Origin of the sequence: Enterobacter sp. Bisph1 (genome assembly GCF_000814905.1) — a bacterium.
Classification (GTDB): Bacteria; Pseudomonadota; Gammaproteobacteria; order Enterobacterales; family Enterobacteriaceae; genus Kosakonia.
Genome location: NZ_JXAG01000052.1, coordinates 1 through 230,686, shown reverse-complemented (window position 1 = coordinate 230,686; position 230,686 = coordinate 1). Strand labels below are relative to the sequence as shown.

Annotated in this window: 219 protein-coding genes, 5 tRNA genes, 5 pseudogenes, 2 riboswitches and 1 other annotated feature (1 of these 232 cut by a window edge); of the genes and pseudogenes, 153 read left to right on the top strand and 76 right to left on the bottom strand. The window is 52.6% G+C overall.

The window, feature by feature from the left end; translation table 11 throughout:
* The 5 genes from bglX to RW65_RS20360 all read left to right on the top strand — a co-directional run.
* Positions 1-355 carry the 3' portion of a beta-glucosidase BglX gene (gene bglX, locus RW65_RS20380; protein WP_039058661.1) on the top strand. 1,943 nt of this gene lie to the left of the window's left edge, so only the last 355 of its 2,298 coding nucleotides appear in the window; the start codon falls outside the window, past its left edge; its stop codon occupies positions 353-355.
* Between the two features lie 338 nt (positions 356-693).
* Entirely contained in the window at positions 694-1,611 is a 918-nt protein-coding gene (gene osmF, locus RW65_RS20375) for a glycine betaine ABC transporter substrate-binding protein OsmF (protein WP_039058660.1), read from the top strand.
* Positions 1,612-1,619: 8 nt separating this feature from the next.
* Positions 1,620-2,771 carry an ABC transporter permease gene (locus RW65_RS20370; RefSeq protein WP_039058659.1) on the top strand — a complete coding sequence of 384 codons (1,152 nt, stop codon included), beginning with the start codon at positions 1,620-1,622 and terminating at the stop codon, positions 2,769-2,771.
* Positions 2,764-3,711, top strand: a complete 948-nt coding sequence (locus tag RW65_RS20365) for an ABC transporter ATP-binding protein (RefSeq protein WP_039058658.1) — start codon at positions 2,764-2,766, stop codon at positions 3,709-3,711. Before RW65_RS20370 ends, RW65_RS20365 begins: the two co-directional genes overlap by 8 nt.
* Positions 3,695-4,432 (top strand): ABC transporter permease, encoded by a 738-nt coding sequence (locus RW65_RS20360; protein ID WP_039058657.1) that lies wholly within the window; start codon positions 3,695-3,697, stop codon positions 4,430-4,432. Before RW65_RS20365 ends, RW65_RS20360 begins: the two co-directional genes overlap by 17 nt.
* Here the strand turns inward: RW65_RS20360 and RW65_RS22295 are convergent.
* Positions 4,407-4,520 (bottom strand): protein YohO, encoded by a 114-nt coding sequence (locus tag RW65_RS22295; protein WP_072037800.1) that lies wholly within the window; start codon positions 4,518-4,520, stop codon positions 4,407-4,409. The two genes, RW65_RS20360 and RW65_RS22295, sit on opposite strands and share 26 nt — an antisense overlap.
* 60 nt (positions 4,521-4,580) lie before the next feature.
* Positions 4,581-5,300 carry a MerR family transcriptional regulator gene (locus RW65_RS20355; RefSeq protein ID WP_039058656.1) on the bottom strand — a complete coding sequence of 240 codons (720 nt, stop codon included), beginning with the start codon at positions 5,298-5,300 and terminating at the stop codon, positions 4,581-4,583.
* Positions 5,301-5,517: 217 nt separating this feature from the next.
* Between RW65_RS20355 and RW65_RS20350 the strand changes: the two genes are divergently transcribed.
* From RW65_RS20350 to RW65_RS20340, 3 genes are read left to right on the top strand one after another with little or no spacing between them, the layout of a single operon-like run.
* Entirely contained in the window at positions 5,518-7,206 is a 1,689-nt protein-coding gene (locus RW65_RS20350; RefSeq protein ID WP_039058655.1) for a sensor histidine kinase, read from the top strand.
* Positions 7,200-7,919 carry a two-component system response regulator BtsR gene (gene btsR, locus RW65_RS20345; protein ID WP_039058654.1) on the top strand — a complete coding sequence of 240 codons (720 nt, stop codon included), beginning with the start codon at positions 7,200-7,202 and terminating at the stop codon, positions 7,917-7,919. The genes RW65_RS20350 and btsR overlap by 7 nt, the downstream gene beginning before the upstream one ends.
* Before the next feature lie 53 nt (positions 7,920-7,972).
* Positions 7,973-8,458, top strand: coding sequence for a YehS family protein (locus RW65_RS20340; protein WP_039058653.1), 486 nt, complete (start codon positions 7,973-7,975; stop codon positions 8,456-8,458).
* A 99-nt stretch (positions 8,459-8,557) separates the two neighbouring features.
* Here the strand turns inward: RW65_RS20340 and RW65_RS20335 are convergent, their stop codons facing one another.
* Entirely contained in the window at positions 8,558-9,013 is a 456-nt protein-coding gene (locus tag RW65_RS20335; RefSeq protein WP_039058652.1) for a YehR family lipoprotein, read from the bottom strand.
* A gap of 87 nt (positions 9,014-9,100) precedes the next feature.
* The gene (metG, locus tag RW65_RS20330) at positions 9,101-11,134 is read right to left on the bottom strand and encodes a methionine--tRNA ligase (RefSeq protein WP_039058676.1); all 2,034 of its coding nucleotides are present in this window, start codon (positions 11,132-11,134) and stop codon (positions 9,101-9,103) included.
* 167 nt (positions 11,135-11,301) lie between these two features.
* Between metG and apbC the strand changes: the two genes are divergently transcribed.
* The gene (apbC, locus tag RW65_RS20325) at positions 11,302-12,411 is read left to right on the top strand and encodes an iron-sulfur cluster carrier protein ApbC (RefSeq protein ID WP_039058651.1); all 1,110 of its coding nucleotides are present in this window, start codon (positions 11,302-11,304) and stop codon (positions 12,409-12,411) included.
* Positions 12,412-12,444: 33 nt separating this feature from the next.
* On the opposite strand, the gene RW65_RS20320 is transcribed toward apbC, so the two are convergent.
* The 3 genes from RW65_RS20320 to RW65_RS20310 form a co-directional block, all read right to left on the bottom strand.
* On the bottom strand, positions 12,445-12,870 hold the full coding sequence (locus RW65_RS20320; protein WP_039058650.1) for a GNAT family N-acetyltransferase: 426 nt from the start codon (positions 12,868-12,870) through the stop codon (positions 12,445-12,447).
* A gap of 11 nt (positions 12,871-12,881) precedes the next feature.
* Entirely contained in the window at positions 12,882-13,217 is a 336-nt protein-coding gene (locus tag RW65_RS20315; RefSeq protein WP_039058649.1) for an RcnB family protein, read from the bottom strand.
* 196 nt (positions 13,218-13,413) lie between these two features.
* Positions 13,414-14,427, bottom strand: a complete 1,014-nt coding sequence (locus tag RW65_RS20310; protein WP_039058648.1) for a zinc-binding alcohol dehydrogenase family protein — start codon at positions 14,425-14,427, stop codon at positions 13,414-13,416.
* Positions 14,428-14,676: 249 nt separating this feature from the next.
* Here RW65_RS20310 and RW65_RS20305 point away from each other — a divergent pair, with 249 nt between their 5' ends.
* Both RW65_RS20305 and RW65_RS20300 read left to right on the top strand, forming a co-directional pair.
* Complete coding sequence (locus RW65_RS20305; RefSeq protein WP_052250351.1) at positions 14,677-15,888, top strand: CDP-glycerol glycerophosphotransferase family protein; 1,212 nt, start codon at positions 14,677-14,679, stop codon at positions 15,886-15,888.
* A 404-nt stretch (positions 15,889-16,292) separates the two neighbouring features.
* Complete coding sequence (locus tag RW65_RS20300) at positions 16,293-17,216, top strand: T3SS effector OspC family protein (RefSeq protein WP_039058647.1); 924 nt, start codon at positions 16,293-16,295, stop codon at positions 17,214-17,216.
* A 502-nt stretch (positions 17,217-17,718) separates the two neighbouring features.
* Here RW65_RS20300 and RW65_RS20295 read toward each other — a convergent pair.
* The 3 genes from RW65_RS20295 to RW65_RS20285 form a co-directional block, all read right to left on the bottom strand.
* Positions 17,719-18,312, bottom strand: a complete 594-nt coding sequence (locus RW65_RS20295) for a hypothetical protein (protein ID WP_039058646.1) — start codon at positions 18,310-18,312, stop codon at positions 17,719-17,721.
* A 102-nt stretch (positions 18,313-18,414) separates the two neighbouring features.
* Positions 18,415-19,044: a hypothetical protein gene (locus RW65_RS20290; protein ID WP_039058644.1), complete on the bottom strand. Its 630-nt coding sequence runs from the start codon at positions 19,042-19,044 to the stop codon at positions 18,415-18,417.
* A 308-nt stretch (positions 19,045-19,352) separates the two neighbouring features.
* On the bottom strand, positions 19,353-19,952 hold the full coding sequence (locus RW65_RS20285; protein WP_039058643.1) for a hypothetical protein: 600 nt from the start codon (positions 19,950-19,952) through the stop codon (positions 19,353-19,355).
* 521 nt (positions 19,953-20,473) lie between these two features.
* A riboswitch (TPP riboswitch) is annotated at positions 20,474-20,570 on the top strand.
* A 34-nt stretch (positions 20,571-20,604) separates the two neighbouring features.
* Here RW65_RS20285 and thiM point away from each other — a divergent pair.
* From thiM to RW65_RS20240, 9 genes are all read left to right on the top strand, one after another.
* Complete coding sequence (thiM, locus tag RW65_RS20280; RefSeq protein ID WP_039058642.1) at positions 20,605-21,387, top strand: hydroxyethylthiazole kinase; 783 nt, start codon at positions 20,605-20,607, stop codon at positions 21,385-21,387.
* Positions 21,384-22,184 (top strand): bifunctional hydroxymethylpyrimidine kinase/phosphomethylpyrimidine kinase, encoded by an 801-nt coding sequence (thiD, locus tag RW65_RS20275; RefSeq protein ID WP_039058641.1) that lies wholly within the window; start codon positions 21,384-21,386, stop codon positions 22,182-22,184. The genes thiM and thiD overlap by 4 nt, the downstream gene beginning before the upstream one ends.
* 150 nt (positions 22,185-22,334) lie before the next feature.
* A complete protein-coding gene (fbaB, locus tag RW65_RS20270) occupies positions 22,335-23,387 on the top strand; it encodes a class I fructose-bisphosphate aldolase (RefSeq protein WP_039058640.1) in 1,053 nt (350 codons plus the stop codon).
* Between the two features lie 234 nt (positions 23,388-23,621).
* Positions 23,622-24,776 (top strand): mandelate racemase family protein, encoded by a 1,155-nt coding sequence (locus RW65_RS20265; protein ID WP_039058639.1) that lies wholly within the window; start codon positions 23,622-23,624, stop codon positions 24,774-24,776.
* Positions 24,777-24,878: 102 nt separating this feature from the next.
* Entirely contained in the window at positions 24,879-26,507 is a 1,629-nt protein-coding gene (locus tag RW65_RS20260) for an ABC transporter substrate-binding protein (protein WP_039058638.1), read from the top strand.
* Positions 26,504-27,541 carry an ABC transporter permease gene (locus RW65_RS20255; protein ID WP_039058637.1) on the top strand — a complete coding sequence of 346 codons (1,038 nt, stop codon included), beginning with the start codon at positions 26,504-26,506 and terminating at the stop codon, positions 27,539-27,541. Before RW65_RS20260 ends, RW65_RS20255 begins: the two co-directional genes overlap by 4 nt.
* Positions 27,538-28,443 (top strand): ABC transporter permease, encoded by a 906-nt coding sequence (locus RW65_RS20250; protein WP_039058636.1) that lies wholly within the window; start codon positions 27,538-27,540, stop codon positions 28,441-28,443. The genes RW65_RS20255 and RW65_RS20250 overlap by 4 nt, the downstream gene beginning before the upstream one ends.
* On the top strand, positions 28,415-29,275 hold the full coding sequence (locus RW65_RS20245) for an ABC transporter ATP-binding protein (RefSeq protein ID WP_039058635.1): 861 nt from the start codon (positions 28,415-28,417) through the stop codon (positions 29,273-29,275). Before RW65_RS20250 ends, RW65_RS20245 begins: the two co-directional genes overlap by 29 nt.
* Before the next feature lie 10 nt (positions 29,276-29,285).
* A complete protein-coding gene (locus RW65_RS20240; protein ID WP_039058634.1) occupies positions 29,286-30,059 on the top strand; it encodes an ABC transporter ATP-binding protein in 774 nt (257 codons plus the stop codon).
* A 272-nt stretch (positions 30,060-30,331) separates the two neighbouring features.
* Here the strand turns inward: RW65_RS20240 and yegS are convergent, their stop codons facing one another.
* Both yegS and RW65_RS22290 read right to left on the bottom strand, forming a co-directional pair.
* Positions 30,332-31,231 carry a lipid kinase YegS gene (gene yegS / locus RW65_RS20235; RefSeq protein ID WP_039058633.1) on the bottom strand — a complete coding sequence of 300 codons (900 nt, stop codon included), beginning with the start codon at positions 31,229-31,231 and terminating at the stop codon, positions 30,332-30,334.
* A gap of 186 nt (positions 31,232-31,417) precedes the next feature.
* A pseudogene (locus RW65_RS22290) lies at positions 31,418-31,829 on the bottom strand (tyrosine-type recombinase/integrase); the annotation flags it as partial.
* Here RW65_RS22290 and RW65_RS22800 point away from each other — a divergent pair.
* From RW65_RS22800 to RW65_RS20225, 3 genes are all read left to right on the top strand, one after another.
* The gene (locus RW65_RS22800; protein WP_156124040.1) at positions 31,809-32,051 is read left to right on the top strand and encodes a Cox family DNA-binding protein; all 243 of its coding nucleotides are present in this window, start codon (positions 31,809-31,811) and stop codon (positions 32,049-32,051) included. The pseudogene RW65_RS22290 and the gene RW65_RS22800 sit on opposite strands and share 21 nt — an antisense overlap.
* 273 nt (positions 32,052-32,324) lie before the next feature.
* Positions 32,325-32,951 (top strand): (Fe-S)-cluster assembly protein, encoded by a 627-nt coding sequence (locus tag RW65_RS20230; protein ID WP_039058632.1) that lies wholly within the window; start codon positions 32,325-32,327, stop codon positions 32,949-32,951.
* Positions 32,951-33,331: a type II toxin-antitoxin system YafO family toxin gene (locus RW65_RS20225; RefSeq protein WP_039058631.1), complete on the top strand. Its 381-nt coding sequence runs from the start codon at positions 32,951-32,953 to the stop codon at positions 33,329-33,331. Before RW65_RS20230 ends, RW65_RS20225 begins: the two co-directional genes overlap by 1 nt.
* A gap of 305 nt (positions 33,332-33,636) precedes the next feature.
* Here RW65_RS20225 and trhP read toward each other — a convergent pair whose 3' ends face one another.
* Positions 33,637-34,998 (bottom strand): prephenate-dependent tRNA uridine(34) hydroxylase TrhP, encoded by a 1,362-nt coding sequence (gene trhP, locus RW65_RS20220; RefSeq protein WP_039058630.1) that lies wholly within the window; start codon positions 34,996-34,998, stop codon positions 33,637-33,639.
* A 440-nt stretch (positions 34,999-35,438) separates the two neighbouring features.
* Between trhP and RW65_RS20215 the strand changes: the two genes are divergently transcribed.
* Positions 35,439-35,897, top strand: coding sequence for a helix-turn-helix domain-containing protein (locus RW65_RS20215; RefSeq protein ID WP_039058629.1), 459 nt, complete (start codon positions 35,439-35,441; stop codon positions 35,895-35,897).
* Positions 35,898-35,927: 30 nt separating this feature from the next.
* Here RW65_RS20215 and baeR read toward each other — a convergent pair whose 3' ends face one another.
* The 7 genes from baeR to yegD form a co-directional block, all read right to left on the bottom strand.
* Complete coding sequence (baeR, locus tag RW65_RS20210; RefSeq protein ID WP_039058628.1) at positions 35,928-36,650, bottom strand: envelope stress response regulator BaeR; 723 nt, start codon at positions 36,648-36,650, stop codon at positions 35,928-35,930.
* The gene (gene baeS, locus RW65_RS20205; RefSeq protein WP_039058627.1) at positions 36,647-38,161 is read right to left on the bottom strand and encodes an envelope stress sensor histidine kinase BaeS; all 1,515 of its coding nucleotides are present in this window, start codon (positions 38,159-38,161) and stop codon (positions 36,647-36,649) included. The genes baeR and baeS overlap by 4 nt, the downstream gene beginning before the upstream one ends.
* Positions 38,158-39,573 carry an MFS transporter gene (locus RW65_RS20200; RefSeq protein WP_039058626.1) on the bottom strand — a complete coding sequence of 472 codons (1,416 nt, stop codon included), beginning with the start codon at positions 39,571-39,573 and terminating at the stop codon, positions 38,158-38,160. Before RW65_RS20200 ends, baeS begins: the two co-directional genes overlap by 4 nt.
* Complete coding sequence (mdtC, locus tag RW65_RS20195; protein ID WP_039058625.1) at positions 39,570-42,647, bottom strand: multidrug efflux RND transporter permease subunit MdtC; 3,078 nt, start codon at positions 42,645-42,647, stop codon at positions 39,570-39,572. The genes RW65_RS20200 and mdtC overlap by 4 nt, the downstream gene beginning before the upstream one ends.
* Complete coding sequence (locus RW65_RS20190) at positions 42,648-45,770, bottom strand: MdtB/MuxB family multidrug efflux RND transporter permease subunit (protein WP_039058624.1); 3,123 nt, start codon at positions 45,768-45,770, stop codon at positions 42,648-42,650.
* A complete protein-coding gene (locus tag RW65_RS20185; RefSeq protein ID WP_039058623.1) occupies positions 45,770-47,005 on the bottom strand; it encodes an MdtA/MuxA family multidrug efflux RND transporter periplasmic adaptor subunit in 1,236 nt (411 codons plus the stop codon). The genes RW65_RS20190 and RW65_RS20185 overlap by 1 nt, the downstream gene beginning before the upstream one ends.
* A gap of 179 nt (positions 47,006-47,184) precedes the next feature.
* Positions 47,185-48,537: a molecular chaperone gene (gene yegD, locus RW65_RS20180; protein ID WP_039058622.1), complete on the bottom strand. Its 1,353-nt coding sequence runs from the start codon at positions 48,535-48,537 to the stop codon at positions 47,185-47,187.
* Between the two features lie 880 nt (positions 48,538-49,417).
* On the opposite strand from yegD, the gene RW65_RS22795 reads away from it, so the two are divergent.
* Positions 49,418-49,573 (top strand): hypothetical protein, encoded by a 156-nt coding sequence (locus RW65_RS22795; RefSeq protein WP_156124039.1) that lies wholly within the window; start codon positions 49,418-49,420, stop codon positions 49,571-49,573.
* A gap of 156 nt (positions 49,574-49,729) precedes the next feature.
* Positions 49,730-50,587, top strand: coding sequence for a DNA-3-methyladenine glycosylase 2 (gene alkA / locus RW65_RS20175; protein WP_039058621.1), 858 nt, complete (start codon positions 49,730-49,732; stop codon positions 50,585-50,587).
* On the opposite strand, the gene RW65_RS20170 is transcribed toward alkA, so the two are convergent.
* Positions 50,584-53,913: a diguanylate cyclase gene (locus RW65_RS20170; protein WP_039058620.1), complete on the bottom strand. Its 3,330-nt coding sequence runs from the start codon at positions 53,911-53,913 to the stop codon at positions 50,584-50,586. The genes alkA and RW65_RS20170 overlap by 4 nt on opposite strands.
* Before the next feature lie 356 nt (positions 53,914-54,269).
* Here RW65_RS20170 and udk point away from each other — a divergent pair, with 356 nt between their 5' ends.
* From udk to asmA, 3 genes are all read left to right on the top strand, one after another.
* Complete coding sequence (gene udk / locus RW65_RS20165; protein WP_039058619.1) at positions 54,270-54,911, top strand: uridine kinase; 642 nt, start codon at positions 54,270-54,272, stop codon at positions 54,909-54,911.
* Between the two features lie 86 nt (positions 54,912-54,997).
* Positions 54,998-55,579 (top strand): dCTP deaminase, encoded by a 582-nt coding sequence (dcd, locus tag RW65_RS20160; protein WP_039058618.1) that lies wholly within the window; start codon positions 54,998-55,000, stop codon positions 55,577-55,579.
* Between the two features lie 25 nt (positions 55,580-55,604).
* The gene (gene asmA / locus RW65_RS20155; RefSeq protein WP_039058617.1) at positions 55,605-57,455 is read left to right on the top strand and encodes an outer membrane assembly protein AsmA; all 1,851 of its coding nucleotides are present in this window, start codon (positions 55,605-55,607) and stop codon (positions 57,453-57,455) included.
* A gap of 42 nt (positions 57,456-57,497) precedes the next feature.
* On the opposite strand, the gene RW65_RS20150 is transcribed toward asmA, so the two are convergent.
* Positions 57,498-58,082 (bottom strand): NUDIX domain-containing protein, encoded by a 585-nt coding sequence (locus RW65_RS20150; protein ID WP_039058616.1) that lies wholly within the window; start codon positions 58,080-58,082, stop codon positions 57,498-57,500.
* Positions 58,083-58,167: 85 nt separating this feature from the next.
* Here RW65_RS20150 and RW65_RS20145 point away from each other — a divergent pair, with 85 nt between their 5' ends.
* Positions 58,168-58,923, top strand: coding sequence for a DeoR/GlpR family DNA-binding transcription regulator (locus tag RW65_RS20145; RefSeq protein ID WP_039058615.1), 756 nt, complete (start codon positions 58,168-58,170; stop codon positions 58,921-58,923).
* Between the two features lie 41 nt (positions 58,924-58,964).
* Here RW65_RS20145 and RW65_RS20140 read toward each other — a convergent pair whose 3' ends face one another.
* A complete protein-coding gene (locus tag RW65_RS20140; protein WP_039058614.1) occupies positions 58,965-60,548 on the bottom strand; it encodes a TerC family protein in 1,584 nt (527 codons plus the stop codon).
* A 695-nt stretch (positions 60,549-61,243) separates the two neighbouring features.
* Between RW65_RS20140 and RW65_RS20135 the strand changes: the two genes are divergently transcribed.
* The 39 genes from RW65_RS20135 to ugd all read left to right on the top strand — a co-directional run bounded on the left by RW65_RS20135 (position 61,244) and on the right by ugd (position 104,103).
* Positions 61,244-62,389 (top strand): polysaccharide export protein, encoded by a 1,146-nt coding sequence (locus tag RW65_RS20135; protein WP_039058613.1) that lies wholly within the window; start codon positions 61,244-61,246, stop codon positions 62,387-62,389.
* 2 nt (positions 62,390-62,391) lie between these two features.
* Positions 62,392-62,835, top strand: coding sequence for a low molecular weight protein-tyrosine-phosphatase Wzb (wzb, locus tag RW65_RS20130; RefSeq protein WP_039058612.1), 444 nt, complete (start codon positions 62,392-62,394; stop codon positions 62,833-62,835).
* A 2-nt stretch (positions 62,836-62,837) separates the two neighbouring features.
* Positions 62,838-65,006 carry a tyrosine-protein kinase Wzc gene (gene wzc / locus RW65_RS20125; RefSeq protein WP_039058611.1) on the top strand — a complete coding sequence of 723 codons (2,169 nt, stop codon included), beginning with the start codon at positions 62,838-62,840 and terminating at the stop codon, positions 65,004-65,006.
* Positions 65,007-65,105: 99 nt separating this feature from the next.
* Entirely contained in the window at positions 65,106-65,951 is an 846-nt protein-coding gene (wcaA, locus tag RW65_RS20120; RefSeq protein ID WP_039058610.1) for a colanic acid biosynthesis glycosyltransferase WcaA, read from the top strand.
* Positions 65,951-66,442 (top strand): colanic acid biosynthesis acetyltransferase WcaB, encoded by a 492-nt coding sequence (wcaB, locus tag RW65_RS20115; RefSeq protein ID WP_039058609.1) that lies wholly within the window; start codon positions 65,951-65,953, stop codon positions 66,440-66,442. The genes wcaA and wcaB overlap by 1 nt, the downstream gene beginning before the upstream one ends.
* Positions 66,439-67,656, top strand: a complete 1,218-nt coding sequence (wcaC, locus tag RW65_RS20110; RefSeq protein ID WP_039058608.1) for a colanic acid biosynthesis glycosyltransferase WcaC — start codon at positions 66,439-66,441, stop codon at positions 67,654-67,656. Before wcaB ends, wcaC begins: the two co-directional genes overlap by 4 nt.
* The gene (gene wcaD, locus RW65_RS20105; protein ID WP_039058607.1) at positions 67,631-68,851 is read left to right on the top strand and encodes a colanic acid polymerase WcaD; all 1,221 of its coding nucleotides are present in this window, start codon (positions 67,631-67,633) and stop codon (positions 68,849-68,851) included. The genes wcaC and wcaD overlap by 26 nt, the downstream gene beginning before the upstream one ends.
* A gap of 13 nt (positions 68,852-68,864) precedes the next feature.
* Positions 68,865-69,611 (top strand): colanic acid biosynthesis glycosyltransferase WcaE, encoded by a 747-nt coding sequence (gene wcaE / locus RW65_RS20100; protein WP_039058606.1) that lies wholly within the window; start codon positions 68,865-68,867, stop codon positions 69,609-69,611.
* Between the two features lie 22 nt (positions 69,612-69,633).
* Positions 69,634-70,188 (top strand): colanic acid biosynthesis acetyltransferase WcaF, encoded by a 555-nt coding sequence (gene wcaF, locus RW65_RS20095; RefSeq protein ID WP_039058605.1) that lies wholly within the window; start codon positions 69,634-69,636, stop codon positions 70,186-70,188.
* A gap of 25 nt (positions 70,189-70,213) precedes the next feature.
* Positions 70,214-71,335, top strand: a complete 1,122-nt coding sequence (gmd, locus tag RW65_RS20090) for a GDP-mannose 4,6-dehydratase (protein ID WP_039058604.1) — start codon at positions 70,214-70,216, stop codon at positions 71,333-71,335.
* A gap of 2 nt (positions 71,336-71,337) precedes the next feature.
* A complete protein-coding gene (gene fcl / locus RW65_RS20085; protein WP_039058603.1) occupies positions 71,338-72,303 on the top strand; it encodes a GDP-L-fucose synthase in 966 nt (321 codons plus the stop codon).
* Between the two features lie 2 nt (positions 72,304-72,305).
* Positions 72,306-72,779: a GDP-mannose mannosyl hydrolase gene (locus tag RW65_RS20080; RefSeq protein ID WP_039058602.1), complete on the top strand. Its 474-nt coding sequence runs from the start codon at positions 72,306-72,308 to the stop codon at positions 72,777-72,779.
* A complete protein-coding gene (gene wcaI / locus RW65_RS20075; protein WP_039058601.1) occupies positions 72,776-74,077 on the top strand; it encodes a colanic acid biosynthesis fucosyltransferase WcaI in 1,302 nt (433 codons plus the stop codon). The genes RW65_RS20080 and wcaI overlap by 4 nt, the downstream gene beginning before the upstream one ends.
* Positions 74,074-75,510, top strand: coding sequence for a mannose-1-phosphate guanyltransferase (cpsB, locus tag RW65_RS20070; protein ID WP_039058600.1), 1,437 nt, complete (start codon positions 74,074-74,076; stop codon positions 75,508-75,510). Before wcaI ends, cpsB begins: the two co-directional genes overlap by 4 nt.
* A gap of 106 nt (positions 75,511-75,616) precedes the next feature.
* Positions 75,617-76,987 carry a colanic acid biosynthesis phosphomannomutase CpsG gene (gene cpsG, locus RW65_RS20065; RefSeq protein WP_039058599.1) on the top strand — a complete coding sequence of 457 codons (1,371 nt, stop codon included), beginning with the start codon at positions 75,617-75,619 and terminating at the stop codon, positions 76,985-76,987.
* Between the two features lie 58 nt (positions 76,988-77,045).
* Positions 77,046-78,440 carry an undecaprenyl-phosphate glucose phosphotransferase gene (gene wcaJ, locus RW65_RS20060; protein WP_039058597.1) on the top strand — a complete coding sequence of 465 codons (1,395 nt, stop codon included), beginning with the start codon at positions 77,046-77,048 and terminating at the stop codon, positions 78,438-78,440.
* Positions 78,441-78,449: 9 nt separating this feature from the next.
* A complete protein-coding gene (locus tag RW65_RS20055; protein WP_039058596.1) occupies positions 78,450-79,928 on the top strand; it encodes an MOP flippase family protein in 1,479 nt (492 codons plus the stop codon).
* A 32-nt stretch (positions 79,929-79,960) separates the two neighbouring features.
* Positions 79,961-81,241, top strand: coding sequence for a colanic acid biosynthesis pyruvyl transferase WcaK (gene wcaK / locus RW65_RS20050; RefSeq protein ID WP_039058595.1), 1,281 nt, complete (start codon positions 79,961-79,963; stop codon positions 81,239-81,241).
* Positions 81,238-82,458 (top strand): colanic acid biosynthesis glycosyltransferase WcaL, encoded by a 1,221-nt coding sequence (gene wcaL / locus RW65_RS20045; RefSeq protein ID WP_039058594.1) that lies wholly within the window; start codon positions 81,238-81,240, stop codon positions 82,456-82,458. Before wcaK ends, wcaL begins: the two co-directional genes overlap by 4 nt.
* Positions 82,459-82,468: 10 nt before the next feature.
* Positions 82,469-83,881, top strand: coding sequence for a colanic acid biosynthesis protein WcaM (gene wcaM, locus RW65_RS20040; protein WP_039058593.1), 1,413 nt, complete (start codon positions 82,469-82,471; stop codon positions 83,879-83,881).
* A 180-nt stretch (positions 83,882-84,061) separates the two neighbouring features.
* The gene (gene galF / locus RW65_RS20035; RefSeq protein WP_039058592.1) at positions 84,062-84,955 is read left to right on the top strand and encodes a GalU regulator GalF; all 894 of its coding nucleotides are present in this window, start codon (positions 84,062-84,064) and stop codon (positions 84,953-84,955) included.
* A 404-nt stretch (positions 84,956-85,359) separates the two neighbouring features.
* A complete protein-coding gene (rfbB, locus tag RW65_RS20030; protein WP_039058591.1) occupies positions 85,360-86,442 on the top strand; it encodes a dTDP-glucose 4,6-dehydratase in 1,083 nt (360 codons plus the stop codon).
* A gap of 2 nt (positions 86,443-86,444) precedes the next feature.
* Positions 86,445-87,344, top strand: coding sequence for a dTDP-4-dehydrorhamnose reductase (rfbD, locus tag RW65_RS20025; protein WP_039058590.1), 900 nt, complete (start codon positions 86,445-86,447; stop codon positions 87,342-87,344).
* 43 nt (positions 87,345-87,387) lie between these two features.
* Positions 87,388-88,269: a glucose-1-phosphate thymidylyltransferase RfbA gene (rfbA, locus tag RW65_RS20020; RefSeq protein WP_039058589.1), complete on the top strand. Its 882-nt coding sequence runs from the start codon at positions 87,388-87,390 to the stop codon at positions 88,267-88,269.
* A 75-nt stretch (positions 88,270-88,344) separates the two neighbouring features.
* On the top strand, positions 88,345-89,289 hold the full coding sequence (locus RW65_RS20015; RefSeq protein ID WP_231564417.1) for an NAD-dependent epimerase/dehydratase family protein: 945 nt from the start codon (positions 88,345-88,347) through the stop codon (positions 89,287-89,289).
* Positions 89,289-90,323, top strand: a complete 1,035-nt coding sequence (locus tag RW65_RS20010) for an MraY family glycosyltransferase (RefSeq protein ID WP_039058588.1) — start codon at positions 89,289-89,291, stop codon at positions 90,321-90,323. The genes RW65_RS20015 and RW65_RS20010 overlap by 1 nt, the downstream gene beginning before the upstream one ends.
* Positions 90,324-90,429: 106 nt before the next feature.
* Positions 90,430-92,301, top strand: a complete 1,872-nt coding sequence (locus RW65_RS20005; RefSeq protein WP_039058587.1) for a polysaccharide biosynthesis protein — start codon at positions 90,430-90,432, stop codon at positions 92,299-92,301.
* A gap of 80 nt (positions 92,302-92,381) precedes the next feature.
* Positions 92,382-92,936, top strand: a complete 555-nt coding sequence (gene rfbC, locus RW65_RS20000; protein ID WP_039058586.1) for a dTDP-4-dehydrorhamnose 3,5-epimerase — start codon at positions 92,382-92,384, stop codon at positions 92,934-92,936.
* The gene (locus RW65_RS19995; RefSeq protein ID WP_039058585.1) at positions 92,926-93,330 is read left to right on the top strand and encodes a sugar 3,4-ketoisomerase; all 405 of its coding nucleotides are present in this window, start codon (positions 92,926-92,928) and stop codon (positions 93,328-93,330) included. The genes rfbC and RW65_RS19995 overlap by 11 nt, the downstream gene beginning before the upstream one ends.
* Positions 93,331-93,371: 41 nt before the next feature.
* Complete coding sequence (locus RW65_RS19990; protein WP_197058913.1) at positions 93,372-94,247, top strand: DegT/DnrJ/EryC1/StrS family aminotransferase; 876 nt, start codon at positions 93,372-93,374, stop codon at positions 94,245-94,247.
* The gene (locus RW65_RS19985; protein WP_039058583.1) at positions 94,247-94,741 is read left to right on the top strand and encodes an acyltransferase; all 495 of its coding nucleotides are present in this window, start codon (positions 94,247-94,249) and stop codon (positions 94,739-94,741) included. Before RW65_RS19990 ends, RW65_RS19985 begins: the two co-directional genes overlap by 1 nt.
* A 2-nt stretch (positions 94,742-94,743) precedes the next feature.
* Complete coding sequence (locus RW65_RS19980) at positions 94,744-95,715, top strand: hypothetical protein (RefSeq protein WP_039058582.1); 972 nt, start codon at positions 94,744-94,746, stop codon at positions 95,713-95,715.
* 1 nt (position 95,716) lies between these two features.
* Complete coding sequence (locus RW65_RS19975) at positions 95,717-96,823, top strand: DegT/DnrJ/EryC1/StrS family aminotransferase (RefSeq protein WP_039058581.1); 1,107 nt, start codon at positions 95,717-95,719, stop codon at positions 96,821-96,823.
* 11 nt (positions 96,824-96,834) lie between these two features.
* Positions 96,835-98,091 (top strand): O-antigen translocase, encoded by a 1,257-nt coding sequence (locus tag RW65_RS19970; RefSeq protein WP_039058580.1) that lies wholly within the window; start codon positions 96,835-96,837, stop codon positions 98,089-98,091.
* A gap of 13 nt (positions 98,092-98,104) precedes the next feature.
* Positions 98,105-98,977 (top strand): glycosyltransferase, encoded by an 873-nt coding sequence (locus RW65_RS19965; protein ID WP_039058579.1) that lies wholly within the window; start codon positions 98,105-98,107, stop codon positions 98,975-98,977.
* A 48-nt stretch (positions 98,978-99,025) separates the two neighbouring features.
* The gene (locus RW65_RS19960; protein WP_039058578.1) at positions 99,026-100,246 is read left to right on the top strand and encodes an O-antigen polymerase; all 1,221 of its coding nucleotides are present in this window, start codon (positions 99,026-99,028) and stop codon (positions 100,244-100,246) included.
* Complete coding sequence (locus tag RW65_RS19955; RefSeq protein WP_039058577.1) at positions 100,233-101,135, top strand: glycosyltransferase; 903 nt, start codon at positions 100,233-100,235, stop codon at positions 101,133-101,135. The genes RW65_RS19960 and RW65_RS19955 overlap by 14 nt, the downstream gene beginning before the upstream one ends.
* Positions 101,136-101,262: 127 nt before the next feature.
* Positions 101,263-102,669: an NADP-dependent phosphogluconate dehydrogenase gene (gene gnd, locus RW65_RS19950; protein WP_039058576.1), complete on the top strand. Its 1,407-nt coding sequence runs from the start codon at positions 101,263-101,265 to the stop codon at positions 102,667-102,669.
* A 267-nt stretch (positions 102,670-102,936) separates the two neighbouring features.
* On the top strand, positions 102,937-104,103 hold the full coding sequence (gene ugd / locus RW65_RS19945) for a UDP-glucose 6-dehydrogenase (RefSeq protein ID WP_039058575.1): 1,167 nt from the start codon (positions 102,937-102,939) through the stop codon (positions 104,101-104,103).
* A 49-nt stretch (positions 104,104-104,152) separates the two neighbouring features.
* On the opposite strand, the gene RW65_RS19940 is transcribed toward ugd, so the two are convergent.
* Positions 104,153-105,157 carry an NAD-dependent epimerase gene (locus RW65_RS19940; protein ID WP_039058574.1) on the bottom strand — a complete coding sequence of 335 codons (1,005 nt, stop codon included), beginning with the start codon at positions 105,155-105,157 and terminating at the stop codon, positions 104,153-104,155.
* Between the two features lie 201 nt (positions 105,158-105,358).
* Here RW65_RS19940 and wzzB point away from each other — a divergent pair, with 201 nt between their 5' ends.
* Positions 105,359-106,363 (top strand): LPS O-antigen chain length determinant protein WzzB, encoded by a 1,005-nt coding sequence (wzzB, locus tag RW65_RS19935; protein WP_039058573.1) that lies wholly within the window; start codon positions 105,359-105,361, stop codon positions 106,361-106,363.
* An 80-nt stretch (positions 106,364-106,443) separates the two neighbouring features.
* Here wzzB and hisIE read toward each other — a convergent pair whose 3' ends face one another.
* The 9 genes from hisIE to hisL form a co-directional block, all read right to left on the bottom strand.
* Positions 106,444-107,055, bottom strand: coding sequence for a bifunctional phosphoribosyl-AMP cyclohydrolase/phosphoribosyl-ATP diphosphatase HisIE (gene hisIE / locus RW65_RS19930; RefSeq protein ID WP_039058572.1), 612 nt, complete (start codon positions 107,053-107,055; stop codon positions 106,444-106,446).
* Positions 107,049-107,825 (bottom strand): imidazole glycerol phosphate synthase subunit HisF, encoded by a 777-nt coding sequence (hisF, locus tag RW65_RS19925; RefSeq protein WP_039058571.1) that lies wholly within the window; start codon positions 107,823-107,825, stop codon positions 107,049-107,051. The genes hisIE and hisF overlap by 7 nt, the downstream gene beginning before the upstream one ends.
* Entirely contained in the window at positions 107,807-108,544 is a 738-nt protein-coding gene (hisA, locus tag RW65_RS19920) for a 1-(5-phosphoribosyl)-5-[(5-phosphoribosylamino)methylideneamino]imidazole-4-carboxamide isomerase (protein ID WP_039058570.1), read from the bottom strand. The genes hisF and hisA overlap by 19 nt, the downstream gene beginning before the upstream one ends.
* On the bottom strand, positions 108,544-109,134 hold the full coding sequence (hisH, locus tag RW65_RS19915; protein ID WP_039058569.1) for an imidazole glycerol phosphate synthase subunit HisH: 591 nt from the start codon (positions 109,132-109,134) through the stop codon (positions 108,544-108,546). The genes hisA and hisH overlap by 1 nt, the downstream gene beginning before the upstream one ends.
* Positions 109,134-110,201 carry a bifunctional histidinol-phosphatase/imidazoleglycerol-phosphate dehydratase HisB gene (gene hisB, locus RW65_RS19910; protein ID WP_039058568.1) on the bottom strand — a complete coding sequence of 356 codons (1,068 nt, stop codon included), beginning with the start codon at positions 110,199-110,201 and terminating at the stop codon, positions 109,134-109,136. The genes hisH and hisB overlap by 1 nt, the downstream gene beginning before the upstream one ends.
* Positions 110,198-111,259 (bottom strand): histidinol-phosphate transaminase, encoded by a 1,062-nt coding sequence (gene hisC, locus RW65_RS19905; RefSeq protein WP_039058567.1) that lies wholly within the window; start codon positions 111,257-111,259, stop codon positions 110,198-110,200. Before hisC ends, hisB begins: the two co-directional genes overlap by 4 nt.
* Positions 111,256-112,560: a histidinol dehydrogenase gene (gene hisD, locus RW65_RS19900; RefSeq protein WP_039058566.1), complete on the bottom strand. Its 1,305-nt coding sequence runs from the start codon at positions 112,558-112,560 to the stop codon at positions 111,256-111,258. The genes hisC and hisD overlap by 4 nt, the downstream gene beginning before the upstream one ends.
* A gap of 4 nt (positions 112,561-112,564) precedes the next feature.
* Positions 112,565-113,464, bottom strand: a complete 900-nt coding sequence (gene hisG / locus RW65_RS19895; protein WP_039058565.1) for an ATP phosphoribosyltransferase — start codon at positions 113,462-113,464, stop codon at positions 112,565-112,567.
* Between the two features lie 35 nt (positions 113,465-113,499).
* Positions 113,500-113,622, bottom strand: a sequence feature (His leader region).
* Positions 113,598-113,648 carry a his operon leader peptide gene (gene hisL / locus RW65_RS22790; RefSeq protein WP_001364200.1) on the bottom strand — a complete coding sequence of 17 codons (51 nt, stop codon included), beginning with the start codon at positions 113,646-113,648 and terminating at the stop codon, positions 113,598-113,600. (Overlaps the previous feature by 25 nt.)
* 173 nt (positions 113,649-113,821) lie before the next feature.
* On the opposite strand from hisL, the gene RW65_RS19890 reads away from it, so the two are divergent.
* Both RW65_RS19890 and RW65_RS19885 read left to right on the top strand, forming a co-directional pair.
* Positions 113,822-114,649 (top strand): SDR family oxidoreductase, encoded by an 828-nt coding sequence (locus tag RW65_RS19890; RefSeq protein ID WP_039058564.1) that lies wholly within the window; start codon positions 113,822-113,824, stop codon positions 114,647-114,649.
* A 339-nt stretch (positions 114,650-114,988) separates the two neighbouring features.
* Positions 114,989-116,350, top strand: coding sequence for an APC family permease (locus RW65_RS19885; RefSeq protein ID WP_039058563.1), 1,362 nt, complete (start codon positions 114,989-114,991; stop codon positions 116,348-116,350).
* Positions 116,351-116,999: 649 nt separating this feature from the next.
* On the opposite strand, the gene sbcB is transcribed toward RW65_RS19885, so the two are convergent.
* Positions 117,000-118,424, bottom strand: a complete 1,425-nt coding sequence (gene sbcB, locus RW65_RS19880) for an exodeoxyribonuclease I (RefSeq protein WP_039058562.1) — start codon at positions 118,422-118,424, stop codon at positions 117,000-117,002.
* Between the two features lie 210 nt (positions 118,425-118,634).
* Here sbcB and dacD point away from each other — a divergent pair, with 210 nt between their 5' ends.
* From dacD to RW65_RS19860, 4 genes are all read left to right on the top strand, one after another.
* The gene (gene dacD / locus RW65_RS19875) at positions 118,635-119,795 is read left to right on the top strand and encodes a serine-type D-Ala-D-Ala carboxypeptidase DacD (protein WP_039058561.1); all 1,161 of its coding nucleotides are present in this window, start codon (positions 118,635-118,637) and stop codon (positions 119,793-119,795) included.
* 109 nt (positions 119,796-119,904) lie between these two features.
* A complete protein-coding gene (gene sbmC / locus RW65_RS19870) occupies positions 119,905-120,378 on the top strand; it encodes a DNA gyrase inhibitor SbmC (RefSeq protein WP_039058560.1) in 474 nt (157 codons plus the stop codon).
* Between the two features lie 124 nt (positions 120,379-120,502).
* Positions 120,503-121,561, top strand: a complete 1,059-nt coding sequence (locus RW65_RS19865; protein ID WP_039058559.1) for an FUSC family protein — start codon at positions 120,503-120,505, stop codon at positions 121,559-121,561.
* A 166-nt stretch (positions 121,562-121,727) separates the two neighbouring features.
* The gene (locus tag RW65_RS19860) at positions 121,728-122,063 is read left to right on the top strand and encodes a DUF496 family protein (protein WP_039058558.1); all 336 of its coding nucleotides are present in this window, start codon (positions 121,728-121,730) and stop codon (positions 122,061-122,063) included.
* Positions 122,064-122,095: 32 nt separating this feature from the next.
* On the opposite strand, the gene RW65_RS19855 is transcribed toward RW65_RS19860, so the two are convergent.
* Positions 122,096-122,956, bottom strand: a complete 861-nt coding sequence (locus RW65_RS19855; protein ID WP_052250349.1) for a GHMP family kinase ATP-binding protein — start codon at positions 122,954-122,956, stop codon at positions 122,096-122,098.
* Between the two features lie 235 nt (positions 122,957-123,191).
* Positions 123,192-123,370: riboswitch (cobalamin riboswitch) on the top strand.
* Positions 123,371-123,467: 97 nt separating this feature from the next.
* Here RW65_RS19855 and RW65_RS19850 point away from each other — a divergent pair.
* The 16 genes from RW65_RS19850 to cobT all read left to right on the top strand — a co-directional run bounded on the left by RW65_RS19850 (position 123,468) and on the right by cobT (position 137,536).
* Positions 123,468-124,847, top strand: coding sequence for a cobyrinic acid a,c-diamide synthase CobB (locus RW65_RS19850; protein ID WP_039058556.1), 1,380 nt, complete (start codon positions 123,468-123,470; stop codon positions 124,845-124,847).
* Complete coding sequence (cbiB, locus tag RW65_RS19845) at positions 124,844-125,800, top strand: adenosylcobinamide-phosphate synthase CbiB (RefSeq protein ID WP_039058555.1); 957 nt, start codon at positions 124,844-124,846, stop codon at positions 125,798-125,800. Before RW65_RS19850 ends, cbiB begins: the two co-directional genes overlap by 4 nt.
* A gap of 11 nt (positions 125,801-125,811) precedes the next feature.
* Entirely contained in the window at positions 125,812-126,444 is a 633-nt protein-coding gene (locus RW65_RS19840; protein ID WP_039058554.1) for a cobalt-precorrin-8 methylmutase, read from the top strand.
* Positions 126,441-127,580: a cobalt-precorrin-5B (C(1))-methyltransferase CbiD gene (cbiD, locus tag RW65_RS19835; RefSeq protein ID WP_039058553.1), complete on the top strand. Its 1,140-nt coding sequence runs from the start codon at positions 126,441-126,443 to the stop codon at positions 127,578-127,580. The genes RW65_RS19840 and cbiD overlap by 4 nt, the downstream gene beginning before the upstream one ends.
* On the top strand, positions 127,574-128,179 hold the full coding sequence (locus tag RW65_RS19830; RefSeq protein ID WP_039058552.1) for a cobalt-precorrin-7 (C(5))-methyltransferase: 606 nt from the start codon (positions 127,574-127,576) through the stop codon (positions 128,177-128,179). The genes cbiD and RW65_RS19830 overlap by 7 nt, the downstream gene beginning before the upstream one ends.
* Positions 128,169-128,738, top strand: coding sequence for a decarboxylating cobalt-precorrin-6B (C(15))-methyltransferase (locus RW65_RS19825; RefSeq protein ID WP_039058551.1), 570 nt, complete (start codon positions 128,169-128,171; stop codon positions 128,736-128,738). The genes RW65_RS19830 and RW65_RS19825 overlap by 11 nt, the downstream gene beginning before the upstream one ends.
* The gene (locus RW65_RS19820) at positions 128,731-129,504 is read left to right on the top strand and encodes a cobalt-precorrin-4 methyltransferase (protein WP_039058550.1); all 774 of its coding nucleotides are present in this window, start codon (positions 128,731-128,733) and stop codon (positions 129,502-129,504) included. Before RW65_RS19825 ends, RW65_RS19820 begins: the two co-directional genes overlap by 8 nt.
* Positions 129,485-130,546 (top strand): cobalt-precorrin 5A hydrolase, encoded by a 1,062-nt coding sequence (gene cbiG, locus RW65_RS19815; protein ID WP_039058673.1) that lies wholly within the window; start codon positions 129,485-129,487, stop codon positions 130,544-130,546. The genes RW65_RS19820 and cbiG overlap by 20 nt, the downstream gene beginning before the upstream one ends.
* Positions 130,540-131,265: a precorrin-3B C(17)-methyltransferase gene (locus RW65_RS19810; protein ID WP_039058549.1), complete on the top strand. Its 726-nt coding sequence runs from the start codon at positions 130,540-130,542 to the stop codon at positions 131,263-131,265. Before cbiG ends, RW65_RS19810 begins: the two co-directional genes overlap by 7 nt.
* On the top strand, positions 131,262-132,047 hold the full coding sequence (locus RW65_RS19805) for a cobalt-precorrin-6A reductase (protein ID WP_039058548.1): 786 nt from the start codon (positions 131,262-131,264) through the stop codon (positions 132,045-132,047). Before RW65_RS19810 ends, RW65_RS19805 begins: the two co-directional genes overlap by 4 nt.
* A gap of 10 nt (positions 132,048-132,057) precedes the next feature.
* Positions 132,058-132,852, top strand: a complete 795-nt coding sequence (cbiK, locus tag RW65_RS19800; RefSeq protein WP_039058547.1) for a sirohydrochlorin cobaltochelatase — start codon at positions 132,058-132,060, stop codon at positions 132,850-132,852.
* Positions 132,849-133,559: a cobalt-factor II C(20)-methyltransferase gene (locus RW65_RS19795; RefSeq protein ID WP_039058546.1), complete on the top strand. Its 711-nt coding sequence runs from the start codon at positions 132,849-132,851 to the stop codon at positions 133,557-133,559. Before cbiK ends, RW65_RS19795 begins: the two co-directional genes overlap by 4 nt.
* 91 nt (positions 133,560-133,650) lie before the next feature.
* Complete coding sequence (locus tag RW65_RS19790; RefSeq protein WP_039058545.1) at positions 133,651-135,174, top strand: cobyric acid synthase; 1,524 nt, start codon at positions 133,651-133,653, stop codon at positions 135,172-135,174.
* Entirely contained in the window at positions 135,168-135,713 is a 546-nt protein-coding gene (gene cobU, locus RW65_RS19785; protein WP_039058544.1) for a bifunctional adenosylcobinamide kinase/adenosylcobinamide-phosphate guanylyltransferase, read from the top strand. The genes RW65_RS19790 and cobU overlap by 7 nt, the downstream gene beginning before the upstream one ends.
* Positions 135,710-136,450, top strand: a complete 741-nt coding sequence (cobS, locus tag RW65_RS19780) for an adenosylcobinamide-GDP ribazoletransferase (protein WP_039058543.1) — start codon at positions 135,710-135,712, stop codon at positions 136,448-136,450. The genes cobU and cobS overlap by 4 nt, the downstream gene beginning before the upstream one ends.
* Before the next feature lie 27 nt (positions 136,451-136,477).
* The gene (gene cobT / locus RW65_RS19775) at positions 136,478-137,536 is read left to right on the top strand and encodes a nicotinate-nucleotide--dimethylbenzimidazole phosphoribosyltransferase (RefSeq protein ID WP_039058542.1); all 1,059 of its coding nucleotides are present in this window, start codon (positions 136,478-136,480) and stop codon (positions 137,534-137,536) included.
* Positions 137,537-137,543: 7 nt separating this feature from the next.
* Here cobT and RW65_RS19770 read toward each other — a convergent pair whose 3' ends face one another.
* Complete coding sequence (locus tag RW65_RS19770) at positions 137,544-137,855, bottom strand: ArsR/SmtB family transcription factor (RefSeq protein WP_039058541.1); 312 nt, start codon at positions 137,853-137,855, stop codon at positions 137,544-137,546.
* A 236-nt stretch (positions 137,856-138,091) separates the two neighbouring features.
* On the opposite strand from RW65_RS19770, the gene fusA reads away from it, so the two are divergent.
* Positions 138,092-140,194, top strand: coding sequence for an elongation factor G (gene fusA / locus RW65_RS19765; protein WP_039058540.1), 2,103 nt, complete (start codon positions 138,092-138,094; stop codon positions 140,192-140,194).
* Positions 140,195-140,354: 160 nt separating this feature from the next.
* Here the strand turns inward: fusA and RW65_RS23125 are convergent.
* A pseudogene (locus tag RW65_RS23125) lies at positions 140,355-140,492 on the bottom strand (4-aminobutyrate--2-oxoglutarate transaminase); the annotation flags it as partial.
* A gap of 198 nt (positions 140,493-140,690) precedes the next feature.
* Between RW65_RS23125 and ldtA the strand changes: the two are divergent.
* From ldtA to RW65_RS19740, 5 genes are all read left to right on the top strand, one after another.
* Positions 140,691-141,638: a L,D-transpeptidase gene (gene ldtA / locus RW65_RS19760; RefSeq protein WP_039058539.1), complete on the top strand. Its 948-nt coding sequence runs from the start codon at positions 140,691-140,693 to the stop codon at positions 141,636-141,638.
* Positions 141,639-141,779: 141 nt separating this feature from the next.
* Positions 141,780-142,805 carry an LLM class flavin-dependent oxidoreductase gene (locus RW65_RS19755; RefSeq protein ID WP_039058538.1) on the top strand — a complete coding sequence of 342 codons (1,026 nt, stop codon included), beginning with the start codon at positions 141,780-141,782 and terminating at the stop codon, positions 142,803-142,805.
* 244 nt (positions 142,806-143,049) lie between these two features.
* The gene (locus tag RW65_RS19750) at positions 143,050-143,532 is read left to right on the top strand and encodes a cold-shock protein (RefSeq protein ID WP_039058537.1); all 483 of its coding nucleotides are present in this window, start codon (positions 143,050-143,052) and stop codon (positions 143,530-143,532) included.
* 95 nt (positions 143,533-143,627) lie between these two features.
* Complete coding sequence (locus RW65_RS19745; protein ID WP_039058536.1) at positions 143,628-144,167, top strand: DUF2058 domain-containing protein; 540 nt, start codon at positions 143,628-143,630, stop codon at positions 144,165-144,167.
* A gap of 37 nt (positions 144,168-144,204) precedes the next feature.
* Positions 144,205-144,450, top strand: a complete 246-nt coding sequence (locus tag RW65_RS19740; RefSeq protein ID WP_039058535.1) for a YmjA family protein — start codon at positions 144,205-144,207, stop codon at positions 144,448-144,450.
* Positions 144,451-144,525: 75 nt separating this feature from the next.
* Here RW65_RS19740 and RW65_RS19735 read toward each other — a convergent pair.
* Positions 144,526-144,726, bottom strand: a pseudogene (locus RW65_RS19735) (gamma-glutamylcyclotransferase family protein); the annotation flags it as partial.
* 366 nt (positions 144,727-145,092) lie between these two features.
* Between RW65_RS19735 and RW65_RS19730 the strand changes: the two are divergent.
* A complete protein-coding gene (locus tag RW65_RS19730) occupies positions 145,093-145,350 on the top strand; it encodes an AbrB/MazE/SpoVT family DNA-binding domain-containing protein (RefSeq protein WP_039058534.1) in 258 nt (85 codons plus the stop codon).
* Entirely contained in the window at positions 145,351-145,683 is a 333-nt protein-coding gene (locus RW65_RS19725; protein WP_039058533.1) for a type II toxin-antitoxin system PemK/MazF family toxin, read from the top strand.
* A 53-nt stretch (positions 145,684-145,736) separates the two neighbouring features.
* On the opposite strand, the gene RW65_RS19720 is transcribed toward RW65_RS19725, so the two are convergent.
* Positions 145,737-145,812, bottom strand: a tRNA-Asn gene (locus tag RW65_RS19720).
* Positions 145,813-145,818: 6 nt separating this feature from the next.
* On the opposite strand from RW65_RS19720, the gene RW65_RS23280 reads away from it, so the two are divergent.
* The 3 genes from RW65_RS23280 to RW65_RS19710 all read left to right on the top strand — a co-directional run bounded on the left by RW65_RS23280 (position 145,819) and on the right by RW65_RS19710 (position 147,610).
* Positions 145,819-145,914: a DUF5951 family protein gene (locus RW65_RS23280; protein WP_353599204.1), complete on the top strand. Its 96-nt coding sequence runs from the start codon at positions 145,819-145,821 to the stop codon at positions 145,912-145,914.
* Between the two features lie 87 nt (positions 145,915-146,001).
* On the top strand, positions 146,002-147,453 hold the full coding sequence (locus RW65_RS19715) for an EmmdR/YeeO family multidrug/toxin efflux MATE transporter (protein WP_231564419.1): 1,452 nt from the start codon (positions 146,002-146,004) through the stop codon (positions 147,451-147,453).
* Positions 147,454-147,534: 81 nt separating this feature from the next.
* Positions 147,535-147,610, top strand: a tRNA-Asn gene (locus RW65_RS19710).
* Positions 147,611-147,695: 85 nt separating this feature from the next.
* Here RW65_RS19710 and RW65_RS19705 read toward each other — a convergent pair.
* From RW65_RS19705 to RW65_RS19680, 6 genes are all read right to left on the bottom strand, one after another.
* Positions 147,696-149,474 (bottom strand): aminopeptidase P family protein, encoded by a 1,779-nt coding sequence (locus RW65_RS19705; protein ID WP_039058531.1) that lies wholly within the window; start codon positions 149,472-149,474, stop codon positions 147,696-147,698.
* Positions 149,475-149,492: 18 nt separating this feature from the next.
* Positions 149,493-150,947, bottom strand: a complete 1,455-nt coding sequence (locus tag RW65_RS19700; protein WP_039058530.1) for an AMP nucleosidase — start codon at positions 150,945-150,947, stop codon at positions 149,493-149,495.
* A 135-nt stretch (positions 150,948-151,082) separates the two neighbouring features.
* Positions 151,083-152,060, bottom strand: a complete 978-nt coding sequence (gene acuI / locus RW65_RS19695) for an acrylyl-CoA reductase (NADPH) (protein WP_039058529.1) — start codon at positions 152,058-152,060, stop codon at positions 151,083-151,085.
* A 78-nt stretch (positions 152,061-152,138) separates the two neighbouring features.
* Positions 152,139-152,792 (bottom strand): acrylate utilization transcriptional regulator AcuR, encoded by a 654-nt coding sequence (acuR, locus tag RW65_RS19690; RefSeq protein ID WP_039058528.1) that lies wholly within the window; start codon positions 152,790-152,792, stop codon positions 152,139-152,141.
* 145 nt (positions 152,793-152,937) lie between these two features.
* Positions 152,938-153,126, bottom strand: a complete 189-nt coding sequence (locus RW65_RS19685; RefSeq protein ID WP_039058527.1) for a YjfB family protein — start codon at positions 153,124-153,126, stop codon at positions 152,938-152,940.
* Between the two features lie 201 nt (positions 153,127-153,327).
* Positions 153,328-153,852, bottom strand: coding sequence for a lipocalin family protein (locus RW65_RS19680; protein WP_039058526.1), 525 nt, complete (start codon positions 153,850-153,852; stop codon positions 153,328-153,330).
* Positions 153,853-153,967: 115 nt separating this feature from the next.
* Here RW65_RS19680 and RW65_RS19675 point away from each other — a divergent pair, with 115 nt between their 5' ends.
* A complete protein-coding gene (locus tag RW65_RS19675) occupies positions 153,968-154,696 on the top strand; it encodes a MerR family transcriptional regulator (RefSeq protein ID WP_039058525.1) in 729 nt (242 codons plus the stop codon).
* A gap of 214 nt (positions 154,697-154,910) precedes the next feature.
* Positions 154,911-155,870, top strand: a complete 960-nt coding sequence (locus RW65_RS19670) for a YbgA family protein (RefSeq protein ID WP_039058524.1) — start codon at positions 154,911-154,913, stop codon at positions 155,868-155,870.
* A gap of 74 nt (positions 155,871-155,944) precedes the next feature.
* On the opposite strand, the gene RW65_RS19665 is transcribed toward RW65_RS19670, so the two are convergent.
* Positions 155,945-156,238, bottom strand: a complete 294-nt coding sequence (locus RW65_RS19665; RefSeq protein ID WP_039058523.1) for a hypothetical protein — start codon at positions 156,236-156,238, stop codon at positions 155,945-155,947.
* A 44-nt stretch (positions 156,239-156,282) separates the two neighbouring features.
* Complete coding sequence (locus RW65_RS19660; RefSeq protein ID WP_039058522.1) at positions 156,283-156,585, bottom strand: putative periplasmic lipoprotein; 303 nt, start codon at positions 156,583-156,585, stop codon at positions 156,283-156,285.
* A gap of 437 nt (positions 156,586-157,022) precedes the next feature.
* Here RW65_RS19660 and RW65_RS19655 point away from each other — a divergent pair, with 437 nt between their 5' ends.
* The 8 genes and pseudogenes from RW65_RS19655 to RW65_RS19630 all read left to right on the top strand — a co-directional run bounded on the left by RW65_RS19655 (position 157,023) and on the right by RW65_RS19630 (position 161,207).
* Positions 157,023-157,511: a PAAR domain-containing protein gene (locus RW65_RS19655; RefSeq protein WP_039058521.1), complete on the top strand. Its 489-nt coding sequence runs from the start codon at positions 157,023-157,025 to the stop codon at positions 157,509-157,511.
* Positions 157,511-159,115 (top strand): colicin E3/pyocin S6 family cytotoxin, encoded by a 1,605-nt coding sequence (locus tag RW65_RS19650; RefSeq protein WP_039058520.1) that lies wholly within the window; start codon positions 157,511-157,513, stop codon positions 159,113-159,115. The genes RW65_RS19655 and RW65_RS19650 overlap by 1 nt, the downstream gene beginning before the upstream one ends.
* Positions 159,116-159,123: 8 nt before the next feature.
* Positions 159,124-159,372, top strand: a complete 249-nt coding sequence (locus RW65_RS19645) for a colicin E3-like toxin immunity protein (protein WP_039058519.1) — start codon at positions 159,124-159,126, stop codon at positions 159,370-159,372.
* A gap of 33 nt (positions 159,373-159,405) precedes the next feature.
* Complete coding sequence (locus RW65_RS23275) at positions 159,406-159,552, top strand: colicin E3/pyocin S6 family cytotoxin (RefSeq protein WP_082022471.1); 147 nt, start codon at positions 159,406-159,408, stop codon at positions 159,550-159,552.
* Positions 159,549-159,803: a pyocin S6 family toxin immunity protein gene (locus tag RW65_RS19640; RefSeq protein WP_039058518.1), complete on the top strand. Its 255-nt coding sequence runs from the start codon at positions 159,549-159,551 to the stop codon at positions 159,801-159,803. Before RW65_RS23275 ends, RW65_RS19640 begins: the two co-directional genes overlap by 4 nt.
* Positions 159,804-160,247: 444 nt before the next feature.
* Positions 160,248-160,340, top strand: a pseudogene (locus RW65_RS23425) (SEN1982 family lipoprotein); the annotation flags it as partial.
* A gap of 34 nt (positions 160,341-160,374) precedes the next feature.
* Positions 160,375-160,956 carry a colicin E3/pyocin S6 family cytotoxin gene (locus RW65_RS22265; protein ID WP_082022467.1) on the top strand — a complete coding sequence of 194 codons (582 nt, stop codon included), beginning with the start codon at positions 160,375-160,377 and terminating at the stop codon, positions 160,954-160,956.
* The gene (locus tag RW65_RS19630) at positions 160,953-161,207 is read left to right on the top strand and encodes a DUF7683 domain-containing protein (protein ID WP_039058517.1); all 255 of its coding nucleotides are present in this window, start codon (positions 160,953-160,955) and stop codon (positions 161,205-161,207) included. Before RW65_RS22265 ends, RW65_RS19630 begins: the two co-directional genes overlap by 4 nt.
* Before the next feature lie 196 nt (positions 161,208-161,403).
* Here the strand turns inward: RW65_RS19630 and RW65_RS23420 are convergent.
* A pseudogene (locus RW65_RS23420) lies at positions 161,404-161,564 on the bottom strand (IS3 family transposase); the annotation flags it as partial.
* A gap of 194 nt (positions 161,565-161,758) precedes the next feature.
* A tRNA-Asn gene (locus RW65_RS19625) sits at positions 161,759-161,834 on the bottom strand.
* Positions 161,835-162,155: 321 nt separating this feature from the next.
* Here RW65_RS19625 and nac point away from each other — a divergent pair.
* The gene (gene nac / locus RW65_RS19620) at positions 162,156-163,073 is read left to right on the top strand and encodes a nitrogen assimilation transcriptional regulator NAC (protein WP_039058516.1); all 918 of its coding nucleotides are present in this window, start codon (positions 162,156-162,158) and stop codon (positions 163,071-163,073) included.
* A 104-nt stretch (positions 163,074-163,177) separates the two neighbouring features.
* Entirely contained in the window at positions 163,178-164,128 is a 951-nt protein-coding gene (cbl, locus tag RW65_RS19615) for an HTH-type transcriptional regulator Cbl (RefSeq protein ID WP_039058515.1), read from the top strand.
* A 44-nt stretch (positions 164,129-164,172) separates the two neighbouring features.
* Here the strand turns inward: cbl and shiA are convergent, their stop codons facing one another.
* On the bottom strand, positions 164,173-165,492 hold the full coding sequence (shiA, locus tag RW65_RS19610) for a shikimate transporter (protein WP_039058514.1): 1,320 nt from the start codon (positions 165,490-165,492) through the stop codon (positions 164,173-164,175).
* A gap of 574 nt (positions 165,493-166,066) precedes the next feature.
* Between shiA and RW65_RS19605 the strand changes: the two genes are divergently transcribed.
* On the top strand, positions 166,067-166,579 hold the full coding sequence (locus RW65_RS19605) for a GNAT family N-acetyltransferase (protein WP_197058912.1): 513 nt from the start codon (positions 166,067-166,069) through the stop codon (positions 166,577-166,579).
* A 14-nt stretch (positions 166,580-166,593) separates the two neighbouring features.
* Here RW65_RS19605 and RW65_RS19600 read toward each other — a convergent pair whose 3' ends face one another.
* The gene (locus tag RW65_RS19600; RefSeq protein ID WP_039058513.1) at positions 166,594-167,382 is read right to left on the bottom strand and encodes an MBL fold metallo-hydrolase; all 789 of its coding nucleotides are present in this window, start codon (positions 167,380-167,382) and stop codon (positions 166,594-166,596) included.
* Between the two features lie 307 nt (positions 167,383-167,689).
* Between RW65_RS19600 and RW65_RS19595 the strand changes: the two genes are divergently transcribed.
* From RW65_RS19595 to RW65_RS19475, 25 genes are all read left to right on the top strand, one after another.
* Positions 167,690-169,228, top strand: a complete 1,539-nt coding sequence (locus tag RW65_RS19595) for a methyl-accepting chemotaxis protein (RefSeq protein WP_039058512.1) — start codon at positions 167,690-167,692, stop codon at positions 169,226-169,228.
* Between the two features lie 605 nt (positions 169,229-169,833).
* Complete coding sequence (gene tssB, locus RW65_RS19590; protein WP_039058511.1) at positions 169,834-170,331, top strand: type VI secretion system contractile sheath small subunit; 498 nt, start codon at positions 169,834-169,836, stop codon at positions 170,329-170,331.
* 30 nt (positions 170,332-170,361) lie between these two features.
* Positions 170,362-171,909: a type VI secretion system contractile sheath large subunit gene (gene tssC / locus RW65_RS19585; protein ID WP_039058510.1), complete on the top strand. Its 1,548-nt coding sequence runs from the start codon at positions 170,362-170,364 to the stop codon at positions 171,907-171,909.
* Positions 171,910-171,927: 18 nt separating this feature from the next.
* Complete coding sequence (gene tssK, locus RW65_RS19580; protein WP_039058509.1) at positions 171,928-173,265, top strand: type VI secretion system baseplate subunit TssK; 1,338 nt, start codon at positions 171,928-171,930, stop codon at positions 173,263-173,265.
* Positions 173,262-173,915 carry a type VI secretion system protein TssL, short form gene (tssL, locus tag RW65_RS19575; RefSeq protein WP_039058508.1) on the top strand — a complete coding sequence of 218 codons (654 nt, stop codon included), beginning with the start codon at positions 173,262-173,264 and terminating at the stop codon, positions 173,913-173,915. Before tssK ends, tssL begins: the two co-directional genes overlap by 4 nt.
* 2 nt (positions 173,916-173,917) lie before the next feature.
* Positions 173,918-175,651, top strand: a complete 1,734-nt coding sequence (locus tag RW65_RS19570; protein WP_039058507.1) for an OmpA family protein — start codon at positions 173,918-173,920, stop codon at positions 175,649-175,651.
* Between the two features lie 5 nt (positions 175,652-175,656).
* Entirely contained in the window at positions 175,657-176,148 is a 492-nt protein-coding gene (gene hcp / locus RW65_RS19565; protein ID WP_039058506.1) for a type VI secretion system effector Hcp, read from the top strand.
* A 176-nt stretch (positions 176,149-176,324) separates the two neighbouring features.
* Entirely contained in the window at positions 176,325-178,976 is a 2,652-nt protein-coding gene (gene tssH, locus RW65_RS19560; RefSeq protein ID WP_039058505.1) for a type VI secretion system ATPase TssH, read from the top strand.
* On the top strand, positions 178,973-181,843 hold the full coding sequence (locus RW65_RS19555; protein WP_156124037.1) for a type VI secretion system Vgr family protein: 2,871 nt from the start codon (positions 178,973-178,975) through the stop codon (positions 181,841-181,843). Before tssH ends, RW65_RS19555 begins: the two co-directional genes overlap by 4 nt.
* Positions 181,844-181,845: 2 nt before the next feature.
* Positions 181,846-182,298, top strand: a complete 453-nt coding sequence (locus RW65_RS19550) for a hypothetical protein (RefSeq protein ID WP_052250348.1) — start codon at positions 181,846-181,848, stop codon at positions 182,296-182,298.
* On the top strand, positions 182,288-184,312 hold the full coding sequence (locus tag RW65_RS19545) for a lipase family protein (protein WP_039058504.1): 2,025 nt from the start codon (positions 182,288-182,290) through the stop codon (positions 184,310-184,312). The genes RW65_RS19550 and RW65_RS19545 overlap by 11 nt, the downstream gene beginning before the upstream one ends.
* A complete protein-coding gene (locus RW65_RS19540; RefSeq protein ID WP_039058503.1) occupies positions 184,305-185,072 on the top strand; it encodes a hypothetical protein in 768 nt (255 codons plus the stop codon). Before RW65_RS19545 ends, RW65_RS19540 begins: the two co-directional genes overlap by 8 nt.
* Before the next feature lie 119 nt (positions 185,073-185,191).
* Positions 185,192-185,962, top strand: coding sequence for a hypothetical protein (locus RW65_RS19535; RefSeq protein WP_039058502.1), 771 nt, complete (start codon positions 185,192-185,194; stop codon positions 185,960-185,962).
* Between the two features lie 115 nt (positions 185,963-186,077).
* Positions 186,078-186,845 carry a hypothetical protein gene (locus tag RW65_RS19530; protein ID WP_039058501.1) on the top strand — a complete coding sequence of 256 codons (768 nt, stop codon included), beginning with the start codon at positions 186,078-186,080 and terminating at the stop codon, positions 186,843-186,845.
* A gap of 119 nt (positions 186,846-186,964) precedes the next feature.
* Positions 186,965-187,732, top strand: a complete 768-nt coding sequence (locus RW65_RS19525; RefSeq protein ID WP_039058500.1) for a hypothetical protein — start codon at positions 186,965-186,967, stop codon at positions 187,730-187,732.
* Between the two features lie 997 nt (positions 187,733-188,729).
* A complete protein-coding gene (locus tag RW65_RS19520; RefSeq protein WP_039058499.1) occupies positions 188,730-189,878 on the top strand; it encodes a KPHS_23130 family T6SS system protein in 1,149 nt (382 codons plus the stop codon).
* A complete protein-coding gene (locus RW65_RS19515; RefSeq protein ID WP_039058498.1) occupies positions 189,862-193,260 on the top strand; it encodes an ImcF-related family protein in 3,399 nt (1,132 codons plus the stop codon). Before RW65_RS19520 ends, RW65_RS19515 begins: the two co-directional genes overlap by 17 nt.
* On the top strand, positions 193,260-194,846 hold the full coding sequence (gene tssA / locus RW65_RS19510; protein WP_039058497.1) for a type VI secretion system protein TssA: 1,587 nt from the start codon (positions 193,260-193,262) through the stop codon (positions 194,844-194,846). The genes RW65_RS19515 and tssA overlap by 1 nt, the downstream gene beginning before the upstream one ends.
* Before the next feature lie 25 nt (positions 194,847-194,871).
* Positions 194,872-195,591 carry a YidX family protein gene (locus RW65_RS19505; RefSeq protein ID WP_039058496.1) on the top strand — a complete coding sequence of 240 codons (720 nt, stop codon included), beginning with the start codon at positions 194,872-194,874 and terminating at the stop codon, positions 195,589-195,591.
* 51 nt (positions 195,592-195,642) lie between these two features.
* The gene (gene tssF / locus RW65_RS19500; RefSeq protein ID WP_039058495.1) at positions 195,643-197,406 is read left to right on the top strand and encodes a type VI secretion system baseplate subunit TssF; all 1,764 of its coding nucleotides are present in this window, start codon (positions 195,643-195,645) and stop codon (positions 197,404-197,406) included.
* A complete protein-coding gene (tssG, locus tag RW65_RS19495) occupies positions 197,361-198,461 on the top strand; it encodes a type VI secretion system baseplate subunit TssG (protein ID WP_039058494.1) in 1,101 nt (366 codons plus the stop codon). The genes tssF and tssG overlap by 46 nt, the downstream gene beginning before the upstream one ends.
* The gene (tssJ, locus tag RW65_RS19490) at positions 198,442-198,978 is read left to right on the top strand and encodes a type VI secretion system lipoprotein TssJ (protein ID WP_197058914.1); all 537 of its coding nucleotides are present in this window, start codon (positions 198,442-198,444) and stop codon (positions 198,976-198,978) included. The genes tssG and tssJ overlap by 20 nt, the downstream gene beginning before the upstream one ends.
* 1 nt (position 198,979) lies before the next feature.
* Positions 198,980-199,423 (top strand): type VI secretion system baseplate subunit TssE, encoded by a 444-nt coding sequence (tssE, locus tag RW65_RS19485; RefSeq protein WP_039058492.1) that lies wholly within the window; start codon positions 198,980-198,982, stop codon positions 199,421-199,423.
* 34 nt (positions 199,424-199,457) lie between these two features.
* Complete coding sequence (locus RW65_RS19480) at positions 199,458-199,928, top strand: hypothetical protein (RefSeq protein WP_039058490.1); 471 nt, start codon at positions 199,458-199,460, stop codon at positions 199,926-199,928.
* 190 nt (positions 199,929-200,118) lie between these two features.
* Positions 200,119-201,483: a VasL domain-containing protein gene (locus RW65_RS19475; RefSeq protein ID WP_039058489.1), complete on the top strand. Its 1,365-nt coding sequence runs from the start codon at positions 200,119-200,121 to the stop codon at positions 201,481-201,483.
* A gap of 44 nt (positions 201,484-201,527) precedes the next feature.
* Here RW65_RS19475 and RW65_RS19470 read toward each other — a convergent pair.
* Both RW65_RS19470 and mtfA read right to left on the bottom strand, forming a co-directional pair.
* Positions 201,528-201,603, bottom strand: a tRNA-Asn gene (locus RW65_RS19470).
* 99 nt (positions 201,604-201,702) lie between these two features.
* Positions 201,703-202,497: a DgsA anti-repressor MtfA gene (gene mtfA / locus RW65_RS19465; RefSeq protein ID WP_039058488.1), complete on the bottom strand. Its 795-nt coding sequence runs from the start codon at positions 202,495-202,497 to the stop codon at positions 201,703-201,705.
* A 93-nt stretch (positions 202,498-202,590) separates the two neighbouring features.
* On the opposite strand from mtfA, the gene RW65_RS19460 reads away from it, so the two are divergent.
* The 4 genes from RW65_RS19460 (at position 202,591) to RW65_RS19445 (ending at position 204,558) form a co-directional block, all read left to right on the top strand.
* A tRNA-Ser gene (locus RW65_RS19460) sits at positions 202,591-202,680 on the top strand.
* A 378-nt stretch (positions 202,681-203,058) separates the two neighbouring features.
* Positions 203,059-203,325 (top strand): cell division protein DrpB, encoded by a 267-nt coding sequence (gene drpB, locus RW65_RS19455; protein ID WP_039058487.1) that lies wholly within the window; start codon positions 203,059-203,061, stop codon positions 203,323-203,325.
* A 27-nt stretch (positions 203,326-203,352) separates the two neighbouring features.
* Positions 203,353-204,051 carry a phosphohydrolase gene (locus tag RW65_RS19450; RefSeq protein WP_039058486.1) on the top strand — a complete coding sequence of 233 codons (699 nt, stop codon included), beginning with the start codon at positions 203,353-203,355 and terminating at the stop codon, positions 204,049-204,051.
* Between the two features lie 12 nt (positions 204,052-204,063).
* Complete coding sequence (locus RW65_RS19445) at positions 204,064-204,558, top strand: very short patch repair endonuclease (protein ID WP_039058485.1); 495 nt, start codon at positions 204,064-204,066, stop codon at positions 204,556-204,558.
* Here the strand turns inward: RW65_RS19445 and yedA are convergent.
* The gene (yedA, locus tag RW65_RS19440; RefSeq protein WP_039058484.1) at positions 204,533-205,444 is read right to left on the bottom strand and encodes a drug/metabolite exporter YedA; all 912 of its coding nucleotides are present in this window, start codon (positions 205,442-205,444) and stop codon (positions 204,533-204,535) included. The two genes, RW65_RS19445 and yedA, sit on opposite strands and share 26 nt — an antisense overlap.
* 176 nt (positions 205,445-205,620) lie before the next feature.
* Between yedA and RW65_RS19435 the strand changes: the two genes are divergently transcribed.
* The 3 genes from RW65_RS19435 to dgcQ all read left to right on the top strand — a co-directional run bounded on the left by RW65_RS19435 (position 205,621) and on the right by dgcQ (position 208,585).
* Entirely contained in the window at positions 205,621-206,532 is a 912-nt protein-coding gene (locus RW65_RS19435) for a DUF808 domain-containing protein (RefSeq protein WP_039058483.1), read from the top strand.
* A 79-nt stretch (positions 206,533-206,611) separates the two neighbouring features.
* Positions 206,612-206,794 (top strand): YodC family protein, encoded by a 183-nt coding sequence (locus RW65_RS19430; RefSeq protein ID WP_039058482.1) that lies wholly within the window; start codon positions 206,612-206,614, stop codon positions 206,792-206,794.
* Between the two features lie 93 nt (positions 206,795-206,887).
* On the top strand, positions 206,888-208,585 hold the full coding sequence (gene dgcQ / locus RW65_RS19425; protein ID WP_039058481.1) for a cellulose biosynthesis regulator diguanylate cyclase DgcQ: 1,698 nt from the start codon (positions 206,888-206,890) through the stop codon (positions 208,583-208,585).
* On the opposite strand, the gene RW65_RS19420 is transcribed toward dgcQ, so the two are convergent.
* Positions 208,549-209,379 carry a mannosyl-3-phosphoglycerate phosphatase-related protein gene (locus RW65_RS19420; protein WP_039058480.1) on the bottom strand — a complete coding sequence of 277 codons (831 nt, stop codon included), beginning with the start codon at positions 209,377-209,379 and terminating at the stop codon, positions 208,549-208,551. The genes dgcQ and RW65_RS19420 overlap by 37 nt on opposite strands.
* A gap of 221 nt (positions 209,380-209,600) precedes the next feature.
* Positions 209,601-209,831 (bottom strand): YodD family peroxide/acid resistance protein, encoded by a 231-nt coding sequence (gene yodD, locus RW65_RS19415; protein WP_039058479.1) that lies wholly within the window; start codon positions 209,829-209,831, stop codon positions 209,601-209,603.
* 127 nt (positions 209,832-209,958) lie between these two features.
* On the opposite strand from yodD, the gene dsrB reads away from it, so the two are divergent.
* A complete protein-coding gene (gene dsrB / locus RW65_RS19410; protein WP_039058477.1) occupies positions 209,959-210,147 on the top strand; it encodes a protein DsrB in 189 nt (62 codons plus the stop codon).
* A 41-nt stretch (positions 210,148-210,188) separates the two neighbouring features.
* On the opposite strand, the gene rcsA is transcribed toward dsrB, so the two are convergent.
* The 14 genes from rcsA to fliF form a co-directional block, all read right to left on the bottom strand.
* Positions 210,189-210,812 (bottom strand): transcriptional regulator RcsA, encoded by a 624-nt coding sequence (rcsA, locus tag RW65_RS19405; protein WP_039058475.1) that lies wholly within the window; start codon positions 210,810-210,812, stop codon positions 210,189-210,191.
* Between the two features lie 274 nt (positions 210,813-211,086).
* Entirely contained in the window at positions 211,087-211,884 is a 798-nt protein-coding gene (gene fliR / locus RW65_RS19400; RefSeq protein ID WP_039058474.1) for a flagellar biosynthetic protein FliR, read from the bottom strand.
* Between the two features lie 8 nt (positions 211,885-211,892).
* A complete protein-coding gene (gene fliQ, locus RW65_RS19395; protein WP_039058473.1) occupies positions 211,893-212,162 on the bottom strand; it encodes a flagellar biosynthesis protein FliQ in 270 nt (89 codons plus the stop codon).
* 9 nt (positions 212,163-212,171) lie between these two features.
* Entirely contained in the window at positions 212,172-212,909 is a 738-nt protein-coding gene (fliP, locus tag RW65_RS19390) for a flagellar type III secretion system pore protein FliP (protein WP_039058472.1), read from the bottom strand.
* Positions 212,909-213,283: a flagellar biosynthetic protein FliO gene (fliO, locus tag RW65_RS19385; RefSeq protein WP_039058471.1), complete on the bottom strand. Its 375-nt coding sequence runs from the start codon at positions 213,281-213,283 to the stop codon at positions 212,909-212,911. The genes fliP and fliO overlap by 1 nt, the downstream gene beginning before the upstream one ends.
* 7 nt (positions 213,284-213,290) lie before the next feature.
* Positions 213,291-213,710, bottom strand: a complete 420-nt coding sequence (gene fliN / locus RW65_RS19380; RefSeq protein ID WP_039058470.1) for a flagellar motor switch protein FliN — start codon at positions 213,708-213,710, stop codon at positions 213,291-213,293.
* Positions 213,707-214,711 carry a flagellar motor switch protein FliM gene (gene fliM / locus RW65_RS19375; RefSeq protein ID WP_039058469.1) on the bottom strand — a complete coding sequence of 335 codons (1,005 nt, stop codon included), beginning with the start codon at positions 214,709-214,711 and terminating at the stop codon, positions 213,707-213,709. Before fliM ends, fliN begins: the two co-directional genes overlap by 4 nt.
* A gap of 4 nt (positions 214,712-214,715) precedes the next feature.
* Positions 214,716-215,183: a flagellar basal body-associated protein FliL gene (gene fliL, locus RW65_RS19370; RefSeq protein WP_039058468.1), complete on the bottom strand. Its 468-nt coding sequence runs from the start codon at positions 215,181-215,183 to the stop codon at positions 214,716-214,718.
* 102 nt (positions 215,184-215,285) lie between these two features.
* Entirely contained in the window at positions 215,286-216,557 is a 1,272-nt protein-coding gene (fliK, locus tag RW65_RS19365; protein ID WP_039058467.1) for a flagellar hook length control protein FliK, read from the bottom strand.
* Complete coding sequence (gene fliJ / locus RW65_RS19360) at positions 216,554-216,997, bottom strand: flagellar export protein FliJ (RefSeq protein ID WP_039058466.1); 444 nt, start codon at positions 216,995-216,997, stop codon at positions 216,554-216,556. The genes fliK and fliJ overlap by 4 nt, the downstream gene beginning before the upstream one ends.
* A 19-nt stretch (positions 216,998-217,016) precedes the next feature.
* The gene (fliI, locus tag RW65_RS19355; RefSeq protein WP_039058465.1) at positions 217,017-218,387 is read right to left on the bottom strand and encodes a flagellar protein export ATPase FliI; all 1,371 of its coding nucleotides are present in this window, start codon (positions 218,385-218,387) and stop codon (positions 217,017-217,019) included.
* Positions 218,387-219,100, bottom strand: coding sequence for a flagellar assembly protein FliH (fliH, locus tag RW65_RS19350; RefSeq protein ID WP_039058464.1), 714 nt, complete (start codon positions 219,098-219,100; stop codon positions 218,387-218,389). The genes fliI and fliH overlap by 1 nt, the downstream gene beginning before the upstream one ends.
* A complete protein-coding gene (gene fliG / locus RW65_RS19345; protein WP_039058463.1) occupies positions 219,093-220,091 on the bottom strand; it encodes a flagellar motor switch protein FliG in 999 nt (332 codons plus the stop codon). The genes fliH and fliG overlap by 8 nt, the downstream gene beginning before the upstream one ends.
* Entirely contained in the window at positions 220,081-221,781 is a 1,701-nt protein-coding gene (fliF, locus tag RW65_RS19340; RefSeq protein WP_039058462.1) for a flagellar basal-body MS-ring/collar protein FliF, read from the bottom strand. The genes fliG and fliF overlap by 11 nt, the downstream gene beginning before the upstream one ends.
* A 225-nt stretch (positions 221,782-222,006) precedes the next feature.
* Here fliF and fliE point away from each other — a divergent pair, with 225 nt between their 5' ends.
* Both fliE and RW65_RS19330 read left to right on the top strand, forming a co-directional pair.
* Positions 222,007-222,318, top strand: a complete 312-nt coding sequence (fliE, locus tag RW65_RS19335) for a flagellar hook-basal body complex protein FliE (protein WP_039058461.1) — start codon at positions 222,007-222,009, stop codon at positions 222,316-222,318.
* 304 nt (positions 222,319-222,622) lie between these two features.
* Positions 222,623-223,534 carry a diguanylate cyclase gene (locus RW65_RS19330; protein ID WP_039058459.1) on the top strand — a complete coding sequence of 304 codons (912 nt, stop codon included), beginning with the start codon at positions 222,623-222,625 and terminating at the stop codon, positions 223,532-223,534.
* A gap of 53 nt (positions 223,535-223,587) precedes the next feature.
* Here the strand turns inward: RW65_RS19330 and yedF are convergent, their stop codons facing one another.
* Both yedF and yedE read right to left on the bottom strand, forming a co-directional pair.
* Positions 223,588-223,818, bottom strand: a complete 231-nt coding sequence (yedF, locus tag RW65_RS19325; protein WP_039058458.1) for a sulfurtransferase-like selenium metabolism protein YedF — start codon at positions 223,816-223,818, stop codon at positions 223,588-223,590.
* Complete coding sequence (gene yedE / locus RW65_RS19320; protein WP_039058457.1) at positions 223,815-225,023, bottom strand: selenium metabolism membrane protein YedE/FdhT; 1,209 nt, start codon at positions 225,021-225,023, stop codon at positions 223,815-223,817. Before yedE ends, yedF begins: the two co-directional genes overlap by 4 nt.
* A gap of 192 nt (positions 225,024-225,215) precedes the next feature.
* On the opposite strand from yedE, the gene yedD reads away from it, so the two are divergent.
* Positions 225,216-225,626 carry a lipoprotein YedD gene (gene yedD, locus RW65_RS19315; RefSeq protein ID WP_039058456.1) on the top strand — a complete coding sequence of 137 codons (411 nt, stop codon included), beginning with the start codon at positions 225,216-225,218 and terminating at the stop codon, positions 225,624-225,626.
* Between the two features lie 36 nt (positions 225,627-225,662).
* Here yedD and amyA read toward each other — a convergent pair whose 3' ends face one another.
* The 4 genes from amyA to fliD all read right to left on the bottom strand — a co-directional run bounded on the left by amyA (position 225,663) and on the right by fliD (position 229,538).
* Positions 225,663-227,150, bottom strand: coding sequence for an alpha-amylase (amyA, locus tag RW65_RS19310; RefSeq protein ID WP_039058455.1), 1,488 nt, complete (start codon positions 227,148-227,150; stop codon positions 225,663-225,665).
* 177 nt (positions 227,151-227,327) lie between these two features.
* On the bottom strand, positions 227,328-227,687 hold the full coding sequence (gene fliT, locus RW65_RS19305) for a flagella biosynthesis regulatory protein FliT (RefSeq protein WP_039058454.1): 360 nt from the start codon (positions 227,685-227,687) through the stop codon (positions 227,328-227,330).
* Complete coding sequence (gene fliS, locus RW65_RS19300) at positions 227,687-228,097, bottom strand: flagellar export chaperone FliS (RefSeq protein ID WP_039058453.1); 411 nt, start codon at positions 228,095-228,097, stop codon at positions 227,687-227,689. The genes fliT and fliS overlap by 1 nt, the downstream gene beginning before the upstream one ends.
* A 22-nt stretch (positions 228,098-228,119) precedes the next feature.
* On the bottom strand, positions 228,120-229,538 hold the full coding sequence (gene fliD, locus RW65_RS19295; RefSeq protein WP_039058452.1) for a flagellar filament capping protein FliD: 1,419 nt from the start codon (positions 229,536-229,538) through the stop codon (positions 228,120-228,122).
* Between the two features lie 243 nt (positions 229,539-229,781).
* On the opposite strand from fliD, the gene RW65_RS19290 reads away from it, so the two are divergent.
* A complete protein-coding gene (locus tag RW65_RS19290) occupies positions 229,782-230,684 on the top strand; it encodes a flagellin N-terminal helical domain-containing protein (protein ID WP_039058451.1) in 903 nt (300 codons plus the stop codon).
* Positions 230,685-230,686 lie beyond the last annotated feature (2 nt).

Here is a 230,686-nt window from a genome sequence, read left to right as displayed (position 1 = left end):
CACCACCTTTACCGTCTCTGAGGTGAAGATGTCGGCGCCAACGATGTCCCGCAATGACAAAATCACCGCCAGCGTGCAGGTCACTAACACCGGCAAACGCGAAGGCGAAACGGTGATTCAGATGTATTTGCAGGATGTCACCGCCTCGATGAGCCGTCCGGTGAAACAGCTGCGCGGCTTTGATAAGGTCAGCCTGAAACCTGGGGAAACGAAAACCGTCAGCTTCCCCATCGACGTCAGTGCGCTGAAATTCTGGAACCAGCGCATGAAATATGATGCGGAGCCGGGCAAATTCAATGTCTTTATCGGCGTTGATTCAGCGCGCGTTAAGCAGGGCGAGTTCGAACTGCGTTAACCTCATGAAGCACCGCGCGTTCTGCGCGGTGCTTCGCCTTCTTCTGAATTTCCCCTCTCAACGCTTTTTTTACTGCGCCTGGCTTTGCCTGAAGCAGGATTTTTATCACCTGGTAACACGCCGTGAAGCAAAAGGGACATATGATAAAACAAAATATCATATTGTTTAGGCGCATATTTTTGGCATGCTTTTCATTGTTGAGCAGGATCAAGGCTGACGCACAACGGGGCGCTTTGTGCTGAACAAGCGGCGCGGGTTAACCCAGGCAAAATTGTGTTTTTCGGCTACGCTTTTTTCTTAATCCGCTGAAAAAAAGCGGTAAAAATGAGGGAAGTATAATGAAAATAACGCATAAGATTGTTGGCTCGATGGTGCTGATGGCCGCCGTCAGTCTGCCTTTACAGGCGGCAGAACCGGTAAAAGTGGGTTCCAAAATTGACACGGAAGGGGCGCTGCTCGGCAATATCATTTTGCAGGTGCTGGAAAGCCACGGTGTTAAAACGGTAAATAAAGTACAGCTCGGTACCACACCGGTGGTGCGCGGCGCGATTACCTCCGGTGAACTGGACATCTACCCGGAATATACCGGCAACGGCGCGTTCTTCTTTAAAGATGAAAATGACGCCGCGTGGAAAAATGCCCAGCAAGGGTATGAGAAAGTTAAAAAGCTGGACGCGGAAAAAAATAAGCTGGTCTGGCTAACGCCCTCTCCGGCAAACAATACCTGGACTATCGCCGTACGCCAGGATTTAGCACAGAAAAACAAGCTCACCTCGCTGGACGATCTCAGCCGTTACCTTAAATCGGGCGGGGAGTTCAAGCTTGCGGCATCGGCCGAGTTTATTGAGCGCGCCGATGCGCTGCCCGCCTTTGAAAAAGCCTACGGCTTTAAGCTGAAACAAGATCAGATGTTATCCCTGGCCGGCGGTGACACGGCGGTAACCATTAAAGCCGCGGCGCAGCAAACCTCCGGCGTTAACGCGGCGATGGCCTACGGCACCGATGGCCCGGTTGCGGCGCTCGGGCTGCAAACCCTGAGCGATCCGAAAGGTGTTCAGCCGATTTATGCCCCGACGCCGGTGGTGCGTGAAGCGGTGCTGAAAGCCTATCCGGAACTGGATAGCTGGCTGAAACCGGTCTTTGCCAGCCTTGATGAAAAGACGCTGCAAAAACTGAACGCCAGTATTGCCGTTGAAGGGCGGGATGCGAAGAAAGTCGCTGCAGATTATCTGAAAGAAAAAGGTCTGGTGAAATAAATACTGCTATGGATGGTTCAATACGCTGCCATAACCGTGTGTTATTGCTATTGGTGGTACTGGGCGGTTTGGCAGCGTGGCTGCCTTTTGTTAACTACGCACCCAATCGGCTGGTATCGGGCGAAAGTCGCGCGTTATGGCAGATGTTCTCCGCGCTGTGGCTGTTGGCGCTCGGTCTGTTATTAACGTTAAGTTTTCTCCCCGGTCGCGGTGTACAGGTGGCAACCCTGGTGCTGACCGAAGCGCTGTTCTGGCTGTTGATATGGAGTGCGGGCAGGGCGGCAACGGATCTGGTGCAGGCAGGCTCGCCGCTGGCGCGAACCTCGCCCGGCAGCGGATTGTGGCTGTGGCTGGCATTGTCGCTGCTTGCCTGCAGCGATGCCATTCGTCGGGCGGTAGCAAATTCCGTATGGCGCTGGCTGCTGCATGCGCAAATCTGGATTTTCCCCCTCTGGTTATTACTCAGCGGCGAGCTGGATAATCTCTCTTTATTACGCGAATACGCCAATCGACAAGAGGTGTTTAACGATGCGCTGGCACAGCATTTAACCCTGCTGTTTGGCACACTGCTGCCCGCCTTGCTAATCGGTTTTGCCGTTGGGCTGTGGTGCTATCGCCATCCTGCCCGTCAGGGGCCGGTATTTGCGGTACTTAACGTTATTCAAACCATTCCGTCGGTGGCGCTGTTCGGGCTGCTGATCGCGCCCCTTGCCGGACTGGTGCAGCACTTTCCCGCCCTTAGCCAGTGGGGCATTGCCGGCACCGGCATGACGCCTGCGCTGATTGCCCTGATTCTTTATGCCTTACTGCCGTTAGTGCGCGGCGTCGTGGCCGGGCTCAATCAGGTGCCGGAAGAGGTGCTGGAGAGTGCAGTCGCCATGGGCATGAGCGCGCAGGGGCGTTTCTGGCAGGTGCGTGTTCCGCTGGCGTTACCCGGGCTTCTGCGCAGTATGCGGGTGGTGGCGGTGCAAACCGTCGGCATGGCGGTGATTGCGGCGCTGATCGGCGCGGGCGGCTTTGGCGCGCTGGTGTTTCAGGGGCTGCTGAGCAGCGCGCTGGATCTGGTATTGCTGGGAGTTATTCCGGTGATTGCGCTGGCGGTTCTTATCGATGCGTTATTTGGCTTAGGGATAGCCCTGTTGGAAAAAAGTCATGATTGAATTTAACAACGTCAGTAAATCTTTTGCCGGGCAGCCCGCGGTGAGTCATCTCGATCTGCACATTGCAACGGGTGCGTTTACGGTGCTTATCGGTACGTCCGGTTCCGGGAAATCCACCACCTTAAAGATGATTAACCGGCTGGTGGAGCATGACGAAGGCACTATTACTTTTGCCGGTGAGGAAATCCGCTCGCTGCCGGTGCTGGAACTGCGTCGGCGTATGGGCTACGCCATTCAGTCCATCGGCCTGTTCCCACACTGGACGGTGGCGCAGAATATCGCCACTGTCCTGCAGCTGCAAAAGTGGTCACGCGCGCGTATTGATGCGCGGGTGGATGAGTTAATGGCGCTGCTGGGGCTCGATCCCTCCCTGCGCGCGCGTTATCCGCACCAGCTTTCCGGCGGTCAACAGCAGCGCGTTGGCGTGGCTCGCGCCCTTGCCGCCGACCCGGAAGTGCTGTTAATGGATGAACCTTTCGGTGCGCTGGACCCAGTGACGCGCGGGGCGTTGCAGCAGGAGATGGTGCGCATTCATCGTCTGCTTGGGCGCACGATTGTGCTGGTGACCCACGATATTGACGAAGCGCTGCAGCTGGCGGATCACCTGGTATTGATGGACGGCGGAAAAGTGGTGCAGCAGGGGACGCCGTTATCGATGCTGACGTCGCCGGAGAATGATTTTGTCCGCGAGTTTTTTGGCCGCAGCGAACTGGGCGTACGGCTGCTGTCCCTGCGTCAGGTGAGCGCTTATCTGCGCAGTGAACCGGTTTATACCGGCGAGGCGCTGCGTGCCGACATGAGCCTGCGGGAAGCCTTGTCCGCGTTTGTCGCGCAACAGTGCGAAGTGTTACCGGTACATAATGCCGACGGGCAGCCCTGTGGCAGCCTGCATTTTCGCGATCTGCTGTGCGTGGAGGCTTCCTGTGAAGATCCTGCGTGACCCGCTGCTCTGGCTGATAGCGCTGTTTATTGCCCTGCTAGTGTGGCTGCCGCACAGTACGCCGCTCTTTAGTTCGCTGTTTCCGCAGCTGCCGCGCCCGGTTTATCTGCAGGAAAGTTTTATTACCCTGACGATTGCCCACTTTACGCTGGTGGCGATTTCCAGCGCCATCGCCATTGTAATAGGTGTCGGAATGGCGATAGTGGTGACGCGTTCGGCCGGGCGGGAGTTTCGCCCGCTGGCGGAAACCATTGCCGCCGTCGGGCAAACCTTTCCGCCGGTAGCGGTGCTGGCGATTGCCGTGCCGGTGATGGGATTTGGCAAGCAACCGGCGATTATCGCGCTGGTGTTATACGGGGTGTTGCCGGTGTTACAGGGCACGCTGGCGGGGATTGCGGCGGTACCCCAGAGCGTACAGAGCGTTGCGGAAGGCATGGGGATGAGCGCGTGGCAGCGTTTGATAAAAACAGAATTGCCCCTTGCCGCGCCGATGATTATCGCTGGCGTGCGCACCTCGGTGATTATTAATATTGGCACCGCTACCATTGCCTCAACGGTGGGCGCCAGCACGCTGGGCACGCCAATTATTATTGGCCTGAGCGGGTTTAATACGGCTTATGTGGTGCAGGGCGCGGTGCTGGTAGCACTGGCGGCGATCATTGTCGACCGGCTCTTTGAGCGGCTGGCGCTATGGCTCAGCCGACACCGCCACGCACAATAAACGAATATCCGGCGAGCATAACGCCGCCGATGCCGCCAATAGCCATCAGCAGAAAGATAGCGATGACAAGGATTTTACTCGACTTCATGTGATACTCCTGTTGGATCCGGCTGGCATTATAAAGGCAAGTTGAGTTGTTAATGAAACATTAAATGCCGAGCAGCCAGATGTTATGGCCCGCGTCGCGCCAGCGGAGGATTTGCTGCTGCTGGATTTCCAGGGGCGGCGCGCCGCACCACACCAGCAGCGTCTGGCCGGGGAACATCTCCGGTTGCAGCTCGCTCAGGGCATGGGCCAGCACATCAACCCGCCATCCCTGCTGGCTTGCCATCCACCCCTCCAGCCACAGCTGGGTGGTATCCGCCACGTTCCAGCCTACCAGTAACGCCTCTTTACCCGGTTTTTTGCGCGCCGAGGCCAGACAGCCAGCAATATAATTGATCAAGATTCCGTCGAGCAGGCTCAGCATCGCCAGCTGGCTTTGCAGCCGCAGGCGCAACGGAATAAACAGGTAGGTTGCCAGCGCCTGTGCCGGGTAGTCGCGACCGTGCTCTTTTACCCACTGATGCAGGCGGTTAATGTTGCCTTGTTGCAGGTAGCGCAGGGCGGTTTCCTGCTGCGCCAGCCAGCCATCGCGCATCTCTTGTGCCGGCGCGGCGAGCAATTTTTGCACTTTGCTGATTTGTACCCCGGTATCGACCCAGCGTTTGATTTCCCGAATGCGGTCAATTTCCTCTTCCGTAAACAGGCGATGACCGCCGTGGGTGCGCAGGGGTTGTAATAGTCCATAACGGCGTTGCCAGGCCCGCAGCGTCACGGGGTTTACCTCGCATAACAACGCCACTTCACCGATTGTGTAAAGCGCCATGGTGTTCCTCGTCAGCCGGTTCCCTGTATAACTGTAGCCGTTGCACACTACTGGCGATCGACTTGCGTAAAAAATGCGCACGATGCGTATTCGAGGCGCGTCGCGCGGGCTTACTTTGTGATCCAGAACACGATTTTTCGTTTTTTTGCAGCACCTCAAAGAAAGATTTCGCTGCAGACGGTATGTTACGCGCTTTAGCTTATGCGGTGCTGCGGGTATGTACGACTTCAATCTGGTGTTGCTGCTGCTTCAGCAGATGTGTGTGTTTCTGGTTATTGCCTGGCTGATGAGCAAAACACGGCTGTTTATCCCGCTGATGCAGGTGACCGTCCGCTTACCGCACAAGCTGTTGTGTTATGTCACCTTCTCCATTTTCTGCGTCCTCGGCACCTATTTCGGGCTGCATATCGACGACTCAATTGCCAACACGCGCGCCATCGGTGCGGTGATGGGCGGTCTGCTCGGCGGGCCGCTGGTCGGCGGGCTGGTCGGTCTGACCGGCGGCATTCATCGTTACTCCATGGGCGGGATGACCGCGCTGAGCTGTATGATCTCCACTATTGTTGAAGGGCTGCTCGGCGGGCTGGTACACCGGGCGTTGATCAGGCGCGGGCGTACGGATCTGGTGTTCAGCCCGTTAACCGCCGGTGTGGTGACCTGCGTCGCGGAGCTTACGCAGATGATGATTATTCTGCTGATTGCCCGTCCCTTTGATAGTGCCTTGAACCTGGTACAGAGCATTGCCGCCCCGATGATGGTCACCAACACCGTGGGGGCCGCGCTGTTTATGCGTATCCTGCTGGATAAACGCGCGATGTTTGAAAAGTACACCTCGGCGTTTTCCGCCACGGCGCTAAAAGTGGCGGCGTCAACGGAAGGGTTTTTACGCCAGGGATTTAATGAAGAGAACAGCATGAAAGTGGCGCTGGTGTTGTTTAAAGAGCTGGATATTGGCGCGGTGGCGATAACCGATCGCGAAAAATTGCTGGCCTTTACCGGCGCGGGCGACGATCACCATCTGCCTGGAAGGCCCATCTCTTCTGTCTGGACATTGCGCGCCATTGAAACCGGGGAAGTGGTGTACGCAGACGGCAACGAAGTGCCTTATCAATGCTCATTACATCCGCACTGCAAACTTGGTTCGACACTGGTTATCCCGCTGCGCGGTGAAAACCAGCGCGTGGTCGGCACCATTAAACTCTACGAAGCAAAAAATCGCCTGTTTAGCTCCATCAACCGCACGCTGGGGGAGGGGATTGCTCAGTTGCTGTCAGCGCAGATTCTTGCCGGGCAGTACGAGCGGCAAAAAGCGTTACTCACCCAGTCGGAAATCAAGCTTCTCCATGCGCAGGTGAATCCTCATTTCCTGTTTAATGCCCTTAACACCTTGAAAGCGGTGATTCGCCACGATAGCGATCAGGCCGGGCTGCTGGTGCAGTATTTGTCGACCTTCTTTCGCAAGAACTTAAAACGCCCGTCGGAAGTGGTGACGCTGGCGGACGAGATTGAGCATGTAAACGCCTACCTGCAAATTGAAAAAGCGCGTTTCCAGTCGCGCCTGCATGTGCAGTTAAATGTGCCCCAGGCGCTGTCGCACCTGCAGCTTCCGGCCTTTACCCTGCAACCGATTGTCGAAAACGCTATCAAGCATGGCACGTCGCAGCTGCTGGGAGTCGGGGAAATTACCATCACCGCCAGCCTGCAAGAGCAATATCTGATACTGGATATTGAAGATAATGCCGGTTTGTATCAGCCCAAAACCGACGCCAGCGGGTTAGGCATGAATCTGGTCGATAAGCGTCTGCGCGCACGTTTTGGCGACGAATGCGGCATTACCATTACCTGCGAGCAGGATATATTTACCCGTATTAGCTTACGGCTCCCGCTGGAGGTAGAAGCATGTTAAAGGTGCTGATTGTTGATGACGAACCGCTGGCGCGGGAAAACCTGCGCATCCTGCTGCAGGAAGAGAGCGATATTGAGGTCGTCGGCGAGTGCGGCAATGCCGTTGAAGCAATAGGCGCGGTGCATAAGCTGCATCCGGATGTGCTGTTTCTCGATATCCAGATGCCGCGCATCAGCGGGCTGGAGATGGTGGGTATGCTCGATCCGGGCAACCGGCCGTATGTGGTGTTTCTTACTGCCTTTGATGATTATGCGGTGCAGGCCTTTGAAGAACATGCTTTCGACTATCTGCTTAAACCTATCGAAACGCGTCGTCTGGCGAAAACCCTCACCCGGCTGCGCCAGGAGCGCGGCGTACAGGATATCTCCCTGCTGCCGGAAAACCAGGAAGCGCTGAAATTTATCCCCTGCACCGGCCACAGCCGCATCTGGTTATTGCAGATGGATGAAGTGGCCTTTGTCAGCAGCCGCCTGAGCGGCGTCTATGTCACCAGCCATGAAGGCAAAGAGGGCTTTACCGAACTGACGCTGCGTACGCTGGAGAGCCGCACGCCGCTGGTGCGCTGCCACCGCCAATATCTGGTCAATATGGCCCATTTAAAAGAGATCCGCCTCGAAGATAACGGACAGGCGGAACTGCTGCTGCGCGAGGGGCTGACGGTGCCCGTCAGCCGACGCTATTTGAAGAATTTAAAAGAGGCGTTGGGGTTGTAAATTCCTGTGCGATGCCTACACTGCGCGCTGGTTCACTATTTCCGGGAAACAACATGCTTAATAACGATATCCTGCGCAGCGTGCGTTACACACTGCAGGCTGATAACAACGCACTGGTTCGCATTCTGGCGCTGGCGGATACGGTGGTAACCGCAGAACAGCTGGCCCCGTGGCTGCGTAAAGAGGATGAGGAAGGGTATAAGCCCTGTCCGGATATCGTGCTGTCGGCTTTTCTTAACGGTCTGATCTACGAAAAACGCGGCAAAGATGAAACCGCGCCGCCATTAGCGGTCGAACGCAAACTGAATAACAATATCGTGTTGAAAAAACTGCGTATCGCCTTCTCGTTAAAAACCGACGATATTCTGGCGATCCTTACCGCCCAACAGTTTCGCATTTCGATGCCGGAAATTACCGCCATGATGCGCGCGCCGGAGCATAAGAATTTCCGTGAATGTGGCGATCAGGTGATGCGTTATTTCTTACGCGGTTTAGCGGTACGCGAGCAGAAACTGAAAAGCACTCCCGAGAGCGAATAACCGGCAGCGCGGTAACGCGGTGCTGAAGAGGGCCCCGGCCGCTTAACGAGTCACCGGCCGGGGCGAGCGCTGCCTTAACAACGGCAGCGTGCAAAGCGATTACTGGACTTCTTTAAAGCCGCGCGCTTTCAGCAGCTCTTCTGACTGTTTCATACTGATTTTGCCATTTACCGTGCCGGTAAATTCTGAGCCCTGCAAACTGTTCAACTGGGCGAAATCCACCTCGTTGTAGTCCACATCCAGCGTCTCTTGCGCGTAGGATTCTTGGTAATCCACGCTCTCTTTAATGCCTTTAACGCTCTGGTATTTTTTGCTGATCGGATCCAGCACTTTCATCGCCTCTTCCTTGTTTTTGGCACCAATGGAAGAGTACTCGATCTTGTTTTTCGCCGTCTGGCGCAGGACTTTGTCATCTTTGTAGTAATAGGTCAGCGTCACTTCTGTGCCCGCTTGTGACCAGGTAAAGGTTTTACTCTGCTCTTTTTCTCCACAGCCGGTCAGGCCAATGAGTAAAGCGACAGAAAAGAGTGCTGCGATGATTTTACTGAATTTCACGATAATCCCCTGTTGTCCATGTGAGGTTTTGTAGACTTACGTCAGATTCAGTATAGAAAAAGGCGCTGAATTCAGCGCCTTATTTTTTCACTTAACTTGCTGTCCTGCTTTTGCGCCGCTGTCCGGGCTGAGCAGGAAGATATCTTTGCCGCCGGGGCCGGCGGCCATCACCATTCCTTCGGAGATGCCAAAGCGCATTTTGCGTGGTGCAAGGTTGGCGACCATCACCGTCAGGCGGCCAATAAGCGCGGAGGGATCCGGGTAAGCGGAACGAATGCCGGAGAATACATTGCGTTTTTCGCCATCCAGATCCAGCGTCAGACGCAGCAGCTTGTCGGAACCTTCCACGAACTCAGCGTTTTCAATCAGCGCCACGCGCAGATCGACTTTGGCGAAGTCATCAAAGTTGATAGTTTCCTGAATCGGGTTATCCGCCAGCTCGCCCGTTACCGGCGCGGCGGCTGCCTTGACTTCCTCTTTCGAGGCGTCAACCAGCGCTTCAACCTGTTTCATCTCGATACGGTTATACAGCGCTTTAAAGGCGTTAACTTTATGGCCCAGCAGCGGCTGGTGAATACCGTCCCACTCAAGCGTGGTATTGAGGAAGGCTTCCGTGCGCTCCGCCAGCGATGGCATTACCGGCTTCAGCCAGGTCATCAGCACGCGGAACATGTTCAGGCCCTGGGTACAAATGGCCTGCAGATCGGCATCGCGCCCTTCCTGTTTTGCCACCACCCACGGCGCTTGTTCATCAACGTAGCGGTTTGCCACATCCGCCAGCGCCATAATTTCGCGTACCGCTTTACCAAACTCACGGCTTTCCCACGCTTCGCTAATGGTCGCCGCCGCGTCGGTAAAGGTCTGGTACAACGCCGGATCGGCAAGTTCTGCCGCCAGCATGCCGTCAAAGCGTTTATTAATAAACCCGGCGTTACGCGAGGCGAGGTTGACCACTTTGTTGACGATATCGGCATTAACGCGCTGGATAAAATCTTCCAGGTTAAGATCGATATCATCGATGCGCGAAGAGAGCTTCGCCGCGTAGTAGTAACGCAGGCTGTCGGCATCGAAATGGTTCAGCCAGGTGCTGGCTTTGATAAAGGTGCCGCGGGATTTGGACATCTTCGCGCCGTTCACCGTCACATAGCCATGAACAAACAGGTTGGTCGGCTTGCGGAAACCGCTGCCTTCCAGCATCGCCGGCCAGAACAGGCTGTGGAAGTAAACAATGTCTTTACCGATAAAGTGATACAGCTCGGCGTCGGACTCTTTCTGCCAGTAAGCGTCAAAGCTTTGGCTGTCGCCGCGTTTGTCACACAGGTTTTTGAATGATCCCATGTAGCCAATCGGCGCATCCAGCCAGACGTAGAAGTATTTGCCCGGCGCACCCGGAATTTCAAAACCGAAGTAGGGCGCATCGCGGGAGATATCCCACTGCTGCAGGCCGGATTCAAACCACTCCTGCATCTTGTTCGCCACCTGCTCCTGCAGCGCGCCGCTGCGCGTCCACGCCTGCAGCATTTCGCTAAACGAGGGCAGATCGAAGAAGAAGTGCTCGGAATCACGCATCACCGGCGTCGCGCCGGACACTACCGACTTCGGCTCAATCAGCTCCGTCGGGCTGTAGGTCGCGCCGCACACTTCGCAGTTGTCACCGTACTGATCCGGCGATTTGCATTTCGGGCAGGTGCCTTTGACAAAACGGTCCGGCAGGAACATGCCTTTTTCCGGATCGTAGAGCTGAGAGATGGTGCGGTTTTTAATAAAACCGTTCTCTTTCAGACGGGTGTAAATCAGCTCCGCCAGCTCGCGGTTCTCATCGCTGTGGGTGGAGTGGTAGTTGTCGTAGCTGATGTTAAAGCCGGCAAAATCTGTCTGATGTTCCTGACTCATGTCAGCAATCATCTGCTCCGGCGTAATGCCCAACTGCTGAGCTTTCAGCATGATCGGCGTGCCGTGGGCGTCGTCCGCACAGATAAAGTTGACCTCGTGGCCGCGCATTCGCTGGTAACGGACCCAGACATCAGCCTGGATGTGCTCCAGCATATGGCCGAGGTGGATGGAGCCGTTAGCGTACGGCAGCGCGCACGTTACCAGAATTTTCTTCGCGACTTGAGTCATAGTAGGCATTACATCTTCTTCAGAAAAAGGGGTTCCGATATTACCAAACAGGTAATAATTGCGCCACGCGATAAGGGCTTTTAAACCATATATGAATAAATCGTTACCTGTGGGGTAAACTTGATAGCTACAATGTCGTTTTTCAGAACAACTACAAAGGAGTCGGGATGAGTTCGCAATCCCAGGCCAAATCCCCGGAGGCCTTACGCGCTATCGTAACCGGGACGCTGGCCGATTTTCAGCACCCAACCCTGAAGCACAATCTTACCGCCCTCAAAGCGGTACACCACGTTGCGTGGCTTGACGATACCCTGCACGTTGAGCTGTTGATGCCGTTTGTCTGGAGCAGCGCGTTTGAAGAGTTAAAAGCGCAGTGCAGCGCTGAACTGCTGCGCCTCACCGGCGCGCGTGCCATCGACTGGAAGCTGTCGCACAATATTGCCACCTTAAAACGGGTAAAAAACCAGCCTGGCGTCAATGGTTTAAAAAACATTATTGCTATCAGCTCCGGCAAGGGTGGGGTGGGGAAATCCTCCACGGCGGTCAACCTGGCGCTGGCGCTGGCGGCAGAGGGGGCAAAAGTCGGTATTCTCGACGCCGATATTTATGGCCCGTCCATTCCGGTCATGCTCGGTGCGGAACATGAACGTCCTACTTCGCCGGACGGCACCCATATGGCACCGATAATCGCCCACGGCCTGGCGACCAACTCGATCGGCTACCTCGTTACCGATGATAACGCCATGGTCTGGCGCGGCCCGATGGCCAGTAAAGCGCTGCTGCAGATGCTGCAGGAGTCGATTTGGCCGGATCTCGATTATCTGGTGCTGGATATGCCGCCAGGCACCGGTGATATCCAGCTGACGCTGGCGCAGAATATTCCGGTTACCGGCGCGCTGGTGGTAACCACACCGCAGGATATTGCGCTGATCGACGCCAAAAAAGGCATCGTGATGTTCGAGAAAGTAGAAGTGCCGGTGCTCGGTATTGTAGAAAACATGAGCATGCATATTTGCAGCAACTGCGGTCATCATGAGCCGATTTTTGGCACCGGCGGCGCGCAAAAGCTGGCCGAGCAGTATCACACCGAGCTGCTGGGGCAGATGCCGCTGCATATTTCGCTGCGTGAGGATCTGGATAACGGTACGCCGACGGTAGTAAGCCGCCCGGATAGCGAATTTACCGCTATCTACCGCCAGCTTGCCGGACGCGTTGCCGCACAGCTTTACTGGCAGGGTGAAGTGATTCCTGGTGAGATTGCGTTTCGCGCGGTGTAAGCCAGTAAACCTCTCCCGGCCGGGAGAGGTTTTTCATTTTTGCAGGTAGTGCATCAGTAGGTAATCCCCTTCTGGCGATACGCCCTGCGCTTCGATATGCCAGCCGTGGCGTTGATAAAAGGCCATTGCGGCTTTGTTCTGCGCCAGACACTTTAGCGCGCCGGTGCTGGTAAAGGTCGACTGCACCTTCTTTAGCAGCGCGCTGCCAACGCCTTTGCCCTGACAGTCCGGGTCGACAAAGAGGTTGTGCAGGAAATTGTCGTTGTCATACACCGAAGCAAATCCCAGCCGATGACCATTCTCTTCTGCCACCCAGACGGTTTCATCAAGGGTGTCGGCGTCAAAATCTTCCAGCCGCCAGTCGCTGCTATCGAGCCAGTGCCAGCTCGCTTTGCGCGCGCTTAAATAGAGGGTGCGTAAAAACGGCCGGTCGCTCTCCTGAAAGCGTCGAATAATCATTACGCTCCTGATTAACGGTGGTAAAAAATGTCGCCGTTATAGGCTTTGAGAATTTTGCCTTCGGCATCGGTAATCAGCACATAGTTGCCGCCCATATAGGTCCAATGGCTTCCGGCGTCCGGGGCGGGGAGATTACGCTGCTGCCACTGCTTAATATTGTAATCTTCGCTGCGGTACATTTCCGGTACGGTGTCGCCAATGGTGAACTTGGTGAAGTCGGCGACAAACTCCTTTACTTCATAAGATTGCTGTCCAGAAGCCGAAGGTGTGGCAGTTTGTGGTGCGGCAAGGGCCGACGCGGCGGTGGCCAACAGCGCGCCCAGAAGCATCATTTTAGTTTTACGCATACTTTCTCCAGGTTGTTCTTATTCATTTCACGCAGTTGCATCAATAGCATGCCATCATTGCCGTTAACTGACAGCGGAGCAACTACGAAAAAATAACGCTTTGGTAAAAAGTGTAAGCAAACCCAGGCGAAGCAGGAAAAGCGGACGCCTGTTTCGCTATCCGCTTGTTACCTTTAAGAATAATCCTGGCAGGATCTTACCCGCCGAAGCCTTCCAGCACGATTTTGCCCACCGTCCTCTGGCTCTCCAGCAACGCATGGGCTTTACGCAAATTCGCCGCATTAATCGCGCCCAGGTGCTCACCGAGGGTAGTGCGTAAAACGCCGTCATCAATCAACTGCGCCACCCGCGACAGTAACTGATGCTGAGCAATGATATCGTCGGTGGTGAACATCGAGCGGGTAAACATAAATTCCCAGTGCAGGGAAATACTTTTCACTTTCAGCGGTAGCGCGTCCAGGCTTTGCGGGTCGTCAATCAGCGCCAGTTTGCCCTGCGGTTTAAGGGCGTTGATCAGTTGCTGATAATGCTGTTCCGTATTGGTAAGGCTGGCAACATGTGAAACCTGTTGGATGCCAATGCGCGCCAGCTCCTCGGTGAGCGGTTTGCTATGGTCAATGACATGGTGCGCGCCAAGTTCGGTTACCCACTGCTGGCTTGCAGGGCGCGACGCGGTGCCAATCACCGTTAAACGCGTAAGCCTGCGCGCCAGCTGGGTCAGAATAGATCCGACGCCGCCCGCCGCGCCGACAATCAGCAGCACATCGCCTTCGTTACCACCCTCTGTGATATTCAGGCGATCAAACAGCAGTTCCCAGGCGGTAATGGCGGTTAAGGGCAGGGCGGCAGCCGCGGCATTATCCAGGGTTTTAGGCTTGCGCGCGGCAATGCGTTCGTCAACCAGCTGAAATTCGCTGTTACTGCCAGGCCGGGTTAACGCCCCGGCATACCACACTTCATCCCCCGGCTGGAAAAGGGTCACGTTTTCGCCCACCGCGCTGACGACGCCAACCGCATCCCAGCCGAGCACGCGCGGCGCATCGGCGTTGAAACCGGCGCGCACTTTAGTATCAACAGGATTGACGGAGATGGCTTTTACTTCCACCAGTAAGTCATGGCCGGTGGCTTGCGGCTGCGGCAGTTCGATATCGCTGAGGAAATCCAAGTTGCTGCCGTTCTGTGCGGCACGGGTAATAGCGATAGCTTTCATAATGGCTCCGTTAACAGGTTAAGGGTGATGATGCTAATAAGGGTAGCTAAAGCCGATCTGCATAAAAACAGGTACAACGGAGCAGCACTTATCCTTGAGGAGTGAAAATCGCGTTTATAACTAATCAATTCAATAAGCTGAAAAAGGCAGGCCGTATGGCGGGTGAAAAGAAAGTCGGTACGGTTTAAGTTTTTTTACCGTTGTGTCGCTATTTACCTCAATAACTTACTCGCTTTAGCGGATAGCCACATGAATAACGAATTGACCCTACGTTTCGCAAACCTCTCATTGAAAAAAAGAAAAGAAAAAGTCGTCCTTTTTTTTGGCAGGGAGTGGTTTAGCGATAGCACAAAATATCTCTATCTAAGCGCGCTGCAGGAAAATAGAGATTTTACCTGCATCTGGTGCAGCTGTGATAAAACGCTAATCTCCACGCTGGAGGCCAACCAACTCCCATGTCATTTGATAAGCGAAGAGACGCTAGATAAAACCGTTAAGCTTTTTCTCTCTGCCGCAGTCGCGGTTTTTTCTATCAATCCTGCGCAATGCCTGAAGGGTAATGAAGCTCTTTTTGCTTGTCTGCAAGGTGCCAGACAGGTGCAGCTGTGGCATGGTGTTTCGGTAAAACATCTTTTATTGCAATTAATCAACCATTTATCCCTCGGCGATTATCATTTCCGCCAGCCTGTTGAGTTCGCCTCCCGCGCCGATTGTGTATTAAGTACTTCTGCTTTCCTGGATGACTTCTTTAATGATGCTTTCGGATGTAAACGCATTATTCGCGCAGGTTATCCTCGCAATGAAGTCATCTTGCGGCAGGCTACTACATATGAGCTTATTGGCAGTGAAATACCTGTAACCATGATGAGTGCTATAACCAATAAAGCCCGCAAGAAAATACTCTTCGCCCCAACCTGGCAGCGCGGAGACGATACCATTATCACTGGCAGTACAGAATTTTTGCTGAAACTGGCTGAGGAGTGTAAAAGAAATAATACCGATCTCTATGTTAAAGGGCATCCAACACTGCGTCAGGATAACGTTTCCGGCAAGCTTAGTGGCAATGTCTGGTATATTAATCCCTGTATTGATATCTATCCCTGGCTAAATAATTTTGATGCACTGGTGACCGATTACTCCTCGATAATGTTTGATTTCCTCCTTACCGGCAAACCCGTGTTGCGCCTTGATATCGAGGCGGGTTCGCATCGAGATTATGAACCTGATTTTAAACTTATCCCGGATATAGATTTTGCCTACACCTTTACCCCCTGTTCTCTTGCCAGTGTATTATATCAAGCATTGAACAACGATATTAAACAAGCAGCAAGAAAAGAGATGGCTGATGCGCTATTTGAAACAGACGCTCTTGATGCGTGTGCATCGCTTCTGCGTTTTCTTGAACATGAAGTGGCAAACTGTGTGGCCGCCAGTCGGCAATTTACTATTGAAAGTTATTGAAGAAATAATTTGGTATTACTCACATTTTTTGTTACTGATGCTGGCGCGTGCAATGCGCTAGCATCATGCCTATAAAAGGCGTAATGCAATTATAAGCATAAGTTTAAATGCTTTGTTAAAATGCGTTGCCATCTTAATTAACGTGAAATCAGCTTTTTACTCTCGCGAATATACGTTACCCGCATTAAAAAATTTATAAAGCCTAAAGTTAAATCTGCCAAAAAGTGATAAGCGAACCCGGAATTTATTTTAGTAAATTTCACCAATTATAAGATCTAATTTAATCGAGTGCATGCAATAATGGAACGCTTGAAACCTGATTGGCGTGAAGCCAATTCACAGGCATTTGGTGGTGTACACTCTACCGTCCTCATCTCTTTGATTCTTTTTAATATCAGGTGATTATGGATAATATTGATAAACTGTTCAAACTTGAGAAGTTTTTAAGAAAAGCATTGGTTTCACAAGTATACGGTGCTATGTTTGCTAATGGACAGTACTTTCGGCACCTTGGAATACATCTCCCTACAGCCAACGGGTATTCTTTTGGCGCATTCGAACATCTCCGAAAAATATCACATGTGAACTTTCAAAATATAAGAGAGAAAGTCGGTGAGCTCGATGATAATGAATATGATCTGTTATATAATATTTCTCGTGCTCATTTATCCTTTCAACATCGCTCACGTACAAAACTCTCCACATCAACAGGTAATGATAAGTTAAATGTTTATAAAGAACACCCAGGTATATTATCCATTTTATCCAATAAGGAATTAATACACAGGAACATCCTGAAAAAAACAAATACCTATAAAGAGGATGTGAAATATTTGCATAATCATGATTTTGTTTTTTTTAGCTGTCAGTTTGATTCTTCTGGATCTCCACCAAGTCGGTATCACAACGGTGTATATTTTGGTGATTTCTCTTATTGTATTCGAGAGGATCACAGGATGGTTAAGTATGGCTATATGACTTTAACCGATCATCATGAAAACGAAGTTTTGCCAACAATAGAAGTCTATACTCTGATGTTATTCACGTCTTTCCCGGAGTTGAAAAATGAGGTGCAGTGGAGAGTTGTTTGTCAAAATAACAATAAAAAGGATGCGCCCATGTTTGATTATTATCTTATGAAACCAGCGCTGGCGCTCTATTTAATAGATTTTTTAAGAAACACACGTTCACGCGATTTTAAAGCCTATGTATATAATGGCGATTTTAATTCGAAAAAGCTGCATCAAGTTATTAATACTGTTTTTTCGCCGGAATATCATATACCCAGAAGTATATATACGCGAGAGTATAAGTATAATTTTGGCTAGGAGCGGTGCAACGCATTAGTGAACCCTTAAACACAAATTAAATTCAAATGCAATAGAGTATGAGTGGACTATATGTTTTCATTATAAATGGAAATATAGCTTTGTTTAATATGCCATGTGTTTGAGATATGCGACTTTCAAAATGTACAATTACATATTTCTTTGTGCTTTATAAAACAAGAGAGGTTGCTTCGAAGGATTTGCAATGCGGAACTGTGGTTTCAACATCGCACAAATGTAGAACTTGTCACTCTGTTCGATGGTAAATAATATTATGTATATTAACAATCCGGCGCTCATCTATAAGGAGCTGCATGGTGTATTAAACACGGTTTATGCTCCTGAGTTTCATATACCCAGGAGTATATATACACGTAAGTTTATGTTTGAAGATACTGATGTTTGTGTTTGAATTTTAAGGTGTGTATTTAAGCTTAGCGCGGATGTAAATTTTCATCATAAAACCAGCGGCTATCGCTAAAATTTGAATATATAATATGGCCTATGGCTTGAGTACTATTAGTCGCTTGAGCACGTTGATGACAAATCTGTTGCAATTATAGTGAAGTCCATAAGTGAAAGGTCTATATTTATAATTGATGGTCTCAAGGCGTATAGCGTTTTCAAATACGGCGGCGTAAACATCATGAAGTACAAACAGTCTTCCTTTCCTGCAAAGATGCTGCAGGATACTATCGAAGCCTTGGGTTTTCATAAATGTATTATCGTCAGTGATGATTACAGGCCATTTGCCGATATAAGAAGGCTCTGGGTGATATTGGACGGGATATTTTGAGATAGCATCCGGAGTGTAACGTCCTGACTCGACTTGTGCCGCCGTGAGGAAGACCATATGCTTGCGAACGTTATCGGCGTAAAAACAGGAGTGGCCACGCCATGGATCGCCTGTAACACCGTTAACCTGAACAATGATTTTATTGTTTTGCAGGCAGTAAATGGTATCACCCATAGATGTGATTTTTCTACCTACCACGGACGCGAGGGCACGCGCATTATCGCAATCCGCTCTTCTTGCTGTGGTAAATGCAAACCAGCTATTTTGTATTTCACTGGCAGCTTTGTCTTTGCTAAGCATGGGTATTTCTCCTGCTGAGAGTTAAAGTGTTATCGGGTATATAATCCGCGATCACCGAGTGTGGTTATATTTATCATCAGTGCCTGATTCACGAGTCAGATATCAACCGGAAACATATTTAGCAAGCACGCTTTCTTTGCGCTTCAGTTCTATTATTCGCAGCAGTACATTTAAGACAAATGTATGGCAATTATAGTGAAAGCCATAAGAAAATGGCCGAACGCTAAAATATTTGCACTCCTGACGAAAGGCGCTATCGAAGACGTTAGTATAAATATCGTCAAGCACAAACAGATTGCCTTTTGAAGACAGATACTGCAGGGCCTGTTTGATGCCAGCGTCGCTCACTTGTAAATGCGCAGTGTCTTTGGCTTCTATTACCGCATAGGTACCTATATAACCCGGTTCTCTATGATATTTGACCGGATATTTTGCCCGGTAAGGCGGTTTATTCCTGGCCTTAATCACTTTCGGGGAGAGCAAGACCAGGTGCTTACGAATGTTATTGACATAAAAACTCGAATGACCGTCAAATGGTTTTTCTCTGCTGCCGTTAGCCACCACAATAACTTTATTTTCGTGTAAACACGTGAACGCATCATCCGCAGACTCGAATCGTCTACCCAGAACGGATGCCAGTTCGCGTACATTCTCGGGGTCGGCTTTTCTTTTTCTTATAAATGCACGCCATTTTTTTTGTATAAACAGTGCGGATTTTTCTTTGCTAAGCATGACGACTCGCTTTTTAATGTTGAGTTTGAATTAAATAAAACGGTAATCAATCTTTTCCTGGCACGATTGTGTTTTACAAAGCATTAAGTTAATAAATGGCAACTTATTATCCTGTGCGTAACTGCTGGCGCTTGTTAATTTTATATATCACCAAACAGGATAAACTTTACGGGCAGGGAATCTCTATTCATTAGTTGTATTTTGAGGTGAATAATGCGCTTAAGCACATTCAGAACAAAACTAAGACAATTACAATCAAGCCCAAAAGAGTAAGGGCAGGTTTACGTTATGCCTAAGAAATATTTAAACTAAATTTCCAGGTGAAATTGTAGAATTCGACACAGCACATTTGTTACAAATGTATTGCAGTTATAATGGAGGCCATAAGAATAACGACGCCCTTTAATATTTTCTATTTCCTGTCGATAAGCAGTCTCGAATAAAGTAGCTGAATTATCATTAAGCACAAATATCGAGCCTTTATCGCAAAGATAAGTGAAGGATCCAACGAAATCTTCCGTGCTAGTAAATCCCCCTTCATCTGTTAGGATTACGACATGAGCACCCAAATACTCTGGAATAGGGTAATGGCTTACGGGACGTTTTGAAATATAGTCGGGTTTGATGTCTAATTCTGGAATGTCTATCGGATGCATAAACATCATATGTATGCGCGAGCGATTAACGTAAAAACAAGAGTGGCCCTCTAGTGGATTCCCAAGTGCGCCATTAGCCTGGACAATGATTTTGTTCTCTAATAAAGATTTCTCAACTTCAGAAAATTTACTAAGTTGTTTACCGAGAAGCGCGGCTACCACGCGTGCTTTTAAAGGTTCTGTTTTACTATTATGTACAAATGTACGCCATTTATTTTGAATTTTTTCAGCAGCTCTTCTTTTTGATAACATTTTCCTTCCTTCTTAAATGGTTATTGTTTGTTGATTTAAATTGCTTAGTTTTGCATTTGAAAGCGGAATGTCTACGATTATAGCAATACATTTGCCGGTATTTTTTTATTACTAAAGGATATCAATCCAGGTGAATTGCTGTTATCGATCACAAAAGGCGCATTATTCATATCTTATGCACGTAACACTAAATGCAATATTTAACCATTTTTATCGCATCAACGAGGCTATTGTCATCTTAAAAAAAATGAAAAAAGAGCTTTACGCTTTAATAAAAATGTTGAATGGCCTACAAGATCTTATAACAGCTAATTTTAATTGGAGCAGAGACTGGAATGATGGGATTTAAAATTTTAAACCAATGACTCTGCAAGATTCATTTTATCCGTTGACCCGTTCTGTTTACATTCACCGCCTGCGCCTATCCCCGTCGAGTCTCGCTTTACCATTTACAACCCTTGCCGTGGGCATTACCATCCTGAGCTGTGCTTAATCAACCACGTTAACCACAAACCTTTGAACGATATGACTCGGGGTGCCCTTCTTTGTGAAGGCTGAGAAATACCCGTACCACCTGATCTGGATAATGCCAGCGTAGGGAAGTCAGATACCTGTCCGGTATCCCTTCTTCACGCCGGGCAGGAGCGAAACTATGCAACCTGACCTGCTTGATCCTGTGCAAATCGCACATGTTTTACAGCAATTCCGCCGCCGTTCTCCCCTTGTGCACTGTATGACCAATGACGTCGTGCAAACCTTTACCGCCAACGTGCTGCTGGCGCTTGGCGCCTCTCCGGCGATGGTGATTGATAGCGAAGAGGCGCCGCAGTTCAGCGCACTTGCCGATGCTGTATTGATCAATGTCGGCACCTTAACCCGCGAACGCGCTGCTGCTATGCGCTCGGCGGTGGAAAGCGCGAATGCCGCGCGTAAACCCTGGACTCTCGATCCCGTCGCCGTCGGGGCGCTGACGCTGCGCACGGAATTTTGCCAGCAGTTGCTGGCGCTGCGGCCTGCGGCTATTCGCGGCAATGCCTCAGAAATTCTCGCTCTTGCGGGGATGAGCGCGGGCGGACGCGGCGTAGATTCCACCGATAGCGCCAGCTGCGCGCTGCCTGCCGCCCAGGCGCTGGCGCGGCAAAGCGGCGCGATAGTGGCCATCAGCGGCGAAGTTGATTACATCACCGATGGTTCACGCATATTGCAGGTCATCGGGGGTGATGTGCTGATGACGCGCGTGGTTGGCACCGGCTGCGCCCTGTCGGCGGTTGCCGCCGCCTGCTGCGCGCTGCCGGGCGATACGCTGGAAAATGTTGCTGCCGCCTGTGCGTTTATGGCGCAGGCCGGGAGCCAGGCCTGTGCGAAAAGCGATGGCCCCGGCTCTTTTGTCCCGGCGTTTCTCGATGCGCTCTACGCGCTGGGGGGGAAGGCATGAAACGCATCAACGCCTTAACCATTGCCGGAACCGACCCCAGCGGCGGGGCAGGTATTCAGGCGGATCTGAAAACCTTTTCTGCCCTTGGCGCGTACGGCTGCTCGGTGATTACCGCGCTGGTCGCGCAAAATACCCGTGGCGTTCAGTCGGTATACCGTATCGAGCCCGATTTTGTTGCCGCCCAGCTTGATTCGGTGCTCAGCGATGTGCGCATCGACAGCACCAAAATCGGCATGCTTGCTGAAACAGATATCGTTGAAGCGGTGGCCGAGCGGCTGCGTCGCTACGCGGTGCGCAATGTGGTGCTCGACACGGTAATGCTGGCGAAAAGCGGCGATCCGCTTTTATCGCCTTCGGCAGTCTGCGCGCTGCGCCAGCAGTTACTGCCGCAGGTTTCTCTTATTACCCCCAATTTGCCGGAAGCCGCCGCGCTGCTTGATGCGCCACAGGCGCACACAGAACAGGAGATGCATGCGCAGGGGGAAGCGCTGCTGGCGCTGGGTTGCGAAGCGGTGCTGATGAAAGGCGGTCATCTGGACGACGTAGAAAGCCCCGACTGGCTGTTTACCCGCGACGGTGCACTGCGTTTTACCGCCCCACGCGTGGCAACCAAAAATACCCACGGAACGGGCTGTACCCTCTCCGCAGCGCTGGCGGCGCTGCGCCCGCGTCACCAGAGCTGGGCATCGACGTTGTCACAGGCAAAACAGTGGCTGACGGCCGCGTTAGTACAGGCGGACACGCTGGAAGTCGGCCACGGCATCGGGCCGGTGCACCACTTTCATGAATGGTGGTAAACCAGCCTCTGAAACGTGCCAGCAGAATAGGCTGAAAAACAGGGCGGCGCTGGAAAAACTCGCGAGCGGCAACCAGGCTTATTCTGCCTGTCGCAAGGCAGGTCAGGATAATCCAATTCGCTTTGTGCGAAGCTTACGGGAGTTATAGTGATGACTGATATTGTGCAGTTACTTGGCAACGACGCCGACAGCCTTCTGCAGCACCGTTGTATGACCATCCCCGCCGATCAACTCTATTTACCTGGCCACGATTATGTCGATCGCGTGATGGTGGATAATAACCGTCCGCCTGCGGTACTGCGAAATATGCAGACCCTCTATAACCACGGGCGGCTGGCGGGCACCGGCTATCTCTCCATTTTACCGGTGGATCAGGGGATCGAGCACTCCGCGGGCGCGTCGTTCGCCGCCAATCCGCTCTACTTTGATCCGAAGAACATTGTTGAACTGGCGATCGAAGCGGGCTGTAACTGTGTGGCATCCACCTACGGCGTGCTGGCCTCCGTTTCCCGGCGTTACGCTCACCGTATCCCGTTCCTGGTCAAACTGAACCATAACGAAACCCTGAGCTACCCAACGGAATATGATCAGACTTACTACGCAAGCGTTGAGCAGGCGTTCAATATGGGCGCGGTGGCGGTTGGCGCAACCATCTATTTTGGTTCTGAGCAGTCCCGCCGCCAAATTGAAGAGATCTCCATCGCCTTTGAACGCGCCCATGAACTGGGGATGGTCACCGTGCTGTGGGCCTATCTGCGTAACTCTGCGTTCAAGAAAGATGGCGTCGATTACCACGCTTCTGCGGATTTAACCGGCCAGGCCAACCATATTGCCGCCACCATCGGCGCGGATATTGTGAAGCAGAAAATGGCGGAAAATAACGGCGGCTATAAAGCGGTTAACTTCGGTTATACCGACGAGCGCGTCTACAGCAAGCTGACCAGCGACAACCCGATCGATCTGGTGCGTTACCAGTTGGCGAACTGCTATATGGGGCGCGCCGGGCTTATCAACTCCGGCGGCGCATCGGGCGGCGATACCGATCTGAGCGACGCGGTGCGTACGGCGGTAATCAATAAACGCGCAGGCGGCATGGGGCTGATCCTCGGCCGTAAAGCGTTTAAGAAGAGCATGGCTGACGGCGTGAAGCTGATTAACGCCGTACAGGATGTTTATTTGGATGAGAAAGTGACCATCGCCTGATAATCCGTTAACCCTCTCCCGCTCGGGGGAGGGTCAAAAAGCTGTTTCTACTGCCTGCGTTTTCCCCCGCCGATCCCCATCACATTTCCGTAACCTTTTGTGAAAAATGTCACGTTCATTCGTGCGCATGCCCAAAAAATGACCGCCGCTTAGCGGGAATTGTCCGAGGATGTGCTGGCTTTTTGTGCATATATTTTGTAATGAAACAGCTTTTCAAAATAACAAGGACCCGTAATGAATATCGAATCTGTCAATGTCACCGTCTTTCAGCACCCAACGCGGCGCGTCTCCGATAGCGCCGGGCATTCGCATCCGGGTGCCGAAACGCTGGCCAAAATGGCAATGCTGACTATTACCGCTGACGATGGCACTAAAGGTTACGCCTTCGCCCCGCCGGAAGTGGTGCGGCCCTATGTGCTGAACACCTTTTTTCGCAAAGTGCTGATTGGCCAGGATGCCTTTAACCGCGAGCGCATTTGGCAGGATCTGGTGCACTGGCAGCGCGGCAGCGCCCATCAGTTGACCGAGCGCGCGCTGTCGTTTGTTGAACAGGCACTGTGGGATTTGATTGGCCGCAAGCTCAATATGCCGGTGTATAAGCTGCTGGGCGGCTATCGCGATAAAGTCCCGGCTTATGGCAGCACCATGTGCGGCGATGAGCTGGAAGGTGGCCTCTCCACGCCGGATGAATACGCAGCGTTTGCCGAAAAGCTGGTCGCGCGCGGCTACAAAGCCATTAAATTGCACACCTGGATGCCGCCGGTGAAATTTGCGCCGAACCCGAAAATGGATGTCAAAGCCTGTGCAGCGGTGCGTGAGGCGGTCGGCCCGGATATCGATCTGATGATTGATGGCTACCACTGGTACAGCCGCACCGAGGCGCTCTACATCGGTAAAGAACTCGAAAAACTGAATTTCGCCTGGTTCGAAGAGCCGATGGAAGAGGAGAGCATGTCCTCTTACGCGTGGCTGGCGGAAAACCTCTCGATCCCCATTATCGGGCCGGAAAGCCTCGGCGGGAAACACCACAGCCGCGCCGACTGGGTGAAAGCGGGTGCCTGTGACATCTTGCGCGCCGGTGCCAACGGCGTTGGCGGTATTTCGCCCACTCTGAAAGTGGCGAACCTGGCCGAGTCGTTTGGGATGGATTGTGAGGTTCATGGTAATGGCGCAGCGAGCCTGGCGGTGATTGGTGCCATCCGCAACTGCCGCTGGTATGAGCGCGGGCTACTGCATCCGTTCCTCGATTATGACCAACCCGCCGCTTACTTAAATAGCCTGGTCGATCCGATGGACGAAGAGGGTTTCGTGCATCTGCCGCAGCGACCGGGGCTGGGGGAAGATATTAATTTTGCCTGGATCGACGCCAACACCCTAAGCCACGACTGACCCATAACAATAATAGCCCGGAGGCAATGACCTTCGGGCCACGTAACCGATACGGCATCCGCCGCCTTCCGGTTAAACGTACTCTACAAACGGTATGCACAGATGAAAAAACCTTCCCTCGCGACGGCGTGTTTGCTCACGCTGTCGCTGATGATGGGGAGCGGCGCGACGTTTGCCAAAACGCCGCCCGATCAGCTCATCATCGGCATGAATATGAACAACCTGCTGACCCTCGACCCGGCAGCAATGACCGGCAATGAAGTGGTCGGCATTGTGGTGAATCTCTATGACTCGTTGGTGGAACTCGATCCCAATACGTTAACCAACGTGAAGCCTGCGCTGGCAAAATCATGGGACATCAGCCCGGATGGCAAAATCCTCACTTTTCACCTGCACGATAACGTCACATTTCACTCCGGCAATCCGCTGACGGCGCAGGATGTGGTCTGGTCGATGCGCCGCCTGCTGCACCTCAATCTGGCGCAGGCGTCGGTGTGGAAATCCTACGGTTTTAGCAAGAGCAATATCGACAAGCAGGTGAGCGCGCCGGATGACTACACCGTACAAATCACCCTGCCAAAAGCCAACGATCCGCAACTGGTTATCTACTCGCTGGGGGCGCTGGGCAATCTCGGCGTGCTGGACAGCAAAACCGTCTTAAGCCACGAAGTGAACGGCGACTGGGGCAACCGCTGGCTCACCACTAACGAAGCGGGTTCCGGTCCGTTTATGCTGGAGACCTGGCAGGCGAAAGATGTGCTGCGCATGAAGCGCAACCCCGATTACTGGCGCGAGGAACCCAAACTGAACCGCGTTGTGCTACGCCATTTTCAGGAGTCGCAAACCCTGCGCCTGATGCTGGCGAAAGGCGATTTAGACATTGCGAACAATATGGCAGTCGCCGATATCAATGCCCTGCGTAAAGATCCCGAAGTTACCGTTGAAGCGGTGCAGAAGGGCACCGTCTATTACGTGGCGATGAGTATGAAAGAGCCGCACTTCGCCAATGCCAAAGTGCGCGAAGCGGTGCGCTACCTGATTGATTATCAGGGCATCAATAAAGCGCTGATGCCGGGCTATGGCGTGCTGCATCAGCGGCCAATCAAAGCCGGTATGCCCTCCACGCTGCCGGATCCCGGTTACCGGCTGGACATCGCGCGGGCGAAAAAGCTGCTGGCGGAAGCGGGCTATCCGCAGGGGTTTGACACCACCCTGCGCGTACTTGCCGATCAGCCCTTTCTCAATATCGCTATTGCCGTCCAGTCGACGCTGATGCAGGCGGGGATCAACGCCAAAATTGTCACCGGTACCGGCAACCAGATCTATGGCGCAATGCGCGAGCGCAAGTTCGACATGCTGGTGGGGCGTGGCGGCAGCGGCGTTGAGCCCCATCCGCACTCAAGCCTGCGCGCGCTGGTTTATAACCCGGATAACAGCGATGAAGCCCGGCTGACCAACTTTCAGGGCTGGCGCACCGGTTTCTACGACAAGCCGCTGAACGAGATGATCGATAAAGCGCTGCTGGAGCGCGATGGGGAAAAACAGAAAGCCGCCTATCAGCAAATCCAGCTGCGCTACGACCAGCTAATGCCAGCGCTGATTCCGCTGTCGCAAATGGTGGATTCAGTGGTGGTGCGCAACGAAGTGAAAAACTTCCAGTCCCATCCCTCTGCCACCACGTTTCTGCGCGAAGTCTATAAAGCGCCCGCCAGCACAGGAGGGAAGGGATGAGTACATTACCGCTGATGTCTGGCTCAGGAGCCAAAGGGGCTGCAAAACGGTTGGTTCAGGTGGCGATCACCCTGTTTGGTCTGCTGTTGCTGACGTTTTTTATCGGCCGCGTGATGCCTGTCGATCCGGTACTGGCGATTGTCGGCCCCGATGCCGATCACAGCACTTACCAGCAGGTTTACCAGCAACTGGGGTTTGATAAGTCGCTGATGACGCAGTTTGCTATCTATCTCAATAACCTGCTGCACGGCAATCTGGGTAACGCCTTACTGACGGGCAAGCCGGTGCTGGACGATATTTTTCGCGTCTTTCCGGCCACCCTTGAGCTGGCAACGATGGCGATCATTGTCGGCGCGGGCCTCGGGATTCCCCTCGGCGTGCTGGCCGCGGCGCGGCGCAACAGCGTGTCTGATTATGTGGTGCGCATTATCAGCCTTGCCGGTTACTCAACGCCCATTTTTTGGGTCGGCATGATGGGGCTGCTGCTGTTTTACGCCTGGCTCGGCTGGGTGGGTGGCGCAGGGCGGTTAGATTTGGGGCTTGATGGCATCGTACCGCGCCGTACCGGGCTCTTTACCGTCGATGCGCTGATCGCGGGCAATGGGCAGGTGTTCTGGAATGCGCTTAACCATCTGGTACTGCCCGCATCATTGCTTGGCTTCCACTCGCTGGCCTATATCAGCCGCATGACCCGCAGCTTTATGCTGGCGCAGCTATCGCAGGAGTTCATTATCACCGCGCGGGTAAAAGGGCTGACGGAACGCCAGGTTATCTGGAACCACGCCTTTCGCAACATTCTCGTCCAGCTGTTAACAGTAGTGGCGCTGGCCTACGGTTCGCTGCTCGAAGGGGCGGTATTGATAGAAACGGTCTTTTCCTGGCCGGGCTTTGGTTCGTATCTCACCGGCAGTTTGTTGCTGGGGGATATGAATGCGGTGATGGGCTGCGTGCTGCTGGTGGGCGTGATCTTTGTCTTGCTCAACCTGCTTTCCGACATGCTGTATCAACTCTTTGATCCGAGGACCAAATCATGACGGTCTCTTTCGCTACGCCGCTCTCATCTTCAAGCCGCGAACGTCGCCAGCGCGTGAAACGTGGGCTAGGTCGTGCGGTGGGATTTGTCGGTAAAATGGCGCGCAATCCCCTGACCGCCATTGGTGGGGGCATTATTTTACTACTGCTGGTGGTCGCCATTTTCGCACCGCTAATCGCCCCTTATAACCCGCTGGTGCAGGATCTGGAAAACGCCCTGACCGCGCCGAATGCCGCGCACTGGTTCGGCACCGACGAATTTGGCCGCGATATTTTCAGCCGGCTGGTTTATGGCTCACGTATCACCCTCTACATCGTATTGTTGGTCTCCGTCACCGTCGGCCCGCTCGGGCTGCTGCTGGGCGTCGCGGCGGGCTATTTTGGCGGCAAGATCGATATGGTGCTGATGCGCGTTACCGACATTTTTATCTCCTTCCCAAGCCTGGTGCTGGCGCTGGCCTTTGTCGCCGCCCTGGGGCCGGGGCTTGAACATGTGGTGATTGCCATTACCCTCACCGCCTGGCCGCCGATTGCGCGCCTCGCGCGGGCGGAAACCCTCTCTTTGCGCCAGGCCGATTTTGTCTCTGCTGTTCGTTTACAAGGTGCATCCTCGGTGCGCGTGCTATGGCGGCATATTGTGCCGCTGTGCCTGCCGTCGGTGATTATCCGCATCACCATGAACATGGCGGGCATTATCCTCACCGCCGCAGGCTTAGGTTTTCTCGGCCTCGGCGCGCAACCGCCTGAGCCGGAGTGGGGCGCGATGATCTCCAGCGGGCGCACCTACATGATGGAGTGCTGGTGGGTGGTGACTATTCCAGGGCTGGCGATTCTGATTAACAGCCTGGCGTTCAACTTCTTAGGAGACGGCTTACGTGACATCCTCGATCCCCGCAGCGAATAACGCGCTGCTCGATGTGCGCAATCTGCATGTCGATTTTAACAACGCAGGCGCGGTAACCCACGCGGTGCGCGGCGTCTCCTTTAGCCTCGGTCAGGAGAAACTGGCGATTGTCGGCGAGTCCGGCTCTGGCAAATCCACCGTTGGGCGCGCGTTGCTGCGCCTGCATCCGGCGAAAGCCCGCATTCAGGCGGATTGCATGCAGTTTGGCGAAACCGACCTGTTATCCATTAGCGAAGCGCAGATGCGCCAGGTGCGCGGTAAGCGTATCTCGATGATTATGCAGGATCCGAAATACTCCCTGAACCCGGTCGTCTGCGTGGGGGATCAGATTGCTGAAGCGTGGTTGACGCACCATCCGGGTAAAAAAGCCGAGGCGAAAAGCAAAGTGCTGGAGATGCTGGATGTGGTGCGCATCCGCCAGCCGGAGCGGGTTTATCATCTTTACCCTCATGAGATCTCTGGTGGGCAGGGGCAGCGCATTATGATTGCGATGATGCTGATTACCGATCCGGAACTGGTGATCGCCGATGAGCCGACCTCCGCGCTGGACGTTTCGGTGCGCCTGCAGGTGCTCGGTTTGCTTGATGACCTGGTGAAATCACGCGGGCTGGGGCTGATTTTTATCAGCCACGATATCAATCTGGTGCGCAGCTTCTGCGATCGGGTGCTGGTGATGTATGCCGGACGGATCGTCGAGTCAATTGCCGCCCGCGATCTTGATAACGCGCAACATCCCTACACCCAGGGGCTGATTCACTCGCTACCGGAAATCCACAACCGCCGGGCGGTGCTGCCGGTACTGCAGCGCCAGGCCAGTTGGCTGGGCGAATAAGGAGTGCTGCATGATTAACGTAAAAAACCTTAACCTCGCCTTTGGCGAAGGGGAGAAGCGCACCCAGGTGCTGGATGACGTTACGTTTAGCGTTCAGCCGGGCGAGATTTACGGGCTGGTGGGCGAATCGGGGTCCGGCAAAACCACGGTGCTGAAATGCCTGGCCGGGTTGTTTACCCACTGGCAAGGGGCGCTGGCGATCAACGATCAGCCGCTGGAGAAACGGCTCAGTAAACCGCGCTGTCGGCTGGTGCAGATGGTGTTCCAGGATCCCTACGGTTCACTGCATCCCCGCCATACCATTGGCGATATTCTCGAAGAGCCGCTGAATATTCACGGCATTGACGACCGTGACCGGCGCGTCAATACGCTACTGGATAAAGTGGGGCTAAACCGTGCGTTTCGCGATCGTTATCCGCACCAGCTTTCCGGCGGCCAGCGCCAGCGCGTCGCCATCGCCCGGGCGCTGATTTTGCAGCCGCGCGTGCTGCTGCTCGATGAACCAACCTCGGCGCTGGATGTCTCGGTGCAGGCGGAAATCCTTAATCTGCTGGCGGAACTCCAGCAGGAGTCGGACCTGACCTATCTGATGGTCACCCACGATCTCGGTGTGATAGCCCATTTGTGCCAGAAAGTCGCCGTTATGCAGCACGGCAAAATCCTTGAAACCCTCACCGTCGACGCATTGGTTAACGGCGCGGCGCAAACGGACTATACGCGGATGCTGGTCAATGCCAGCCAGCAGTATTCTCGTGAAATGGCACGAGAGGTGGCGGGGTATTAGCTTACCAGGGTGGAATTGTTCCGTTCAGGCCTACAAAACCTCCGCCATATAAACGGATAACTAACACATACAGCGATACATGAGCGAAATGAGGTAAAACAGTTGCAGCGCGGGGCCGCGGGGATTGAAAAGGGGGGAGCGGCCCCCCTTTTCCCGGTCACGTGTGATGAACCGCAAGTTGCTGCCCAACATACAGTGAACGGAACTATTCCACTTTTCCTAATAAAGTGAACGGAACCATTCCACAAAAGTCAGACCACTTTGAATAGCAATTACTTAAGCAGCGGACAATCCGGCGGCAACCGGCATTGCAGCGCCCCTGGCTGCACTTCTATACGAAACCGCTCCCCGCGCAGCGGCTCCCCATCGAGATTAAAGGTAATCTCATGGGGCGCGTTAATCTCAAACCACGCCGATTTACCGTCGATAACATGCGGGTTATCTTCCGGCTGCGTCAGCGTATTCACCAGCGCCGGAAGCAACTCATCGCCGGTAAAAATCCGTAGCTGTAGCAAACCGTCGTTGATCAGCGCCTGCGGGCAGAGCTGCTGCCCGCCGCCCGCCTGACGGCCGTTACCGATGCCGATAACCAGCGCGTCGCCCTGCCAGCGGAAATCCTCACCGGTAATTTCGCAGCTGTCCGCTTTCAGCATATCCATGCGCATCAGGCCATGAATCAAATAGGAGACGCCGCCCAGCGCGGCTTTCAGTTTTTCCGGCGTTTCGCTGGTAATGCGTGTGCCAAAGCCGCCCGTCGCCATATTAATAAAACAGGTTTTTTCATTTACCCGGGCAATATCAATCGCCACCGCTTTGCCGACAATCGCCAGCTGTAAGGCTTTATCCAGCGTCTCCGGGATGCCAACGCTGGTAGCAAAATCGTTGGCGGTGCCGAGGGGCAAAATACCCAGCGCCGGAATATTGTCGCCGTCGCACTCCACCAGCGCCGTCGCCACTTCATTAATCGTGCCGTCGCCGCCGCCCGCGATTACCGTATTCACGCCCAGCCGCTGCGCTTCCTGCACGTAACGCACCGCGTCACCTTTCTCCCAGGTCACGCGGACCTCAATATCCATACCTTCATTGCGCAGCAGCGTTACCGCTTCGCGCAGGGCGTCGTCACCGGCGCTTTTACCGTTGAGGATTAATAAACTTGTGGGAAATGCGCTCATTCTTCTCTTCCTGATTGAAATGGATGAGAAAAGTGTATCTCACCTACGAGAAGTGGGGAGAAAAAGCAGAGAAAGGAGCAAAAAAATCAGCCTGCGTAAGGGCCTTTGATACCCTCGTCAGTACTGGCTTTCAACGGTACAATGCGGGTTTGCGCGGCACACAAGACCATTGAGAGCCATATTTAGTTACCCATCTGTGGACACGATGTGGACATTCTTGACCGCAAGTCCACCCCCTTAAAGGATTGAGCGAGATCGCGTCCTGCAAATATTCCGGGGCAAAATGCGCATAGACCATTATTTGCTCATTTTGCGAGTGACCCAGGATTCGTTGCAGCGTGATAATGCTTCCACTGTTAATCATGAAATGGGTTGCGAAACTGTGCCGTAAAGCGTGCGTCGCTTGCCCCATTGGTAAATCTGGTTTTATTTCCTTTATCGTCATTCTGAAATGCGGATAGGCAGCATCAGGAAACAGAAAACCACGCTTTCCACATGTAACCATTTGCGCCACTTCATCAGATATACGAACGGTGCGAGGCTTGCCCGTTTTCGTTTTAACGAACGTCACGCGGTTATGAATAATGCTTTCCGCTTCGCTGCTTCTGCCGTTCCTTACCAAGAATTTGCAAGATTGATTGGTAAAACACCGGCAGCCGTCAGAGGAATGATTGAAAAGGGCAAATTGCCGGTACACACCCAAGCGTTGGCACCAGCGGCCAGCCCGCGCAAATGCTGGGCTTCTGCGACCTGCTGGCATTTACACGCCGCGCAAGGTTTTGCAGCCGTTTGCAAAAAGCAGCTTACTGGCAGCAGCTAACCGATTGGTTAACATGATGTTTTTAAAGGGTCGTTTTATTTTTTATCAGGATCTAATCGGGCGGGGTTGCTAGTAGGGGAATTTTCACGTACGACTGCAGTCCTTGCACCGCAAGGCCTGGTAGGTAACCGGCAATTCTTTACTTTTGCAAAACGTCTCGCGCATCCGGTTAAAAAGATCTGCACTGGCTGGCCGTTAATAGGCCGGTTGTTTGCGGCTTTCTGCAAGGGGGCCTTTAGGGTATTATTTATCCATTGATGTTGTGAGGTACTTATGAAACAAAAATCTACATCGGCAGCAGTGGCAGCAATCGTGGCAAGTCTATCTGCCTCTTTGGCACCTGTCCCTGCTAAAAGCACAACATTGCCAACTGCAGTAATGGAATCCAAAGCGCATATTGGCGTGTCTTCAGCGCTTACATTTGAACTTCCGAGTGGTCAGATCTTCCTCCCTCTCGAAGAGGCAACGGATTACCTCTGCGGGCTCAATGCTAATCAACGCTCTTTGATAAGTGCCATCGTTCAGAAAAGGCAACTTAAAGGTAAAGGCCCTTTACTCATGACGAATTTGGCTCAAACCAAGCGAATTTGTGAAGATAGTCTTAAACAACATGCGCGTGTCAAAGAGGCAATCAAGATCGTCATTTCTCCTGATAATCTTGCTAAATTATATCCTGACAGCCCGGAGCTAAGGGTGCAGCATCGTGATGCGCTTATTCGCTTTGGTCGAGCGGTAGCGCAGAGTGAATTTCTTGCTCGTGATATTCTGAATGCAATTGAGCGTAGTCGACCTCCGACTAAGACTGTTAGTCTAAGCGATATGCCATCAGATGAAGACGTCCGGGCAATGATTACTGCGGAGCATAAAAAATTAGGACTCTCACAGCCGGGGTTCTCTTGATGGCATGTAAGGTGAGTGTCCATAAGGACGTTGAATTTCCAGATGTAGCCCGCGCGTATGGGAAAGCGTTAGAGAATTGGCAGAATACCGATGTTCTTCCAGACAGGTTTGGAAACGAAGGTCAATGGGAAGAGAATTCAAGGCTTTGTGACTCGTTCGTTTATAAAATTCACATCAGATTACCTTCCGAACAGGCCTGGAAAAAATCCAAGGCTCAGATTGATAGAACCTCTAACAACTACCTGGTCTTTTCAAGGCATTGGATGGAGTACGACAACATACAGATCATAAGTATTATGACTCCGAATGCACATGAAAAAGCCAGAACATCGTTCATGGCGGAATTAGAAAGGCGCGCAGAAGAGTTTCAAAACTCATGAATACCAGCCAGATGGCTGGTTTTTTTATGGCAAAAGAAAGGCCCGCATTTCGCGGATCTCAGATAGTTAGATTTCGACGAGTGGTCAATGAGTTGACATTGTCAGAAATAATTCCTTTTATTTCATGGTGTTGTATCAAAAAAATCAGCCTGCGTAAGGGAGATTACGCAGGCTAAGGAGGTGGTTCCTGGTACAGCTAGCATTTATGGGTTATGTTTTTCAGCGAGATGGATAATAACCGTATTAAACGGGACGGTATGTGATCCGATTCTAAGATTTCGCGCCGAAAAAATAACGCCCTTCAATTACTTTGCGTGCGGGTTACGCGTTGATTGCCCGGTGAAATTACGCATCAATAACGCATATTCCAGTGCCATATCCTGCGGTACAGGCAGCCAGACGGTATAACCATCTCCTGGGGCCACCGGCATGGCTTCGCCTTTGGCGTTTTCCATATGCTCCAGCGTGAAATTAACGTTGCCCTGCGGCGTCATCAGCTCCAGGCTGTCGCCCACGGAGAACTTATTTTTCACCGCCACCGCCGCCAGCGCGCCGTTACGCTCGCCGGTAAATTCACCGACAAACTGCTGGCGCTCGGAGACGGAGTAACCGTACTCATAATTCTGGTAATCATCATGGGTGTGGCGGCGCAGGAAACCTTCGGTATAACCACGGTGCGCCAGCCCTTCCAGCGTCTCCAGCAGCGAGGTATCAAACGGCTTGCCCGCCGCGGCATCGTCAATTGCTTTGCGATAGACCTGCGCGGTGCGCGCGCAGTAGTAGAAGGATTTGGTGCGGCCTTCAATTTTCAGCGAATGCACGCCCATCTGCGTTAAACGTTCAACATGGGCAATGGCGCGCAGATCTTTCGAGTTCATGATATAGGTGCCGTGCTCGTCTTCGAAAGCGGTCATATACTCGCCCGGACGCTGCGCCTCTTCAATCATAAACACTTTATCCGTCGGTGCGCCGATGCCGAGGGTTGGTTCGATGTTCTGTACCGGAATCGGCTCCTGGATATGCACGATATTGCCTACCGCGTCCTCTTTCCCTTCCTGGACGTTGTACTCCCAGCGGCAGGCATTGGTGCAGGTTCCCTGGTTCGGGTCACGCTTATTGATATAGCCCGACAGCAGGCAGCGGCCGGAGTAGGCCATGCACAGCGCGCCATGAACGAAAATCTCGATCTCCATCTCCGGCACCTGGGCGCGGATCTCGGCAATCTCTTCCAGCGACAGTTCGCGGGAGAGGATCACACGGCTTAAACCCATCTGCTGCCAAAACTTCACCGTTGCCCAGTTAACGGCGTTAGCCTGTACCGAAAGGTGAATCGGCATCTGCGGGAAATGTTCACGCACCAGCATGATCAGGCCCGGATCGGACATAATCAGCGCATCCGGCCCCATCTCCACCACCGGCTGCAGGTCGCGAATAAACGTTTTCAGCTTGGCGTTATGCGGGGCAATATTCACTACCACGTAAAACTGCTTACCCAGCGCGTGGGCTTCGTTAATGCCGATTTGCAGATTTTCGTGGTTGAATTCGTTATTGCGCACGCGCAGGGAGTAGCGCGGCTGGCCCGCGTAGACGGCATCTGCGCCATAGGCGAAAGCGTAACGCATATTCTTCAGCGTTCCCGCCGGGGAGAGGAGTTCCGGTTTAAACATGATGTTCTCGTTCTGATGACAGGTCAGATAGCCTCACCGCAGTGAGGCCGTAGGGGAGATCCCTTAAATTTAGGGCGGGAATTGTAGCGCCGCGCGCGGGGGGAGTAAACCCGTGCGTTAGTCCACGCGCAGGTAAGTGCCATCTGCGCTTCGCTTATATCGGCGCGGCAGGTGAATGCCGCCAGCAGCAGCCTAAGTGCGCCGTAACGTACTTCCTCACTGCCCCTTTCCTTATCGTGTGGCGACGAAAAACTGCGTCGCGCTAAAAACGGCGGTCATCATACCGGGGATCGCGTCATTGTTAACGAAACAACAGTCGCCGGGTTTATACTGGCCGAGGGCGCTGTCAGGCTGCTGTCGGGTTACTGTCAGGTCGGGATCGTGGTGCAGTCAGCGGGTCTGCAAGAGACTACAGGCCGGATTTAACAGGAGAACAGAGAATGAATAACGTAAAAGCATTACGTCTGGCCCGCGCCTGGTCACAGGAACAACTGGCGGAGATGGCGGCGCTGAGCGTCAGAACGGTACAGCGAATAGAAAACGGCGATCAGCCTTCCCTTGAGACCTTAAGCGCGCTGGCGGCGGTGTTCGGCGTCAGCGTAACGGCGCTTTCCGGCCAGTGCGAAGCGGGGGAAGAGGGGCTGGATCAGCGCATCCATGCGGCGCGGGAGCGACTCGCCGCCGAGGGCGGTTTCTGGCGTGCGCTGGTCAGCGCGATGGTGGTCTGCGTAGTGCTGTTTTTCCTTAATCGCAGCCTCTCGCCGCAAAGTTACTGGTCGCTGTGGGTGGCCGCGATTTGGGGCGGGTTAATTGCGGTAAAAGGGTTGCGAATCTTTGTCTTTGCCCGGCTGATTAACCAGTGGCAGGAACAGCGTTTACAGCGGCTATTGCGTAAATAAAACCGTGTCGGGCATTGCGCCCGACATCCGTTACGCCAGTTTGCAGGCGTCGGCTTCCCAGCGGTAGCCGACGCCGTAAACCGCGCGAATAAAGGATTGCTCCTCGTCGAGGGTTTCCAGCTTGCGGCGCAGATTTTTAATATGGCTGTCGATAGTGCGGTCGGTCACCACGCGGTAATCATCATACAGATGGTTAAGCAACTGCTCGCGGGAGAAAACTTTGCCCGGCTCGCTGGAAAGCGTCTTCAGCAGGCGGAATTCGGCTGGGGTCAGATCCAAAAGCTTGTTATGCCAGCTGGCCTGGAAACGCCCTTCATCGACAATCAGCGGGCTTTCTGCGTCCAGCGCCTGCAGTTCGCGCTGCGGTTTGCAGCGCCTAAGGATGGTTTTCACCCGCGCCACCACTTCACGCGGGCTGTAGGGTTTGCAGATGTAATCATCAGCACCAATCTCCAGCCCCAGCAGGCGGTCGATCTCTTCGATTTTCGCCGTTACCATAATTATCGGCACGTTGGAAAAGCGGCGGATCTCCCGACACAGGGTTAAACCGTCCGTACCGGGAAGCATCAAATCCAGCAGGATCAGATCCGGTGGGGTCTGGCGCACGTATGCAAGAACCCGATCGCCGTGGCTTATCAGCGACGGCGCGTAGCTGGCCGCACGCAGATAGTCGAGCAACAGCTGGCCCAGCTTCGGCTCGTCTTCGACAACCAGGATGCGTGGCGTGTTTTCATCAATCGGTAACTCAGTCATACATCTCTCGTGTTTTCGCGTTCAAGCGGTAATTCAACTGTAATGCTAACCCCGCCGTATGGCGAGTGCCCCGCATGGATAGCGCCACCGTGCGCTTCCACAATATTAAAACAGATAGCCAGCCCCAGCCCGGAGCCGCCGCTGGCGCGGTTGCGCGAGCTTTCCGTACGATAAAAACGCTCAAACAGGCGTTTGAGCTGCTCGTCATTGACGCCCGGCGCGCTGTCGGCAAAACATAACACCAGCGTGTTTTCACGGGTGGTCATCTGGATAAGGGTTTTACCCCCGGCATCGGTGTAGCGCAGGCTATTTTCAAGCAGGTTATTAAATAACTGCATCAGGCGATCGGGATCGCCAAACACCGTGGCCCTCGGTAGCAGTTCCAGCACCAGCGCTACGTTGCGGCTGGTATAACGCTCACGAAACGCGCCGGCGGCAATTTCCACCAGCGTCACCACATCGACGTGTGATTTCTGGTACGCCAGCGCCCCTTCGTCGGACATCGACAGTTGATGCAGGTCGTTTACTAACTTGGTCAGGGTAGCGACTTCCGCCTGCAATGAGGCTACCGACTCCGGGGTAAACTGGCGCACGCCATCCTGAATCGCCTCCAGCTCGCCGCGCAGTACCGCTAGCGGCGTGCGTAATTCATGGGAGATATCTGCCATAAAATCGCGTCGCATCTGCTGATTGCGCTCAAGGGTACTGGCAAGCTGATTAAAGTCGCGTGCCAGCCGGCCCAGTTCATCCTGGCTGCCGGGGTTAACGCGGGTGGAGAAATCGCCGGAGGCCAGCCGGTGAGTACCGTCAACCAGCCGTTTGACCGGCGCCAGCAAACCGCGCGCCAGCGGAAAGGTTGCCAGCGCGGCAAGCAGCGTGGCCAGACCGACAATCAGCCAGCTGGTGCGCCGCTGCTGGCGGTCAAAGTTGATATCGGTGTTACGCGTCAGCCGCGCAATCGGCGAGGCGATCACCCAGCCGACGGTGGCATTGTTAACAATAATCGCCCGGCGGGTGCCATCCGGCGGTACCGGCGCACGCGGACCGACCAGCACGTTCTCGCCCTGGTCAATGACCCAAAATTGCGTGCGCCAGCCGTGCGGCGGCATCTCCGGCGGGCCCTGCGGGCCGCGTTCACGCTCCATTTCCCCTGCCTGGCGCGGCGGCATATCGCTATCTCCTTCCGGCCGAGAGTGTCTGTCCATTTCGCGTCGCGGGCCGCCAGGCGGTTCACCTTCGTGGTCGTTATCCCGTTCGAAGGATCGCAGGATCTGGAAAATCACCCGGTTGTTATTGCGCAGAAACTGCCAGCTACCATTTTGCGCATACTGCTCGGCCAGCGAGTCGCTTAACATTTGCAGGCGCTGTTCGTTACCGCGCTTGATGTAATCAATAAAACCGCGTTCGAAGCTGATGCGCACCGCCCAGTGCATGGTGATCAGCAGCACGATACAGGTGGCCAAAATCGCCAGAAACAGTTTGGCCGTAATCCCCGGCCGCCATATTTTCATGGTGTTCTCCTGTTGCGGCGGGCAATCACCACGTTCTGACCGGCGTCATTGGAAACGCGGGCGAAGATAACAGCCGGGAGGGCAATAATTGCCGCCATGCTGAGATAGACATACAGGAACAGATGATGTGCGACACCGCTGTCGGCAGATAAATGTTGCTGACCAAACGCGCCGAGCAGCAGCCCGGCAACGCTGACGCCAATACTCATCGACAACTGCATGATCATTGACAGCAAGCTGTTGCCACCGCTGGCCAGCTCATCGGGCAGATCTTTTAGCGTCAGGGTATTCATTGATGAGAAACGGATGGAGTTAATCATCCCCTGGCAGAACAGCACCACCGGCAACAGATAAAACCAGCCGAGCAGGGCGGTGGCCATAAACAGCAGGCTAATGACGGCCAGCCCAAGCGTCGAGTAAACCAGCGAGCGCCGGTAGCCAAAGCGGTTAACCAACTGCACCACCATGCGTTTCATGCCCATGCTGCCGAGCACCATCGGCATCATCATCAGCCCGGCGTGAAATGGCGAAAAACCGAGGCCAATCTGCAAAAACACCGGCGTCATAAACGGCAGCATACCGCTGCCGATACGCCCGGCGAAGCTGCCCGCCAGACCCAGCGAAAAAGAGCGCGTACGGAATAAGCGCAGGTTAAACAACGCGCTGTCGTTGCCTCGGGCATGCAGCAGATAAAAGAGAATCGCCGCGACGCCCACGGCGATCAGCGCGATGAGCTGCCCGCTGGCGAGGCCCAGTCCGCGATTACCGTCAAGGGCCAGCGTCAACGTTGCCATTGCGCAGGCCAGCAGCACAAAACCCGCCATATCGAAACGGCGAGTTTGTAAGGTGTAGTTCGGCATCAGCCACAGCGTCGCTATGGCGCCCACAATGCCCACCGGCAGATTAATCAGGAAGATCCAGTGCCAGGAGGCATACTCCACCAGCACGCCGCCGAGGGCCGGGCCAAGCAGCGGGCCAATCTGCCCCGGAATGGTGACAAAGGTCATCGCCGCCATATATTGATCCCGCGGGACGATTTTCAGCACCGTTAGTCTACCGACCGGTACCATCATCGCGCCGCCCACCCCTTGCAGCACGCGCGCCATCACCAAATGATCGAGGGTCGCGGCCTGGGCGCAAAACAGCGAACCGGTGGTGAACAGCACGATGGCGGCAAAGAAGATGTTACGCACGCCGATCCGATCCGCCAGCCAGCCGCTGGCGGGCAGCATCACCGCCACCGTCAGCACATAGGCAACCACCACCATATGCATATGCAGCGGGCTCTCTCCGAGGCTTTTCGCCATCGACGGGAGGGCGGTATTGACAATGGTGATATCCAGCGATTGCATAAAAAAGCCAAGCGCGACGATCCATAGCTGCCAGCGGATATTTTTCGGCAGGTCATTCATTCACTTACCGGCTCCGTTTGCTGTCGACGAAAACGCAGGCGCAGGCGGTCGAAAAAGAGATAGACCACCGGCGTAGTGTATAGCGTCAGGAGCTGGCTCATCACCAGCCCGCCCACGATAGTGATGCCGAGAGGCTGACGCAGTTCGGAACCATCGCCGCCGGAGATAACCAGCGGCAGCGCGCCAAACAAAGCTGCCAGCGTGGTCATCATAATCGGGCGAAAACGCAGCAGGCAGGCCTGGAATATGGCCTCTTCGGCGCTCAGATTCCCCTGGCGCTGCGCCTCGAGGGCGAAGTCGACCATCATAATCGCATTTTTCTTCACGATACCAATGAGCAGCATAATGCCAATTAAGGCGATCAAACTGAACGGCGCGCCAAACAGCTCCAGCGCCAGCAGCGCGCCCACGCCCGCTGAGGGGAGGGTAGAGAGAATGGTCAGCGGGTGCACATAACTTTCGTACAGCATCCCCAGCACAATATAGACCGCGGCAATCGCCGCCAGAATCAGGATCACCTGCGAGTTCATCGTCTGCTGGAATACCTGCGCAGTACCGGCAAAGCTGCCGCGCACGCTTGAAGGCACACCGAGCTGGGTCATCGCGCGGTTGATTGCGTCGCTGGCCTGCGACAGCGAGGTTCCCGTCGCTAAGTTAAAGGCAATGGTCGAGGCCGCCGACAGCCCCTGATGGTTGACCGACAGCGGCGCGTTAGCCGGCTGCCAGCGGGCGAAATAGGAGAGCGGGATAGTTTTGCCTTCGCTATTGATGACGTACATCTTATCCAGCGCGCTAATATCCTGGCTATAGCGCCGGTCGACTTCCATCACCACTTTATATTGATTCAGCGGCTGGTAAATGGTGGAGATTTGCCGTTGACCAAAGGCGTTATTCAACAGGCTGTTCGCCGCCTGGACGCTGATACCGAGGCGCGACATCGTTTCGCGATCGTAGACCAGATTCATCTCCGCGCCGTTATCCTGCTGATCGGAGTTAACGTCCGTCAGCTCCGGCAACGCGGCCAGCGCTTTGCGAATTTTAGGCTCCCATTCACGCAGGGCGCTAAGATCGTCCGACAGTAATGCGAACTGGTAGCTGGCGTTGGCCTGGCGTCCGCCGACACGAATATCCTGCACGGCCATCAAAAACAGGCTCGCGCCCGGCTCTTTTGCCAGCTTGCCGCGCAAACGGTCAATCACCTGTTGTGCCGTGGCATTACGCACATCGCGAGGCTTGAGGGTAATAAACATCATCCCGCTGTTGACCCGCGAACCGCCGGTAAAGCCGGTGACGTTATCCACCGCCGGATCGTCGCGAATGATCTTCATAAAGTCCTGCAGCTTGCCGCGCATCGCCTGGAACGAAATGCTCTGATCGGCCTGAATACCGCCCATCAGCACGCCGGTATCCTGCTCCGGGAAGAAGGTTTTCGGAATCGAGATATAGAGCCAGATATTTAGCGCGATCGTGCCCAGCAGTACCAGCCCTACCAGCCGCGCGTGGTTCAGCGCCCACTTTAGCGAGCGGGCATACTGTTGCTGGAGCGCGATCAGCAGCCGACCAACGCCTCGTTCCCGGCGGCGTTCGCGCGGTTTGTGGGCTTTTAACAACCAGCCGCACATCATGGGCGTCAGCGTCAGAGAAATGACCAGCGAAATGCCTATCGCCACCGAAAGCGTCACGGCGAACTCACGCAGCAGACGCCCCGGCAGCCCCGCCATTAGCAGCAGCGGCAGGAATACCGCCACCAGCGACAGGCTCATTGACAGCACCGTAAAGCCGACTTCCCGCGTACCCTGCAGCGCCGCCTGTAGCGGCTTAACGCCCGCTTCAAGATGACGGGAGATATTCTCCAGCACCACAATGGCGTCATCGACGACAAACCCCGTGGCGATGGTCAACGCCATCAGCGACAGGTTATTGAGGCTAAAGCCGCATAAATACATCGCGGCAAAGGTGCCGATAAGCGACACGGGAACGGCGACGGCGGGAATCAGCGTCGCGCGGCCCGAGCGCAAAAACAGGAACACCACGAGGATAACCAACGCCACGGAGATAATCAGCGTCTCTTCGACCTCTGCCAGCGACGCGCGAATGGTCGGCGAGCGATCCTGAGCGATTTGCAAATCAATTGCCGCCGGAATGTTCTGCTGCAGTTCCGGTAAGCGCGCGCGAATGCTGTCGACGGTCTGAATAATATTGGCTTCGGGGAGCTTGCGGATCATCAGCAAGATGGCGGGTTTCGCATTGGTCATCCCGGCGTTACGCAGATCCTGCACCGAGTCGCTAACCGTGGCGACATCGCTTAAGCGCACCGCCGCGCCGTTTTTGTAATGGATAATCAGCGGCTGGTATTGCGCGGCGGTTTTCAGCTCGTCATTGGTTTGCACCTGCCAGCGGTGCGCGCCATCTTCCAGCGCGCCCTGCGGTTTACGCACGTTAGCATTGCTGATAGCCGTGCGCACCGCGTCCAGCGAAACGCCCTGGTTGAACAGCGCCTGCGGATTTAAATCCACGCGCACCGCAGGCAGGGAACTGCCGCCGACATCCACGTCGCCCACGCCGTCAATCTGCGCAATAGTCTGCGCCAGCTTCGTCGAAGCAAAGTCGTACAGCTGCTCCTGGGAATAGGTATCCGACGTTAGCGTCAGGATCATGATTGGCGCAGCGGACGGGTTGGCCTTGCGGTAGGTCGGACGGCTGGGCATACCGCTTGGTAACAGGTTTTGCGCGGCGTTAATCGCCGCCTGCACATCGCGCGCTGCGCCGTTGATATCGCGATCGAACTTAAATTCCAGAATTATGCGCGTGCTGCCCAGGGAGCTCGATGAGGTCATTTCATTGACCCCGGCGATACGTCCCAATGAGCGTTCCAGCGGCGTAGCGACGGAAGAGGCCATCGTTTCCGGCGATGCGCCGGGCAGCGAGGCGCTGACCATAATCACCGGAAAATCGACCTGCGGTAGCGGGGCGACAGGCAGCAGGCGGAAGCCGAGAATGCCGCACAGGGTAATGGCGAGTGAAATCAGAATCGTCGCCACCGGGCGGTAAATGAAGAGGGCGAAAAACTTCACTTACGCCTCCTCTTCACGGCGCGGGAAGCGCTTTTTCACCGCCAGCGCCAGGCGGTCAAACAGCAGATAAATCACCGGCGTGGTAAATAGCGTCAGCACCTGGCTGACCAGCAGGCCGCCGACCATGCCAATGCCCAGCGGGCGACGTAGCTCCGCGCCGACGCCGGTGCTGAGCATCAGCGGCAGCGCGCCGAGCAGCGCCGCCAGCGTGGTCATCAGGATCGGGCGAAAACGCAGTAAACAGGCCTGGAAAATAGCATCGCGCGGCGACATTCCCTCTTCGCGCTCGGCGGCGAGGGCAAAGTCGATCATCATGATGGCGTTTTTCTTCACAATACCGATAAGCAGAATAATGCCGATGATGGCAATCACATCCAGCGCGCTACCGGAAATCATCAGCGCCAGCAGCGCACCAACGCCGGCGGTGGGCAGCGTTGACAGAATGGTGATCGGGTGGATAAAGCTCTCATACAGCACGCCGAGCACGATATACATCGCCGCCACCGCCGCGACAATCAGCCAGATAGTGCTGCCCAGCGCCGCCTGGAATGCCAGCGTGCTGCCCTGGAATTGGGTGGTGATATCCGTCGGAAAGTGAAGGGTCTTTTCGCTGTCCATTACCGCCTGTACCGCATCGCCAAGGGAATAGCCTTCGGCGACGTTAAACGAGATGGTGGTCGACGGGAACTGATCCAGATGATTAATGCTCAGCGGCGCATAGCGCTGCTCCACTTTGGCGATAGACGACAGCGGGACGATACCGCCATCGCTGCTGGTGAGGCGAATATTATCCAGCCCCGCCAGCCCCGGCGTTTGCGCCGTATCATGCTCCAGCACCACGCGATACTGGTTAGCCTGGGTGTAAATGGTTGAGATAAGCCTTTGGCCAAAAGCGTTATACAGGGCGTTATCAACATCCGCCATCGAAATGCCAAGGCGGCTGGCGCTGTCGCGATCGACATTCACATACGCCACCAGCCCTTTGTCCTGCCAGTCGCTGCTGACATCCGCCAGCTGCGGCTGTCCTTGCAGTTTACTCACCAGCTGCGGCACCCAGGTACTCAGGGCATCCAGTGAATTTGCCTGTAAGGTGAACTGATACTGCGTGCGGCTGACGGTGGTATCAATGGTTAAATCCTGCGTCGGCTGCAGGTATAGCGAGACGCCGGGTATTTTCGCCGCCGCCTGCTGCAAACGTTCAATCACTGGCTGGACGCGATCGTCACGATCGTCGAGAGATTTGAGGTTAATTTGCAGCCGCGCGCTGTTCAGCGACGGGTTGGTACCATCGACGCCGACAAACGAGGTCAGGCTTTCCACGGCCGGATCGCGCAGAATAATATCCGCAACCTGGCGTTGGCGCTCGGCCATGCTGGCGAAGGAGGCCGATTGCGGTGCCTGCAAAGTACCCTGGATAATGCCGTTATCCTGTACCGGGAAGAAGCCTTTCGGAATCACCACCCACAGTAACACCGATAACAACAGCGTGCCGACTGCCACGCTCAGCGTCAGCCACGGATGGTTCAGCACTTTACTGAGCAGCCTGCCGTAGGCGGCAATCACGCCCTCGAAAAAACGCTCCGAGGCGCGCGAGAAGCGGTTTTGTTTGCGTAAGGATTCGGCGCTAAGCATGCGTGCGCACATCATCGGCGTCAGCGTTAACGAGACCACGGCGGAAATAAGGATAGCTATCGCCAGCGTGACGGCGAACTCGCGGAACAGGCGACCGACAATATCGCCCATAAACAGCAGCGGGATCAGTACCGCGATCAGCGAGAAGGTGAGTGAAATAATGGTAAAGCCAATCTCACCGGCGCCTTTCAACGCTGCGGCCAGCGGTTTTTCGCCTTTTTCGATATAGCGCGAGATGTTCTCAATGACCACAATCGCATCGTCGACCACAAAGCCGGTGGCAATGGTCAGCGCCATCAGCGTCAGGTTGTTAATGGAGAAATCGAGAAACACCATCGCCGCAAACGTACCCACCAGCGACAGCGGCACCGCAACGCCGGGAATAATCGTTGCCGGAATATTGCGCAGAAAAACATAAATAATCATCACCACCAGCGCAATCGCCAGCATCAACTCAAACTGCGTATCGTTGACCGAGGCGCGAATATTGGTGGTGCGATCGGAAAGTACCTGCACCGTGACGGATTTCGGCAGGCTTTCCTTCAACTGTGGCAGCAGCGTACGGATATTGTCCGCCGTATCAATAATGTTGGCCCCCGGCTGGCGCTGGACGTTCAACACTATCGCTTGCTGCTTATTGGCCCAGGCACCAAGCCAGCTGTTTTCCGCGCCCTGTTCGACGGTGGCGATATCCCCCAGACGGATCGGCGCACCGTTTTGATAGGCGATAATCAGCTGACGATACTCTTCGGCAGACTGCATCTGATCGTTGGCCGACAGCGTCACCGCGCGCGTTGGGCCGTCGAGGCTGCCTTTCGCCGAGTTGACGTTGGCACTGGTGATGGCGCTGCGAATAGTTTCGCTGGTCAGCCCCAGCGCGGCAATCGCCTGCGCATTGAGTTTTACGCGCACCGCCGGGCGCTGGCCGCCGGAAAGGGTAACCAGGCCGACGCCGGAAACCTGCGAGATTTTCTGCGCCACCCGCGTTTCGACCATATCTGCTACCTGGGTCATCGGCATGGCGGAAGAGGTGACGGCGAGGGTCATAATCGGCGGATCCGCCGGGTTCACTTTGCTGTAGACCGGTGGGTTCGGCAGATCCGACGGCAACAGGCTGTTGGCAGCGTTCATCGCCGCCTGCACTTCCTGTTCGGCCACATCCAGCGGCAGGCTAAGCTGGAACTGTAACGTCACCACCGACGCGCCGCCGGAGCTTTGCGACGACATCTGTTTTAGGCCGGACATCTGACCAAACTGGCGCTCCAGCGGTGCGGTGATCGCCGAAGTAACCACATCAGGGCTGGCACCGGGGTAGAGCGTCACCACCTGAATGGTCGGGTAATCGACTTCAGGCAGCGCGGAAACCGGCAGGAACCGATAGCCAATAATCCCGGCCAGCAGAATCGCCACCATTAATAGCGTGGTGGCGACCGGACGCATAATAAACAGACGAGAAGGGCCGCCCGTTCGGCCCGGCGGTAACAGCTGCATCAGGAGTGCGCCCCTTTAGCCGTGAGTTCACGTTTAGCGGGGATGTCGCTGACTTTTTTTGCTTCCACCACTTCAACTTTCGCGCCGTCGGTCAGACGATCGATACCGTCGGTCACCACGCGATCGCCCGCCGACAAACCGGCGGCAATCACCACTTTCTGGCTGTCCTGAATGCCCGGCGTCACAATGTGTTTGCTGACCTGGTCTTTATCATTCACTACCCAAACGAAGCTGCCTTCATTGCCCATTTGCAGCGCGGCGGCCGGGATGACCACCGCGTCTTGCTGCGTGGCCACCAGCATTCGCGCATTAACGAACTGATTGGGGAACAGCGCATCGTCCTGATTATCAAAGCGTGCTTTCAGTTTGATGGTGCCTGTAGTGGTGTCGATCTGGTTATCGAGGCTTAATAGGGCGCCGCTACTGAGTTTCTGTTTGTTGGTACGATCCCAGGCTTCCACTACCAGCTGCTGACCGGCTTTTTGCGCCTGGACGACGGTGGCGATTTCGCTCTCCGGCAGGGTAAACACCAAATCAATCGGGTGCGTTTGCGTTAACACCACAATGCCGGTGGTATCACTGCTGGAGATTTGGTTACCGACATCCACCTGTTTTAAGCCAACGCGCCCGGAAATGGGGGCGGTGATGCGGCTCCAGTCCAGCTGTAGCTTTGCGCTGGCAACGGCGGCTTCATCGGCTTTCACCGTCCCTTCTGATTCCGTCACCTGCGCCTGCTGGGTATCAAGCTCCTGACGGGAGACCAGGCTGGTTTTGGATAACTGTTGATAACGGGCGAGATCGCGACGCGCATTCGCCAGCGTCGCCTTGTCCTTCGCCAGTTGGCCCTCGGCCTGCGCCAGCGCCACCTTAAACTGGCTCGGATCGATCTCTGCCAGTAAATCCCCCGCGTTTACCTGCTGCCCTTCCTGGAAATGGATAGCCTTAAGCTGGCCCGAAACGCGGCTGCGCACGGTAACGGTATTGGCGGCGGTAATGGTGCCGAGCCCGGAGAGATAGCGCGGCACGGCTTCACGGGTGGCCGTTGCCGCCTGCACCGGCGGCAGCGCGCCGCCGCGCATACCATGGCGACCGCCGCCCGGCGCGCCCTGGCGCGGGGCCTGTGCGCTGGCATTAGAAGAGGTCTCTTTATGAACGAACGTGTACCAGGCTACGCCCGCTACCGCTATGACTACGACCGCGATAAGGGTGCGGCGAAACGTAACACTGCCTTTCATCGTTATAGGTGTCTCATTGAATACTAATGGCGAAATGATACTAGTTTAGTTATCGCCTGCCCCGGAAAAATGGAGGAAAAATGAAACACTGTCTGGAAACGTATGGCGGGCAGGCTAATTTGTGTTAGGCGCGTGCTACAGCAGAAAATAAGGCCGGGAGCCGTGCCCCCGGCGGATGGTTAACGGAACAGGGTTTGCGCCCAGCGCGCTAAACCAGCGGTGACAGAGCCGAAGTCATCGCCACCGGCAATCGGGATCCCCGGCAGGGTTTCCGCCAGCGCTTTTTTTATCAGCGGCGAGCGTGCGCTACCGCCGGTGAGATAGATAACCTCCGGCGTTGTTGCGCTGCTTGCCAGCGCCAGCTGCACCTGTTCAACGATACGCTGCAACGGCTGAGCGAGGGCGGATTCAAGACCCTGCTGGTCAATCGCCGTGGCAAGCGTGTCGCTGATAAACGGTAGCGGAGCCGTCACCTGCGCGTCCCCGGAGAGGGCGATTTTGCTCTCTTCAGCACTGCGCACCAGCCGGTAGCTCAGGCGCTGCCGCCATACTTTGACCAGCAGCGCCACTTTCTCAGCATCGCGGGCATCGCGCAGTAAGTCATTGAGTAAACGGCCATTGGCGGCGCTGTAAAACTCGGTCTGGGCGGGCACATCGTTAATGGCCACCGCGTTCCACCATGGCAGGATCGGCAGCGCGATGCCTTTTTCTGTCTGGCCACCCATGCCGAGCAGCGGCATCAGGCTTTTAAAGGCCAGCGCGATATCCAAATCGTTACCGCCAATGCGACAGCCGCTATGGCCTAACAGGCTGGCGCTGCGTTCGGCTTTATCCCGCCACTGTGGCCCCATCAGCAACAGGGAGCAGTCGGTGGTCCCGCCGCCGATATCCACCACCAGCACGCGTTTTTCGGCGCTTAAGGTGGCTTCAAAATCGAGACCTGCGGCGACGGGTTCGAACTGGAACACCACCTCACGAAACCCGGCGCGTTTCGCCGCACGTTCAAGGATCCCTTGCGCCTGGGCGTTGGCTTCATCGCCGCCTAATCCCTGGAAGTTGATCGGCCGACCAATCACCGCCTGATCGATACGTTCCGGCAGCTGCATTTCCGCCTGCTGGCGAATATGCAGCATCATGGCGCACACCAGGTCTTCAAACAGCGCGATTTGCTGGGGTTTTAGCCCGCTGGCACCGAGAAAGGATTTGGGTGATTTAACGAAGTAGACCTCTTCCGGGTCGTGTACATACTGACGTAGTGACGCCAGGCCAAACTGCACGCTGGTGGGGGTAACCTCAATATCTTCCTCGCGATTAAAGCTCATCGCCCGACGCAGCAGCGCCTGCGTTTCACTCTCCGTTGCCGCAACCTGATGATGGCGATAGAGCCATTCGCTCACGGCTTCGCGCGTCGGCGCGCAGAGCATCGACGGTAATAAGGTACTGTTGTTTTCCATTTTTAGCAGCTGCGCCGCGCCGTCGCGCATTACCGCAACCGAGCAGTTTGCCGTACCGTAGTCAAAACCAACAAACACGTTGTTATCCCCATGCCGGTGAAGAAGGGGGGCGACTTTAGCCGAATGCGTGGCGGGCGACAACCGGAAAATGAACGCGTACGCTTTCTGGCTTGAGGGGTTTTTATTATTTTTGTGTTTTTTATAATTTATTAATTCTTTAAATATTAATAAATATATTTTTTAAATGATTTTTTTGTGAGCTGATAAAAAAAGAAAATATATCTCAGTGTATTGCCCTAAAAAAATCGCAGATAATTGTTTGTTACCGATCGGAAGTTTATCCTTAAGTATCTTTAGCCTTAAAGAAGGATATTAATTTATGGACAGTAATAGGATGCTGGCAGAATTCGCTCATGAATAAGGGAGGCAATGCGGCGATCTGCTTCTTCAAGGGTACAGTTCATGATCTTTGTGTTATCTCGGCGAAGTCGTCCCCTGGAACAAATTATCAAAAGATGGTGCATGGATAGTGGATCCCTGGACCAATATTTGTTGTTTCTCTTCCTTCTATTTAACGCGGTTCAGGCAAAAAATGGATGAGTGGGCAGCGAAAGAGAAATCTGTCCGTTTCAATCGTCAGTGGGTGATTGCCAACGATCCTCGGTGGTTACGTTTTATGACCTTTGGCAAAAAGCGCATTTTTACTATGACGCCTTCACATTTTTATGAGCCTTAACCTTCAGCGTGCTGCTCGATATAATAATCAGTGGCGTTTAATAAGCGAAATACTGTCTGGCAGAATGACCGAATTTCGTTTGTTATAGAATAATGTTCCGTCATATCCCTTTTAAATTCCTAAAGACTACATGAATTATCCAGCGAAGGAGCCTGGATAGTCGATCCATGGGCCAATATAGGCTGCTTTGCGGGTGCCTATTCAACGTTGTTCAGGCAAAAAATGAACGAATGGGCTGATAAGGGCAAGTACGTGTGGTTCGAAGAACAGTGGATGAAAGCGAATAATCCGCAGTGGTTAACCAGCGTATTGCAGGGAAGTTTTTTAATTACTGATATTAATAAAGACGATTTCTTCAGCCCGTTCTCCGCGTTTTGAGGCTTATTTTACTCTCCTCCCGCCCGGTGCGCCAAACGTCTATCCGTAAGGGAAATAGCCTCAAATAGCTGACCAGTCAATAAAGCAGGCGATGCTTAAGCAAGGCGTAAATCCGTGGGTTTGTTATGCTGTTAGCGATACTTTTCAGGAGTCGCTATGTACACACTGCAGTGGCAACCACCGTATGACTGGTCATGGATGTTGGGTTTTCTCGGCGCGCGCGCCGTTACGGGCGTTGAAGTTGTTGATGAGCGGCGCTATGTGCGCTCGTACGCCTGCAACGGTTATCGCGGGTTAATCACCGCCGAGCCGGATGAAACCACAGCAATGCTGAAAGTCACTCTCAGCGAGGGGCTGGAGCCGGTGGCGGATCATTGTCTGCTGCGCTTGCGCTGTTTATTCGACCTCGATTGCGATGCGGCAACGGTAAACCAGGCGCTGGGAACATTGGGCGCGGCGCGCCCGGGTTTGCGCTTACCCGGCAGCCTTGATCCCTTTGAGCAAGGGGTACGGGCGATTTTGGGCCAGTTGGTCAGCGTGGCGATGGCGGCGAAACTGACGGCGAAAGTGGCGCAGCGCTACGGTGAACCCTTGCTGGATGCACCCGGCTTTATCACCTTTCCCACCCCGCAGCAGCTGGCAGCGGCGAAGCCGGAAGAACTTAAAGCGCTGGGCATGCCCATCAAGCGCGGCGAGGCATTAATCTATCTCGCACAAACCGTTTGCGACGGCACCTTTCCGCTGGCTAAACCGGATGATGTCGAGCAGGGCATGAAGCAGCTGCAAAGCTGGCCGGGAATTGGCCGCTGGACGGCGAACTATTTCGCCCTGCGTGGCTGGCAGGCTAAAGATGTGTTTCTACCGGATGATTACCTGATTAAGCAGCGTTTTGCCGGGATGACGCCCGCGCAGATTCGCCGCTACGCTCAGCGCTGGCAACCCTGGCGCTCTTACGCATTGCTGCATATCTGGTATACCCAGGGCTGGTTGCCAGAGCACAACGCGGAAGGTTAATTAATGGCGAAATAGCTGGTGTTAAGCATCAGATCCAGCGGCTGCGCCTGGGAAATAATATCGCCATAAATCATGTCGATACCGATTCCCGACAGGGTATCCATCATTACTGGTTGGTGGGTTGGCCCGGCGATGCTTTTGACACCCAGACGCTGAGCGTGTCCCTGGATAATGGTGACCATCATCTCATCCATCAGGTTACCGTGAACGTTGCTGACCAGCTCCGGCTCAAGCAGCAGGTAATCGACCGCTTGCGGCTTCAGGTGCTCGAAGATTTCCAGATCGTGGCCGATATGGCTGAAAATAATGTGGCATCCGGCCTGACGCAGGCGTTGTAGGTTTTCGTTAATGGCGTTACCTTCGCGCATCAGCGCATAGGCATGGATAATCAGATGCAGTAACCGCCCCGGCATCGGGCCGCTCTCAAGCAAGTGCAGCAGTTCGGTGACCAGCGACTGGCTCGCCAGCCCAACAATGGAAAGGGGTAGGGCGACCCCAAGACCTTTGCCGGCTACCGCCGTCGCGTGGCTGCGGAAAAATTCATGAAATACCCGTCGGTCAAGGGCACGAATCAGCTCAGCATCCGTCAACGCTGAGCGGAACGCGTGCTCTTCCATCACTTCCCCTTCGCTGGTCCACAAACGCAGGGAGATCAGCCAGAAATTGCACGCTTCCGGTACGCGCGGTGAGGCCACGCCGCGGGCGATCATCATCAGATGGTTGTCTTTGATCATATGCCACTGCTCTTCCAGCGACAGTATGCTGCGCTCATGCTGCATCAACCCTTGCTGCGCTTCGTAGACCGTAACCACACCGCGTCCTTTATTTTTCGAGGCATAACAGGCGATATCCGCCTGCGACATCACTTCCGAGGCCTGATAGTTGGTCTCATCAACCATCGTGATCCCGGCGCTGGCGCCGATGCGGTGCGGGCGACCTTCCCACATAAAGTGATAATCATTGATGGCTTCCACTATCCGCCCGGCGATATAGCGCGCACTCTCGACGTTGCAATCCGGCAGCAACAGGCCGAACTCATCGCCGCCGAGGCGGGCCAGAATGTCCGTCGAGCGCAGCATACTGAGCATCAGCGAGGAGATTTCACGCAGTAACGCGTCACCGGCGGCATGCCCGGCGGTGTCGTTCACTGCTTTAAAGCGGTCGAGATCGATAAACACCAGCGCGTGACGGTGGTGTGACTCCTGCACCGCCACCAGCAAATGCTTAAGATGATTTTCAAAACTGACGCGGTTCGCCAGGTGGGTGAGGGCATCATGAGAAGCGCTGTAACTGAGCTGGCGCAGCATTTTGCGCGATTCCGTGACATCCTGGATGACCAGTACCGAACCGATATTTTGTCCGTCCAGCGTGCTCAGCGGCGTAATGCTGTAGTGAATATCGTAGCTGCCGCCGGTACGGCAGTGCAGCACCACATCCTGCTCAATGGCCGTGCGTGACATATCGCCGCTATGAATGTTGCCCAGCACCGGGCCATTGTCGCCAAAGGTAATGCGCAGCACCGTCAATAACGGCTGACCGATGGCGAGTTCCTGCGGCCAGCCGCTCATTTTCTCCGCCACCGGGTTCATAAAGGTAACGTTCATATTGATATCGGTACAGAGCACCGCTTCGCCAATGGAATCAAGGGTAATGTGCAGCCGCTCTTTTTCCTGAAACAGCGCGTCGTTAAGCTGTTTAACTTCCGTCATGTCCATATTGACACCGAGCAGCCGCTCGACTTCGCCATTTTTATTCAGCACGCGGTTAGCGAGGGTACGAATATGGCGAATCCCCTCTTTAACCGGTACGCGAAATTCCAGCTTAAACGCGACGCGGGCCGCCAGCGCATCGCGGATCACGCGCTCCGTTTCCGGGCGATCCTCCGGCAAAATACGCTCGTACCACAAATGCCAGGTCGGTTTGGTGTGCGGAGGTACTTCGTACATCTCAAACATCCGCTTATCCCAGCTGATAATGTCCGGCTCCAGCTCCCACTCCCAAATACCAATGCCGCCCGCTTCGTTTGCCAGGGTGATGCGCTCCATCAGACGCTTATTCACCCATTCGGTCTGTTTCAGGTCGTTGATATCTTCAATCTGGGCAATAAAGTACAGCGGCGTACCGTCGGCGTGACGCACTACGGACATCGCCAATAGCGCCCAGACTACCTCGCCGTTCCGGGTGTAATAGCGTTTTTCCAGCGACCAGGTGGGAACTTCGCCGCGCACTAACTGCTCCAGCAGTTCTAGTTCGCTGGGTAAATCTTCCGGCCAGGTTAACTGCTGGAAGGTCATCAAGCGCAGCTCTTCCTGGCTGTAGCCAAGAAACTGGCACAGCGCTTTGTTAACCTGTAACCAATCGCCCTGGATACCCACTAACGCCATGCCGATGGCGGAATATTCCATGGCGTTACGAAAACGCTCTTCGCTTTCGCTGATGTGCTTACGCTCGGCGCGAAAGGCATACATCACCATGGTGGTTACGTTCACCGGCAGCAGGATCATTAAAAACGGTAGCCACGGCGCATTAAGCATCGCTCCGCTTCGTGGCGTGAAGACAAGATCCGGCTGGCGAGCGATAATCGTCGACACCATCATCACGGTGGCAAGAAAAACCAGAAAGGCTTCGAGGCGCGGCAGGCGAACGGCGCTCCACATCAGCAGCACAATCACTGCGGTAAAAGGCCAGGGTAAATAGTGCAGCGCCAGCCAGCTGAGGGCGAGAGTAATGGCCAGGGTCGCCAGGGTTTCCAGCAGCAGCTGCGGTTTGCGGTGGCGCAGCAGGTAATGAGGTTTAAATAACAGACCAAGGGGCACCAGCGCCAGCGCGCCGATGGCATCCGACAGGACCCAATAGATCAACGTACGCGCCGTATTCTCCGACGGCACCAGCAGAGTGATAAGCAGCCCACCGACCAGCGGCGGCACCAGCGCGCTGCCGATGGCCAGCCGTATCCAGTCGCCTAAATTTTGTAGCGGATTGTACCAGGGCAGCAGCTTACGCAGTAGCATCGCGCCCAGCGCCGCTTCCAGCACGTTGACAAAGGTGTAGCGCAGTTCGACAAAATCAAAGGAGAAGATAAGCACCGTAGCGGCCACGTTACCCAGCGCGCAGGCAACGGCGATGCCGGGCCACATTTTGCCCGCATGGCGATAAAACGCCACGGTCATAATGGCGGTGGGAAACCACAGCGGGGCAATAACGGAGTCGAATCGAATCAGTTCCAGCGAGAACAGGGTAAAAACAAATGTGAGCAGACCTAAACTGAGCAACCGCAGTCCAGGATGGGGTGTGGTAACCAAAACGCGCTGGTATTGTTTCTTCATTACCGCTTTATCCGCAAGCCCTGTGCCGTCCGGAACAGAGTCCGACGAATGAAATTTTTATTGCGGATTATGCTAGTACAAACAATTTACAATTCATATGCCGTGTACGCATAATTTAACATCATAGTGTTATTAATTATTGAGTTGATGAATAACAGACGCACCGCGCACCTTTTTTGCGCGCTTTAATCGAGACAGCTCACATTTGCCACGGAAAAGTCGGACACTTTTTGTCCCGCCTCTAATGTCCATCTATTCGACTGGTATCACGACCACGAAATCCCTATAATTGCCCGCGTTTGGCGCTTTAGCGCCGTCCTTCCTTTACAATCCAGGTTAATCAGGTCGCTAAATTTATGACTGATCAGTCACATCAGTGCGTCATTATCGGTATTGCCGGCGCATCGGCTTCAGGGAAAAGTCTTATTGCCAGTACGCTTTATCGCGAATTACGCGAACAAGTCGGTGATGAACATATCGGCGTTATTCCGGAAGACAGTTACTACAAAGATCAAAGCCATCTGTCGATGGAAGAGCGTGTCAAAACCAACTATGACCATCCGAGCGCGATGGATCACAGTCTGTTATTCCAGCATTTGCAGATGTTGAAGCGCGGCGAAGCCATTGATCTGCCGGTCTACAGCTATGTCGAGCATACCCGTACGCAGGAAACGATTCGTATCGCTGCAAAAAAGGTCATTATTCTGGAAGGGATCCTGCTGCTAACGGATTCACGTTTGCGCGGTGAGATGAATTTCTCTATTTTTGTCGATACCCCGCTCGATATTTGCCTGATGCGCCGTATCAAACGCGACGTTAACGAGCGCGGTCGCTCGATGGATTCAGTGATGGCGCAGTATCAAAAAACCGTGCGTCCGATGTTCCTGCAGTTTATTGATCCCTCCAAGCAGTACGCCGATATTATCGTGCCGCGCGGCGGTAAAAACCGCATCGCCATTGATATCCTGAAAGCCAAAATCAGCCAATTCTTTGAGTAATAATGGTAGGCTGTCATCGTCAGTGTTAATTTGCCTGGCCCCTGAGGCGCGTTCAGGGGCGTGTCGCATCAAAAGGAGAATGTGCAATGCGTCTGTGTGACCGAGATATTGAAGCCTGGTTGAATGATGGCCGACTCGCGATTAATCCGCGTCCGCCGGTGGAGCGTATTAATGGCGCCACGGTAGATGTCCGCCTGGGCAACAAATTCCGCACATTCAGTGGACACACGGCGGCGTTTATCGATCTTAGCGGCCCGAAACAGGAAGTCAGCGCCGCCCTTGACCGGGTGATGAGCGATGAAATTGTGCTGGCGGAAGGCGACGCCTTTTTCCTCCACCCTGGCGAACTTGCGCTGGCGGTGACTCTTGAATCCGTTACCCTGCCGGCAGATTTGGTGGGCTGGCTGGATGGTCGCTCGTCGCTGGCGCGTCTGGGCTTAATGGTGCACGTTACCGCGCATCGTATCGATCCCGGCTGGTCAGGCTGCATCGTGCTCGAGTTCTATAATTCAGGCAAACTGCCGTTGGCGCTGCGTCCGGGCATGCTGATTGGTGCCTTAAGCTTTGAGCCGCTCTCCGGCCCCGCCGAGCGCCCCTACAATCGGCGCGAAGATGCTAAATATCGCGATCAACAAGGCGCAGTCGCCAGCCGCATTGATAAAGACTGAGTGAACCAGACCCGCTGAGGACGCAATGAGAAGAGTGTTAACCACGCTGATGATCCTGTTGGTCGTGCTGGTCGCCGGCCTTTCGGCGCTGGTGCTGCTGGTCAACCCCAACGATTTTCGCGCTTATATGGTGCGTCAGGTAGAAGCCCGTAGCGGTTATCAGCTGGCGCTTGATGGCCCGCTGCGCTGGCACGTCTGGCCGCAGCTCAGTATTCTCTCCGGACGCATGACCTTAACCGCTCCCGGCGCGCAGACGCCGGTGGTCAAAGCCGATAATATGCGCCTCGACGTTGCGCTCTGGCCGCTTATTTCACATCAGCTGCAGGTGAAACAGGTGATGCTGAAAGGTGCGGTTATCCAGCTTACCCCGCAGAGCGAAGCCGCACCGATGAAAGATGCGCCCGTCGCCCCCCATGAAAACACGCTGCCGCAGGTGGAAGAGGATCGCGGTTGGTCGTGGGATATCGCAAATCTGCAGGTGGCTGACAGCGTGCTGGTGTTTCAGCATGAAGGAGCGGAGCAGCTGACGGTCCGCGATATCAATCTGCTTATGGAGCAGGATACGTCACATCAGGGCAACCTCGATTTTTCTGGTCGGATTAACCGTAACCAGCGTGATTTAACGCTCTCTCTGAGCGCCAAAGTGGACGCCAGCGACTATCCGCATAATCTCAGCGCCGTGATTGAGAAGATGAAATGGCAGCTGCAGGGCGGCGATCTGCCATCACAAGGCATTGAAGGCGAAGGCCAACTGCAGGCGCAGTGGCAGCGTTCGCAGCAGCGCCTGACCCTGAGCAATCTGAGCCTGCGCGCCAACGATACCTCTCTTACCGGCAGCGGCAGCGTTACGCTCGCCAGCCTGCCGGTATGGGCGATGGATTTACAGTTTGATTCCCTCAATCTCGATAACCTGTTACCGCCGCGCGAGCGCACCGACGATAGTGCGACGCCAGCGCAGCAGGGACAGTCGCAGAACCGCCTGCCGCGTCCGATTATCTCCAGCAGCCCGGATACGCCCCAATACAACGGCTTGCGCACCTTTACCGCGCAGGTTGGCATTGCGGCGAAAAGCGTGCGCTGGCGCGGGATGGAGTTTGCGGATGTGACGGGGCAATTCAACAATAATGCCGGTTTACTGACCATACCGACGCTGCAGGGTAAACTGGGAGACGGACAAATATCGCTGCCCGGCACGCTGGATGTGCGGAATGATGATGGCCAGGCCGACTTCCAGCCTAAACTTGATAATGTCGAGATCGGCACCATCCTGAAAGCCTTTAACTATCCGATCGCTTTGACTGGCAGTCTGACGATGGCGGGTGATTTCTCCGGGCCAAATATCGATGCCGACGATTTCCGCCATCACTGGCAGGGCAGCGCCCATGTGGAGTTGAAAAACAGCCGTATGGAAGGTCTCAACTTCCAGCTGCTGGTTCAGCAGGCCGTGGCGCGCACCAGTAATGTGCAAACCCAGGATAATTACGATACCGCCACCCGCCTTGATAGCTTTACGACGGATTTAACCCTCGATCGCGGCGAGATGACCTTCCGGGATATGCAAGGGCATTCGCCGCTGCTGACGCTTACCGGCGAAGGTGAAATGGATCTGGTTAAAGAGCAGGCGGACACCCGTTTTGCCGTGCGGGTGATGGAAGGCTGGAAAGGGCAGGGCGAGCTGATTGACTTCCTGAAAAGCACGCCGGTTCCCCTGCGGATATATGGCCAGTGGCAGGCGCTCAACTACAGTCTGCAGGTCGATCAACTGCTGCGTAAACATATGCAGGATGAAGCGAAACGCCGACTCAACGACTGGGCCGATCGCAACAAAGATCGCCAGAGCGGCAAAGACGCGAAGAAACTGCTTGAGAAGATGTAGAGTTTTTTACCGGGTGGCTAATGCGTCACCCGGTAACAGACCTTACATTAATTTTTCCAGCGCCAGATGCTGTAACAGCATAATGGTTTTGCCATCGGCAATCTCGCCGCTGCGGATAGCCGCAAGCGCTGTGGCAAAATCCATCTCCACCACTTCGATATCCTCACCTTCTTCCACCAGCCCGCCGCCGTCACTAATGCGGCGGCCGTCATCATATTCGGCGATAAAAAAGTGCAGCTTTTCACTGACCGAACCGGGGCTCATCCACGCCGTAAACACTTTCTCAACCTGCTCAAGGCGATAACCGGTCTCCTCTTCAGCTTCCTGTTTGATACGCTCTTCCGGGGCCAGCTCATCCAGCAGGCCGGCCGCCGCTTCCAGTAAAAAACCGCTGTGCTGGTTAACAAACAGCGGTAAACGAAACTGCCGGGTCAGGATCACGCTGCCTTTACGCCGGTTATACAGCAGGATCGTCGCACCGTTGCCGCGATCGTAAACTTCACGGCTCTGGCGCTGCCATTCACCGTCGCGGCGACGGAGATCGAAGGTGTATTTGGTGAGTTTTCCCCAGTCTGCCGATAACGGCGTAGACCCAATGATGCGGATGTGTGCATTTTCAGATGGCATATTCGCTCCTCGTTGCGTAAGATTGCCATCTTAACGTGCAGTTTCGTGCGCAAACAAGATAATTCGTGCAAACAGGATCGCCGCTATGTTGACCCCGCAACGCAAACAGATAATCCTCGCCCGCCTTGCCGAAAAGGGACAGGTACTGTCGAAGCAGCTCAGTGAGCAATTCGGTATTTCGGAAGATACGGTACGCCGCGATTTACGCGAGCTGGCGGCAGAAGGGCGCTTACAGCGGGTGCACGGCGGGGCGCTCCCGGCCTCCGCTGCGGTTGTGACCTTTTCCGAGCGCCAGACCGTGCAATCCGCGGCTAAACAGCGCATCGCGCAAAAAGGGGCGCAACTGATAGCGCCGGGGCAGGTAGTAATGATCGACGGTGGCACCACCACCAGCGAGTTGATCCGTTGCTTAGGTGAGGATTTGCAGATTACCGTGGTGACCCACAGCCCGAGCATCGCCGTTGGGCTGGCGCAGCATCCCTTGATCAAGGTGGTGATGATTGGCGGTCAGTTATATAAGCACTCTATCGTTAACGTCGGCGCGGCGGCGCTGGAGGAGATTGCGCGCGTGCGTGCCGATCTGTTTTTTATGGGGGTAACCGGTGTGCATGCCGAAGCCGGGTTAAGCACCGGTGATTTTGAAGAGTCGCGGATTAAGTATGCGATGGCGCAGCGAGCGGCGGAAACCGTAGTGATGGCTTCGCCGGAAAAACTCAATAGCGCTTCGCCGTGGGTGATTGGCGATATTGGGCTGATTAATACGCTGGTGGTTGACGGGCAAACCGATGCGCACATTCTCGAACCCTTTACCCGGCGCGGTATTGCGGTGATAAAAGCGTAGGTGCTCAGGCGAGTTCAGGCCGGGGCAAGCCCCGGCCCGTTTTACACTTCGTAATTAAGACGCTCGTCACCGCTTAGGGGAATAAGCTGCACTTTTTGCACCCGGTGGCTTTGCACATCGAGGGTTTTCAGCAGGTAATCTCCCACCTGAATCTCTTCGCCCGGCTGCGGAATGCGCTGCAGATACTCCATTAATAACCCGGCGATGGTGTGATATTCCCGCTTCTCATCAAGGGGCAGCGGAACGTATTGCACCAGATCTTCCAGCGGCATATGGCCATTCGCCGTCCAGCTACCGTCGCTATTTTTCTGAATATCATGGCGCGCGTCGATCTCTTCCACCTCGTTGGGTAAATTACCGGCGATGGTTTCCATCACGTCGCTCAGCGTCACCAGCCCTTCAACGGAGCCAAACTCATCTACTACAAAAGCAAAGTGGGTGCGGGCATTGCGGAACTGCTCCAGCGCCTGCAGCAGCGGTAATCCTTCCGGGAACACCAGCGGCTGACGCACCAGTACGCGCAAATCCAGCGGTTCGCCGTGCAAAGATTGCTGCAGCAAATCGAGGATATGCACAACGCCCAGCAGGTTATCGTCCTGTTCGCCGCCGGTGATGACGATGCGCGTATGCTGGTTTTTATCTAATAGCGCGCGGACTTCCGCTTCCGGCGCGCTCAGGTCGATATGCTCAATATCGTGGCGCGAAGTCATAATGCTGCTCACGCTGCGCTGATTGAGATTAAGCACCCGCTCAATCATCCGCCGTTCTTGCGGGTTAAATATCTGGTCGTCGTCGCTATCGCGCAGCATCGACGAAGCCTGCGCATCCAGATCGGCTTCCTCTTTACGCCCGCTCAGCAGGCGCATCACCGTTTCGGTAGTACGCTGGCGCAGGGTGCGGTTGGCGGATAAAAAACGGCGGCGGTTGAAGATTGCCAGCTGGTTCAGGGCTTCGATCATCACCGAGAAGCCAATCGCCGCATACAGATAGCCTTTCGGGATATGGAAACCAAACCCGTCGGCCACCAGGCTAAAGCCAATCATCAATAAGAAGCTGAGACACAGAATAACGATTGTCGGATGGCTATTGACGAAACGGGTCAGGGATTTGCTTGCCAGCAGCATCAGGGAAACGGCGATCACCACCGCCGCCATCATTACTGCCAGATGGTCAACCATGCCGACGGCGGTAATCACCGAGTCCAGCGAAAAGACGGCGTCGAGCACCACAATCTGCATCACCACCGCCCAGAACTTTGCGCCGTGCCGCTGCGTCGGATTATCGCTGTCTTTTCCTTCGAGGCGCTCGTTCAGTTCTACGGTGGCTTTAAATAACAAGAACAGACCGCCCACCAGCATGATCAAATCCCGGGCGCTGAAAGTGAATCCGCGCACGGAAAAGAGCGGTTGGGTGAGGGTCACCAGCCACGAAATAGACGCCAGCAGCAATAAACGCATCAGCATGGCAAGAATAAGACCGGTGACGCGCGCGCGGTCTCGCTGCGCCGGCGGCAATTTCTCGGCGAGAATGGCAATAAACACCAGGTTATCAATACCCAGCACCAGCTCAATCACCACCAGCGTGATAAGACCGGCCCAGATTGACGGATCGGCAATCCATTCCATCGTAAAAATAACACCTTCTGTGATATGACAAATGTCAACAGGCGATGATGGATAAAGCGGCGCAAAAATGCAATGAATACCTGCGATTACTCTTATTTCCAGGAATAAGAAAAAACTATTTAAGCGCTATTTCCCCTATTGTTTCGCAGATTAATTATTGTCGTTTATAAACAATAATCAGGAATAATCTTACGCGTAATTCTATGTCAGGTTTTTGTCAATATGCGGTAAATCCTAAAAATTTAAATCTTTGCCCTTAATATTATTCTTAAAAAGATGTTTACCCCTTAATGTTGCCTTGCCTGCTATTGGCTAAGCTGCAACAATTCCTCAAGCATCATTCTAATAAACCTGAGATGTTATTTTTAACATTGTTAATCAGTGCAAAAAGTGATTCCTGCCGTATTTTATCCTGGGGGCTAATGTATGCCTCGGGAAAGAGGGTGTAATGGATGACTATCAATAACTTAGCGTCAATCAGTGTATTGGTAACTGAAAGCCAGGGGCGGTAGCGTGCCTGCGGGTATGTCAATCAGCCTGGATTATTCTGTAATCGTATGCGGTTGAATAAACGTTTTTTAGGACTGATGCCAGTTATATTTTTTACAAATTAACTGCATTCTGAATCTGCGTACAGCTTGAGCGCTTATTTAAATCGCACAGGATAATTACTCTGCCAAAGTGATAATTAATCAATGATGAAATCTAAAACGAAATTGATGCCATTATTGGTGTCCATAAGCTTGATGAGTGGCTGCACCGTCTTCCCAGGCAGCAATATGAGTACGATGGGAAAGGATGTGATTAAACAGCAGGATGCTGACTTTGATTTAGACCGCATGGTGAATGTCTATCCATTAACCCCACGTCTGATTGAACAATTACGCCCGCGCGCGAATGTCGCTCAACCGAATATGTCACTGGATCAGGAGATCTCTGCCTACCAGTACCGCGTAGGGCCAGGGGATGTGTTGAACGTCACGGTGTGGGATCACCCGGAACTGACCACCCCTGCCGGGCAGTATCGCAGCTCAAGCGATGCCGGTAACTGGGTTCAGCCCGATGGCACCATGTTTTATCCCTATGTCGGCAAAATCCATGTTGCCGGTAAAACCCTTTCTGAGATCCGTAGTGATATTACCAGCCGTTTAGCGACCTATATTGCCGACCCGCAGGTGGACGTTAATATCGCCGCGTTCCGCTCGCAGAAAGCCTATATCTCCGGTCAGGTAGCAAAATCAGGCCAGCAGGCCATCACCAACGTTCCGTTGACCGTACTGGATGCCGTCAATGCCGCCGGCGGTCTGACGGACAGCGCCGACTGGCGCAACGTGGTGCTGACGCACCAGGGACAGGAGCAGCGCATCTCCCTACAGGCGCTGATGCAAAACGGCGATCTCAGCCAGAACCGTCTGCTCTATCCCGGCGACATCCTGTTCGTGCCGCGTAATGACGACCTGAAAGTGTTCGTGATGGGCGAAGTGAAAAAACAGAGCACCCTCAAAATGGACTTCAGCGGTATGACGCTCACCGAAGCGCTGGGCCAGGCAGAAGGTATCGATCTGACCACCTCGAATGCCAGCGGTATCTTTGTGATTCGTCCGCTGAAAGAGGGCGAGGGCGGTCGCGGCAACAAGATTGCCAATATTTACCAGCTTGATATGTCCGATGCGACATCGCTGGTAATGGCCACCAACTTCCGTCTCCAGCCGTATGACGTGGTGTATGTCACCACCGCACCGGTGGCGCGCTGGAACCGTCTTATCAACCAGTTGCTGCCGACAATCAGTGGCGTTCGCTACATGACCAACACGGCCAACGACATAAAAAGTCTGCAATAACTATGTTCAACAAAATACTGGTGGTATGCGTGGGGAACATTTGCCGTTCCCCGACGGCAGAACGGCTGCTGAAAAAATACCAGCCCGCATTAACGGTGGACTCAGCCGGGCTGGGCGCGCTGGTTGGACATAGCGCAGATGCCGGCGCCGTCGCCGTGGCGGCGGATAATCAACTCTCTCTGGAAGGGCATTGCGCGCGACAAGTCACCGCTTCGATGTGCAGGGAATACGACCTGATTCTGGTGATGGAAAAACGCCATATTGCCCGCCTGTGCGAGATTGCCCCGGAAATGCGTGGCAAGGTCATGCTCTTTGGCCACTGGGATAATGAACGGGAGATCCCGGACCCGTATCGCAAAAGCCGTGAAGCTTTTGACGCGGTTTACACCTTACTTGACCAGTCTGCTCGCCAATGGGCGCAGGCATTGCAAGCTCAGCAGGGATAATAATGACAGAGAAAACACACCATTCGCATTCTGCTGCCCCGGCGGTGGGCAACGACGAAATCGATATTGGCCGTTTGATCGGCACCGTCATTGAAGCTCGCTGGTGGGTGCTGGGCATCACCGCGGTTTTTGCACTGTTCGCTGTCGTCTACTGCCTGTTCGCGACGCCTATCTACAGCGCCGATGCGCTGGTGCAGATCGAGCAGAATACCGGCAGTTCGCTGGTTCAGGACCTTAACAGCGCGCTGTCGAACAAGCCGCCGGCGGCGGATGCAGAAATTCAGCTGATCCAGTCACGTCTGGTGCTGGGGAAAACCGTTGACGATCTGGATCTGGATATTTCTGTGGTGAAAAACAGCTTCCCGCTGTTTGGCGCAGGCTGGGATCGACTGATGGGCCGGCAAAACGATACGGTGAAAGTCACCCGGTTTACGCTGCCCAAAGAGATGAACGATCAAACCTTCACCCTGAAAGTGCTGAGTCCAAAAGAGTATTTGTTAAGTAGCGATGGCGGCTTTGAAGCGCGTGGCGAAGTGGGCAAATCTCTGAACAAACAGGGCGTCACCATGGAAGTCAGCGCGATTAATGCAGCGAATGATAGCGAATTTACCGTCACCAAATACTCGACGCTGGGCATGATTAATAATCTGCAAAGTAACCTGACGGTCGCCGAAAACGGTAAAGATACCGGCGTACTTAGCCTGACCTATACCGGCGAAGATAAGGATCAGATTCGCGCCATCCTCGATAGCATCACCCGCAACTACCTGCAGCAGAACATTGCGCGCAAATCGGAAGAGGCGGAGAAGAGCCTGATCTTCCTTGATAAGCAGCTGCCAGAAGTACGCAGTAAGCTGGATGCGGCTGAGGAAAAACTCAACAGCTATCGCCAGCGCAAAGACTCTGTGGATCTGCCGCTGGAAGCGAAATCGGTCCTCGACTCGATGGTTAACATCGATGCGCAGATAAATGAACTGACGTTCCGCGAAGCCGAAATCTCCAAGCTCTACACCAAAGTCCATCCGGCTTACCGCACGCTGCTGGAAAAACGTAAAGCGCTGGAAGATGAGAAAGAAAAACTGAACAGCCGCATTACCGCGATGCCGGAAACGCAGCAGGAGATTGTCCGCCTGACGCGTGATGTCGAATCCGGTCAGCAGGTATATATGCAGCTGCTGAATAAACAGCAGGAGCTGCGTATTACCCAGGCGAGCACCGTCGGCGATGTGCGTATTGTCGACCCGGCCATTGCCCAACCTGGCGTGCTGAAGCCGAAGAAAGTGCTGATTATTCTTGGCAGCATTATTCTCGGTCTGATTGTCTCTATTGTCGGCGTGCTGCTGCGTTCGTTGCTGAACCGCGGTATCGAAAGCCCGCAGGTGCTGGAAGAAAACGGCATCAGCGTATATGCCAGCATTCCGCTGTCGGAGTGGCAAAAAGCGCGTGATAGCGTCAAAACCATCAAAGGGGTTAAACGCTATAAGCAGAGCCAGTTGCTGGCGGTGGGTAATCCGACAGATCTGGCTATCGAAGCGGTGCGCAGCCTGCGAACCAGTCTGCATTTCGCCATGCTCCAGGCTAAAAACAATGTTCTGATGATGACCGGGGTCAGCCCGTCGATTGGTAAAACGTTTGTCTGCGCCAACCTTGCGGCGGTGATTAGCCAGACCAATAAACGCGTGCTGCTGATCGACTGTGATATGCGTAAAGGTTACACCCATGAACTGCTGGGAACCGATAACCTCAACGGTCTGTCTGAAGTGCTCGCCGGGAAAGGGGCAATCGAGAGCTGCGCAAAACCGACCTCGATCGGCAACTTTGATCTGGTACCGCGCGGTCAGGTGCCGCCGAACCCCTCAGAACTGCTGATGAGCGAACGTTTTAGCCAGTTACTCCAGTGGGCCAGCAGCCAGTATGACCTGGTGCTGATTGATACCCCGCCAATCCTCGCGGTAACGGATGCCGCCGTGGTTGGCCGTCACGCGGGCACCACGCTGATGGTGGCGCGTTACGCGGTGAACACGCTGAAAGAGATCCAGACCAGCCTGAGCCGCTTTGAACAAAACGGTATTGAGGTGAAAGGCGTGATCCTGAACTCCATTTTCCGCCGTGCAACGGGTTACCAGGATTACGGCTACTACGAGTACGAATACAAATCCGATTCGAAATAACCCGATCTTTACCTCTTCCCTCAAGGCACCCCGCTTTTTCCCCTCGGGAAAAGGCGGGGTGAGGGCAAAAGCGGCATGTTGAACGCATAGGGACGCATCATGAGCACAACAGCAAACCCATTAATTTCAATTTATATGCCAACCTGGAACCGGCAACAGCTGGCGATCCGCGCGATTAAATCCGTGCTGCGCCAGGACTACCCGCACTGGGAAATGATCATCGTCGATGACTGCTCCTCAAGCTTCGAGCAGCTGCAGCAGTTCGTCGAGGAGCTTAACGATCCGCGCGTCAGCTATACGCGTAACGCCTTTAACTCTGGTGCCTGCGCGGTACGCAATCAGGCGATTTTGCAGGCCCACGGCGAGTTTATCACCGGCATTGATGATGATGATGAGTGGACGCCGAATCGTCTCACCGTATTCCTGGCACACAAACATCTGTTGAATACCCGCGCGTTTTTGTACGCCAACGATTATGTCTGCCAGGGCGAAGTCTATTCGCAACCGGCGAGCTTACCGCTGTATCCGAAATCGCCGTTCTCGCGCAAGCTGTTCTATAAACGCAATATTGTGGGCAATCAGGTCTTCACGTATGCCTGGCGTTTTAAAGAGAGCCTGTTCGATACGCAGCTGAAGGCAGCGCAGGATTACGATATTTTCTTACGCATGGTGGAAGAGTACGGCGAGCCGTGGAAAATCGAAGAGGCCACGCAGATCCTGCACATTAACCACGGTGAAATGCAGATCACCTCGTCGCCGAAAAAATTTTCCGGCTATTTCCACTTTTACCGTAAGCACAAAGCAAAATTCGATCGTGCCAGTAAAAAATACCAGCTGTTTACCCTTTATCAGATCCGCAATAAGCGCATGAACTGGCGCACCTTAGTGACGCTTTTCTCGTTGCGTAATGGCAAACGACTGGCTGACGGGCTGCGGGGGAAATAATGCGTCTGGAAGATTTTCGCGCTAATCACTGGAACTTGCGTCCGTGCTGCATGGTTGCGGCCTACCGAATCGCCCACTTTTGCTCCGTCTGGCGCAAAAAGCATGTCATCAACAATATCTGGGCGGCACCGGTCATTTTGTTGTACCGCTTTGTTACCGAATGCCTGTTCGGCTATGAGATTCAGGCCGCAGCTACGATTGGCCGCCGCTTTACCATCCATCATGGCTATGCAGTAGTCATCAATAAAAACACCGTCGCCGGTGATGATTTCACCATTCGCCATGGCGTAACCATTGGTAACCGCGGGGCGGACAGCCTGGCGTGCCCGGTGATTGGCAACAACGTCGAACTCGGGGCCAATGTGGTGCTGCTCGGCGATATCACCATTGGTAATAATGTCACCGTCGGCGCGGGCAGCGTAGTGCTCGACAGCGTGCCGGATAACGCGCTGGTGGTCGGTGAGAAAGCGTGGGTGAAGGTGATTAAATGAATATTATGCAATTTAATGTGCGTCTCGCCGAAGGCGGCGCGGCGGGCGTGGCGCTGGATCTGCACCAGCGCGCCCTGCAACAGGGTTTCTCCTCCCGGTTTATTTACGGCTATGGCAAAGGCGGCAAAAAAAGCGTCAGCCACGATAACTATTCCCAGGTCTATAAACAGACGCCGCGGCTGACCTCCATTGCTAACCTGGCGCTGTTTCGCCTGTTTAACCGTGATGTTTTTGGCACCCTGAACAACCTTTATCGCACCGTCACCCGCACTAATGGGCCGGTAGTACTGCACTTTCATGTAATGCACAGCTATTGGTTGAATCTGGACTCACTGGTGAGCTTCTGTCAGAAAGTGAAAGCCCATAAGCCGGATACCACCTTTGTCTGGACCCTGCACGATCACTGGAGCGTCACCGGACGCTGCGCCTTTACCGACGGTTGTGAAGGGTGGAAGGATAACTGCCGTAAATGTCCGACACTGGACAACTATCCGCCGGTAAAAATCGATCGCGCCCATCAGCTTGTCGGCCATAAACGCCAGCTTTTTAACCAGATGCTGGCGCTGGGCTGCCAGTTTATCTCCCCCAGCCAGCACGTGGCGGACGCCTTTAATAGCCTCTACGGCGCGGGGCGCTGTAGCATTATTAATAACGGTATTGATGTGGCGACCGAAGCGATTCTTGCTGAACTCGCGCCGGTGAAAGTCACCGCAGGTAAGCCCAAAATTGCCGTGGTAGCGCATGATTTGCGTTACGACGGCAAAACCAATCAGCAACTGGTGCGTGACATTATAGCGATGAACGAGCGTGTGGAGCTGCACACGTTCGGTAAGTTTTCGCCCTTTGAAGGCAACAATGTCATCAACCACGGTTTTCTCACCGACAAGCGCAAACTGATGAGCGAACTCAACGAGATGGACGCGCTGGTATTTAGTTCCCGCGTTGATAACTATCCGTTGATTCTGTGTGAAGCGCTGTCGATTGGCGTACCGGTGATTGCTACCCACAGCGATGCGGCGCGTGAAGTGCTGCAAAAATCCGGCGGGAAAACCTTTAGCGAACAAGAAGTGCTGTCGCTGGTGCAGTGCCAGAAAGCAGAAATCGCCCAGGCGGTATTTGGCGAAAGCCTCGACGCGTTCCGTGCGCGCAGCCGCCAGGCTTACAGTGGCCAACAGATGCTGGAGGAGTATGTCTCGTTCTATCAAGGTCTGTAGCTACCTCCTGCTGCCGATTATCTACCTGCTGGTCAACGTTAAGATCCTGCAGCTGGGCGAAAGCTTCCCGATAACCATTGTCACCTTTTTACCGGTATTGCTGCTGCTGTATGTTGAGCGCATCAACCTGAAAAAATTGATGATTGCGTTGGGCATTGGGGCAGGGTTAACGCTGTTTAACTTTATTTTCGGTAAGTCGCTGGACGCCAGTAAATATGTAACTTCGACGATGCTGTTTGTCTATATCGTGATCATTATCGGCATGGTGTGGAGCATCCGCTTCAAAACGATTTCTCCACATAACTACCGGAAGATTTTGCGCTTTTTCTACTGCGTCGTGTTCTTTGTGGTGCTGCTGGCGGCGATGGAGATGGCGCAGATTATCCTCACCGGCGGCAGTAGCCTGATGGAGACGATTTCGAAATATCTCATCTACAGCAACAGTTACGTGCTGAATTTTATCAAGTTCGGCGGTAAGCGTACCACCGCACTTTATTTCGAACCGGCGTTCTTCGCTCTGGCGTTAATCTCAATTTGGCTTAGCATCAAACAGTTTGGTATCAAAACGCCAAAGACCGATGCTATGATTTTGGCAGGGATAGTGCTTTCGGGATCGTTTTCAGGGGTAATGACATTTATCCTGTTCTATCTGCTGGAATGGGCTTTCCAGTATCTGAACAAAGAGGCGATCCGTAAAAAGTTGCCGTTAGCAATTATTTCACTGGCTGTGTTTGTGGTGGGCATTGTTTTTGCCTTTCCATATATCTCAACACGACTCGGCGATTTAGGCACCGAAGGCTCTTCCTCGTATTACCGTATTATCGGTCCGCTGGTGATGGTGGGATATTCACTGACCAATATTGATGGTGTAGTAAGATTTGGCTCACTTTACGAATATGTCGCATCATTCGGAATCTTTAACGGTGCGGACGTCGGAAAAACAATAGACAATGGGTTGTATCTGCTAATCATTTATTTCTCATGGTTGGCGGTATTACTGACCGGATGGTACCTGTCTAAAGTTGGCAAAATGACGATAAATGCCTTTGGCAACAATCAGAATTTTCGCGTTCAACTTTACTTGTTCACTCCGATATCTTTGTTTTTTACGGGGTCTATTTTTAGCCCGGAATATGCGTTTTTAATCGTTTGTCCTTTTATTCTGCGCAAGGCGTTGAATATAGTGGCTACATGATGAGGTGGGTCAAATGCTGCTAAGTGTTATTACTGTCGCGTTTCGAAATTATGAAGGTGTGATGAAAACCTGGCAGTCGCTGGCTCACCTGGCGAAAGCAAAGAATATCGAATTTGAATGGATTGTGGTTGATGGCGGTTCACAGGACGGTACTGAGGAATTTCTTAAAAATCTCAACGGACAGTACAACCTGCGCTACATCAGCGAACGCGACAAAGGCATCTATGATGCTATGAATAAAGGGATTGATATGGCCGCGGGCCGCTTTGCGCTGTTTCTTAACTCTGGCGATATATTCCATGAAGAAATCGTGGATGTTGTAAACCAGCTGGATAATGAAAAAGAGAACGCGATGTATATTGGTGATGCGCTGCTGGATTTCGGCGATGGCACCAAAGTACGTCGTAGCGCAAAAAGCGGTTGGTATATTTACCACAGCCTGCCGGCCAGCCATCAGGCAATATTTTTCCCGGTAAAAGGTCTGAAAACTTACCCCTACGATCTGCAATTTAAAGTCTCTTCCGATTACGCATTAGCAGCCAGAATGTTCAAGGCAGGTTTTCCGTTTAAACGACTGAAAGGTCTGGTTTCTGAATTTTCGATGGGCGGCGTATCAACCTCTAATAATCTTGAATTATGTCAGGATGCCCGCAAAGTGCAGCGTACGATTTTACGCGTGCCGGGATTCTGGGCACAGTTGTCATATATGTTGCGTTTAAGGACAACCGGCAAAGCAAAGGCCTTATATAACAAAGCGTAGTGCTCAGATATAAGGAAAAACTATGCAGGATTTACAAGGATTCTCCGTGCCGAAAGGCTTTCGGGGCGGCAACGCTATTAAGGTTCAACTGTGGTGGGCAGTTCAGGCGACATTATTCGCATGGTCCCCGCAGGTGCTGTATCGCTGGCGCGCATTTCTGTTGCGTTTATTTGGCGCAAAAATTGGCAAAGGCGTGGTAATTCGTCCGTCAGTAAAAATTACCTATCCGTGGAAATTAACTTTGGGCGATTACGCCTGGGTAGGCGATGACGCAGTGTTATATACGCTGGGCGATATTTCTATCGGCGCGAATTCAGTGGTTTCTCAGAAATGTTATTTGTGCACCGGCAGTCACGATTATATGAGCGCGCATTTTGATATTAACGCGACGCCCATCGTGATTGGTGAGAAGTGCTGGCTGGCGACAGATGTGTTTGTCGCGCCGGGCGTCTCCATCGGCGACGGGACGGTAGTCGGTGCGCGCAGCAGTGTTTTTAAATCGCTTCCGGCAAACGTGATTTGCCGGGGCAATCCCGCAGTGGTGACGCGCGAACGCGTTGAAAAGGTAACTCCCTAACAGGGACTATTGAGGAAAATAAATTATGTCTAAAGTCGCTCTCATCACCGGCGTAACCGGGCAAGATGGCTCTTATCTGGCGGAACTGCTTCTGGAGAAGGGTTACGAAGTTCACGGTATCAAACGCCGTGCTTCCTCATTCAATACCGAGCGTGTGGATCATATCTACCAGGATCCGCACACCAGCGACCCGAAATTCCATTTGCACTACGGTGACCTGACCGATTCCTCCAACCTGACGCGCATCCTGCAGGAAGTGCAGCCGGATGAGGTGTACAACCTGGGCGCCATGAGCCACGTTGCCGTGTCGTTTGAATCGCCGGAATACACTGCCGATGTCGATGCCATGGGTACGCTGCGTCTGCTGGAAGCGATTCGCTTCCTCGGTCTGGAAAAGAAAACCCGCTTCTATCAGGCGTCCACTTCTGAGCTGTACGGCCTGGTGCAGGAAATCCCGCAGAAAGAGACCACGCCGTTCTATCCGCGCTCTCCGTACGCAGTGGCCAAACTCTACGCTTACTGGATAACCGTAAACTACCGTGAATCCTACGGCATGTATGCCTGCAACGGCATCCTGTTCAACCACGAATCTCCGCGCCGTGGCGAAACCTTCGTGACCCGTAAAATTACCCGCGCTATCGCCAACATCGCTCAGGGTCTGGAATCCTGCCTGTATCTCGGCAACATGGACTCCCTGCGTGACTGGGGCCATGCCAAAGATTACGTCAGAATGCAGTGGATGATGCTGCAGCAGGAACAGCCAGAAGATTTCGTTATCGCTACCGGCGTGCAGTACTCCGTGCGTCAGTTCGTGGAAATGGCCGCCGCTCAGTTGGGTATTAAACTGCGCTTTGAAGGCACCGGCGTGGAAGAGAAGGGCATCGTGGTTTCTGTTACCGGTCATGACGCACCGGGCGTGAAACCGGGTGATGTGATTGTCGCCGTTGACCCGCGCTACTTCCGTCCTGCTGAAGTGGAAACCCTGCTCGGTGACCCGACCAAAGCACACGAAAAACTGGGCTGGAAACCGGAAACGACTCTGCAGGAAATGGTTTCCGAGATGGTGGCAAAAGATCTGGAAGCAGCGAAAAAACACTCCCTGCTTAAGGCCCACGGTTACGAGGTTGCCATCGCGCTGGAGTCCTGAGCATGAGCAAACAACGTGTATTTGTGGCTGGCCACCGCGGGATGGTGGGGTCAGCCATCGTACGCCAGCTTGAGCAGCGTGCGGATATTGAACTGGTTCTGCGCTCGCGCGAAGAGCTGAACCTGCTTGACGGCGCGGCGGTGGAGGCGTTTTTCGCCTCCCAGCGTATCGACCAGGTTTACCTGGCGGCGGCGAAAGTCGGCGGTATTGTGGCGAACAATACCTATCCGGCGGACTTTATCTACGAAAATATGATGATTGAGAGCAACATCATTCATGCCGCGCACAAGCACGACGTGAACAAGCTGTTGTTCCTCGGTTCGTCCTGTATTTATCCGAAGCTGGCGCATCAGCCTATCGCTGAAAGCGAACTGCTGCAGGGCACGCTGGAGCCGACTAACGAGCCGTACGCAATTGCGAAAATTGCCGGCATCAAGCTGTGCGAATCCTACAACCGTCAGTATGACCGCGACTATCGCTCGGTGATGCCGACCAATCTGTACGGGCCGCACGACAACTTCCACCCGAGCAACTCGCACGTTATTCCTGCGCTGCTGCGCCGCTTCCATGAAGCGACTCAGGAAAATGCGCCGGATGTGGTGGTGTGGGGCAGTGGTACACCGATGCGTGAATTTCTGCACGTCGATGATATGGCTGCGGCCAGCATTCACGTTCAGGAACTGGCGCGCGAAGTGTGGCAGGAGAATACCGAAACGATGCTGTCGCATATCAACGTCGGCACCGGCGTGGACTGCACCATCCGTGAGCTGGCGCAAACTGTGGCAAGCGTGGTTGGCTACAAAGGGCGCGTGGTGTTCGACGCCACTAAACCCGACGGTACGCCGCGCAAACTGCTCGATGTGACGCGCCTGCATCAGCTTGGCTGGTATCACGAGATCTCACTGGAAGCCGGGCTTGCGAGCACCTACCAGTGGTTCCTTGAAAACCAGCATCGGTTCCGGGGGTAAGCATGTTTTTGAGTCAGGAAGATTTTGCCACCGTGGTGCGTTCCACTCCGCTGATCTCCATCGATTTAATCGTGGAAAACCAGCGCGGCGAGTTTTTACTCGGCAAGCGTACTAACCGCCCGGCGCAGGGATACTGGTTTGTCCCGGGCGGACGCGTGCAGAAGGACGAACCGCTGGCGGCCGCTTTCGAGCGACTGACTCAGGCGGAACTGGGACTGCGCCTGCCGATGTCGGCAGGCGAGTTTTACGGCGTCTGGCAGCACTTCTATGACGACAACTTTTCCGGGCCGGAATTTTCCACGCACTACATCGTGCTGGGCTTTCGCCTGCGTGTGAACGAAGAGACGCTCGCGCTGCCGACGGATCAGCACAATGACTACCGCTGGGGAAGCCCGGAGTCGCTGATTGCCGATCCGCTGGTGCATGACAACAGCCGCGCCTATTTCCTCGATGCGCAGGGAGTACCGGGCTTATGAAAATCCTGGTCTATGGCATTAACTATTCGCCGGAGCTAACCGGGATCGGTAAGTACACCGGCGAAATGGTGGAATGGATGGCCCGTCAGGGCCATGACGTGCGCGTGATTACCGCGCCGCCGTACTACCCGGAATGGAAAGTCGGCGAGCATTACAGCGCCTGGCGCTGGCGCAAAGAGCAGGGTGCCGCCACGGTATGGCGCTGCCCACTGTATGTTCCGGCGCAGCCATCGACCTTAAAAAGGCTGCTGCATCTGGGCAGTTTTGCCTTCAGCAGTTTCTTCCCGTTGATGGCGCAACGTCGCTGGAAACCGGATCGCATTATCGGCGTTGTGCCAACGCTGTTTTGCACGCCTGGCATGCGCCTGCTGGCAACACTGAGCGGTGCGAAAACCGTGCTGCATATTCAGGATTATGAAGTGGACGCCATGTTAGGGCTAGGCATGGCGGGCAAAGGTAAGAGCGGTCGGGTGGCTAAGCTGGCGACCGCCTTTGAACGCAGCAATCTGCTCCACGTCGACAATGTGTCGACCATCTCCCGCTCAATGATGAACAAAGCGCGAGAAAAAGGTGTGGCGGCAGAGAAACTGATTTTCTTTCCCAATTGGTCCGAAGTGGCGCGTTTTCGCGATGTCGACAGTGAAACTGTCGCACAGCTGCGTCGCACCCTCGGCCTGCCGGATGACAAAAAAATCATTCTTTATTCCGGCAATATTGGTGAAAAGCAGGGGCTGGAAAACGTCATTGAAGCCGCAGCGAAGCTGCACAACCAGCCGTGGCTGTTTGTGATTGTCGGCCAGGGCGGCGGCAAGGCACGACTGGAAAAAATGGTCGGCGATCGCGGGCTTACCAATGTGAAATTCTTGCCGTTGCAGCCTTATGACGCGCTGCCGGCGCTGCTGAAAATGGGTGATTGCCATTTGGTGATCCAAAAACGCGGCGCGGCGGATGCAGTGTTGCCTTCGAAGTTAACCAATATTCTGGCGGTGGGCGGCAACGCAGTCATCACCGCAGAAGAGAGTACCGAATTAGGCCAGCTGTGTTTAACCACGCCTGGCATTGCGGTCTGCGTGGAACCGGAATCCGTTGAAGCGCTGACCTGGGGCATTGAGCGCGCGCTGGCGCTGCCCAAAGACAACACGGTGGCACGTGAATATGCCGAACGCACGCTCGAGAAAGAGAACGTGTTAAGCCAGTTTATTGCAGATATCAGCCCGCAAAGCCCGGAGCCCGTGCATGCCCGCGAAAGCGCGCCTGACGGCGAACTGCGCTTTGATGGTAATGGGGATAAATCATGAGTCAAACACAACTCTATCCGGTGGTGATGGCTGGCGGCTCTGGCAGCCGTCTGTGGCCGCTGTCCCGTGTACTTTACCCTAAACAGTTTCTCTGCCTGAAAGGCGAGCTCACCATGTTGCAAACCACCATCAGCCGTCTTAACGGCGTCGAGTGCGAAAGCCCGGTGGTGATTTGCAACGAACAGCATCGCTTTATCGTCGCAGAGCAGCTGCGTCAGCTGCATAAGCTGACGGAGAACATCATTCTGGAACCGGCGGGTCGTAACACCGCACCGGCCATCGCTCTCGCTGCGCTGGCGATCACCCGTCACCATCCGGACAGCGATCCGCTGATGCTGGTGCTGGCGGCTGACCATGTGATTCAGGACGAAGAGGCGTTTCGCACTTCCGTGCGCAACGCGATCCCCTTCGCCGACGCGGGCAAGCTGGTGACTTTTGGGATCGTACCGGATCTGCCGGAAACCGGTTATGGCTATATCCGCGGCGGCGCGGTGTCAGCCGGTCAGGTTGATGCGGTGGCGTTTGAAGTGGCGCAGTTTGTCGAAAAACCGAATCTCGAAACGGCGCAGGGTTATGTTGCCAGCGGTGAATATTACTGGAACAGCGGTATGTTCCTGTTCCGCGCCGGTCGTTATCTGGAAGAGCTGAAAAAGTATCGCCCGGATATTCTCACCGCCTGTGAGAAAGCGATGGAAGCCACCGACCCGGATATGGACTTTATCCGCGTCGATGAAGAGTCGTTCCTCGCCTGCCCGGAAGAGTCGATTGACTACGCGGTAATGGAAAGAACCGCCGATGCGGTGGTGGTGCCGATGGACGCTGGCTGGAGCGATGTTGGCTCGTGGTCCTCGCTGTGGGAGATAAGCCAGCACACGCCGGAGGGAAACGTCCATCACGGCGACGTGATTAGCCACAAAACCGAAAACAGCTATGTGTATGCGGAATCGGGGCTGGTGACGACCGTCGGCGTGAAAGATCTGGTAGTGGTGCAAACCAAAGACGCGGTGCTGATTGCCGATCGCAACGCCGTGCAGGATGTGAAAAAAGTGGTCGAGCAGATCAAAGCCGATGGTCGTCACGAACACCATATTCATCGCGAAGTATACCGCCCGTGGGGGAAATACGACTCCATCGATTCCGGCGATCGCTATCAGGTGAAGCGTATCACCGTGAAGCCGGGCGAGGGCCTTTCCGTACAGATGCATCATCACCGTGCTGAGCACTGGGTGGTGGTAGCCGGTACGGCAAAAGTAACCATTGACGATGAAGTGAAACTGCTGGGCGAAAACGAGTCTATCTATATTCCGCTCGGCGCGCGTCACTGTCTGGAAAACCCCGGGAAAATCCCCCTCGATCTGATTGAGGTGCGCTCCGGTTCGTACCTTGAAGAGGACGACATTGTGCGGTTTGCCGACCGTTACGGCCGTATTTAATACCCGCGCCGGATAACGTAACGGTTACCCGGCTTATAAATTCAAAATCAACATGATATGGCCATACTGCGGTCAAGGCTGACTGTTGCCTGAAGAAGAGGTAATAATGGAAAAATTAACCTGTTTTAAAGCTTACGATATTCGCGGCAAGCTGGGCGAAGAACTCAACGAAGATATTGCATGGCGTATTGGCCGCGCCTATGGGGAATACCTGAAGCCGGACACCATTGTGCTCGGCGGCGATGTGCGTCAGACCAGCGAAGCGCTGAAGCTGGCGCTGGCAAAAGGCTTACAGGACGCCGGTGTTAATGTGCTGGATATCGGTCTTTCCGGCACGGAAGAGATCTATTTCGCCACTTTCCATCTTGGCGTTGATGGCGGTATTGAAGTCACCGCCAGCCATAACCCGATGGACTATAACGGCATGAAGCTGGTGCGCAAGGGCGCACGTCCGATCAGCGGCGATACCGGGCTGCGCGATGTGCAACGCCTGGCGGAAGCCAACGATTTCCCGCCGGTCAACCCGGCGAAACGCGGCAGCTATGAGCAAATTAATCTGCGCGATGCCTATATCGATCACCTGCTGGGCTATATCGACACCAACAATCTGCAACCGCTGAAGCTGGTGATTAACTCCGGTAACGGTGCGGCAGGTCCGGTCATTGACGCCATTGAGGCCCGCTTTAAGGCGCTGAATGTGCCGGTGACGTTTATCAAAGTCCATAACGAGCCGGACGGCACCTTCCCGCACGGTATTCCTAACCCGCTGCTGCCAGAGTGCCGCGCCGATACCCGCAACGCGGTGATTGAGCATAACGCAGATATGGGGATTGCCTTTGACGGCGATTTCGACCGCTGCTTCCTGTTCGACGGCGATGGGCAGTTTATCGAAGGCTACTACATTGTCGGCCTGCTGGCGGAAGCGTTCCTCGAAAAACACCCTGGGGCGAAAATCATTCACGACCCGCGCCTGTCATGGAACACCGTCGACGTGGTCGGTCGCGCAGGCGGTACGCCAGTAATGTCGAAAACCGGCCATGCCTTTATTAAAGAGCGGATGCGTGAAGAGGACGCCATTTATGGCGGCGAAATGAGCGCGCATCACTACTTCCGTGACTTTGCCTACTGTGACAGCGGCATGATCCCGTGGCTGCTGGTAACCGAACTGCTGTGCCTGAAGGGTAAAACTCTGGCGCAGCTGGTCAGCGACCGCATGCTGGCGTTTCCGGCCAGCGGCGAAATCAACCGCAAACTGGCGGATCCGGCGACGGCTATCAACCGCGTTGAGCAGCATTTCACGCCGGGCGCGCTCTCCATCGATCGCACCGACGGTATCAGCATCGCCTTTGCTGACTGGCGCTTCAATCTGCGCTCGTCTAATACCGAACCGGTTGTGCGTTTGAACGTGGAATCACGGCGCGACGTGGCGTTGATGGAAGCGCGAACGCAGGAAATTCTGGCGCTGTTGAATCAATAACTATAAGGCGTTCCTCTCCCCGATGTCGGGGAGGGGCAACATACAGGCAGGTACAACAATGACTCATCTAAAAAAACGCGACCGGGCCAAAACGAATGCATCGTTAATCTCTATCGTGCAGCGCTTCTCCGACATTACCATTATGTTCGGCGGCCTGTGGTTGGTGTGCAAGGTCAATGCGCTGCCGTTTCTCTACATGCATCTTCTGATGGCTCTGATTACGCTGGTTGTCTTCCAGATGATCGGCGGCATGACCGATTTTTACCGCTCGTGGCGGGGGGTGAAAATCACTACTGAACTGATTCTACTGTTACAAAACTGGACGCTAAGCCTGATTTTTAGCGCCGGTCTGCTGGCCTTCAATACGGATTTCGATAATACCTTCGGTATATATCTCGCCTGGTATTTGTTAACCACCATGGGATTGATGCTTTGCCGGGCGGTGATCCGCTTCGGTGCGGGCTGGCTGCGTAATCTCGGCTACAACACGCGTCGCGTGGCGGTGGCGGGTGATATGCCGATGGGCCAGGAGCTGCTGGAAGGTTTTCGCAATGAACCGTGGCTCGGCTTTGATGTGGTCGGGGTTTATCACGATCCGCAACCGGGCGGCATTACCACCGGCTGGGCAGGCAATCTTGAACAGCTGGTGGAAGACGCGAAAAGCGGCAAGATCCACAACGTCTATATCGCGATGTCGATGAATGACGCCGCCTGCATTAAAAAGCTGGTGCGCGATCTGGCGGATACCACCTGTTCCGTGATCCTTATCCCTGATGTATTCACCTTTAATATCCTGCATTCACGGATAGAAGAAGTTAACGGCGTACCGGTGGTACCGCTGTATGACACGCCGCTCTCTGGTGTGAACCGCATCCTGAAACGCGTGGAGGATATTATCCTCGCTTCGCTTATCCTGCTGCTTATTTCTCCGGTACTGCTGGCGATTTCGGTGGCGGTAAAAGTCAGTTCGCCAGGCCCGGTGATTTTCCGCCAGACCCGTTATGGCATGGACGGTAAGCCGATCAAAGTGTGGAAATTCCGCTCAATGCGGGTAATGGAAAATGACAAAGTGGTCACCCAGGCGACGCAGAACGATCCGCGCGTCACCAAAGTGGGCAGCTTCCTGCGCCGCACGTCTCTTGATGAACTGCCGCAGTTTATCAACGTGCTGACCGGCGGCATGTCAATCGTCGGTCCGCGCCCGCACGCGGTGGCGCACAATGAGCAGTATCGTTCGCTGATTGAGGGCTACATGCTGCGCCATAAAGTGAAACCTGGCATTACCGGCTGGGCGCAGATTAATGGCTGGCGCGGTGAGACCGACACGCTGGAAAAAATGGAAAAACGTATTGAGTTCGACCTCGAGTATATCCGCGAGTGGAGCCTGTGGTTCGATATCAAAATCGTTTTTCTGACCATCTTTAAAGGCTTTATTAACAAAGCGGCGTATTAAGGAAAGGTCATGAGCCTGAGAGAGAAAACCATCAGCGGCGCAAAGTGGTCAGCGATGGCCACCCTGACCATTATTGGTCTTGGGCTGGTGCAAATGACCGTGCTGGCGCGCATTATCGATAATCACCAGTTCGGCTTGCTGACCATTTCGCTGGTGATTATCGCCCTGGCGGATACGCTGTCGGATTTCGGCATTGCCAACTCGATAATCCAGCGCAAAGAGATAAGCCATCTCGAACTGACCACCCTTTACTGGCTCAACGTTGGGTTGGGGATCGTGGTCTGTATTGCGATGTTCTTCCTGAGCGGATGGATTGCCGGCGTGCTGCATAACCCGGATTTGGCCCCGCTTATCAAAACGCTGTCGCTGGCGTTTGTGGTGATCCCCCACGGCCAGCAGTTCCGTGCGCTGATGCAAAAAGAGCTGGAGTTCAGCAAGATTGGCTCTATCGAAACGGTGTCGGTGCTGGCGGGCTTCAGCTTTACGGTAATCAGCGCCTTCGTCTGGCCGCTGGCGATGACCGCCATCCTCGGTTATCTGGTCAACACCGCCGTGCGCACGCTGCTGTTTGGCTTTTTCGGGCGTAAAATTTACCGTCCGGGGTTCCATTTCTCGCTGCGTTCCGTCAGCGCCAATCTGCGTTTTGGCGCCTGGTTAACGGCGGACAGCATCATCAACTACGTCAACACCAACCTCTCTACGCTGGTGCTGGCGCGCATTCTCGGTGCCAGCGTTGCCGGGGGCTATAACCTGGCCTACAACGTGGCGGTAGTGCCGCCGATGAAGCTCAACCCGATTATTACCCGCGTGCTGTTTCCGGCGTTTGCCAAAATTCAGGACGATACCGAGAAGCTGCGCCTCAATTTCTACAAGCTGCTTTCCGTGGTGGGGATAATCAACTTCCCGATCCTGCTGGGCCTGATGGTGGTATCGAACAATTTTGTGCCGCTGGTGTTTGGCGATAAGTGGAACAGCATTATCCCGATCCTGCAGCTGCTGTGCATTGTCGGCCTGCTGCGTGCGGTAGGTAACCCGATTGGTTCGTTGCTGATGGCGAAAGCGCGGGTTGATATCAGCTTTAAATTCAATGTCTTTAAAACGTTTCTCTTTATCCCCGCCATTGTTGTCGGTGGACATATGGCGGGCGCTATCGGCGTCACCCTCGGCTTCCTGATGGTGCAAATCATCAACACCGTGCTGAGCTACTTCGTGATGATCAAACCGGTACTCGGCTCCAGCTATCGTCAGTACATCTTAAGTCTATGGCTGCCGTTCTACCTGTCGCTGCCTACGCTGGTGGTGAGTTACGGGCTCGGACTTGCCCTCGACGGGCATATGCCGCTGGCCGCCATGCTCGGCGTGCAGGTCGCTGCGGGGGGAGTCGCGTTCGCCGTGATGCTGATTGTGTCGCGTAATGCGCTGGTCGTGGAAATGAAGCGCCAGTTTTGCCGCAACGAGAAACTTAAAACGCTGCTTCGCGCAGGATAAGAAACGTTTTTGATCCCCTTTATGAGGTCGTTATGAAATTATTGATCCTTGGCAATCACACATGCGGCAACCGTGGCGACAGCGCTATTTTACGTGGCTTGCTTGATGCGATTGCCCTGATTGCGCCTGAGGCCGATGTTGATGTGATGAGCCGCTACCCGGTGAGCTCATCATGGTTACTGAACCGCCCGGTAATGGGCGATCCGCTCTACAGCCAGATGAAAGAGCACAATAATGCTGCCGGTTTGATGGGGCGCGTCAAGAAAGTGCTGCGCCGCCGTTACCAGCATCAGGTGCTGCTTTCCCGCGTGACGGATACCGGCAAACTGCGCAATATCGCTATCGCGCAGGGCTTTACCGATTTTGTGCGTCGCCTGGCGGACTATGACGCGATTATTCAGGTCGGTGGCTCTTTCTTTGTCGATCTCTACGGCGTACCGCAGTTTGAGCATGCGCTGTGCACTTTTATGGCGAAAAAACCGATCTATATGATTGGTCACAGCGTGGGCCCGTTCCAGAATGAGGCGTTCAATCAGCTGGCTAATTATGTCTTTGGCCACTGCGATGCGCTGATCCTGCGTGAAACCGTCAGCCTGAATTTAATGAAGCAAAGCGATATCACCACCAGCAAAGTGGAGCAGGGCGTGGATACCGCCTGGCTGGTTGAACATCACCAGCACGATTTTGTTGCCAGCTACGCGGTACAGCACTGGCTGGATCTGGCGGCACAACAGAAGACCGTGGCAATTACGCTGCGTGAACTGGCACCCTTCGATAAACGTCTTAATACCACTCAGCAGGCCTATGAACAGGCGTTTGCCGAAGTAGTTAACCGCATTATTGACGCCGGTTATCAGGTTATCGCGCTTTCCACCTGTACCGGCATTGACAGCTATAACAAAGATGACCGTATGGTCGCCCTTAACCTGCGCCAGTATATTAGCGATCCGTCGCGCTACCATGTGGTGATGGACGAGCTGAGCGACCTGGAGATGGGCAAAATCCTCGGCGCCTGCGACTTAACCGTCGGTACGCGTCTGCATTCAGCGATTATCTCAATGAACTTCGGCACACCGGCGATTGCCATCAACTATGAACACAAATCAGCGGGCATCATGCAGCAGCTTGGCATGCCGGAAATGGCGGTGGATATTCGCCATCTGCTTGATGGTTCACTGGCGTCGATGGCCGCCGATACGCTGGGCCAGCTCCCGGCAATTAATGCGCGGCTGGCGACAGCCGTCGCCGCCGAACGCGAACAGGGCATGAAGATGGTGAAATCCGTGCTCGATCGCGTGCGGGAGGTGAAATGAAAGTCAGCTTCTTTTTGCTGAAGTTTCCCTTATCGTCCGAAACCTTTGTGCTCAACCAGATTGTTGCCTTTATTAATATGGGATTTGAGGTTGAGATTGTCGCCCTGCATAAGGGCGATATGAGCAACACCCATGCGGCGTATACGGAATATCGGCTGGCAGAGAAAACCCACTGGCTGCTGGCCGAGCCACAAGGGAAGATGGCGAAACTGCGCTATCGCGCGCAGGCAATCGGTCGCGGTTTCTGGAAATCCGCCACCTGGAAAGCGATGAATATGTCGCGCTACGGTGATGAATCGCGCAATCTCATTCTACCGGCTATCTGCGGTCTTGCGCCGCACACTTTCAGCGCCGATGTATTTATCGCTCATTTTGGCCCGGCGGGCGTCACGGCGGCGAAACTGCGTGAGCTCGGCGTACTGAAGGGCAAAATCGCCACCGTCTTCCACGGGATTGATATCTCACATCGCGATGTGCTTAACCACTACGCGCCGGAATACCGCCAGCTTTTCCAGCGCGGCGATCTGATGCTACCGATCAGTGATCTATGGGCCGGTCGTTTGAAAAATATGGGCTGCCCGGAAAATAAAATCGCGGTTTCGCGTATGGGCGTTGATATGGCGCGCTTTAACCTGCGCGCCGTGAAAAACCCAGGCACGCCGCTGCAAATTATCTCGGTGGCGCGCCTCACGGAGAAGAAAGGGCTGCACGTCGCCATTGAAGCCTGCCGTTTACTGAAAGCGCGCGGGGTTAATTTCAAATACCGTATTCTCGGAATTGGCCCGTGGGAGCGCCGCTTGCGTACCCTGATCGAGCAATTCCAGCTGGAAGACGTTATTGAAATGCCGGGTTTCAAACCCAGCCATGAAGTCAAAGCGATGCTTGATGAGGCCGACGTCTTTTTACTGCCGTCGATTACCGGTGCCGACGGGGATATGGAAGGCATCCCGGTGGCCTTGATGGAAGCGATGGCGGTAGGTATTCCGGTGGTTTCGACCGTACACAGCGGCATTCCTGAGCTGATCGATGCCGGGCACTCCGGCTGGCTGGTGCCGGAAAACGATGCCGACGCGCTGGCGCAGCGCCTTGCCTCATTCTGTGAGCTTGAAAGCACTGATTTGCTCCCGGTCGTCACTCGGGCACGGGAAAAAGTGGAACACGACTTCAATCAGAAAATCATTAATCAGCAGCTTGCCAGTTTGTTGCAGACGCTTTAACAGGGGTTTTATGACTGTGAAGAACAGGGTAAATGCGCTATCACGCCGCGCTTTTCTGGCCGCCGGTTCCGCAGTGGCGGCGCTGCCTTTGCTGCACTCTCCCGCCGCGCGCGCGCTGGGGGGCAATGGTACCGTCTCTATTAACAATTACAACCGTAACGACTGGCCAGCCGCCTTTAAACAGGCGTTCGCCGAAGGGCAAACCGTTGAGGTGCCTGCTGGCGTCGTGTGCGACAACATTAATACCGGCATTTTTATTCCTGCTGGCAAAACGCTGATCGTGCGCGGCGCGTTAAAAGGCAATGGACGCGGGCGCTTTGTATTGCAGGACGGTAGCCGGGTGTTGGGTGAAAAGGGCGGTAGTCTCTATAACATCACTCTTGATGTGCGCGGTTCGGACTGTAGCATCAAGGGCGTGAATATGAGCGGCTTTGGCCCGGTGATGCAGATTTATATTGGCGGCAAAGAGTCGCGCACCATGCGCAATCTCGAGATCGATAACATTACCGTCAGCAAAGCCAACTACGGCATTTTGCGTCAGGGCTTCCACAATCAGCTGGACGGCGTACGCATCACCAACGGCCGCTTTAGTGATTTGCAGGGCGATGCTATCGAATGGAACGTGGCGATCAACGACCGTAACATCCTCATTTCCGATCATGTGATTGATAATATCAATTGCACCAACGGCAAGATTAACTGGGGGATTGGCATTGGGCTGGCGGGCAGCACCTATGATAATACCTACCCGGAAGATCAGGCGGTGAAGAACTTCGTTGTGGCGAATATTACCGGCAGTAACTGCCGCCAGTTAGTGCATGTGGAAAACGGTAAACACTTTATTATTCGTAATGTGAAAGCCACCAATATCACCCCCGATTTCAGTAAAAAGGCCGGGATTGATAATGCAACGGTGGCCATTTACGGCTGTGATAATTTCGTGATTGATAATGTCAGCATGGTCAACAGCGCCGGTATGCTGATTGGCTACGGGGTGATTAAAGGCGATTATTTGTCCATCCCGCAAAATTTCAAACTCAACGATATTCAGCAGGATAATAGCAGCAGTAAATATAAGCTGCGCGGGATCCAGATCTCCTCCGGCAACGCCACGTCGTTTGTCGCCATTACCAACGTGAAAATGCAGCAGGCAACGCTCACGCTGCACAACAAGCCGCAACACCTCTTCTTACGCAATATCAACATCACGCAGAACGCCGCGAGCGGGCCAGCGCTGAAGCTTAATTTCGATTTACGCAAAGATGTGCGCGGACGTTTTATGGCCAAGGAAGATACGTTGTTGTCGCTGGCGAATATTCATGCGGTTAATGAAAATGGGCAAAGTTCGGTGGATATCGATCGCGTCGATCAGCATGTTGTGAATGTCGATAATTTGAATTTCCGTTTACCAGCGAAGCGCTAATTAGGGCTTAAAAAGGGCTTTTACGATAAATCCTGGTGATTTGGCCGCTGGCTTAGGATTACAACTACTGCCTTGTCGCTCAATCAGGCGTAATATCTTTCACTTTCCTCGCTGCAAACGTACTGGCGAAAACAGGTTAAAGGTTTATAATTTATCAAATTATTATAGGTGGAAGAAATAATGGTTAATTTGAAAGCAGTTATTCCGGTAGCCGGCCTTGGGATGCACATGCTTCCCGCTACAAAAGCGATTCCAAAAGAGATGCTACCGATCGTCGACAAGCCGATGATTCAATACATTGTCGATGAAGTGGTTGCTGCAGGGATCAAAGAAATCGTTCTGGTGACTCACTCGTCGAAAAACGCCGTTGAGAACCACTTCGACACCTCTTACGAGCTTGAAGCGCTGCTTGAACAGCGTGTTAAGCGCCAGTTGCTGGCGGAAGTGCAGTCCATTTGCCCGCCGGGCGTAACCATTATGAACGTGCGTCAGGCGCAGCCGCTGGGCCTGGGCCATTCGATTTTGTGTGCGCGTCCGATTGTCGGCGATAACCCGTTTGTCGTGGTCCTGCCGGATATCGTATTGGATACGGCGACCGCCGATCCGCTGCGTTACAACTTGGCCGCTATGGTTGCACGTTTTACCGAAACCGGCCGCAGCCAGGTGCTGGCGAAACGCATGAAGGGCGATCTCTCTGAATATTCCGTTATCCAGACCAAAGAGCCGCTGGATTCTGAAGGCAAAGTGAGCCGCATCGTGCAGTTTATTGAGAAGCCGGATCAGCCGCAGACGCTGGACTCCGATCTGATGGCGGTAGGGCGCTATGTGCTCTCTGCGGATATCTGGGCTGAGCTGGAAAAAACCGAGCCGGGCGCCTGGGGCCGTATTCAGCTGACCGACGCCATCGCCGAACTGGCAGAAAAACAGTCCGTTGACGCGATGCTGATGACCGGTGAAAGTTACGATTGCGGTAAGAAAATGGGCTATATGCAGGCGTTTGTTAACTATGGTCTGCGTAACCTCAAAGAAGGGCAGAAATTCCGCGAAAGTATCAAGAAGTTACTGACGCAGTAAAAGGTTAAGCGTTTCAGCTAATTTATTAAGCTGTTGCAGGGGCAGAAAAGGATTCCTCAGAGGTGTAAGTGTCTCTGGTTATTCTTACTGCCCTTTTTTGTTTTAGTCCGAAAATCAATAGTTAAAACAGGCAGTTCAGCATGAAAAATGCGCAATTAGTAACAAGGTTTTTCCTTGTTTCCCGATCTATTTCAGCGGAGAATAGCCGTCGGGAATTTTATGCCGAAAGGTAAGTAATAATAACGTTAACATAAGAGATTAACGGTAGCTTGAAGGCGTTGATTATCGCAAACAGTTTACGGGTAGCTGATGAGCCTGGGGCGGTAGCGTGGCCAAATTTTGTCCGTGTATTCTCTCGCCCGCTCATTTGTTGAAACATGATATAGCAAGTATGGATTATTCTCGTGAAAATATTGGTTACCGGTGGTGCAGGCTTTATTGGCTCTGCAGTAGTTCGTCATATCATTAATAACACACAAGATTCAGTGGTTAACGTTGATAAATTAACCTACGCAGGCAATCTTGAGTCGCTTATTGACGTTGCAGATAGCGAGCGTTATTTTTTCGAGCATGCGGACATCTGCAATGCGGCAGAAATGGCCCGGATCCTCAGCGAACACCAGCCGGATGCGGTGATGCATCTGGCGGCGGAAAGCCATGTCGATCGTTCAATCACCGGGCCTGCCGCCTTTATTGAAACCAATATCGTCGGCACCTACGTTTTGCTTGAAGCAGTACGCGCCTATTGGTCAATGCTTGCAGAGGCACAAAAGAACAGCTTCCGTTTTCATCATATTTCGACGGATGAAGTCTATGGCGATCTGCCTCATCCCGATGAGCAGCCGCAAGGTCAGCCGTTACCACTGTTTACTGAAAAAACGGCCTATGCGCCAAGCAGCCCCTATTCCGCTTCAAAAGCTTCCAGCGATCACCTTGTTCGCGCCTGGTTGCGTACTTACGGTATGCCGACCATTGTTACCAACTGTTCCAATAATTACGGCCCTTACCACTTCCCGGAAAAACTGATCCCGCTGGTTATTCTTAATGCCCTTGAAGGCAAACCGCTGCCTATTTATGGCAAAGGCGATCAGATCCGCGACTGGCTATATGTTGAAGATCATGCCCGTGCGCTTTATACCGTTGTCACCCAGGGCACTGCGGGTGAAACCTACAACATCGGCGGCCATAACGAAAAGCAGAACCTCGACGTAGTGCATACCATCTGTGATTTGCTCGATGAAATTGTGCCGAAAGAGGGTTCTTACCGTGACCAGATCACTTATGTCACGGATCGCCCCGGTCACGATCGTCGTTATGCTATCGATGCGGACAAAATCAGCCGCGAACTTGGCTGGAAGCCGCAGGAAACCTTTGAATCCGGCATCCGCAAAACCGTGCAGTGGTATCTGGATAACCAGCGTTGGGTTGAGAATGTGAAAAGCGGCGCTTACAAGACCTGGATTGAGCAGAACTACGAGAAGCGTTAATTATGAATATTTTATTATTCGGCAAGACAGGGCAGGTTGGCTGGGAGCTACAGCGTGCGCTGGCGCCTCTGGGTAATGTCGTTGCGCTTGATGTTCATTCGACAGAATATTGCGGCGATTTCAGTAAGCCGCAGGACGTGGCCGAAACCGTGCGCCGCCTGCGCCCGGATTTCGTGGTCAATGCGGCGGCGCATACCGCGGTTGATAAAGCGGAATCCGAGCGTGATTTTGCACAACTGTTGAACGCGACCAGCGTCGAGGCGATAGCGCGTGAAGTCGGTGCGATTGGCGGCTGGCTGGTGCATTACTCGACGGATTACGTCTTTCCCGGCACCGGTGAAAAACCGTGGAGCGAAACCGATGAACCGGCACCGCTGAATGTGTATGGGGAAACGAAGCTGGCGGGGGAGAGAGCGGTTCAGCAGCATTGCCCGCAGCATCTGATCTTCCGTACCAGTTGGGTTTACGCCGGTAAAGGCAATAATTTTGCCAAAACGATGCTCAAATTGGCGAAAGACCGCGAAGAGCTGTCTATTATTGCCGATCAGTATGGCGCGCCAACGGGGGCGGAATTGCTGGCAGACTGTACCGCCCATGCCATCCGTACCGCGCTGAATAAACCCGACGTTGCCGGTCTTTACCATCTGGTTGCCTCCGGAACCACCACCTGGCATGCATTTGCAGAACTGGTATTTGATGAAGCGCGAAAAGCGGGTTTACCGCTGGCGTTGAAGAAAGCCAACCCAATTGCCACGGAAGCCTATCCGACACCGGCGAAACGTCCGAACAATTCACGTCTCAATACAGAAAAATTTCAGCGTGAATTCGATCTGCTGCTGCCTCCATGGGAGCAGGGCGTAAAACGGATGCTGGCTGAGATGTTTACCGCAACGTTTAATTAATCTTTAAAATGTCTGTATGCAGGCATTAGCGCAGGATGATGAAATGAATAGACGTAAAGGAATTATTCTGGCGGGTGGCTCGGGAACCCGTTTATATCCGGTCACCATGGCGGTGAGCAAACAGCTGTTACCGATTTATGATAAACCGATGATTTATTACCCGCTTTCTACGCTGATGCTGGCGGGGATTCGCGATATTCTTATCATAAGTACTCCGCAAGATCTGCCGCGTTTCGAGCAGCTGCTCGGCGATGGAAGCCAATGGGGTTTGAACCTGCATTATAAAGTGCAGCCGAGCCCGGACGGACTGGCGCAGGCGTTTATTCTTGGCGAAGAGTTTATTGGTAATGACCCTTGCGCACTGGTGCTGGGCGATAATATTTTCTACGGCCACGACTTACCGAAACTGATGGAAACGGCGATTAGCCAGGAAAGCGGTGCGACGGTATTTGCCTACCACGTAAATGACCCTGAACGCTATGGCGTAGTGGAGTTTGATAGCGAAGGTACCGCCGTCAGTCTTGAAGAGAAACCGCTGCAACCGAAAAGTAATTATGCCGTCACCGGACTCTATTTCTATGATAACGATGTGGTGGCGATGGCTAAAAACCTGAAGCCGTCAGCGCGTGGCGAACTGGAAATTACCGATATCAACCGTATTTACATGGAGCAGGGGCGTCTGTCCGTCGCAATGATGGGCCGTGGTTACGCATGGCTGGATACGGGAACGCATCAAAGCCTGATTGAAGCGAGTAACTTTATTCAAACGATAGAAGAGCGTCAGGGCCTGAAAGTTTCGTGCCCGGAGGAGATTGCTTACCGTAAAGGGTTTATTGATGCCAGCCAAATCGAAATATTGGCCAAGCCGCTGGCAAAAAACAACTATGGGAAGTATTTGCTGAAGATGATTGGTAAAGTTAGCTAATAAAAGTACAAGCATAATACCGCTCTTTTTAAGATCTCCCATTTGAACTGAACAATGACTATCAATAAATAATCTATGATGAAAATACTGGTAACCGGAATCACAGGTTTTTTAGGTTCAAGACTTTCTGAGATGTTATTAGATAAGTCATTCGATGTAATAGGTAGTTCACGTGCCGGCAATGCATCACGAAATATATTTGCTACGGGTGATATCGATGGGGATACCGATTGGCAGGAGATCGTATTTGGTTGCGATGCCGTGATTCATGCGGCGGGACGAGCTCATATCCTAAATGATAATGAAAAAGATATTGCTGCAGCCTTTAACAAAATAAACTGCGAAGCTACCATTAAATTGGCAGAAGATGCCTTTGCAGCGGGTGTGAAGCATTTTATTTTTATTAGTTCAATAGGTGTGAATGGCGAGAGCATGCACCAGAATGCTATTAGTGAAAAATCCGTACCTAACCCAACATCTCCTTACGCTATCTCAAAGTTTAATGCTGAGAGAAGGTTGCTTGAAAAATACAGAAACACGCAAATGGCGGTAACTATTATTCGTCCTGCGTTGATATGTGGTCCTGGAGCACCGGGCAATATTAACAGGCTACTGAAACTTGTAGGAAGCGGTTTACCGTTACCTTTCAAAAAGGTAAATAATTTAAGAAGTATGGCTTCATTAGATAATGTTTGTGATTTTATTATTCACTGCGTTAATCAGCCTGAAGCGAAAGACGAGGTCTTTGTTTTCTCAGATGAAGAAGAATTATCTATTGAAGACATTACCAAATTAATGAGCGCCGGTATGGGTAAAAAAGCCAGATTATTTTTCTTTCCGTCTTTCCTTCTTAAGTTGTTATTGACTTCAATCGGAAGAAAAAAAATGTACGAACAACTTTTCTCTTCATTTAGCATTGATTCAACTAAATCAAGAGCACTCATGAAGTGGAAACCTGTAGTTACTATCCAGGATACTTTGTTTGCTACGGGCAAAGCGTTTCATGAGGGCAATAGATAATGTTATTTTTCATCATGTTAGTAGTGTCTTTTATAGCTGCTGGCAGTTTAACTTGGGTATTGAGAATTTATGCCATTCGCCATAATGTACTCGATATTCCTGTTCATCGAAGTTCCCACTCCATCCCGACACCACGAGGTGGAGGCGTATCCATTGTCCTGACATTCGCCTCCCTTGTTGTAATTGGATATTTTTTACAGCTAATAAAAATTGATACGATGTTAGCGCTTGTGGTTCCGGGCTTTATTACCGCGGTAATTGGTTTCCTGGACGATCATGGGCATATAGATGCGAAGCTCCGTCTGTTGTTTCATTTCATCGCAGCCGGGTTAGGACTCTATATTATTGGCGGCTTTCCAAAGTTAGTAATAGCAGGGTATAGCCTGGATTTTCCTGTATTTGGAACTATCTTTGGCCTGTTATTTCTTGTCTGGATGCTAAATCTCTATAATTTTATGGATGGCATAAACGGTATTGCAGGCAGCGAAGCTGTTTTGTTCGGCTTATTAAGCCTGGCCGTAATCGGATTTACCCATCCCGAGTTACTCACAACGGACCTTTCGCTGTGCCTTTCCATTTTAGCTGGTGCGAGCCTTGGTTTTCTGCTTTGGAACTTCCCGATTGCACGCATTTTTATGGGTGATGCTGGAAGCGGTTTTCTAGGAATTATCATCGGGTTAACGGTATTGATAGCGAGTCATGCGGATTACCGCTTGTTCTTCTCGGAAATGATTCTTTTGAGTGTATTTATTGTCGATGCAACTGTGACGCTGTTGCGCCGGGTAGTTCGTGGTCAAAAGCCCTTCGAAGCACATGCAAGCCATTGTTACCAAATTTTGTCTCGACGTTATCAATCCCATGCCAAAGTCACAACGGGGGTGATAATCATTAATATAGTCTGGCTCATGCCCCTTTCTATCGCGGCGGCAAATTCACGCCTTAATGGTATCGCTGCCCTTGCCATCGCATGGATGCCTTTGATTATCGTAGCGATAGCTAGTGGGGCCGGCATTAAAGATAAATTGCGATGTTGAAAAAGATGATGAAATAAATGTAGCAATTTATTTTAAGGTCACGACTGGATGTGTGACAATAAATCCAGCCAGGTAATCAAATCGTGCTCAAACTATCAGGAAAATCATGTTAATCTGGTTTGTTTCATTACCAAGGTCATATAAAAGAATTATTTCACTTTCGATTGATATCTTTCTTTTGGTGTTTGCTTTTTGGCTTGCATTTTGGCTGAGAATCGATGCATTGATGCCTATTGGTAGCCTGAATCATTGGTATCTGGTTGCCTTCAATACTCTCCTGACGTTACTTGTTTTTATTAAGCTTGGTTTATATCGCGCAGTACTGCGTTATTTGAGTGCAAAAGTATTGGTAGCTGTGGCTGCGGGAATGGCTTTTTCCGCCACTTTATTGGTCATGTTAGCTTTCTTTACTAATATTTACTTACCACGCACTATTCCTGGAATTTATTTTGCAGTTGGACTTTTATTAGTAGCAGGCTCACGCCTACTTTTGCGCATGTTACTGAATAGAGGAATGAATTTAGGGATTAAGGTGATTATTTATGGCGCCGGCGCCTCAGGTCGTCAACTACTTCCGGCGCTAAGCCAGGCGGCTGAATATTATCCGGTAGCATTTGTTGATGAGAATGAAAAGCTACAAAATACAATTATTCATGGTGTGACAGTTTATGGCCCTCAAAAACTGAAATGGTTAGTTGAGAAGTATGACGTAAAAAAAATACTTTTAGCCATGCCTAGTGCTAGCCGAGAACGCAAAAGGGAAGTAATCGCTATGCTGGAGGGGCTGCCTTGTGAGGTCCTTTCTATCCCTGGTATGGTAGATCTGGTAGAAGGAAAAGCGACAATCGATACTATCAAAAAAGTATCGATTTCAGATTTGCTAGGCCGGGATCCGGTTGCGCCGTTACCTCAGTTGATATCGAAGAATATTAAGGATAGAGCTGTCCTGGTAACGGGAGCGGGTGGATCAATTGGGTCGGAGTTGTGTCGGCAGATTTTAACTAATGGCCCTCGTAAGCTTGTTCTATATGAAATATCTGAATTTTCTCTTTATGCTGTAGAACGCGAATTGAGCTGTCTAATTAAACAATCGCACCAAGATATAAAATTAATTCCGATACTGGGCAATGTACAAGATCAGCACCATCTCGAACGAGTAATGACTCGCTTTAAAATCGAAACAGTTTATCATGCTGCAGCATACAAACATGTTCCTCTGGTCGAATATAACGTTGTTGATGGCGTAATGAATAACGTTTTCGGTACGCTTAATTGTGCTCAGGCTGCAATAAACAGTGGAGTGCAAAAATTTGTACTTATCTCTACAGATAAAGCTGTGCGTCCAACAAATACAATGGGCGCAACTAAAAGAATGGCTGAGTTAGTCTTACAATCTCTGTCAGCACAGCAAAAGTCGACATGTTTTTGTATGGTACGCTTCGGTAACGTACTAGGGTCTTCGGGCTCAGTCGTACCGCTTTTTGAAAAACAAATTGAGGGCGGTGGACCGATTACCTTAACGCATCAGGATATAATACGCTATTTCATGACAATACCTGAAGCGGCTCAATTGGTAATTCAGGCTGGTGCAATGGGTAAAGGCGGGGATGTATTTGTGCTGGATATGGGGGAACCTGTGAGAATTATCGACTTGGCTCATCGGATGGTTTCACTAAGCGGTTTACGTGTAAAAGATGAGGAAACGGGAAGCGGTGATATTGCCATTAAAATTACTGGATTGCGTCCCGGTGAAAAGTTGTTTGAGGAGTTATTAATTGGAGAGAATGTTGAGAAAACACAACATCCACGTATTCTTACCGCTAACGAAATAATGCTCGACCCTGAACAATTGAAAAACTATTTGCAAGAAATAAAAAAAGCTTGCTTGAATTACGATCATGTAAAAATCCGAGAAATTCTTATCAATGCTCAAACAGGTTTTAAACCGTCTGATGAAATATGTGATATTCTATCTTGATGCATTGCTATTGAGAAATAGGGCAGCAAAAAATTAACTGCTTTCTCTAGCGTTATCAAACTCACTATATCGGAATTAAAATGCTTGTAACAGTAACTGAAATACCTGATGTGTTACTCTTCGAACCACATTTATTCAACGATGAACGGGGCTATTTTTATGAAAGCTTCAACCATGCCAAATTCGAAGAGGCCGTTGGCTACCCCATAAAATTTGTGCAAGATAACCAATCAAAGTCTAAAAAAGGTGTGATCCGTGGCTTACATTTCCAGGCTGATCCTTCTGCACAGGGTAAATTAGTCCGCTGTGTTATAGGTGAGGTTTATGATGTAGCGGTCGACATACGTAAAGGGTCGCCAACGTTTGGAAAATGGGTAGGTGCGCATCTGTCAGCAGAAAATTGCAAACAATTATGGATACCGGAAGGTTTTGCGCATGGTTTTGCGACGCTTAGCGATTCTGCCGTTTTCTTATATAAAACAACTGATTATTACAACCCGAAAGCTGAACGCACTATTTTGTGGAACGACCCGGCGCTATCAATTGATTGGCATGTTGAGCAGCCCTTATTATCCGATAAAGACAAAATTGCGCCTGTAATGCAGGAACTACTGGAGAATCATAGTGGATATTAAATTGATACCTCTACAAACCCATGGAGATGAAAGGGGATCTTTGGTAGCACTCGAGTATGGCAATAATATTCCTTTTGAAATCAAGCGTGTTTACTATTTATTCAATACCGGTAAGGGAGTTAAGCGCGGTTTTCATGCGCACAGAAATCTTAAACAGGTTGCTATTGCGGTGCGCGGATCCTGCAGGTTTATTCTCGATGATGGTAGAGAGCGTGTTAACCTTCTGCTCGATAACCCAGCGCAGGGACTCGTTATTGAATCTTTCATTTGGCGTGAGATGGTGGATTTTTCAGCAGACTGCGTGCTTATGGTATTGGCGAACGAACTTTACGATGAAAGTGATTATATACGTAACTACGATGATTTTGTGGAGTCAGTATCGGGGGGGATTTAATGACTGTATCGTGTAACTGGATTTTAACAGATGATGAATTCATGAAGCCTTCTTACAGGATAAGTCCTTTCAGTACCGCTTCTATTTCATTGAATAGCACTCTGCCATCACCAACTGAAGATGCGGGATTTTTTAATAACAGGCATCCAAATTATCATCAAAATTATTTATTAAAGGCACGGAATGGTATTACGCTTGCGCTAAAAAACTTAAATCTTTCAGAGAATGATTTTGTCACAATCCTGACAACCACCGGTAATATGTATGTTAGTGGCTGTGTAACCAAAGCTATAGAATCTGTGTGCAAATGGAATCGCGAGGTCACCGAAAATACAAAAGCAGTATTAGTAGTGCATGAGTTTGGTACAGTATTTAACCAGATGGATAAACTCTATCAGCTAGGAATTCCTGTGATAGAAGATTTTGCCCACTCGTTTAACTCAACTGCTAAAAGTGCTGGAAAAAGCGACTTTGTTATCTACAGTTTTCCAAAATATTTCCCGATTCAATACGGCGGCATCCTTCTTAGCCGGAATGCTTTAACGATTCATTCTGCAATTTCAGCTCCGCAAGAAGATTACATAAAGCGAGTTGTCTCTGAACATATCGGATTTATTGATCAATACGCTAAAAAAAGATGGGAAAACTATTATTATTTGATTAATAAATTTTCAAATTATAATTGCTCTCCACGGTTTACATTCAGTGAAACAGAGACACCGTCCGTGTTCATGTTTTGCCCTCCCGCAGATGTAAACCTTGTTGCTTTGAAAGCTTACATGCAAAGCAATGGTATAGAGTGTAGTGTCTTTTACGGTGAACAAAGTTTTTTCATTCCGCTGCATGATAAATTGCATAAAACGGATCTCGATTATTTTGTTTTCGTGTATGGCGAGTTTATTAAGCGGGGCGAGTAATGAGATTAGAAAACATTATTATAGCGGAAAGTGCTATCGTTGACCCTTCTACAAGCATCAATAATGTCTGTCTCAGAGAAAATGTTAAAATAGCCAAACGTTGCTCTGTTTTTGGGTCTAAAGAGAACCTACTTACTATAGGCCATGATACATACGTGGGCATGAACTCTATATTAAATGGCTATAGCGCAAAGTTGACAATTGGATGCCATGTTAGTATTGCGCAAAACGTAAATATTATGACGGATTCAGGACCGAATGCTAGTGAGTTATTACAAAAACTCTATCCTATAGAAAAGTCAGAGATTCAAATTGGTGACCATTGCTGGATTGGCGCTTCGACAATTATTATGCCTGGTGTGAAGTTGGGGAATTTTTGTATCGTGGCGGCAAACAGCTACGTCACTACCTCATTCGAAGATTACTCGCTTATTGGTGGGACGCCTGCGCGATTAATTAAGAAGATCGATCCCAACATGCTTCATAAGGATTAATTGTGGACAAAATAAAATCAAACGAAAAATATGCTGTCAATCTTGTTGATGACTTTGCCCAGAACAACTTATTTACGAGTGACGCGTTTATTAAACATCAAATAAACGTTCAAAAAAAAAACGTTTTAACATTCGAGCTGACAGAACTTTCCACAGGCAAACAACTTGCGATCCAATCTTTTGCCCGTGAGCAAAATGCTACAAACTGGAGCTCACCGGTAACGGGTGCTTTTGGTGCCCTTCAAGCGAATGAATTTATTTCGATGGCTGAATTGAGTTTCTTTCTTGAAACAATTTCAGAATACATATTATCTCTTGAAGGCAGTGATGAAATCAGCTGGCGTCTTCCTCCGCAGTATTATCAGAGCAAAGTGCATACTAAAGTGCAGAATGTCCTTTTTCGCCTAAAATGGGACATCACTGATTATGATCTTAATTTCCACTTACCTATCACAACTTACGAAGATTTTCGCGATAATCTTAGCAGTAGTAAAAGAAGAGAACTAAATCGTATTACCAAAACAAATCCGCTTTTTCAGAAAGCCACAACACTTGATGAACGTAAATGTGTTTATGACGTCATAAAATTAAATCGGGAAAGTCAGGGATTTCCAATGACAATGTCCTGGGATGCAATAGATGCCCTTTATCATGCAGTTGATACAAAGATAAGCTTTTATCTACTTACAAGGGATAATATTGTTTTGGCTGGTGCTATATGTTTGACATTAGATCTCGAAACATTATATGTATTCTATTGGGGTGAGCATCCTGATTATAGAAAAGATTCAACCATTGTTAAATTAGCTGAAGGCATCTATCTTTCTGCAGCAGAAAATGGCTTCAAAATAATGGATATAGGGACGTCAACTGTTCACTCTGAACCAAATCAAGGATTAATTAACTTCAAAGAGAATATCGGCTGTCTTGTTAGTCAAAAAATTACAGTTAGCTTAAAAAGAGATGGAAAATAATATGAATGTTGATTTTTTGAATTTGCAGAAAATTAATGCACGTGATGCAGATGAGATGCTTTCAGTTTGCAAGGAGGTCATTGACTCCGGTTGCTATATCGGTGGAGAACAGGTTGATGAGTTCGAGCGGAAATTTGCTGATTTTTGTGGTGCGAAATACTGTATTACTACTGCTAATGGTCTCGATGCACTTAATCTCGTGCTTCGCGCCTGGAAACTTCAAGGTCGCTTACGTAATGGTGATGAAGTTATAGTTCCTGCAAATACCTATATTGCATCGGTTCTTGCAGTAACAGAAAATAATTTAGTTCCTAAGTTAATTGAACCAGATGGTAATACTTTTAATATTACCGCCGAAGGCATAAAGTCTGCGATTACAGATAATACAAAAGCCATTTTGCCTGTCCACCTTTATGGGCAAATAGCACCGATGCCAGAAATTATGCGTATCGCTGATGAACATGGACTATTAGTTCTGGAGGATAGCGCACAGGCGCACGGCGCCCAGTTAATGGGTAAGCGTGCCGGAAACTGGGGCCATGCGGCTGGTTTTAGTTTTTACCCTGGCAAGAATCTTGGTGCGTTAGGTGATGCTGGCGCTGTGGTTACTAATAATAAAGAGTTAGCAACTGCAATTAAAGCGCTATGTAACTATGGTTCCCATAAAAAATACGAAAACCTTTATCAAGGTGTGAATAGCAGATTAGACCCAATGCAAGCTGCTATGCTTAGTATAAAATTAAGACGTCTGGATAGTGATACTGAATATCGTAGGCGCATCGCAGATATGTACATCAAGTATATCAACAATCCGCTGGTAATCACTCCGTTAGAGACTGAAACATCCGCTCATGTATGGCATTTATTTGTTATAAAAACGATTTATAGAGATCAATTGCAGGCTTGGTTGGCTTCAAATGGTATCAAAACCTTGATTCACTATCCTGTTCCACCGCATAAACAGCAGGCTTATGCAGAGCTTAACCATCTTCATTACCCAGTTACAGAGCGACTTCATAAGGAGGTTTTGTCTCTGCCAATATCACCTGTTTTAACAGACGAAGAAGTGATGTACGTCATCCAAAAAATCAATGAATTTAAAGTATAAGAGTAAATTTAATGCGGGCTCTATTTAGCGTTACTTTTTGGACAGGTTTGTTAACTCTCTTCAGGATGACCGTAGGTTTTGTTATAACAAAATTTGTGGCTATCTATGGTGGACCCACAGGTCTGGCCCTTTTGGGCCAGGTACAAGCTATCGTTACCAGCTTCAATGGAATAATTAATGCGCCGGTAAGTAATGGCATTGTGCGTTATACGGCTGAAAATTTTGAAGAAGGTGTTGATAAATGTGTGCCATGGTGGCGAGCGGGTGTACGTTGTGCTATAGGGCTTTATATAATTATACTTGCGGCGGGGGTGTTTTTCTCGAATTATTTAGCACGTTATTTTCTTGCAAGTGAAGAGTATGCATGGATAATTATTCTTGCAAGCTTTTTTCTGCCGTTCACTGCAATTGGTACTCTTATAAATTCAATTATCAACGGTAGTAAAAATTATAAAAAATATGTAATTGTTGGAATGTTGTCAACTTTACTCTCTTGCATGTTGATGATTATATTAATTTACTATTATAAATTACACGGAGCACTTATCTCCGTCTGTATCCAGTATGCCCTGGTTGGCCTAATTTCTATTGCTTTTGTTACTAAGCAAAACTGGTTTAAATTCGCTAATTTTTTCGGAAAAGTTGATAAAAATAATCTCAAAGGGATTGCAGGATATATTTGCATGGCGGTGGTCAGTGCGATCGCTCTGCCTGGCGCGTTATTGCTCATTCGTAACGAAATGGTTGAACAGTTAGGCTGGACCCTTACAGGTCAATGGCAAGCTGTTTGGCGAATATCTGAAGTATATCTCAGTGTGCTAACACTAGCATTGGGTGTCTATTATTTACCTAAACTCGCATCGCTTGGCGAGAGCAATAAAATATTGGTAGAGGTGAAAAAAACCGGTAATTTAATGTTTGGTCTTGCTATTATAATGGCACTAAGTGTCTATATGATGAAAGACTTTATAATTTTGATTCTATATTCACCTGAGTTTTTACCTGCCAGGAATTTTTTTGCGATCCAATTAATCGGGGATAGTTTGAAGTTACTTAATTGGGTCTACTCATATCCTATGCTGGCGCGGGGTTCAACTCGTTGGTTTATTTCTCTTGAGTTGTCTTTTGCTTTCTTGTTTTATATACTTACTACTATATTTTTACATTTTACTGGTTTAGGTGTTGACTCAGCATTGTTTTCATATGTAATTGTACAATTCGTTTGCTTGTTGTTTCTACGCTTTACGCTAAAATATATCATTCGTTAAAACGGACGGAATAATGCTTGATTTAACCTATGCCATGCCTTGCTATAATCATAGCGCTTATTTGGTAGAGGCTCTCGATTCAATTAAAAAGGATATCGACACTCATAATTTAAGTTATGAGATATTAATAATTGACGATGGTTCGCTTGATGATTCGGTGGAAGTAATTAACAAGTGGATGCGGGATCATAACGATATCAATGTCCGATTGATTACACAGGAAAACCACGGCATTTCCAAGACTGTTAACAAGTTATACAATAACTCCAAAGGTAAGTTTGTTCGACTATCCGCTTCTGATGATATTCTATATCCAGGAAGTTCTGCAGCTATGATGGAACTTGCTACAGATGAAGTCATTTGTGTTTTTGGAGATGGTACTGTTATTGACAATAACAGTAAGCAAATCGGCGAGAGTTTTATGAGGTATCACGGTGGGAACCCAGAAAATTTTAAAGATAATAAAAATCTACCGCGAGAGCTTATAAATAAATGGTGCATTGCCGGACCATGTATTCTTGTCCGTCGAGATTTTTTTAACACTTACCAATATGATGAAGAATCAAGAATTGACGACTTTGATTTTTTCATGAATTTATTTAAGAATCCACAAAGTGTTGTGTTCCTTGAACAACAGGTTTGCGCATATAGAGTTCATGGAACTAACACTTCTAAAGTTAAAGATGTATCTTCCAGAGTTGCTAACTTGACATCGTTTAGCTATCTGCTTGAAAAATATATCCCGGTGGATGAACTGAAGCATGTTAGAAATGAACTCCAGGCAAAAAAATATCTTACTAAGTGTAAAATTAAATTTCTGCAAAAAAAATATTTTACTGCAGTATGTAATTTCGTCATACATAAATATTATTCATTTCTGAGTTAGTTGGTTCTGAGTTTAGTAAATTATCATCAACTTAGTTTGGATTTTAATATGAGTGAAATGAAAGGCAGATTGTCGTTTTATATTATGTTGCCTGTGATTGTCCAGTTTGCTATGTTTTACCTGTGCTTCAATGTCACTTCAGAAATGTTTTTTTACTCGCTTTTCTATGGTGGAAGTATTTTTTTTCTTGTGTGTTTCTTTGAGCTATTATTTAGAAAAAAAATAAATTATACCTCCTTATATGATAATGTGTATAATAATATAGCTCCAATAGATAAGTTCGTGCTCAAGCTATTAGGTTTTTTCGTAATAGCACTTTTTCCATTGGATGTTTATTTTAATGGTTTCAAATTATTAAATCCTGCCACTTATGCAGAGTTCTATGGGGTTGGTCGTTTTATCCGTCATGTGACGACAATGTGCTGGATGTTGGTGCCCATTGCGTACATTATTCGAGCGAAAAATCCATGGGTGGCACGGCTATTTATTGTATGTTCTATATTACTGCCAATAATGATGATCGATCGCAACAGATTGTTGATGTCCTTTTTTAGTTATTTCGTGATACTCTACGCACGTTTCCGCTCACACACTATCAGAACTCGTCCCGGTGAGTTTCGCAGAGTGAAATTTGGGCTCTATTCTTTATTAATATTACTCCCAACAATATTTGTCATTATCGGTTTTTATCGTAGTGGAACCTCTTTTTCCATAGACTCTTCTGGCGACCGCATTATCTATGGAAAGTTTCCATTAACAGATTTCTTTGAAATGATGCCACCATCATTTAAACAGATTTTATTATATATAACGTCGCCGATCCTCAATTTCACGCATGTCGCATCCACTGGGTTTCTAAACGACCAATTTTTACTAAGCCAGATTTCACCTTTTTCTCGCGATGCTTACCCGGTGTACCCTTTTTCACCGGTGCTGATTGTTCGCTTTAATGTAGGTACAGAGTTTTATCCATTCTTATTATATGGTGGTTTACCCTACGTTTTTATAGCTATGTTCTTTGTAGTTTTGACTTTTAGTGTTGTATTTTATTGGTTTTGCAAATCGCAGGGTGTTTACGCTTGGCTGCTCTTTCTGAAATTTGCCTACCTGATGTTGTTTTTAGGATTTGCGCCGCAATTCTATATTTTATTTAATTTTATGAGTGTGGTTCTTATATTTATCCTATATCTATTTTCTGCTTTTTTAAAATTTTCAATGCCCGTTAATACCGGCAAAACTTCATTGGGAGGCGGCAGTGACAGGAAGTAAAGTAGCTGTTTTGTTAGCGGCATATAATGGGATGAAGTGGCTAGACGAACAAGTTCAAAGTATCATTAATCAGCAAGGCGTTACTTTAGATTTATACATTAGCGTTGACGTTAGCACTGATAGTACCTATGAACACTGCCTGGAACTAGCTCAACAATATGATAACATCTACGTGTTATCTTATGGAGTTCGCTATGGGGGTGCTGCACGAAATTTCTATCGCCTCGTTCGAGAAGTCGATATAGAAAATTATGATTACATCTCTTTTGCAGATCAGGATGATATTTGGCATTTGGATAAGTTATCTCATGCCATCAATGCTCTTACTGCGGAAGGTTACAGCTGTTATTCTAGTAACGTGGTGGCCTTTTGGGAAGATGGTAGAGAAATACTAATTAGTAAAGCACAAGCGCAAGTTCAATATGACTATTGTTTCGAATCGGCTGGTCCCGGATGCACCTACGTATTCAATAAACAAGTGGCAATAAAATTCAAATCATTTATCCAGGAAAATAAAGAAAAGGCAGATCAGGTCCAATTGCACGACTGGTTGATTTATGCTTTTGCTCGTTATAATGGTTATAAATGGTTTATTGACCCTTGGCCTGGTCTGTTGTATCGCCAGCATAGCCACAATCAATTCGGTGCAAATGGCGGCATATCAGCAGCAATACGAAGAATTACGATGATACGAAACAGTTGGTATCTAACAGAAATAAAACGTATCGTAAATATTCTTGGCATTCAAGATCATTCTTTTTTTCGGAAATCGTTGAATCGCGGGTATTTGGGTAATTTATACCTGGTCTGTAATATCCATAAAGTTCGTAGGAAAATGCGTGACCGTCTCGGCCTTGCTGTTATATTGGTGTTAGGTATGCTTAAGTAACTGGTCACCTCAGCACTGATATGGGTATTAATGGATTTGCTTCTATCGAACTCTAATTTAGAGTATAAAATTCTTTTTTGACCCGTGAGCGATCGGCTCCGGAAGATACACCTGACAGGAGTAAGTAATGTCCAAGCAACAAATCGGCGTTGTCGGTATGGCAGTGATGGGGCGCAACCTGGCGCTGAACATCGAAAGTCGTGGCTACAGCGTATCCGTGTTCAACCGCTCACGCGAAAAAACCGAAGAAGTGATTGCCGAAAATCCGGGCAAACAGCTGGTTCCTTACTACACCGTACAAGAATTTGTCGAATCCCTTGAAACGCCGCGCCGTATCCTGCTGATGGTGAAAGCAGGCGCTGGCACAGACGCGGCTATCGATTCGCTGAAGCCGTACCTGGACAAAGGCGACATCATTATTGATGGCGGTAACACCTTCTTCCAGGACACTATTCGCCGTAATCGTGAACTCTCTGCAGAAGGTTTCAACTTTATCGGTACCGGCGTTTCCGGCGGTGAAGAGGGCGCGCTTAAAGGCCCGTCAATCATGCCTGGCGGCCAGAAAGAAGCGTATGAGCTGGTTGCGCCGATCCTGACGAAAATCGCAGCCGTTGCCGAAGACGGCGAGCCGTGCGTGACCTACATTGGTCCGGACGGTGCGGGTCACTACGTCAAAATGGTGCACAACGGTATCGAATACGGTGATATGCAGCTGATCGCCGAAGCCTATGCGCTGTTAAAAGGCGGCCTGAATCTCACTAACGAAGAGCTGGCAAAAACCTTTAGCGAGTGGAACGCGGGTGAACTGAGCAGCTATCTGATCGACATCACCAAAGATATCTTCACCAAGAAAGATGAAGAGGGTCACTATCTGGTTGATGTGATTCTGGATGAAGCGGCTAACAAAGGCACGGGTAAATGGACCAGCCAGAGCTCGCTGGATCTGGGTGAACCGCTGTCGCTGATCACTGAATCCGTCTTTGCGCGCTATATTTCCTCTCTGAAAGAGCAGCGTGTTGCCGCCTCTAAAGTGCTCTCTGGTCCGCAGGCAAAACCGGCTGGCGATAAAGCAGAATTTATCGAGAAAGTACGCCGCGCGCTGTATCTGGGCAAAATCGTCTCTTACGCACAGGGCTTCTCACAACTGCGCGCTGCCTCTGATGAGCATAACTGGGATCTGAACTACGGCGAAATCGCGAAGATTTTCCGCGCTGGTTGCATTATCCGTGCCCAGTTCCTGCAGAAAATCACCGATGCCTATGCCGAAAACCCGGCCATCGCTAACCTGCTGTTGGCACCGTACTTTAAGAAAATCGCCGACGATTACCAGCAGGCGCTGCGTGACGTCGTTGCCTATGCCGTACAGAACGGTATTCCGGTTCCGACCTTCTCCGCGGCCGTAGCTTATTACGATAGCTACCGTTCTGCGGTACTCCCGGCCAACCTGATTCAGGCTCAGCGTGACTACTTCGGTGCTCATACTTATAAACGCACTGACAAAGACGGTGTGTTCCATACCGAGTGGTTGGATTAATCTGATAATCACCCTTTAAAATGACACAGGCCCGGTTGTTAAAACCGGGCTTTTTTTTCGGCTGATCCGCCGTGTTTTCGGCCAGTCTTGTTTCTTTTGACGATTTTTATCGTCTAAACCTCGCATAAACGCCGACGTTGACGGCCGCTTGTCGCCTTGACAGTCCCTCAACAGAAGAGGTAAAAACCCCAACAGTTATTGATATTAAGCGGGCGGCGAAGGCATCGCCGCTTCAGGTTTCAAACACTCACAAAAGTTGCTTATCGAATGAAAATAACAATCTCCGGAACAGGTTACGTTGGGCTATCAAACGGGATTCTGATCGCGCAAAACCATGAAGTGGTGGCGTTGGATATCGTTCAGTCCAAAGTAGATATGCTTAATCAGAAGATTTCTCCCATCGTTGATAAAGAGATCCAGGAGTATTTGCAGAATAAGCCGCTGAATTTCCGCGCGACGACGGACAAAGCCGACGCCTATCGCGGTGCAGATTTCGTTATTATCGCTACGCCGACGGATTACGATCCCAAATCCAACTACTTCAATACCAGCAGCGTTGAGTCCGTTATTCGCGATGTGATGGAGTTCAACCCGCAGGCGGTGATGATCATTAAATCCACCATTCCAGTGGGCTTTACCCAGTCAATCCGTGAAAAATACGGTATTGATAATGTTATCTTCTCGCCGGAATTCCTGCGCGAAGGTAAGGCGCTGTACGACAACCTGTACCCTTCGCGTATCGTGATCGGCGAGCGCTCTGAACGCGCCGAACGCTTTGCTGCGCTGCTGCAGGAAGGCGCCATTAAAAAAGACATTCGCGTACTGTTTACCGACTCCACTGAAGCCGAAGCGATCAAGTTGTTCGCTAACACCTATCTGGCGATGCGCGTAGCCTACTTTAATGAACTCGATAGCTATGCCGAAAGCCTGGGGCTGAATAGCCGTCAGATTATTGAAGGCGTATGCCTCGATCCGCGTATTGGCAATCATTATAACAACCCGTCATTCGGCTACGGCGGTTATTGTCTGCCGAAAGATACCAAACAGCTGTTGGCGAACTACCAGTCGGTGCCGAACAATATTATCTCGGCCATCGTTGATGCTAACCGCACGCGTAAGGATTTCGTGGCCGATTCTATTCTGTCGCGTAAACCGAAAGTGGTGGGCGTCTATCGCCTGATTATGAAGAGCGGCTCCGATAACTTCCGCGCCTCCTCTATTCAGGGCATCATGAAACGCATTAAAGCGAAGGGCGTGCAGGTTATTATTTATGAACCGGTGATGCAGGAAGATGAGTTCTTCCACTCGCGAGTGGTGCGCGATCTGAATGCCTTCAAGCAGGAGTCGGATGTTATTATCTCCAACCGCATGGCTGAAGAGTTAGCAGATGTGGCGGACAAAGTTTATACCCGCGATCTGTTTGGCAATGATTAACGCGGTTATCGCTCAAACAAAAACGGCCCCTTGAGGCCGTTTTTCTATTTTAAGCGTGATAATAAGTTTTATACCACTCGACAAATTTCTTTACGCCCTCTTTTACTGAGGTCTGCGGCTTAAAGCCAATCGTTTCATATAACGGCTGGGTATCGGCGCTGGTTTCCAGTACGTCGCCTGGCTGAATCGGCAGCATATTTTTCTGCGCTTCAATGCCTAACGCTTCTTCCAGCGCGGTGATGTAATCCATTAATTCCACCGGCGAGCTGTTGCCAATATTATAGATATGGTAAGGAGCTGAACTGGTGGCTGGCGAACCACTTTCCACGCTCCAGTTTGCGTCCGGCTGCGGAATAACATCCTGCATGCGAATAATCGCTTCAACAATATCGTCGATATAGGTGAAATCTCGCTTCATCTTGCCGTAGTTATATACGTCAATGCTCTTACCCTCGAGCATCGCTTTGGTGAACTTAAACAGCGCCATATCCGGGCGGCCCCACGGGCCATAGACCGTAAAGAAGCGCAGGCCGGTGGTGGGCAGACCATAGAGATGAGAATAGGTGTGCGACATCAACTCATTGGCTTTTTTGGTCGCCGCATACAGAGAGACCGGATGATCGACAGAGTCATCGGTGGAAAAAGGCATCTTGCGATTCAAACCGTACACGGAACTCGATGAGGCATACACCAGGTGCTGAACCTTATTATGGCGGCAGCCTTCCAGCACGTTGAGATGGCCTATCAGGTTGGACTCAGCGTAAACGTGTGGGTTCTCCAGCGAGTAGCGCACGCCTGCTTGCGCGGCGAGATGAATGACGCGGTTAAATTTCTCCCTGGCAAACAGCTGGCTCATTGCCACCGTGTCGGCAAGATCGATTTTGTGAAATTGAAATGCGGGACCAGACAGTAAATCCAGGCGCGCCTGTTTCAGACTGACATCGTAATAATCATTGAGATTATCAATCCCTACCACCTCGTAGCCTGCCTGTAGAAGACGTTCACTAACGTGAAAGCCAATAAAGCCGGCCGCGCCGGTAACCAGAAATTTCATCTCTTATCCTTACTGACAACTCATACAATTCGCATATTGTATGATGCTGCCCGGTTAATCGCCATGAATTATGCAAAGCTGAACACGGCGAAAAAAGTCCGAAAAAACGGATTTATAGGAAATCCTATAGAAAAAAATGCATAGAAAGATAAACTCGCGCTTTATACAAATACTCTCAAGCACTTCTTACTTAGGGTTGCTATGACATACGAAAGAAATAATCACCCGTCCAGAATTGACGATGAAGAAGAACAGATTGATTTGATTGAACTTTCTCTGCAGCTCTGGCGAGGGAAGTGGATTATCGCATTGTTTGTTTTATCAAGCCTTGTTATTGCAGGTGCGTATTTGACCCTGGCGAAGGAAAAATGGACCTCCGTTTCTATTGTCAGTTTGCCTGATGACGGGCAGATTGCCCGCTACGCGAACGCCATGGATGTCCTGAGCAATGACCGAAAATACGATATGACCGATATTCAGCAGCGGCTGATCACACGTTTTAATTCCGCCTTTTCAGCCTTAGCAGAAACCCTAAATAACCAGGATGTCCCGGAGAAACTGACAATTGATCCGGCGGTGCCGGGACAACCGCTACCGCTTAAGTTGACCTACCAGGGCCCCTCAGCCAAAGATGCTCAGCGGAAGCTGGCGCAATTTATTGAGCAGGTGGATCAGCAGATTGCTAAGGAATTGATCGTTGATTTAAATGCTACAATTAAATCCCGTTCAACGGGTTTGCAAGAAGCTCTGAAAGCGCAGGAAAAAGTGGCGCAGGAGAAGAAAGACCTGCGTATTAAACAGATTGCTCAGGCACTATCCGTCGCCAAAGAGGCGCAAGTGCAGTCTCCGCAGGTTAACCAGGTCCAGCAAAACGTGTCGCAGGATACGTTATTCTTGCTCGGCAGCTCAGCGCTGGAATCGATGATTAAAAATGAGTCATCCCGGCCCCTCATTTTGCCCGATGATTACTACGAAATTCGGGAGAATTTATTGAATATTCAGTCTATTAACGTTGGCGCAGAAAGCTTCCATGGCTACCGTTATGTTATGAAACCCTCGTTACCGATTCGCCGTGACAGCCCTAAGATAGCGCTGACGCTGGTACTAGCTGTGTTGCTGGGGCTGATTGTTGGCTCAGGTTTCGTACTGGTGCGTAATACCGTCAAAATTTATCAATCACGTGAGCGAATCGCCGCTGAACAATGACCTAATACCGGCAGGTTAGGCGATACAAACGCGAATGCTAAAAAGGCCCATATTTCCATATGGGCCTTTTTGTCAGCAAACTATTGATGACGCTTGCGCAAATTCTCTATCACCGTCGTTAAATCCAGCTGCTGATCCTGCAGCAGGACCAGTAGATGGTAGACAAGATCCGAGGCTTCATTGGTTAGCTCTTCCCGATCGTTTACCGTTGCCGCCAGTGCGGTTTCGACGCCTTCTTCACCGACTTTTTGCGCAATGCGCTTGGTGCCGCTGGCATACAGCCGGGCGGTATACGAACTTTCCGGATCGGCGGTTTTCCGCGCGGCAAGTAGCTCTTCTAATTGATAAAGAAACAGCCACTGGTGACTATTTTCGCCAAAGCAGCTGGATGTGCCTTTATGGCAGGTTGGACCGATTGGGTTGACCAGCACCAGCAGCGTATCGTTATCGCAGTCCGGCGCGATATTGACCACGTTGAGAAAGTGTCCGGAGGTTTCGCCTTTGGTCCACAAGCGTCCTTTGGTGCGCGAGAAAAAGGTCACTTTGCCGCTTTCCAGCGTCTTTGCCAGCGCCTGCTGATTCATATAACCCAGCATCAGCACTTCGCCGGAAACCGCATGTTGTACCACGGCGGGCAGCAGTCCGTCGGTTTTTTCCCAGTCCAGTTGGGCCAGTTGTTGCTCTGTTAACATACCCTGATCTCCACGCCCTGGCCTGCCAGGTACGTTTTTAATTCACCAATATTGATAATCTGTTTGTGGAATACGGAAGCCGCCAGCGCGCCATCAACATTAGCCTCGCGGAACGCGTCGAGAAAATGCGCCATCGTACCCGCGCCGCCGGAGGCGATCAGCGGAACATTGCAGACGGCACGCACTTTCTGTAGTTGCTCCAGATCGTAGCCATTACGTACGCCATCCTGATTCATCATATTCAGTACGATTTCCCCGGCGCCGCGTTTTTGCACTTCTTTCACCCAATCAAGGGTTTCCCACTGCGTGATGCGCGTACGGCTCTCATCGCCGGTATACTGATTGACGTGATATTTGCCTGTTGCTGCATCAAACCAGGTGTCGATACCTACCACAATGCACTGCACGCCAAAACGATCCGCCAGCCGCGTAATCAGTTCGGGATCCGCCAGCGCAGGGGAGTTAATCGAAATTTTATCCGCACCAAACGAGAGCAGCTTCGCCGCGTCATCGGCTGACTTGATGCCGCCCGCGACGCAGAACGGAATATCAATCACTTCCGCCACGCGTGATATCCAGCTCTTATCCACCACGCGGCCATCGCTTGAGGCGGTGATATCGTAAAACACCAGTTCATCGGCCCCTTCTTCGGCGTAGCGTTTCGCCAGCGGCACAATGTCGCCAATAATTTCATGATTGCGAAACTGCACGCCTTTCACAACCTGGCCATCGCGTACGTCAAGACAAGGAATTATACGTTTTGCCAGCATTGAATGGCCTCCTTCACAGTAAATTTACCTTCCAGCAGCGCGCGCCCGACAATCACGCCGCGCACGCCGCTGCCGCGCAGGGCAGCAATATCGTTGAGAGAGCCAATACCGCCGGAGGATTGAAACGCCACCTGCGGCCAGCGGGTGCAAATCTCTTGATAAAGGGCAACGTTCGAACCGGCGAGCGTCCCGTCACGGGAGATATCCGTACACAGCACATGCTGAAGGCCAACCGTAAGATAGGTTTCCGTCAGCGCTTCCAGCGTCACGCCAGAGTTTTCCTGCCAGCCGCTGATGGCAACCTGTTTTGTGCCGTGCTCATCAATCCGTACATCCAGCGCCAGCACCAGCCGTTCTGCGCCAAAACGCGTAAACCAGCCCTTTACTGTCTCCGGGGATTTGACCGCCGTGGAACCAATGACCACGCGCGCCACTCCCGCAGACAGCAAAGCGTCAACATCCTCTTCCGTGCGCACGCCACCGCCAACCTGTACCGGCACGTTGACCCCGGCGACCAGGGTTTTCAGTAATGGGATCTGGCGTTTGGCAGGATCTTTAGCCCCGGTTAAATCCACCAGGTGCAGCATCTGCGCGCCCTGAGCTGCATAATCCTGCAGGCGCGGCAGCGGATCGCTTCCGTAATCGCGCTGTTGGGCGTAATCCCCCTGATGCAGGCGCACCACGGTGCCGTCGATTAAATCTAAAGCCGGAATAATCATCACATCTCCAGGAAGTTTTTCAGCAGCTGTGCGCCTGCGCGTCCCGAACGTTCCGGGTGAAACTGCACGCCAAAGAAGTTATCTTTCTGCACCGCGGCGGTGAACGCTTCGCCATACTGGCACTGGGCGATAGTCCAGCTATTTACCGGCATCGCGTAGCTGTGCACAAAGTAGAAGTAGGCACCGTCCTCAATGCCCTGAAACAGGCGGTTGCCCGCTTTCGGGTAGACCTGATTCCAGCCCATATGCGGCAGCGGCAGGCCAGCGTCTTTCATCTTCGGTACATCCTGATCAATGATGCCCAACAGGTCGACACCGTTGTTCTCTTCGCTAAAACGCCCGAGCAACTGCATACCCAGGCAAATACCCAGCACCGGTTGGGTGCAGGCTTTTACCAGGTCGATAAGCTCGCGCTCGCGCAGCTGATCCATTGCCGCCTGGGCGGTACCGACGCCGGGTAAAAAGAGTTTGTCTGCGCGCAGTACCACGTCCGGGTCGCGGCTGACCCGCGGTTCATAGCCGTGGCGCGCGACGGCGGATTTCACCGAATTGAGGTTGGCACAGCCGGTATCCAGGATCACCACGTTCATTACAGCACTCCTTTTGAGGAGGGAAGGGTATCGCCTTCCACACGGATCGCCTGGCGCAGCGTTCGGCCAAAGGCTTTAAACAAACTCTCCACGCGGTGGTGATCGTTTTTGCCTTTGGTTTTAAGATGTAACGTCACGGCCATGGTATAGGAGAGAGAGCGGAAGAAGTGCTCCACCATTTCGGTGCTTAGATCGCCCACGCGCTGGTAAGTGAATTCCGCTTTATATTCCAGATGCGGACGGCCGGAGATATCCAGCGCACAGCGCGCCAGGCACTCGTCCATCGGCAGCACAAAGCCGAAGCGATTGATGCCGCGTTTGTCGCCGAGGGCCAGTTTCAACGCTTCGCCCAGCGCCAGGCCGGTATCTTCTACGGTGTGGTGATCGTCAATATAGAGATCGCCTTTGACGGTAATTTCCATGCGGAAGCCGCCGTGGGTAGCGATTTGATCGAGCATATGGTCGAAGAAACCGACGCCGGTGTGAATTTTGCTGCCGCCTTCGCGATCCAGCCACACTTTGACATCTATTTGCGTCTCGCGGGTGTTGCGCTCTACGTGCGCATAGCGGTCGCGGCGGGTCAGTTGCTCGCCAATCATCGCCCAGTTCAGCGTATCGCGATGGTAGCGCAGCCCGCCAATCGCCATATTATTCGCCAGCTCAATATCCGTCGCGCGGTCACCAATTACATAGCTCCCCGCGCGGTCGAGCGCGTCTTCCGCCAGCCAGCGTTCAACCATTTTCACCTTCGGCTTGCGGCAGTCGCACGCATCTGCGGGCAGATGCGGACAGATCAGCACCTCTTCAAATTCAATTCCCTGAGACGTGAAAACCTGCATCATCAGGTTGTGCGGGCCATCGAAATCCGCCTGCGGAAAGCTGCTGGTACCGAGCCCGTCCTGGTTGGTGATCATTACCAGCTTGTAACCCGCGCTTTGCAGCTTTAGCAGCACGGGAATAACATCCGGCTCAAAGGCCAGCTTGTCGAATTTATCCACCTGATAATCGGAAGGTGGCTCGGAAATCAAGGTTCCGTCACGGTCAATAAACAGGTACTTCTGGCTCATACTGGCTCCGCACGTAAGGCGTCAATGACGCGCTGGCTCTCTGCGCGGGTGCCGATGGTGATACGCAGGCAGCCGCTTAAAGAGGGTTGTTTGTTCTGATCTCTGAGGATAATGCCTTGATCCCACAGAGATTTAAACACTGCGCTCGAGGCTTTCATGCGCACAAGAATATAGTTGGTCTCGGAATCAAACACCTGCTCGACACAGGGAATAGCCTGTAACGCGTTGACCAGAAACTGTCGTTCAAGGAGGATCTGCGCCACCCGTTCGCGCATGGCGACAATCCCCTGCGGGCTAAGGGCCTGAGCGGCAATATCCGCCACCGGCGTCGAGAGTGGGTAGGGGGCAATCACTTTTAACAGCAGGGAAATAACCTCTTCATTAGCCAGCGTAAAACCACAGCGCAAACCTGCCAGCGCAAAGGCTTTTGACAGCGTGCGCAGCACCACCAGGTGCGGATATTCCGCCAGCCATCCAGCCAGCGTTACCTGCGGGCAGAACTCGATATAGGCTTCGTCGGCGACCACCAGCGCTTTTCCGCGGGTCATCTCCAGCAATACGCGCATATCCTGTGGGTTAATAATCTGCCCGGTCGGGTTATTGGGGCTGCAAACATACACCACTTTTACGCCGGGCAGATTCTCGGCAATGGCCGGTAAATCGAGCTGCCAGTTGGCAAGGGTGGGCACAGTACGATATTCCACGCCGAGGGTTTCAGCACTCACGCTGTACATGCCGTAAGTGGGCGGGCAGAACAGCACCGCATCTTGACCCGGTTCGCAAAAGGCGCGGATCAGCAGTTCGATGCCTTCATCTGCGCCACGGCTGACCAGCACCTGTTGCGGATTTACCCCGGCATACTGCGCATAGTTTTCTATCACCGCTTTTGGCTGGCACTCCGGGTAACGGTTTAGCGTCTGCTGGGTCAATTCAAAAGGAACAGCCGTCGGAAATTCATTGGCATTCAGCCAGACATCGCCTTTACCGCCCAGACGACGCGCTGATTGATAAGGGGTTAATTCGCGCACGTTTTTACGTGCCAGTTCTTCAATGCTCATGCTTGCTCCTTCAGCGCATTAACGCGCAACGTGACGGCATTTTTGTGCGCGGTCAGGCGTTCCGCCGCCGCCAGCGTCTCAATGGTGCTTGCCAGGTGCGCAAACCCTTCTTTTGAGAGTTCCTGCACCGTCATACGTTTTTGAAAATCCGCCAGCCCAAGGCTTGAGCAAGTTGCGGTGTAACCATAGGTCGGCAGCACGTGGTTGGTGCCGGAGGCGTAATCGCCCGCGGACTCCGGCGACCAGTCGCCAAGAAACACCGAACCGGCGCTGGTAATGCTCGCGACTAATGAACGGGCATCACGCGTCTGGATGATTAAATGTTCCGGGCCGTACTGATTAGAGATCGACACGCACTGGGCCAGATCGCGCGCCACAATCAGTCGGCTGGCGGCGAGGGCCTGGCGGGCGGTTTCCGCACGGGGCAAGTCGTTGAGCTGGCGTTCTACCGCCTGGGCGACGCGAGTGGCCATCTCTCTATCCGATGTTAGCAGGATCACCTGTGAATCCGGGCCATGTTCCGCCTGAGAAAGCAGATCCGAGGCGACGAAATCCGGGGTCGCGCCGCTATCGGCAATCACCAGCACTTCCGAAGGACCGGCGGGCATATCGATTGCCGCGCCGTCCAGACGCTGGCTGACCTGCCGTTTTGCCTCGGTGACAAAGGCGTTGCCGGGACCAAAGATTTTATCGACTTTCGGCACCGATTCGCTGCCAAAAGCCAGCGCGGCAATTGCCTGCGCGCCGCCGACTTTGAAAATCTCCTGCACGCCGCACAGCTGAGCGGCATAGAGAATTTCGTCAGCAATCGGCGGCGGTGAACAGAGCACCACTTTCTGGCAACCGGCAATACGCGCCGGCGTGGCCAGCATCAATACCGTTGAAAACAGCGGAGCCGATCCGCCGGGGATATAAAGTCCCACCGAGGCGATAGGGCGCGTGACCTGCTGGCAGCGTACGCCCGGCAGAGTTTCCACATCGACGATGGGCAGTTGCTGGGCCATATGGAAAGTGTCGATATTTTTCACCGCCACGGCCATCGCCTGTTTAATATCATCGCCCAACCGCGCGCTGGCCTCGGCGATCTCCTGCGCGGTGACTTGCAGGGCTGCTACCTGGGTTTTGTCGAATTTGGCGCTGTATTCGCGCAGGGCATCGTCGCCGCGCGCTTTGACGTTATCGAGGATCTCAACCACGGTACGGGTAATACTTTCCGACGCGGAGATCGCCGGGCGCATCAGCAGGGCGCGTTGTTGTTCTTCGCTACAGCTGTTCCAGTCGATTACGGTATTGAAGCTCATCGCCTTACTCCATCATCTTCTCAATCGGCAGCACCAGAATTGAGCTTGCACCCAGCGCTTTCAGTTTTTCCATCGTCTCCCAGAACAGGGTTTCGCTGCTGACCATGTGCATCGCCACGCGCTGCTGATCGCCAGCCAGTGGCAGAATAGTTGGCCGTTCAGCCCCCGGCAGCAGCGCAATCACCTCTTCCAGACGCTCAGTTGGCGCGTGCATCATGATGTATTTCGATTCGCGCGCCTGAATGACGCCCTGAATACGGATCAGCAGTTTGTCAATCAGCTGCTGTTTAGCATCCGTCATTTCGCCGTCGCGCTGGATTAGGCATGCTTTCGAGCGATAAATCACTTCCACTTCACGCAGGCCATTGGCTTCCAGCGTCGCGCCGGTAGAAACCAGATCGCAAATCGCATCTGCCAGACCTGCCCGTGGGGCAACTTCAACAGAACCATTCAGCAGACAGGATCGAAAAGAGACACCTTTTTGATCAAGATAGCGTTTGAGCAGGTGCGGGTAAGAGGTGGCGATACGTTTACCGTCCAGCGCTTGCGGCCCGCTCCAGCTCTCGTCAACGGGCGTTGCCAACGACAAGCGGCAGCCGCCGAAGTCGAGACGGCGCAGGGTGAAATAACGCGGATCTTCGCCCTGTGCGCGGCGGTTCAGTAACTCTTCTTCCAGCACGTTTTCGCCGATAATGCCTAAATCGACCACGCCGTCCATCACCAGGCCCGGAATGTCATCGTCGCGTACGCGCAGAATATCAATCGGCATATTTTCCGCCAGGGCGATCAGGCGCTGGGTGTGCAGGTTGATTTTAATCCCGCAGCGGGCCAGTAATTCGCGTGAATCATCGCTCAGGCGGCCGGATTTCTGCATAGCTATGCGCAAACGCGTGTTGTCTAACATTCTGTTGTCCTCTTTTATCCTGCTGAATTTTGTCCAAAAAAAAGCCCCCGGAAGAAGATCTTCCGGGGGCTTTCTCTGCGTTCATGCACCACTGGAAGATCCAAACGTCTTCCAGCACACATCGCCTGAAAGACTAGTCAGGATGATGGTGATGATGGTGGTGTTTAAATTGAACGCGGGTCATAAAATTCTCGATGAATGCTTATTCATATGTTGTCGATTAACCTAAACCACTTTGGTCGATGAAGGCAAGGCCTTTTTTACGCATTAAATCATTTCATAGCGGTTCTACGAATTGTCAGTTATCGCCGTCTGGCGTAGCCTTAACTGTCGGAAGCAACAGTGCAGGGGAAAGGCATGAAAAAGATAGCGATTGTTGGATTAGGCTGGTTGGGAATGCCGCTGGCGATGTCATTAAACGCGCGGGGCTGGCAGGTGACCGGCAGTAAAACCAGCCTCGATGGCGTTGAGGCGGCGCGCATGTGCGGCATCGAAAGCTATCTGCTCAACCTTGAACCAGAACTGGTGTGCGACCCTGACGATCTGGCCGCGCTGATGCAGGCGGATGCGCTGGTTATCACGCTTCCCGCACGGCGCACCGGTGCGGGGGAGGAGTTTTACCTGCAGGCGATGCAGGAAATTGTCGACAGCGCGCTGGCTTATCGCATTCCGCGCATTATTTTTACCAGTTCAACCTCTGTTTATGGCGATGCGCCCGGCATCGTTAAAGAGAACACGCCGCGTCAGCCCGTGACCGCCAGCGGACGGGTGCTGAAAGAGCTGGAAGACTGGCTGCATAATTTGCCTGGCACTTCGGTCGATATCCTGCGGCTGGCGGGCCTGGTGGGCCCGGCGCGTCATCCGGGGCGTTTTCTGGCGGGAAAAACCGCGCCAAATGGGCAGCAGGGCGTGAATCTGGTGCATCTCGACGATGTGGTTTCAGCCATTACCCTGCTGCTGCAAGCGCCAAAAGGCGGACATATCTATAATTTATGCGCGCCAGGGCATCCTTCTCGCGAAAGTTTCTATCCGGCCATGGCGCAACAGTTGGGTCTGGCACCGCCCAATTTTACGGCATCACGCAAGAGTGAAGAGAAGGGGAAAGTCATCGACGGCAGCCGTATTTGTCATGAATTGGGTTTTGAGTACCTCTATCCGGATCCGCTGCAGATGCCTTTTAAGTAAAATTTTTAGCAAAAAGTGCTATTAAAATGATTAATAATCCAGCGGTAGTCTAAAATTCATTCACTTAGCAAGCTTTACGCGGCGAGATGCTTCTCACCGTATTGTCATCGAGCTTTATGTTGGTGCAGAATATGCCGCTGCAAAAAAATGAAGAGACTAACCGACGTTAACCCGTCGGTTATTTTTTTTGCAAGCACAAACGTCATTCAATCCAAGAGGCCGGGCTTCGTACCGGATAGATACACATTTAAAAACCGACAGTCGTTGTCGCTGAGGAAATATCACAGATGGGGCAATTTATCGCTTTTGCGCCGGCAATCGCCGTTCAGGAGGAAAGCCATGACGCATAACGTTACTCCAAATACCTCTCGCGTGGAATTACGTAAGACGCTTACGCTAATTCCGGTTGTAATGATGGGCCTTGCCTATATGCAGCCAATGACGCTGTTCGATACGTTTGGTATCGTCTCTGGCCTGACGGATGGCCACGTGGCAACCGCGTATGCCTTTGCGTTGGTCGCTATCCTCTTTACCGCGTTGAGCTACGGCAAGCTGGTGCGCCGCTTCCCGTCCGCGGGCTCTGCGTATACCTATGCTCAGAAATCTATCTCTCCGGCCGTCGGCTTTATGGTGGGCTGGTCCTCGCTGCTTGATTATCTGTTTATGCCGATGATCAACATTCTGTTGGCGAAAATTTACTTCGAAGCGCTGGTTCCGTCGGTGCCGTCGTGGATTTTCGTGGTGGCGCTGGTGGCCTTTATGACCATCTCGAACCTGCGCAGCATCAAAACTGTAGCCAACTTCAACACCCTGATTGTTATCCTGCAAATGGGTATTGTGGCGGTGATCGTCGGGCTAATCATTTATGGTGTCTCCCACGGTGAAGGTGCGGGCACGCTGGTAAGCTCCCGCCCGTTCTGGTCTGAAGGCGCACACGTTGTACCAATGATTACCGGTGCGACGATTCTGTGCTTCTCGTTCCTCGGCTTTGACGGTATCTCTTCCCTTTCGGAAGAGACGAAAGATGCTGAGCGCGTGATTCCGCGTGCCATCTTCCTGACGGCGCTGATTGGCGGGATGGTGTTTATTGGCGCTTCTTACTTCCTGCAGCTCTACTTCCCGGATATCTCGCGCTTTAAAGAGCCGGATGCTTCTCAGCCGGAAATTATGCTTTACGTTGCGGGCAAAACCTTCCAGTGGGGCGTGCTGATTTTCTCAAGCGTAACCGTGCTGGCGTCCGGTATGGCTGCACACGCGGGCGTTTCCCGTCTGATGTATGTGATGGGCCGCGATGGCGTATTCCCGACCCGCTTCTTTGGTTATATCCATCCGAAGTGGCGTACGCCGGCATGGAACGTGCTGCTGGTGGGCGCAATTGCTCTGCTGGCGATCCGTTTTGACCTGGTGACGGCCACGGCGCTGATTAACTTTGGTGCGCTGGTGGCGTTCACCTTCGTTAACCTGTCGGTGATTTCCCAGTTCTGGATCCGCGAAAAGCGTAACAAAACGCTGAAAGATCACTTTAACTACCTGGTATTGCCGGTGTGCGGCGCGCTGACCGTAGGCGCACTGTGGATCAATCTTGAGCAAAGCTCGATGATCCTCGGCCTTATCTGGGGCGCTATTGGTCTGGTTTACCTGGCCTGCGTAACACGCAGCTTCCGTAACCCGGTACCGCAGTACGAAGATATCGCCCAGTAAATTCTTATTGGCTGCACACCAAAGCCGGAGCTTAGCCTCCGGCTTTTTTATGTCCATTATTACTGACCGTAACAAAGTGCCTGCAAAGTAGCGGGGATATTCCATTACGGAAGGTTGAAGAGGGGGCTAAACGAGCCTTCACCACAAAAGCGAGAAGGCTCAGGTTAATCATTATTCACTAATAGCACATGGCGTAGACAAAAGTTCCGGCAAGGATAAACATCTTACACTGTTGCCGGCACTCATCAGGCGTGAAATTGGGGTTTTCCAGGCATAAAAAAGCCAACGCGGGTTGGGTAGCGCAAGTGAGGAGCAAAAAAGTTGCCGTTAATAATGTTTTGCGAAATTTAAGCAAAGAAAACATATCGTTACCTCCATGATGACCGGTATTCCATATAGTGGGGATTGGCTGATTTTTAATCAGCTCCCTGCGTATTTTAGCACCGGGGAGATAAGGTACAGATAAGATCTCAGCGTGTTGAAACTCTGTTTACTTACTGCTTCGGTCTCTGTAATTGCAGGTGCGGAAAGAGGGTTAACCACCGCGATTGCAGAAGACCTATTTTCAATCAAATCGGCACTGGCCCACAGGGCCAGTACAGACAAAAGGTATCAGCCTCTCAGTGGGCGACAGAGAAGAGAGGCTTGCTCAGACAATTTCCTCAGCGTACTGCCACAGCGATTTTAACAACGCCTGTTTCTCTGCGTTGCCATCATATTGCTGGAACAGCGCCTGCAACTCGTCGGCGTACTGCTGCAGAAACTCCGGGGTAAAGACGTTACGGCGGTGCTGCAACCAGCGCTGCTGCTCGTTTTCATCCAGCGTGCCGGGAAAGTTGCGCGCCCGGTAGTTAAACAGCAGTTTTTCGATGCGGGCGTCGGCAAAGGTGATATCCAACGCCGGCAGGTTACGCGGCTCGGTTTCCAGCAAAATCTTCATCGCCGCGCGGTCCGCATCGCTGAAAAAGCCGTTATAAATTTGCGTATCGACATTTTCCGAAGGCACAAACGGTTCTGCTTCGGCGAAAATCGCCAGCACCTTCTCGCGCACCTGCGGGTTATCGCGCAGGATCTGCAAATTATCCAGACACCGCTGACGGTCAATGCCCAGCCGTTCAGCATCCTGCGGGCGCAGCGTATTGGCCTGGGCGAGGATCGGGCATTTGTTCAGATGGACCAGTTTCACCGCCACCGCCGCACTGTCGCCGAGTTCCGCTTTCGGCGTGTATAAGCGTTCGCGCAGCGCATCGCTATCCAGTTCCAGCAGAGGCGACATATCGCCTGCCAGGTCCACCATAATCACCGCATTGCGGTTCTCCGGGTGCCAGGCCAGCGGCGCAACCCAGCTGGTGTTGCCGCGCCATGCGCCCAACATACCGGAGACATGCACCAGCGGTTTCATTTGCGGCACGTCAATCAGCGTCGCCAGCTTCTGCTTATGGCGGTAGTTGAAAAGATACTCGAACAGCTTCGGTTGTTTCGCTTTCACTAATTGCGCCATGGCGATAGTTGCGTAAACGTCCGCCATCGCGTCATGGGCGTTGGCGTGCTCAATGCCGTTGGCTTTTGTCAGATGCTCGAGGCGAAAGCTGGGCAGACCCTCTTCATTCTCCGGCCAGTTAATGCCGTCCGGGCGCAGGGCGTAGCAGGCGCGCATCACATCCAGCAGATCCCAGCGCGAATTGTGGTTCTGCCAGCTCCAGCCATAGGGATCGTAGAAATTACGATAGAAGATATTGCGCGTGACTTCATCGTCAAACCGGACATTGTTATAGCCGAGTACACAGGTGCCGGGCACGGTGAATAAATCGTAAATTCGTTTAGCGAAGGCCGCTTCGTTCTCGCCTCGGGCGCGGGCGATTTGCGGGGTAATGCCGGTTATCAGCACCGCCTCCGGCTGCGGCAGATAGTCATCCGCCGGTTTGCAGTAAAAGACTTCCGGCTCGCCGACAATATTGAAATCCGCATCGGTGCGAATGGCAGCGAACTGCGCAGGGCGATCCAGCGCCGGGCTGGTACCGAAAGTTTCATAATCGTGAAAGAGAAAATTGGGCGTTGCGGCGGAATCAGACACCAGTAGCTCATCCTGTCAGTAAATATGCCCTCTATGGTAAACCATCCCGGCGCAGGTGCCGAAGAAAAACCGGTTATTCTTCCGCAGAGCTTCGCACATACAGAGATTTGAAAATGATCTGTGTCACATTTTATTGCAATTAAACCAGGTAACGAAACGCGAAGTTCCGTAAAAAGAACGGCGATTTTGAATGCTATTGAGGATATTCCATTGAAACGCCGTTTGTTTGCTGCTTCTTTGCTGGCCCTATGCGTACAACACGCTTACGCCGACGACTTACCTTTTGCCCCTCAGCCTCCGGCCATTCAGGCAGGCTCCTGGGTTTTGATGGACTACACCACCGGGCAAATCTTAACGGCAGGCAACGAACATCAGCAACGTAACCCGGCAAGCCTGACGAAATTGATGACCGGCTACGTGGTCGACCGCGCCATTGATAGCCACCGTATCAGCGCCGATGATGTTGTCACCGTCGGACACGATGCCTGGGCAAAGGGCAATCCGGTGTTCGACGGCTCTTCATTAATGTTCCTGAAACCGGGCGATCGGCTGACGGTGCGCGATCTGAGCCGCGGCCTGATCGTTGATTCGGGCAACGACGCCTGTGTTGCGCTGGCGGACCACGTAGCGGGCGGGCAGCCGCAGTTTGTCGCCATGATGAATAACTACGTACAAAAACTGAATCTGCGCGATACCCATTTTGAAACCGTGCACGGGCTGGATGCGCCGGGTCAGCACAGCTCGGCGTACGATTTGGCGGTGCTTTCCCGGGCCATCATTCATGGCGAGCCGGATTTCTACCATATGTACAGCGAAAAAAGCCTCACCTGGAACGGTATCACCCAGCAAAACCGTAACGGTTTGCTGTGGGATAAAACACTTAATGTCGACGGGCTGAAAACCGGCCATACCTCCGGCGCGGGCTTCAACCTGATTGCCTCCAGCGTCGACGGCCAGCGCCGCTTGATTGCGGTGGTCATGGGCGCGGACAGCCCAAAAGGGCGCGAGGAGCAGGCGCGCAAGTTGCTGCACTGGGGTCAACAGAACTTTGATACCGTGGAAATTCTGCGTAACGGTAAAAAAGTCGGCAGCGAGCGGGTGTGGTACGGCGATAAACAGCAGGTCGATGTGGGTACCGACCAGGATTACTGGCTGGTGCTGCCAAAAGCGGAAATGCAAAATGTGAAAGCCAAATATGTGCTGGATGCTAAAGAGCTGGACGCGCCGCTGGCGAAGCATCAGCGGGTCGGCGAAATTCAACTCTTCGATCGCGACAAAGTTATCGCTCACTGGCCGCTGGTGACTCTCGATAGCGTCGGCAAAGGCGGCTGGTTCTCACGCCTGAGCGATTACCTGCATCATAAAGGCTAAGGGCAAAAGGGCAGCCATGCGAGGCTGCTCGCATATTAAGCAGCCTCGCATGGCGACTGCCTGCCTTGTCGTTATACTGGATGTGTGAACAGTAACCTGGGGAGTGAACATGAGCTACACAGTCAAGCAGTGTGAAAAGCGCCGCATCGCCGGATTCCATCTGGTCGGGCCGTGGGACGCTACCGTTAAACAGGGGTTTGCACAGCTGTCGATGTGGGTGGATAACAAGCAGATCCGGCCGTTAGAGTGGATTTGTGTCTATTATGACAATCCCGATGAGGTGCCCGCCGAGAAACTGCGTGCGGATGTGGCGGTAACCGTTGACGATGGGTTCCAGATTCCTGCCAACAGCGAAGGGGTGAAGACCACCGAAGTACCCGCCGGCAACTACGCGGTCGCGCAGGCGCGGGTCTATAACGAAGACTTTGCCGGCAGTTGGGACATTTTTTTCGATGAGCTGTTGTCCGACACCTCTTACCAAATCGCCTTCGGACCCTGTTTTGAGATCTACCGTAACGACGGTCAGCGCGACGGTTACTGGGATATCGAGATGTTTATTCCCGTGGAAACGAAAGTTCTCTGAGCGTTATGCCCCCATAAAGAGATGTCCGGATCAAACCGGCGTCTCTTTTTTATTGAAAAGGGTGATATGCGCCACAGAAAAATCCTACAATTGCGCTTCTTTATTGTTAACCGGAGAGCGGGCCGTGCGCCGCGACAAATCACTTAGCCTTTTCGAAATCCGGCTTTACCGACACTACCGCATTGTGCACGGGGTGCGCATTGCGCTGGCGTTTATCCTGACCTTTCTGTTTATCCGCTTGCTAAATATACCGGAAGGCACCTGGCCATTAATCACCCTGGTGGTGCTGATGGGGCCGATCTCTTTTTGGGGTAACGTGGTGCCGCGCGCTTTTGAGCGCATCGGTGGAACCCTCCTCGGCGCGGCGCTGGGGCTGGTGGCACTCCGGCTTGAACAGATCTACTTGCCGGTGATGCTGCTGTGGTGTGCCGCCGCGATGTTTCTCTGCGGCTGGCTGGCGCTCGGCAAAAAGCCCTATCAGGCGCTGATTATCGGCGTCACGCTTTCGGTGGTGGTCGGCGCGCCGCCGGGTGATATGCATACCGCTCTGTGGCGCAGCGGCGATGTGCTGCTGGGTTCGCTGCTGGCGATGCTGTTTACCGGTATCTGGCCGCAGCGGGCATTTCTGCACTGGCGAATCCAGATGGCCAACTATGTGACCACCTTTAACCGCGTCTATCAGGCCGGTTTCTCGCGTAACCTGGTGGAACGACCGCGGCTGGAAAAGCACCTGCAGAAAATCCTCAGTGAGGTGGTGAAGATGCGCAGCTTAATCACCCCGGTCACCAAAGAAACCCACGTGCAGAAGGCCATCTTTGAAGCCATTCAGACCGTTAGTCGCAATATGGTGTGCATGCTGGAGCTGCAAATTAATGCGCACTGGAGCTCGCGCGCCAGCCATTTTGTGATGATCAATGCCAGTACCCTGCGCGAAACCCAGCAGATCGCCCAACAGGCGCTGCTGACCATGGCCCACGCGTTATATGAAGGCAATCCACAGCCGATTCTGGCCAATACCGCGAAACTGAACGATATCGTTGCCGAGCTGCGCCAGTTGCTCAATGAGCAGCAGAGCGATCCGCTGACGGAAACCTCTATCCATGGTTATGTCTGGCTGAGTATGGAACTGGCGCGTCAGCTGGAGCTGTTATCGCATTTAATCTGCCGCGCATTGCGCAAATAAGCGACAGACAAGCGTCGGCTACCGTCTGCTTGTTTCGATTCAGCTTGATTTGTGGTTATGATAGACAAAAGGAAAAATTATTGTCATCTGCAACCGCTTTGGGTAGGTTTGCCTTTAAGCTTGTTGCATTAACGAATCCGAATCTCACATTATCAGGGGTATCAAAATGGAAACCATTAAGCCTTCATTCCAGGACGTTCTGGAGTTTGTGCGTCTGTTCCGCCGCAAAAATAAGCTGCAACGTGAAATTCAGGACGTTGAGAAGAAGATCCGTGATAACCAGAAGCGCGTGCTGCTGCTGGACAACCTCAGTGATTACATCAAGCCGGGCATGAGCGTTGAAGCCATTCAGGGCATTATCGCCAGCATGAAAACCGACTACGAAGACCGCGTCGATGATTACATCATCAAAAACGCTGAGCTGTCGAAAGAGCGTCGCGACATCTCCAAGAAACTGAAAAGCATGGGCGAACTGAAAGCGGTTGAACCCAAAGCCGAGTAACGCCATCTGCGGTGAGAGGCGTGCCTCTCACCCTACTTCACGCCGCCTTCCACCACCTTCAATAAATAGTTTTTCGGCCAGTGCGCCGCCAGTTCACTGCTGGCAATAAACCCACAAAGACCTTCAACGTCATGACGTGCCGAGTCGAGCAACAAACCGACCACGCTGCCGCTGTGTGCCACATTCAGACCATATAAATCAAACCGCTCCACCAGATTCAGCAGGCTTAAGAAAGCCGGTTTCGGCAACAACGCCTGGCTGGCAATGGCGCTTAGCGTCGCGGCTTTGCCGAGCAGCGCCGCATCGTCCTGCGCGCAAGCCTGTTGTAGGATACGCCACGCTGTGTCGAGGGGCGCTGCATGATCCTGCAACGCCTGTTGCCGCGCCAGGCGGTGATAATCGGCGGTAGTGAGCGTGAGCGGGCTTTCCAGCAGCAATATTTCCGTGCGTGGAAGAGGGCCGCAAGGAATGCGCGTCGTCGCAGCGGTATGATCAAACAGCGTCAAACCGGCAAACAGCGTGCTGTCGGTAGGCTCAAGCGTAACGCACAGCCGTGCCAGCGTCGCTTCATCCAGTTCAAACCCAAGATGGCGGGCGGTGGCCACGGCGGTGGCGGCAATATCGGCGGTGCTGCTGGCCATCCCTTTAGCAACAGGAATGGTGGAGCGGCAATCGATACGCAGCTGGGAGGAGAGGGTAGCGGGAAGCTGCCAGTGCGCCAGTAGCTGGCGAACCATCGCGCGGGTCAGCGGACGTTCATCGGGTAAGGGTTTCCCCGTAGTGACCTCCACCTGGCTGTACCATTCCACCGGGCAGGAAACCAGCTTTTCGCCGCCCAAAATCCAGCCCTGGATAATCTCACCGCAGGATGCGGGACATGCTGCCTGCGCCACTGAACTCTCCTGGAAATTGAAAACCCGGATAGTGGCATTTCAGGTGGCGAGATGCCAGCTCCTTGTTGCCACACATAATTTTCACCGGGGCTTAATAATTCAGGGCTTGATTAATCAGGGTGAGCAATACATTGTCGTAGCGCAACAAATGCCGCGTGGTGCGACGATAAACTGCAGCGGTTTTTAATTCTCTGCGCTGCAAGCGTATTGCAGAGAAAAGTCAGACTGTTGCAGTCTGACGCTGTAGCCAACAGGTTTTGCCGCCGTTTGTGCGGTAGGGAAGGAGGTGAGAATCCTCCGCAGCCCCCGCTGCTGTGATGCTGACAACCCCGAAAATGCCACTGATCGCCAGATCGGGAAGGACGGGTGAGGATGACGCTAAGCCAGAAGACCGACCTGATGGACAATATCAACAACTTCGGTGGGAAGTGAGTTGCTCAGTAGCGTACGGTCTGTGAACCGGGCATACGCACGTCTGACCTCATCTTTCCGCCCGTCACGGGTGACAGGAATGCCAGAGAGACGCAGCGCCTTTATCCTTGCCGGAACCGGCAGCGGGTGTGGGAAAACCACCGTTACGCTGGGGCTTCTTGCTGCCTTTAAACACCGTGGCCTGCGCGTGCAGCCTTGCAAAGTCGGGCCGGATTACATCGATACCGCCTGGCACCGCGCCGTTTCCGGTGTCGCTTCGCGCAACCTCGACAGCTTTATGCTGCCTGAATCCACCCTGAATGCGCTCTTTTGCCACCACCTTGCCGCCTGCGATGTGGCGGTGATTGAAGGCGTGATGGGGCTGTATGACGGCTACGGCACAAACCCGGACTACTGCAGCAGCGCCGCATTGGCCAAACAGCTGGGCGTGCCGGTTATTCTGCTGGTCGATGGCAAAGGGGTTTCCACCTCAATTGCCGCCACAGTGCTTGGCTTTCAGCACTTCGATCCACACCTCAATATTGCCGGCGTTATCATCAACCGCGTTAGCCGCGACAGCCATTTTCAACTGCTTAAACAGGCCATTGAGCGCTACTGCGCAATCCCGGTTCTCGGTTATGTGCCCCTCTCTGCCGATATTACATTGCCGGAACGCCACCTTGGCCTGCTGACGGCGCAGGAATCCGACACCGATCCCCGACCCTGGCAGGCTTTTGCCGAACGTCTGGCGCAGACCGTCGATATCGACCAGCTTCTGGCGATAAGCCGAATAAGCCATTTACCGCCGGGGCACATGCCGACGATGCCGCAAAGTGAAGAGGGTGCCGGGCTGACGCTGGCGCTGGCTTATGATGAGGCCTTTAACTTTTACTACCCGGATAATCTCGACTTACTGGAACGCGCAGGGGTGCGGATTGTGCGTTTTAGCCCGCTGCGCGACGCGGCGTTGCCGGCGTGTCAGATGCTGTGGCTCGGCGGCGGCTATCCCGAACTGCATGCCCGCGCACTGTCTGAAAACAGTTCGATGCGACAAGCCATACGCGCCGCCCACCAGCGCGGCGTGGCGATCTACGCCGAATGCGGCGGGCTGATGTACCTTGGCGATACGCTGCGTGATGCCCAGGACGAAGTTTGGCCAATGGTTGGCGTAATTCCCGGCGACAGCCGGATGGGCAACAAGCTTACCCGTTTTGGCTACTGCGAAGCCCGTGCGCGGCAGCCGACCCTGCTGGCGGCGACGGGCGAAACCCTGCGCGGCCATGAATTCCACTACTCCGACTTTTCCCCGCGTACGGCAGCGCTGTTCGACTGTCATAAAACCCGCGATGGCGAAGTGTTAAAGCGCTGGCAGGGTGGCTGGCAGGTGGGCAACACCTTCGCCAGCTATCTGCATCTTCACTTCGCCCAACGCCCGCTGATGCTAACGCGCTGGTTTGCCGCTGCAAGGAGCACGCAATGACGCTGCTTGCCTGGGCGCTGGCATTTCTACTCGATCGTCTGCTGGGCGATCCGCCGCACTGGCCGCACCCGGTGCGCTGGATAGGCGCGCTTATCAATCTGCTGCAGCGGGCCGTGCGCCGCTGTTGCCACAGCGACCGCGCGCTGCGCATTGGCGGCGGTGTGATGTGGCTGGCGGTGGTCGGTGTCACCTGGGGCACGGCCTGGTGCGTGCTGGCGCTGGCAAATGCTATTCACCCGTGGTTCGGCTGGTGCGTGGACGTATGGATTATCTATACCGCGCTGGCGACCCGTTGCCTGGCGGATATGGCCCGGGCGGTGGAAACGCCGCTGCGGCAGGGAAAGCTGGCTGAAAGCCGCGAACAGCTAGCGTGGATCGTCGGGCGCGATACCGCGCAGCTGCAGCCGCCGCAAATCACCCGCGCGGTGGTGGAAACGGTGGCGGAGAACACCGTTGACGGTGTCATCGCGCCGCTGTTCTTTCTGCTCCTCGGCGGCGCGCCGCTGGCAATGGCTTATAAAGCGGTCAATACGCTGGATTCGATGGTCGGCTACAAGCATGAAAAGTACCGCGCCATTGGCATGGTCAGCGCCCGGCTGGACGATGTGGCTAATTTTATTCCGGCGCGCCTGAGCTGGTTGCTATTCAGCGCGGCGGCCTGGCTCTGTCGGCTGGATGCCCGCTCAGCGCTGCGTATTGGTTTTCGCGATCGTAAGCAGCACAGCAGCCCGAATTGCGCCTGGCCGGAAGGCACCGTTGCCGGCGCGCTCGGCGTACGTCTTGGCGGGCCAAACGATTACTTCGGCGAGCGCGTCGAAAAACCATGGATTGGCGATGAACAGCGCGCCATTTCGCCTGATGATATCCCGCGCACGATCCGCATGATGTGGCTGGCCGCCGTGCTGGCCCTGGCGCTGTTTGCGCTGATCCATCTCACCCTTACAGGCGCATAAGGAGAAAGAAAATGGACTATTTACACCAACCGCAGGCGATTGAAGCCAAAAGTTTTCTTATTATCGACGACATCATCAAACAGACTCGCCCCGACTACCGTTTCGCCAGCCCGCTGCATGAAGCGGTGATCAAACGCGTGATTCACACCACCGCCGATTTCGACTGGCTCGATATTTTGTATTTTTCACCCGATGCGCTGGATCGCCTCTGCGCCGCCATTAAACAGGGCTGTACGCTCTATACCGATACCACCATGGCCCTTTCCGGGATTAATAAAACGTTGCTGGCACAGTTTGGCGGCGAAGTGCGCTGCTATATCAGCGACCTGCGGGTGGTGCGTAGAGCGAAAGCCGATGGCATTACCCGCTCGATGGCGGCGGTGGATCTGGCGCTGGGGGAAGAGGGGCGCAAAGTGTTTGTATTTGGTAATGCGCCGACCGCGCTGTTTCGCCTGCTGGAAGACAACACGGCGGTAGAAGGTGTCGTGGGCGTACCGGTTGGTTTTGTCGGCGCGGCAGAGTCAAAAGATGCCCTGGTCGAGAGCGGGCTTCCGGCGATTGCCGCGCGCGGGCGCAAGGGCGGCAGTAACGTCGCGGCGGCGATTATCAATGCGCTGCTTTACAGCCTGCGGAAGGCGCAATGAGCGAGCCAACCGCCATGGAGCCGGTGTGGCACAACGGCAAAGCGCTGCGTAAAGGCTATACCACCGGATCCTGCGCTACCGCAGCGGCAAAAGTCGCCGCGCTGATGGTGTTGCGCCAGCATCTGATCCATCAGGTATCGATTGTCACCCCCTCGGGCGTCACGCTGCACCTCAACGTCGAATGCCCGCATGTGACAGTGCAGCAGGCCGTTGCCGCTATCCGCAAAGACGGGGGCGATGATGTCGATGCCACCCACGGAATGCTGATTTTTGCCCGCGTCACGCTCAATGAAAATGGCGCTATCACCCTGCGCGGCGGCGAAGGCGTCGGTACCGTAACCCGCAAAGGCATTGGCCTGGCGGTGGGAGAAGCGGCGATCAATCGCACGCCGCGCCAGACTATTGAAGCTGCCGTACGGGAAGCGATTGGCCCGACGCGCGGCGCAGAGGTCGAAATTTTTGCCCCGGAAGGGGAAGAACGGGCGAAAAAAACCTATAACGGCAGGCTCGGTATTATCGGCGGGATCTCGATTATCGGCACCACCGGCATTGTGACCCCGATGTCGGAAGAGAGCTGGAAACGCTCGCTGGCCTTAGAGCTGGAGCAAAAACGCGCCGCCGGGCTGGATCGCGTGGTGCTGGTGCCCGGCAATCACGGCGAGCGTTTTGTGCGCGAGCAGCTCGCCGTCAGCGGTGAAGTCGTGGTGACAATGAGTAACTTTGTCGGCTACATGATTGATGAAGCGGTACGCCTCGGTTACCGACAGATTGTGCTGGTCGGCCATCCCGGCAAGCTGGTGAAAATCGCCGCCGGGATCTTTCATACCCACAGCCATATTGCCGACGGGCGCATGGAGACGCTGGTCGCCCATCTGGCGCTGCTCGGCGCACCCCACGCGCTGTTAGTGGCCGTTAGCGAATGCGCCACCACCGAAGCGGCAATGGAGCATATCGACGCCGCCGGTTTCAGCCACCTGTATAACCACCTGGCAACGCGCATTTGCCAGCGTATCGCGCAGCGGCTGCGTTTTACACAAAACCTACCCCAGTGCGATGCCGTGCTGTTCTCCTTTGATAACAAAGTGCTGGGGGCGAATCGCCCTCTGGCGACGATTGCCGGGGATCTGCAATGTTAACCGTCGCCGGAATGGGGCCGGGCAACCTGGCGCTGATAACGCCGCAGGCGCTGGAAGCAGTGGCGCAGGCAGACGTGCTGGTAGGTGCAAAACGCCATCTGGCGCAGTTTGCCAGCTTCGCGGGGGAAGTGCGGGTGCTGGATGCGGATATCCCCGCGCTGCTGACCTGGCTTGAAAACCAACGTGCGCGCAAGGTCGTGGTGCTGGCTTCCGGCGACCCGCTGTTTTACGGCATCGGTACGCGGCTGGTGGCGCACTTCGGCCTTGACGCGTTACGCATTATTCCCGGTATCAGCGCCGTGCAGTATCTCTGCGCGCGCACCGGCATCGATATGAATGATATCTGGCTCACCAGCAGCCACGGGCGCGAGGTCGATTTCGATGCGCTGGCACGCGCCAGCAAGGTGGCGATGGTGACGGATAAACAGTGCGGGCCAAAAGCCATTGCCGAGGCGTTAATCGCCCGCGGGGCAGAACAGTGCTGGCTGGTGATAGGCGAAAACTTAAGTTTGGACAACGAGCGTATTCACCGGTTGCGCCCGGCGCAGGTGCAGGCGCATTACGAGATGAATGTGGTGGTGATCCTTAATGAAAGATGAGTGGTTTATTCGTGGCGAAAAGGTGCCGATGACCAAAGAAGCGGTGCGCGCGCTGGCGCTGTCGAAGCTGGCGCTGCATGACGCCCGCCATCTGATTGATGTTGGTGCCGGCACCGGCAGCGTGAGCATTGAGGCGGCGCTGGCCAACCCGCAATTACAGGTGACGGCAATTGAGCGCAATCCGGCGGCCCTTGGCTTGCTGGAGGAGAACTGCCAGCGGTTTGCCTGTCGCAATATCACGCTGCTGCCTGGCGCAGCCCCCCTGTTTATTGAACGTTCTGCGGATGCGGTATTTATGGGCGGCAGCGGCGGTCATCTGACGCAGCTTATCGACTGGTCGCTGGCACAGCTCAATCCCGGCGGACGGCTGGTAATGACCTTTATCCTGCAGGAAAACCTTAGCGCAGCGCTCAGCCACTTGACGTGTAGCCCGGTGACGGCGCTGGAGTGCCAGCAGCTGCAGGTCTCTGTGCTGACCGCCCTTGGCAGCGGTCACTACTTCAAACCCCATAATCCTGTTTTTTTGCTGTCTTGTGAAAAGGAGCACCCTCATGGATGACAATATCGCGGAGCAAACCGTCTGGTTTGTAGGTGCCGGGCCGGGCGACACGGAACTGATCACCCTGAAAGGGTATCGCCTGTTGCAACAGGCGCAGGTGGTTATCTACGCCGGTTCACTTATCAATACCGAACTGCTGGAGTACTGCCCACCCGAGGCGCAGTGTCATGACAGCGCAGAGTTGCATCTCGAACAAATCATCGACCTGATGCAGGCGGGCGTTGAAGCCGGAAAAGTGGTGGTACGCCTGCAAACCGGCGATGTCTCGCTTTACGGTTCGGTACGCGAGCAGGGAGAAGCCTTAACCCGTCGCGGCATTGCCTGGCAGGTGGTACCCGGCGTAAGCGCGTTTCTCGGCGCGGCGGCGGAACTGGGCGTGGAATACACCGTGCCGGAGGTGTCGCAAAGCCTGATTATCACCCGCCTCGAAGGGCGCACGCCGGTGCCGGAACGTGAAAAGCTGGAAGCGTTCGCCCGCCATCAGACTTCAATGGCCATTTACCTCTCGGTACAGCGCATTCACCGCGTGGCAGAACGCTTAATTGACGGCGGTTACCCGGCCACCACGCCGGTTGCGGTTATTTATAAAGCGACCTGGCCGGAAAGCCAGACGGTGCGCGGCACGCTGGCGGATATTGCCGATAAGGTGCGCGACGCCGGGATCCGCAAAACGGCGCTGATCCTCGTCGGCGCGTTCCTCGGCGAGGAGTATCACTACTCCCGGCTCTATGCGGCAGATTTTAGTCATGAATACCGTAAAGCCTGAGTCCATCGCGCTGTTTTGCCTGACGCCGGGCGGCGTCGCGCTGGCGGCGCGTCTGCGCGCGGTGCTGCCGCTAACCTGCTACACCAGCGAGGCGCTGCTCACCGAGGGGTTTCAACCCTTCCAGGGGAGTTTTGCGCAAACTCTGCGTCACGCATTCAGTTGTTTTTCGGCACTGATCGTGATTGGTGCGACCGGTATTGTGGTACGCAGCCTCGCGCCGCTGCTGCAGGATAAGTTTCACGATCCGGCGGTGATCGTCATGGATGAGCGCGGGCAGCATGTGATCAGCCTGCTTTCCGGTCATCACGGTGGCGCAAATGCGCTGACCCGTTATCTCGCGGGCCTGCTGGGGGCCGATCCGGTGATCACCACCGCCACCGATGTCAACGAACTGGCGGCGCTGGATATGCTGGCCATTGAGCTTGATGCGCGCATGGAAAATTTTCGTGCGGCGGTGAAAAAGATAAACCAGATGCTGGTGAGCGGTAAACGCGTTGGCCTGTGGGGCGAGGCGGCGCTGCGCGAGGCGTTAGGGCAATGCGATACCCGCGGTTTTATTGCGGTGGAAAGCCTTGCGGCATTGCCAGAACTCGACGCGCTGATTTGCGTCACTCTGCAAGCCGCGCTGCCGCCGTTGCCCGTACCGGTTTTCAAGCTGGTGCCAAAACGCATCGTGGCGGGGATCGGCTGTCGGCGCGACACGCCTTCTGCGCTGCTCTGTGCGCTGTTGCGCCAGCAGTTGCAAACAGAAGGTCTCGATCCGCTTGCCCTTAGCGCCATCGGCAGCATTAGCCTTAAGCGCGATGAGCCAGGGCTAATCCAACTGGCGCAGAGCCTGGCGTTGCCGTTTGAGGTATTTAGCGCCGAAGCGCTGCGAGCGCATGAACACCATTTTCCCGTCTCGGCGTTTGTGCGCCAGATTACCGACGTTGGCAGCGTTTCCGGCCCGGCGGCCTGGTTAATGAGCGGGGGGCAACTGATTGGCGAAACCCTGCGCGAACAGGGCGTAACCATCACTTTAGGAGTTTCACACAGATGTTAACGGTAATCGGGATTGGCCCCGGCTCACAGGCGATGATGACCATGGAAGCCGTTGAAGCGCTGCAGGCGGCAGAGATTGTGGTGGGTTACAAAACCTACACCCATCTGGTGAAAGCCTTTACCGGCGATAAACAGGTGATCAAAACCGGCATGTGCAAAGAGATCGAGCGCTGCCAGGCGGCGATTGAACTGGCGCAGGCGGGGCACAATGTCGCGCTGATCAGCAGCGGCGACGCCGGGATCTACGGCATGGCCGGGCTGGTGCTGGAATTGGTGGGCAAACAGCAGCTGGATGTTGAAGTACGGCTGATACCGGGCATGACCGCCAGTATCGCCGCCGCCGCGCTGCTCGGCGCGCCGCTGATGCATGACTTTTGCCATATCAGCCTCAGCGACTTAATGACGCCGTGGTCGGTGATTGAAAAACGTATTATTGCCGCAGGCGAGGCGGATTTCGTTATCTGCTTCTATAACCCGCGCAGCCGGGGGCGCGAAGGCCATCTGGCGCGCGCCTTTGAACTGCTCGCCGCCAGCAAGCGCGCCGACACGCCGGTGGGCGTTGTCAAATCCGCCGGACGTAAGAAAGAGGAAAAATGGCTCACCACTCTCGGTGAGATGGATTTTGCATCCGTCGACATGACCAGCCTGGTGATTGTCGGTAACCGCGCCACCTACGTGCAAAACGGCCTGATGATCACTCCCAGGGGCTACACACTGTGACGGCGGGTGAGGTGCTGGTGATTGGCGGTACTGGCGATGCGCGGCAGGTTTGCCAGCAGCTCGACGCCGCCGGTGTGCCTTACACCTTATCGGTGGCGACGCCGACGGGACAACAACTGGCGGGCAATATTCAAGGTCGGGTACGCTGCGGACGGCTGGAGGCCGATGAGATGGCGGCGTGGCTGCAGGAAAATAACACGCGCTGGGTGATTGATGCCTCTCACCCCTATGCCGAGATCGTCAGCCGCAATATCGCCGCGGCCTGCGCGCAGGCACAGGTGTTACTCAGCCGCTATCAGCGTCCTGAGCAAATGCCCGAGCTGACCCATCCGTTACTGTTTTATGTCGCCACGCTGGAAGAGGCCTGCGCCACAGCGCAAGCGTTGGGGGAACGTATTCTGCTGACCACCGGCAGCAAAGATCTGCCGCGCTGGCGTGCGGGACTGGCGGGTAAAACCCTGCTGGCGCGCGTGCTGCCGGTGGCGGAGGTGATTGCTCAATGCACCGAACTTGGCTTCGGCGTGGGGGACATTTTCGCCCTCTGCGGCCCGTTCAGCGCTGAATTTAACGCCGCGTTTTATCGCCAGTACCGGGTTGAGGTGATGATCACCAAAGCCTCCGGCGCAGAGGGTGGCTATGTGGAAAAAATCGCCCCCGCGCTGGAAGCGAACATTCCGTGCATTGTTATTGCCCGCCCGCAACCTGTGGTGACGGGAGAGGAATTACTCAACGGTCAGGATGCCTTCGCCATGCGGTTGCAGCGCTGGCTGGCGGCGCAGTAAGGAGAGAGAGATGAAAAAAGCCCTGTTGGTCGTTAGCTTCGGTACCAGCTATCACGACACCCGTGAAAAGAACATTGCCGCCTGCGAGCAGGAACTGGCGGCCAGTTGCCCGGATCGGACCCTGTTTCGCGCCTTCACCTCTGGCATGATCATTCGCAAGCTAAAACAGCGCGATAATCTGCACATCGATACGCCGCTGGAAGCACTACAAAAGCTGGCAGAACTGGGGTATCAGGATGTGGCCATCCAGTCGCTGCACATTATTAACGGCGACGAATACGACAAACTGGTACGGGAAGCGCAAAGCCTGCGGCCGCTGTTTAAACGGCTGGTCATTGGCGCGCCGCTGCTTTCCCGTCATGGGGATTACCAGCAGTTGATGCAGGCCCTGGCAAGCCAGATGCCGCCGGTTGCCGCAGATGAACGCGTGGTGTTTATGGGGCACGGTACCAGCCATCACGCCTTTGCGGCGTATGCCTGTTTAGACCATATGATGACGGCGCAGCGCTTTCCGGCGCGGGTCGGCGCGGTAGAGAGTTACCCGGAAATCAATCTCGTTATCGAAAGTCTGCGTCAGGAAGGGGTAAAAGCGGTGCATCTGATGCCGCTGATGCTGGTAGCAGGCGATCATGCGATTAATGATATGGCCTCGGACGACGACGATTCATGGAAAATGCAGTTTGCGCAGGCCGGTATTAGCGCCACGCCGTGGCTGCAGGGGTTAGGTGAAAACGCCGCGATTCGCGCGATGTTCGTTGCGCATTTACAACAGGCGTTAAGCCAGCAACTGGAGGTGGCGGCATGAGTGGGAAACTGTATGCCATCAGTACCGGGCCGGGGGCGGCGGATCTGATTACCGTGCGCGGTGCACGTATTCTTGGCCAGCTCGATGTGCTGTATGCTCCGGCCGGACGTAAAGGCGGCGATAGCCTGGCGCTGTCGATTGTGCGGGAATATATCACGGATAAAACTGAAGTGCGCTGCTGCCATTTTCCCATGAGTGCCGACAGTGAAACCAAAGAAGCGGTGTGGGATGAGGTCGCTTGCGCGCTGACGGCGGAGGTGCAGGCCGGTAAGCAGGTCGGTTTTATTACCCTGGGCGATGGGATGTTATTCAGCACCTGGGTGTTTTTGCTGCAACGCCTGCCGGACCCGCAATCCATTGAGATTATCCCCGGCGTGACTTCGTTTGCCGCCATTGCCGCGCGCACGCAGATGCCGCTGGCGATGGAGCAACAGTCGCTGGCGGTTATCTCCTGTACGGCGCCGGAAAACGATATCCGCCAGGCGCTGCGCCAGCACGACAGCCTGGTGCTGATGAAAGTATATGGTCGTTTCCCGCGCATCAAAGCCTTGCTGGATGAAGCGGGGCTGCTGGACCATGCCCTGATGATGGCGGAAGCGACGCTGCCGGGTGAAGCCTGCTGGCGGCAACTTCGTGACGTGCCGGATGCTCAGCCTTTACCCTATTTTTCCACCATCGTGGTGAATAAGCAGTGGCAGCAGGAATGAATTTCGTCTCTGACATTCTTGATGCTTGTTCCGGCGCGGGTAGAAAAGAGAGAATGCCTGTTTACCCGCAATACGGGATTAAGGGGGCGCGATGACGCTGGCCGTTATGCTACAGGGCACCGCATCGGACGTGGGGAAAAGCGTGCTGGTGGCGGGGTTGTGCCGCATTTTTTCTCAGGACGGATATAAAACCGCGCCGTTTAAAGCGCAAAACATGGCCCTCAACTCCGGCATTACCTCAGAAGGCCTGGAGATGGGGCGCGCGCAAATCTTTCAGGCCCAGGCGGCGGGTATCGAACCGGATGTGCGCATGAACCCGGTGTTGCTCAAACCCACCAGCGATCGTAAAGCGCAGGTGGTATTAATGGGCAAAGTCGCCACCGATATGGACGCCGTCAGTTACCACGACTATAAACCGCGGCTGCGCGAGCAGATTACCGGCGTTTACCAGAGCCTGGCGCAGGAGTATGAGGTGATTGTGCTGGAAGGGGCGGGTAGCCCGGCGGAGATCAACCTGCGGGACCGGGATATCGTCAACATGGGCATGGCGGAGATGGCGGGTTGTCCGGTAATTCTGGTGGCTGATATTGACCGGGGCGGCGTATTTGCCGCCATCTACGGCACGCTGGCGCTGCTTCAGCCCCATGAGCGCTGGCGGGTCAAAGGGGTGATCATCAATAAGTTTCGCGGCGACGTGGCGCTTCTCACGCCCGGCCTTGAGCAGATTGAAGCCCTGACCGGCGTGCCGGTGATCGGTGTGATGCCGTGGCTGGAAGTGGATCTGGAAGAGGAAGATGGCGTAGCGTTGCAGCGCGGCAAATATCAGCGTAGCGGCGAGCGGGCGCTGGATATCGCCGTGGTCCAGTTGCCGCATATTGCCAATTTCACCGACCTCAACGCGCTGGCGGCGCAGCCGGATGTGCGGGTGCGCTATGTACGTTCGCCCGATGCATTGCCGGGTGCGGATTTGGTTATTCTGCCGGGGAGTAAAAACACCTTAAGCGATCTCAACTGGCTGCGGGAAAGTGGCCTGGCGCAGGGCGTGCTGCTCTCTCAAAGCGCGGGCGTGCCGGTTATCGGTATCTGCGGGGGTTATCAGATGCTCGGTGAGACGATTATCGATGAAGTGGAATCCGGGCTGGGCACACAGCCGGGGCTGGGTCTGCTCAATACGGTGACCCGTTTCGCCCGGGAAAAAACCACCACGCAGGTTGACGCCAGCTTACAAGCGCCGCTGCCGGGCTGGCTGGCGAACTGCGGCGGGCTGGCGCTTCGCGGGTATGAAATTCATATGGGCGAAACGACGCGCGCGCCAGGATGCCGGGCGGCGCTGTGGCTGCATAAAGGCGGAACACGGGTGGCGGATGGTGCCGTCAGTGACGATGGCCTGGTGTTTGGCACTTATCTGCATGGCCTCTTTGACAGCGATACTTTTACCCGCACGCTGCTCAACGGGCTGCGCCAGCGCAAAGGTCTGCCGCCGCTGGATGTGAGCGTTGAGTATGCGCAGTACAAAACGCAGCAGTTTGATCTTCTCGCCGACGCTATGCGCCAGCATATCGACATCGACTTTATTTATCGCACCATGCAGCAACATCAGGAGCCAGCATGTTAACCCTTGTTACCGGCGGCGCGCGCAGCGGCAAAAGCCGCCATGCAGAGTCACTGGTCGCGGATGCCAAAACGGTACTCTATATCGCCACCTCGCAAATTTTTGATGATGAAATGGCCGCGCGTGTTGCGCACCATCGCACCGGTCGCCCGCAACACTGGCGCACGGAAGAGCGCTGGCAGCAGCTCTCCACGCTGATTACCCCGGATAACAATCCCGAGGAAGCGGTATTGTTGGAGTGCGTGACAACCCTAATCACCAATCTGCTGTTTGCCTACGGCGGCGACAGGGATCCCGATAGTTGGGATTTCGCCGCCCTTGAAGTGCGAATTGAACAAGACATTGAGCAGTTGATAGCTGCCTGTGCGGCATGTCCCTCGCCGGTGGTGCTGGTGACCAATGAAGTCGGGATGGGAATTGTGCCGGAAAACCGTCTGGCGCGGCATTTTCGCGATATCGCCGGGCGCGTTAATCAGCGGCTGGCGCAGGCGGCGGATCACGTCTGGCTGGTGGTGTCGGGGATTGGAGTGAAAATTAAATGATTAAGCTGTTCTTTGCCACCTTGTCTTTTATTAGCCGTATACCGGTACCTGAGCGCTGCATGCGCGGGCTGGATGTAGCGGATTACGCGCGCGGCATTGTCACCTTTCCGCTGGTCGGGCTACTGCTCGGCGCAATAAGCGGCGTGGTGCTACTGGTGCTGCAGCCCTGGTGCGGCGTGCCGCTGGCGGCGCTGTTTACGGTGCTGGCGCTGGCGCTGCTAACGGGTGGATTTCATCTTGATGGCCTGGCGGATACCTGCGACGGCGTCTTTTCCGCGCGGCGACGCGAGCGGATGCTGGAGATCATGCGCGACAGCCGCCTCGGCACCCATGGCGGGCTGGCGCTGGTATTTGTGGTGGTCGCTAAAATTCTGCTTATCAGCGAACTGCAGCTGCGCGGCGTGCCTATGGTGGCGGCGCTGGCCGCAGCCTGCGCCGTCGGGCGCGGCAGTTGCGTGCTGCTGATGTTTGGTCATCGCTACGCCCGCGAAGAGGGATTAGGCAATCTTTTTATTGGCGAGATTTCCGCTCGCGACACGGGGGTAACGCTGGTGATTAGCGCACTGCTGGCCCTCGCGCTTCTCGGTATGAAAGGCATCATTGCCTGGCTTGCGACTCTGCTGGCGGTTTTCCTGCTCGGGCAACGGCTTAAACGCACCCTTGGCGGGCAAACCGGCGATACGCTGGGTGCGGCGATTGAAATTGGCGAACTGATCTTCCTTCTGGCGCTGCTCTGAACAGCCCGCAATATAACGAGAAATACCATGCAGACATTGACGACTTTACTGGCAAGTATTCCGGCACCCGATGACGTGGCGATGGCGCAGGCGCAGCTTCATCTCGATGGCTTACTCAAGCCGGTGGGCAGCCTGGGGCGCCTTGAATCCCTGGCGGTGCAGCTGGCGGGGATGCCGGGGCTAAAGGGCAGGATGCAGTGCGGCGAAAAAGCGATTGTGGTGCTGTGCGCCGATCATGGCGTCTGGCACGAAGGGGTCACGGTTTCGCCACAAATTGTCACCGCTATTCAGGCGGCCAATATGCTGCAAGGAAACACCGGCGTTTGCGTGCTGGCGGCGCAGGCCGGGGCCAAAGTGCATGTGCTGGATGTGGGTATTGATGCCGATCCGATCCCGGGGTTGGTCAATATGAAGGTCGCCCGCGGCAGCGGCAATATCGCCCGTGGTCCGGCAATGAGCCTTGAGCAAGCCGAAGGGTTGCTGCTGGAGACGATAAAATATACCCGCGAACTTGCCGCGCAGGGCGTGACGCTGTTTGGCGTTGGCGAACTGGGAATGGCGAATACCACGCCGGCGGCGGCGATGGTGAGTGTGCTGACGGGCGAAGCGCCGGAAGCGGTAGTGGGGATCGGCGCGAATCTGCCGGAAAATTTACTCGGACATAAAGCGCAGGTAGTGCGTAACGCCATTGCCGTTAACCAGCCAGATCCGGCGAATGGGATTGACGTACTGGCAAAGGTCGGCGGCTACGATCTGCTGGGCATGGCCGGGGTGATGCTCGGCGCGGCTTCATGTGGTTTGCCGGTGGTGCTCGATGGATTCCTCTCTTACGCCTCAGCGCTGGCCGCATGCCGCATTGCGCCGCAGGTGAAGCCCTATTTAATTCCTTCCCATCTCTCGGCAGAAAAGGGCGCGCGCATTGCGCTGCAACATTTAGGCCTTGAGCCGTATCTCAATATGGGAATGCGACTGGGAGAGGGCAGCGGTGCGGCGCTGGCGATGCAGCTGGTGGATGCCGCCTGCGCGGTTTACACCAAAATGGGCACGCTGGCGGCGAGTAATATTACCCTGCCGGAAACAAAATAACGCGCGCTTACTGCCTTTTTTGCATCGCCTGCAACAGCGTATCCAGCAGGCCTGGAAAACAGGCGTCCAGATCGTCACGACGCAGGGAGATCATATTTTCCCGGCCCTGCGGGCGCTGCCACACCACGCCGCTATCGCGCAGTACGCGCCAGTGATGGGTCATGGTCGATTTTGCCACCTCTTCCGGGCGCAGGGCGTTACAGCTCAGCTCGCAGCCGTCCGCAAGGCGCTTGATCATTGCCAGGCGCAGGGGATTGCCCAGCGCAAAAAGCACATTTTCAAGGCGAAACTGCTCACGTTCGGGGTGGTTGGCGATCATATATTTCCTGTCTCAATGGGCGTTCTGCCAGCTCGATCCCAGGCTCAACGGCCTGCGGGCCGGTACTATACGCAAAGTGCGCCACTAACGCCACGACCTCACTCACCAGGCGACCTATCGTAAGAATAGCAAAAATAGTTCGAATATACTCGTACAGTTGTACTATCATTGATGCCGTGAATGAATAGCGGCCAATTCCGGCCGCGTGCAAAAAGTCAACAGACTAAGGACGCATCATGCCCCGACCCATTCCTCTCGAACGTTATCGCAACATCGGTATCTCCGCGCATATCGATGCCGGTAAAACCACCACTACCGAGCGCATCCTCTTTTACACCGGGATGAGCCACAAACTGGGTGAAGTACACGATGGCGCGGCAACCACTGACTGGATGGAGCAGGAGCAGGAGCGCGGTATTACCATTACTTCGGCGGCGGTCAGCTGCTTCTGGCCCGGGATGGACCGGGGTTTTGAGCCGCACCGCATCAACATTATCGACACCCCCGGGCACGTCGATTTCACCATTGAGGTGGAGCGTTCCATGCGCGTGCTTGACGGTGCGGTGATGGTGTATGACTCGGTGGGCGGCGTTCAGCCCCAGTCGGAAACCGTCTGGCGTCAGGCCAATAAATATCACGTGCCACGTCTTGCCTTCGTCAACAAGATGGATCGCCCCGGCGCGGATTTCTTCCGCGTGGTGCAGATGATGATCGATCGCCTGAAAGCCAACCCGGTGCCAATTGTTATCCCGATTGGTGCGGAAGAGCACTTCACCGGCGTGGTGGATCTGATCAAGATGCGCGAAATTATCTGGGATGATGCCACGCAAGGGATGTCCTTTAGCTACGCTCCGGTGCCCGACGAGCTAATGGCAACGGCGCAGAAGTGGCGTGAAAAAATGATCTCGGCGGCGGCGGAAGCCAGCGACGAGTTGATGGATAAATACCTGGAAACCGGTTCGCTGGACGAAGCGGAAATTATTGCCGGGCTGCGTAAACGCACGGTTGCCGGTGAGATCCAGCCGATGCTCTGCGGCAGCGCTTTTAAAAACAAAGGCGTGCAGCGCATGCTCGACGCGGTGGTCGAACTGATGCCGTCGCCGCTGGATATTCCGGCGATTCAGGGCGTGGATGAGAAAGGGCAACCGGCGCAGCGTCATGCTGATGACAACGAACCTTTCTCGGCGCTGGCGTTCAAGCTGATGACCGACCCCTATGTCGGCCAGTTGACCTTTATCCGCGTTTACTCCGGGGTGCTGAAAAAAGGCGATGCGGTGTTTAACCCGGTAAAAGGTAAGAAGGAGCGCATCGGGCGTATTGTGCAGATGCATGCCAACGATCGCCATGAAGTGGATGAGCTGCGCGCCGGGGATATTGCCGCCTGTGTCGGTCTGAAAGATGTCACCACCGGCGACACCTTAACGGACCCGAATGCGGTGATTACGCTGGAACGGATGGAGTTCCCGGAGCCGGTGATTTCACTGGCGATCGAGCCGAAAACCAAAGCGGACCAGGAGAAAATGGGTATCGCGCTGCAGCGTCTGGCATCGGAAGATCCGTCGTTTCGCCTGCACACCGATGAGGAGTCCGGCCAAACGATTATTTCCGGTATGGGCGAGCTGCATCTGGAGATCATCGTTGACCGCATGAAACGGGAATTTGGCGTTGAGGCGAATATCGGTCGACCGCAGGTGACCTACCGCGAAACCTTGCGCAAGACTGTCAAAGAGGTTGAAGGCAAGTTTGTGCGTCAGTCCGGCGGTAAAGGGCAGTACGGCCATGTGGTGCTGACCCTTGAACCGCTGGAGCCGGGCAGCGGCTTTGTCTTTGAAGACGCGACCAAAGGCGGCGTGGTGCCGCGCGAGTACATTCCTTCGGTGGAAAAAGGACTGCGCGAAGCCATCAACAGCGGCGTGCTGGCGGGCTACCCGGTGGTCGATGTGAAAGCCACGCTGACATTCGGTTCTTATCACGATGTCGACTCGTCGGAGCTGGCCTTCCGTATGGCGGCGATCTTTGGTTTTAAAGAGGGCGCGCGCAGAGCGGATCCGGCAATCCTTGAACCGGTGATGCATGTCGAGGTGGAAACGCCGGAAGAGTACGCCGGTAACATTATGGGCGATCTCTCTTCCCGTCGCGGAATGGTGCAGGGGATGGAAGAGCGGTTCGGCAGCCAGATTATCCGCGCCGATGTGCCGCTGGCAGAGATGTTTGGTTACTCCACCACGCTGCGATCCATGTCGCAAGGCCGCGCGACTTACAGCATGGAGTTCCATCACTATGCGCAGGCACCGAATAACGTCGCGGAAGCGATTATTGCCAGCCGTGCCAAAGGCTGAACATAATCTCCAACGCTTACAGGTAATAGGCGTATACGTGTGCACTGATTTACGCGCTATTCGATTGGCGAGACCGACAAGATCACTTGATTTAGCACGGCAAGTGCAAATTCCAGCATGACTAAACGCCCCGCGAAATGATCCTCGCGGGGCGTTTTTCTTATTTGCGCATTACCTGTTGCAGGTTACTTAGAGCTTTTGTGAACTCTCCATCGGGAAGAGTCCGTGGGTAGAGGAAGCGAATCACGTTGCCGTACTGGCCGCAGGTCCGCAGTAACACTCCTTGCGCCAGCGCTTGTTATTGGATCAGCTGCGCGCTGGCCAGCAAAGCCTGGGAGTCGTAATTCGCCGCGCCGGCATTGCCAACATAGGGTAATGCCGGAGGCAGGATTACACCGCCAGATTTACAAACCCTCGGAATTCGCACGGCGTGCAGAGAAAAAGTCGTAAAGGGAACTATGATTAGGCGATACCCGTTGCGCCTGAGGAAAAGAGGATGCGCTGCGTTACACTTCTGTGCTGTTTTGCTTTACTCTGCGCCCACCGCGCGCTGGCCATAAGCTATCCGCTGCCGCCGGAAGGTAGCCGACTGGTGGGCAGCCCGTTGACCATTACCGTTGAGCAAGGGAACAGGTTACCGCTGGAAGCCTTTGCCGCAAAATATGGTCAGGGGCTAAGTAATATGCTTGAAGCCAATCCCGATGTGGACCCGTTTTTACCGAAAGCCGGTTCGCAACTGGTTATCCCGCAGCAGGTCATACTACCTGCAACAGTTCGCGAAGGTATTGTGATAAACGTGGCGGAAATGCGCCTCTACTATTACCCGCCAGAGGGGAATACCGTTGAGATCTTGCCTATTGGCATCGGTCAGGCCGGACGCGAAACGCCCCGCAACTGGGTGACCAAGGTCGAGCGGAAGCAGAAAGGGCCCACCTGGACGCCGACCCTCAACACGCGAAAAGTGTATGAAAAAGAGGGCAAAACGCTGCCCGCCTTTGTCCCTGCGGGGCCGGATAACCCGATGGGTCTCTATTCCATCTATATTGGCAAGCTGTATGCCATTCATGGGACTAACGCCGATTTTGGTATCGGGCTGCGCGTCAGCCAGGGCTGCATCCGCTTACGCAATAACGATATTAAATATCTCTTCGATACGGTTCCCGTGGGTACGCGAGTGCAGATCATCGATCAGGCGGTCAAAATCACCACCGAGCCGGACGGCACTAGCTGGGTAGAAGTTCACGAACCTTTGTCGCGCAATCGCGCCGAGTTTGAGTCGAGCAATAAAGTCCCGCTGCCCGCCACGCCGGAGCTTAGCGCGTTGATGAAAGGGGGAAGTATCAATGCCAGCCGCGCCACTCAGGCGCTGGAGCGCCGTTCCGGGATGCCCGTCAATCTCAGCCTGATGGACGGAAATAACCTGATTCAAAAACAGTCTCTCTAGCAGAGTTAGTCAATTAATTTGAACCCTTCGGTGAACCGATCGGTATTTATTCTTATTTTCTCGGGCGTAAAGTAGTCATCATCCTGAACGGTGCACGCATCCCGTTCGCTGATTATTTCTGAACAACAGGACAGCCACGCCATGAAGAAGATCGGATTTTTATCATTTGGTCACTGGACCCCTTCACCGCAGTCCGCCACCCGCTCGGCGGCGGATACCTTACTGCAATCTATCGATCTGGCGGTTGCCGCAGAAGAACTTGGCGCGGACGGCGCTTATTTCCGCGTTCACCACTTTGCCCGTCAGCTCAGCTCACCCTTCCCGTTGCTGGCGGCGATTGGTGCAAAGACACAAAAAATTGAGATCGGCACCGGCGTGATTGATATGCGCTACGAAAACCCGCTCTATATGGCGGAAGAGGCCAGTGCGGCAGATTTGATATCAGGCGGACGCTTACAGCTCGGCATTAGCCGCGGCTCCCCGGAGCAGGTAATTGATGGCTGGCGCTATTTCGGTTATCAGCCAGCCGAAGGGGAAACGGATGCGGAGATGGCGCGCCATCATACGGAGACGTTTCTTGATGTGCTGCGTGGCGAAGGCTTTGCCAAACCCAACCCGCAACCGATGTTTCCGAATCCGCCTGGCCTTCTGCGTCTGGAGCCGTGGTCGGCAGGATTGCGCGAACGCATCTGGTGGGGCGCAGGTTCCAATGCTACCGCGGTGTGGGCGGCAAAACTGGGAATGAATCTGCAAAGCTCGACGCTGAAAGATGACGAAACCGGCGAGCCGTTCCATATTCAGCAGGCGCAGCAAATTCGAGCCTACCGCGAAGCCTGGCAAGCGGCAGGGCACCAGCGTACGCCGCGCGTCTCGGTGAGCCGTAGCATTTTCGCCCTGATGGACGATCGTGACCGTGCGTATTTTGGCGCCAGCCGCGACGATAGCGATAAAATCGGCTTCCTTGATGAAAAAACCCGTGCCGTCTTTGGCCGGAGCTATGCGGCAGAGCCGGAAAAGTTAATAGAACAGCTTAAACAGGATCAGGCTATCGCCGAAGCGGATACGCTACTGCTGACGGTCCCGAACCAGTTGGGCGTCGAGTATAATGCGCATGTTATCGAGTCGATTCTGAAACATATCGCTCCGGCAATGGGCTGGCGGGATTGATTTGCAACGTAAGGGTAAAAGCTTCTGCGTGATGAAATGATCCTCTGAATTCGAACCGCGCGTATTTAAGCCTGCGTACTGACGCAGGCTTTTCCTGCTTGCTGTCTCTGTCGCTGGCCCTCCGGGGTGCTTTTCGCTGGCAAAATTTATCCACGACATACCATCCAAAACATGGTCTGAACGGGCATTGTGTTTTACACTGCGCGCTGCAAAAATTGAGTAATTGATGATTAAGTAGGCGGTAATGGCGATGAACGGCAAGATCACAACCTGGTTTAAAGAGAAAGGCTTTGGATTTATCAAAGATGAAAACGGTGAAAACCGCTATTTTCATGTGATTAAGGTCGCCAACCCGGAACTTATCAAGAAAGATGCGGCGGTCACTTTCGAACCCACCACCAATAACAAAGGGCTTTCAGCCTATGCGGTGAAAGTGCTCCCGGAAAGTAAGTACATTTTTATTGCTGGTGAACGCATCAAACTCACCTCGATTAAATCTTACCTGGTTTATAGCGAAGAAGTGCCTGCCGACACCCGTATCGATAAAGAGAACGCGGTGCTTTCCGTCGGCGCGCTAATGGGCAATATCAGGCCGAAATCAGCAACTGCGCCGGATGAAATGCGTTCGCTGAAAAAACTGGCAATTACCACCTTTCAGGGAAGCACATTTATCTTTACGGCAGATGAAATCGATATCGATGCCACGGTGAAAATGCTCAAAGTGTAAGCCGGGCGAACCTTTGGCATCAGATCGTGCGCCTGGTTAAGTGCAAAATCTTACAGCTATAATCCGCAACATATCCAACGGGTTTGAAGATAAAAATGGCAAAACTCACCTTACAAGAGCAGCTGTTACAGGCAGGATTAGTGAACAGCAAAAAAATGGCCAAAGTGCAACGAACGGCCAAAAAGTCCCGCGTTCAGGCGCGAGAGGCGCGCGAAGCGGTGGAAGAAAATAAAAAAGCACAGATTGAGCGCGATAAGCTTCTGAGCGAGCAGCAAAAGCAGGCGGCGCTTTCCAAAGAGTATAAAGCGCAGATCAAACAGCTGATTGAAATGAACCGCATTACCATTGTTCGTGGCGATATCGGTTTTAACTTCACCGATAACAATCTGATCAAAAAAATGATGGTTGATAAGACTGTTCAGGCGCAACTCATCAGCGGGCGTCTGGCTATTGCCCGCCTGGCGGTTGATAACAATGGTGAGAGCGAATATGCGATTATTCCCGCCAGCGTCGCCGACAAAATTGCCCAGCGCGATGCACAAAGCATTGTGCTCAACAGCGCGCTGAGTACGGAAGAGCAGGATGAAGACGATCCGTACGCTGATTTTAAAGTGCCCGACGATTTAATGTGGTAAACACAGGCAAAACAGATCTCAATTGCAGGAGAGACGCATGACTAACGAAGTGCCGCTGAAGTTTTATGATATTGCTGATGAGTATTCGACAGAGACGGAAACACCGGTTAGCGAAGCGGAGCGTGACGCACTGGCGCACTATTTCCAGCTGCTGATTACCCGTTTAATGAATAACGAAGAGATCAGTGAAGAAGCGCAGCAGGAGATGGCCGTTGAAGCCGGAATCAACGCGCAGCGTATTGATGAAATCGCGAACTTTTTGAATCAGTGGGGCAATGAGTAGCGCCTGCTGCGTGACTTTCCCTTACCTGTAAAAGCAAAAGCCATGTCCGCTCCTTCCCGGTAGCGGACCGACTTATCAGCCCGTTATACGCGGTTGTATTTGATAAACCCATGCGCTGACGCATTCACCTTCAAGAGTAGTGACGGTGGTTTTAACGCGATCGTAGCCCGCTTCAAATTCGTCCAGCATCGGCCAGTGCGCCGGTAAACGGGCGGAGAAAAAAAGATACCCCTCAACGCGTGAACCCTCTTTATCGAGCACCAGAGCGGGAAAACCGGTGGTAATAAACCTCGCAGGGTATGACAGCCCCGGCGCAGCCCGCATACGGAATCCGCGCCGCATTTCGTTTAACTAATCCGTCATAATCCTTTGAACCGCAAAAACAGTTTTCTATTATCGGCCTTCTGGCCACGCACTAAGCTCTCGTCTGTACGAAATACCGTATAACCGCACTTTATGGAGCAGCGTGGGGCTGTTTTACCAGCAATGCCACCACCTTTTAAAACCACAGGGGCTGTCCTGCGAGGGGTTAAGCCTTTCTGCTCGCTTTATTACGCCAGGGAAATCACAATGAATCTGATGAATAATTGTGCGTCGTCGACCAGGGGTGTTATATTAAAATATAATATCCGGAGGTGCTCTATGTATACAACTCGCCTGAAAAAGGTCGGCGGATCCATCATGATGGCGGTTCCTCCCGCCATACTAAAAACGCTGGCGCTGACGACAGACAGCGAAGTGGGTATGACTATTAATAACGGCTGTCTGATTATTGAACCCCAGAAACGCCCCCATTATTCCCTTGAGGAACTGCTGGCGCAGTGCGATCCGCACGCTGAAACGAGCGAAGAGGATCGGGAATGGATTGATGCGCCTGCTGTGGGTAAGGAGATTCTGTAAATGGACAGAGGGGAAATCTGGCTCGTTTCGCTGGATCCGATTGCGGGCCACGAGCAAAGTGGGAAACGTCCGGTGCTCATCGTATCGAAGGCATCGTTTAACAAGCTGACCCGGCTACCCGTTGTGGTGCCTGTCACCAGCGGTGGAAACTTTGCTCGTACAGCCGGTTTTACCGTTTCACTGGAAGGAGTGGGAACGAAAACAACGGGCGTTATCCGCTGCGACCAGCCCAGAACCATAGATATGGCGGCACGGAACGGCAAACGGCTTGAACGCATACCTGAAGCTGTCGTAAATGATGTGCTTGCCAGGCTGGACGCTATTCTGAATTGATGTTCGAGACGCACAAAAACAAAAAGCCCGCTCGAAAGCAGGCTTTTCAAATTTGGCTCCTCTGACTGGACTCGAACCAGTGACATACGGATTAACAGTCCGCCGTTCTACCGACTGAACTACAGAGGAATCGGTGTGGAGGCTTATCTTAACGGCGAAAAATCTTTTGTCAAACCTCATTTCTTGCGCAGCGTTCTGACTGCCCATTCCATCGACAATTTGAACTCATAATCAACGATTTCTCATGAAAAGCTTTGCAGGATCAGGGTTTCTCCCCCATCATTTGAAATGTGATTTCACCTTTCGCGGCTAAGGACCATTTTGAACGTCGTCACTTCCCTACGCCAGGGCGTCATGCGCACCCCCTGGTACAGAAAGCGTAAAAGCTACCGTGTTTTGTTCTGGCGAGAAATCACCCCCCTTGCTGTACCTATCTTTCTGGAAAATACCTGCGTTCTGATGATGGGCGTGCTCAGCACCTTCCTGGTAAGCTGGCTGGGCAAAGAAGCGATGGCGGGCGTCGGGCTGGCCGATAGCTTTAATATGGTGGTGATGTCTTTTTTCGCCGCGATCGATCTTGGTACAACGGTGGTTGTGGCCTTTAGTCTGGGCAAGCTCGATGGCGAACGGGCGAGGGCGGCAACACGTCAGTCGCTGGTGATCATGACCCTGTTCGCGATTGTGCTGGCGGGGATAATCCATTACTTCGGCGCACAAATCATTGATGTTATTGCCGGGGCGGCAACGGCCGAGGTGAAAGCGCTGGCGCTCACCTACCTTGAACTCACTGTGTTGAGCTATCCGGCAGCGGCGATTGCGCTGATCGGCAGCGGTGCGCTGCGCGGTGCGGGCAACACCAAAATTCCGCTACTCATTAACGGCGGGATGAACATCCTCAATATTATTATCAGCAGCGTATTGATCTACGGCCTGTTCGGCTGGAAAGGCATGGGCTTTGCCGGTGCCGGGCTGGGGCTGACCATCTCGCGCTATATTGGTGCGGTGGCGATTATTTGGGTGCTGGTGATTGGCTTTAACCCGGCTCTGCGTATCCCGCTAAAAAGTTATTTCGAAAAGCTCAACTTCGGCATTATCTGGGAAGTGATGGGGATTGGTATCCCTGCCAGTATCGAGTCGGTGCTGTTTAACGGCGGCAAGCTGCTGACACAGATGTTCGTCGCCGGAATGGGTACCAACGTGATCGCCGGTAATTTTATTGCTTTCTCTGTCGCGGCGCTGATTAACCTGCCGGGTAACGCGCTGGGTTCCGCCTCCACCATTATCACCGGTAAACGTCTGGGCAAAGGGCAAATCGCGCAGGCCGAGCGGCAGCTGCGTCATGTATTCTGGCTCTCGACGCTATTGCTCACGGCCATTGCCTGGGGAACCGCGCCGTTTGCCGGGCTGTTCGCCTCGTTTTACACCCGCGAAGAGGATGTAAAAGAGGTGGTTAAAGTGCTTCTGTGGCTTAACGCAGCGTTTATGCCGATTTGGGCGGCCTCGTGGGTGCTGCCCGCCGGGCTGAAAGGCGCGCGGGACGCCCGTTTCGCTATGTGGGTCTCTATGCTGGGCATGTGGGGCTGTCGCGTGGTCGCTGGCTATACGTTAGGGATAGTGCTCGGCATGGGCGTGGTCGGTGTGTGGCTCGGGATGTTCCTCGACTGGGCGGTACGCGGCGTGCTGTTCTACTGGCGAATGGTCAGCGGGCGCTGGCTGTGGAAGTATCCGAAGCCGCAAAAAAGCGCCATTTCTGCACAGGATGGAGAATAATTCGGCAAACGCACCAAAATGTGAGAATCAGCCTTTGACAAGGGCCTGGGGCACCGTTAATATTCGCCCCGTTCACACGATTCCTCTGTAGTTCAGTCGGTAGAACGGCGGACTGTTAATCCGTATGTCACTGGTTCGAGTCCAGTCAGAGGAGCCAAATTTGAAAAGCCTGCTTTCGAGCGGGCTTTTTGCTTTTCTGCGCCGGACAAAAAGAATAAAAAACCCGCCGCAGCGGGTCTGTTCTAGTTAGCCTGCACGCGTAGCGGCGCGGTGGCGTCAAATAACCACTGTCGTGCCTCGCTATTGACCCGTGGTGACAGGGTTTCGCGCACCCACTGATGATAATCATCCAGCCATTGTTTTTCCTGTTCGCTAAGCAGATTCCACTCTACCTGGCTGACATCAATGGGAATCAGCGTCAGGGAGGAGAAGCGGCAAAATCCTGGCTGGCTTTCAATCACTTCCACCTGATTTTCAATGCGGATCCCATAACAATCCGCCAGATAATAGCCCGGCTCAATGGTCATAATATTGCCTGCCGATAGCGGCCACGGATTGACCTTTTTGGCGATGCGCTGCGGCTGCTCATGGATCAGCAACTGATGACCAACGCCATGGCCGGTACCATGATCAAAATCGAGCCCTAAATCCCACAGCGCGCGGCGGGCAAAAGCATCCAGTTGATGCCCGCAGGTGCCGCTGGGAAATTGCAGGGTAAACATCGATAAAAAGCCTTTTAGCACGGCGGTATAGTGCTGCCGCTGTTGTGCGCTAAGCGGGCCAAACGCCAGCGTTCGCGTGGCGTCGGTGGTGCCGTTCTGGTACTGACCTCCAGAATCATTGAGATAGAAATTAGCGCCAGTAATGGCTTTGTTGCTCTTCTCACTGCTGTGGTAATGGCACATCGCCGCGTTGCTGGCGGAAGCGGAAATGGTACTGAAGCTCTGCTCAATAAATCCAGGTTGCTGCTGGCGGAACAGCAGCTGTTTTTGCTGGGCTTCCAGTTCAGTCACCGGATTGCCCGCCGCTTCGCGAGCCGGTACTTCACGCGCCAGCCAGGCGAGGAAGTTGACCCACGCCGCACCATCCTGCTGATGGCTTTCACGATAGCCCGCAAGCTCGGTGGCGTTTTTATGCGCTTTGATAAAGGTAATCGGATCGGCGTTCCACAGCACAGTGCCACCGTGCTGTTCGATGGCAAAACGTAGCGCCACCGGGGCGAAATCACCGTCCAGCAGGATACGTTTCCCGGCGGCGATCTCCCGACAGAGCGGCAGGAATTCTGCATAATCGCGCAGGGTCAGCGTTGATGTCAATGCCGAGGATAACGCACGGGTTTTCTCAGCGTTAACAAACCATTCGACATCTCCGTTGCGGCTCAGCAGGGCGAAAGCGTGCGCCACGGGATTCATCGCAATATCGGCACCGCGAATGTTCAGCAGCCAGGCAATATTATCGGGTAGGGTAATCGCCAGATAATCGGCATCCATTTCCGCCAGCACCTTGCCGACACGGGCGCGTTTATCGGCGCTGCTTTCACCGCTAATGGCCAGCGGCATTTCACGAATCACGCCGCAGGGCGCAGCCGGACGATCTTGCCAAATGGCGTCGAAGGGATCGCTTTCCAGCGCCACTATCTGGCAATGGGTTGCGTTTAATGCCTGATATTGGCTGTTAACCATCAACATTGGTTCAAAACCGATACGGCTCCCGGCGGGTAACGAGGCAGTGAGCCATTTATCCAGCGGCTCGTTGTGCAAATGGTGGATCTCAAAATCACGGAGATCCACTTCGCTACGTACCTGAACCTGATACCGTCCGTCAACAAACAGTAGCGCCTTATCTCGCAGCACCAGCGCCAGACCGGCGGAACCGGTAAAGCCAGTCAGCCACTGCAGCTTATTATCGTGCGGCGCGCAATCTTCGCTCTGATGGGCGTCAGCGCGCGGAATAATCATGCCGTCCAGTTCGAGCGCGGCCAACTGGCCGCGTAATGCCTGTAACGGTGAAGGGGTTTGCATGGCGAATCCTTTATGTTGTTATCGGAACGGCGGTTCGTTAAAGGTGCGCAGTTTGCGCGAGTGCAGGCGATCGCCCTCGGCGCGCAGCAGGTCGATAGCGCGAATACCGATTTGCAAATGCTCGGAAATCGCCCCTTCGTAAAACCGGTTCGCCTGGCCGGGAAGCTTAATCTCCCCGTGCAGCGGTTTGTCGGAGACGCACAGCAGCGTGCCATAGGGGACGCGGAAGCGATAACCCTGCGCGGCAATGGTGGCGCTCTCCATATCGATTGCCACCGCGCGGCTTAAATTAAAGCGCAGGGAGGAGGCGGAATAGCGCAGCTCCCAGTTGCGATCGTCGGTGGTGACCACCGTGCCGGTACGCAGCCGCTGTTTTACTTCCGCGCCGGGCATCTCGCTCACCTCTTTCGTGGCGTCGTAAAGTGCACGCTGCACTTCAGCGATGCTCGGAATGGGGATATCCGGCGGCAGTACCGCGTCGAGCACATGATCGTCGCGTAGATAGGCGTGGGCCAGTACGTAATCACCAATCGCCTGGCTTTCACGCAGGCCGCCGCAGTGACCAATCATCAACCAGACATCCGGGCGCAGCACGGCCAGATGATCGCAGATGGTTTTCGCGTTCGACGGACCCACGCCAATATTAATCAGCGTAATACCCTGGCCGTCGGCGGTGACCAGGTGCCAGGCGGGCATCTGGTGTTTTTTCCACGCCAGATCGGAAATGGCCTGTTCCGGCGCTTCGGTATCGGCGGTGATCCAGTTCCCACCCGCGCAGGAGAGGGCAACGTAGGGGCTGTCAGGATCGAGGATCTGGCTGCAGCCCCAGCGCACAAACTCATCGACATAGCGCGTGTAGTTAGTGAACAGTACAAACGGCTGAAAGTGCTCGACGGGGGTGCCGGTGTAATGACGCAGTCGCGCCAGTGAGAAATCCACGCGGCGGGCATCAAAGTGCGACAGTGGATAGAGTTCGGTCGGGTGGAACAGGCCATCGGCGGTCTCATCGCCAATCTGCGCCAGTTCGGTGGTGGGGAAATGGCGCGTTAAACCCGCGCTCATCGATCTATCCAGCGTCAATTCCGAACCATCAATCACATAGGGATAGGGAATTTCGTGGGCGGATAACCCTACTTCAATATTCGCACCATAATCCTGAAACAGCAGCGTTAATTGTTCGAGTAAATAGCGCCGAAACAGGGAAGGGCGGGTGATGGTAGTGGTGTAACAACCTGAGTGAGTGAAGCGGGCAAAGGCGCGAGTTTTCGGCGGATTCGTCGTGCTGCCATCCCAGCTCACGGAGAGCTGCGGATAGACAAATAACCCTCTGGCGCGTTCTTCGGCAGTGGGAAGCTGACCGTTTTCAATATAATCGGCGATCCTCTGGCGAAGGGCTTCGACGGAACGATCGTACAGCGCTTCCAGTTCATCAAGCGCCTGTTCCGGGCTGAGATTTGCACCCATATTGTTCATCTTTCTCTCCTTTTCTGCTCTACGGCTTTACCCGATAGTATGTCACAGGATTGTGAAACGAAAGCGATGCGCGGTGGGATTCAGATGAAACGGAGAAGGCAAGGAACCGGCGCGACGGCGCGCGCCGGATAAGGGTTAACCGTTGATATTCACCAGCGTACGACCGTGGATTTTGTTGCTCAGGAAATCCGCCGCGGTTTGCGCCGCCTGATCGAGGGTAATTTCGCGGGCTGCCTGCTGGAAATAACTTTCCGGGAGCGTGCGCGCCAGTGCGTCCCACACCGCGCCGCGCTCTGCGGTCGGCACCATCACGGAATCGACCCCTTGCAAACGAACGTTACGCAAAATAAACGGCATCACGGTGGTAGGCAGTTCGAAACCTCCCGCCAGGCCACAGGCCGCAACACAGCCGCCGTAGTTGGTTTGCGCCAGCACTTTTGCCAGCACCTGGTTACCCACGGTATCAATGGCCCCGGCCCACAGCTGTTTTTCCAGCGGGCGGGTCTGTTCGAAATCACTGCGCGGCAGAATTTCGTCTGCGCCGAGCTGGCGTAGAAACGCATGAGTAGATTCGCGCCCGGTTACCGCAGCAACGGTGTAGCCCAGCGCTTTAAGTAGCACCACCGCGGTACTGCCCACGCCGCCGCTGGCACCGGTCACGACAACGGTCCCATCCTGTGGTTTAACGCCCGCGTCCTGCAACGCCATCACGCACAGCATGGCGGTAAAGCCTGCGGTACCGATGATCATCGCATTGCGCGCGCTTAACTTTTCCGCCAGCGGCACCAGCCAGTCACCTTTTACGCAGGCCTGAGCGGCAAGGCCGCCCCAGTGGTTTTCACCCACGCCCCAGCCGGTAAGAACCACCGCCTGGCCGGGAGCAAAACGCGGATCGCGGCTTTCGCTCACCCGACCGGCAAAATCGATGCCCGGCACCATCGGAAACTGGCGAATAATTTTGCCTTTCCCGGTGATGGCCAGCGCGTCTTTATAGTTAAGGCTGGACCAGTCAATGTCGACCCGGACATCGCCCTCTGCCAGCGCAGGCAGGGCAATATCTTTTACTGCCGCCAGGGTTTTATTTTCACTCTGTTCCAGAACTAATGCTTTCATGACTGCGTTTTCCTCGTCGGATGAGGTGTAATTTCGGCGATTTGCCGTCCAGTGCAGATGCTCCATCCCCCGTCACGCTTAAGCGGCAGGGGAGATTGTTATGCTGTGTCGAAAGAAGGCCCAGTAAGTATCCAGCGGCTCTGTCGAGCAGAAAAGCCTTGCGCGCATTACCGCGCCTTCCCAGCCGGACCAGAAAACCTTCGCCAGTTCGTGGCTCACACTCGCTGGCGGCAGTTCGCCGCAGGCGATGGCCTCATCGAGACAGTGGGCGATGCGCGTTTCCCAGTCGGCAAGAATCTCTTTCAGGCGCGCCGGGAATTCCTGTGGTAACAGGGGCGCTTCCTGCAATAAGTTGCCCACCAGACATCCCCGGCGGAAGGCATATTTCGCCATCCCCTGGCCTGCATGATGGACAAACGCGTCGATGCGTTCTAAAGGGGCGAGCTGGCGATTGCTGAGAAATTTGTCCAGCTTATGGGCGAAAAAATCACCGTAGGCATCGAGTACGGCCATGCCAAATTCCTGCTTGCTCTTAAAGCAGTGATAGAACGAGCCCTTCGGCACGGCGATATTTTTAATCACTCTGTCGATACCCGCCGACAAGTAGCCGGTTTCAGTGAGTACTTCCAGCCCCGAGCGAATCAGCGCCTGGCGGGTATCTGTAAAGTCGCGCTCGTCTTTTGGCGGCCGCCCGCGACGAGGCTTAAGCCGTGATACTGTTTCGCCACTCATGATTTAGACCGATAGGTTTTAATTCGGCAGAGCGTACGCCCGTTTGAAGTATCAGGCAAGAAAAGAGACAAAAAAGCCCGCACAGGCGGGCTTGAAAGTGTTGCCGGTTGGCACCGTTAACGCCAGCGCCAGCGGGCAAGCCGGATTATGCGGTGGTATTAATATTACGACCGATTGCCGGGTTAGAAGGTAACTGCGGGATCTGCTTAATCAAATCCGTGGCGATCGATGCCTGTGTATCGAGCGCTTTTTTAAGCACCAGCGTATTGACTTGATTATCAAGCTGATAAGAGTCAAGGCTGCTGGCTAAGGATGCAATCTGTATCGGATCCATAGCGTCATTCCTTTGTGGTTGAAAAAAACAGCTATGGCTATAGCTGCAGTCTATTTATCGGCAGCGGCTGGCGAATCTTTAAGCAAAGCGGCAGGCAAAACAGACACTGCCGGTTGATACCCAAGGCGCTAGCGTGCTGCGCGTATTACAAAGGGGGAGCACTATCCGGGCGCAAGCGCCCGGTGTGCACGTTGCGGGTCGTTACTGTTTAACCCACACGAGTTCATCGACGCGGAAACCGAGGCTGCGTGCGGTATTGAGATAATCTTGTTTCACCGATTCAGGCAGGGTTGGCGTACGCGACAGGATCCACAGATAGTCGCGATTTGGCCCGCTGACCAGCGCATACTGATATTTGTCATCGAGTTTGATCACGTTATACCCGCCGTAAAACGGGCCAAAGAACGACACTTTTAGCGCCGCCGTGCCCGGCTCGCCGGTGAAATACGCTTTTCCTTCGCTCTCACTCCATTTGTTCTTTTGCGGATTATAGCCGCGGTTAAGCACGCTAATGCCTCCGTCGCTGCGCTTGCCATAAGTGGCTGTCACCTGTTCAAGCCCGCGCTCAAAGCGGTTTTCCAGCCGGGCGATTTCATACCATTTGCCGAGATAGCGGCTGGCATCAAAGCCGGTAATCGGCGCAACGCCTTTTGGCGGCGTCGGGGATTTGCAGGCGACAAGGGTTAAGGCAATCGCCACACCGGTAACAACAGGCCATAGTTTCATCAGAACTCCTTTCATCTGCGGGTTGGGTTTAAAGTGTAGCCCATACCGTTGCCCCTTCATTCAGGGCATAAATATCCGTAGTATAGTGAGAATAGTCTTTGTAATCAGGTCACCTATGTCTTACTCCATCGGCGAGTTCGCCCAGCTTTGCGGCATCAACGCCACCACGCTCCGGGCCTGGCAGCGTCGTTACGGCCTACTCAAACCGATGCGCACCGAGGGCGGCCACCGTCTCTACAGCGATGAAGATATTCAGCAGGCGTTGAAAATTCTCGACTGGTTAAAAAAAGGGGTGCCGGTAAGCCAGGTAAAACCACTGCTGGCGCGCTCTGGCGCGAGGCGGACCAACAACTGGCTCAGCCTGCAAGAAAGCATGCTGCAACGGCTGAAAGAGGGCAAAATCGATGCCCTGCGCCAGCAGATTTATGACGCGGGTCGGGAATATCCGCGCGCCGAACTGGTGACGGAAGTGCTGCGCCCGCTGCGCAGCCAGCTTTCGGCCAATATTGCCGCAATGATCACCCTGCGCGAAATCCTCGACGGCCTGATTATCGCCTATACCTCGTTTTGTCTCGAAGGGGACAGAAAAGCGCCGGGGGATAATTACCTGATCTGCGGCTGGCATCTGACCGATGCTTGCGAGATCTGGCTCGAAGCCCTTACGCGCACCGGTCAGGGACACCGTATCGATGTACTTCCCGTGCCGCCCGCCGCGCTGGCCCCGGAAATCTTCCCGCAGCGAAAATGGCTGCTGGTCACCAGCGGCAAACTCACCCTCGCGCGTAAAAAACAGATCGAACGCTGGCAGCCGCTCGTTGCCTCTCTCGACGTCATTTCGCTCTAACCCCCTTCCAGCCTGCTGTGCGGGATAAGCTATCGTTGCGATGCTTATCTCTGGCTTTGTGCATTTCAAATTACAAATTTAACATATTGAAATTAATAGCTAAAAATAAATATCATTATTTAAACTTGTACAAATAATAGATGTTGTGTAAGTTTGATCTATGCCGTTACTTTCAGGCGCAACGCAGCAAAACACCGGGCGAAGGGGGAGAGTTATGAACACACAACCTGTTATTGGCATTAGCGGCTGTTTAACCGGCTCGGCAGTTCGTTTTGATGGCGGCCATAAACGCACAGCGTTTGCCATGGACGAGCTGGCTCGCTGGGTAACCTTCAAGCCGGTCTGCCCGGAGATGAGCATCGGCCTCCCTGTGCCTCGCCCGGCGCTGCGCCTGATCCAGAGCAGCGTAGGGGATATTGAGATGCGGTTCAGCCATGCGCCCCACGACGATGTGACGGCGAAAATGACCGCCTTCACCGACGCGTTTCTGCCCACCATCAGTCATTTGTCGGGCTTTATTGTCTGTGCGAAATCCCCAAGCTGCGGTATGGAACGTGTGCGCCTGTACGATGAAAAAGGCAATCGCGGGCGCAAAGAGGGGGTGGGCCTGTTCACCGGCGCGTTACTGGAAAAATATCCGTGGCTGCCCGTCGAAGAGGATGGTCGCCTGCACGATCCTGCGCTGCGGGAGAATTTTGTCGAGCGCGTTTTCGCCCTTCATGAGTTGAACACATTGCGGGCAAACGGTCTGACTCGCCATGCGCTGCTGGATTTTCACAGCCGTTATAAACTGCAGCTGCTGGCTCATCACCAGGCCGGTTATCGCGAGATCGGGCCTTTTGTCGCCTCGCTGCACGAATGGCAGGATTTGGACGCGTTCTTCGTGGTCTACCGCGAGAAACTGATGACTATCCTCAAGCAAACCGCCTCACGGAAAAATCACACTAATGTGCTGATGCATGTGCAGGGGTATTTTCGCGAACATTTAAACGGTCGCCAGCGCGGCGAATTGCGCGACGTTATCCTCCATTATCGCGACGGACAGTTGCCGATCCTCGCGCCGTTAACCCTGCTGAAACACTATCTGGCGGAGTTCCCGGATCGCTACCTGTCGCAGCAAAACTACTTTGCCCCTTATCCGCAGGATTTAGGGCTGCGCATGGCGATTCAGTGAGAATTGTTGGAGGCGTTAATGGCTTACGTGAGGACAGCGGTACGTTAAAGTAAAGAGATGAAAGGTGTTGCAACTCATTTATTAATGGCAAAAATCCCGCTTAAGGACCTTAAGTGGGATTTTTTCGACCTGAGGAAAATAACACTCACCAGTCTATCTATAAATGGATAGTAATTACGCGGATTATCTTTTAAAAATACCGGGGTATTTTTTTTGAAGCTGTTCTCAAACGGAGCTAACACATCGGGCGATTTACAGATACCGCTGGCTTCTTCGCGGGTAAGCTCCGAAATGGGTTTATTCTCAACCGCCTTATCACATCCCACCAGCAGCGTTCTGATAAGGGTAACCATAACAATTTTTTTCACACTCATCCCATCAAGCTTACGACTTGTAATTAATTATTTTTAACTTACTCTTTTTCAAACTTAATACCGTCAATAATAACGCCCTTACTGGTCTTTTCAATTTCAACATCTTTTTTGAAATTGCTTTGTTCCGAAATTTTAAAGAATGTATGGGCTGTATAAGTCTTGGTGTCTTTATTTACATCCCACGAAGAAACTGTAAGATTTCCACCGGGGAATTTGATGCTTTTTTCGGCGATTTTAATAATAAGACCCTGCTGAGGATTCTTATAAACACCATAAATATCATCATCACCGCAGGCTGTGAGTAACAGTGATATAGCAATAATATAAAGAAAATGACGCATAGTAGTTGGCCTTAGGATTATTTTTAAAAGTTTTACATAAATGGCTCCGTAGGTTATCAGGAAAAGATCTTCCTCAATAGCTACGGATTTTAGTATTAAATAGCTGAAATTAACCCGCTCTTTAAACCTTATCCAAAATTTTACGCACTGGTTAAATAAAATATCGCATGATATTTAACCATTCACCGTTGAGGTTGAGCTAATACATGGCGGGTAATGCAACGGATAATGCAGTGTTGAACTCTCGACGCTGGAGATGACTCAACGAGAAGGGGTAAATCAAGGACTGGCACATCTACTATGCCTTAAGGTGAATATCCCGTTTTGTTATTTCATGTTTGGTTTTTATAACTTTTTGACAAGCATAGCTTTTAAGTCAAATTACAAATCGGTTAGTATCGCATCAGCTAAACCACAGTAATGACAAGGAAAAGGAAATGAATCGTCAATACAACAATGAACTGACCCCGGAACTGCTGGCAGCAATGGAACAATCCCCGTTTACAACAGAACAACTGACCGGAATGAATGATGAAACGCGTGCGCTAATTGCCGAAAAGCAGGCGTATTGCCGCCAGCATCCTGTGAATGCCATATACCGTATTGCAGTGGATGGCAGCCTTACCAGAGAGAGCGGAACAGTTCGTGCAGCATACAACGGAAACGAAATCGAACTTTCAGACGGCAGGAAGGTTAATGTTGCGTTAGTCGGTGATGACGTTGTTTACCCTGATGGAAGAACGGCGAAAATTGTCACTGGTGCGGGTAAAATGAGTGAGGTAAATGGTCGTAGTGTAGCGCTGGTCAATAGTCGTCTGGATAACGGAGACGAGATTATCAGCACCCTGTGCAATGGGCCGATGATTGTAACTCGTACAGGAGAAACAATGCCGGAAGATTTCCTGTTCTCTACAAGGGTGGCGTAATGGGAAACCGTTCTAATTGTTATGGGCGGGGAACAGCACTGGAGGGTGATAAAACAACCACGGGTGCAAAATGTATCGCCTCAATGTCCAATGATACTGAACATGGGCGCAGGGTTGTTCGTGTGGGGGATAAAACAACTTCATGTCCTGAATGTGGTGAGGTGGGGGTTATCGTATCCGGTGAACCCCGTGATACCAATAATGGAAAAATAGCGGCAGTGGACGGTTCAATCGTGCGCTGTGCCTGCCCTTCGGGGTCTAACAGGATTATCGCGCCAGCAGGACAATGGGTTGGCAGAGGCCCGGCTCCTTCTATTGCAGCCCTTGCCGCATTGGTTGCTGAACGTAAGGCCGCCGCAGAAGAAAGAACTCAACAACTGGCTAAAGAGCGTGACCGCAATCGTGTGTTCGCCAAATCCTGCCTTCGGGGTAAAGGCTGTAATGATGCCGGAGAAGATCAGGAGCCTCATACCAATTTCGCTGCGATGGCATTTTATCAGGCTGTCCCACCTGCCGATCCTGCATCGGATACTGATGTGGTCCAGCACGCTCAGACTGCCAGGAAAAAGAAACCAGCCGAGAAAATCCCGGAACCCAGGAAGCGAAGCGCCCTGTATAAATGGTGGTTCGGTAATCATGAGGAAGTCGAACACCAGCGGGCAGCAGCCGCAGCGACGAGTGCTGCTAACGCTCAGATGGCTGTTAAAGGCGCCAGTATTCTTGGGCTGGTAGGGGGCCGTGCCGTTACATCAGGAACATGGGCGGTAAAACTAGGTGAGGTGGCTACAGGCCTCGGAAGGGTCGCAGCCAGCGGCCCCGGTGCTCCCATTGCAGCGGTTGTACTGGGAATGATGCCCGGAAGACTGAATGACGGTGAACAGGACTTTATTGACCGGATGCGTCTGGAGCAGATGCGTGAAGCGCCAAGCCGTGTACGTTATACATGGGAACAAGATGACAAAGGTAACCCGGTTCCTCATGGCTGGCATACACCACCGGGTCAGGATATGGTGCGTGTGCGGAAAATGGAGTGGGACAGCAGCCGAAAAGCCTATACGTTCACCACAGAGGAAGATCCCCGTATAACAATCATCTGGACGCCAGACAGTTCAGGTGTCAATGTTCCTTCAAATACAGGCAATCAGAACCCGGTAAAGATACCCAATCCGGTTGTTGTTGATCCGCTACCGGAAAATACCAGCATTGAGGCAACGACCAGTCCGGTATCGGAAGAGAAGAAATTTGCGGATTATATTCTTATCTTGCCAATATCGGATGTTCCGCCGCTTTATGTATATATTAGTCAGGGACGTTCAGGTATTCCTGATAAAGGTCATGACTATCACCCAGCACCGGAAACGAGTGAAATTGGTATTTCAGGTCTCAGACAGGCTAAGAAAAAAACACCTAAACAAGGTGGCGGTGGACTTAGAGAGCGCTGGGTTGATGCTAAAGGTAAGAGGATTTACGAATGGGATTCTCAGCACGGTGAGCTTGAGGTGTACAGGGCGAGTGATGGTGAGCATTTAGGGTCTGTAGATTATAAAACAGGTGAGCAGTTAAAACCTCCTGTTAAACGTCGAAATATTAAAAGATATCTGTGAGGTGAAAGATGGGACTGAAATTAACATTAGAATGGTTTGATAAAATAGATGAGATATTGATCAATAAAGAGACTTCTGCAGATTTAGGTCAGGATGGAAGTCTAATTAAAAAATTTAATTTACCATTTGATGAAAGAATATATGACGGTGGATTTGATGTTTTAAGTTCGTGGCAGAACGATTTACAACCATTTTTTTCACACCACATTGATTTCGATAAATATGATTACCAGTTAGTCTTTAAACGAGATGAATAAAACTATTTACGCTTTCCATTCCAGGGCTTAGAAATCGGTAGTTGTTTAGTAGCAGCACATTGTTTCTTATGTGCTGCTTCATTCCCAGACCACTCAGAGCGCAATCATTTAGGCGAGTTTGACCCAATAACAGGTGAGCAAACGAAACCAGCAGATCCGACAAGAAAGGTAGAAAAATGACAATTGTTTATACTATTGATGCATTCGAACGTGTAGATGAATTACTCGTCTTCGAAATCGATATACCAAAAGAAAAACTCCCGGAAATAGCTAAAGTCATGGTTTGGACGGATGAAGACTATAGTGACTTTACTGCAGGGATAGGTGGATGGGATCTTACCAGCCAGCAGGTCAAGGCAATTGAGAAAATTTTGGATAAAAACTTTTTCCAAGAAGATTTGGATTTTCAAATTTCAGGTGGGGAAATCTGAATAGAGCTATCTTCGCTTTAAAGCGCGTTTTCAATTATCTTCCCAACATAAGCAGCACAGCACGCCTTGCGTGCTGCTTCGTTTCATATCCCCTCAAACACCCAGCCAGCTCACACCAACATTGGCGAACCGCCGCTCACCATTGCAATCAATTGATATAAATGATAGATAATTTACTATTGATAGTTTTTGACGACTATATACTGTTGATTGAGCGGGTCTTTAATTTTTTAAATCGATCGATATACTGTTTTTGATAGTTCTTGAGTATCATTTTTTTATCAATCGATCTAGTCAATTTGACAAACAGTAAAATAACTAAATTCCATCAATTGGTTAATAAGACTGTTTATGGAACGGGTAGGATCCGGCTCCTAGTAGGCTCTCTTCTGCTTTCAATCCTGCCACGAACAGCCAGTTTGTTAACATTGATGGGATATGAAGATGAAAAAAATCTCACTTACGGCATGCGCTGCGTTGTTTCTGGCTGGATGTGAAGAAAAAGGTGACTTCGAGAAAGCTATCAACGGGAAGATTGGTTAATCGAAAACTTACTTCTCACTCTGAAACAATGATGCCACATTCCCTGTTCAGTTCTCCAAAACGCGATTTGACGAAACTATTAGCCTATATGTTCACCACAGAGGAAGATCCCCGAGTAACGCTCATCTGGACGCCAGACAGTTCAGGTGTCAATGTTCCTTCAAATACAGGCAACCAAAACCCGGTAAGGATACCCAATCCGGTTGTTGTTGATCCGCTACCGGAAAATACCAGCATTGAGGCAACGACCAGTCCGGTACAGGAAGAGAAGAAATTTGCGGATTATATTCTTATTCTGCCAGTATCTGATATTCCTCCGATTTATATTTATCTAAACACGGATCATAAATACTACACTCCGCCGAAAGAAGATCCTCCATTACCTGCGTATCCTGATGCCAAAAAGGCGCAAGCTAAAACACCTGTTAAGGGCGGGGGTAAACTACGTAATCGTTGGAAAGATTCAAAAGGAAAAATCTATGAGTGGGATTCTCAACATGGCACTGTAGAAGTTTATGATCGTTCAGGTCTTAATCATTTAGGTGAATTTAATCATATTACTGGTGAGCAAACAAAACCCGCAGATCCAACAAGAAAGGTGGAAAAATGACGATAATATATACTATTGATGTATATAGTAAAGAGGATGAGGCGTTGCTTCTGGAAATTGAAATCCCAGAAAATAAACTGTCAGATGTAGCTGAAATTATGGGGTGGAGCGAAGAAGATAAAAAAGAATTTTCATTAGGCATTGGTGTTTATAATATTAATGAAAGCCAAGCGATTAAATTAGAGAGCTTACTATGTAAAAAATTCTATTCTTCTGATAACTCTCTACAAATTTCAGGCGGCAGTATCTAATACATTACAAATATCTCTGAAGCAGCACGAAATATCTTGGGTGCTGCTTCATTCCTTATCCCTTCGAACATCGAGCCAAAGTGTAAGTAGATCCGTTTTCACGCATTTTGCTGTTTCAGGTTTTACAGCCATCAGCGGGTACTCTTCCGGTGTCAGGTTAGACAGGGGTTCATGAAGCCGCTTACTGTAATATCCTGTTAGCCAGCGTCAGTGAGATCCGTTCCGGGCCGTTGTTCATCCGCACCTTCAGCGGATAACCCGTTTTGCCACTATTCTGTCCAGTACTCGGACTACCCGCTGTGCCGGAATATTCAGAGCAATTTCGATGCCTGGGGCCTCGCGGTTAAAATCATTCACCACCTGGAGGATCCAGCAACGATGACCAGTGCGTTATGCATAAAAGCGATGAATCAGCTCCGGTTAAGCACTTCCGGTGTGACTAGCGGTGCCGGATTGCGCACCGGCAGACATTGTTTATGCTTAAAGCGAGGATAACCAGCTGACAGAAATGAAAAAAGCAGACGTCGGTGAACGTCTGCTTTCTTTAAATTTGGCTCCTCTGACTGGACTCGAACCAGTGACATACGGATTAACAGTCCGCCGTTCTACCGACTGAACTACAGAGGAATCGTGTGAACGGGGCGCATATTATCGATGACTATTCGCCTTGTCAAAGGGTGGATCGCCCTGCAAGCACCGTTTGCTGACTATTTCTACAATCTTCTGCGCCAGTTCGCTTTTCTGCACCAAAATTGTGCATTGCACCGCCGTTGAAGCAGTAAACGAACCGCTGTTTCAGTAATAACTCCCCGTCAGGTAATCAGAATCTCTTATAATCCAGCCTGTTAGAGGTTTCATTTTTTACCTTTGCAAAACTGGCAAGCATATTGCAACTCCTCCGACGACATAACCGCCGACGTTGGCAATGGTATCCGTACAGGAGGCAAAATGAACTTAAGACGACTGAAATACTTCGTAAAAATCGTCGATATTGGGAGCCTGACTCAGGCGGCCGAAGTATTACATATTGCGCAGCCTGCGCTGAGCCAGCAGGTTGCCACTCTGGAAGGCGAGCTGGATCAGCAATTACTGATCCGTACCAAACGTGGCGTCACGCCGACGGAAGCGGGCAAAATTCTCTATACCCATGCGCGCACTATTTTGCGTCAGTGCGAACAGGCGCAGCTGGCGGTGAATAATGTCGGCCAGTGCCTGCGCGGGCAGGTCTCTATTGGCCTGGCACCCGGTACAGCCGCTTCGTCGGTAACCATGCCGTTGTTGCAGGCGGTACGTACCGAACTGCCGGAAGTGACGGTCTACTTGCATGAAAACAGCGGCACGGTGCTCAACGATAAATTGCTCAGCGGGCAGCTGGATATGGCGGTGCTGTATGAGCGCGCCCCCGGTGCCGGTATCAGCAGCCTGCCGCTGCTGAAAGAAGATCTCTATCTGGTAGGAACCCGTGATTGCCCGGGCCAAAGCGTCGATTTAACGGCGGTGGCCGATATGAACCTGTTCCTGCCGTGCGACTACAGCGCAGTGCGCTTGCGCGTGGATGAGGCGTTTTCCCTGCGTCGACTAACGGCGAAAATTATTGGCGAAATTGAGTCGATTGCTACCTTAACCGCCGCGATTGCCAGCGGCATGGGCGTAACGGTGCTGCCGGAGTCCGCCGCACGTTCGCTGTGCGCGGCCACCAACGGTTGGATGGCGCGTATCACCACGCCGTCGATGAGTTTACCGCTGTCGCTGAATGTCTCCGCCCGCGGCGCGCTTTCACCGCAGGCGCAGGCAGTAAAAGATATTTTACTGTCACTCGTCAGCCGCCCGGCGATAGAAAACCACGAACTGCAGCTGGTGAGTTAAGTATTATTCCTTAATGGAATAAGATGCGGGTTTTTATTATTTGTTCTGCCTGGCCGCAGACTTTAACAATAACGTCATGTCTGACAGGCCAGGAGCAGCGAAGGGTGAATTTCCAGCAACTTAAAATTATCCGCGAGGCGGCGCGGCGGGATTTCAATCTTACCGACGTCGCCAATATGCTTTATACCTCGCAATCCGGCGTCAGCCGGCATATCCGCGAGCTTGAAGAAGAGCTGGGGATAGAGATTTTTATTCGTCGCGGCAAACGTTTGTTGGGCATGACGGAACCCGGCAAAGCGTTGCTGGTGATTGCGGAGCGCATTCTTAATGAGGCGAGTAATGTCCGCAGGCTCGCCGACCTTTTCACCAACGACACGTCTGGCGTACTGACCATTGCCACTACTCATACTCAGGCGCGCTACAGTTTACCGTCTGTCATCAAATCCTTTCGCGCCCTGTTTCCTGAAGTGCGGCTGGAGCTGATTCAGGGGACGCCGCAAGAGATTGAATCTTTGCTGCATAACGGCGGCGCGGATATCGGCATCGCCAGCGAGCGCTTAAGCAATGACAGCGCTCTCGTCGCGTTTCCCTGGTTTCGCTGGCATCACAGCTTATTGGTGCCGTCGGATCACCCGCTGGCGCAATCATCGCCGCTGACCCTGGAGGAGATTAGCCGCTGGCCGCTGATCACCTATCGTCAGGGCATTACCGGACGCTCGCGTATAGACGAAGCCTTTGGTCGCAAAGGGTTAATTCCCGATGTGGTGCTGAGCGCGCAGGATTCCGATGTCATCAAGACATACGTTGAGCTGGGGCTCGGCGTCGGGCTGGTGGCGGAACAATCGAGCGGTGAGAACGAAGAGGGCAAACTGGTGCGCCTCGATACCCGGCATCTGTTTGATGCCAATACTGTCTGGTTAGGATTAAAGCGTGGGCAGCTGCAGCGTAACTATGTCTGGCGCTTTATTGAGTTGTGTAATGCCGGGCTGTCGGTGGACGAAATCAAGCGCCAGGTGATGGAGCCCGATGATGTCGCCATTGATTATCAGATTTAAAACGAGAGTAAAAAAATAGCCTCCACACCTGGAGGCTTAATTTTTTATGCCTGCGTCGGCGGGGTTTTCATTAACATCGCCGTCAGGGCCGAGAGCAGGCAGCCTGCCAGCAGATAACTCGCCACGTAATGCCATGCACCACCGGAGAAGGTCACCAGCGCAGCGGCAATAAACGGCGTAAAGCCACCGCCTACTACGCTGGCGACCTGGTAGCCAACTCCCGCGCCGCTGTAGCGATAGCCTGCGCCGAACATCTCAGTAAACATCGGCTGCTGCACGCAGACCACCATATCGTGCGCAAGGTTAGCCAGCAGCAGAGAAAAGATAATCACACCGATAATCGAGCGCGCCTCCAGGGCCATAAAAAACGGAAACGCGCTCAGCGCACCGACCAGGGCACCGGTGATATAGATGCGCCGCCGCCCGAAGCGATCGGCCATCCACGCGAAAAGCGGAATAGTCAGACAGCTGATACCGCCCACTAGTAAGCCGATATTCAAAAACAGCTCGCGGGGTAAGCCCAGATTCTGTGTGGAGTAGTTCAGCGCAAACGCGGTGACAATATACATCGTCAACAGTTCGCACAGACGCAGGGCAATAATCTTCAAAAACGCGCCGGGATGGCGAAACAGTGCTTCAAATACCGGCAGCCGTTTTTTTACTGCTGGCTGTTGCGTCTGCATCCGTTCAAATTCGGCGGACTCATCCATACCGTTTCGCACCCACAGCGCGCTAAGCACCAGCACAATGCTGAATAAGAACGGCAGACGCCAGCCCCAGCTCAGGAACTGTGCATTAGTGGTCAGGCTACTTATCAGGGAGACCAGCCCCGTGGAGAGCAACAACCCGACGCCGTAACCCACCTGCACGCCGCTGCTGTAGAAGGCTTTTTTGCCCGATGGCGCGCTCTCGACCGCTAATAGTGCGGCGCCACCCCATTCGCCACCCACGGCAAAACCCTGAATGGCGCGCAGTATCACCAGTAAAGCCGGGGCCCACCAGCCAATAGTGGCAAACGACGGCAACAGCCCGATACAGGCCGTGGCGATACCCATCATCCAGACCGTCATCATCAGCATGCGTTTGCGACCCAGGCGGTCGCCGAAGTGACCAAAGACAATGCCGCCAAGGGGGCGAAATAAAAAGCCGACGCCAAAGGTAGCGAAAGCGGCAAGCGTACCCATTGCCGGGTCGATTTGCGGGAAAAATTCGCGGTTAAAGACCAGCGCTGCGGTAATGCCATACAGCAGAAAGTCGAACCAGTCGACCACCGCGCCGGCGAAGCTGCCCCAGGCGGCACGCCGGGCGCGATCCAGCGACGGTGTTTTCCCGGCGGGGGAAGTGGTAATGAGCGTGGAATGCATAATTATCCTGTCCGTTCCTCAAAAATGGCAAAATTTTCTCGTTTTAATAGGCAGAAAAGGCGACTCACATCGTGCACAGCAAAAAAAGCGTTAATGAGACTACAGGGACAGTGGGCAGCAGAAAACCCTTTTACAGAACGGAAAGTCTGAAAGGGGAAATTTGACTCAGAGAGCATGGCTGCGCAGAAGCTTATTCGCCAGCAGGCTAATATTATTCTTTTATTTCGGCCTAATAAGGCGCTGACAACGCAGTAGCGGCCTGTTGCAGGATGGAGCATAAGCCACACTGATAAAAAAAAAGCGTGCGGTTTAGACTTTAACTTTCTCCCGGATGCCGGGCAAAAAAAAAGCCGTCCTTGGGGAGAACGGCGAATAACCATCACGGCTAGAAAACATACAACATTCAATTTCTATTAGTTACATTAATGAATAATACCGCGCAGCAATTTATTTGTAAGTAAATGAAACGGTGAATGGGACGCGGCTATTAAGACGCCACGCAATGTTGTCTTAAAATAACCCGCCAGCGGCGGCCTGGTCAGCGCAAATACCCGTTCCTACGCAGGAGACAGTTTTGAGAAATATCATCATTCGCCCGGCGCAGGCAGAGCACCTGGCGGCATTAAATGCTATTGAATTTGCCGCGTATGAAACGCTGCGCGAAGCGGGCGCCGTGACGGGAAAGCCTGTGGCAACGCCACTGGAAACGCTGGGTGCATTATGTCGCGAAGGGGTATTATTGGTGGCTTTCGCCGCGGACGATATCCCGGTCGGGTTTGCTGGCGGCTACGTTGCTGAAGGCTGGCTCCATATCGCCGAAATGGATGTGCATCCGCAGTGGCAGCGACAAGGCATTGGTCGCCGTCTGCTGCAGGCGCTTCTTATCGAAGGCAAAACGCGCGGTGTATGCGGGGCGTCGTTAACCACCGATCGCGATGCGCCCTTTAACGCCCCGTTTTACGCATCGCTGGGTTTTGTGGCCATTGAGAGCCACGCTTTATCACCTCGTTTGCAAGCCGTGCTTGAAGACGAAAGCCTCGCCGGGCTTGATATACAACGCCGCGTGGCGATGCAACTGCTGTATTGATCACTGGCGCTGGTTTACCGCAGGCAGGCAATATACTTCTCTGCGGAGCGACGCACGCAATTAGCGGCATCGGCGATGATTTCTCTGCCTTCAAATGCGCCATAAAGCCTGGCAAACGCAACGTTATCCAGGCGCTGCGCCATTGCGTGAACCGTCTGTGCGGCTAACGGCAGCATATTGGGATAGCTCCACATAAACGAGACCGCATCGGCACCGGGGGTGACCTGCAGAATATCACCGGAAAGCAGCACCCCTTCGTCACGCGCCCAGTGCAGCACGCAGCCACCGGGGAAATGACCGCCAAGGCGCATCAGACAAACGTCCGCGGTTAACTGGAGGGTTTCGCCTTCCCAAAGCGTAATGTACGGGCTGTCGCGCATGATCCACTCTTTATCGCGGGCGTGCAGGTAAACCGGCGCGTCAAATTCATCTGCCCAGTCCTGCATGGTGGTGTAGTAATGAGGATGGGAGAGGGCAATTGCCTCAATCCCGCCAAGCGAAGCGATCAGGGTTTTTGTCGCCTCATCGAGCGTGGCGATGCAGTCCCATAAAATATTTCCCTGCGCCGTTCTGATAAGGAACGCGCGCTGCCCGATGGCAAAAGCCGGAACCGTTTGAATACTAAAAAGATCGGCCTCGTGCTGCCGCCATTTATTGGCATGAGAGGCGAGGGAGGATAAATCGACCCATTTCTGCCCGCCGACCGGCACAAACTGACGCGCATCCTGGCAAATTTTGCACTGTTCCGGGGGGCGGTTGGCCACCTCATATGAGGTACCGCACGCTTTGCATAAGGTGATCATACTGCTTCCTCTTCTTTGTTTACCGAAGGGCTTTATGGCCTTCAAGGCTGGCTACTTATTCTGCTGTTTTCTTTTGTCGCTGAGGCGCTTATTTGCTGCGTTAAGTGATATAAAACATTGGTTTATATTTAATGATACATGCGGCCATTATTTCGCGTAAGCCATTGAAAAATTTAAAATGTTGATTTGTAAGAGTAATGATCTTTAAGTTAAATATTACCGCCTGCTGACCGATAACCTGAATACCGCGCCCCTCTGGTAACTGAGGAGCGTTATGTATAAATCCAACTCAGCAAGGTCGTAAAATATGTCAGTAAGGCGTTTTTCATTTCTCGTGTTTACCCTGTTACTTGGTATCTTTCTTGCCAGCTCCGCCGCTAACCTTTGGTCACTTACCCGCAGCAATGAGTCGCTGGATAATGTGAACAAAGAAATCCGGGTTGTGCTTTCCGTTATTGACCCTATTAACCATAGCCGCACATTGCGGGTGCGGCTGATGGAAGCGATGATTAACGCCTCGTTGGGCGATAAAGAAAAAACCCAGACATCCCTTGAGACCGCGAAAGCGGTGATGCAAAAAGCAACGGATGCGTTTAACCACTATCAGGCGGCGCCCGCCGTTGAGGGTGAAGAAGCGCTGGCCGAGCCTTATCGTCGTGCCTGGCATACTTATGTAGATGATGGGCTGCGTCCGCTGCTTGATGCCGCGAGCAATAACGACACCGTGCGTTTTAACCAGTTGGTCAGCACAACGATCCCGCAGCTTGATCGTCAGTTTGAAATCACCCTCGATAACCTGCTGGCCTTTCGCGAAAAATATGCCCAGCGTCTGAACACCGACGCGCAGAATCGCTTCGTTAACAGCATGGTGACCCTTGCTGTTTTTGCTCTGCTGTTTTCGCTGATTATTGCGGCGGTCTTTATTCTGCTGAGACGCCGTGTGTTAACGCCGCTGGATACCGCCCGCGCGCATTGCCAGCAGATGGCGGCAGGGGAGCTGCATCTGCCGATTGCTAACGGCTCGAAAGATGAAATTGGCGATATGCTCGGCTCGCTGGAGCAAATGCGCCTTTCGCTGGTAGAAATTATTGCCCAGGTACGCAACTCCAGCCAGAGCGTGGCGCACGCCGCAGAAGAGATTGCTGCCGGCAATACCGATCTCTCAGCCCGTACCGAAGAGCAGGCGGCCTCTCTTGGCCAGACCGCCGCCAGCATGGAACAGCTGACCTCAACGGTTAAACATACCTCTGAAAATACCCAGCAGGCGAATACGCTGGCGGCGGCGATGCGCAGCTCCGCCCAGGAAGGGAATACCACCGTGGAAAAAGCGGTGGTTTCCATGAAAGAGATCGAAGCCAGCTCCGGCAAAATCGATACCATTATCTCCTTAATCGAAGATATCGCTTTCCAGACCAATATTCTGGCACTCAATGCGGCGGTTGAAGCTGCAAGAGCCGGTGAGCAAGGACGCGGGTTCGCGGTCGTGGCAAGCGAAGTGCGTAACCTGGCGCAGCGTTCCTCGCTGGCGGCGAAGGAGATCAAGGAGCTTATTGAAGCGTCCGGTCGCCAGGTGCTGCTTGGTAGCGAAAGGGTATCGCAGGCGGGTGAAAGTATGCAGCGCATTATCAGTACTGTGACGCAGGTTTCTGAACTGATGTCGGAGATTGCCCTTTCTACCGGTGAGCAGAGCCGCGGCATTGAGCAGATAAACCAGGCGGTGGCGCAGATGGACACGGTTACGCAACAAAACGCCGCTCTGGTAGAAGAGGCGTCTGCCGCAGCGCATTCCCTTAAAGAGCAGTCTCAACTCCTTGAAGAGACGGTGGCGGTATTTAAACTGCGCTAACGTTTAGTAGCATTAGACGGGCAGGCGGGTGCCTGCCTTGTCAATTATTTATATTATTGGCCGCAACAGCGGCCTTTATTAATAAAAAGGGCGAATACTATTTGTAACCCTTCAAAATCGAATTATAAGTTTTTGATTTAATCTTGATCTGCGCTGTTACGCATTCTCGTGTCAATTAAGAATACCTACGCACCTTTTTTTATATCTTATAAATACATCGCTACGCCTTCTCGTAAATCACCCTGTTGTCTCGGTTTAGGGTTGTTGAAAATCTGCTTTATTATCATTTTTTTGCGTAACGTTCGGACTCTGCGGGGTGTATTCAATTTTATCAATAGTTTAAGTCAAAATATATTATATTTAACAGATTGTTTCACTGTTTTTGTTTCCTTCAGAATAAGCCACTGTTTTTATGCTATCTGGCGGCGCTTTAGTTTCAGTAATCAGTACAATCCCCTGTCACCCATCAAAAGAAAATTCTTAATAAATCATATTATGAAGAATTATGATCTGTTTATTTGATCTATTAACGGACATTGCTCTATTATCGCGACCGGGAATTTAGTGCTTAAAACCATACAGCGATATAACAGAGGGATGATGAGATGGCCGACAGCTTCCAGAACGAAGTGCCTAAGGCGCGTATTAATTTAAAGCTCGACCTGCATACAGGCGGAGCGAGCAAGAAAACGGAATTGCCGCTGAAATTACTGGTTGCCGGTGATTTCAGTAATGGACAAGAAACTGCGCCGTTATCCGAGCGTGAAAAAGTAGATATCAACAAAAATAACTTTGACAGCGTCCTTGCTGAATATTCCCCAAACGTTAACTTCGTGGTGAAAAATACCCTTGCCGGTGACGGCAGTGAAAATCACGTCAGTCTCTCTTTTCAGAACATGAAGGACTTTTCACCGGAGCAGGTGGCCCGCCAGATCCCGCAGCTAAAAGCCATGCTCGCCATGCGCAACCTGCTTCGCGATCTCAAGGCAAACCTGGTCGATAACCAGACTTTCCGGAAAGAGCTGGAAAAAATTCTGCTGAATCCGGCACTGAGTGCAGAACTGCGCAGTGAACTCTCCGCTCTGGCTCCAAAGCAGCCATAAACGTCCCGATTATTAATGGATTTATAAGGAATGCTCATGTCTGTACAAAATGAAAACGCCGTTGGCGGCGAAAGCGTGGTGCTGGAACGTCCGGTGGCCGGTGGGGTGTATGCTTCTCTGTTTGAGAAAATCAATCTCAGCCCGGTTTCGGAACTGAGCGCGCTGGATATCTGGCAGGATACGCAGGCGATGTCCGATGCGACGGCGGATGAACGTCTGACCGCCGGGATGCAGGTCTTTCTGGAGTGTCTGACCAAAGCCGGTGCCCGCGTTGAGAAGCTGGATAAAAACCTGATTGACCATCATATCGCCGAACTGGATCACCAGATCAGCCGCCAGCTGGACGCAGTGATGCACCATGACGATTTTCAGGCCGTCGAGTCATTATGGCGCGGCGTGAAGTCGCTGGTGGATAAAACGGATTTCCGCCAGAACGTGCGCATCGAACTGCTGGATATATCGAAAGAAGATCTGCGCCAGGACTTCGAAGATAGCCCGGAAATTATCCAGAGCGGGCTGTATAAACACGCCTACATTGATGAATACGACACCCCCGGCGGCGAACCGATTGCCGCGCTGGTTTCGGCTTACGAATTCGATGCGTCGGCCCAGGACGTGGCGCTGCTGCGCAATATTTCAAAAGTCTCCGCCGCTGCGCATATGCCGTTTATCGGCTCGGCAGGCCCGAAATTCTTCCTCAAAGATTCAATGGAAGAGGTCGCGGCAATCAAAGATATTGGCAACTACTTTGACCGCGCAGAATACATCAAGTGGAAAGCTTTCCGCGACACCGACGATGCCCGTTATATCGGTCTGGTGATGCCGCGCGTGCTCGGCCGTCTGCCCTATGGCCCGGATACCGTACCGGTGCGCAGCTTCAACTATATCGAAGAAGTTAAAGGCCCGGATCACGGCAAATACCTGTGGACCAACGCGTCGTTCGCCTTTGCGTCCAACATGGTTCGCAGCTTTATCAATAACGGCTGGTGCGTACAAATCCGCGGGCCGCAGGCGGGCGGAGCGGTGCAGGATCTGCCGATTCACCTCTACGATCTCGGTACCGGTAACCAGGTGAAAATCCCGTCAGAAGTGATGATCCCGGAAACCCGCGAATTCGAATTCGCCAACCTCGGTTTTATCCCACTGTCGTATTACAAAAACCGTGATTACGCCTGCTTCTTCTCCGCCAACTCGGCGCAAAAACCGGCGCTGTATGAAACCGCCGATGCCACCGCCAACAGCCGCATCAATGCGCGTCTGCCGTATATCTTCCTGCTGTCGCGTATCGCCCATTACCTGAAGCTGATCCAGCGTGAAAACATCGGTACCACCAAAGACCGTCGTCTGCTGGAGCTGGAACTTAACACCTGGGTGAAAAGCCTGGTGACAGAGATGACGGATCCGGGGGACGAGCTGCAGGCTTCCCACCCGCTGCGCGATGCGAAAGTGGTGGTGGAAGATATCGAGGACAACCCGGGTTTCTTCCGCGTCAAACTGTATGCGGTGCCGCACTTCCAGGTGGAAGGCATGGACGTCAATCTGTCGCTGGTTTCTCAGATGCCGAAGGCGAAATCGTAAGGCGAGGGGAACGCAGGGATGAAGATTTATCGTCCGCTATGGGAAGACGGGGCCTTTTTGGCCCCACAACAGTTCCAACAGCAGGCCAGATGGGATGCCCATATGGCAGATACCGTTTCCCGGATGGGGCTGGCTCATCCGTGGGGTGTGGTGAATGCTGAATTTGATGACGGTCTGCTGGCGCTTTCCCGGCTTAACGCAACCCGTCTGATTATCCGCTTTCCGGACGGTACGCTGGTCGATACAGACCTGGCGGATAACCTGCCGTCAGCCTGTGATCTGTCGGAAGTTTCTGACGGAACATCGGTTGACGTCGTGCTGGCTCTGCCACTTCTCAGCGCGAACGGCGGTAATCTTGATGACGGCAGCGACAGCGAGCGTCCGCGCCGCTGGAAGGCTGAACGCATCACCGTGCAGGAACTGGCGGGGCATGAGCGTAGCGAGCTTGCCGTGTTACGCCATACCCTGACGCTGCGAATGGCCCACCAGGAGAATGCGGCTTACCTGACCTGTCCGGTCACCCGTCTGGTTCGGGATGCTCAAGGGCAGTGGCGGCGGGATAACACCTTTATCCCACCGCTGCTTGCTTTATCAGCTTGTCCGGCATTGGTGTCGGATCTTGCTGATTTGCTGCATCGTCTGCAGGCTCGCCGTCAACGTTTAATGGCCATGCGCCGGGAAAGTAATGCGCGACTTGCCGATTTTGCCGTGGCCGATGTCTCTCTGTTCTGGTTGCTTAACGCTCTGAACAGCGCTGAACCTGTATTAACCGAGCTACTTGATAAGCCGGGACGTCATCCGGAATTGTTTTATCGTGAGCTGGCTCGGCTGGCGGGTAGCCTGCTGACCTTTTCACTCGAACACGATACCGCTGATATTCCGGCGTACCGTCACGACGCGCCGGAGAAGGTTTTTCCGCCGCTTCTTGCCCTTCTGGATAAGCTGCTGGAAGCCAGCCTACCTTCTCGCGTCGTATCCATTGAACTGAAGCAGGACGGTGTGATGTGGAAAGGGGCGCTACACGATGCTCGCCTGCGAGAAGGGGCTGACTTCTGGATCTCTGTGCGTTCTTCCATGCCGTCGCATGAGCTGCAGGCAAAATTCCCGCAATTATGTAAGGCCGGGAGCCCGGATGACGTGTCAGAGGTAGTGAATGTGGCGTTGAGCGGCATGGTTATTCGTCCGGTCACTCATGTCCCGGCGGCTATTCCTCTGCGTCTGGAAAATCACTATTTCGCGTTGGATTTAAGCAGTGATGCCGCGCGGGCGATGCTGGATGCGGGGAGCTGTAGCTTTTACACCCCAGCCTCGCTGGGTGATGTGAAACTTGAACTCTTCGCGGTACTGCGCACATGAATCAATCCGGAATAACTCAGGCAGAAAAGATTTTCTATCCCGGCTGGTTGATGGTTTGCCAGTTACGTAGCGGTCAGGACGTACAGGATGGAAAAGCATTTTATCGCCGCGCACGTCAGTTAGTGACGGAAGCGCGGCAAAAACTGACGGGGGTGGGATTCAGTCAGGCGAGTAGCGACCACATGGTTTATGCCCTTTGCGCTTTGCTGGACGAAAGCGTCCTGAACCGAGGTAAAACGGATGATGTCTGGCGTGCCTGGCAACAGGATCCGCTCCAGGCTCATTTTTTTGGCACCCTTAACGCGGGGGAGGAACTCTGGCAGCGAATTCGCGAGCAGCTTAACGCCACGACGGCAGATACGGTTGTTTTGATGTGTCTGTATCGTACGCTCCAGCTCGGGTTTACTGGGCAATACCGAACGCAGGACGACGAGCGTCGTGAGGATGTAGTACGTGCGCTCAGCGAACGGGTTCCACCGTTTGTACTGAGCCAGGATGCGCCAGTCGTCGTTCGCACGTCCGGGTTGCGTACCGGACAGCGGATGTATTGGTTATCCTGGGGAGCAGGCATCGTGACGCTGGTAGGGATTTGGTTTGTGCTTTCATCGGCACTGGCAAACCAAGTTTCAAAGATTACGGGACTGGGCTGAATATGCGTGAACGTTATCCTCTTTTGCTCACGATACTGGCCTTGCTTCTTGCACTGTGGCTGACCAATGGATTTTGGTCTCTAACTGCTGCAGGTCGCTGGATAGCAAATCTGCTGCTCGTGGCGGTGGCGGTTGGGATGCTGTGGTATCAATGGCAGCAACAGTCCCGTCGTGATGTCTTGTGCCGCTTAAGTCCTGACTGTTTTCCACCGGAAGATTTTCAGGGAAGCGTGGTGCTCTTTGCTGGTGATACCACATCGTGGTTTGTCCCTGGTCAGCCATTTCGCGAAACACGGCAGGGCTGGTATTTGCAGGTTGAAAATCCGGAGCAGTTGCCGGAACTCGCTGAACAACTGGCAACCTTACGTCCCGCTTTGCGGCCTCAGGTGGCCGTGATGTTGGGGCTTCTGCCCGAGCATCATTCGTCTGACGAAGCATTCGAGCACTGGCTTCGCAACTGGCAGCGGGCCGTAACGCAATGTAGCCGCTGGCTTAATGGCCTGCCGCCGGTACTGATCACGTTGATGGTTTCAGGACCGTCACAGACCGAAATATCGGCAGAAGAGGCGTTTGTTCGCTGGTTTAGCATCACCCCAGGCGAGCCTTTGGTTAACGTGTGCTTGCCGGGACAAGGCGTTGTTCCCATAGCTGACTGGTTGCAAGAGAGTCCGACCGATGCGCGTTTTTCCCGTCTCAGTGAGGCTTTCTGGCTGGATGCCTTGCAGTCGTGGTATGACCAACGCGTGGGTGCTGTGTTGACCAGCCGGCGTGGGGATTTTTCGATCCTGCGCCCTTTGGCGGTGGGATTTTGCCTGACGACGGTAACGGCAGGAGCAAACAATCTCTGGCAGCAACATATTGCTGCCCTCACTGCTTTGCCGCCGCTCGCGAAAACTCGCGAAGAAATATTACCTTTGCCGGATAACCTACTGGCTGGCCTGACACGCCGTCGAGGGCTTAGCCGGAATCAGCAACGCTGGCGACAAGCCGGCCTGATGACGGGTCTGTTCCTGCTGCTGGCAATGATTGCTTCTTTTATCAACAACCAGCGCCTCGTTCGCAGCGTCGGCGATCATCTTGCGCTTTACCATCATCTGGATGGGCACCCAGCTGCACCGAAGCTGCAGGCGCAACAACGCTTAAGGGCAGACAGTCAGCTCCTTGATGACTGGCTTCGCCGTGGAAATCCCTTGCGTTACGGGCTGGGGCTATACCAGGGGCTGCGGTTGATTCCACCAGTAGAAGCGGCTCTCAGTGACTGGGCACCGCCGCCTCCGCCGGCGCCGGTGATAAAGCAAGTGGTTGAGGGACCAAAGACGGTCCGCCTCGACAGCATGTCGCTATTCGATTCCGGTAAATCCCTGCTTAAACCCGGCTCTACCAAAATGCTGGTGAACGCCCTTGTCGGCATTAAAGCCCGGCCGGGCTGGCTGATCGTGGTCAGCGGGCACACTGATAACACTGGCAACGCGCCTCTTAACCAGATGCTTTCGCTCAAACGGGCTGAAGCGGTACGCAACTGGATGCGCGATACCGGCGATCTGCCGGAAAGCTGCTTTGCGGTGCAGGGTTATGGCGAACATCGCCCCATTGCAAGTAATGACACGGCAGAAGGGCGCGCGCTCAACCGTCGTGTCGAAATCAGCCTGGTTCCGCAGGCCGACGCCTGTCTGATTCCGGGCAACACCACAGCGTCATCACAGGATGATGACTTGACACAAAATCAAATGGAGTAAATCCGATGGCAATTCCTGTTTATCTTTGGCTGAAAGACGACGGCGGCGCGGACATTAAAGGGTCTGTTGACGTACAGGACCGCGAAGGCAGCATCGAAGTGGTAGCGCAGGCGCATAACCTGTACATCCCGACGGATAACAACACCGGCAAACTGACGGGAACCCGTATTCATACCCCGTTCCTGTTTACCAAAGAAATCGACTCTTCAAGCCCGTATCTCTACAAGGCTGTGACCACCGGTCAGACCCTGAAATCTGCGGAATTCAAGTGGTACAAAATCAACGACGCAGGCCAGGAAGTTGAATATTTCAACGTCAAACTCGAGAACGTAAAAGTGGTGAAAGTGGCTCCGCTGATGCACGACGTCAAGGATCCTACTTACGAGAGACATAACCACCTGGAGCAGATTGAGCTGCGTTACGAAAAAATCACCTGGACCTACAAAGACGGCAACATCATTCATTCCGATTCCTGGAACGAACGCGCCACTGCGTAATCCTCTGGCGGGCAGCATGCTGTCCGCCTTTTCGTTTTTGCTGAGCGCCTGTCGCCACGGACGTTCAGTAAAAACCCCAATCCGGAAATTCGACCTGATGCGCCAGAGGTTCTTTATATAAAGAAAAGCGACGGGCGGTAGCGTGCCCGCAGGTCTCTGACAGAGAGTTTACTAACATGGAAAATCCTGCCGTTCTGTTACGTCGTCTGAATCCCTACTGCGCGCGCGCCATGGAAGGCGCTGCCTCTCTGTGTCAGACCCGCGCCCACGCGGAAATTCTGCCGGAGCACTGGCTTCTGAAATTGCTCGAACAGGGCGAGGGCGATCTGACGGTGATTGCGCGTCGTTACGAATGGGATATGGATTCCATCTGGCAAGATCTGCTCGCCTGGATGGATAACCTGCCTCGATCGGTGCGCGGCCGTCCGCAGTTAGCGGACAACACGCAGGCGTTATTACAGGAAGCCTGGCTGCACGCCTCGCTGGCGGGGGAAGAACAGATCCGTGGTGTGCATCTGCTAATCGCGCTGGCGGATAAACCCAAACTGCTGCGCTGCGACGGTTTGTGGCCATTGCTAACCCTCGGACAAAGCCAACTTGAACGCTTACGCCCGCTGCTGGATGCGCAATCCGACGAGCGACCGGAGATGCAGCAGGAAGCGGAACTGGCGCATACCGGCGGGGATGTGGAGATGGTAGGGCGTGCAGTCGATGCCGCGCAAAGTCTTGAAGGGGAACTGAGCCCCGCGCTGCAAAATGCACTGGATAAATTTACCCTCGATGTCACCGCGCGTGCCCGTGAAGACAAAATCGACCCGGTATTTGGTCGTGATAGCGAAATTCGCCAGATGGTGGATATTCTCTCCCGGCGGCGTAAAAACAACCCGATTCTGGTCGGAGAGCCGGGAGTAGGGAAAACGGCCCTGGTGGAAGGCCTGGCGTTACGTATCAGCGAAGGCAACGTGCCGGAAAGCCTGAAACCTGTCGCGCTGCGTACGCTGGATCTGGGCCTGCTGCAGGCGGGCGCAGGGGTGAAAGGGGAATTCGAACAGCGGCTGAAAAACGTGATAGAAGCGGTGCAGCAGTCACCAACCCCCATTATGCTGTTTATTGACGAAGCCCATACCATTATCGGAGCCGGTAATCAGGCGGGCGGTGCCGATGCCGCGAACCTCCTGAAACCGGCGCTGGCGCGCGGCGAACTGCGAACCATCGCCGCCACGACCTGGAGCGAGTACAAACAGTATTTCGAACGCGATGCCGCCCTCGAGCGCCGTTTTCAAATGGTTAAAGTCGACGAACCGGACGACGAAACGGCCTGCTTAATGCTGCGCGGGCTGAAATCCCGTTATGCCCAACACCACGGCGTACATATCACCGACGATGCCGTGCGTGCGGCGGTCTCCCTGTCGCGCCGCTATCTGACAGGCCGCCAGTTACCGGATAAAGCCGTCGATCTGCTCGACACCGCTGCGGCGCGCGTGCGTATGAGCCTTGATACCGTGCCCGAAGAAATCACCCACCTTCATGCGCAGATGACCGCGCTGGCGCTGGAAGAGCAGGCGCTACTCGAAGATATCGCCGCAGGCGGCAGCACCCATGCCGCGCGCCTGGCGCTCATTGCCCAGCAGCGAAGCACCCTCGAAAGCACGCTGCAGCAGATGCAAACGCATTTCGAACAGGAAAAAGCCATTGCTCAGGAGTTGATGACCTGTCGCCGTGATATTAGCCGTCAGGCTGAGATCCCTAACCTGCAGCAGCAACTTGACTGCGCCCAGCAGGATGAGGCGTTGATTCAGATTGATGTTAATACCCGTACCGTTGCCAACGTGATTGCCGACTGGACCGGCGTGCCGCTCTCCTCATTGATGAAAGATGAACAGACCGAACTGCTGACGCTGGAAAACGAAATCGGCAAACGGGTGGTGGGCCAGCATGTTTCCCTCACCGCTATTGCGCAGCGTCTGCGCGCGGCGAAAACCGGACTGACATCCGAAAATGGCCCGCAGGGCGTTTTTCTGCTGGTGGGGCCGAGCGGCGTTGGCAAAACCGAGACCGCACTGGCGCTGGCCGATGTGCTGTATGGCGGTGAGAAATCCCTTATCACCATTAATCTCTCTGAATATCAGGAGTCGCACACTGTATCGCAGTTGAAAGGTTCGCCGCCGGGTTACGTCGGTTACGGCCAGGGCGGCATTCTCACCGAAGCGGTGCGCAAGCGCCCTTATAGCATCGTCCTGCTTGATGAAGTGGAAAAAGCCCATCGCGACGTAATGAACCTGTTTTACCAGGTCTTTGATCGCGGCTTTATGCGCGATGGCGAGGGGCGCGAAATCGACTTTCGCAATACCGTGATCCTGATGACCTCTAATCTTGGCAGCGATCATCTGATGCAGTTGCTGCATGAACAGCCTGAGTCGACAGAAGCGGATCTGCATGAACTGATGCGCCCGATCCTGCGCGATCATTTCCAGCCGGCACTGCTGGCCCGTTTCCAGACCGTGATTTATCGCCCGCTGGCGGAAAGCGCCATGCGCACCATTGTGCAGATGAAACTCGATCAGGTGAGCAAGCGCCTGCATCGTCATTACGGTCTCACCACCCAGATTGCGGAGACGCTGTATGACGCGCTGACGTCGGCTTGCCTGCTGCCGGATACCGGGGCGCGCAACGTCGACAGCCTGCTGAACCAGCAGATCTTACCGGTGCTGAGCCAGCAGTTGCTAAGCCATATGGCGGCCGGGCAGAAGCCCGCCTCGTTGACGCTGGGCTGGGATGAAGAGGAGGGGATTGTCATAGAAATGGCACATGAAGGAGTCACAGCATGAGTGTGATGGACATCCTCTCGAACGCTCAAAGCGGCGTTCTTAATCGCTATGCGTTGTCGCTGGTCGACAGCGATCTCGTTCTTGATATTGAAGATTTTTCTGGTCACGAAGGGCTGAGTGAACTTTATCATTACACCATTCGCTTTAGCAGTGCCAACCATGACATTCAACCGCAACAGGTACTGCGCAAAAGTGGAACCTTTACCATGCGCACTCTTACAGAGACTTTCGCTGGCATGGTGCAACTGCCCGTCACGGTGAAAAAGGTTCATGGCACCATCACTGCGTTCCGGCGCATTACCGGCTCTCGTGACCAGGTCTCCTATGAAATTGTGCTTGAGCCTTTTTTAGCGCTGTTAAACCGTCAGTACCGCACACACCGTTTTTTTGTTAACAAATCCGTACCCGATGTTGTGGAACAGATATTGACGGAACATGGGCTGAAAGGTTGGGAATATGAATTCAGGCTAAAAAAAAGCTATCCGAAACGGGAGCAGATTAATCAGTATCAGGAAAGCGATCTGGCTTTTATTCAGCGACTGCTGGCGGAGCTGGGGATCTTCTATTTCTTTACCCTGCAGCCGGATACGCAAACGGAAGTGATCCATTTCGGCGATACGCAAGCGGCGCTGATGTTTGATAAAAAGCTGGCGATTAATAGCCCGTCAGGTATGAGCGACAACGGTACTGACTCGGTCTGGGCGTTAAGCGTGGCGCATAATGTGGTGGAAGGAAGCGTCACCACAAAAGACTATAACCATCGTCAAGCCCAAATGCTGCTGCAGTCCGCGTCGGCAGATATGTCGCGTGGCGAAGGCGAAGGGATCAACTATGGTGAGGTCTATCACTACCAATCGCGCCACCTTGAACGCGGGGACAATATCGATCCGGCAACGGAGACGGCTAATTTCTGGGCGCGCCTCGATCATGAACGTTTCCTGGCAAAACAGACCATTATCAGCGGCAAAAGTACCGATGCCACATTATTAGCCGCACAGGTATTGACCATTGACGACAGTATTCCGCCAACGTTACCGGTGCAGCTGCAGGAGCCGATTCTCCTTACCCATATTGTCTTTACAGCCAGCCGGGATTCGGCTCTGCAGGCGGAACTAACCGGGGTTCCCTACAGTGAAACTCTCTGTTGGCGTCCGCCGCTGCTACCCCGTCCGAAAGTGACCGGTACGCTGACCGCACGTGTCACCAGCGCGAAAGAGAATGATCTCTACGCATGGCAAGATGAAGCTGGCCTCTACCGAGTGAAATTTGATGCCGATCTTGATGATAAGAATCCAGGCCTGGAAAGTATGCCGGTGCGCCTGGCTAAGCCCTACGGCGGAGATACCTATGGGTTTCATTTCCCTTTAATTCAGGGAACCGAAGTGGCGATCGCTTTCCACGAAGGCGATCCGGATCGCCCTTATATCGCTCATGCGCTGCACGACTCCCGCCGGGTTGATCATGTTACGGAGCTGAACAGCACCCGCAACGTGATCCGCACCGCCGCACTTAACAAACTGCGCATGGAGGACAAGCGCGGCGAGGAGCATATCAAACTCAGCACGGAGTATGGGGGAAAGACGCAGCTTAACCTTGGGCACAATGTCGATGCATCCAGAATGTTACGAGGAGAAGGGGCTGAATTACGTACCAATGATTGGGTAACCGTTCGTGGTGGTAAAGGTATTTTGCTTACAGCTGATATTCAACCTGATGTCGGCAGTAAAATGCTTGAGATGGATGAGGCCATAGAGCAACTTGAGCAAGCCCTCACGCTTGCCCGGAGCATGCAGGTTGCCGCAAAAGGCGCTCAAGCTCAGCAGTCGGATACGGATAGTCAAAAATTACTTAACAGCGCTTTGCGATATCTCAGGTTGCCCGGTTTGCTGGCTCACGCTCCAGCTGGAATAGGTATTCTCAGCCCTAAAGCTGTAAGGCTGGCTTCGGGGAATGAAAGTATTGGTCTGATGTCAGGCAGAAATACTGATATCAGCGCCGGGCAGTCATTTACTGTTGCGGCAGGTGAGTCGGTTAGCCTGTTTGCCCAGGCGGCGGGTATGAAGCTTTATTCGGGAGCGGGTAAAGTCGATATTCAGGCGCAGTCCGAGGCCTTAAATGCTTCTGCGCTACAGGATGTAACGATTACCAGCGCCCAGGGTAGTGTAAGGGTTGATGCCAGCCAGGAAATTATTTTGAATTGTGGTGGCGCTTTTATAAAAATGAGTGATGGGAATATTGAATTAGGTTGTCCAGGCAATATTTTATTAAAAGCGGCCAACATTAATAAGGCAGGGCCAGCAACGCTTGATACCCCACCCGTTACGTTTCCAAAAGGCTATTCCGGTTCATTTACAATCAAAGATCCTGAATCAGGAGAGATAAAGCCATTCACGCGATATAAAGTAACCACCGCTGAAAATGAAGTTTTTGAGGGTATATCTGACTCCGCAGGCAAAACAACCACACTATATACTTTAATGCCCGGTTCTATGAGCATTGAATTTCCAGATGAGCAGCAAGAGGAAGGTCCAGGGCATTGGGTGACAATTGACCATGATTACCACGGATTAAAAAATACGGTAATTATGGCAATTAATCGTATAACGTCGATGGGAAATGAAGGCCGTGTTTTTGGATCTGAAGGGAAAGATTTTATGCATACCAAACGAGACAAGATCCAGGAATGGAAATCATTCCCCGCAGGTGCCGACGAGCATGTAATAAATGATTCAGCAATTTATCGCTATGGAGAACAGAGAAGAATAACGCAAACATTTCTTGAAGGCGATGATGCATGGACAGTTAGTGGAGCATCATGGCACTGGATGCCAGCTGTTGCGGACGACATTAATGAGAAGAAGAATTAACTATGAAACTAAACTATCGTATAGTCTGTTTTATCTGGGGTGCGCTGGATATTTTTTATATTATCAGGTTTGCCTGGTTAAACGTCGAGCAAGGGCGTATTCCTCTTATCGACGATATTATAAGTTTTAATCATCTTAATTCTGAGTATGGTAGTGAAATTTGGACTGTGTTAATGTTTTCTGTGTCATTAATATTGAATATTTCCATCATAATATCCGCCATATTACTTCTTGTGGGCTGGTGTAGGGTTCATTGTTTTATCTATATACAAATACCTTTCCGGTTATTAATGACAATCCCATCTATTTCTTTTTTGCCATGGCTGTTGAAACAACTGAATATTACAAGCGTATCGATGTTTGTTATTTTGCTCGTTCTCTCTGAAATCATTAAATTTGCTTCCTTTAAATTGGCCAGCAACAAAAAAAATGAAGGAACTTCATATGGCGAATAATACCCTGGTCACCTCCGTTACCCACAGTAAAGTTGATGTTACGACCGGAAACCAAAAAAAGTACTGGGTGGAAATTCAACTCGTTGATGAACAAGGCGATGCTCTGTCAGATATGCCATGGAAAGTCGAGAGCCATCATCCCAGTGATGGCAGAGTTGCCAGATTAACGTATAGTGGACGAAGCGATGCGGAAGGCCTGATAAGAATTGATATGCCCCACGGCCTCGAATTAAAATTAATACTGGATGCTGACTCTCTGGCAAAAGAGATGGAGAAGCGACCTCTCCGGATTGGTAGAGATGCAGAATTGGATTCCACAGTTCGGCGGATGGCACAAGACAATGGCTATCTTTGGCATTACGCGGTTATTGGTGAACTTTGTGTTGTAACTCCATCAATAGAGTTAAGGAAAGGGGAGGTTTGGCCTGGCTTTCATTTTCCTCATGGCAAGTCTTTTAAAGGGTTTACTATCAGGACAAATGAACTGAAAAAACGCAATATAATAGAAATATGCCCTTTCAGAGCATGGGAACTGGTTTTACATCATCAGAAGGACTATTCCATTGCGAATGGCATTAATCTTGGCGCTGCAGCAACCCTTTCCTACGCAGATGACAATGCGTTAGACAGAAAGTCAATTACGCGGTTTTTTATAAATCAGTGCCAAGATCTCTCACGTTTGCCTCAGCTTTATAAAGACGGTTCAGCATGGAACACGCTGGTACATGATGTTCCCTTCAGCGATCGTTATCACCCTCCGGTGTTTATGGATACATCCCAAGATGCTTCGACTGAGGAAAATAACAGTAATAAACGTGGCATAGCGTCTTCAGGAGAAAATTCAGCTGCAAAGCCAGACGGTGATACGCAACTCTACTATGTTTTCAATAATGATAAAGTGATTATTTCGTGGCGTGGAACGGCCAGTATGTATGATGGCGGAACGGATCTTGCGTTCAGGCCGGTTAATACGGAATTTTGTGATTTAAACAAAACGCAATGTTCCTCATTACTTCCTGCTGGAAAGGTGCACACGGGCTTCTGGAGTGGGTATAATCGAGTTGAAAAGATATTTAATAAAGAAATTGAAGAATTGACCGATTTAATTGAAACATTGGATTTATTTGTATGTGGTCACAGTTTAGGGGGGGCTTTAGCTCTAATTCATTCGGCAAAACTTAAAGATTATAATCCTATACTTTATACTTATGGAATGCCGAGGACCTTTACCCGCGATGCCGTGATGCAATTATCTGAAATTACTCATTTCCGCCATATTAATGATAAAGATCCGGTTCCAGCCGTTCCGCCGGAAGCCAATCTGGATAATGAATTATATAAACTCTGGGGGTGGTTTGGAGGAACGTTGGGCTTTTTCTGGTCATTGGGCCAACTACTGGCTTACCAAATGGTTGAATGGGGAGACTGTTTTTGGCATCACGGTAAAATAGTTGCTTTCCTTACAACTAGCCAGAGTCGGGAATGGAAGGAGTGCAAAAGAGACCTGCCAACGCCGGCAGGGTGCATCACCATCAGAAAGTCGCTCCCCATTAAAGCTAAACTATTCCTGGTGCCTGCACTGGCGGAGCAAGAGATGCAACAGGCCGGGCAGAAACAAAAAGAGTTTAAAGCATCCTTAACGCCAGCAGATTTAACTCATTTTTTCCCAAAAAGCACCAACCCGGAAAGAGGGTTAGCGCTAAACCTTTTTGAACACTTTATGACGGCCTATATGCCGTATATGTATAACAAGCTGTTAGAGCTAATTGATGATACGGGATTAGTGGAAAAACGTACCTTTACGGAGCACAGATATAATATCGATCTATTTAAAGAACAAATGGAAAAAAATAAAAATGAGATTCCGAAGGATGAGATTGAAAGGAATGAAATTTTCCTGAGTATCGAAGAACTGCTGGATGTATCGCTTTCCCCTACGTTGTCTATGCCCTATGGAAGCGATACGATTTTACGGTTTGCTCAATATTCTGTCGAGGAGATAGAAAATGTATAACCTATTGAAAATTTTTCTTGTTTCTCTAATGTTGTTTTCCTTAGCAAGCTGCAGTCTAAGCAGGCCTGTTAACAAAACACTATCTCCGCCGTCTGATACAAAATGGGTAAGTATTGAAATAAAAAATCCTTCGCCTTATACAAAACCGTTTCCATTAGAGGCCAGGTATATTTCCTATTCGTGTCAAAAAAAGAGGATCAGCGGATTTGATGGTTCCATTATCACCGAGCCCAGCTACAACGTTATTAGCATCCCTATGCAGCAGGAAGGCGAAGTTTGGAAAGCAAAAGCAGCCATGACTGGTGGCGGTTCATGCAAGTGGTCTTTAAGCGCGATGACTCTAGGTATTGAATATGTTGAGGTTACGCATATTGGCAAAGATTTGGTTCCTGGAACTGCAGTCGGTGCGAAGCTTGCTTTTGATAATGACGCTTCTCGGAATGGACAATATACTCTGACTCGCGGTGATTTGAAATTATCTCCAAAGTATTTCCCTTACTTGAGGGAGAAAAAAATAGGCAAGAGAGAAAATACATTATCTTTATTAGGAAAGGAAGACTTCTTATCTCTGCGTGTTTATGATTTACATAAATTCGTTTTTTCTCCTGAGCTAAATGAAAAGAAAATTGTGAAGTTTATGGGGGTTGAAAAAAAAGGAAACGGAGCATACCCGCAGATTATTTATCCTGATGGTAGTGTTGCACCTGCAAGAACACTTTTTCCTGACTTTGATAAAGTTGATAAAATGATATTGAAATAAATTATCTTTACAGATCAATTTATTTGACGAGAATTATCTTTCATTATTCAATGGTATCTGTCCTCTAATGAAAAGTTAGGTTTCTGTTGTTTTATAAAATATCGAAATGGTGATGAAATATGCATAACCACTCAAAAATAATTTTATTTTCCTTGGTGTTGTTTTTCTCGGCAAGCTGCAGCATAAGCAGGCCTGTTAACAAAACCCTTTCTCCGCCGTCGGATACAAAATGGATAAATATTGAAATTAAAAATCCTTCGCCTTATACAAAGCCTTTTCCATTAGAAGCCAGATATATTTCATATTCGTGTCAAAAAAAGAGAATCAGCGGATTTGATGGTTCCATTATCACCGAGCCCAGCTACAACGTTATTGGCATTCCCATGCTGCAAGAGGGTGGCGATATCTGGAGAGCAAAAGTTGCTATGATCGGCGGGGGATCATGTAAATGGACATTAAATGTGGTAGATCTGGGAATCGAATATATAGATGCGACACATCTTGATAAGGAACTCGTCCCCGGAACGGCGGTCGGTGCACGTATTGCTTTTGATAATGATAGTTCTCAAAATGGTCAATATTCATCGGCTCATGGAGATTTGTATTTATCACCAAAATATTATCCCTTTATCTCTGAGTGGAACTTGGGAGAAAAAAAGAAAGAGCTATCTCTTTTGGGTAAAAAAAGTTTTTTGCATTTAAGAGCCTACGAAACAAACCAAATTAAATTCTATCCTGAATTAGATGAAACTAAAGTTGTAAGATATATAGGAATAGAAAAAAAGATCGAAGGTGCTCGTTCAAAAATAATATACCCTGATGGTAGTGTTGGAGCAAATGGAGAGATTTTTCCTGATTTTGATAAGGTCGATAAGATGAAGCTTCCATAAATTATTATGACGATAGGTTAATTGCTATAATTATCAAACATTTTTTAACTCAATATATGTCTATATGGAAGCGAGATGCTTTGCAATGTTCTCTGTATAGCATAAGGTGAAAAATATGTGTAATCGTCCAATGTGCTTTACCATTCCCCTGGTGGTGCTTGTCCTGGCAAGCTGCAACATAAGCAGGCCTGTTAACAAAACACTATCTCCGCCGTCAGATACAAAAAGGATAAATATTGAAATAAAAAATCCTTCGCCTTATACAGAACCTTTGTCATTAGTGGCTAGATATATTTCATATTCATGTCAAAAAAAGAGAATCAGCGGATTTGATGGTTCCGTTATCACGGAGCCCAGCTACAATGTTATTAGCATCCCCATGCAGCAGAGTAATGCTTTTTGGAAAGCAAAGGTTGCCTTGACTGGAGGAGGTTCATGCAAGTGGTCTTTAAGTGAAGTAACTCTAGGGATTGAATATATTGATGCTACGCATCTTGGCAAAGAACTGGTTCCAGGAACGGCGGTTGGTGCGAAGCTTGCTTTTGATAATGATGCTTCTCGTAATGGACAATACGCATCGGCTCATGGAGATTTATACTTATCACCAAAGTATTATCCCTTTATCTCAGAATGGAATTTGGGAGAAAAAACGAAAGAGTTGTCTCTATTGGGTAAAGAAAGATTTTTGCAGTTAAGAGTTTATGAAACAACAGAAATTAAATTCCATCCTGAATTAGATGAATCTAAAGTTGTAAGATACATAGGAATAGAAAAAAAGATCGAAGGTGCTCGTTCAAAAATAATATACCCTGATGGCAATATTGGCGCAAAGGGTGAAATTTTCCCCGATTTTGACAAGGTCGATAAGATGAAAGTTCAATAAATTATTATGACGATAGGTTAATTGCCATAATTATCAATCGATTTTATCTAACCCAATATATGTCTATGGGGAAGCGGTATTCTTTGCAATATTCACTGTGAGGCAAAAAGGTGAAAAATATGTTTAATCATTCAAAGTGCTTTACCCTTCCCCTGGTGGTGCTTCTCCTGGCAAGCTGCAGCATAAGCAGGCCTGTTAACAAAACACTATCTCCGCCGTCAGATACAAAATGGATAAATATTGAAATAAAAAATCCTTCGCCTTATACAGAACCTTTGCCATTAGAGGCAAGATATATTTCATACTCATGTCAAAAAAAGAGAATCAGCGGATTTGATGGTTCCGTTATCACGGAGCCCAGCTACAACGTTATTAGCATCCCTATGCAGCAGGAAGGCGAAGTTTGGAAAGCAAAAACAGCCATGACTGGTGGCGGTTCATGCAAGTGGTCTTTAAGTGCGATGACTCTAGGTATGGAATATATAGACGCTACTCATATTGGTAAGGATCTGCTACCCGGTACTGCTGTAGGGATAACTCTTGCATTTGATAATGATGCCTCGCGTAATGGTCAGTTTGATATTCTATCAGACAGAAACCCTGTTTTTTCACCGACATACTTTCCCTTAATCAAAACTAACAAATTGATACGCGAAAATGACTCATTAAATATTTTTGGTGAAGAAGATTTTATGCAAAAAAAATTAATAGATTTGACGGAGTCTGTAACTATTAAATATTTACCAACGTTAGATGAATCAAAAGTAGTAAAAATGGTTGCACCAACAGAGCATAAAATTGGTGCATTCTATAAGATCATTTATCCGGATGGGACTGTTGTATCGGATGGTTCAACTCATCCTGATGTAAGGAGAATGGCGAAATGATAAATGGATAGAAGAGTATTAATATTACCCAACATCCCTTATAGGTGATTGCCATCGTAGTTGTGCCATATACGAAAATATATCGTTACTGGCGGATATCAAATGCGAAAATATTTTACAAAACCACCATCGACTTAAACAAAATTGTTTGCAATTAAGGGCGGTAACATGTCTCATGCGCAAAAGAAAAAGAGAGCCATCTAATTTTATTATTTAATGAACGTGTGTCGTAGCAACGTTGCTAGTCACCCTGTGTTGTAGCAGAGCTAGTGATAGCTGGGAAAGTAAAATAGCCATAAATGATGGCGGTTTGTATAAATGGACACTTAATCCCTAATCCACCGTTGAATAAATTGCAGTTACCCATCACGGGAAGAGTCTTGCCCGTGTGTAGCGATAGATATGTCGATCGCATTTAATAATGATGCATTATTGAAATGTTATATTCTTTTTTAAAGTCAGAGAATAAACATTATCCTTGTATAATAAAGTAAAGTCGATAGCAAATCCGAAAGTTTTGACCCCTGTAAGTAATAAATTTGCTCATATTAAAATGTTGGCATTAAAAATATTTCCCTGGTTAATAGATCAAGGTAATGCTGGTAGATATATAGAGCTTTCATAAATATATGTCATGTTTAAATCTTACAAACGGTAGGGTAATATTCATAGGTTTTGATAAAGTGATAAGATGAGATTTTTTAATTATTTGCTATTGGTTTCGAAAATTGAATATGGCAAATGTTTTATTTTTTCATTTAACAAAATTATTATGGCAATAAGATAGTTTCTGCCTCGTGTAATTTTATGATTTCCTGGAGAATATTCTTTTGCTAATGGGATTTATAATTACTCATCGAAATAAAGAAAAATAACCATGTTATTTATGGAGTGCACTGCCGCACCTTTAATTGTTTCGTGTTAAATGTCGCTTGCTGGAAATATCTGCGTGGTTGTCAGGTTATTCCATCATCTTCATCAATATAGAAGGTTTATTATGGGCTGGAAAAGAACTCCTGCATTAATAACAGAACTGCCACGCGCTCCGTCCATGATGCTGTGGTTACTAAGCGGCGTATTAGCTGCTGTAGTCAGTGTATTGATTTTCCTCTTCCACGCGTCAGGGTATTTGAAAGAATTTTCCGAATTTAACATCTGGTGGGTTTCACTCACCCCATCCGGGTTCTGGTTTATTTTGTTTTGTTTTCGGGGTTGGCTGTGGGAAAAGAAAGTTAATGAGCATAAGTTTCTCTGTAATGAAGCTGAAAGTGCACAGAAACAATGGGAGGAATGGGCAGAGCGGTACCTTATTATTTCCGCAAGCAGCATTGTGCTGCCGGATGGCGTGACGGCAGAGGCGATCCTGAAATCGTCTGTTGACGCCCTTCCATCCAGATTCGCGCTGACAAGGCAATTGAATCATATTAATGCTCCAGTCTGGTCGGCCTTGGCAAGCCTGCAAACAGCTATATGTCAGTTACCCCATGAACTTCCTGTTCGGGTAACTTTAGTAACAGATATGCCAACCATGGGACAGGCAGAATCTTTTGCCACAGCATGGAAAACCCTGTTCCCACAACGCGAATTTCTCGAAAACATTAGCATAACGCCTGCCTTTTCCATGTCATGGATTGACGAACGTTTGAAGCAACCAGCGCTGACAGTCGATCTTATTCTGGTAATGCAATTATGTGGGAGTGACGCGTACTCGGACGGGCTGGCTGCGCTGTTGCTGACTAGTGACGATGTGGCACAAAAATTCAGCCTGCCACATTCGTCCCGTTTGCTTCGGCCGATGCCGTTGGAAATTAAAAAATTTGACGAAGAATTCAGGCTCTTTCTCGACACCCAGGCTGTCGCCAGTCGTGCCTCGTGTGTACTTTGCGATAGCAGCAGCTGGGATGAAGTTGCGGCTCCTTTGATGATAATCGGTAAAGAATACGACGCCGGATGGGATGCTGCCGGACGTATGGTGCTGGAAAAATGGAGCGGCATTCCTGGACCGGCAGCACCATGGTTGCTGACTGCCCTTGCGGCCGATTTGGTCAGTGTAAATAAGGCCTCCCTTCTGACGTTATTCTCTTCTGGAGAAGAACGCTTTATTAGTACCGTCACATCAGGAAGTGAAGATGAACATATTGGGTAGTCTGTTTGGACGTCTCGGCCGAGTAGGATTTGTGCTTGCCTGCGCGGTGGGACTTTGGTTGTTAATTGCCCGTTATGGTGCGCTTATAGGCGTCGAAACCCGAAGCCAGCAACTTATTTTGTTCGTTATGCTATGTCTGGGGTTGATAATGTTTTGTTATCTTCCGGATATTAAAAAATACGCAATGGAGATGTCGCATCGTCGACAGGCTCGCCGTGAAACGGTTTTGCCCAACGATGAATCACGCCTCGTACAAACGCCAGCCCGTAATGTCACTATCGATGCTATTCGTCAGGATTTGCGTCAACAATACGGCAGGAAATGGACCAGTAAGATACGTATCCTGCTCGCAGTTGGCCATGTAAACGACGTAGAGCAGCTAATTCCGGGGCTTACTTCACATTTGTGGCAAGAGGATCAAGGAACGTTGTTGCTTTGGGGTGGCGATCCGGCACAGCCTGAGGACCATACCTGGCTCAACGCGTTGCACCGTCTTCGCCACCGTCCGGCTGACGGGCTGATTTGGGTGACCAGCGCTCTCGACGGCACTCAGCTCTCGCCGCTCCCTGACGACGCACTTGATACTGTTTCTGAAGCCATTACTGCCCGCTATAAACTCCTTGGCTGGCGGTTACCGCTTTATATCTGGTCTTTACAGCAGAGTGGTAGCGAAGCGGGCCGTATTACCCAGCCGGTAGGATGTTTACTCCCTGCTGGTTGTCGTCCTGAAAATTTGAACACGCAGCTACAGGCGCTGATTCCTGAACTTGTGAGTCAGGGAATACAGCAGGTCTGTGGCGCACCGCAACACCACTTTCTGCTTTCTCTTGCCGAGCGGCTAACACATAGCCTTTCCGACATTACGGGGCCGCTATCTACGTTAATCAATCCGTATCGCCCGTTGCCATTGGCAGGCGTCGTGTTCAGTCCTGTCAATTCCAGCGGTGCTCGCAGCGTGAAACAACACTGGAGAATGAACAACTGCTGGCACGTTCTGCCTGAATCTGTACGGGTTCTGCCAGCAGGTTTGCGTCCTCACAAACCGGGATTAAGCTGCCGTAAAGCGCTGGCAGTGATTGCGGCAACCTCGATGGTGCTATGGGCAGCCGGAATGGTGGTTTCTTTTTTTGGTAACCGCACCCTTATCACCGACGCTCAGGAGCAAGTTCTGAAGATTCAAGCCAGTAAACAGCCGCTTTCTGCCAGGCTGATGGCACTGGCCGAACTGCAGAAAACGCTGTCCCGTTTGCAATACCGCGAGGCGCACGGTGCGCCCTGGTATCTTTATGCCGGGATGAATCAGGATGCGGGCCTGCTGGCTGCGGTATCACCCCGCTACGCAGAAAGTGCACTGCCGCTGTTGCGTGATGCCGCAGCCGTACACCTTCAGCGACAGCTTGAGGCATTCGTCGGACTCCCGCCGGACAGCGCGCAGCGTAGCCAACTGGCGAAAGAGGCTTATGATCAGCTCAAACTCTATTTGATGCTGGTCAATCCACAGCGGATGGAGCCTGAATGGTTCAGCAGTACGCTAATGCAAACGTGGCCACAGCGTAATGTCGTCTCCGCAGGTATCTGGCATGCAAACGGACCGTCGCTGCTGAGCTTTTATGCCACACAATCTATTGCGAACCCGCAGTGGCGGCGGGCCCCAGACAACGGACTCATTAGTCAAAGTCGGACCTTGCTCATTCGACAGATGGGCATGCGAAACAGTGAATCTACTCTTTATCAGAAAATGTTAGCGCAGGTGGCGAACCAATTTGCTGATATGCGTCTGACAGATATGACGGGCGATACCGATGCGGCCCGGTTATTTATGACGGATGAGACGGTACCGGGAATGTTTACCCGCCATGCCTGGGAAGAAGCCGTTCAGTCAGCCATTAATGAGGTGGCAAACGGTCGGCGGGAAGAGTTGGACTGGGTTTTAACAGAGGGTTCGCGATCATCGCAGCAGCAGGACTCACCGGAGGCCATTAAAGAGCGTTTGACAGCCCGCTATTTTGCGGATTTCAGCGGAGCGTGGCTGAATTTCCTCAATAGCCTGCGGCTGCGTAAAGCGCAAACGCTATCCGATGCTATTGACCAATTAACGCTAATGGCCGATGTACGACAGTCACCACTGGTTGCGCTGATGAATACGCTGAACGTGCAGGGACGCACGGGGCAGGTGGGGGGTGCCCTCTCTGATTCTCTGGTCAAGTCAGCGAGGAATTTGCTTGCGCGTGACAAATTACCGGCAATCGATCAAAGCGCTTTGGCGTATGGGCCCCTGGATGCAACCTTCGGTCCGGTGCTGGCGCTGATGGATAACCAGGGCAGCGGCAGTGACTCGTTGACTCTGCAAACTTTTCTTACCCGTGTGACGCAGGTTCGACTTCGTCTGCAACAGGTCACTAACGCGAGCGACCCGCAGGCCATGACACAAACGCTGGCGCAGACCGTATTTCAGGGCAAAGCTGTTGATTTAACCGCCACGCGGGATTATGGCAGCCTGATGGCTGCAGGCCTTGGTCAGGAGTGGAGCGGATTTGGTCAGACGGTTTTTGTCCGTCCGATGGAGCAGGCCTGGCAACAGGTGCTAAATCCGGCGGCTGACAGCCTGAATGCACAATGGCGTGCGGCAGTAGTGGATGACTGGAATACTGCCTTTGCCGGGCGTTATCCTTTTAAAAATGTTAGCAGCGACGCCTCGCTTCCGCTGCTGGCGAAATATCTCAATACCGACGCCGGGCGCATTGCACGTTTCTTACAGACCCGCCTCAACGGTGTGCTGCATCGCGAGGGAAATCGCTGGGTGCCGGACAGCATTAACGCGCAAGGACTGACCTTCAACCCTGCATTCCTGCAGGCCATCAATACTCTAAGCCAGATTGCCGATGTGGTATTTACCAACGGCGAAGCAGGGCTGCATTTTAACCTGCGTCCCGGTACTGCAGAAGGTGTAATGCAAACGAACCTGGTTATCGATAGCCAGAAGCTGGTCTACGTTAATCAGATGCCCGTCTGGAAGCGATTTACATGGCCTGCGGACACTGAGGCTCCCGGAGCCAGTTTAAGTTGGATAAGCACCCAGGCAGGGACGCGTCTTTATGCAGACCTGCCGGGGAGCTGGGGCTTGATCCGTCTTCTTGACTCCGCAAAACGTGAAGCCTATGCGGGAACAGGCAGCAGCTGGAACTTAAGCTGGAAGGCGCAGGATGGGCGGATGCTTAACTACACATTGCGTACCGAAGCCGGTGAAGGGCCATTAGCTCTGTTGAAACTGCGTAATTTTACCCTGCCGAGTACCATCTTTAATGTTAATACAGCTCCGCTGCAGGTGGCTGAAAATATTGAAATTATGGATTCCCTTGATACCACGGAAGAAACTGACTAATGGCGACCATTTACACACTCCTCAGTGCCTGCCAGGCCGAAGCGGAAGAAACGGGAACGCACGCACAGAAGCGTATAGCCTTGTGGAACAACTGGCTTACACCTGTGGCGCCAGAGAGCCCCGCCGGGGAAGATCCCGGCTATGATGACGATTTTCAGCAAATGCGTGAGGAGGTTAATAAACTTTCCGGTGCCAATACCAGCCTGGTTTGCGAACTGGCGGAAAAACTGCTGGTCACTACGGCAAAAGATATTCGTATAGCCACCTACTATGCCTGGGCCAGACTGCACAGAGACGGCGAAAATGGGCTGGCGGATGGCCTGGAGCTGATCGCCGGGTTACTGCAGCGCTTTGGTACGCAGTTGCACCCCCAGCGCGACCGTAGCAGGAAAGCGGCGCTGGAATGGCTGTGCAGTTCACGCATGCTGGACAGCCTGTCCCTGTATCCGGAAGTGGTCAAAGCCGACACTCTACGCGTTGCTGGCGCATTATGGCTTATCGAACAGCTCATGGCCGAAGAGGTTTCCCGCCCGGCGTTGAATGGTCTGTATCAAGCGCTTGAATCCCGGTTAATGAAATCTGGCGGTGTTGATGCCGTTGTGCCGCAAAACGTGGCGGATACCCCGCTTCCCGCTGGCGGATATAGCGCTCCAGTAGTATCTGGTATTTCATCAGGTCAGGATTTACTGACGCAGGCGCGTGTGCTGGCAAAATACTTGCGCGATCGGCCTAACGGCTGGTTATCAGGCCATCATCTGATGAAAAGTATCCGCCATGACACTTTGCACACTCTGCCGCCTTTATCAACGGACGGACGTACCCGTATTGAGCCGCCAAAGCCGGATCAGCGTGCATTACTTAAACGGCTCTATTTGCAGCAAAGCTGGCTGGAATTACTGGAACATAGCGATGATATGTTTACGCGTGGGGCTAACCATTTATGGCTCGACCTACAGTGGTATATTCACCAGGCGCTCTTGAGATCCGGTCAGGATGCGCTTGCCGCCATCATTCAAAACGATCTTTGTGGTTTACTCGCCCGTCTTCCAGGGCTTGAAACACTTGCATTTAACGACGGCACACCCTTTGCCGACGAGGTGACGACTCACTGGATACGCCAGCAGGTCATGGATATCCCTGAGAGTTGGCAGGAGGATGATTTTATAACACCTGTCACTGCTGTTGCAGGTAATGAGATTTTGCTTCTTGAACCGGAAGCGCTGAAGGTCGCAGACAGCGAGGGGGCTGAGGCGGCGCTGTGCTGGCTGCAGGCTCGTCCTGGTATCACCACTGTGCGTCAGAAATGGTTATTGCGTTTAGTTATGTCTCGCGTAGCCGAACAATGCGGCAAAAAAGAGCTTGCAACATATTTGCTTAATGCACTAGGGCGAGAGGCAAATAACATCACTCTGATTCGATGGGAACCAGAGCTGTTATTTGAAGTTCTTGCGCGGCATTTGAAGTTAGTACGTTCAAATGCCGGCCGTAACGAAGCTGATAAGCTTCGTCAAGAACCGTTAATGGAACGTTTGCTTGCCGAATTAATTACCCTCGATCCCGCGCGAGCTGCCGTTCTCTGCAGCTAGTAAAAATTAATTAGAATGGAAAAATATGTTTAAAAAATTCTATCTGTTATCCTTATTGGTATCCTTGACATTAATAAGCGGCTGCACGCAGCTCCTGTGGATGCTTAATAACCCGAATGAGCGTGCGGTTCACACAATAGTTGAAGCGTATACGGATGAAATCCATTCAACATTCGAATATAACAACGTAAAAATGAGTACGCAGTCTTCTACGGGGCAGCAGGAAAAAATTGATTTGCCCTCAAAAGGGATTGGTTTTATTGGCGAAAAAAATATCTATTTTGTCACCCGGAATGGTGATGTCTTACTCTCTTTAAATTCGCTTATGAAAACCATACCTCTTACATCAATCACAAATAATAAGTATTTAGAATTCTACTTAAAATACGATTATGTAGGATTTGGCAATGGTGCGTTCCACCAGTTTGTTAAGATAAAAACGCGGAAGCCCGCATCGTTGCTAACGGCTCAGGAAGAAGCCACCCTGGTCAACTCCGCTTTTACAAAGCAAGAGGGATATTACTTTCGGACAATTGAAGTTGAAGGCATTGTAATAGATAAAAAGCGCTTTGGCGGTGCGATAAACGGTGAGGCTTCACTTGATAATAATTATCGCGTCAGATTTTTGACACAACGAATAGGCAATAATTTTAATGGCGGAAAGCTCGCATTTAACGTGATTATGACACCGGTCACTGTGGTGGGTGATATACTTCTTATTCCTTTGTTTTTGCTCTCTAATTAATTTTCTTTACATCTTTATTAATTATTCACCTAAAGCAGAAATTAAAAAATTATGGATGATTTAACCCTGCGTTATTATGACGCCGAGATGCGCTATTTGCGGGAAGCCGGGCGAGAGTTCGCACAAACACATCCCGATCGGGCAGCATTGCTTGACCTCGACAAAGCGGGTTCCCCCGATCCCTACGTTGAACGCCTGTTCGAAGGATTTGCCTTTTCCATGGGTCGCCTGCGGCAGAAAATCGATGATGATCTGCCGGAGTTAACCGAAAGTCTGGTCAGTATGCTCTGGCCTCATTATCTGCGCACCATCCCGTCTTTATCAGTAGTAGCCCTAACACCGCAGTTGTCGGCAATGAAAATGGCCGAGATTGCGCCCGCCGGGCTGGAAATCAGCTCGCGGCCCGTAGGACCTAAAAATACTGTCTGTCGTTATCGCACTACCCGCGCTATGCCGCTTAATCCAATGGAAGTTGAGCAGGTGATCATGACAACGGAGCCGGATGGTCGCTCGCTTTTACGGATTAGCTTTGCCTGCAGTACCCAGGCGGACTGGTCGCAGGCGGATCTGAAACGCCTGAGCTTGTACCTGGCGGCCGATGCGCCGATCAGTAGCGCTCTGCATCTTATGTTGACCAAACGGCAGGCCTCTATGTATCTGCGTCTGCGCGGGCAACAGGAGCGGATACGCATAGACGGTTGGTTTTCCCCCGGTGGATTTGCCGAAGAAGACCGCCTGTGGCCTAAAGGAGAGAGCGCCTTCAGCGGTTATCAACTGTTGCTGGAGTACTTTACCTTCCGGGAAAAATTTATGTTCGTTCATCTCAACGGGCTTGAGAAAGTGACTCTCCCACCGGGAACGGCAGGCTTTGATATCGAGGTAGTACTGAATCAGCAGTGGCCTTCTGATTTGCCAGTGACGAACGAGGCGCTACGTCTGCACTGCGTTCCGGTAATTAACCTTTTTACTCTGGAAGCCGATCCGCTGACCATCAGTGGGCTGGAGAGCGAATATTTATTGCGCCCTAAACGCCTGCAGGACGGACATACAGAAATTTATTCAGTAGATAGGGTAACGGGTTCGGGCCGTACCGGCAGCGCTGAGTATGTGCCTTTCACGAGTTTTCGGCACCGGGGCGGAATGCTGCGACGGGAAGCGCCGGAACGTTACTACCATACCCGGGTTAAACGCGGCGTAACAGGGATGCATGACACCTGGCTTATCCTTGGCGGTCAGCAATGGGAAACTGAAAGAATGGCTGAACGGGAAACGGTATCGTTACGTATCACTGGCACCAACGGCCAACTTCCCCGCCGGGCGCTCACCAGTACTCTGCTAGATCGCTGTGAACAGACATTACAGACAAGGGTGAGTGTACGTAACCTTTGCAAACCCACTCTTCCGGTCTATCCGCCCGCTGAAGATCGCTTTCACTGGCGAGTGATGAGCCACCTTGGCACCGGCTTTATCAATATTATGAGCAGTGCGGAAGTGCTGCGCGGTACGTTGGCGCTTTACAACTGGCAAGAGGATGAAATGAATCATCGCCGACTCGACGCCATCCTCGCGGTAGATCATCACCGTATACAGCGTTTTGAAAGCGGGTTTTTACTCAGAGGGCTTGATGTGGAAGTGACGATTGATAGTAACGGTTTTACTGGTGAAGGTGACATTCATCTATTTGGCGAGATGCTTAACCGCTTCCTGGCTTTGTATACCGATATGAACCAGTTCAATCAGCTCACGTTAATTGTTCAGCCAGAAGGAAAATGCATCCGGTGGAAAGAGAATCACAGCCCGCGTCTGCCAGGTTGATATCGCAGTATCGCGATCAACTGCCCTACATCAGTTTTTACCGTTTTGGTCAGTTACTTGAACAGAGTCAGCCCGGTGCGCCGGTTATCGGCAGCAGCTGGCAAGTGCGTCAGGAGCCAGTGCGTTTCCGGCCTCATCCCGGAATGGGATTCCCGGCCAGCGAAATCAAAGGCGCAGAAGTAGCGGAGCAGGCGCATTTGCCGCCAACTGTGCGCGTCACCTTCATGGGGCTGTACGGCGTCGAGTCACCGCTGCCAACGCACTATATTGATGACATCGTACAGCAGCGGGAGGGGCATGAAGCGACGACGGATTTTCTTGATATTTTCAATCATCGGCTTATCGCTCAGTTTTACCGCATCTGGCGTAAATACTCATGGCCCAATAATTTCGTCGAAGGGGGAGAGGACAATACTTCTCGCTATTTACTTGGGTTAGTCGGACTCGGTATTCCCGGTTCTGCCAGAAATATAGCCACGCCGGTGTCACGATTCCTTGCGTTATTACCTGTGATGTTCTTGCCGGGGCGCACAGAAGAAGGGATTACTTCGCTGGTTAGCCTACTGGCCCCTGCAACCCACGCTCGCGTCTGGCAGCATGACAAGCGGCGTATTTATCTTAAAACCCCTCTGACCATGAGCGTAAAAAAGCCGGTCAGTCTGAATGGCCGACCGGTAATGGGGAATCATGCTACTGACGTGAATGGTCAGGTGCTGTTGCAGCTTTCAACCTCAGATGCTCTTGAAGCGCAGGGTTGGCTGCCGGGTGGAGAACTACATACTGACTTGCTGGGTTTACTTCACGTCTGGCTCGGCAGTCGTCTGGAGGTTCGTCTGCAACTTTGTGTGGATCGCAACCTTCTGCCGGATGCGCGGCTGAGCTGTAATGCAGCCCCGAATAGCCCACAGCTGGGTCGTACGTCGGTGATGAAATCGCTGGCGGCGAGCCTTCCAGGGCAATGTCGAATGCTCACTATCAATCTGGGCCGTTTTCAGCGCGTTCAGGAAAATATTAAACGAAAGGAGACCGATGAAAATGGTGATTACCGCTGGTAAGGCCCGTTTCGGATTGGCCATCATCGCGCTGGTTTTATCACTTTCAGGCTGTGGTCTGACACAAAAAGTGACAGATGGAACGGTGGCTGTGACAAAGTCCATGTTTTTTAAACAGGTCAAAACGTTGCATCTCGATATTCGTGCGCGCGAAGCCGTTAATAACAACGCCGGAGGCGTGCCGCTGTCTACGGTGATCAGAATTTACCAATTGAAAGATCGAAAGGTGTTTGACAGTACGGATTACCCGTCGCTATTTGCCTACGACAGCCAGGTAATAAAGTCTGATGTGGTAGCGCAGAAAGATATCCGCTTACCGCCTGGCGGTGCCGTAATCGTGGACATGCCCCTGGATGAGGCCGCGCAGTTCGTAGCTGTGGCTGCAATGTTTATTGCGCCGGACCAAACAAATGACACCTGGCGTGTGGTACTTACTCGGGACGACCTCGATCCTGAGACTCCACGCATTATCGAAGCAGGTAATAATCGGTTGACCTTGAAACCGCAGGAGAGCAGGTAAAATGCCGCGCCCCTCTCTGTACGAAATGCTCTACGGCAACGTAGCTGGCGGGCTTGATCTCCACCAGGTAAGCGAAGAAAACCAGCTGATCCTTTCCGTCCTCGACAATATGCAGCGCATCCTCAACTGCCGCGCCGGTACGCTGGCGCATCTTCCTGATTACGGCCTGCCGGATATGTCGCGCATTCTGCAAGGAATGCCCGGTACCGCCCATCAGTTGATTAGCACATTGTCAGCCGTGCTGCTCAAGTACGAGCCGAGATTGAAAAAAATTGATGTCGTACTGCTGGATCAGACAACGCCTGGCGAACTGCGCTACGCCATCGATGCCGAGCTTAAAGGCATTGGCCTCGTGCGCTACGGCACCGACTTTATGCCGGAAGGGCGGGTGTTATTGCGTCATCTTAAGCAGCAGCACTATCTCGACAATAAGGCGCAAATCTAAGTCCTGCCATCAACCACGGAGTTTTGGTTATTTCATGTCAGCAAAATCACAGTTTCTAAAAAAACTTCAAACCCGTCACACCGTTCCGTCTGCGTTTAAAAGCCAGAGCGAGGCCGATGTCGCCGCGTTTCGTTACCAGATGGAACAGCTGCTTGAACAGATGAGCGACTGGGTGGCAGATACCGGGCTGCAGGCGGAAACCGCAAACGCGTCTGTTTCCGATCTGCTGGTCGAGGGCGGTACATTTAGCATTTCGGCGATTTTAGTGCGCCACGAAGAGAGAACAATAAAATTCACTCCGCTATTTTTATACGGCCACGGCGTGACGGGATGCGTGGAAATCACTCTTCACACCAGCGGCAAAGCCCGCCCGCTGGGGCGTTTATTTATGCGAACCGGCAATACAAAAGGGTGGTCGTCTATTTTAGACAGCGATCCTTCCCGGTCGACATGTATTTTCGACGAAGAGACTTTCTTTAACGTTATTGAAAATCTGCTGCCCTGAGCCGTTTTATTTCCCTAATCATCTTGATAAAGCGAAAGCCCTGCGAAATTTATCAGCTGCTTGTTCAGGCGGTGATGCGCAGGGCTTTAATCGGACGCGGCTAAAAATAGCCCCGTGTCTTAACGGCCACGCTTTATCCGCCTCCGGAATCAAACAGTGGGTTAAATAAACCTTTAATGGAAATTTGGTCATGAATGACTTTCCCTCGCGAAATATTAAAACCGGCAGTGACCCACGCGCCCTCGCTGATTACGCGGCGCTGCGTGAAGAAGTGAGTAAACTGTCCCATCCGGCGCGCCCGGATATCAGCTGGCTGCAGGTTGAGAAATACTGTCTTTCGCTATTTGAAATTAACGGCGTCGACCTGCAAACCGCAGGCTGGTACACCCTCGCGCGTACGCATATCGCCGCCGTTCAAGGCATGAACGAAGGCCTGATGCTGGTGAGCGCACTGGTGAGTTATCAGTGGGCCGTGATGTGGCCCCAGCCGGTGGCACAACGTGTCGACATCCTTTCTGGTCTTAACCAGCGCCTGCAAAAAGTTTTTCGTACGCTGACGCTGGCGCGCCAGGATTTGCAGGATCTCTATCAGAGTGAAAAACTGCTTAGCGCACTGAATGACGGTCTGGCTCGCCATGAGCTAAAACAGGTTTGTCAGCTCGATGTGCTTGCCCGACAGATTCAGCAGATGGCCGCCCGTCTTGAAAAATCTGCGCCAGAAGATGCGAACCCATTACCTGTCGCCATCCCGCCGCAGGCGCTGGCTGTGCAACAGCCGTCGCATACTGTTACCGAACACCGACTGGTTTATGTCATTCATCCCGAGCCGCAAATAAATCAAGAGCAGGCCATTGAGCTGCCGACAGTGCATGAAAAGCGCGCAAGGCGCCTACCGTTTGTCGGTGCAATAGCGAGCGCATTTATCATCGGCGCGCTGTCTGCGTGGGGTTGGCAAAGTCTGCCGCACACGGATGATGCCAGCAGCGCATTGGGTCGCTCGCTGGCGGAGCTGCCGGTCGCCTTAACAGAAGATCAACTTGCCTTGATTAAGCGCACCGGGACGTTACCGGAAACCGAGGCGTGGCTAACGCGAGCCGCCATGCAACTGGATAACGTTGCCGAGCTAGCGCCGGACTGGCGGCTGCAATATGGGCAACAGATAATTGCGCAGGCACAGGCCCTGTGGCCGGAAGATGAGCGGGTTCAGCAGCTACAACAGCGCTGGCAGAAGCAGGTTGCGGTGAATATTCTGCCGGAAAAGACCCTCACGGGCTGGCACGAAGGTATGACGCAACTGCAGACGCTGGGCGACAGGCTGAATGAACTTGACCGGCAGAAGGGAAAATACCTCACCGTCAGCGAGCTAAAATCTGCGGTCTTCAACATGATGACCCGCTTTCAGCAGACCCGGCCGACGGAAGATCAGCTGCGGCAGATTCGCCTGCAGCCTGCCGCATCGCCTGAACGCCAGCAACAGATCAGGCAGCTTGAACAGCATCTGCTGGCGCAGATTTACGCGCTGCATCAGATTAAAAGCGGGCAGGAGAATCGCTGAAATCACAAAGCAAAAAGCCTGCTCGTAAGCAGGCTTTTTAAATTTGGCTCCTCTGACTGGACTCGAACCAGTGACATACGGATTAACAGTCCGCCGTTCTACCGACTGAACTACAGAGGAATCGTGTGAACGGGGCGCATACTACTGGCCCCGTAGTGGAGTGTCAATAGTAAAATTAACACACTGATTCAATTGCCTAATTAAAAGACAGGCGGCTATTTAATGTATCTTCCAGCCACCTGTGTCGCTTCCCGTCTGCCCACGCAGCCGGCTTAAGGGATCCTGACAGTAGAAGTGGCAAAATCGCTGCCACAACGCCGGGAAACGGGGTGCAAACAGCTCAGGTGCGCTAAAGAAATACTCGGAGAGCACGGCAAAACACTCCGCCGGATCGGTGGCTGCGTAAGCGTCAATGCTGGCGGCACTTTCACCAACCAGGTCGATCTCATCCTGAATATTATCCATCGCGGCGCGCAAATCATGTTCCCAGCCGGCCACTTCGCGAAGGGGAATGAGCGGAATGCCGCTGGCGCGATCGCCATTGCGCATATCCAGCTTGTGCGCCACTTCATGAATAATCAGGTTAAAGCCAGAGGCGTCAAAAGAGTCCTGAATATCCAGCCAGTTAAGAATTATCGGCCCCTGTTGCCAGCTCTGTCCGGACTGAACGATGCGCTGATTGTGCACTAGCCCAATATCGTCTTCCCACTCGTCATCCACAATAAAGGGAGCCGGGTAGATCAGCACTTCATGAAAACCATCCAGCCACTCAAGGCCGAGTTCCAGTACCGGCAGGCAGAACAGTAGCCCGATGCGCGCGCTTTTCAGCGCATCTAAATCGAATCCCTGCAGCGGGACCAGACGTTTTTGCTGCAAAAAGCGTTCGGCTAAATGAACAAGTTTTACCTGCTCTTCCGACGACAAATTTGCTAACACAGGGGCTTTTAACGCTTCTTCCCACGGGTATTCTGCATCTTCAACAGAATCCCTTGTTTTCCAGGGCCACTTAATCATCGTTTTGCTCGCAAACTCGCCACTTGAACCAATTTAACGGGACAGGGTCTGTTAAAATGCCAAATTACCTGGCATGATGGCAACCATCTGAACGGAGAGATGCCGGAGCGGCTGAACGGACCGGTCTCGAAAACCGGAGTAGGGGCAACTCTACCGGGGGTTCAAATCCCCCTCTCTCCGCCATTATTCAAACAGTTACGCGCTTCGCTTTCAACGACTCCCGTCACAGTTGCTTTTCCACTCCTGCATTTGCCCACTTTATAATCTTCACTTAACATAAGCGATAGAAATCATCCCAGCTTGTAACATTAAATTTTGTCGTTTTCCCGCGCCCCGTAAACCCGCCTTCGAACGACCTCTAACCCTCTGCGTTCCGTTTCCCTATTACGCCGGTGCCGATCGCACCCGGTGGTATTCTCTCGCCCTGCAGGTTGCCGTACGCGTCAGTCAGACTGATATATCTTTCAAACCCGTCACCAACAGATATGATGAAAATCTCGTCACCTCTTTTTTTCTGAGATTTCAATCTCATCATCCCTCAATCAATGTGGAAAAAACGTTATGGAAGATAAAGTGGATCGCAGCCTCGGTGGTAAGCTTGCGCTCTGGGTATTCTGGATCTTTTGCACCTATTCTGTCTGGTCGGTGCTTAATGATATCTGGCCGGTTAGCCAGATGAGCGCGTCCATCGGCTTTAATCCAGGTGTGGGAAAAACCATCACCGGTAGCGGGTTGCATACGCTGTTCGGCATGCTGGTGTTAGCCATTGTCGGTTCGATACTGGGGGCTATTGCCTGGTACACGCGCCCACAGGCACCGGAGGTCTGAAACAGGTAATATTCGACGGGAAGAAGCATGAATGTATTTGAGTGGCAGTACCGTTTTGAACACTGGATTTCACAGCATTTTCACCAGGGCGACGCCGCCCATGATATCTCCCACTTTTCCCGCGTCTGGAAAACGGCGCAACACTTAATGCAGGGCCAGCAGGCTGATGCGCTGGTGGTGCTTACCGCCTGTTACTTCCATGACATTGCCAGCTTTGCCAAAAATCACCCGCAGCGACATCAATCCTCCGTACTGGCGGCAGAGAAAACCGCTGAGATTCTTGCCAGCGCCTTCCCGGATTTTCCCGCCAGTGCAGTGTCCGGCGTCCGTCATGCTATCGAAGCACACAGCTTTAGCGCCGGGATCGCGCCGCAAACGCCAGAAGCGAAGATTGTGCATGATGCCGATCGACTCGAGTCGTTAGGGGCTATTGGTCTGGCGCGCGTCTTTGCCGTCTCCGGTGCGCTGGGCGCGGCCCTGTTTGATGGCGACGATCCTTTTGCTGCCAAACGTGAACTTGATGATAAAGCCTTCGCGCTGGATCATTTCCGCTGCAAGCTGTTGAAGTTACCGGCCACCATGCAGACCGAAAGAGGGCGCCAGCTCGCTGAGCATAACGCCAATTTTATGGTGCAGTTTATGGCGAAGCTCAGCGCTGAATTGCAAGGCGATCATCTACGCCTGGATGAAGAGGTTCTGCACCGTTTTAGCTTTCACGAAGCTTGAGGGAGAAGCGCGATGGCCGATGTCCATGATAAAGCTACCCGCAGCAAGAATATGCGCGCTATCGCCACCCGCGATACGGCGATAGAAAAGCGGCTTGCCGCCTGCTTAACCTCCCTGGAACTTGATTTTCGTGTACAGGATGCCGCTTTGCCGGGGCGGCCTGATTTTGTGCTCGACGACTATCGCTGCGTGATCTTCACTCACGGCTGTTTCTGGCATCATCACGATTGTTATCTGTTCAAAGTGCCGGCCACGCGCACGGATTTCTGGCTGGAGAAGATTGGCAAAAATGTGCAGCGCGACGCGCGCGATACGGCGCTATTGCTGGAACAGGGCTGGCGGGTTTTGATTGTCTGGGAATGCGCGTTGCGCGGGCGCTTAAAGCTGAGTGAGGCGGCGCTGTGCGAGCGGCTGGAAGAGTGGATCTGCGAAGGGCAACAGACTGCGCAGATCGACACTCAAGGGATTCATGCCGGGACGGTTACTTCTTCACATCACAAGGCGTAACCATCGGGCGCGCCGGAAGTAAATATTTGCCCAGCGTCACCAGCACCACCGCCATAATGATGATGCCCAGCGCCAGCCACTCCACGGATGAGAGATGTTCCCCGCCAAAGCCGGTACCGAGCAGCACGGCGACAACAGGGTTAACGTAAGCGTAGCTGGTTGCCACCGCCGGGGAAACGTTGCGTATCAGGTACATATAGGCATTAATAGCGATAATTGAGCCAAACAGCGCCAGATAACCGACGGCCAAAAAGCCGGAAAGCGGCGGTACCGCATGCAAACGTTCTCCGCTGAGTGCCGAGGCGATCAGCAGCACAATCCCTGCGGCCAGCATTTCAATCGCTCCGGCCATCATGCCCGATGGCAATTCAATTCTCCCGCCATACACCGAGCCAAACGCCCAGCTTAAGGAACCCACCAGAATCAACAGTGCGCCCCACGGATTGCCGCTTAAGTTACCGCCGCTATTAAGTAAAATAATTCCCGCAAGGCCGATAGCGATACCCAGCCACTCAAGTTTTCGCGTCTTAATGCCGAAAAAGTAACTGAAGCACAAGGTAAACAGCGGCACGGTAGCCACCACCACGGCAGCGATGCCCGAAGGGACATTTTGGTGCTCGGCGACGGTTACAAAACCGTTGCCCACCGCCAGCAGCAGCACGCCAATCAGCGCGGCGTTAAGCAGCGGGCGCAGCGGCGGAAGCTTATGGCCGGTGAGAAGCAACACGCCGATCAGAATGACCCCGGCGGATAAGAAACGCGTACCCGCCATCATAAACGGCGGCCAACTCTCAACCCCAATACGAATAACAAAGTACGTGGAACCCCAAATTACATACAGCGCGAAAAGCGCGCCAATAAGCGGTAATGACTGCCTGAAACGCATAACCCACCACAGCAAAAGATAATGTGCTTATAGTAAACGTGAAAACTATTGGCCTGGCGAGTGGTTAATTGCGTAATAAGTGTTAAATTTTTGTTGACTCAAAGAGGTGATTTTCGTCGAAGACTTTTTCACTCATACTGTCTAGCGTTACACCATACATTTATAAGGAAGATATTTTGGCAGGAAGTAGTTTATTAACCTTACTCGATGATATTGCCACGCTGCTGGATGATATTTCAGTGATGGGCAAACTGGCGGCGAAGAAGACCGCCGGAGTGCTGGGTGACGATCTATCTCTCAATGCCCAGCAGGTAACGGGCGTTCGCGCTAACCGTGAACTGCCGGTGGTGTGGAGCGTGGCGCGCGGTTCACTGCTCAATAAGGTGATCCTCGTCCCGCTGGCGCTGCTGATCAGCGCCTTTATTCCGTGGGCTATTACGCCGTTGTTAATGGTGGGCGGCGCGTTTTTATGCTTTGAAGGGGTAGAGAAAGTGCTGCACACCTTCGAAGCACGCAAGCATAAAGAGAGCCCCGAAGCGCGCCAGCAGAGGCTGGAAGCGCTGGCGGCGGAGGATCCGCAGCAGTTCGAGAAAGACAAAATCAAAGGTGCCGTACGCACGGATTTTATTCTTTCTGCCGAGATTGTGGCTATTACGTTGGGGATTGTGGCCGACGCGCCTTTGCTCAATCAGGTACTGATTCTGTCGGGCATCGCATTGGTGGTAACCATCGGTGTTTACGGGCTGGTGGGCATTATCGTTAAGCTCGATGATATGGGTTACTGGCTGGCGGAGAAAAAGAGCGCGCTGGCGCAAGGGCTGGGAAAAGTGCTGCTTTTCGCCGCGCCCTGGCTGATGAAGATCCTCTCGGTTGTCGGTACGTTGGCCATGTTTCTGGTCGGCGGCGGTATTGTGGTGCATGGCATCGCGCCGTTACACCACGCCATCGAACATTTCGCCGCCAGCCAGCCTGCGCTGGTGCAAGCGCTGACGCCGATGGTGGCAAACCTGGTACTGGGCTTTTTGATTGGCACCGTGGTCGTTCTCTTCATGAAAGGAGTGGAACGTTTACGTGGCGGTGAAAAATAAAATCTCACGCTGTGGATTACGCAAACTGCAATAACTTCGTCTAAGGTGAGAAAGTTTCGCCCTGATACCGGAGGCAACAATGGTCTTTTTGGTCAGCGATGAAGTGCAGAGTAAAAAGGGTGGTCCGCTCATGATTGTTACCGGATATGCCAGCGGTATGGTTGAGTGCCGATGGTATGACGGTTACGGCGTCAAACGGGAAGCCTTTCGTGAAGATGAACTTAAGCCTGGCGACAGGCGGCGGATTCACGAAGAAGCATAACCATCGAAACGCCCGGCATTGCTGGGCGTTTTTATTGCCGGGTCGATCGTGGGTGGGGCGAAATAGTATTAGTCAGCATATCCGGGAGCCCCTGTGCGGCAGAATCGTGTCGTAAAACAGCCCAGGTCGTTAAAACAGCTCCAGCGCTTTTTTATTCCGGCTCGGGTGGTGAACCTTTGCTTCGTGATAGTGCTAGCCTGCTCTACGCTCCTGACCTGGCGGGAAGTGATTGTCCTGCAGGGTGCCTACGTCAGTAGCCAGCGTAGCGCGCTGGAAAACGTCAGTAATGCGCTGGATATGCACATCCAGGTCGGTGTCGACCGGTTACTCTTCTTGCGAAACGGTATGCAGGCGGCGTTACAAACTCCGCTGGGATTTGCCGTGTTAAACACGGTGCAAACCGCTTTCGATCAGAAACGTGCGTTACCCTACTGGCAGATTGGGCTGGATAACAACCGGACGCTGCCGATTTATGGCGTTTCTGACAGGTTAGTCGAACAGAGTGAACTGCTGAACCGCGACGATAGCCGAATCCATAATGAGCTCTCTGCGGCGATGGAGCTGGGTTACTTATTCCGCCTCTCTTATGACAACTCAATGCTGCCGCGTCAGGCATGGTATCTCTCCCGCGCGGGCTTTTTCCTCTCTACGCGCGATGTTAAACGTGAGCAGGACATTATCACGACCTACTATCGTTTGTTAGCGCGGCCCTGGTTTAGCGGCCAACAGCAGAAGGAAAATCGCGCGCGCGGCGTACGCTGGTTCACCATCGTAAATAACCCGGAAAGTGATAGTTATGTTGCTGCCAGCGTGCCGCTTGATTATCAACAGTACTGGTACGGCGTGCTGGCGATGAGCTTTCCGGTTAGCACTATCAAACCGCTGCTGATCACCACCAGGCAGCAGCAGGACGGCGGCGAATACCTGCTCTACGATAACCACTTCAACCTGTTGACCAGTACGCAGCCGCTGCAGATAGCCAGCAGGGCGTTAGACAGTGCGCAGCGGGCAAAGCTGCAGGCCAAAATGGCGCAACAGCCTGCCGGTGGCATCAACCTGGGAACCCGCTATGTAAGCTGGCAAAAGCTTCACTATTTTGGCGGCACCCTGCTGCGTATTCACGCCTTGCCCGAAGGTATCGCCGGGGATTTTGGCCGCATCAGCATCGCCTTGTCGCTACTGTGGCTGCTGTTTACCGGCATGGTGCTCTTTTCCTGGGTGATTATCCGTAGGATGGTCAACAACCTTTATACCATGCAGCACACGCTGCAGTGGCAGGCCTGGTTCGACCCGCTGACGCGCCTCTATAACCGGGGATCGTTTTTTGATCAGGCGAAGCGGTTATCGGAAGACGCACGGGTCAATAAACAGCCTTTCGCGGTCATTCAGCTCGATCTGGACCATTTCAAAAGCGTCAACGACAGATTCGGGCACCAGGCGGGTGATTTGGTGTTATCCCATGCCGCCGGGATTATTAGCAATAGCATCGGTGCGCAAGATGTCGCCGGGCGGGTGGGCGGAGAAGAGTTTTGTATTTTGCTGCCGGGAAGTACCCTGGAGCAGGCAAGACTCGTTGCCGAGAATATCCGTGAACGGATTGGCACGAAAGAGATCCTGATTCACAAACGTACAACGTTACGTATCACCGTTTCCCTCGGCGTAAGCGATGTAGAAGAATGTAATAACTACGCTTTTGAGCATCTGCAATCCGTTGCAGACAGGCGTTTATATAGGGCTAAAAATGAAGGTCGCAATCAGGTCTGTTCCGGCGATGAGGTGGCAAACAGGTGATCCATGCCTTCGCGCCAGCCGGCCGCGCCTTCCTGCTGCGTATGGTACACCCGCGCGGGAGAATCCTGGCGTAACGGTACGCCCTGGCGGTTAAGCCCTTTCACCACCACCGCATAGTCAACATTGTCGAGTAACGGCCCATCATTTGGGCCGTCCCCCAGCCCAATTGTGGTGGCGCGTTTTCCCGTATAATGGCGATATTGCCGCGCAAGCCAGTTGAGGGCCTGATCTTTCCCACCTTGCTCATCCAGCACGTGCCAAAAGCGCGCGCCCTGCACAATACGCAGCCCCAACTGTGTGAGTGCGTCCTCAAGGCCAGCCATATTTTCATCGCTATCGCGCCAGATCAGCGTTTCCGATGCTTCCTGCAGCTTCGCAAGGCTCGCTTGCGCAGGCGTAAGACCCGTTAGCTCTGCCAGCACGTGCTCATCCAGCTCTGAAAATGTCGTCATTTTCCAGCCGTGTTTTTTACGCAATTGGGTTAATACGCGGGAAATTTCTGCATGGGGCGAACCGGTAATAATTCTTGGGTAATCTTCGTGATCGTGCCAGCGTTCGTCCAGCTGGATCACCGCGCCGTTTTCAGCAATAAATGGCAGCCCTTGCAGCTGCAGCATATTTTGCAGCGCAATCATTTCTGCAGCGGTTTTGCTGCTACACAGGATCAGCGGAATCTTCTGCTGGCGCAAGCGCGCAAGCCACTCGGCTGCGGGTTGCCAGTCGCCGGTGTGGCTATCCAGCAGCGTGCCCTCAACATCGGTAAAGACCAGTAACGGGTCGCCCAGGCTCGGCATAATGAGCTCCTTTTACGTTATGAGTCGGAAGACTTTTGTCGCGCATTGTATGCAATGGAATACACATGCATATGCTAATTCATTGATATATAAATAGTTGTTGTCATAACGGGAGTTTATCGATAGAGTTGTGCCCACATCGGATTTCCCTGGTGTACGAATTTTAAGTGCTTCTTGCATAAGCAAGTTTATCCCGGTCGCTTCTGCGGCCGGGATATTTTTCAGCGATTCGCCTCGGTAATGCTGAAGTCATGAACATCTAGTTCAAAGGCTTCTGCCAGTTCCCGCCAGGTATGATATTCCCGACCATCCACGCTTACGCGCTCTCCCTCTTCATCGTCGATACGCTGCACATTGCTTTCGCTGATTTCGTTAATCGCCGCCAGCAGGGCATCCACATCAATATGTACGTCCCGTTTTGCGGTCTCGCTGTACTCTTTAACTGTTTTCACGCCGTCACCTCCATTATCAATGCTCACTTCAGTATAGCCGGTAGAAAAAATAGTCAGCTAAACGCCGGCACGCTGTCAGGGCGACGGTTTTGTTCTACACTGGCGTAAATGGGAGAGGAGAGTATTTATGAAGGTTAACGATCGGGTCACGGTCAAAACGGACGGGGGTCCACGCCGTCCGGGTGTGGTATTGGCAATCGAGACGTTTAATGAAGGTACAATGTATCTGGTATCGCTGGAAGACTACCCCCTCGGGATATGGTTCTTTAATGAAAAAGGCCATCCGGACGGGGTTTTTGTCGAGCTTGCAGATTAAATTTCGCCCTCCGGATGGAGGGTGAATAATAAAAAAAACAATTAACGCATATTAACAAATATACCGCTGGTAACATTATCTGTTAGCCGCACTACATGATATATAACCTGCTTATTGTGCGTTTTGATTTTCCTTTTAATATTACCCTTATGTGAGGATACCGTTTTTGCTTTGATATTCATTTGATCGGAGATTTGTATCGTATCCTGTCCTGACATCCACATTTTCAGCATGCTCGACTCGGTGCGGCTTAGTGAAAGAGTAGGGATGTTAATGCCCTCAACGCTTTTTTTCTCTTTGAAAAGGCAATCTCCCAGAATATTATCCAGCGACTCAGGCTTAATTGACTTAGAACTTATCAATAAGTTTTTGCGCACCAGAAGGTATTCATCAAAATGGATATTAGCGATAGCCATAAATACAATAAATAGTGTACGGGGATGCTGATTAATGACTTGCTTAATGTGTTGACTGCTGCTTGGGTCATGTATAAAGCAGTCCTCATTAATAAACACCACGGATGGCTGGAGTGTTGCGCAAGCTGATTGAAGTTCGTCAACGGTCTGTATGTCGTTGATATCCCTCTTTTTAACCCCCCGACCTGTCAGATACCCGGTCAATCCCAACCGTGTATAACTGCATAAATCCATAATAATCGTTGACATGGCATACCCTCACTCAATGCGTAACGATAATTCACCATCGCCCGGAAGCTTCATAAGCCATACAGGAAAACTGATATTACTGAAGCACTACGGAAACCTCAGGCGAACCCACTATCCCGTAAAGTTAGGTATAATTTGCCAGGAATCATCTTAAAGTAAAGTAAATGTTGCGTTCTGTGAGGCGGCTAAAAACAAATAAACCGCGCCATATATATGATGGGCGATGTTTTATGAATTTAACTTTAGGATTATCCTCAGGATGGAATTATCTGAGTCAAGGATGGGTATTTTGTGGCAGCTCGCTGACGATATCGGCTAACAGATTGAATATCTCGCTAAATAATCGCTCACAATAGGGAGCAATCAGCGGCATCATCGCCGCCATCAATAGGATCCCCACGCTCAAGGTAACGGGAAAACCGATAACAAAGACCGACAACTGCGGTGCCATGCGGTTGAGCAAACCGAGTGAGAGGTTGATGGTCAGCAGCAGGGTGATAACGGGTAACGCCAGCATCAAACCATTCAGGAAGATCATTCCCGCCGCCTGCGTCAGCGCCAGATAAGCATGGCTGTTAACCGGATTACCGCCAATCGGCAGGGTATGGAAGGTATCGACCAGCATGGAGATCAGCCATAAATGCCCGTTGAACGTCAGGAACAACAGCAGCGCCAGCATATCAAGAATGCGCGCCAGCACCGGCATATTTAAGTGGCTCGTCGGGTCGACAAAGGTGGCGAAAGAGAGGCCCATTTGCAGGCCAATTAGCTCGCCGGCGGTGCGAATGGTGGCAAAGGCGAACTGCATCGTAAAGCCCAGCGCGACGCCAATCAGGATTTGCTGCATCGCCAGCCACAGCGCCGCCGGGGCGAAAACCGGCACATCGGGTGTCGGTGGAAGCGTAGGGGCAATGACGATAGTGATAACGATCCCGAGTCCCACTTTTATCCGACGCGGAATACGCGATTCGCTAAGGATGGGCGCGGTCATAATCAGCGCCATCACGCGCAGCAGTGGCCAGAAATAGAGACTGATCCAATGCAGCCACTGGTCGCTGGTGACGTTCAGCATAGGCCGATTTATCCGATGATGTAAGGGATGTTGTTGAACAAGGTGCGCATGTAATCAAGCAGCAAATTCAACATCCACGGTCCGGCAACCACGATAGTCACAAAGACGGCGATGACTTTCGGGATAAAGGAGAGCGTCATTTCGTTGATCTGCGTCGCTGCCTGCAAAATACTGATAATCAGACCGGTCACCAGCGCAACCAGCAGCAGCGGAGCTGCAAGGGCGAGGGCGACTTTCATCGCCTCGGTGCCCATCATCATGACCGATTCAGGTGACATTGCTTACTCCTAACTGTAAAAGCTTTGCGCAAGCGAGCCAACGAGCAGCTGCCAGCCATCTACCAGCACAAACAGCATCAGTTTGAACGGCAGGGCAATCGTTGCCGGCGGCACCATCATCATCCCGAGCGCCATCAGGACGCTGGCGATCACCAGGTCGATAATCAGGAACGGAATAAAAATCGTAAAGCCAATCTGGAACGCCGTTTTCAGCTCGCTGGTGACATACGCGGGCAGCAGAATGCGCATTGAAACCGCTTCCGGCCCCTGAATCGGCGGGCTGTTGGCAAGGCGGGCGAACAGCGCCAGGTCGGCTTCACGGGTCTGGCGCAGCATAAATTCACGCAGCGGTTGCGCACCGCGCTCCAGCGCCACATCCACGGAAATCTTACTTTCGCTAAACGGCTGATAGGCGTCGGTATAAATCTTATCGATAACCGGCGACATGATAAAAAAGGTCAAAAACAGCGCCAGCCCAAGCAGCACCTGGTTTGGCGGCGCAGAAGGGGTACCGAGCGCATTCCGCAGCAGGCCAAAGACAATGATGATGCGGGTAAAGCTGGTCATCATTAGCAGCATGGCGGGCAGGAAGGTGAGCGAAGTTATAAAGACCAGCGTTTGCACCGGTAAAGACCAGCTCTGGCCGCCACCGGCTATCGGTTGGCTAATCAGGCCCGGAAGCTGAGCAAAGGCCGCAGGGGCAACCAGCCATAAACCGGCCAGCGCAAAAGGGAACAAACGGCGCATCAGGATCTCCCGGAACGCTTAAGCAAATTCTTCATCACGGACTGAAAGTCCACATTATTCTCGTTCACGACTTCATTTTCAGCGGGTGCGGGAGGCAGTTTGTGCAGCAGATTGATGTGGGTGGGCGTCACGCCCAGCACCAGTCGTGCATCTTCAACATCCACAATAACGACCCGTTCACGCGGGCCGACCGTGGTGCTGGCGCTCACTTTTAAGCCCCGGGCGCTGGCGGTTTTGCCGCCGAGGCCAAAGCGTTTGGCGAGCCACGCGATGATAAGGATCACCGCGATCATGCCCATCAGCGCGCCGCTGACCTGCAGTAGCGGCGAACCGGTAACGGCGGACGGTTGGGATACCGTAGCCTGTGTTTTCATAGTCGTCTCAGCGGCTCAAACGGCGCATACGTTCGGAAGGAGTGATAATGTCGGTAATACGTACACCATATTTATCCGCCACTACCACAACTTCACCCTGCGCAATCAGATAGCCGTTAATCAGGATATCCAGCGGTTCGCCCGCCAACCCGTCAAGGGCCACCACGGAACCCTGGGTCAAACGCAGCAGTTCTTTAATCGTCATGCGCGTACGGCCCAGTTCTACGGTCAGCTTAACCGGGATATCCATAATCAGATCGATATCCTGCAGCGTGCCGCTCACATCACCACCGCCAAGCTGCTGGAACACGGCGTCAGCCGCGGTTTTCGGGCTGCTGGTAGTGGTTTTTTGTTCGCTCAACGCGTCAGCCCACAGATCGTCCAGTGCTCCGGTGTTCTCATCGGACGGATTGTTCATATCACTCATTTGGGCTGTTCCTCATTCAGCGAATTCAAAATCGGGTTTATCAAGTGCTCTACACGTAACGCATATTGACCGTTGACCGTGCCGTACTGGCTCGTTAACACCGGTACGCCATCCACATGAGCGATAATGCGATCGGGTTTATCAATCGGCAGCACATCACCGGGTTGCAGCTTAAGTATCTGCGACAGGCGCAGGGGAATATCGCCGAAATTGGCAATCAAATTCAGCTCAGAGTGCTGAACCTGGCGCACCAGGTTGTCACGCCAGTTCTGGTCCTCGTTGCGGGAGTTCTCCAGCGGCGGGTTAACCAGCACTTCGCGCAGCGGCTCGATCATGCTGAACGGCAGACAGATATTAAACTCACCCGTCAGGTTACCGATTTCCACATGGAACGGCGTATTGACCACGATATCGTTCGGCGAGGTCGTAATATTAGTAAACTTAACCTGCATTTCCGAACGTACATACTCCACGTCCAGCGGGTGAATTGCTTTCCACGCGTCACTATAGGCTTCAAGGGCCAGTTTTAGCATGCGGTTAATGACGCGCTGCTCAGTGTGCGTAAACTCACGGCCTTCCACTTTGGTTGGAAAACGACCATCGCCACCGAACAGGTTATCCACTGCGATAAACACCAGGCTTGGCGAAAAGACGAACAAGCCGGTACCGCGCAACGGTTTCAGGTGGATCAAGTTAAGGTTGGTCGGAACCGGTAAGTTACGTGCAAATTCGTGATAGGGCTGAATGCGGATCGCGCCAACGGTGATATCCGGGCTACGACGCAGCAGGTTAAACAACCCCATACGGAACTGACGCGCAAAACGTTCGTTGATAATCTCCAGCGCTTGCAGGCGCTCACGCACCACGCGGCGCTGGGTATTCGGGTCATAGGGACGAATATCGTTATCGCCGGCTTTGCCCGTCTGCGGATCATCGCTGGTATCGCTGTCTCCGTTGAGCAGCGCATCGATTTCGGCCTGAGAAAGAATGCTATCGCCCATGTCTTTACCGCAAAATGAAAGCTGTATAAAGAACGTCAGTGACTTCCTGCTTCGGCTGTCCTGGCACTAACGGCGTGGCGATTGTCTCTTTAATCGCGTTAGCAAGATTTTGCTTGCCCTCGTTCGTTGCAAGCTGCGCGGCGTCCTGACGTGAGAACAGTAGCAGCAAGCGGCTACGCACTTCCGGCAGGTATTCACTCAGTCGGGCACGCGTCGCGTCGTCTTTCAAACGCAGCGAGATACCGATGTATAACACGCGGTCAGCATCGCCCAGGTTCACGGTAAACGTGTCGAGTGCGAAAAATACCGGCGCTGGCGGAGGCGGCGCTTCCACTTTCGCGTTCGCTGCAGGTTTCTGTTGCATACGCCAGTAACTATAGCCAGCGGTGGCGCATGCCGCGAGTGTAATTAACACCAGCAGCGGGATCCAGATTGTGCGCTTACGTTTTTTGGTAATAGCGGAGTCAGTCATCTGATACGGCTTCCTGTTAATACTGCTTATGCGATGATTATCCCGTGTCCTGCTCCCGTCAAAGGGTGGAAAAGACGGAGATAATCATGCTACCTCTGGCGTTTAGGCAAAGATGTCGACGGCGCCGTTGCCACGAGCCGCCGATTGCAGGCTTGCCGGGGTAACTAATGCTTCGCCATCATCCGCGCCAAAAAGTTCGCCGGAAGCCGAACGAGAACCCTGCTGTTGCTGAGAAGACGCCTGCTGCTGTTGCTGCTGACCGGCAAAGGATTCGCTACTGATATTACTTTGACCAAGCTGAATACCGTTTTCCGCAAGGGAGGTGCGCAGCATCGGCAGCGCCGCTTCCAGCGCCTGGCGAACATGGCTGTGCGCCGATACCATCTGCAGCTGCGCCTGGTTATCTTCCAGCTTGATAGAAATTTGTACCTGGCCCAGATCTTCCGGATGCAGACGCAGCTCGGCGCTCTGCTGGCCCTGACGGGTAAACAGCGTTACGTGCTGGCTAATATTCTGCTGCCACTCGTGGCTACCAAGAGGCGCACTGATTACCGGTGCGGCGACCGGCGTGCTGGCCTGTGCAGCGCTGGCGGTAGTGGTTACCGGTGCGATGCTGGCGCTGGTATTGGTGGTTTGCAGCGCGTTATCGGCTTCTTTCTTCACTGGCTGTGACGAGGGGGCGAGAGCCGCCGTCTGCTGTGAATCATCCGTTAGCTTAAACGGCGCGGTATCGACGGTGGTGCCGGCTTTCGCACCGCTGCGCGGAAGATCGGCGTCTGTCGTCATATCTTTGCTATTCAGCGCGCGGTTAGCCGCCGCCGCCACATCAATACCCTTCGCGGTGGTCGGTTGTGCGCTGGCGGTGTTGAGCTGTGCGGCTTGTTGATGCGGTAGCATCGCCATCAGCGCGCTTAAACCGGCGAGGTCATCCTCGCGCACGTCGGTTTTTTCTTCGCTGTTACGCCCGCTCGCCGATTTGCTTAACGCAGCGAGGAGATCGGTTTTCGCCGCAGGCGTCAGGCCGGAAAAGAGCTTTTGCATATCGGCATCGCTTTCTGCGGTGGTCAACAGATCGCTTTTCGCGCTCTGACGAGCCAGCAGATCCGCCAGCTTCTGCGCCGGGGTTTGTGCGTGCGTATCTTCACCCGTTGCGACCGTCGCCGCAAGATTGCCTTTACCGAGCTTACCGCTCAGGGCTGCCGCTTGCAGGTCAGCCAGCGTCACGGGAACGTCGCTCTCTTGCCCCTGCATACCGGTCATTGCGCCCGTCAGCAGGGCGAGGAAATCTTGAGCAGCATCCGCGCCGCCTTTGCCGGTTTGTGCGCCGGTGGTGGTATCGGATTCTGTCATTAACAATTTGGACAAGTTGATCATTCTGTTTTCCTCAGGGACGCGCGCTGGGCAAATTCATCCATTTTTTTCTGATCGAGACGGTTTTCCGCAAGTAACGTCGCGGCGCTTTGTCGGTCCTGCAAGGTCTGCCAGGCCTGTAAGCGTTGTTTCTTTTCGCGCCAGCAGCCCAGCGCACTATCGACCCGCTCATTCCACTGCGTCAGCTGCAGACGATGCTGCTCAATGGCTTTTTCAAGGGTCTGGATAAACTGCTGATAATTCTGCCAGCGTTGATTATCAATCCCCTGGCACATGGTGTTATTCAGGCTGCTGCGATACTCATGCTGATAATCAATCAGCATTTTTAATTGCTCTTCCGCTTGCTGGCAGCCACGACGCATTTCGCCTAATTTCAGGGCCGCGTCGTCTACTTCTTTCTCTGCCAAATCCTTTAGCGTCGTTAATGCGCTGCTCTGCGTCATAAGTCAGCTCTCCACTACCTTAAACTGTCGGGAAGATCAGCTCTAATGCCTGCATTGAATCTTCCCACCCGGCACGTTCAAAAATGCCCTGTTGCAGGAAAGCTTCCAGCTGCGGCCACAATGCGATGGCTTTATCCAGCATCGGGTCGCTACCGCGCGCATACGCGCCTACGCTTACCAAATCGCGGTTACGTTGGAAGCTCGACAGCAACTGCTTAAAGTTCCGGACGCGTGCGTAATGTTGTTCCGTAATTAACGCTGTCATCGCGCGGCTAATAGAGGCTTCAATGTCAATGGCCGGATAGTGGCCCGCTTCCGCCAGACGGCGGGATAAGACAATGTGGCCATCGAGGATAGCGCGCGCGGAGTCAGCAATAGGATCCTGCTGGTCATCCCCTTCGGTCAGTACGGTATAAAAAGCGGTAATCGAGCCGCCGCCGTGAATACCGTTGCCCGCACGTTCTACCAGCGCCGGTAATTTGGCGAAGACAGAAGGGGGATAACCTTTGGTCGCTGGCGGTTCACCAATGGCCAGCGCAATTTCACGCTGCGCCATGGCATAACGCGTCAGGGAGTCCATGATCAGAAGCACATGCTGACCGCGGTCGCGGAAATCTTCAGCAATGCGCGTGGCGTAGGCAGCGCCCTGCATACGCAATAAAGGAGAAACATCCGCCGGGGCGGCGATCACCACCGAGCGTGCACGGCCTTCTGGCCCAAGGATGTTTTCAATAAAATCTTTAACTTCGCGGCCACGTTCGCCAATCAGACCCACAACAATCACGTCGGCCTGGGTGTAACGGGCCATCATGCCTAACAGCACGCTTTTACCGACGCCGGAACCGGCGAACAACCCCATACGCTGCCCGCGACCAACGGTCAGCAGGGCGTTAATGGCGCGCACGCCGGTATCAAGCACATGCTCAATTGCCGTACGCTGCAGGGGGTTGAACGGTTGTGTTACCAGCGCGCCGGTTTCAAGGGTATCCGGTGCCGGCAGACCGTCGAGGGGTTTACCGCCGCCGTCAAGTACGCGGCCAAGTAGAGCAGGGCCGAGGGGCAGCTGTTTACCGCTTTGTAAACCGTCACCCAATACGCTGCGGGCATATACGCGCGCGCCGGGCAAAATACCTTCGACTTCTTCCAGCGGCATCAGGAACAGGCGCTGGCCGTTGAAGCCCACAACTTCACATTCGACTTCGCGCGTTTCGACACCGTCCTGACGCTCAATAATACAGGTCGCGCCCAGCGGCAGCTGCAGGCCCGTGGCTTCCAGCACCAGCCCGGTTGCGCGGGTCAGTCGGCCGTAACGGCGAACGGAAGGCAGCTGCGCCATCTTGACTTCAAAGTTATCCAGCGTCGTGAGCCAGCGGGTCAAACGTGCGGTCATTAAATTACTCCCGGCGCCGCCAGACGGCACAGTTCCTGCCAGCGCGTTGCTACGCTGGCATCAAGATCGCCTTCATCGGCGGACACTTTGCAACCGCCCGGATGCAGGGTCGGATCGCCACGTAAACGCCAGCCGTGCAGGTTCAGGGTTGCGCCCAGCACCTCTTCCACGCGCTGCAAATCGTCGGGATGTACGCGCAGCTGCGGTTTACCGCTGAACAGCGGCTCCTGCTGGATTAACAACTGGATCTGTTTAATCAGCGCACCGTTATCCAGTACCGGAATCTGACCGAGCACCTGGCGCGCGGCTTCCAGCGCCATCTGCATCAGGCGTGAGGCAATCACGCTGTCCAGCGCATCCAGCGTGTACTGGAATTCGCTGACCAACTGCTGCATGCGGGCATGCAGCGGAGCCTGCTGTTGACGGGCCTGGTTGAGACCATCTTCACGCCCCTGCGCCAGGCCTTCCTGGTAACCGACGTCATGGCCCGCTTTACGGCCTTCCGCCAGACCGGCGTTATAACCGGCTTCATGGGCCTGCATCTGGATTTGCGCCAGCTGTTGCTGCAGTTTCTGCTCTTGCGAAACCTCGTCCTCTTCCTCGCCCGCGTCCGTTACCGGTATCTCTTTGCTCAGCAGGGGAGCGAACTCGGCGGCCAGCGGCATCGCCAGGTCGTCCGGCTTCCAGATTTTCCACGGCAAATCATTAGACATAGGTATCCTCGCCGCTGCCAATTACCATCTCGCCGGATTCCGCCAGACGGCGAACGATGAGCAGGATAGCTTTCTGTTCGTTTTCCACCTGCGACAGACGCACCGGTCCACGGTTGGCCAGATCGTCGCGCAGGATATCTGCCGCACGCTGCGACATGTTGCGCAGGAATTTCTCGCGCAATGGCGGCTCGGAGCCTTTGAGGGCAACCAGCAGGGATTCGGAATCCACTTCCTGCAGCAGGCGCTGGATACTGCGGTCGTCCACATCCACCAGGTTCTCGAAGAGGAACATTTCGTCGATAATTTTCTGCGCCAGCTCGCCGTCGAACTCGCGAACGGCGGTAATAACGGCCTCTTCCTGCTGGGTTTTCATCAGGTTGATGATTTCCGCCGCGGTTCTCACGCCGCCCATTTTGCTGCGCTTGAGGTTGGTACCGTCGAGCAGGTTGTTCAGCACTTCCGTCAGCTCCGCCAGTGCGGCAGGCTGTACGCCGCCGAAGGTGGCAATACGCAGCATCACATCGTGGCGCATACGTTCGTCAAACAGCGCAAGGATATCCGCCGCCTGAGAACGTTTAAGGTGCACAAGGATAGTGGCAATGATCTGTGGGTGCTCGTCGCGAATAAGGTCGGCGGCACTCTGCGGCTCCATAAAGTTGAGTGTTTCGATGCCGCTGGTGGTATCGCGCGTTTCGAGAATATCTTCCAGCAGGCTCGAGGCACGCTCTTCGCCGAGGGCTTTCACCAGCACCGAACGCAGGTAGTCGTTGGCGTTGATATTCAGCGCCGCGAACTGTTCCGCTTCGTTCTCGAACTCCTGCAATACGTCCATCAGCTGCTTATTGGAAATCTGACGTACGCTGGCCATCGCGGTACTCAAATGCTGGACTTCGCGAGCGGAGAGGTGCTTGAACACCTCCGCCGCGCGGTCTTCGCCAATGGTCATCAGCAGAATGACGCTTTTGTCCGTTCCGGTAAGATTATTGCTCATGTTCGTTACTCATCCACTGGCGAATGACCAGCGCCACGACGCGCGGATCGTTATCTGACATTTCGCGAATACGCTGGCTCATTACCTCAGCACTCAGGCGCTGGTTATTACGACGCTGAGTTTGCTGCTCGTCTTTACTGAGGCGAACTTCCACGGACTCTTCAACTTCTGCCTGCACCTGTGCGGCTTCCTGGGCAGCTTTCGCTTCTTCCTGACGGCGTACCATCTGCGGACGAACCGCTTTACGCCACAGCAGCCACGCCACGATAAGTACCAGTAACCAGCGGCCTGCGGAGATTAACTGTTCGATAAACGCTTGCTGCTGCCAGAAGGGGAGTTGACCGCCCACTTCATCCGTTGCGTTAAACGGCGAGTTAACAACGTTCAGGGTATCACCGCGTTTTTCGGTGTAGCCCATCGCTTCGCGGGTCAAATCTTCAATCTGTTTAATCTGGTCCGCCGTCAGTGCGGCAGTTTTACCACCCGCAAGGGTTTTATAGTTGACCACTACCGCAACAGACAGGCGCTCGATATCGCCAATGTTCATCTTGGTATGGCGAATCGTACGGTCAACTTCGTAGTTATTGGTTTCATTATGCGTGGTGTTACGCGGGCCGCTGCTGGCGGTAGCCGTACCGGCACTCTGCTGACCTTGCGCATTCTGGTTCTGTTGACCGTTCTGTTGACCGTTCTGCTGAGTCGTAATCGGCGCGGAGTTCGCCGGAGCAGGCTGATTCGACAGCGCACCCGGGACACCGCCAGGATTTTGGCCGCCAATCTGCTCGCTGCTATTTACCTGACGTGAACGCAGAACTGCCTGTGACGGGTCGCCGCCGTTCGGTGTGTATTGCTCTTCCGTCTGCTCTTTATTAGCAAAATCGAGCTGGGCGGTAACCTGAGCGTGAACATTGCCGTTACCGACAATCGGACCGAGGATAGCTTCAATGCGACGCTGGATACGGCCTTCAACATCGGCGGTATATTTCAGCTGCGCGTCGTTAAGATCGCGACCGGCAGCACCGGACTGGGTTAACAGACGACCGCTCTGATCGACGACCGTCACATTACCCGGCGGCAAACCTGCAACGGCGCTTGATACCAGATGCACCACGGCGCTGATCTGGCCGTCATCCAGCGCGCGTCCCGGCTGTAAATTAACGGTTACCGAGGCGGAAGGCGCTTTCTGTTCACGCACAAACAGCGACGGTTTAGGCATTGCCAGATGAACACGCGCGCCTTTTACCGGACCGAGCGCTTCAATGGTACGCGCCAGTTCGCCTTCCAGGGCGCGCTGGTAGTTAACCTGCTCGCTGAACTGGCTGATGCCGAACTTTTCCTGATCCAGCAGCTCAAAGCCCACGGCGCCGCCTTTCGGCAGACCCTGTTGGGCGAGACGCAGGCGCAGCTCCTGAACTTTTTCTGCAGGCACTTCAATTGCGCCGCTTCCATCAGCAAAGCGGTACGGAACGTTCATCTGCGTCAATTGCGTGACGATAGCGCCACCATCTTGATCGGACAGGTTGCTGTAGAGCGTGCGATAGTCCGGGCTTTTGGCCCACAGTACCATCGCAACGACAATGGCAACCGCTGCTGCAGCGGCCACCATTAAAGGAATTTTGGGGTTCGCGCGTAAGCGGTTAAGCCACTCAAGAGATTTATTCTGCGGTGCAGTTGTTGCAGTCGCACTCATTGCGCACCTCGTAACTCTGGGTGGATGTTGTTATTTGAGTTGAAAAACAAAACAGACTCCCGGGTCGGCAAACTCGACAAATGTCCATTAACTGGCAATGCCATTATTTGATGAAAAGGAATTTTCTATGCCTCAAATAACCTGGTTTTTTATCGCTATTTACCGCCATTATCCGATTGACAAGCTGTTAACCTTGTCAGGTATCAAACCATCCGGGGATTTACCATGGCTATACAGGGCATTGAAAGCGTCGTCAGTCAGCTGCAGGCCACTGCAGGGATTGCGCGCAATCAGAGCATTGAGAGTGAACCGTCTATCAGCTTTGCCGGGCAACTGCACGCCGCGCTGGACAGAATCAGCGACACGCAAAACTCAGCGCGCGTTCAGGCAGAGAAATTTACGCTCGGCGAGCCGGGCGTAGCGCTAAATGATGTGATGACCGATTTGCAGAAATCATCGATCTCACTGCAAATGGGCGTTCAGGTACGTAACAAACTGGTAGCCGCTTACCAGGACATTATGAACATGCAGGTTTAGTAAACCTGCTGCTGTACAAGCATATTTTTTTACCCACAATGGCAGGTGTCTCCGACCGGGGAAATCTGTCATTGGTTTTCATTTTTTTGCGGCATAAGTGATAACCATTTTTTCATTGAAAAAACTATGGCTTTTGAAATAATTTTACGCGTGCCTCGCAATTGATATTTTGGTTAGGAATCATCCTATCGTAAATATGTGGTAGGATATATCTTCTAAATCTTTCCATGAATTTATTTTTTTGACATAAGCATACAATTCATTTTCTACAATGCTGCGGGTTCAACGAAGCGGTGAAAATGCTATGATTCGCACTACTGAAGAGATTGATAGTATCGTGGCCGATCTTAACCGAGCCATTGAGGCGCACTATGACTGGTTAATTAACATGTTCGCTTGTGTCGTGAATAATAGTATTGAGCAAGCTGCAGATCTTAATGCATCCTCCCATCTTTTATGTCATATCGGTCAGTGGCTTGATGTTTATAAACCGGCCAATGAGGATGAATTAACTTACTTTAAATCTATAAATTCTACCCATGCCAATATGCATGAAAGTGGTCGTATATTGATGCAGGCCATTCATAATAAACACGTTAACATCGAACATTTCTCAGATTTTAAACATCATCTTGCGATATTTTCCTCTGGCGTTACCACGTACAAAACTTATCTGTTGAAGCTGCGCGGCGGGATTGATGTACTGACCGGCTTGCCCGGGCGCAGATTGCTTGATGAAACCTACACCCGAAAAATGGCAACCCACGCGGAACAAAACCTCTATTTGTTATTATTGGATATTGATCATTTTAAACAGGTGAATGATACCTATGGGCATTTAGTCGGGGATGACGTTTTACGCGAACTGGCGAAAAACTTACGGGGATGGTTGCATAAGGGGGACACAGTATTCCGTTTTGGTGGCGAAGAGTTCATTATTATTTTACATGCGCCATCAGATAACGAAGCCTGCCGAACTGCGCACCGTTTGTGTGACGTGATTGCAAGTCATCCTGTTCAGTGCGACGACAAGCAACTGCCTGTCACCGTCACCATCGGGATAACGCAAGCTCTGGCAAACGAACCTATCGATGTGGTTGAGAAAAGGGCTGACGCGGCAATGTACCGGGGAAAACAGAGCGGGCGTAATCGCTGTATGTTTATGGATGCCAGCGGTCAGATTAACGGTATTAATCCAGTGACACCTGCTTATTAATCGGATCTTCCTGCCCCGGGCATGAGAGTGGAATGCCCGGGGCGGGGCATCTATTACTTCTGTATCAAATAACGGATCGTTGGGCCATCCTGTTGAATATCCAGTACCGTATAGCCGTGATTGCGGGCATCCAGCGGAATATTATTAATGGATTGTGGGCAGTCGCTGATCACTTCCAGAATCTCACCTTTTTGTAATTGCGGCATCGCTTCCAGGGTTGCCACCGCCGGGTAAGGGCAGGGCTCGCCGCTCATATCAAGACGGTAATCGGGCACGATATTCATGCTGTCTCCTTAACGGACGTAGAGAGGCTTGCGCGGCGGAAAAAACGTTTTTCCCAGGCGACAACAAACAGGAAGGCGGCCAGCAGGAGCAAATACGTGACCAGCAGACCGCCGAGGGGACCAAAGGTTTTCAGCAGGTTGATTTTGTCCCAATTGGTGGCAAGCGCAGGGGAGATATCGTCCCAGAAATAAGCCAGGATCGTTGAACCAATAACGTTGCCAAGCCCGACATACCAGTAGTGCACCTGGCCTTCTACGGCACGGTACATCCAGCCGGTTTCGCATCCGCCCGCCAGCACAATACCAAAGCCGAACAGCAGGCCGCCAATTACTGCATTCGGGCCCGCCCACATGATTTTCGCTTCCATCCCCAACTGAACATAGCTAAAGATGCCGATAGCGCTGGCCGCCATACCGAAAATAATCGCTTTCGCCATCATTGTGCGCCCGGTGATCCACATATCGCGAAACGCGGAGGTAAAGCAGATTTGCGCCCGCTCAATCAGCAGACCAAAACCGACGCCGAACAGCATTGCCAGCCCCAGTTTCGGCTGGTTCATCGCCGTCAGCAGCCCCCAGCCGATCATGCCGACGAAAATCAGCATACCAATGCGAAAGCGGCGTTTCGCCTGATCGGCATTTTGCGTTAGCGGTGAAGCGGCGGAGACTTTCTGCATTTTGACCGGAATGCGAAACAGCGGCAGCAGCGTGAAGCGCGCGCCAAACCAGGAGCCAATGGCGGTAGCAATGGCGAAAAACCACGCGTGTAGCGAGAACTGTGGAATGCCGGTGAAAAATGCGGCGAGATTACAACCCATTGCCAGACGCGCACCAAAACCGGCAATCATCCCGCCGACAATCGCCTGTGCGATGCGGATACGGCTATGGGGCAGTCGCAGTTTAACGTTATTGGCCCACAGCGCGGCGGCGAAACAGCCGCCAAACATACCGATGATCATCATCCCGTCAATGCGGGTCAGGGGGGTGCCGTCGAGGTGAATCAGTTTGAAGTAGCCCCACTCTTCGGTATGCACGCCCGCCAGCTGCAATAGCTGACCGCCCCAGCGGGTAAATTCGCCGGTGACCGCCCAGAAGGTGCCGGTAATACCAAAATAGTAGGTAGAGAGAATGCCCGCAGCGATAACGGCCGGGACAGGAGACCAGAACTTTATCAAAAAGTGGTCTTTGAAGTGTTGCCATGACATAGAAACAAGCCTCTGAACTCAGAAGGAACGGGTAATGCAAAAGAACCCGGATAATACACGTACGAGAGGACTTCCTAATGTAAAAAAGGTGAAAAACCTGGTGTAGATCAAAGTTGTTCGCGCGAGGGGAAAGGGTGGCGATGAAAATGCTTTAATGCCACAATATTTTTTTCTTCGCGAGCAGGATAAATAATGAAAAAGCGAGTGATTATTGGCGCGGCGATGCTGCTGAGCGGCTGCGTACAAGTGGATAATTATGATGCGGTAGTGAAACAACCCGCGCCGATGGGGCTGGCAGGTTACTGGCAATCAACCGGCCCGCAAAGCAGCCTGGTGAGCCCGGAAGCGATAGCCAGCCTGATTGTCACCCAACAGGGCGATACGCTGGATTGCCGCCAGTGGCAGCGCGTGATTGCCGTTCCGGGCAAATTGATGCGTGACGGGGATAAGCTCTATAACGTAACGCAAAAACGCGATGTCTATCGCCTTGAACGTGAAGGCAATACTATCGAGTTTGACGGCTTAACGCTGCAACGCGTGAATAAGCCCACCGTTGAATGTCAGGACGCACTGATGAAGGCCGGTTTGCACGTCACGAAATAAGCCAATCCGCCGGGCCCGTATTGCGCCCGGCACATTTCATATCACATTCTCAACCACCCACACGCTGACGCTGCCGCCATGGCAGAAAAAAATGCCTTCGCCTTGTTCATTGGTAGTAATGATTTCATCCCGATTACCGAGAAAATCCCGCCACTGTTTATTGGCATAATGACCGCCCAGCGTGATTCTCTTTTGCCCCTCGTCGCCGTTCGACATTACCACCACACAACCCGGCTCGGTTTCCGTGCCGCTGCGGCTAAAAGCAATACAGTTCGGGTGATCGAACCACAGCGTTTGTACGCCGTGGGCATAACGCTGGCGGGCAAGGATTAACAAATCGAGATGTTCAATCACCGGCATATCAACGTGGCAGGTTTCACCATCGGTGCCGGTATCGTCGTAGCTGGCGCCAAACAGATCCGGATAAAACACTGACGGAACACCATTTTCCCGCAGCAGAATCAACGCATAGGCCAGCGGTTTAAACCACGATTCAACCGGCGCTTCCAGCGCCTGTAAGGGCTGCGTATCATGGTTGGCCACCAGCGTCACTGCGTGAAATGGATCGGCTTCAACCAGCGTATCGTGAAAGATCTGGCGCATGTCATAGTGCCGGCCCTGCGTTGACGCCTCATGAAATTTTATCTGCAGCGGCGCGTCAAAGAGCATCGTTTTGCCCTCTACCTGATCGATATACTGCTTAAGTTTTTCGACTTCATGGGACCAGTATTCGGCGACAATAAACAGCGGCTTAGGCGCGACTTCCTGCACATGTTCAATCCACTCTTTATAAAACCAGGCTGGAATATGTTTTACTGCATCGAGGCGAAACCCGTCGCAGTGCGTTTGTTCCATCACCCAGCGCGCCCAGTATTTGATCTCTTCCGTCACCGCATGGTTACGAAAATCGATATTCGCCCCCATCAGATAGTCGAAATTGCCTAACTCGTCATCGACCTGATCGTTCCAGCCATCGCCGCTATAGTCATTTATGATCTTAAACACGCCGTTTTCGTTCGGCTCTTCAATATGATCAACGCCGCTGAAACACTTATAATCCCAGATAAACCGCGAATACTGGCCTGCGCGTGCGGGAAAGGTGAAGCGCGTCCAGGCGACACAGTCGAGAACCTGGTCATCAATTTGCGTGCGATCCTGCTCGTTGACCCGGTTTACCCGCAGGGTTTCTTTCTCATCGGCCCCCATTTTATGATTGACCACTACATCCAGCAGGACGGCGATATCATTTGCCTGTAGCGCATCAATTGCGCCGAGCAGCTGCGCTTTCTCACCATATTTTGTGGCGACAGAGCCTTGCTGATCGAACTCGCCTAAATCGAATAAATCGTAGCTGTCATAACCCACCGAGTCTGCACCGGCGGCACCTTTGCAGGGCGGCGGAAGCCAGACCATAGTGATGCCGATGTCCCGCAGCTCGCCCGCGCGTTCGCGCAGTTCCGGCCAGAGTGTGCCGCCAGCAGGGGAATACCAGTGAAACGTTTGCAACAGGGTGGGGTTATTCATCTTCCATGCTCCAGAATGAGAAGGTGGAAGTATGGCTGAGATTTAAGAACTGTGGGCTGCTTCGCAAAAACAAGCGCGCGCCAACGGTGAATTAACGAAATAAGTCAGAAGCAGAACAGTGAAAAGGTAAGGATAGCGGGTGATTCAGGATTGCTGCATCACCCGCCGGAGATGAGATTAAATCTCATTCGGGAAGAGAATATTTCCAGAAAGACGTCCATATGTCGAATTTATGTTGTGTTGTCGGGATGTCTGACCAACCAATGTCCGCAGCTCGTCCATTCGCCGGCTTAACAGTTCTTTGAGTGCAACTTCATTGTCCAGAATTTGTTTCAGCAGTGGGTGAATTTGCGCCTGCATACGAGGCGCCATTTCGCTGGTGTTCTGAAACTGTGTCAGTTTTTCAACTGTCGTAATGTACTGCACTTCATGCTCGATGAGTTCATCCCAACGCCCTTCCTTCGCGAGGTCGAGCATGGTGCAGCTGGTGACCAACAGCTGCTGATAGTGGTGGAGCAACCCGAAATTTGCTTCCATTAGTAAGTGTCCCGCGAATTTTGATGATTGGGTCCAATCTCTTTCCAGGCATCAGCAATGTTGTTGAGCAATGTTGAGACTTCATCAATGGCGGAGAGGTCATTGTGGAGATTAGCCTGTAAAAGACGTCGTGTCATATAGTCATAAAGACTATCAAGGTTTGCGGCGAGTTCACCTCCTGCTTCGTGGTCGAGACCGGCACGTAAGCCGTTAGTAATAATGTTAATCGCCTTCGAAAGCGCCTGTCCTTTACCAGGAATGTCTCCCTGCTCAATCAGGATCGCAGCCTTTTTCATGGCGCTTAACGCGCCATCAAAAAGCAGTACCACGAGTTGATGCGGGCTGGCGCTTAGGACGGCGCTTTCCACGCCGACCTGAGCATAAGCCTGAGTTCCCGATTTCGTATACATGTAAAACCTCAATTAACCGTAATTATCTCATCGCATTAAATTGCTGGGTCAAATAGCTACCTGTTGATTCCAGAGAGGAGACCAGCGAACTTAAACTTGTAAACTGCGCTTTGTAACGCGCCATGGTGGCGGTTATCTGATCGTTGACGCGATCGTATTGTTCAGACAGCTTTTTCAGCGTCTTGTTAATGCCATCGGTCGCACTCTTCACAGTCCCGTCAGAACCGAGGAAATCATCCAGCAGGTTGCTGGTCTGGGTAGCGAAACCGGTCGTTTTGCCATCGCCGGTCAGAAAAGCGACCACGTCAGCGCCTTTTTCCGTCAGCGCTTTGTCAAGCTTGGTGCTGTCGACGGACAGTTTACCTGTCACATCCTGCGTAATCCCCAACTGCGACAAAATGTTAAAGCTGCCGGTGCCGCTTTGAGAGCTGGAGAGCTGCGAGCGCAGACGGGTCTGAATATTACGCAATGTACCGTCACCTAGCAGATCGCCATTGCCGGTGTCCTGTGAAGTGCTACCTTGTTTTACAGCGGTATATTTGGTCTGGTTGCTGATGGTCGTTTGCAGGGAGTTATACGCATCCACAAAAGACTGTACCGCGGCGGCCATCGGCGCGTTATCTTTGGTGACGGCCAGGGTTTCCGGGCTGCCGCTGGTGGTTTTGCTCTTTAACGCCAGCGTCACACCTTCCGGCGCATCGGTAATAGTGTTGCTACTACGGGTGATGGCAATACCGTTAATCTTTAATTCGGCATCGGCTGCGGCAACCTGTTGCGTCATGGTGTTGCTGGTGCTGTTGGCATTACCTGAATCGTAACTGATATATTTTGCCAGCTCCGTATCATTGGTGGTAATGGTCATCGCGTTGGTGGTGCCGCTATCGCGCGAGGTCAGTGCCAGATAGTAACTGCTATCATCGGCTTTAATAATGCTGGCGGTTACGCTGCCGGCCTTAGCGTTAATCGCATCGCGAATATCCGTGAGGCTGGTCTTGTCATTCGCCAGCGTAACGGTCATCGGCGTTTTTTGACCCGGTTGAGCAATTGTAATGGTGCGTGAAGTCAGGCTGGTGTTGCCTAAATCGGTATCTTTACTTGCCACTTTCGGGCTCAGCAGAGACTGCGCCGCCGCCAGCGCATTGACTTCGACAGAGTAGGTGCCTGCCGTGGCGTTGTTGGCAAGGGTCGCGGAAAAAGCGGTATTAGTGCTGGAGACTTTGCTTGAGGCAATCGCTGAGGTATTTTTCAGCGCATTAGCTGCCGTTTGCAGTTTGGTCAAAGACGTTTGTACTATACCCCAGGCAGTGAGTTTTGCTTTATACGATGTCTGCTGAGAAGTAATAGGTGTTAGCCTTGTCGCTTCTGATGTCTCCAGGTTTGAATAGAGCGTACTAAGCGTACTACTCATGCTGGTGCCGGCTCCGATAGAACTAATAGTCATTTCTTTATCCCTCAGTTTTAGACAATCACTGTGTGGATTATCGGCAGCGACTGCGAAAAGATTAGAGGGATTTTTTAAAAACAATGGCCTAAAAAGGCTAATGAATAGAGGGCAGTTTGCGGCTTTAAAAAAGTTATTTTTTTTCTAAAGGTTGTCGGCGAGAGGTCGATAATCAGGTTAACGGTGAGAAAACCGTAGGCAGATGCCTGAATCTGATAACTTTATTACTGAAGGATAACTATCATGGCTGTTATTAATACTAACACCTTATCGCTGATGACCCAGAACAACCTGAGCAAATCTCAGTCTTCTCTGGGTACGTCTATTGAGCGTCTGTCTTCCGGTCTGCGTATCAACAGCGCCAAAGACGATGCTGCTGGCCAGGCGATTGCCAACCGCTTTACCTCTAACATCAATGGCCTGACCGTTGCTGCACGTAACGCTAACGACGGTATCTCTCTGGCGCAGACCGCTGAAGGTGCGCTGAGCGAAATCAACAACAACCTGCAGCGAGTGCGTGACCTGACCGTTCAGGCGCAGAACAGCTCTAACTCTGCAAGCGATATCGACTCCATCCAGGCTGAAGTTAACCAGCGTCTGGCCGAAATCGACCGCGTGAATTCACAGACTGACTTCAACGGCACCAAAATCCTGAAAAACACTGCGGCTAAAACCTTTGATTTCCAGGTCGGCTCCAAAGATGGTGAAACCATCAGTATCACCATGAACGACAGCTCTAAATGGAACCTGTACAATGCAACGGGTACGGCTGGTACAGGGAATGCTAACGTAGCTTCAGGTGATCGTAAGGTAACAGCGAGCGGTTTTGATGTCCTGACCCCAACAGGCACTTCAGGTACCCCGGTTGTAACCACAGGTGCGCTGTCCACTATCGATGATGCCATTAAAGCGGTAGATACTCAGCGCAGCCTGCTGGGTGCGTCTCAGAACCGTTTCGAATCCACCATCACCAACCTGAACAACACGGTGAACAACCTGTCTTCTGCCCGCAGCCGTATTCAGGATTCTGACTACGCCACGGAAGTGTCGAACATGTCGCGCTCGCAGATCCTGCAGCAGGCCGGTTCTTCCGTACTGGCCCAGGCCAACCAGGTTCCGCAGACCATGCTGTCCCTGCTGCGTTAATC

Excerpts from the sequence above, each read along its gene's own strand:
- osmF (WP_039058660.1), top strand. The coding sequence starts at position 694 with ATGAAAATAACGCATAAGATTGTTGGCTCGATGGTGCTGATGGCCGCC.
- RW65_RS20370 (WP_039058659.1), top strand. The coding sequence starts at position 1,620 with ATGGATGGTTCAATACGCTGCCATAACCGTGTGTTATTGCTATTGGTG.
- RW65_RS20365 (WP_039058658.1), top strand. The coding sequence starts at position 2,764 with ATGATTGAATTTAACAACGTCAGTAAATCTTTTGCCGGGCAGCCCGCG.
- RW65_RS22295 (WP_072037800.1), bottom strand. The coding sequence starts at position 4,520 with ATGAAGTCGAGTAAAATCCTTGTCATCGCTATCTTTCTGCTGATGGCT.
- RW65_RS20355 (WP_039058656.1), bottom strand. The coding sequence starts at position 5,300 with ATGGCGCTTTACACAATCGGTGAAGTGGCGTTGTTATGCGAGGTAAAC.
- RW65_RS20350 (WP_039058655.1), top strand. The coding sequence starts at position 5,518 with ATGTACGACTTCAATCTGGTGTTGCTGCTGCTTCAGCAGATGTGTGTG.
- btsR (WP_039058654.1), top strand. The coding sequence starts at position 7,200 with ATGTTAAAGGTGCTGATTGTTGATGACGAACCGCTGGCGCGGGAAAAC.
- RW65_RS20340 (WP_039058653.1), top strand. The coding sequence starts at position 7,973 with ATGCTTAATAACGATATCCTGCGCAGCGTGCGTTACACACTGCAGGCT.
- metG (WP_039058676.1), bottom strand. The coding sequence starts at position 11,134 with ATGACTCAAGTCGCGAAGAAAATTCTGGTAACGTGCGCGCTGCCGTAC.
- apbC (WP_039058651.1), top strand. The coding sequence starts at position 11,302 with ATGAGTTCGCAATCCCAGGCCAAATCCCCGGAGGCCTTACGCGCTATC.
- RW65_RS20320 (WP_039058650.1), bottom strand. The coding sequence starts at position 12,870 with ATGATTATTCGACGCTTTCAGGAGAGCGACCGGCCGTTTTTACGCACC.
- RW65_RS20315 (WP_039058649.1), bottom strand. The coding sequence starts at position 13,217 with ATGCGTAAAACTAAAATGATGCTTCTGGGCGCGCTGTTGGCCACCGCC.
- RW65_RS20310 (WP_039058648.1), bottom strand. The coding sequence starts at position 14,427 with ATGAAAGCTATCGCTATTACCCGTGCCGCACAGAACGGCAGCAACTTG.
- RW65_RS20305 (WP_052250351.1), top strand. The coding sequence starts at position 14,677 with ATGAATAACGAATTGACCCTACGTTTCGCAAACCTCTCATTGAAAAAA.
- RW65_RS20300 (WP_039058647.1), top strand. The coding sequence starts at position 16,293 with ATGGATAATATTGATAAACTGTTCAAACTTGAGAAGTTTTTAAGAAAA.
- RW65_RS20295 (WP_039058646.1), bottom strand. The coding sequence starts at position 18,312 with ATGCTTAGCAAAGACAAAGCTGCCAGTGAAATACAAAATAGCTGGTTT.
- RW65_RS20290 (WP_039058644.1), bottom strand. The coding sequence starts at position 19,044 with ATGCTTAGCAAAGAAAAATCCGCACTGTTTATACAAAAAAAATGGCGT.
- RW65_RS20285 (WP_039058643.1), bottom strand. The coding sequence starts at position 19,952 with ATGTTATCAAAAAGAAGAGCTGCTGAAAAAATTCAAAATAAATGGCGT.
- thiM (WP_039058642.1), top strand. The coding sequence starts at position 20,605 with ATGCAACCTGACCTGCTTGATCCTGTGCAAATCGCACATGTTTTACAG.
- thiD (WP_039058641.1), top strand. The coding sequence starts at position 21,384 with ATGAAACGCATCAACGCCTTAACCATTGCCGGAACCGACCCCAGCGGC.
- fbaB (WP_039058640.1), top strand. The coding sequence starts at position 22,335 with ATGACTGATATTGTGCAGTTACTTGGCAACGACGCCGACAGCCTTCTG.
- RW65_RS20265 (WP_039058639.1), top strand. The coding sequence starts at position 23,622 with ATGAATATCGAATCTGTCAATGTCACCGTCTTTCAGCACCCAACGCGG.
- RW65_RS20260 (WP_039058638.1), top strand. The coding sequence starts at position 24,879 with ATGAAAAAACCTTCCCTCGCGACGGCGTGTTTGCTCACGCTGTCGCTG.
- RW65_RS20255 (WP_039058637.1), top strand. The coding sequence starts at position 26,504 with ATGAGTACATTACCGCTGATGTCTGGCTCAGGAGCCAAAGGGGCTGCA.
- RW65_RS20250 (WP_039058636.1), top strand. The coding sequence starts at position 27,538 with ATGACGGTCTCTTTCGCTACGCCGCTCTCATCTTCAAGCCGCGAACGT.
- RW65_RS20240 (WP_039058634.1), top strand. The coding sequence starts at position 29,286 with ATGATTAACGTAAAAAACCTTAACCTCGCCTTTGGCGAAGGGGAGAAG.
- yegS (WP_039058633.1), bottom strand. The coding sequence starts at position 31,231 with ATGAGCGCATTTCCCACAAGTTTATTAATCCTCAACGGTAAAAGCGCC.
- RW65_RS22800 (WP_156124040.1), top strand. The coding sequence starts at position 31,809 with ATGAATAATGCTTTCCGCTTCGCTGCTTCTGCCGTTCCTTACCAAGAA.
- RW65_RS20230 (WP_039058632.1), top strand. The coding sequence starts at position 32,325 with ATGAAACAAAAATCTACATCGGCAGCAGTGGCAGCAATCGTGGCAAGT.
- RW65_RS20225 (WP_039058631.1), top strand. The coding sequence starts at position 32,951 with ATGGCATGTAAGGTGAGTGTCCATAAGGACGTTGAATTTCCAGATGTA.
- trhP (WP_039058630.1), bottom strand. The coding sequence starts at position 34,998 with ATGTTTAAACCGGAACTCCTCTCCCCGGCGGGAACGCTGAAGAATATG.
- RW65_RS20215 (WP_039058629.1), top strand. The coding sequence starts at position 35,439 with ATGAATAACGTAAAAGCATTACGTCTGGCCCGCGCCTGGTCACAGGAA.
- baeR (WP_039058628.1), bottom strand. The coding sequence starts at position 36,650 with ATGACTGAGTTACCGATTGATGAAAACACGCCACGCATCCTGGTTGTC.
- baeS (WP_039058627.1), bottom strand. The coding sequence starts at position 38,161 with ATGAAAATATGGCGGCCGGGGATTACGGCCAAACTGTTTCTGGCGATT.
- RW65_RS20200 (WP_039058626.1), bottom strand. The coding sequence starts at position 39,573 with ATGAATGACCTGCCGAAAAATATCCGCTGGCAGCTATGGATCGTCGCG.
- RW65_RS20190 (WP_039058624.1), bottom strand. The coding sequence starts at position 45,770 with ATGCAGCTGTTACCGCCGGGCCGAACGGGCGGCCCTTCTCGTCTGTTT.
- RW65_RS20185 (WP_039058623.1), bottom strand. The coding sequence starts at position 47,005 with ATGAAAGGCAGTGTTACGTTTCGCCGCACCCTTATCGCGGTCGTAGTC.
- RW65_RS22795 (WP_156124039.1), top strand. The coding sequence starts at position 49,418 with ATGAACGAATGGGCTGATAAGGGCAAGTACGTGTGGTTCGAAGAACAG.
- alkA (WP_039058621.1), top strand. The coding sequence starts at position 49,730 with ATGTACACACTGCAGTGGCAACCACCGTATGACTGGTCATGGATGTTG.
- RW65_RS20170 (WP_039058620.1), bottom strand. The coding sequence starts at position 53,913 with ATGAAGAAACAATACCAGCGCGTTTTGGTTACCACACCCCATCCTGGA.
- udk (WP_039058619.1), top strand. The coding sequence starts at position 54,270 with ATGACTGATCAGTCACATCAGTGCGTCATTATCGGTATTGCCGGCGCA.
- dcd (WP_039058618.1), top strand. The coding sequence starts at position 54,998 with ATGCGTCTGTGTGACCGAGATATTGAAGCCTGGTTGAATGATGGCCGA.
- asmA (WP_039058617.1), top strand. The coding sequence starts at position 55,605 with ATGAGAAGAGTGTTAACCACGCTGATGATCCTGTTGGTCGTGCTGGTC.
- RW65_RS20150 (WP_039058616.1), bottom strand. The coding sequence starts at position 58,082 with ATGCCATCTGAAAATGCACACATCCGCATCATTGGGTCTACGCCGTTA.
- RW65_RS20145 (WP_039058615.1), top strand. The coding sequence starts at position 58,168 with ATGTTGACCCCGCAACGCAAACAGATAATCCTCGCCCGCCTTGCCGAA.
- RW65_RS20140 (WP_039058614.1), bottom strand. The coding sequence starts at position 60,548 with ATGGAATGGATTGCCGATCCGTCAATCTGGGCCGGTCTTATCACGCTG.
- RW65_RS20135 (WP_039058613.1), top strand. The coding sequence starts at position 61,244 with ATGATGAAATCTAAAACGAAATTGATGCCATTATTGGTGTCCATAAGC.
- wzb (WP_039058612.1), top strand. The coding sequence starts at position 62,392 with ATGTTCAACAAAATACTGGTGGTATGCGTGGGGAACATTTGCCGTTCC.
- wzc (WP_039058611.1), top strand. The coding sequence starts at position 62,838 with ATGACAGAGAAAACACACCATTCGCATTCTGCTGCCCCGGCGGTGGGC.
- wcaA (WP_039058610.1), top strand. The coding sequence starts at position 65,106 with ATGAGCACAACAGCAAACCCATTAATTTCAATTTATATGCCAACCTGG.
- wcaB (WP_039058609.1), top strand. The coding sequence starts at position 65,951 with ATGCGTCTGGAAGATTTTCGCGCTAATCACTGGAACTTGCGTCCGTGC.
- wcaC (WP_039058608.1), top strand. The coding sequence starts at position 66,439 with ATGAATATTATGCAATTTAATGTGCGTCTCGCCGAAGGCGGCGCGGCG.
- wcaD (WP_039058607.1), top strand. The coding sequence starts at position 67,631 with ATGTCTCGTTCTATCAAGGTCTGTAGCTACCTCCTGCTGCCGATTATC.
- wcaE (WP_039058606.1), top strand. The coding sequence starts at position 68,865 with ATGCTGCTAAGTGTTATTACTGTCGCGTTTCGAAATTATGAAGGTGTG.
- wcaF (WP_039058605.1), top strand. The coding sequence starts at position 69,634 with ATGCAGGATTTACAAGGATTCTCCGTGCCGAAAGGCTTTCGGGGCGGC.
- gmd (WP_039058604.1), top strand. The coding sequence starts at position 70,214 with ATGTCTAAAGTCGCTCTCATCACCGGCGTAACCGGGCAAGATGGCTCT.
- fcl (WP_039058603.1), top strand. The coding sequence starts at position 71,338 with ATGAGCAAACAACGTGTATTTGTGGCTGGCCACCGCGGGATGGTGGGG.
- RW65_RS20080 (WP_039058602.1), top strand. The coding sequence starts at position 72,306 with ATGTTTTTGAGTCAGGAAGATTTTGCCACCGTGGTGCGTTCCACTCCG.
- wcaI (WP_039058601.1), top strand. The coding sequence starts at position 72,776 with ATGAAAATCCTGGTCTATGGCATTAACTATTCGCCGGAGCTAACCGGG.
- cpsB (WP_039058600.1), top strand. The coding sequence starts at position 74,074 with ATGAGTCAAACACAACTCTATCCGGTGGTGATGGCTGGCGGCTCTGGC.
- cpsG (WP_039058599.1), top strand. The coding sequence starts at position 75,617 with ATGGAAAAATTAACCTGTTTTAAAGCTTACGATATTCGCGGCAAGCTG.
- wcaJ (WP_039058597.1), top strand. The coding sequence starts at position 77,046 with ATGACTCATCTAAAAAAACGCGACCGGGCCAAAACGAATGCATCGTTA.
- RW65_RS20055 (WP_039058596.1), top strand. The coding sequence starts at position 78,450 with ATGAGCCTGAGAGAGAAAACCATCAGCGGCGCAAAGTGGTCAGCGATG.
- wcaK (WP_039058595.1), top strand. The coding sequence starts at position 79,961 with ATGAAATTATTGATCCTTGGCAATCACACATGCGGCAACCGTGGCGAC.
- wcaL (WP_039058594.1), top strand. The coding sequence starts at position 81,238 with ATGAAAGTCAGCTTCTTTTTGCTGAAGTTTCCCTTATCGTCCGAAACC.
- wcaM (WP_039058593.1), top strand. The coding sequence starts at position 82,469 with ATGACTGTGAAGAACAGGGTAAATGCGCTATCACGCCGCGCTTTTCTG.
- galF (WP_039058592.1), top strand. The coding sequence starts at position 84,062 with ATGGTTAATTTGAAAGCAGTTATTCCGGTAGCCGGCCTTGGGATGCAC.
- rfbD (WP_039058590.1), top strand. The coding sequence starts at position 86,445 with ATGAATATTTTATTATTCGGCAAGACAGGGCAGGTTGGCTGGGAGCTA.
- rfbA (WP_039058589.1), top strand. The coding sequence starts at position 87,388 with ATGAATAGACGTAAAGGAATTATTCTGGCGGGTGGCTCGGGAACCCGT.
- RW65_RS20015 (WP_231564417.1), top strand. The coding sequence starts at position 88,345 with ATGATGAAAATACTGGTAACCGGAATCACAGGTTTTTTAGGTTCAAGA.
- RW65_RS20010 (WP_039058588.1), top strand. The coding sequence starts at position 89,289 with ATGTTATTTTTCATCATGTTAGTAGTGTCTTTTATAGCTGCTGGCAGT.
- RW65_RS20005 (WP_039058587.1), top strand. The coding sequence starts at position 90,430 with ATGTTAATCTGGTTTGTTTCATTACCAAGGTCATATAAAAGAATTATT.
- rfbC (WP_039058586.1), top strand. The coding sequence starts at position 92,382 with ATGCTTGTAACAGTAACTGAAATACCTGATGTGTTACTCTTCGAACCA.
- RW65_RS19990 (WP_197058913.1), top strand. The coding sequence starts at position 93,372 with ATGAAGCCTTCTTACAGGATAAGTCCTTTCAGTACCGCTTCTATTTCA.
- RW65_RS19985 (WP_039058583.1), top strand. The coding sequence starts at position 94,247 with ATGAGATTAGAAAACATTATTATAGCGGAAAGTGCTATCGTTGACCCT.
- RW65_RS19975 (WP_039058581.1), top strand. The coding sequence starts at position 95,717 with ATGAATGTTGATTTTTTGAATTTGCAGAAAATTAATGCACGTGATGCA.
- RW65_RS19970 (WP_039058580.1), top strand. The coding sequence starts at position 96,835 with ATGCGGGCTCTATTTAGCGTTACTTTTTGGACAGGTTTGTTAACTCTC.
- RW65_RS19965 (WP_039058579.1), top strand. The coding sequence starts at position 98,105 with ATGCTTGATTTAACCTATGCCATGCCTTGCTATAATCATAGCGCTTAT.
- RW65_RS19960 (WP_039058578.1), top strand. The coding sequence starts at position 99,026 with ATGAGTGAAATGAAAGGCAGATTGTCGTTTTATATTATGTTGCCTGTG.
- gnd (WP_039058576.1), top strand. The coding sequence starts at position 101,263 with ATGTCCAAGCAACAAATCGGCGTTGTCGGTATGGCAGTGATGGGGCGC.
- ugd (WP_039058575.1), top strand. The coding sequence starts at position 102,937 with ATGAAAATAACAATCTCCGGAACAGGTTACGTTGGGCTATCAAACGGG.
- RW65_RS19940 (WP_039058574.1), bottom strand. The coding sequence starts at position 105,157 with ATGAAATTTCTGGTTACCGGCGCGGCCGGCTTTATTGGCTTTCACGTT.
- wzzB (WP_039058573.1), top strand. The coding sequence starts at position 105,359 with ATGACATACGAAAGAAATAATCACCCGTCCAGAATTGACGATGAAGAA.
- hisIE (WP_039058572.1), bottom strand. The coding sequence starts at position 107,055 with ATGTTAACAGAGCAACAACTGGCCCAACTGGACTGGGAAAAAACCGAC.
- hisF (WP_039058571.1), bottom strand. The coding sequence starts at position 107,825 with ATGCTGGCAAAACGTATAATTCCTTGTCTTGACGTACGCGATGGCCAG.
- hisA (WP_039058570.1), bottom strand. The coding sequence starts at position 108,544 with ATGATTATTCCGGCTTTAGATTTAATCGACGGCACCGTGGTGCGCCTG.
- hisH (WP_039058569.1), bottom strand. The coding sequence starts at position 109,134 with ATGAACGTGGTGATCCTGGATACCGGCTGTGCCAACCTCAATTCGGTG.
- hisB (WP_039058568.1), bottom strand. The coding sequence starts at position 110,201 with ATGAGCCAGAAGTACCTGTTTATTGACCGTGACGGAACCTTGATTTCC.
- hisC (WP_039058567.1), bottom strand. The coding sequence starts at position 111,259 with ATGAGCATTGAAGAACTGGCACGTAAAAACGTGCGCGAATTAACCCCT.
- hisD (WP_039058566.1), bottom strand. The coding sequence starts at position 112,560 with ATGAGCTTCAATACCGTAATCGACTGGAACAGCTGTAGCGAAGAACAA.
- hisG (WP_039058565.1), bottom strand. The coding sequence starts at position 113,464 with ATGTTAGACAACACGCGTTTGCGCATAGCTATGCAGAAATCCGGCCGC.
- RW65_RS19890 (WP_039058564.1), top strand. The coding sequence starts at position 113,822 with ATGAAAAAGATAGCGATTGTTGGATTAGGCTGGTTGGGAATGCCGCTG.
- RW65_RS19885 (WP_039058563.1), top strand. The coding sequence starts at position 114,989 with ATGACGCATAACGTTACTCCAAATACCTCTCGCGTGGAATTACGTAAG.
- sbmC (WP_039058560.1), top strand. The coding sequence starts at position 119,905 with ATGAGCTACACAGTCAAGCAGTGTGAAAAGCGCCGCATCGCCGGATTC.
- RW65_RS19860 (WP_039058558.1), top strand. The coding sequence starts at position 121,728 with ATGGAAACCATTAAGCCTTCATTCCAGGACGTTCTGGAGTTTGTGCGT.
- RW65_RS19850 (WP_039058556.1), top strand. The coding sequence starts at position 123,468 with ATGCCAGAGAGACGCAGCGCCTTTATCCTTGCCGGAACCGGCAGCGGG.
- cbiB (WP_039058555.1), top strand. The coding sequence starts at position 124,844 with ATGACGCTGCTTGCCTGGGCGCTGGCATTTCTACTCGATCGTCTGCTG.
- RW65_RS19840 (WP_039058554.1), top strand. The coding sequence starts at position 125,812 with ATGGACTATTTACACCAACCGCAGGCGATTGAAGCCAAAAGTTTTCTT.
- cbiD (WP_039058553.1), top strand. The coding sequence starts at position 126,441 with ATGAGCGAGCCAACCGCCATGGAGCCGGTGTGGCACAACGGCAAAGCG.
- RW65_RS19830 (WP_039058552.1), top strand. The coding sequence starts at position 127,574 with ATGTTAACCGTCGCCGGAATGGGGCCGGGCAACCTGGCGCTGATAACG.
- RW65_RS19825 (WP_039058551.1), top strand. The coding sequence starts at position 128,169 with ATGAAAGATGAGTGGTTTATTCGTGGCGAAAAGGTGCCGATGACCAAA.
- RW65_RS19820 (WP_039058550.1), top strand. The coding sequence starts at position 128,731 with ATGGATGACAATATCGCGGAGCAAACCGTCTGGTTTGTAGGTGCCGGG.
- cbiG (WP_039058673.1), top strand. The coding sequence starts at position 129,485 with ATGAATACCGTAAAGCCTGAGTCCATCGCGCTGTTTTGCCTGACGCCG.
- RW65_RS19810 (WP_039058549.1), top strand. The coding sequence starts at position 130,540 with ATGTTAACGGTAATCGGGATTGGCCCCGGCTCACAGGCGATGATGACC.
- cbiK (WP_039058547.1), top strand. The coding sequence starts at position 132,058 with ATGAAAAAAGCCCTGTTGGTCGTTAGCTTCGGTACCAGCTATCACGAC.
- RW65_RS19795 (WP_039058546.1), top strand. The coding sequence starts at position 132,849 with ATGAGTGGGAAACTGTATGCCATCAGTACCGGGCCGGGGGCGGCGGAT.
- RW65_RS19790 (WP_039058545.1), top strand. The coding sequence starts at position 133,651 with ATGACGCTGGCCGTTATGCTACAGGGCACCGCATCGGACGTGGGGAAA.
- cobU (WP_039058544.1), top strand. The coding sequence starts at position 135,168 with ATGTTAACCCTTGTTACCGGCGGCGCGCGCAGCGGCAAAAGCCGCCAT.
- cobS (WP_039058543.1), top strand. The coding sequence starts at position 135,710 with ATGATTAAGCTGTTCTTTGCCACCTTGTCTTTTATTAGCCGTATACCG.
- cobT (WP_039058542.1), top strand. The coding sequence starts at position 136,478 with ATGCAGACATTGACGACTTTACTGGCAAGTATTCCGGCACCCGATGAC.
- RW65_RS19770 (WP_039058541.1), bottom strand. The coding sequence starts at position 137,855 with ATGATCGCCAACCACCCCGAACGTGAGCAGTTTCGCCTTGAAAATGTG.
- fusA (WP_039058540.1), top strand. The coding sequence starts at position 138,092 with ATGCCCCGACCCATTCCTCTCGAACGTTATCGCAACATCGGTATCTCC.
- ldtA (WP_039058539.1), top strand. The coding sequence starts at position 140,691 with ATGCGCTGCGTTACACTTCTGTGCTGTTTTGCTTTACTCTGCGCCCAC.
- RW65_RS19755 (WP_039058538.1), top strand. The coding sequence starts at position 141,780 with ATGAAGAAGATCGGATTTTTATCATTTGGTCACTGGACCCCTTCACCG.
- RW65_RS19750 (WP_039058537.1), top strand. The coding sequence starts at position 143,050 with ATGGCGATGAACGGCAAGATCACAACCTGGTTTAAAGAGAAAGGCTTT.
- RW65_RS19745 (WP_039058536.1), top strand. The coding sequence starts at position 143,628 with ATGGCAAAACTCACCTTACAAGAGCAGCTGTTACAGGCAGGATTAGTG.
- RW65_RS19740 (WP_039058535.1), top strand. The coding sequence starts at position 144,205 with ATGACTAACGAAGTGCCGCTGAAGTTTTATGATATTGCTGATGAGTAT.
- RW65_RS19730 (WP_039058534.1), top strand. The coding sequence starts at position 145,093 with ATGTATACAACTCGCCTGAAAAAGGTCGGCGGATCCATCATGATGGCG.
- RW65_RS19725 (WP_039058533.1), top strand. The coding sequence starts at position 145,351 with ATGGACAGAGGGGAAATCTGGCTCGTTTCGCTGGATCCGATTGCGGGC.
- RW65_RS19705 (WP_039058531.1), bottom strand. The coding sequence starts at position 149,474 with ATGCAAACCCCTTCACCGTTACAGGCATTACGCGGCCAGTTGGCCGCG.
- RW65_RS19700 (WP_039058530.1), bottom strand. The coding sequence starts at position 150,947 with ATGAACAATATGGGTGCAAATCTCAGCCCGGAACAGGCGCTTGATGAA.
- acuI (WP_039058529.1), bottom strand. The coding sequence starts at position 152,060 with ATGAAAGCATTAGTTCTGGAACAGAGTGAAAATAAAACCCTGGCGGCA.
- acuR (WP_039058528.1), bottom strand. The coding sequence starts at position 152,792 with ATGAGTGGCGAAACAGTATCACGGCTTAAGCCTCGTCGCGGGCGGCCG.
- RW65_RS19685 (WP_039058527.1), bottom strand. The coding sequence starts at position 153,126 with ATGGATCCGATACAGATTGCATCCTTAGCCAGCAGCCTTGACTCTTAT.
- RW65_RS19680 (WP_039058526.1), bottom strand. The coding sequence starts at position 153,852 with ATGAAACTATGGCCTGTTGTTACCGGTGTGGCGATTGCCTTAACCCTT.
- RW65_RS19675 (WP_039058525.1), top strand. The coding sequence starts at position 153,968 with ATGTCTTACTCCATCGGCGAGTTCGCCCAGCTTTGCGGCATCAACGCC.
- RW65_RS19670 (WP_039058524.1), top strand. The coding sequence starts at position 154,911 with ATGAACACACAACCTGTTATTGGCATTAGCGGCTGTTTAACCGGCTCG.
- RW65_RS19660 (WP_039058522.1), bottom strand. The coding sequence starts at position 156,585 with ATGCGTCATTTTCTTTATATTATTGCTATATCACTGTTACTCACAGCC.
- RW65_RS19655 (WP_039058521.1), top strand. The coding sequence starts at position 157,023 with ATGAATCGTCAATACAACAATGAACTGACCCCGGAACTGCTGGCAGCA.
- RW65_RS19650 (WP_039058520.1), top strand. The coding sequence starts at position 157,511 with ATGGGAAACCGTTCTAATTGTTATGGGCGGGGAACAGCACTGGAGGGT.
- RW65_RS19645 (WP_039058519.1), top strand. The coding sequence starts at position 159,124 with ATGGGACTGAAATTAACATTAGAATGGTTTGATAAAATAGATGAGATA.
- RW65_RS19640 (WP_039058518.1), top strand. The coding sequence starts at position 159,549 with ATGACAATTGTTTATACTATTGATGCATTCGAACGTGTAGATGAATTA.
- RW65_RS22265 (WP_082022467.1), top strand. The coding sequence starts at position 160,375 with ATGATGCCACATTCCCTGTTCAGTTCTCCAAAACGCGATTTGACGAAA.
- RW65_RS19630 (WP_039058517.1), top strand. The coding sequence starts at position 160,953 with ATGACGATAATATATACTATTGATGTATATAGTAAAGAGGATGAGGCG.
- nac (WP_039058516.1), top strand. The coding sequence starts at position 162,156 with ATGAACTTAAGACGACTGAAATACTTCGTAAAAATCGTCGATATTGGG.
- shiA (WP_039058514.1), bottom strand. The coding sequence starts at position 165,492 with ATGCATTCCACGCTCATTACCACTTCCCCCGCCGGGAAAACACCGTCG.
- RW65_RS19600 (WP_039058513.1), bottom strand. The coding sequence starts at position 167,382 with ATGATCACCTTATGCAAAGCGTGCGGTACCTCATATGAGGTGGCCAAC.
- RW65_RS19595 (WP_039058512.1), top strand. The coding sequence starts at position 167,690 with ATGTCAGTAAGGCGTTTTTCATTTCTCGTGTTTACCCTGTTACTTGGT.
- tssB (WP_039058511.1), top strand. The coding sequence starts at position 169,834 with ATGGCCGACAGCTTCCAGAACGAAGTGCCTAAGGCGCGTATTAATTTA.
- tssC (WP_039058510.1), top strand. The coding sequence starts at position 170,362 with ATGCTCATGTCTGTACAAAATGAAAACGCCGTTGGCGGCGAAAGCGTG.
- tssK (WP_039058509.1), top strand. The coding sequence starts at position 171,928 with ATGAAGATTTATCGTCCGCTATGGGAAGACGGGGCCTTTTTGGCCCCA.
- tssL (WP_039058508.1), top strand. The coding sequence starts at position 173,262 with ATGAATCAATCCGGAATAACTCAGGCAGAAAAGATTTTCTATCCCGGC.
- RW65_RS19570 (WP_039058507.1), top strand. The coding sequence starts at position 173,918 with ATGCGTGAACGTTATCCTCTTTTGCTCACGATACTGGCCTTGCTTCTT.
- hcp (WP_039058506.1), top strand. The coding sequence starts at position 175,657 with ATGGCAATTCCTGTTTATCTTTGGCTGAAAGACGACGGCGGCGCGGAC.
- tssH (WP_039058505.1), top strand. The coding sequence starts at position 176,325 with ATGGAAAATCCTGCCGTTCTGTTACGTCGTCTGAATCCCTACTGCGCG.
- RW65_RS19555 (WP_156124037.1), top strand. The coding sequence starts at position 178,973 with ATGAGTGTGATGGACATCCTCTCGAACGCTCAAAGCGGCGTTCTTAAT.
- RW65_RS19550 (WP_052250348.1), top strand. The coding sequence starts at position 181,846 with ATGAAACTAAACTATCGTATAGTCTGTTTTATCTGGGGTGCGCTGGAT.
- RW65_RS19545 (WP_039058504.1), top strand. The coding sequence starts at position 182,288 with ATGGCGAATAATACCCTGGTCACCTCCGTTACCCACAGTAAAGTTGAT.
- RW65_RS19540 (WP_039058503.1), top strand. The coding sequence starts at position 184,305 with ATGTATAACCTATTGAAAATTTTTCTTGTTTCTCTAATGTTGTTTTCC.
- RW65_RS19535 (WP_039058502.1), top strand. The coding sequence starts at position 185,192 with ATGCATAACCACTCAAAAATAATTTTATTTTCCTTGGTGTTGTTTTTC.
- RW65_RS19530 (WP_039058501.1), top strand. The coding sequence starts at position 186,078 with ATGTGTAATCGTCCAATGTGCTTTACCATTCCCCTGGTGGTGCTTGTC.
- RW65_RS19525 (WP_039058500.1), top strand. The coding sequence starts at position 186,965 with ATGTTTAATCATTCAAAGTGCTTTACCCTTCCCCTGGTGGTGCTTCTC.
- RW65_RS19520 (WP_039058499.1), top strand. The coding sequence starts at position 188,730 with ATGGGCTGGAAAAGAACTCCTGCATTAATAACAGAACTGCCACGCGCT.
- RW65_RS19515 (WP_039058498.1), top strand. The coding sequence starts at position 189,862 with ATGAACATATTGGGTAGTCTGTTTGGACGTCTCGGCCGAGTAGGATTT.
- tssA (WP_039058497.1), top strand. The coding sequence starts at position 193,260 with ATGGCGACCATTTACACACTCCTCAGTGCCTGCCAGGCCGAAGCGGAA.
- RW65_RS19505 (WP_039058496.1), top strand. The coding sequence starts at position 194,872 with ATGTTTAAAAAATTCTATCTGTTATCCTTATTGGTATCCTTGACATTA.
- tssF (WP_039058495.1), top strand. The coding sequence starts at position 195,643 with ATGGATGATTTAACCCTGCGTTATTATGACGCCGAGATGCGCTATTTG.
- tssG (WP_039058494.1), top strand. The coding sequence starts at position 197,361 with ATGCATCCGGTGGAAAGAGAATCACAGCCCGCGTCTGCCAGGTTGATA.
- tssJ (WP_197058914.1), top strand. The coding sequence starts at position 198,442 with ATGGTGATTACCGCTGGTAAGGCCCGTTTCGGATTGGCCATCATCGCG.
- tssE (WP_039058492.1), top strand. The coding sequence starts at position 198,980 with ATGCCGCGCCCCTCTCTGTACGAAATGCTCTACGGCAACGTAGCTGGC.
- RW65_RS19480 (WP_039058490.1), top strand. The coding sequence starts at position 199,458 with ATGTCAGCAAAATCACAGTTTCTAAAAAAACTTCAAACCCGTCACACC.
- RW65_RS19475 (WP_039058489.1), top strand. The coding sequence starts at position 200,119 with ATGAATGACTTTCCCTCGCGAAATATTAAAACCGGCAGTGACCCACGC.
- mtfA (WP_039058488.1), bottom strand. The coding sequence starts at position 202,497 with ATGATTAAGTGGCCCTGGAAAACAAGGGATTCTGTTGAAGATGCAGAA.
- drpB (WP_039058487.1), top strand. The coding sequence starts at position 203,059 with ATGGAAGATAAAGTGGATCGCAGCCTCGGTGGTAAGCTTGCGCTCTGG.
- RW65_RS19450 (WP_039058486.1), top strand. The coding sequence starts at position 203,353 with ATGAATGTATTTGAGTGGCAGTACCGTTTTGAACACTGGATTTCACAG.
- RW65_RS19445 (WP_039058485.1), top strand. The coding sequence starts at position 204,064 with ATGGCCGATGTCCATGATAAAGCTACCCGCAGCAAGAATATGCGCGCT.
- yedA (WP_039058484.1), bottom strand. The coding sequence starts at position 205,444 with ATGCGTTTCAGGCAGTCATTACCGCTTATTGGCGCGCTTTTCGCGCTG.
- RW65_RS19430 (WP_039058482.1), top strand. The coding sequence starts at position 206,612 with ATGGTCTTTTTGGTCAGCGATGAAGTGCAGAGTAAAAAGGGTGGTCCG.
- RW65_RS19420 (WP_039058480.1), bottom strand. The coding sequence starts at position 209,379 with ATGCCGAGCCTGGGCGACCCGTTACTGGTCTTTACCGATGTTGAGGGC.
- dsrB (WP_039058477.1), top strand. The coding sequence starts at position 209,959 with ATGAAGGTTAACGATCGGGTCACGGTCAAAACGGACGGGGGTCCACGC.
- rcsA (WP_039058475.1), bottom strand. The coding sequence starts at position 210,812 with ATGTCAACGATTATTATGGATTTATGCAGTTATACACGGTTGGGATTG.
- fliR (WP_039058474.1), bottom strand. The coding sequence starts at position 211,884 with ATGCTGAACGTCACCAGCGACCAGTGGCTGCATTGGATCAGTCTCTAT.
- fliQ (WP_039058473.1), bottom strand. The coding sequence starts at position 212,162 with ATGTCACCTGAATCGGTCATGATGATGGGCACCGAGGCGATGAAAGTC.
- fliP (WP_039058472.1), bottom strand. The coding sequence starts at position 212,909 with ATGCGCCGTTTGTTCCCTTTTGCGCTGGCCGGTTTATGGCTGGTTGCC.
- fliO (WP_039058471.1), bottom strand. The coding sequence starts at position 213,283 with ATGAAAACACAGGCTACGGTATCCCAACCGTCCGCCGTTACCGGTTCG.
- fliN (WP_039058470.1), bottom strand. The coding sequence starts at position 213,710 with ATGAGTGATATGAACAATCCGTCCGATGAGAACACCGGAGCACTGGAC.
- fliM (WP_039058469.1), bottom strand. The coding sequence starts at position 214,711 with ATGGGCGATAGCATTCTTTCTCAGGCCGAAATCGATGCGCTGCTCAAC.
- fliL (WP_039058468.1), bottom strand. The coding sequence starts at position 215,183 with ATGACTGACTCCGCTATTACCAAAAAACGTAAGCGCACAATCTGGATC.
- fliK (WP_039058467.1), bottom strand. The coding sequence starts at position 216,557 with ATGATCAACTTGTCCAAATTGTTAATGACAGAATCCGATACCACCACC.
- fliJ (WP_039058466.1), bottom strand. The coding sequence starts at position 216,997 with ATGACGCAGAGCAGCGCATTAACGACGCTAAAGGATTTGGCAGAGAAA.
- fliI (WP_039058465.1), bottom strand. The coding sequence starts at position 218,387 with ATGACCGCACGTTTGACCCGCTGGCTCACGACGCTGGATAACTTTGAA.
- fliH (WP_039058464.1), bottom strand. The coding sequence starts at position 219,100 with ATGTCTAATGATTTGCCGTGGAAAATCTGGAAGCCGGACGACCTGGCG.
- fliG (WP_039058463.1), bottom strand. The coding sequence starts at position 220,091 with ATGAGCAATAATCTTACCGGAACGGACAAAAGCGTCATTCTGCTGATG.
- fliF (WP_039058462.1), bottom strand. The coding sequence starts at position 221,781 with ATGAGTGCGACTGCAACAACTGCACCGCAGAATAAATCTCTTGAGTGG.
- fliE (WP_039058461.1), top strand. The coding sequence starts at position 222,007 with ATGGCTATACAGGGCATTGAAAGCGTCGTCAGTCAGCTGCAGGCCACT.
- RW65_RS19330 (WP_039058459.1), top strand. The coding sequence starts at position 222,623 with ATGATTCGCACTACTGAAGAGATTGATAGTATCGTGGCCGATCTTAAC.
- yedF (WP_039058458.1), bottom strand. The coding sequence starts at position 223,818 with ATGAATATCGTGCCCGATTACCGTCTTGATATGAGCGGCGAGCCCTGC.
- yedE (WP_039058457.1), bottom strand. The coding sequence starts at position 225,023 with ATGTCATGGCAACACTTCAAAGACCACTTTTTGATAAAGTTCTGGTCT.
- yedD (WP_039058456.1), top strand. The coding sequence starts at position 225,216 with ATGAAAAAGCGAGTGATTATTGGCGCGGCGATGCTGCTGAGCGGCTGC.
- amyA (WP_039058455.1), bottom strand. The coding sequence starts at position 227,150 with ATGAATAACCCCACCCTGTTGCAAACGTTTCACTGGTATTCCCCTGCT.
- fliT (WP_039058454.1), bottom strand. The coding sequence starts at position 227,687 with ATGGAAGCAAATTTCGGGTTGCTCCACCACTATCAGCAGCTGTTGGTC.
- fliS (WP_039058453.1), bottom strand. The coding sequence starts at position 228,097 with ATGTATACGAAATCGGGAACTCAGGCTTATGCTCAGGTCGGCGTGGAA.
- fliD (WP_039058452.1), bottom strand. The coding sequence starts at position 229,538 with ATGACTATTAGTTCTATCGGAGCCGGCACCAGCATGAGTAGTACGCTT.
- RW65_RS19290 (WP_039058451.1), top strand. The coding sequence starts at position 229,782 with ATGGCTGTTATTAATACTAACACCTTATCGCTGATGACCCAGAACAAC.